At 40.3% G+C, this 230686-nt stretch carries 196 protein-coding genes, 3 tRNA genes, 1 other RNA gene and 3 pseudogenes; 95 read left to right on the top strand and 108 right to left on the bottom strand.

The window, feature by feature from the left end; translation table 11 throughout:
- Window positions 1-5 precede the first annotated feature (5 nt).
- On the top strand, window positions 6-1226 hold the full coding sequence (locus tag FPL17_RS01410) for an MFS transporter (protein WP_159882704.1): 1221 nt from the start codon (window positions 6-8) through the stop codon (window positions 1224-1226).
- Window positions 1227-1549: 323 nt separating this feature from the next.
- Here FPL17_RS01410 and FPL17_RS01405 read toward each other — a convergent pair whose 3' ends face one another.
- Window positions 1550-2737 (bottom strand): trypsin-like peptidase domain-containing protein, encoded by a 1188-nt coding sequence (locus FPL17_RS01405; RefSeq protein ID WP_005183715.1) that lies wholly within the window; start codon window positions 2735-2737, stop codon window positions 1550-1552.
- Between the two features lie 188 nt (window positions 2738-2925).
- Here FPL17_RS01405 and FPL17_RS01400 point away from each other — a divergent pair, with 188 nt between their 5' ends.
- The 3 genes from FPL17_RS01400 to FPL17_RS01390 all read left to right on the top strand — a co-directional run bounded on the left by FPL17_RS01400 (window position 2926) and on the right by FPL17_RS01390 (window position 5510).
- On the top strand, window positions 2926-3684 hold the full coding sequence (locus FPL17_RS01400; protein ID WP_159882702.1) for a Nif3-like dinuclear metal center hexameric protein: 759 nt from the start codon (window positions 2926-2928) through the stop codon (window positions 3682-3684).
- A gap of 348 nt (window positions 3685-4032) precedes the next feature.
- Complete coding sequence (locus FPL17_RS01395; RefSeq protein WP_159882693.1) at window positions 4033-4653, top strand: superoxide dismutase; 621 nt, start codon at window positions 4033-4035, stop codon at window positions 4651-4653.
- Window positions 4654-4883: 230 nt separating this feature from the next.
- On the top strand, window positions 4884-5510 hold the full coding sequence (locus FPL17_RS01390; protein ID WP_004652711.1) for a superoxide dismutase: 627 nt from the start codon (window positions 4884-4886) through the stop codon (window positions 5508-5510).
- 307 nt (window positions 5511-5817) lie between these two features.
- Here the strand turns inward: FPL17_RS01390 and FPL17_RS01385 are convergent, their stop codons facing one another.
- Window positions 5818-7422, bottom strand: a complete 1605-nt coding sequence (locus FPL17_RS01385) for an isocitrate lyase (RefSeq protein WP_004808463.1) — start codon at window positions 7420-7422, stop codon at window positions 5818-5820.
- Window positions 7423-7951: 529 nt separating this feature from the next.
- Between FPL17_RS01385 and FPL17_RS01380 the strand changes: the two genes are divergently transcribed.
- Both FPL17_RS01380 and paeA read left to right on the top strand, forming a co-directional pair.
- Complete coding sequence (locus FPL17_RS01380; protein ID WP_004808464.1) at window positions 7952-8953, top strand: LysR family transcriptional regulator; 1002 nt, start codon at window positions 7952-7954, stop codon at window positions 8951-8953.
- A 201-nt stretch (window positions 8954-9154) separates the two neighbouring features.
- Entirely contained in the window at window positions 9155-10483 is a 1329-nt protein-coding gene (paeA, locus tag FPL17_RS01375) for a polyamine export protein PaeA (protein WP_005183736.1), read from the top strand.
- 37 nt (window positions 10484-10520) lie between these two features.
- Here paeA and FPL17_RS01370 read toward each other — a convergent pair whose 3' ends face one another.
- Window positions 10521-10784 carry a ribosomal protein L7/L12 gene (locus FPL17_RS01370; RefSeq protein ID WP_005202477.1) on the bottom strand — a complete coding sequence of 88 codons (264 nt, stop codon included), beginning with the start codon at window positions 10782-10784 and terminating at the stop codon, window positions 10521-10523.
- 67 nt (window positions 10785-10851) lie between these two features.
- Window positions 10852-11367: a hypothetical protein gene (locus FPL17_RS01365; RefSeq protein ID WP_005183744.1), complete on the bottom strand. Its 516-nt coding sequence runs from the start codon at window positions 11365-11367 to the stop codon at window positions 10852-10854.
- Window positions 11368-11584: 217 nt separating this feature from the next.
- Between FPL17_RS01365 and FPL17_RS01360 the strand changes: the two genes are divergently transcribed.
- Window positions 11585-12136 carry a DUF2239 family protein gene (locus FPL17_RS01360; protein WP_159882691.1) on the top strand — a complete coding sequence of 184 codons (552 nt, stop codon included), beginning with the start codon at window positions 11585-11587 and terminating at the stop codon, window positions 12134-12136.
- Window positions 12137-12183: 47 nt separating this feature from the next.
- Here FPL17_RS01360 and FPL17_RS01355 read toward each other — a convergent pair whose 3' ends face one another.
- The 4 genes from FPL17_RS01355 to FPL17_RS01340 all read right to left on the bottom strand — a co-directional run bounded on the left by FPL17_RS01355 (window position 12184) and on the right by FPL17_RS01340 (window position 17003).
- The gene (locus FPL17_RS01355; protein ID WP_159882689.1) at window positions 12184-12540 is read right to left on the bottom strand and encodes a hypothetical protein; all 357 of its coding nucleotides are present in this window, start codon (window positions 12538-12540) and stop codon (window positions 12184-12186) included.
- Window positions 12541-12629: 89 nt separating this feature from the next.
- The gene (gene cysN / locus FPL17_RS01350; RefSeq protein WP_159882687.1) at window positions 12630-14243 is read right to left on the bottom strand and encodes a sulfate adenylyltransferase subunit CysN; all 1614 of its coding nucleotides are present in this window, start codon (window positions 14241-14243) and stop codon (window positions 12630-12632) included.
- 84 nt (window positions 14244-14327) lie between these two features.
- Window positions 14328-15236, bottom strand: a complete 909-nt coding sequence (gene cysD / locus FPL17_RS01345) for a sulfate adenylyltransferase subunit CysD (RefSeq protein ID WP_004808480.1) — start codon at window positions 15234-15236, stop codon at window positions 14328-14330.
- 321 nt (window positions 15237-15557) lie between these two features.
- A complete protein-coding gene (locus FPL17_RS01340) occupies window positions 15558-17003 on the bottom strand; it encodes a capsule assembly Wzi family protein (RefSeq protein ID WP_159882685.1) in 1446 nt (481 codons plus the stop codon).
- Window positions 17004-17170: 167 nt separating this feature from the next.
- Here FPL17_RS01340 and FPL17_RS01335 point away from each other — a divergent pair, with 167 nt between their 5' ends.
- Window positions 17171-17665: a DUF2059 domain-containing protein gene (locus FPL17_RS01335; RefSeq protein ID WP_159882683.1), complete on the top strand. Its 495-nt coding sequence runs from the start codon at window positions 17171-17173 to the stop codon at window positions 17663-17665.
- A gap of 55 nt (window positions 17666-17720) precedes the next feature.
- On the opposite strand, the gene lysS is transcribed toward FPL17_RS01335, so the two are convergent.
- Window positions 17721-19247: a lysine--tRNA ligase gene (lysS, locus tag FPL17_RS01330; RefSeq protein WP_004808486.1), complete on the bottom strand. Its 1527-nt coding sequence runs from the start codon at window positions 19245-19247 to the stop codon at window positions 17721-17723.
- Between the two features lie 159 nt (window positions 19248-19406).
- The gene (locus FPL17_RS01325; RefSeq protein ID WP_004808488.1) at window positions 19407-19844 is read right to left on the bottom strand and encodes an SRPBCC family protein; all 438 of its coding nucleotides are present in this window, start codon (window positions 19842-19844) and stop codon (window positions 19407-19409) included.
- Between the two features lie 348 nt (window positions 19845-20192).
- On the opposite strand from FPL17_RS01325, the gene rubA reads away from it, so the two are divergent.
- The 4 genes from rubA (at window position 20193) to oxyR (ending at window position 23563) form a co-directional block, all read left to right on the top strand.
- Window positions 20193-20357, top strand: coding sequence for a rubredoxin RubA (gene rubA / locus FPL17_RS01320; RefSeq protein ID WP_004678010.1), 165 nt, complete (start codon window positions 20193-20195; stop codon window positions 20355-20357).
- Between the two features lie 83 nt (window positions 20358-20440).
- Window positions 20441-21622, top strand: coding sequence for a rubredoxin reductase RubB (gene rubB, locus FPL17_RS01315; RefSeq protein WP_159882681.1), 1182 nt, complete (start codon window positions 20441-20443; stop codon window positions 21620-21622).
- An 84-nt stretch (window positions 21623-21706) separates the two neighbouring features.
- Complete coding sequence (gene estB, locus FPL17_RS01310; RefSeq protein WP_004808493.1) at window positions 21707-22651, top strand: esterase EstB; 945 nt, start codon at window positions 21707-21709, stop codon at window positions 22649-22651.
- Window positions 22652-22657: 6 nt separating this feature from the next.
- Window positions 22658-23563 carry a LysR family transcriptional regulator OxyR gene (gene oxyR / locus FPL17_RS01305; protein WP_004808494.1) on the top strand — a complete coding sequence of 302 codons (906 nt, stop codon included), beginning with the start codon at window positions 22658-22660 and terminating at the stop codon, window positions 23561-23563.
- Between the two features lie 58 nt (window positions 23564-23621).
- Here oxyR and dusB read toward each other — a convergent pair whose 3' ends face one another.
- On the bottom strand, window positions 23622-24644 hold the full coding sequence (gene dusB / locus FPL17_RS01300; RefSeq protein WP_159882679.1) for a tRNA dihydrouridine synthase DusB: 1023 nt from the start codon (window positions 24642-24644) through the stop codon (window positions 23622-23624).
- Window positions 24645-24726: 82 nt separating this feature from the next.
- On the opposite strand from dusB, the gene FPL17_RS01295 reads away from it, so the two are divergent.
- Together FPL17_RS01295 and FPL17_RS01290 are read left to right on the top strand one after the other, a co-directional pair.
- Window positions 24727-25935, top strand: coding sequence for a DUF1615 family protein (locus FPL17_RS01295; protein WP_159882677.1), 1209 nt, complete (start codon window positions 24727-24729; stop codon window positions 25933-25935).
- Window positions 25902-26576 carry an HAD-IB family hydrolase gene (locus FPL17_RS01290; RefSeq protein WP_004808497.1) on the top strand — a complete coding sequence of 225 codons (675 nt, stop codon included), beginning with the start codon at window positions 25902-25904 and terminating at the stop codon, window positions 26574-26576. Before FPL17_RS01295 ends, FPL17_RS01290 begins: the two co-directional genes overlap by 34 nt.
- Window positions 26577-26601: 25 nt before the next feature.
- Here the strand turns inward: FPL17_RS01290 and proB are convergent, their stop codons facing one another.
- Both proB and cgtA read right to left on the bottom strand, forming a co-directional pair.
- Window positions 26602-27735 (bottom strand): glutamate 5-kinase, encoded by a 1134-nt coding sequence (gene proB, locus FPL17_RS01285; RefSeq protein ID WP_004808498.1) that lies wholly within the window; start codon window positions 27733-27735, stop codon window positions 26602-26604.
- 15 nt (window positions 27736-27750) lie between these two features.
- Window positions 27751-28968 (bottom strand): Obg family GTPase CgtA, encoded by a 1218-nt coding sequence (gene cgtA, locus FPL17_RS01280; protein WP_004808499.1) that lies wholly within the window; start codon window positions 28966-28968, stop codon window positions 27751-27753.
- Window positions 28969-29151: 183 nt separating this feature from the next.
- On the opposite strand from cgtA, the gene FPL17_RS18925 reads away from it, so the two are divergent.
- Entirely contained in the window at window positions 29152-29685 is a 534-nt protein-coding gene (locus FPL17_RS18925; protein ID WP_216070847.1) for a hypothetical protein, read from the top strand.
- Between the two features lie 303 nt (window positions 29686-29988).
- Entirely contained in the window at window positions 29989-30261 is a 273-nt protein-coding gene (locus FPL17_RS18920) for a hypothetical protein (RefSeq protein ID WP_216070846.1), read from the top strand.
- Window positions 30262-30344: 83 nt separating this feature from the next.
- On the opposite strand, the gene FPL17_RS01270 is transcribed toward FPL17_RS18920, so the two are convergent.
- The 6 genes from FPL17_RS01270 to uvrB all read right to left on the bottom strand — a co-directional run bounded on the left by FPL17_RS01270 (window position 30345) and on the right by uvrB (window position 37814).
- Complete coding sequence (locus FPL17_RS01270) at window positions 30345-31025, bottom strand: hypothetical protein (RefSeq protein ID WP_159882676.1); 681 nt, start codon at window positions 31023-31025, stop codon at window positions 30345-30347.
- Window positions 31025-31768: an MFS transporter gene (locus FPL17_RS01265; RefSeq protein WP_159882674.1), complete on the bottom strand. Its 744-nt coding sequence runs from the start codon at window positions 31766-31768 to the stop codon at window positions 31025-31027. Before FPL17_RS01265 ends, FPL17_RS01270 begins: the two co-directional genes overlap by 1 nt.
- Window positions 31769-31904: 136 nt before the next feature.
- The gene (locus FPL17_RS01260; RefSeq protein ID WP_159882672.1) at window positions 31905-33362 is read right to left on the bottom strand and encodes a glyceraldehyde-3-phosphate dehydrogenase; all 1458 of its coding nucleotides are present in this window, start codon (window positions 33360-33362) and stop codon (window positions 31905-31907) included.
- 670 nt (window positions 33363-34032) lie between these two features.
- Window positions 34033-34977 (bottom strand): EamA family transporter RarD, encoded by a 945-nt coding sequence (rarD, locus tag FPL17_RS01255; protein WP_159882670.1) that lies wholly within the window; start codon window positions 34975-34977, stop codon window positions 34033-34035.
- 107 nt (window positions 34978-35084) lie between these two features.
- Window positions 35085-35669, bottom strand: coding sequence for a lipocalin family protein (locus tag FPL17_RS01250; protein ID WP_159882668.1), 585 nt, complete (start codon window positions 35667-35669; stop codon window positions 35085-35087).
- Between the two features lie 120 nt (window positions 35670-35789).
- Window positions 35790-37814 (bottom strand): excinuclease ABC subunit UvrB, encoded by a 2025-nt coding sequence (gene uvrB, locus FPL17_RS01245; protein ID WP_159882666.1) that lies wholly within the window; start codon window positions 37812-37814, stop codon window positions 35790-35792.
- Window positions 37815-38248: 434 nt separating this feature from the next.
- Between uvrB and FPL17_RS01240 the strand changes: the two genes are divergently transcribed.
- A complete protein-coding gene (locus FPL17_RS01240) occupies window positions 38249-39043 on the top strand; it encodes an A1S_2505 family phage non-structural protein (protein ID WP_005202440.1) in 795 nt (264 codons plus the stop codon).
- A 38-nt stretch (window positions 39044-39081) separates the two neighbouring features.
- On the opposite strand, the gene FPL17_RS01235 is transcribed toward FPL17_RS01240, so the two are convergent.
- A complete protein-coding gene (locus FPL17_RS01235; RefSeq protein ID WP_004652676.1) occupies window positions 39082-39261 on the bottom strand; it encodes a hypothetical protein in 180 nt (59 codons plus the stop codon).
- A gap of 214 nt (window positions 39262-39475) precedes the next feature.
- Here FPL17_RS01235 and FPL17_RS01230 point away from each other — a divergent pair, with 214 nt between their 5' ends.
- Complete coding sequence (locus tag FPL17_RS01230; protein ID WP_004808509.1) at window positions 39476-40711, top strand: pyridoxal phosphate-dependent aminotransferase; 1236 nt, start codon at window positions 39476-39478, stop codon at window positions 40709-40711.
- Window positions 40712-40808: 97 nt separating this feature from the next.
- On the opposite strand, the gene FPL17_RS01225 is transcribed toward FPL17_RS01230, so the two are convergent.
- Window positions 40809-41228 carry a GFA family protein gene (locus FPL17_RS01225; protein ID WP_159882664.1) on the bottom strand — a complete coding sequence of 140 codons (420 nt, stop codon included), beginning with the start codon at window positions 41226-41228 and terminating at the stop codon, window positions 40809-40811.
- A gap of 181 nt (window positions 41229-41409) precedes the next feature.
- On the opposite strand from FPL17_RS01225, the gene FPL17_RS01220 reads away from it, so the two are divergent.
- Window positions 41410-41847 carry a PaaI family thioesterase gene (locus tag FPL17_RS01220; protein WP_159882662.1) on the top strand — a complete coding sequence of 146 codons (438 nt, stop codon included), beginning with the start codon at window positions 41410-41412 and terminating at the stop codon, window positions 41845-41847.
- Between the two features lie 36 nt (window positions 41848-41883).
- Here FPL17_RS01220 and FPL17_RS01215 read toward each other — a convergent pair whose 3' ends face one another.
- Window positions 41884-42315 (bottom strand): hypothetical protein, encoded by a 432-nt coding sequence (locus tag FPL17_RS01215; RefSeq protein ID WP_159882660.1) that lies wholly within the window; start codon window positions 42313-42315, stop codon window positions 41884-41886.
- 236 nt (window positions 42316-42551) lie between these two features.
- Between FPL17_RS01215 and FPL17_RS01210 the strand changes: the two genes are divergently transcribed.
- From FPL17_RS01210 to FPL17_RS01195, 4 genes are all read left to right on the top strand, one after another.
- Window positions 42552-42627: transfer RNA gene (locus FPL17_RS01210), tRNA-Asn, on the top strand.
- A gap of 179 nt (window positions 42628-42806) precedes the next feature.
- Window positions 42807-43115 (top strand): DUF8200 family protein, encoded by a 309-nt coding sequence (locus tag FPL17_RS01205; protein WP_159882658.1) that lies wholly within the window; start codon window positions 42807-42809, stop codon window positions 43113-43115.
- A gap of 85 nt (window positions 43116-43200) precedes the next feature.
- A tRNA-Asn gene (locus FPL17_RS01200) sits at window positions 43201-43276 on the top strand.
- Between the two features lie 58 nt (window positions 43277-43334).
- Window positions 43335-43775, top strand: coding sequence for a DUF2726 domain-containing protein (locus FPL17_RS01195; protein ID WP_017402421.1), 441 nt, complete (start codon window positions 43335-43337; stop codon window positions 43773-43775).
- 19 nt (window positions 43776-43794) lie between these two features.
- Here the strand turns inward: FPL17_RS01195 and FPL17_RS01190 are convergent, their stop codons facing one another.
- The 5 genes from FPL17_RS01190 to glnA all read right to left on the bottom strand — a co-directional run bounded on the left by FPL17_RS01190 (window position 43795) and on the right by glnA (window position 48597).
- Window positions 43795-44001: a hypothetical protein gene (locus FPL17_RS01190; protein ID WP_005145387.1), complete on the bottom strand. Its 207-nt coding sequence runs from the start codon at window positions 43999-44001 to the stop codon at window positions 43795-43797.
- 113 nt (window positions 44002-44114) lie between these two features.
- Window positions 44115-45560: an alpha/beta hydrolase gene (locus FPL17_RS01185; protein ID WP_159882656.1), complete on the bottom strand. Its 1446-nt coding sequence runs from the start codon at window positions 45558-45560 to the stop codon at window positions 44115-44117.
- A 109-nt stretch (window positions 45561-45669) separates the two neighbouring features.
- On the bottom strand, window positions 45670-46551 hold the full coding sequence (ubiA, locus tag FPL17_RS01180) for a 4-hydroxybenzoate octaprenyltransferase (RefSeq protein ID WP_005183825.1): 882 nt from the start codon (window positions 46549-46551) through the stop codon (window positions 45670-45672).
- Between the two features lie 15 nt (window positions 46552-46566).
- Complete coding sequence (locus FPL17_RS01175) at window positions 46567-47058, bottom strand: chorismate--pyruvate lyase family protein (protein ID WP_151716238.1); 492 nt, start codon at window positions 47056-47058, stop codon at window positions 46567-46569.
- A 123-nt stretch (window positions 47059-47181) separates the two neighbouring features.
- A complete protein-coding gene (gene glnA / locus FPL17_RS01170) occupies window positions 47182-48597 on the bottom strand; it encodes a type I glutamate--ammonia ligase (RefSeq protein WP_171067166.1) in 1416 nt (471 codons plus the stop codon).
- Between the two features lie 623 nt (window positions 48598-49220).
- Here glnA and FPL17_RS01165 point away from each other — a divergent pair.
- The gene (locus FPL17_RS01165; RefSeq protein WP_159882655.1) at window positions 49221-49805 is read left to right on the top strand and encodes an anthranilate synthase component II; all 585 of its coding nucleotides are present in this window, start codon (window positions 49221-49223) and stop codon (window positions 49803-49805) included.
- A gap of 355 nt (window positions 49806-50160) precedes the next feature.
- Window positions 50161-51525, top strand: coding sequence for an L-cystine transporter (locus FPL17_RS01160; RefSeq protein ID WP_151716236.1), 1365 nt, complete (start codon window positions 50161-50163; stop codon window positions 51523-51525).
- Between the two features lie 59 nt (window positions 51526-51584).
- Here FPL17_RS01160 and FPL17_RS01155 read toward each other — a convergent pair.
- A pseudogene (locus FPL17_RS01155) lies at window positions 51585-54357 on the bottom strand (M1 family metallopeptidase).
- Window positions 54358-54364: 7 nt separating this feature from the next.
- Window positions 54365-57097 (bottom strand): TonB-dependent receptor plug domain-containing protein, encoded by a 2733-nt coding sequence (locus FPL17_RS01150; protein ID WP_159882634.1) that lies wholly within the window; start codon window positions 57095-57097, stop codon window positions 54365-54367.
- 369 nt (window positions 57098-57466) lie between these two features.
- Between FPL17_RS01150 and trpD the strand changes: the two genes are divergently transcribed.
- The 6 genes from trpD to FPL17_RS01120 all read left to right on the top strand — a co-directional run bounded on the left by trpD (window position 57467) and on the right by FPL17_RS01120 (window position 61748).
- Complete coding sequence (gene trpD / locus FPL17_RS01145; protein ID WP_032865201.1) at window positions 57467-58516, top strand: anthranilate phosphoribosyltransferase; 1050 nt, start codon at window positions 57467-57469, stop codon at window positions 58514-58516.
- A gap of 9 nt (window positions 58517-58525) precedes the next feature.
- Complete coding sequence (trpC, locus tag FPL17_RS01140; RefSeq protein ID WP_159882632.1) at window positions 58526-59332, top strand: indole-3-glycerol phosphate synthase TrpC; 807 nt, start codon at window positions 58526-58528, stop codon at window positions 59330-59332.
- A gap of 119 nt (window positions 59333-59451) precedes the next feature.
- Window positions 59452-59907, top strand: a complete 456-nt coding sequence (locus FPL17_RS01135) for a hypothetical protein (protein ID WP_159882630.1) — start codon at window positions 59452-59454, stop codon at window positions 59905-59907.
- Between the two features lie 133 nt (window positions 59908-60040).
- Window positions 60041-60730, top strand: coding sequence for a Smr/MutS family protein (locus FPL17_RS01130; RefSeq protein WP_004808548.1), 690 nt, complete (start codon window positions 60041-60043; stop codon window positions 60728-60730).
- A gap of 91 nt (window positions 60731-60821) precedes the next feature.
- Entirely contained in the window at window positions 60822-61370 is a 549-nt protein-coding gene (gene folE, locus FPL17_RS01125; RefSeq protein ID WP_005202404.1) for a GTP cyclohydrolase I FolE, read from the top strand.
- A gap of 15 nt (window positions 61371-61385) precedes the next feature.
- Complete coding sequence (locus FPL17_RS01120; RefSeq protein WP_159882628.1) at window positions 61386-61748, top strand: cupin domain-containing protein; 363 nt, start codon at window positions 61386-61388, stop codon at window positions 61746-61748.
- 43 nt (window positions 61749-61791) lie between these two features.
- On the opposite strand, the gene FPL17_RS01115 is transcribed toward FPL17_RS01120, so the two are convergent.
- The 4 genes from FPL17_RS01115 to hemE form a co-directional block, all read right to left on the bottom strand.
- A complete protein-coding gene (locus tag FPL17_RS01115) occupies window positions 61792-63672 on the bottom strand; it encodes an Lnb N-terminal periplasmic domain-containing protein (protein ID WP_159882626.1) in 1881 nt (626 codons plus the stop codon).
- A 79-nt stretch (window positions 63673-63751) separates the two neighbouring features.
- Entirely contained in the window at window positions 63752-64222 is a 471-nt protein-coding gene (locus FPL17_RS01110; RefSeq protein ID WP_016163047.1) for a DUF3015 family protein, read from the bottom strand.
- 183 nt (window positions 64223-64405) lie between these two features.
- Complete coding sequence (locus FPL17_RS01105) at window positions 64406-65200, bottom strand: DUF817 family protein (protein ID WP_159882624.1); 795 nt, start codon at window positions 65198-65200, stop codon at window positions 64406-64408.
- A gap of 42 nt (window positions 65201-65242) precedes the next feature.
- Window positions 65243-66316 (bottom strand): uroporphyrinogen decarboxylase, encoded by a 1074-nt coding sequence (gene hemE, locus FPL17_RS01100; protein ID WP_159882622.1) that lies wholly within the window; start codon window positions 66314-66316, stop codon window positions 65243-65245.
- 466 nt (window positions 66317-66782) lie between these two features.
- Between hemE and FPL17_RS01095 the strand changes: the two genes are divergently transcribed.
- Window positions 66783-67985: a L,D-transpeptidase family protein gene (locus FPL17_RS01095; protein WP_005183877.1), complete on the top strand. Its 1203-nt coding sequence runs from the start codon at window positions 66783-66785 to the stop codon at window positions 67983-67985.
- A 61-nt stretch (window positions 67986-68046) separates the two neighbouring features.
- On the opposite strand, the gene FPL17_RS01090 is transcribed toward FPL17_RS01095, so the two are convergent.
- The gene (locus FPL17_RS01090; RefSeq protein ID WP_159882620.1) at window positions 68047-69318 is read right to left on the bottom strand and encodes a GGDEF domain-containing protein; all 1272 of its coding nucleotides are present in this window, start codon (window positions 69316-69318) and stop codon (window positions 68047-68049) included.
- A 163-nt stretch (window positions 69319-69481) separates the two neighbouring features.
- Between FPL17_RS01090 and pyrC the strand changes: the two genes are divergently transcribed.
- The 3 genes from pyrC to FPL17_RS01075 all read left to right on the top strand — a co-directional run bounded on the left by pyrC (window position 69482) and on the right by FPL17_RS01075 (window position 71261).
- Window positions 69482-70516, top strand: a complete 1035-nt coding sequence (gene pyrC, locus FPL17_RS01085) for a dihydroorotase (RefSeq protein ID WP_159882618.1) — start codon at window positions 69482-69484, stop codon at window positions 70514-70516.
- Window positions 70501-71166, top strand: a complete 666-nt coding sequence (gene rnt, locus FPL17_RS01080) for a ribonuclease T (RefSeq protein WP_026057574.1) — start codon at window positions 70501-70503, stop codon at window positions 71164-71166. Before pyrC ends, rnt begins: the two co-directional genes overlap by 16 nt.
- A 19-nt stretch (window positions 71167-71185) precedes the next feature.
- Window positions 71186-71261, top strand: a tRNA-Glu gene (locus tag FPL17_RS01075).
- A 68-nt stretch (window positions 71262-71329) separates the two neighbouring features.
- Here FPL17_RS01075 and FPL17_RS01070 read toward each other — a convergent pair.
- The 7 genes from FPL17_RS01070 to FPL17_RS01040 form a co-directional block, all read right to left on the bottom strand.
- Complete coding sequence (locus FPL17_RS01070) at window positions 71330-71875, bottom strand: DUF2726 domain-containing protein (RefSeq protein ID WP_159882616.1); 546 nt, start codon at window positions 71873-71875, stop codon at window positions 71330-71332.
- Window positions 71876-71994: 119 nt separating this feature from the next.
- Window positions 71995-73239 carry an NADH:flavin oxidoreductase/NADH oxidase family protein gene (locus FPL17_RS01065; RefSeq protein ID WP_004808562.1) on the bottom strand — a complete coding sequence of 415 codons (1245 nt, stop codon included), beginning with the start codon at window positions 73237-73239 and terminating at the stop codon, window positions 71995-71997.
- Between the two features lie 111 nt (window positions 73240-73350).
- Entirely contained in the window at window positions 73351-74946 is a 1596-nt protein-coding gene (locus FPL17_RS01060; protein ID WP_159886749.1) for an ABC transporter ATP-binding protein, read from the bottom strand.
- The gene (locus tag FPL17_RS01055) at window positions 74924-75934 is read right to left on the bottom strand and encodes an ABC transporter permease (protein WP_159882614.1); all 1011 of its coding nucleotides are present in this window, start codon (window positions 75932-75934) and stop codon (window positions 74924-74926) included. The genes FPL17_RS01060 and FPL17_RS01055 overlap by 23 nt, the downstream gene beginning before the upstream one ends.
- Entirely contained in the window at window positions 75934-77004 is a 1071-nt protein-coding gene (locus tag FPL17_RS01050) for a microcin C ABC transporter permease YejB (RefSeq protein WP_159882612.1), read from the bottom strand. The genes FPL17_RS01055 and FPL17_RS01050 overlap by 1 nt, the downstream gene beginning before the upstream one ends.
- A 296-nt stretch (window positions 77005-77300) precedes the next feature.
- Entirely contained in the window at window positions 77301-79142 is a 1842-nt protein-coding gene (locus tag FPL17_RS01045; protein WP_159882610.1) for an extracellular solute-binding protein, read from the bottom strand.
- Between the two features lie 6 nt (window positions 79143-79148).
- A complete protein-coding gene (locus FPL17_RS01040; RefSeq protein ID WP_159882608.1) occupies window positions 79149-82403 on the bottom strand; it encodes a LysM peptidoglycan-binding domain-containing protein in 3255 nt (1084 codons plus the stop codon).
- A gap of 530 nt (window positions 82404-82933) precedes the next feature.
- On the opposite strand from FPL17_RS01040, the gene dnaQ reads away from it, so the two are divergent.
- From dnaQ to FPL17_RS01020, 4 genes are all read left to right on the top strand, one after another.
- Window positions 82934-84292: a DNA polymerase III subunit epsilon gene (gene dnaQ, locus FPL17_RS01035; protein ID WP_159882606.1), complete on the top strand. Its 1359-nt coding sequence runs from the start codon at window positions 82934-82936 to the stop codon at window positions 84290-84292.
- A 127-nt stretch (window positions 84293-84419) separates the two neighbouring features.
- Complete coding sequence (locus FPL17_RS01030; protein WP_159882605.1) at window positions 84420-86066, top strand: chemotaxis protein; 1647 nt, start codon at window positions 84420-84422, stop codon at window positions 86064-86066.
- On the top strand, window positions 86066-86815 hold the full coding sequence (gene nudC, locus FPL17_RS01025; protein ID WP_159882603.1) for an NAD(+) diphosphatase: 750 nt from the start codon (window positions 86066-86068) through the stop codon (window positions 86813-86815). The genes FPL17_RS01030 and nudC overlap by 1 nt, the downstream gene beginning before the upstream one ends.
- A gap of 70 nt (window positions 86816-86885) precedes the next feature.
- A complete protein-coding gene (locus tag FPL17_RS01020; RefSeq protein WP_159882601.1) occupies window positions 86886-87983 on the top strand; it encodes a hypothetical protein in 1098 nt (365 codons plus the stop codon).
- Between the two features lie 221 nt (window positions 87984-88204).
- Here FPL17_RS01020 and FPL17_RS01015 read toward each other — a convergent pair whose 3' ends face one another.
- From FPL17_RS01015 to FPL17_RS01000, 4 genes are all read right to left on the bottom strand, one after another.
- Window positions 88205-89077 (bottom strand): alpha/beta hydrolase, encoded by an 873-nt coding sequence (locus FPL17_RS01015; RefSeq protein ID WP_159882599.1) that lies wholly within the window; start codon window positions 89075-89077, stop codon window positions 88205-88207.
- Window positions 89078-89080: 3 nt separating this feature from the next.
- On the bottom strand, window positions 89081-89791 hold the full coding sequence (locus tag FPL17_RS01010; protein ID WP_005145271.1) for a BON domain-containing protein: 711 nt from the start codon (window positions 89789-89791) through the stop codon (window positions 89081-89083).
- Window positions 89792-89862: 71 nt separating this feature from the next.
- Entirely contained in the window at window positions 89863-90267 is a 405-nt protein-coding gene (locus FPL17_RS01005; protein ID WP_005183923.1) for a YraN family protein, read from the bottom strand.
- A 12-nt stretch (window positions 90268-90279) separates the two neighbouring features.
- On the bottom strand, window positions 90280-91212 hold the full coding sequence (locus FPL17_RS01000; RefSeq protein WP_005183924.1) for a penicillin-binding protein activator: 933 nt from the start codon (window positions 91210-91212) through the stop codon (window positions 90280-90282).
- A 16-nt stretch (window positions 91213-91228) separates the two neighbouring features.
- Between FPL17_RS01000 and rsmI the strand changes: the two genes are divergently transcribed.
- The gene (rsmI, locus tag FPL17_RS00995) at window positions 91229-92071 is read left to right on the top strand and encodes a 16S rRNA (cytidine(1402)-2'-O)-methyltransferase (protein WP_159882597.1); all 843 of its coding nucleotides are present in this window, start codon (window positions 91229-91231) and stop codon (window positions 92069-92071) included.
- Between the two features lie 63 nt (window positions 92072-92134).
- Here rsmI and FPL17_RS00990 read toward each other — a convergent pair whose 3' ends face one another.
- A complete protein-coding gene (locus FPL17_RS00990; protein WP_159882595.1) occupies window positions 92135-92776 on the bottom strand; it encodes a cation efflux transmembrane domain-containing protein in 642 nt (213 codons plus the stop codon).
- A gap of 61 nt (window positions 92777-92837) precedes the next feature.
- Between FPL17_RS00990 and FPL17_RS00985 the strand changes: the two genes are divergently transcribed.
- Complete coding sequence (locus FPL17_RS00985) at window positions 92838-93287, top strand: MerR family transcriptional regulator (RefSeq protein ID WP_151716217.1); 450 nt, start codon at window positions 92838-92840, stop codon at window positions 93285-93287.
- Between the two features lie 23 nt (window positions 93288-93310).
- On the opposite strand, the gene FPL17_RS00980 is transcribed toward FPL17_RS00985, so the two are convergent.
- The 5 genes from FPL17_RS00980 to FPL17_RS00960 all read right to left on the bottom strand — a co-directional run bounded on the left by FPL17_RS00980 (window position 93311) and on the right by FPL17_RS00960 (window position 98646).
- Entirely contained in the window at window positions 93311-93559 is a 249-nt protein-coding gene (locus tag FPL17_RS00980; RefSeq protein ID WP_005202358.1) for a hypothetical protein, read from the bottom strand.
- Window positions 93560-93732: 173 nt separating this feature from the next.
- Complete coding sequence (locus FPL17_RS00975; RefSeq protein WP_159882593.1) at window positions 93733-94965, bottom strand: FAD-dependent monooxygenase; 1233 nt, start codon at window positions 94963-94965, stop codon at window positions 93733-93735.
- The gene (gene ubiH, locus FPL17_RS00970; protein WP_159882591.1) at window positions 94962-96173 is read right to left on the bottom strand and encodes a 2-octaprenyl-6-methoxyphenyl hydroxylase; all 1212 of its coding nucleotides are present in this window, start codon (window positions 96171-96173) and stop codon (window positions 94962-94964) included. The genes FPL17_RS00975 and ubiH overlap by 4 nt, the downstream gene beginning before the upstream one ends.
- A 451-nt stretch (window positions 96174-96624) precedes the next feature.
- Window positions 96625-97944, bottom strand: coding sequence for a Xaa-Pro aminopeptidase (gene pepP / locus FPL17_RS00965; protein ID WP_159882589.1), 1320 nt, complete (start codon window positions 97942-97944; stop codon window positions 96625-96627).
- A gap of 69 nt (window positions 97945-98013) precedes the next feature.
- Complete coding sequence (locus tag FPL17_RS00960; RefSeq protein ID WP_159882587.1) at window positions 98014-98646, bottom strand: UPF0149 family protein; 633 nt, start codon at window positions 98644-98646, stop codon at window positions 98014-98016.
- Window positions 98647-98712: 66 nt separating this feature from the next.
- Here FPL17_RS00960 and FPL17_RS00955 point away from each other — a divergent pair.
- The 3 genes and pseudogenes from FPL17_RS00955 (at window position 98713) to ssrS (ending at window position 99828) form a co-directional block, all read left to right on the top strand.
- Window positions 98713-99266 (top strand): annotated as a pseudogene (locus FPL17_RS00955) (hypothetical protein).
- A gap of 2 nt (window positions 99267-99268) precedes the next feature.
- Entirely contained in the window at window positions 99269-99556 is a 288-nt protein-coding gene (locus tag FPL17_RS00950) for a cell division protein ZapA (protein WP_005145221.1), read from the top strand.
- Window positions 99557-99646: 90 nt separating this feature from the next.
- Window positions 99647-99828: non-coding RNA, 6S RNA (gene ssrS / locus FPL17_RS00945), on the top strand.
- Window positions 99829-99932: 104 nt separating this feature from the next.
- On the opposite strand, the gene FPL17_RS00940 is transcribed toward ssrS, so the two are convergent.
- From FPL17_RS00940 to ata, 5 genes are all read right to left on the bottom strand, one after another.
- Complete coding sequence (locus tag FPL17_RS00940) at window positions 99933-100373, bottom strand: SMI1/KNR4 family protein (protein ID WP_159882585.1); 441 nt, start codon at window positions 100371-100373, stop codon at window positions 99933-99935.
- Between the two features lie 80 nt (window positions 100374-100453).
- On the bottom strand, window positions 100454-101692 hold the full coding sequence (locus FPL17_RS00935; RefSeq protein WP_159882584.1) for a putative solute-binding protein: 1239 nt from the start codon (window positions 101690-101692) through the stop codon (window positions 100454-100456).
- A gap of 231 nt (window positions 101693-101923) precedes the next feature.
- Window positions 101924-102124, bottom strand: a complete 201-nt coding sequence (locus FPL17_RS00930; RefSeq protein WP_005183946.1) for a hypothetical protein — start codon at window positions 102122-102124, stop codon at window positions 101924-101926.
- A 418-nt stretch (window positions 102125-102542) separates the two neighbouring features.
- Window positions 102543-103334: a trimeric autotransporter adhesin/peptidogylcan-associated protein TpgA gene (gene tpgA, locus FPL17_RS00925; protein ID WP_159882582.1), complete on the bottom strand. Its 792-nt coding sequence runs from the start codon at window positions 103332-103334 to the stop codon at window positions 102543-102545.
- Between the two features lie 57 nt (window positions 103335-103391).
- Window positions 103392-111191: a trimeric autotransporter adhesin Ata gene (gene ata, locus FPL17_RS00920; RefSeq protein WP_159882580.1), complete on the bottom strand. Its 7800-nt coding sequence runs from the start codon at window positions 111189-111191 to the stop codon at window positions 103392-103394.
- A 482-nt stretch (window positions 111192-111673) separates the two neighbouring features.
- Between ata and FPL17_RS00915 the strand changes: the two genes are divergently transcribed.
- The 5 genes from FPL17_RS00915 (at window position 111674) to FPL17_RS00895 (ending at window position 117812) form a co-directional block, all read left to right on the top strand.
- Window positions 111674-112261 carry a 5-formyltetrahydrofolate cyclo-ligase gene (locus FPL17_RS00915; protein WP_159882578.1) on the top strand — a complete coding sequence of 196 codons (588 nt, stop codon included), beginning with the start codon at window positions 111674-111676 and terminating at the stop codon, window positions 112259-112261.
- Window positions 112262-112405: 144 nt separating this feature from the next.
- Window positions 112406-114835 carry an endopeptidase La gene (lon, locus tag FPL17_RS00910; protein ID WP_151715877.1) on the top strand — a complete coding sequence of 810 codons (2430 nt, stop codon included), beginning with the start codon at window positions 112406-112408 and terminating at the stop codon, window positions 114833-114835.
- Window positions 114836-115160: 325 nt separating this feature from the next.
- A complete protein-coding gene (gene rlmH / locus FPL17_RS00905) occupies window positions 115161-115640 on the top strand; it encodes a 23S rRNA (pseudouridine(1915)-N(3))-methyltransferase RlmH (RefSeq protein ID WP_159882576.1) in 480 nt (159 codons plus the stop codon).
- A gap of 100 nt (window positions 115641-115740) precedes the next feature.
- The gene (locus FPL17_RS00900; protein ID WP_159882574.1) at window positions 115741-116514 is read left to right on the top strand and encodes a DODA-type extradiol aromatic ring-opening family dioxygenase; all 774 of its coding nucleotides are present in this window, start codon (window positions 115741-115743) and stop codon (window positions 116512-116514) included.
- 191 nt (window positions 116515-116705) lie between these two features.
- A complete protein-coding gene (locus tag FPL17_RS00895; RefSeq protein ID WP_159882572.1) occupies window positions 116706-117812 on the top strand; it encodes an META and DUF4377 domain-containing protein in 1107 nt (368 codons plus the stop codon).
- 89 nt (window positions 117813-117901) lie between these two features.
- Here the strand turns inward: FPL17_RS00895 and gdhA are convergent, their stop codons facing one another.
- A complete protein-coding gene (gdhA, locus tag FPL17_RS00890; RefSeq protein ID WP_159882570.1) occupies window positions 117902-119248 on the bottom strand; it encodes an NADP-specific glutamate dehydrogenase in 1347 nt (448 codons plus the stop codon).
- Window positions 119249-119623: 375 nt separating this feature from the next.
- Here gdhA and FPL17_RS00885 point away from each other — a divergent pair, with 375 nt between their 5' ends.
- Window positions 119624-120421, top strand: coding sequence for an RnfABCDGE type electron transport complex subunit B (locus FPL17_RS00885; RefSeq protein ID WP_159882568.1), 798 nt, complete (start codon window positions 119624-119626; stop codon window positions 120419-120421).
- Window positions 120422-121108, top strand: coding sequence for an endonuclease III (nth, locus tag FPL17_RS00880; protein ID WP_159882566.1), 687 nt, complete (start codon window positions 120422-120424; stop codon window positions 121106-121108). It abuts the gene before it with no gap.
- Here nth and FPL17_RS00875 read toward each other — a convergent pair.
- The 4 genes from FPL17_RS00875 to FPL17_RS00860 form a co-directional block, all read right to left on the bottom strand.
- Window positions 121105-121287, bottom strand: coding sequence for a hypothetical protein (locus FPL17_RS00875; RefSeq protein WP_005208308.1), 183 nt, complete (start codon window positions 121285-121287; stop codon window positions 121105-121107). The genes nth and FPL17_RS00875 overlap by 4 nt on opposite strands.
- 61 nt (window positions 121288-121348) lie before the next feature.
- Window positions 121349-122002, bottom strand: coding sequence for an adenylate kinase (gene adk / locus FPL17_RS00870; protein WP_004801251.1), 654 nt, complete (start codon window positions 122000-122002; stop codon window positions 121349-121351).
- Between the two features lie 83 nt (window positions 122003-122085).
- Window positions 122086-123399 (bottom strand): DUF445 domain-containing protein, encoded by a 1314-nt coding sequence (locus FPL17_RS00865; protein ID WP_004801253.1) that lies wholly within the window; start codon window positions 123397-123399, stop codon window positions 122086-122088.
- Between the two features lie 62 nt (window positions 123400-123461).
- Window positions 123462-123980, bottom strand: a complete 519-nt coding sequence (locus FPL17_RS00860) for a hypothetical protein (protein WP_159882564.1) — start codon at window positions 123978-123980, stop codon at window positions 123462-123464.
- 239 nt (window positions 123981-124219) lie between these two features.
- Between FPL17_RS00860 and mrdA the strand changes: the two genes are divergently transcribed.
- Window positions 124220-126250 (top strand): penicillin-binding protein 2, encoded by a 2031-nt coding sequence (gene mrdA, locus FPL17_RS00855; RefSeq protein WP_159882562.1) that lies wholly within the window; start codon window positions 124220-124222, stop codon window positions 126248-126250.
- On the top strand, window positions 126250-126798 hold the full coding sequence (gene rsmD / locus FPL17_RS00850; protein ID WP_159882560.1) for a 16S rRNA (guanine(966)-N(2))-methyltransferase RsmD: 549 nt from the start codon (window positions 126250-126252) through the stop codon (window positions 126796-126798). The genes mrdA and rsmD overlap by 1 nt, the downstream gene beginning before the upstream one ends.
- On the opposite strand, the gene FPL17_RS00845 is transcribed toward rsmD, so the two are convergent.
- A complete protein-coding gene (locus FPL17_RS00845) occupies window positions 126795-127202 on the bottom strand; it encodes a hypothetical protein (protein WP_159882558.1) in 408 nt (135 codons plus the stop codon). The two genes, rsmD and FPL17_RS00845, sit on opposite strands and share 4 nt — an antisense overlap.
- Window positions 127203-127534: 332 nt before the next feature.
- Between FPL17_RS00845 and FPL17_RS00840 the strand changes: the two genes are divergently transcribed.
- Both FPL17_RS00840 and FPL17_RS00835 read left to right on the top strand, forming a co-directional pair.
- The gene (locus FPL17_RS00840; RefSeq protein ID WP_005145172.1) at window positions 127535-127885 is read left to right on the top strand and encodes a hypothetical protein; all 351 of its coding nucleotides are present in this window, start codon (window positions 127535-127537) and stop codon (window positions 127883-127885) included.
- A 38-nt stretch (window positions 127886-127923) separates the two neighbouring features.
- Window positions 127924-128562 carry a DUF2238 domain-containing protein gene (locus FPL17_RS00835; RefSeq protein WP_159882556.1) on the top strand — a complete coding sequence of 213 codons (639 nt, stop codon included), beginning with the start codon at window positions 127924-127926 and terminating at the stop codon, window positions 128560-128562.
- 24 nt (window positions 128563-128586) lie between these two features.
- Here the strand turns inward: FPL17_RS00835 and blp2 are convergent, their stop codons facing one another.
- The 6 genes from blp2 to FPL17_RS00805 form a co-directional block, all read right to left on the bottom strand.
- Window positions 128587-130728, bottom strand: a complete 2142-nt coding sequence (gene blp2 / locus FPL17_RS00830; RefSeq protein ID WP_159882554.1) for an Ig-like repeat protein Blp2 — start codon at window positions 130726-130728, stop codon at window positions 128587-128589.
- A 251-nt stretch (window positions 130729-130979) separates the two neighbouring features.
- Complete coding sequence (gene sohB / locus FPL17_RS00825; protein ID WP_151715889.1) at window positions 130980-131942, bottom strand: protease SohB; 963 nt, start codon at window positions 131940-131942, stop codon at window positions 130980-130982.
- A 144-nt stretch (window positions 131943-132086) separates the two neighbouring features.
- Window positions 132087-133001 (bottom strand): phosphate ABC transporter ATP-binding protein PstB, encoded by a 915-nt coding sequence (gene pstB, locus FPL17_RS00820; protein WP_004652130.1) that lies wholly within the window; start codon window positions 132999-133001, stop codon window positions 132087-132089.
- A 14-nt stretch (window positions 133002-133015) separates the two neighbouring features.
- Complete coding sequence (gene pstA / locus FPL17_RS00815) at window positions 133016-134410, bottom strand: phosphate ABC transporter permease PstA (protein WP_005184007.1); 1395 nt, start codon at window positions 134408-134410, stop codon at window positions 133016-133018.
- Window positions 134407-135786, bottom strand: coding sequence for a phosphate ABC transporter permease subunit PstC (gene pstC / locus FPL17_RS00810; protein ID WP_005184021.1), 1380 nt, complete (start codon window positions 135784-135786; stop codon window positions 134407-134409). Before pstC ends, pstA begins: the two co-directional genes overlap by 4 nt.
- Window positions 135787-135885: 99 nt before the next feature.
- Window positions 135886-136917, bottom strand: coding sequence for a substrate-binding domain-containing protein (locus tag FPL17_RS00805; RefSeq protein ID WP_004652127.1), 1032 nt, complete (start codon window positions 136915-136917; stop codon window positions 135886-135888).
- A 355-nt stretch (window positions 136918-137272) separates the two neighbouring features.
- Between FPL17_RS00805 and FPL17_RS00800 the strand changes: the two genes are divergently transcribed.
- Window positions 137273-137722, top strand: a complete 450-nt coding sequence (locus tag FPL17_RS00800; RefSeq protein WP_159882552.1) for an SRPBCC family protein — start codon at window positions 137273-137275, stop codon at window positions 137720-137722.
- A gap of 110 nt (window positions 137723-137832) precedes the next feature.
- Here the strand turns inward: FPL17_RS00800 and FPL17_RS00795 are convergent, their stop codons facing one another.
- From FPL17_RS00795 to FPL17_RS00785, 3 genes are all read right to left on the bottom strand, one after another.
- A complete protein-coding gene (locus FPL17_RS00795) occupies window positions 137833-138894 on the bottom strand; it encodes a DUF6670 family protein (RefSeq protein WP_159882550.1) in 1062 nt (353 codons plus the stop codon).
- 243 nt (window positions 138895-139137) lie between these two features.
- Complete coding sequence (locus FPL17_RS00790) at window positions 139138-140520, bottom strand: amino acid permease (protein ID WP_151715893.1); 1383 nt, start codon at window positions 140518-140520, stop codon at window positions 139138-139140.
- A gap of 137 nt (window positions 140521-140657) precedes the next feature.
- Window positions 140658-142379, bottom strand: coding sequence for an alpha-keto acid decarboxylase family protein (locus tag FPL17_RS00785; protein WP_159882548.1), 1722 nt, complete (start codon window positions 142377-142379; stop codon window positions 140658-140660).
- A gap of 135 nt (window positions 142380-142514) precedes the next feature.
- Here FPL17_RS00785 and FPL17_RS00780 point away from each other — a divergent pair, with 135 nt between their 5' ends.
- Window positions 142515-143000, top strand: a complete 486-nt coding sequence (locus FPL17_RS00780; protein WP_159882546.1) for an Lrp/AsnC family transcriptional regulator — start codon at window positions 142515-142517, stop codon at window positions 142998-143000.
- 72 nt (window positions 143001-143072) lie between these two features.
- On the opposite strand, the gene FPL17_RS00775 is transcribed toward FPL17_RS00780, so the two are convergent.
- Window positions 143073-144503 carry an aldehyde dehydrogenase family protein gene (locus FPL17_RS00775; RefSeq protein WP_159882544.1) on the bottom strand — a complete coding sequence of 477 codons (1431 nt, stop codon included), beginning with the start codon at window positions 144501-144503 and terminating at the stop codon, window positions 143073-143075.
- Between the two features lie 440 nt (window positions 144504-144943).
- On the opposite strand from FPL17_RS00775, the gene FPL17_RS00770 reads away from it, so the two are divergent.
- The gene (locus tag FPL17_RS00770) at window positions 144944-145999 is read left to right on the top strand and encodes an aromatic ring-hydroxylating oxygenase subunit alpha (RefSeq protein WP_159882542.1); all 1056 of its coding nucleotides are present in this window, start codon (window positions 144944-144946) and stop codon (window positions 145997-145999) included.
- An 88-nt stretch (window positions 146000-146087) separates the two neighbouring features.
- Here FPL17_RS00770 and FPL17_RS00765 read toward each other — a convergent pair whose 3' ends face one another.
- Together FPL17_RS00765 and FPL17_RS00760 are read right to left on the bottom strand one after the other, a co-directional pair.
- Entirely contained in the window at window positions 146088-147620 is a 1533-nt protein-coding gene (locus FPL17_RS00765; RefSeq protein ID WP_159882540.1) for a pyridoxal phosphate-dependent decarboxylase family protein, read from the bottom strand.
- A 3-nt stretch (window positions 147621-147623) separates the two neighbouring features.
- Entirely contained in the window at window positions 147624-148994 is a 1371-nt protein-coding gene (locus FPL17_RS00760; RefSeq protein WP_005145147.1) for a diaminobutyrate--2-oxoglutarate transaminase, read from the bottom strand.
- 466 nt (window positions 148995-149460) lie between these two features.
- On the opposite strand from FPL17_RS00760, the gene FPL17_RS00755 reads away from it, so the two are divergent.
- The 3 genes from FPL17_RS00755 to FPL17_RS00745 all read left to right on the top strand — a co-directional run bounded on the left by FPL17_RS00755 (window position 149461) and on the right by FPL17_RS00745 (window position 154987).
- A complete protein-coding gene (locus tag FPL17_RS00755; protein WP_159882538.1) occupies window positions 149461-150162 on the top strand; it encodes an SIMPL domain-containing protein in 702 nt (233 codons plus the stop codon).
- 183 nt (window positions 150163-150345) lie between these two features.
- The gene (locus FPL17_RS00750; RefSeq protein WP_159882536.1) at window positions 150346-152562 is read left to right on the top strand and encodes a TonB-dependent receptor family protein; all 2217 of its coding nucleotides are present in this window, start codon (window positions 150346-150348) and stop codon (window positions 152560-152562) included.
- Window positions 152563-152830: 268 nt separating this feature from the next.
- Entirely contained in the window at window positions 152831-154987 is a 2157-nt protein-coding gene (locus FPL17_RS00745) for a TonB-dependent receptor family protein (RefSeq protein ID WP_159882534.1), read from the top strand.
- A 32-nt stretch (window positions 154988-155019) separates the two neighbouring features.
- On the opposite strand, the gene FPL17_RS00740 is transcribed toward FPL17_RS00745, so the two are convergent.
- On the bottom strand, window positions 155020-155481 hold the full coding sequence (locus FPL17_RS00740; RefSeq protein ID WP_159882532.1) for a GFA family protein: 462 nt from the start codon (window positions 155479-155481) through the stop codon (window positions 155020-155022).
- Window positions 155482-155507: 26 nt separating this feature from the next.
- Window positions 155508-156140, bottom strand: a complete 633-nt coding sequence (locus FPL17_RS00735) for a TetR/AcrR family transcriptional regulator (RefSeq protein ID WP_159882530.1) — start codon at window positions 156138-156140, stop codon at window positions 155508-155510.
- Window positions 156141-156251: 111 nt separating this feature from the next.
- On the opposite strand from FPL17_RS00735, the gene FPL17_RS00730 reads away from it, so the two are divergent.
- Window positions 156252-156719 (top strand): hotdog fold domain-containing protein, encoded by a 468-nt coding sequence (locus FPL17_RS00730; protein ID WP_159882528.1) that lies wholly within the window; start codon window positions 156252-156254, stop codon window positions 156717-156719.
- Between the two features lie 49 nt (window positions 156720-156768).
- Here FPL17_RS00730 and FPL17_RS00725 read toward each other — a convergent pair whose 3' ends face one another.
- Together FPL17_RS00725 and FPL17_RS00720 are read right to left on the bottom strand one after the other, a co-directional pair.
- Window positions 156769-157863 carry a fatty acid desaturase family protein gene (locus tag FPL17_RS00725; RefSeq protein ID WP_159882526.1) on the bottom strand — a complete coding sequence of 365 codons (1095 nt, stop codon included), beginning with the start codon at window positions 157861-157863 and terminating at the stop codon, window positions 156769-156771.
- Between the two features lie 14 nt (window positions 157864-157877).
- A complete protein-coding gene (locus FPL17_RS00720) occupies window positions 157878-158945 on the bottom strand; it encodes a ferredoxin reductase (RefSeq protein ID WP_159882524.1) in 1068 nt (355 codons plus the stop codon).
- A 140-nt stretch (window positions 158946-159085) separates the two neighbouring features.
- Between FPL17_RS00720 and fabR the strand changes: the two genes are divergently transcribed.
- The 3 genes from fabR (at window position 159086) to dps (ending at window position 161606) form a co-directional block, all read left to right on the top strand.
- The gene (gene fabR / locus FPL17_RS00715) at window positions 159086-159781 is read left to right on the top strand and encodes an HTH-type transcriptional repressor FabR (protein ID WP_005184060.1); all 696 of its coding nucleotides are present in this window, start codon (window positions 159086-159088) and stop codon (window positions 159779-159781) included.
- 92 nt (window positions 159782-159873) lie between these two features.
- On the top strand, window positions 159874-160890 hold the full coding sequence (locus FPL17_RS00710) for an AI-2E family transporter (protein ID WP_159882522.1): 1017 nt from the start codon (window positions 159874-159876) through the stop codon (window positions 160888-160890).
- A gap of 218 nt (window positions 160891-161108) precedes the next feature.
- Entirely contained in the window at window positions 161109-161606 is a 498-nt protein-coding gene (gene dps / locus FPL17_RS00705) for a DNA starvation/stationary phase protection protein Dps (RefSeq protein ID WP_005208263.1), read from the top strand.
- A 59-nt stretch (window positions 161607-161665) separates the two neighbouring features.
- Here dps and rapA read toward each other — a convergent pair whose 3' ends face one another.
- From rapA to FPL17_RS00675, 6 genes are all read right to left on the bottom strand, one after another.
- The gene (gene rapA, locus FPL17_RS00700; RefSeq protein WP_159882520.1) at window positions 161666-164503 is read right to left on the bottom strand and encodes an RNA polymerase-associated protein RapA; all 2838 of its coding nucleotides are present in this window, start codon (window positions 164501-164503) and stop codon (window positions 161666-161668) included.
- Window positions 164504-164647: 144 nt separating this feature from the next.
- Complete coding sequence (locus tag FPL17_RS00695) at window positions 164648-165292, bottom strand: RluA family pseudouridine synthase (RefSeq protein WP_171519509.1); 645 nt, start codon at window positions 165290-165292, stop codon at window positions 164648-164650.
- Between the two features lie 142 nt (window positions 165293-165434).
- Entirely contained in the window at window positions 165435-165851 is a 417-nt protein-coding gene (locus FPL17_RS00690) for a GlcG/HbpS family heme-binding protein (protein WP_159882516.1), read from the bottom strand.
- A 327-nt stretch (window positions 165852-166178) separates the two neighbouring features.
- Complete coding sequence (gene hemL / locus FPL17_RS00685) at window positions 166179-167477, bottom strand: glutamate-1-semialdehyde 2,1-aminomutase (protein ID WP_151715912.1); 1299 nt, start codon at window positions 167475-167477, stop codon at window positions 166179-166181.
- An 83-nt stretch (window positions 167478-167560) separates the two neighbouring features.
- Window positions 167561-168172 (bottom strand): thiamine phosphate synthase, encoded by a 612-nt coding sequence (gene thiE / locus FPL17_RS00680; protein WP_005184091.1) that lies wholly within the window; start codon window positions 168170-168172, stop codon window positions 167561-167563.
- Between the two features lie 153 nt (window positions 168173-168325).
- Window positions 168326-168697: an Mpo1-like protein gene (locus tag FPL17_RS00675; protein ID WP_005184094.1), complete on the bottom strand. Its 372-nt coding sequence runs from the start codon at window positions 168695-168697 to the stop codon at window positions 168326-168328.
- A gap of 177 nt (window positions 168698-168874) precedes the next feature.
- On the opposite strand from FPL17_RS00675, the gene FPL17_RS00670 reads away from it, so the two are divergent.
- A complete protein-coding gene (locus FPL17_RS00670; RefSeq protein WP_159882514.1) occupies window positions 168875-170332 on the top strand; it encodes a CYTH and CHAD domain-containing protein in 1458 nt (485 codons plus the stop codon).
- Window positions 170333-170651: 319 nt separating this feature from the next.
- Here FPL17_RS00670 and FPL17_RS00665 read toward each other — a convergent pair whose 3' ends face one another.
- Window positions 170652-171284, bottom strand: a complete 633-nt coding sequence (locus FPL17_RS00665) for a hypothetical protein (protein ID WP_159882512.1) — start codon at window positions 171282-171284, stop codon at window positions 170652-170654.
- A 105-nt stretch (window positions 171285-171389) separates the two neighbouring features.
- On the opposite strand from FPL17_RS00665, the gene FPL17_RS00660 reads away from it, so the two are divergent.
- Window positions 171390-171773, top strand: coding sequence for a DUF3144 domain-containing protein (locus FPL17_RS00660; protein ID WP_004801353.1), 384 nt, complete (start codon window positions 171390-171392; stop codon window positions 171771-171773).
- 51 nt (window positions 171774-171824) lie between these two features.
- Here the strand turns inward: FPL17_RS00660 and FPL17_RS00655 are convergent, their stop codons facing one another.
- Together FPL17_RS00655 and FPL17_RS00650 are read right to left on the bottom strand one after the other, a co-directional pair.
- A complete protein-coding gene (locus FPL17_RS00655; protein ID WP_159882510.1) occupies window positions 171825-174593 on the bottom strand; it encodes a M16 family metallopeptidase in 2769 nt (922 codons plus the stop codon).
- A gap of 144 nt (window positions 174594-174737) precedes the next feature.
- Window positions 174738-175556, bottom strand: a complete 819-nt coding sequence (locus FPL17_RS00650) for a PhzF family phenazine biosynthesis protein (protein ID WP_159882508.1) — start codon at window positions 175554-175556, stop codon at window positions 174738-174740.
- Window positions 175557-175799: 243 nt separating this feature from the next.
- Between FPL17_RS00650 and FPL17_RS00645 the strand changes: the two are divergent.
- Both FPL17_RS00645 and FPL17_RS00640 read left to right on the top strand, forming a co-directional pair.
- Window positions 175800-176440: pseudogene (locus tag FPL17_RS00645) on the top strand (DJ-1/PfpI family protein).
- Between the two features lie 13 nt (window positions 176441-176453).
- Entirely contained in the window at window positions 176454-176618 is a 165-nt protein-coding gene (locus FPL17_RS00640) for a DUF1427 family protein (protein ID WP_005184112.1), read from the top strand.
- Between the two features lie 78 nt (window positions 176619-176696).
- Here the strand turns inward: FPL17_RS00640 and FPL17_RS00635 are convergent, their stop codons facing one another.
- Window positions 176697-177317, bottom strand: coding sequence for a pentapeptide repeat-containing protein (locus tag FPL17_RS00635; protein WP_151715918.1), 621 nt, complete (start codon window positions 177315-177317; stop codon window positions 176697-176699).
- A gap of 142 nt (window positions 177318-177459) precedes the next feature.
- Window positions 177460-178713: an NADP-dependent isocitrate dehydrogenase gene (gene icd, locus FPL17_RS00630; protein WP_005184117.1), complete on the bottom strand. Its 1254-nt coding sequence runs from the start codon at window positions 178711-178713 to the stop codon at window positions 177460-177462.
- A 194-nt stretch (window positions 178714-178907) separates the two neighbouring features.
- Here icd and FPL17_RS00625 point away from each other — a divergent pair, with 194 nt between their 5' ends.
- A complete protein-coding gene (locus FPL17_RS00625; RefSeq protein WP_005202279.1) occupies window positions 178908-179726 on the top strand; it encodes an rRNA large subunit pseudouridine synthase E in 819 nt (272 codons plus the stop codon).
- 3 nt (window positions 179727-179729) lie between these two features.
- Window positions 179730-180401, top strand: coding sequence for a hypothetical protein (locus tag FPL17_RS00620; protein WP_228277583.1), 672 nt, complete (start codon window positions 179730-179732; stop codon window positions 180399-180401).
- 65 nt (window positions 180402-180466) lie between these two features.
- On the opposite strand, the gene FPL17_RS00615 is transcribed toward FPL17_RS00620, so the two are convergent.
- The 3 genes from FPL17_RS00615 to FPL17_RS00605 form a co-directional block, all read right to left on the bottom strand.
- Window positions 180467-182698: an NADP-dependent isocitrate dehydrogenase gene (locus FPL17_RS00615; protein WP_159882506.1), complete on the bottom strand. Its 2232-nt coding sequence runs from the start codon at window positions 182696-182698 to the stop codon at window positions 180467-180469.
- Window positions 182699-183026: 328 nt separating this feature from the next.
- Window positions 183027-184403, bottom strand: a complete 1377-nt coding sequence (locus tag FPL17_RS00610) for a heavy metal sensor histidine kinase (protein ID WP_159882504.1) — start codon at window positions 184401-184403, stop codon at window positions 183027-183029.
- On the bottom strand, window positions 184387-185070 hold the full coding sequence (locus tag FPL17_RS00605; protein ID WP_005184130.1) for a heavy metal response regulator transcription factor: 684 nt from the start codon (window positions 185068-185070) through the stop codon (window positions 184387-184389). The genes FPL17_RS00610 and FPL17_RS00605 overlap by 17 nt, the downstream gene beginning before the upstream one ends.
- Before the next feature lie 150 nt (window positions 185071-185220).
- Here FPL17_RS00605 and FPL17_RS00600 point away from each other — a divergent pair, with 150 nt between their 5' ends.
- Both FPL17_RS00600 and uraH read left to right on the top strand, forming a co-directional pair.
- Window positions 185221-185913, top strand: coding sequence for an outer membrane protein (locus FPL17_RS00600; protein WP_159882502.1), 693 nt, complete (start codon window positions 185221-185223; stop codon window positions 185911-185913).
- A 127-nt stretch (window positions 185914-186040) separates the two neighbouring features.
- Entirely contained in the window at window positions 186041-186445 is a 405-nt protein-coding gene (gene uraH, locus FPL17_RS00595; protein WP_151715923.1) for a hydroxyisourate hydrolase, read from the top strand.
- Window positions 186446-186481: 36 nt separating this feature from the next.
- Here the strand turns inward: uraH and FPL17_RS00590 are convergent, their stop codons facing one another.
- The gene (locus FPL17_RS00590) at window positions 186482-188185 is read right to left on the bottom strand and encodes a M61 family metallopeptidase (protein ID WP_159882500.1); all 1704 of its coding nucleotides are present in this window, start codon (window positions 188183-188185) and stop codon (window positions 186482-186484) included.
- Window positions 188186-188622: 437 nt separating this feature from the next.
- Between FPL17_RS00590 and FPL17_RS00585 the strand changes: the two genes are divergently transcribed.
- The 9 genes from FPL17_RS00585 (at window position 188623) to FPL17_RS00545 (ending at window position 199281) form a co-directional block, all read left to right on the top strand.
- Window positions 188623-189942, top strand: a complete 1320-nt coding sequence (locus tag FPL17_RS00585) for a D-alanyl-D-alanine carboxypeptidase PBP6B (protein WP_159882498.1) — start codon at window positions 188623-188625, stop codon at window positions 189940-189942.
- Window positions 189943-190035: 93 nt separating this feature from the next.
- On the top strand, window positions 190036-191322 hold the full coding sequence (locus FPL17_RS00580; protein WP_159882496.1) for an NAD(P)/FAD-dependent oxidoreductase: 1287 nt from the start codon (window positions 190036-190038) through the stop codon (window positions 191320-191322).
- Window positions 191323-191447: 125 nt separating this feature from the next.
- Window positions 191448-191930, top strand: a complete 483-nt coding sequence (locus tag FPL17_RS00575) for an FKBP-type peptidyl-prolyl cis-trans isomerase (RefSeq protein ID WP_004801387.1) — start codon at window positions 191448-191450, stop codon at window positions 191928-191930.
- Window positions 191931-192047: 117 nt separating this feature from the next.
- Entirely contained in the window at window positions 192048-193487 is a 1440-nt protein-coding gene (locus FPL17_RS00570; RefSeq protein ID WP_159882494.1) for a cryptochrome/photolyase family protein, read from the top strand.
- A gap of 186 nt (window positions 193488-193673) precedes the next feature.
- The gene (locus FPL17_RS00565; protein WP_159882492.1) at window positions 193674-194423 is read left to right on the top strand and encodes a hypothetical protein; all 750 of its coding nucleotides are present in this window, start codon (window positions 193674-193676) and stop codon (window positions 194421-194423) included.
- Window positions 194423-195328 (top strand): hypothetical protein, encoded by a 906-nt coding sequence (locus FPL17_RS00560; protein ID WP_159882490.1) that lies wholly within the window; start codon window positions 194423-194425, stop codon window positions 195326-195328. The genes FPL17_RS00565 and FPL17_RS00560 overlap by 1 nt, the downstream gene beginning before the upstream one ends.
- The gene (locus FPL17_RS00555; RefSeq protein WP_005184164.1) at window positions 195315-196565 is read left to right on the top strand and encodes a glycosyltransferase family 2 protein; all 1251 of its coding nucleotides are present in this window, start codon (window positions 195315-195317) and stop codon (window positions 196563-196565) included. The genes FPL17_RS00560 and FPL17_RS00555 overlap by 14 nt, the downstream gene beginning before the upstream one ends.
- Window positions 196566-198413 (top strand): hypothetical protein, encoded by a 1848-nt coding sequence (locus FPL17_RS00550; protein ID WP_159882488.1) that lies wholly within the window; start codon window positions 196566-196568, stop codon window positions 198411-198413.
- Window positions 198391-199281 (top strand): alpha-amylase family protein, encoded by an 891-nt coding sequence (locus FPL17_RS00545; protein ID WP_159882486.1) that lies wholly within the window; start codon window positions 198391-198393, stop codon window positions 199279-199281. Before FPL17_RS00550 ends, FPL17_RS00545 begins: the two co-directional genes overlap by 23 nt.
- Window positions 199282-199287: 6 nt before the next feature.
- On the opposite strand, the gene FPL17_RS00540 is transcribed toward FPL17_RS00545, so the two are convergent.
- Window positions 199288-200502: a tetratricopeptide repeat protein gene (locus FPL17_RS00540; RefSeq protein ID WP_159882484.1), complete on the bottom strand. Its 1215-nt coding sequence runs from the start codon at window positions 200500-200502 to the stop codon at window positions 199288-199290.
- Window positions 200503-200732: 230 nt separating this feature from the next.
- On the opposite strand from FPL17_RS00540, the gene FPL17_RS00535 reads away from it, so the two are divergent.
- Both FPL17_RS00535 and FPL17_RS00530 read left to right on the top strand, forming a co-directional pair.
- Window positions 200733-201434: a VIT1/CCC1 transporter family protein gene (locus FPL17_RS00535; protein WP_005184177.1), complete on the top strand. Its 702-nt coding sequence runs from the start codon at window positions 200733-200735 to the stop codon at window positions 201432-201434.
- Between the two features lie 120 nt (window positions 201435-201554).
- The gene (locus FPL17_RS00530; protein WP_159882482.1) at window positions 201555-202598 is read left to right on the top strand and encodes an NAD(P)H-dependent flavin oxidoreductase; all 1044 of its coding nucleotides are present in this window, start codon (window positions 201555-201557) and stop codon (window positions 202596-202598) included.
- Window positions 202599-202648: 50 nt separating this feature from the next.
- Here the strand turns inward: FPL17_RS00530 and ppk1 are convergent, their stop codons facing one another.
- Window positions 202649-204727, bottom strand: coding sequence for a polyphosphate kinase 1 (gene ppk1 / locus FPL17_RS00525; protein WP_005184183.1), 2079 nt, complete (start codon window positions 204725-204727; stop codon window positions 202649-202651).
- 113 nt (window positions 204728-204840) lie between these two features.
- Window positions 204841-205515, bottom strand: a complete 675-nt coding sequence (mtgA, locus tag FPL17_RS00520; protein WP_005184188.1) for a monofunctional biosynthetic peptidoglycan transglycosylase — start codon at window positions 205513-205515, stop codon at window positions 204841-204843.
- A 72-nt stretch (window positions 205516-205587) separates the two neighbouring features.
- On the opposite strand from mtgA, the gene FPL17_RS00515 reads away from it, so the two are divergent.
- Window positions 205588-206394 (top strand): rhomboid family intramembrane serine protease, encoded by an 807-nt coding sequence (locus tag FPL17_RS00515; RefSeq protein ID WP_159882480.1) that lies wholly within the window; start codon window positions 205588-205590, stop codon window positions 206392-206394.
- Here FPL17_RS00515 and FPL17_RS00510 read toward each other — a convergent pair.
- A complete protein-coding gene (locus FPL17_RS00510) occupies window positions 206391-208874 on the bottom strand; it encodes an ABC transporter permease (protein ID WP_159882478.1) in 2484 nt (827 codons plus the stop codon). The two genes, FPL17_RS00515 and FPL17_RS00510, sit on opposite strands and share 4 nt — an antisense overlap.
- Window positions 208871-209575, bottom strand: coding sequence for an ABC transporter ATP-binding protein (locus FPL17_RS00505; protein WP_004801429.1), 705 nt, complete (start codon window positions 209573-209575; stop codon window positions 208871-208873). The genes FPL17_RS00510 and FPL17_RS00505 overlap by 4 nt, the downstream gene beginning before the upstream one ends.
- Window positions 209576-209611: 36 nt before the next feature.
- On the opposite strand from FPL17_RS00505, the gene FPL17_RS00500 reads away from it, so the two are divergent.
- The gene (locus tag FPL17_RS00500) at window positions 209612-210241 is read left to right on the top strand and encodes an arylesterase (protein ID WP_005184194.1); all 630 of its coding nucleotides are present in this window, start codon (window positions 209612-209614) and stop codon (window positions 210239-210241) included.
- Between the two features lie 26 nt (window positions 210242-210267).
- Here the strand turns inward: FPL17_RS00500 and aac(6')-I are convergent, their stop codons facing one another.
- Window positions 210268-210708, bottom strand: a complete 441-nt coding sequence (aac(6')-I, locus tag FPL17_RS00495; protein ID WP_005184197.1) for an AAC(6')-Ighjkrstuvwx family aminoglycoside N-acetyltransferase — start codon at window positions 210706-210708, stop codon at window positions 210268-210270.
- A gap of 100 nt (window positions 210709-210808) precedes the next feature.
- Entirely contained in the window at window positions 210809-211423 is a 615-nt protein-coding gene (locus FPL17_RS00490; protein ID WP_005145019.1) for a carbonic anhydrase, read from the bottom strand.
- A gap of 233 nt (window positions 211424-211656) precedes the next feature.
- On the opposite strand from FPL17_RS00490, the gene FPL17_RS00485 reads away from it, so the two are divergent.
- Together FPL17_RS00485 and FPL17_RS00480 are read left to right on the top strand one after the other, a co-directional pair.
- Entirely contained in the window at window positions 211657-212673 is a 1017-nt protein-coding gene (locus FPL17_RS00485; protein ID WP_159882476.1) for an alpha/beta fold hydrolase, read from the top strand.
- A 24-nt stretch (window positions 212674-212697) separates the two neighbouring features.
- Window positions 212698-213705, top strand: coding sequence for a hypothetical protein (locus FPL17_RS00480; protein ID WP_159882474.1), 1008 nt, complete (start codon window positions 212698-212700; stop codon window positions 213703-213705).
- A gap of 37 nt (window positions 213706-213742) precedes the next feature.
- Here the strand turns inward: FPL17_RS00480 and FPL17_RS00475 are convergent, their stop codons facing one another.
- Window positions 213743-215752 (bottom strand): ligand-gated channel protein, encoded by a 2010-nt coding sequence (locus FPL17_RS00475; RefSeq protein WP_159882472.1) that lies wholly within the window; start codon window positions 215750-215752, stop codon window positions 213743-213745.
- Window positions 215753-215978: 226 nt separating this feature from the next.
- Window positions 215979-216617 carry a Fe-S biogenesis protein NfuA gene (nfuA, locus tag FPL17_RS00470; RefSeq protein WP_004652044.1) on the bottom strand — a complete coding sequence of 213 codons (639 nt, stop codon included), beginning with the start codon at window positions 216615-216617 and terminating at the stop codon, window positions 215979-215981.
- A 152-nt stretch (window positions 216618-216769) separates the two neighbouring features.
- Between nfuA and FPL17_RS00465 the strand changes: the two genes are divergently transcribed.
- From FPL17_RS00465 to FPL17_RS00450, 5 genes are all read left to right on the top strand, one after another.
- Complete coding sequence (locus FPL17_RS00465) at window positions 216770-217387, top strand: rhomboid family intramembrane serine protease (RefSeq protein ID WP_005145015.1); 618 nt, start codon at window positions 216770-216772, stop codon at window positions 217385-217387.
- A gap of 134 nt (window positions 217388-217521) precedes the next feature.
- Window positions 217522-219204: an arylsulfatase gene (locus FPL17_RS00460; RefSeq protein ID WP_159882470.1), complete on the top strand. Its 1683-nt coding sequence runs from the start codon at window positions 217522-217524 to the stop codon at window positions 219202-219204.
- Window positions 219201-220202: an SUMF1/EgtB/PvdO family nonheme iron enzyme gene (locus FPL17_RS00455; protein ID WP_159882468.1), complete on the top strand. Its 1002-nt coding sequence runs from the start codon at window positions 219201-219203 to the stop codon at window positions 220200-220202. The genes FPL17_RS00460 and FPL17_RS00455 overlap by 4 nt, the downstream gene beginning before the upstream one ends.
- 95 nt (window positions 220203-220297) lie before the next feature.
- Window positions 220298-220459: a hypothetical protein gene (locus FPL17_RS18700; RefSeq protein ID WP_005184220.1), complete on the top strand. Its 162-nt coding sequence runs from the start codon at window positions 220298-220300 to the stop codon at window positions 220457-220459.
- A gap of 184 nt (window positions 220460-220643) precedes the next feature.
- Complete coding sequence (locus tag FPL17_RS00450; protein WP_159882459.1) at window positions 220644-221771, top strand: helix-turn-helix transcriptional regulator; 1128 nt, start codon at window positions 220644-220646, stop codon at window positions 221769-221771.
- An 18-nt stretch (window positions 221772-221789) separates the two neighbouring features.
- On the opposite strand, the gene epmA is transcribed toward FPL17_RS00450, so the two are convergent.
- Together epmA and FPL17_RS00440 are read right to left on the bottom strand one after the other, a co-directional pair.
- A complete protein-coding gene (epmA, locus tag FPL17_RS00445; protein ID WP_159882457.1) occupies window positions 221790-222773 on the bottom strand; it encodes an EF-P lysine aminoacylase EpmA in 984 nt (327 codons plus the stop codon).
- Window positions 222770-223837, bottom strand: coding sequence for a 4-phosphoerythronate dehydrogenase (locus tag FPL17_RS00440; protein ID WP_159882455.1), 1068 nt, complete (start codon window positions 223835-223837; stop codon window positions 222770-222772). Before FPL17_RS00440 ends, epmA begins: the two co-directional genes overlap by 4 nt.
- A 190-nt stretch (window positions 223838-224027) precedes the next feature.
- Here FPL17_RS00440 and FPL17_RS00435 point away from each other — a divergent pair, with 190 nt between their 5' ends.
- Window positions 224028-224402, top strand: a complete 375-nt coding sequence (locus FPL17_RS00435; RefSeq protein WP_005322937.1) for a diacylglycerol kinase — start codon at window positions 224028-224030, stop codon at window positions 224400-224402.
- Between the two features lie 67 nt (window positions 224403-224469).
- Here the strand turns inward: FPL17_RS00435 and groL are convergent, their stop codons facing one another.
- The 4 genes from groL to FPL17_RS00415 form a co-directional block, all read right to left on the bottom strand.
- Complete coding sequence (gene groL, locus FPL17_RS00430; RefSeq protein WP_004801460.1) at window positions 224470-226104, bottom strand: chaperonin GroEL; 1635 nt, start codon at window positions 226102-226104, stop codon at window positions 224470-224472.
- Window positions 226105-226162: 58 nt separating this feature from the next.
- Window positions 226163-226453 (bottom strand): co-chaperone GroES, encoded by a 291-nt coding sequence (locus FPL17_RS00425; protein WP_004652030.1) that lies wholly within the window; start codon window positions 226451-226453, stop codon window positions 226163-226165.
- A gap of 175 nt (window positions 226454-226628) precedes the next feature.
- Window positions 226629-227396, bottom strand: coding sequence for a metallophosphoesterase family protein (locus tag FPL17_RS00420; protein ID WP_159882453.1), 768 nt, complete (start codon window positions 227394-227396; stop codon window positions 226629-226631).
- The gene (locus tag FPL17_RS00415; RefSeq protein ID WP_151715944.1) at window positions 227377-228315 is read right to left on the bottom strand and encodes a diacylglycerol/lipid kinase family protein; all 939 of its coding nucleotides are present in this window, start codon (window positions 228313-228315) and stop codon (window positions 227377-227379) included. The genes FPL17_RS00420 and FPL17_RS00415 overlap by 20 nt, the downstream gene beginning before the upstream one ends.
- A 397-nt stretch (window positions 228316-228712) precedes the next feature.
- On the opposite strand from FPL17_RS00415, the gene FPL17_RS00410 reads away from it, so the two are divergent.
- Window positions 228713-230542 carry a phosphoenolpyruvate carboxykinase (GTP) gene (locus FPL17_RS00410; RefSeq protein ID WP_159882451.1) on the top strand — a complete coding sequence of 610 codons (1830 nt, stop codon included), beginning with the start codon at window positions 228713-228715 and terminating at the stop codon, window positions 230540-230542.
- Window positions 230543-230686: the final 144 nt, after the last annotated feature.

Genomic DNA, 230686 nt, shown 5'->3' with positions numbered 1-230686 from the left:
AGTGTATGAACAACAACCAAGATCCAAATTTCTCTAAAACTTTGATTATGATGCTAATTGGAAGTGCGCTTATTCTTGCACTTTCATTAGGCGTACGTCATGGTTTTGGTCTATACCTTGTTCCAATGAGCGATAGTTTTGGCTGGGGTCATCATATTTTCAGTTTTGCTATTGCCATGCAAAATCTGATTTGGGGAGCAGCACAGCCATTTACTGGCGCAATCGCAGATAAATACGGTACTAAAAAAGTAGTTATGGCTGGCGGCTTGCTATATGCCATCGGCTTAGTTCTTATGGCATTTAGCTCTACGGGACTCCTACTTAACCTGAGCTTAGGTCTGGTTATTGGACTGGCCTTGTCAGCAACCTCATTCACTGTTCTTCTCTCCGCTGTTGGTCGCGCTGCGCCACCAGAGAAACGCAGTATGGCAATGGGGATTGCCAGTGCAGCAGGTTCATTTGGACAATTTATCATGCTGCCATCGACTTTGCTTTTACTCAAAAACATAGGCTGGTCATCTGCATTACTCGTGAGTGCCTTTGCAATTGCTTTCATTGTGCCATTGGCTTGGTTATTAAAAGCACCTCCTGCTACCGCGCCAAAAACGCTAAACCAAACAAGTTTAAGCTTTAAACAAGTCTTAAATATCGCTAAAAATCACAAACCTTTTTGGTGGTTATCACTTGGCTTTTTAGTGTGTGGTTTCCAAGTCGTATTCTTAGGAGTTCACTTACCTGGTTATTTAATTGATCATGGTTTTGATGCCACAACTGGCACGATATTTTTAGCATTGGTTGGCTTATTTAATATTGTCGGAACTTATGGTGCAGGCTGGTTAGGTGACCGATATTCAAAACCAAAACTGCTCATGTTGCTCTATGGTTTACGTGGTATCGCAATTATTGCATTCCTACTCCTACCACTGAGTACATTGACCGTTTATAGCTTTGGGATCATTATGGGATTACTGTGGCTTTCAACAGTTCCACTCACCAATGGTATTGTCGCCAACATGTTTGGAGTTAAATATTTATCCATGCTCAGTGGCATCGTGTTCTTTACTCACCAAATCGGCTCATTCTTTGGCGGCTGGCTAGGTGGTGTAAATCATGATTTAACAGGTAACTATAATTTGATTTGGCTTACCTGTTTAGTTCTGAGTGTCTTTGGTGTAATTATCCATCTTTTCGTCAATGAAGAGGCTGTGATTCATGATGAGTATTGAACGAAACTTTAAACTGATCTTAGTCATCTCTATTTTTTGTCTGATCAGTCTTTCAATTGCCATCTGGCTTCAAACACCAGATTTATTTGAATACTTTAATCAAGCCTTTTGTGCGCATTGAATAAATATTTCAATCACTGTTATTTGTCATATTAAGATAAAAAAACTGTCATCAAATCATCAAATTTTGATGCTGTAATGAAAAATAAAAAATCTATAAAATGCAAAAAGCGTGTTGACCAAATGAATCAACACGCTTTTTTATTGTCTAAAAATAAATAAAGGCTGCTCATCGGCAGCCTTTATTTATCATCAAAATGACATTACTGTTGTTGGCGTTTAGGCAGTGGAATATATTGTGATTGCGCATTTTGTTGCACTTTACGCTCACCTACTTTCACTTGCACCGTTTGCTGTTTTCCTTCACGTTCGATCACTACGTCAATCAAACTTTCTGGTGCTTGCAATGCCACATAATTAATTAAATGTGATGCTGAAGAAATTTGCTCGTTATTGACTTGAATGATCTTGTCACCACGTTTAATTCCTGCAGTATCAGACGGTCCGCCACGTAATACATCTGCAACTGTAACGCCAACTGGTTTTGCCGCAAGCACATCTTCATCCAAGTTATTTGGAATTAAACTAATGCCTAACCAACCACGTACCACACGGCCATCTTTCAAAATCGAGTTCAGTACTTGTTGACAAACCTTCGCAGGAATTGCAAAACCAATCCCTAACGAACCACCAGATTGAGAGAAGATTGCTGTATTTACCCCAATCAGATTCCCTGCAACATCAATCAATGCACCACCAGAGTTACCTGGGTTAATTGCCGCATCGGTTTGAATAAAGTCTTCGTAGGTATTAATCCCCAAGTCAGAACGACCCGTTGCAGAAATAATCCCTTGCGTTACGGTTTGACCGACACCAAATGGATTACCAATTGCGAGCACAACATCACCCACTTCATTACCACTCAACTTAAATGGTAATACTGGCAATTTGTCTAACTCAATTTTGATGACAGCTAAATCGGTATCTGGATCAGTCCCAATCACTGTCGCTTCAGCACGACGGCCATCATGAAGTGCCACAACAATATGTTCAGCCTGTGCAATCACATGATTATTCGTCAAGATATAACCATCTGCACGCACAATTACACCCGACCCCAGACTGTTTTCATTTTGAGGTTGCTGTGGCATTTGGTTGCCAAAGAACTCACGAAATACAGGATCATTCAGTAATGGATGATTCATCTGTTTCACTTTCTGGGTGGTAAAAATATTCACCACAGCAGGCGCAGCCACTTTGACCGCAGCGCTATAGGAAACCACCCCACCGGTACGTGATGTATCAATCAGTGGCTCAACCTTTTCTGCTGGCATTTTTACGCCATCAGCAGCCACAGTCGGCTTCGGTTGATGTGATTTCTGCCAAGCCAGAAAACTAAATATAACAAGAATGAGTAATACCCAAGGTAACCATGTAAATGCACGGCGCACGTCTATAATCCTCTAGGCGAAATTATGTGATGAACGTAATTTATTGAAGAAGTGGAAGTTTCCACCATTGTAAAGTAAATTGCTTAAAATCAATGCAAAAGTTAAAAAAGTTTTGTCTAGCTTTAGTTACATTTAAAAATATGTTCTTATTGATCCTGAGAAAAGATGTAAATCATTTGAGGAATCGCATGGCAAATTTGCATGATATTGTGCAATGGTGTAACCAAACTTTAAAAGCAAATGAATTTAAAGACTATGCACCAAACGGCTTACAAATTGAAGGCAAGCTTGAAGTCAATAAAATTGTCTGCGCTGTCACTGCGTCTGAAGGTGCAATTGATGCCGCGATTGCACAACAAGCCGATGTATTACTAGTCCATCATGGCTATTTCTGGAAAGGTGAACCCTACCCAATTACAGGCATGCGCGGCAATCGTATCAAGAAACTCATCCAAAATAATATTTCCCTGATTGCCTATCACTTGCCTTTGGATGCTCATCCAACTTTGGGCAATAACATCGCGATTGCCGATTTGATTGGTTTAAAAGATTTGGAAGCTTTGGATCCAAGTGAAAAGCATCCTATTGGCAACATTGCCTATTTAGACAATCCGCTAAGTCCAGAACAATTTAAGGAAAGGTTACAGAGCATTTTTGACTTTAATGTGATTCATCTACCAAGTGATAAAACTGCAATTAAAAAAGTAGGCTTCTGCACAGGCGGTGCTCAAGATTTTATTTCCAAAGCAGCTCAAGCAGACTGTGATGCTTATATTTCTGGTGAAGTTAGCGAACGTACTTTTTATGAAGCGAAAGAACTAGGGGTACATTATTTTGCATGTGGTCACCATGCAACTGAACGTTATGGTGTACAGCGTTTAGCACAGGCCATTGAAAAACAGTTTTCAATCAAAACTGAATATTTCGAACTCCATAATCCGATCTAGTTCGAGTCAACCATTTGAAGGAGTGGAATTATTTTCTCTCCTTCTCATCATAATTTTTAAATGAATCCATTTTCAACTTAAGATTTGCGCTAGCATCACCAGCATTGCAACGTCTTTACCTTATCTTGGGGCTTATAAAGCCTAACTCAGAACACATCCCCTTTCTTTCATTGGCAAGTCAATTCAAGACCCAACAGACCAATGATAAATAAAATTTATTTTTTATTCCATTTCGCATAGATAAAAGCAAATTAAAAGATATTGATTCTCATTTGCTTTTAAATGAATAATGAAGGCGCTTCAATTCATCGTAATAAAACCACATTGATTACAAAAGGAATCAAATACATGGCTTATTCTTTACCTGCGCTTCCTTATGCATATGATGCACTCGAACCGAACATTGATACCAAAACCATGGAAATTCATCATAGCAAACACCATCAGACTTATATCAATAATATTAATGGCGCAATTGAAGGCACAGAATGGGAAAAACTTCCTGTAGAGGAACTGGTCGCCAAAGTGAATGAAGTCCCTGCAGAGCTTAAAAATATGGTAATCAATAATGGTGGCGGACACGCCAATCATTCACTGTTTTGGACAGTCATGAGCCCACACGGAGGTGGTGAACCAACAGGTGCTATTGCTGAAGCCATCCAGCAGCAACTGGGTGGTTTCGATGCATTTAAAGATGCATTTACCAAAGCAGCGATTAGTCGTTTTGGTAGTGGCTGGGCATGGCTGAGTGTGACACCTGAACACAAATTAGTGGTCGAAAGTAGTGGCAACCAAGACTCGCCACTGATGCACGGCAATACACCTATTTTAGGTCTAGACGTATGGGAACATGCGTATTATTTAAAATACCAAAACCGCCGTCCTGAATATATTGCTGCATTTTATAATGTGGTGGATTGGAATGAGGTCAATCGCCGTTATCACCAAGCGTTACAAGCAAAAGTATAATAATTTTCGAATCAGCTCGGCCTGATTCAGTATCTCCATAAAAAACGGGTTAGAGTGTTTTAGAGCGTTCACTAAACGAGCTAAAAACTCTAATCATTGTTGTATCGTATATGTCTCATAACGAAATTTTTTGCATATTTTGTGTATTAAAAGACTGCCCTATTGTCTATAGAATCATTTACAATAAAGGCACTTAATGTAAAACCCAGCAAATTTGCAAGGAATGAAACATGACAACCATTACTTTACCTGCACTTCCATATGGCTATGATGATTTAGCGCCACATATCACTCGCGAAACTTTAGAATACCATCACGACAAACACCACAATACTTATGTTGTTAACTTAAACAACTTAATCAAAGGTACTGACCTTGAAGGCAAAACTTTAGAAGAAATCATCAAAGCGTCTGCTGGTGATGCATCTAAAGCGGGTATCTTTAACAATGCTGCGCAAGTATGGAACCACACGTTCTACTGGAACAGCATGAAGCCAAATGGTGGTGGTAAACCTACAGGCGCGATTGCAGCGAAAATTGAAGAAGCTTTTGGTAGCTATGAAAAGTTTGCAGAGGAATTTACTGCTGCTGCAACAACTCAATTCGGTTCAGGTTGGGCTTGGTTAGTTGCTGATGAAGTAAACGGTAAATTATCGATTACTAAAACTGCCAATGCAGACACTCCACTTGCACATGGCCAAGTTGCAGTATTAACAATCGATGTATGGGAACACGCTTACTACATCGACTTCCGTAACTTACGTCCTAAGTACATCGCAACTTTCTTAGAAAGCTTAGTAAACTGGGACTATGCAAATGCAAAACTTGCAGGTCAACCAGCAGGTGTTGAGAAATAATTTATTATTTCCCAAATAAAAAAACTGCTCTTTATGAGCAGTTTTTTTATGTTTGTATTTTGATGGAATCATTCAACTCAGCCATTCAATTCACTTGCTCTTTTTAAATAAAGTCTCTTTTACAACGTCCTTAGATTAATAAAGATAGACCTCATTGAATAAATTCTTTCAATAGAACGCGTCTGATCACTAATAGTCAGAAAGGCCAAAATTAGTTTCTTGAAACAAAGATTCAGTCTTAAGTATTTATTTTAAAGCAATAAAAAACCCTGCTTTCGCAGGGTTTTCTTTTGAATCAGTTCAGTGCTTAGTGAGCAGCGAATTGGTTCATTGTGTTTTTAGCATCATCGTGCGCTTTAAGAGCGTTGTCACCAGAGAAGATTTCTTTGTGATCATCACCGATGTCAGAACCCGCCATTGCTTGGTGTTTAACACAAGCAATACCACCACGGATTTCTTTACGTTGTACGCCAGCAACATAAGCCAACATACCTTCAGAACCGAAGTAACCTTGTGCAAGCTCATGAGTAGAAAGAGCAGCAGTGTGGTAAGTCGGAAGTGTGATCAAGTGATGGAATACACCCGCTTCACGAGCAGCATCTGCTTGGAATGTACGGATCTTAGCGTCTGCATCAGCAGCTAATTCTGTAGCATCGTACTCAGCGCTCATTAATTTAGCACGGTCGTAAGCAGAAACGTCTTTACCTTCAGCAACCCAACGGTCGTAAGCTTGTTGACGGAAGTTTAAAGTCCAGTTGAACGATGGGCTGTTGTTATAAACAAGCTTCGCATTTGGAACAGTTTCACGTACACGGTTAACCATGTGAGCGATTTCTTCTACGTTTGGAGTCGCAGTTTCGATCCAAAGAAGGTCTGCACCATTTTGAAGGCTAGATACACAGTCAAGTACAACACGGTCAATTTGAGTGTCAGCACGGAACTGATATAAACCAGAAGCTAAACGCTTAGGACGGTGTAATTTACCATTACGTTTGATCAAGATTTCATCTTCTTGAGCATCTGCAATGTCAATTTCAGTTGTGTCTAAGTAGCTGATGTATTGAGAAGCGATGTCGCCTGGCTCTTTAACCACAGGGATTTTTTGAGTCAAGTCAGCGCCTTCAGAGTCAGTACGCGCAACGATGATACCGTCATCAAGACCCATTTCTAAGAATGCATAACGTAATGCATGGATTTTAGCGATGAAGTCTTCGTGTGGAACTGTTACTTTACCAGCTTGGTGACCACATTGTTTCGCGTCAGATACTTGGTTTTCGATTTGAAGTGCACAAGCACCCGCTTCGATCATCTTACGTGCAAGTAAGTAAGTCGCTTCTTCGTTACCGAAACCAGCGTCGATGTCCGCAATAATTGGCACAACGTGAGTTTGGAAACCGTCGATTTGAGCAGTGATTTCAGCAGCTTTAGCAGTATCACCAGCTTCGTTTGCTTTTTTAAGCGCACGGAATAAATCGTTAAGTTCTTTCGCATCAGCTTGACGTAAGAAAGTGTAGATTTCTTCGATCAAAGCAGGTACAGAAGTTTTTTCATGCATAGATTGGTCAGGAAGTGGACCAAATTCTGAACGAAGTGCAGCAACCATCCAACCAGAAAGGTAGATATAGCGACGTTCAGTTGTACCGAAGTATTTTTTGTTCGCAATCATTTTTTGTTGCGCGATAAAACCGTGCCAGCAACCTAATGATTGAGTATATTTGCTAGAATCAGCATCATAAGCAGCCATATCACGACGCATAATCGCAGCTGTATATTTAGCAATATCTAAACCAGTTTTGAATTGGTTTTGCATTTGCATACGCGCAGCATCTTCTGGGCTAATATCGCGCCAAGTGTCGCCGAATTTTGCTTTTAGTTCGCGGATTGCATCAATCGCTGTTTGATATGTAGACATGATATATTCCTTTTGCGGATTGGCATCGAATGATCGCTAATAAATCCTGATTTTAATTAGTCTAGATTTAAAGCACCTCATCAACATGTATCACAGCTTAGTCTTTGGCAAGTGTTTTATCCAATATTCTGGCTTAATCTTCAGTATTTTCTAAAAAAATATATGTATAACCATTTTTCAAGAATACAAAAATACTACTTAAATATTTGTTTTTATTAATCTTATAAAATACACCACTTGGACCAACCATCAAATTTCGGCCCTATTTTCTAGACTCATCAGTTCATAAAAAGCTGAAACTTGCTTATTTAAGTTGCAGAAAATGACAATTTTTCTGTGTATTTTCCTTCAATTTGAATACAAAACCACAGCATAAAAAGCCGTCAAAATTAAATAAATCGACAGAATGTGCCAAGTTGAAGCATAAGCACTAAGGCTGTTGCTTTTATGTAGGATTAAGTTACACAAATCCCTTTGGATATGTCATAATTCAAGGCAATTCAAGGATTTTATTTTCGGTATTTTTTTTATGAATCTGGAGCGCGTCGATCTCAATTTATTAATTTATCTTGACGTACTTCTTCGTGAAAAAAATGTCACCCGCGCAGCAGAGCAATTGGGTGTCACCCAGCCTGCGATGAGTAATATTCTGCGTCGTTTACGTAATTTATTTAACGACCCCCTACTCATTCGTTCTTCTGAGGGCATGACGCCAACAGAACGTGCATTAGAATTACAGCCGCGTATTCGAGATGCACTAGCTGATCTTTCAATGATCCTTGAACCGCGTACTGAATTCCGTCCTTATACCAGTAATCGTGTATTCCGGATTATGACATCCGATTATGCCGAAGCAACATTGGTTCCACGTTTAGTAAAAGCTTTACGCTCAGAAGCACCAAATGTGGTCTTGGATTTCTTAACTCCAAGTGACGTGTCCTACCGTGACATGGAACAAGGTAAAGTTGATCTAGCCATTAACCGCTTCAACGAAATCCCGCAAAGCTTCCATCAGGTCTTAGTATGGCGTGACAGTTTCAGCTGTATTTTAAATGATAAGCACCCTGCAGTTACTCACCTCAATTTAAAAAGCTATTTAGATGCACAGCATATTTGGGTATCTAAAACAGGTATGGGTGTCGGCTTTGGTGTTAATCCAGAAAAACAAGCTGGATTAGGTTGGATTGATCAAGCGTTAGAGCGTATCGGTCAACGCCGTAAGATCTCTGTATTTACCCGTCATTATCAAATGCCAGCACTGTTAGCGCAAAATGTAGATTTAATCGCGACGCTACCAACACGTATGGCACGCTTACAAACACAGAATCCTAGACTGGTTATAAAGGATCCTCCGTTCTATATTCCAGAATTTGAACTTAAAATGGCTTGGTGTCCGTTGTTGCATCATCATCCTGCACATCGTTGGCTCAGACAATTGATCCTATTTGTTGCACGTCAAATGATTGAAGAAGAAAATCGTGAGTATTTGTTGAATAATGGCAATTCACAATTACCACATAGCTTTTTCTAAACAGACACATTAACAAGATGAATTTTCAGCCATATTTTCTGTGTGGCTGATTGTTTTAATAATAATATCAATAAAAATTTATTTCTTTTACTTATTGATAGATTATATTCTCTTAAAGAATAAGCGAGTGAAATAATGCGTTACAAACAATTATTTGCATAAGCGACTTTATAGGCTGTGTCCTATCAACATAGGTGATGTATGGATATTTTACAAAGCATGATGATTCTAGTTCTTCTAGTCGCATGTTCATTCTTTTTATCCTTATCTGAAATCGCGATTGCTGGATCACGAAAACTCAAACTCAAACTCATTGCTGAAAGCGGTGAGGAAAGAGCAAATAAAGTCATTGAGTTACAAGAAAACTCTGCAGACTTTTTTGCATCTACGCAAGTCGGTGTGAATGCTGTTGCGATCTTGGGGGGTATTGTCGGTGAATCCTCATTGCGTCCTTACTTCCACAATTTGGCGACTGAGCTTTACCCGGGGCCTTGGGCAGATACCATCGGATTCAGCTTATCTTTTTTAACGGTTACTTCCCTATTTATCTTATTTGCTGATTTGATGCCAAAACGTTTGGCCATGATTTTCCCAGAAAAACTAGCCATTAAAGTCATCAATCCAATTACGATCTTTATCAAAATCTGCAGGCCATTGGCTTGGTTTATTAATATCATTGCAAATTCAATTTTTAGAATCTTTAAAATTGATACTAAACGCGATGATAGTATGACTTTTGATGATATTTCTGCCATCGTAAATGCTGGTGCACAAGCGGGTGTCTTACAAAAACAAGAACATCATTTCATTGAAAATGTATTTGAGCTTGAAGAACGAACTGTCCCATCCAGCATGACGGCACGAGAAAATATTGTTTATTTCACCTTGAATGAACCTGAACAGAGTATTCGTCAAAAACTGGCCGAACATCCTTATTCAAAATTCTTAGTGTGCAGTGAACATATTGATCAGGTCATTGGTTATGTCGATGCCAAAGATATTCTGGTACGTATCTTAAACAATCAATCCTTTACTCAACTCAATGAATCAACCATCCGTAATGTCCTGATTATTCCAGACTCCTTAACCTTGTCTGAATTGCTGGATCGTTTCCGCTCGACCAAAGAAAAGTTTGCTGTTGTGATCAACGAGTATGCTTTGGTTGTTGGTGTTATCACGCTCAGCGATATTATGATCACGGTTATGGGCGACTGGGTTACACCGATGGATGAGGAAAAGCAGATTATCAAACGTGATAATCATTCTTGGCTCATTGATGGCAGTACACCAATTGAAGATGTAAAACACGCGTTAACCATCGAAGAATTCCCAGAAAATGAAAATTACGAAACGATTGCAGGCTTTATCATGTATCGTTTACGCAAGATCCCACGTCCTGCCGATGCTGTTGAATATGCTGGTTTCAAATTTGAAGTTGTCGATATTGACCACTATAAAATTGACCAATTGCTGGTGACCCAAGTTTTACCAAATCTCGAAGGTGAATCTCCTGCACCCCAGGATGATTAATCTTGAAAGCTAAAAAAAGCCCATATATGGGCTTTTTTTATTTCATAACAAACCAGATCACGGCAGCCAATATCAGTAAAATTAAAATAAAGACTTTAATTCCACCACGACTCCGTTGTGCCAATTGCTCTTGAATCTGCGCCTGTTCTTGTGGATGATCCTGCAAATACTGATCAATTAAATCTTTAGATTCCTTAAGACCTAAACCTGTTTTTTCTCGCGTGATCTTGATTGCATCAATCAGCTGCCCTGCACGAAGCATAGCTAAAGCTTCTGCAGGAATCGTCGGTGGTAAATTCATAAAAGTAACAATCCTTGTTATTTTCTATTGGCAACCGCATTGATCAGAACAGGATATTTATAATTGCTTAATTCCCACCATACATGGAGATGAGTTCATCCAAGGTCGCTTGATAGTGAATAGCAATGTCTTCTGCCAAGATCTTATAGGCATTATCAAACTGAACCATTGGCCAACCTTCTTTCCAAAATGGAAAAATATTGTGTAGACCTTCTGTCACAATTGCATCTTCACGGCTAATCGCTTGAGCAACCTGAGCTAAAACCTGAGCGGTTTCTGCACCATCAATCGCTAAATAATCAATACCACGCACTTTTAAAATACGGATACGATCTTTTTTATAGCGAATTTTTTTCGCCTGACCTGCATTCAAACCTAATGCCAGCGTAACCGCTTCTACAAACTTTTCTTCAAAGTTTGTATTCAATACTACCAAAGCTTGTTTATGTGCTTCTTGACGCCCAGCTTTCCCCCCATTACGGATAATCTCATTTGCTTCCGTATCCAGCTTATCTTTTTTCATAGACTGTAAAATGTCTAAAATTTCGATATCGCTTAAAGATTCAGGAGATTGCTCAATCATGGGAGTCCTAATACACAAAAATAAAAAAACATTGTCTCATAAAAGCGATATCAAAGCAGAATAAAATTGAAAATTGGCATACTATCTGCACCATTTTTTATGTCAGGTTTCAGAGCTGGCTCTCCAACTGAATCAGATCTTTTGAAGCTATATTTATTTGCATAATTACTTTTACCCTGATAATATTATTTTACCCGTATAAAATAAACCAAAGAAAATGAATATTCAAACAACAACCTATACTGCCTTTTCAGGGAGTACATTGATCGCAACTGGGCAACCTGCTGAGCTTGCAATTAAGATTAAACTTAGGCCTAAAACAATTGAGAATATTTTAATTTTCAATGATCAAACTGGCCGACAGGTTGATCTTAATCTTTCTGGTTCTGAACAAGAAATTCATCAACGTTATAGCGAGCCTGAGCCAACAAAGAAAGTTGGACGACCGAAACTCGGCGTCATCTCCCGTGAAATTACCTTACAGAAAAAACATTGGGATTGGTTAGATCAGCAGAGTTCCAGTGCATCTGCTGTGATTCGGAAGTTGATTGATAAAGAGCTGAATGATCCAACTTCTGAAAGCAATATCATGCTCGCCAAACAATCTACCGACCACTTTATGTCTGCCATGTTGGGCAATATGCCAAATTATGAAGAGGCAACCCGTGCTTTATATCAAGGTGATCGGGAAGTCTTTTTGAAAATGATTCAGGATTATCCTAAAGATCTAAAAGAATATTTAATTCAAAAAACCCAAAATATTTTTTAATTTTTTGATTGTTCTGCCTTTTGATAAGTGGAACAATCAGACTTAACCTATAAATCATCTTCATCACTTATTGAAGATGTCATTTTCATATCAATATTTTTATAATCAACTCTCTGCAAACAATTTAGACATCTCTCTTTCAATTCATCAATCATTTTCTGTTGCTTTACCTCTCCACCATCAAAGTCAGATAAAGCATCAATCTCATCAAAACATGCGATTACATATTTCAGATCGTCAGAAATTATTGTGGATTTTAAGAATTCATTAGAAAAGCTCGACCTTGCTAAAGACCATATTCCAGCTTCAGGAGAAAGAACACCCTGTTTCATTCCCTCTAAAACTCCTAGAGCTAGTGAAGCGATATAGAATTCAGCATTTTTATTCAAGGTTTCAAGTTTCATCTATTAGAAATGTAGTTATATAAAAATATAGAGTATACACAATACAAAAAAACCCGCTTACGCGGGTTTTTTCAAATCAGTTCTGCCTATTAAAGACGAACCAACTCCACAACTTTCTCAGCCGCTTCTTCAACCGTGTCAGCCGTAATTTCTGTATCAGCACCTTCAACAGTTGTGGTAATAATCACCACACCTGTTTCACGTAACAGTGCAATTTGCTCAGCCGTTAAATTGGCTTTCGCAATCGCAACTACACCCTGCTGGATCAACAAGCTTTCTAAAGCTTGAGCTTTCTCGATCAACGATGCAGAAACACCAATCACCGCAGGCTTCTGACCTAAACGAGCAGCACGGTCTTCCGCAGTCACAGGATTGCTATGCGCTGTCCATTCAACCGCCGCTTCAACCATACCAGCACCAACAGTCACGTTGCTTAGACGGTCAATAAAGATAAATGAACCGGTGTAACGACTGTCTTGGTATTGATCAAAGACCACTGGCGCATCAAACTCAACCACAACATCCGCAATCGCATTCAACTCAAGTTCTTCAACTTGCGTATGTTCCAACGTATTCACATTGACACGGAAGTTAATTGCAGTGACTTTCGCTGGAACAGTTTGAGTACCAATTTTAACGTTGTAAAGTTTACCTTTTACCAGCGGATGCTCATTCATCCAGACCACTGATGCACGCACACTACGTGAAATCAATGGTTGCTCACCTGCACGGACCAAAACGTTACCACGAGAAATATCAATTTCATCGTTTAAAGTTAAAGTGACTGCTTGACCAGCAACGGCCTGTTCTAGGTTGCCATCAAAAGTTACGATTTCTTTAACTGTTGATTTTTTACCAGATGGCAAGGCAATAATTTCATCACCAACATTCACTTGACCAAGCGCAATCGTACCAGCGAAACCACGGAAATCGAGGTTTGGACGATTCACATATTGAACAGGGAAACGGAATTCACGTTTATTTGATTCACGTTTAATTTCCACTGACTCAAGAAGGCTCATCAAGGTTTGACCCTTGTACCATGGTGTACTTGCAGATGGATTAACAACGTTGTCGCCATTCAATGCCGAGATAGGTACGAACACAATATTTTCAGGGCGACGATCACCAAGTTGACTCACGAAGGCATCATATTCAACTTGGATTTCATTGAAACGTGCTTCAGAGAACTCAACCAAGTCCATCTTGTTAATCGCAACAACGATATTTTTAATACCCAATAAGCTTGCGATAAATGAATGACGACGAGTCTGTGTTTGTACACCATAACGTGCATCGATCAAGATAATCGCAAGATCGGCAGTAGATGCACCAGTCGCCATGTTACGCGTGTATTGTTCATGTCCAGGGGTATCGGCAATGATGAACTTACGCTTTTCAGTAGAGAAGTAGCGATAAGCCACATCAATGGTAATACCCTGCTCACGTTCAGCCTGTAAGCCATCGACCAGCAAAGCAAGATCAGGTGCATCCCCTGTAGTACCCACTTTCTTACTGTCACGCGTTACTGCTTGCAATTGATCTTCATAAATCAATTTTGAATCGTAAAGTAAACGACCGATTAAGGTACTTTTACCATCATCGACATTACCGCAGGTCAAAAAGCGTAATAAATCTTTTTGCTCATGCTGTTTTAAATATCCCAAGATGTCTTGGCTAATAAGATCTGATTGATGAGACATTGCTCAAAACTCCACATATTCTTTAGAAATCGGTTTTAATCTCCCAAAATCCCTCTTTAAAAAAGAGGGACTTGCTTAAGGAAATTAGAAATAACCTTCTTGCTTTTTCTTTTCCATCGAGCCAGCCTCATCATGGTCAATCATACGACCTTGACGCTCTGAGCTGGTTGCTAAAAGCATTTCTTGGATAATTTCAGGCAAGGTATCTGCTTCAGACTCAACTGCACCAGTCAATGGGTAACAACCAAGTGTACGGAAACGTACCGATTTCATTTGTGGAACTTCACCTTCTTTTAAACGCATACGTTCATCATCGACCATGATCAACGTACCACTACGTTCAACCACAGGTCGAACTGCAGAGAAATAGAGAGGAACGAGTTGAATATTTTCGAGATAGATATATTGCCAGATATCTAACTCAGTCCAGTTAGACAATGGGAATACACGAATACTTTCGCCTTTGTTCACTTTACCGTTGTAAAGGTTCCAAAGCTCTGGACGTTGGTTTTTTGGATCCCAACGATGTTTATTATCACGGAATGAATACACACGCTCTTTGGCACGAGATTTTTCTTCGTCACGGCGTGCACCACCAAAAGCAGCATCAAACTGATACTTATCCAAGGCTTGTTTTAAACCTTGGGTTTTCATGATATCCGTATATTTTGAACTGCCATGATCGAACGGGTTAATCCCTGCCTCACGACCTTCTACATTTTGATGCACGATCAGATCGAAGCCATGCGTTTTTGCCATGTTGTCACGGAAAGCAATCATGTCTTTAAACTTCCAACCAGTATCTACATGCAGTAGCGGGAATGGGAGTTTCGCTGGATAGAATGCTTTGAGTGCCAAATGCAACATTACCGCTGAGTCTTTACCAATCGAGTAAAGCATCACAGGGTTTTCAAATTCAGCTGCAACTTCACGAATAATATGAATACTTTCTGCCTCAAGTTGCTTGAGGTGAGTTAATCTATTTTCAGTCATGTACAATTTCCTCCTTATCCATGCTATCCATAAAATCTATAAGCGGTATTAAACCACCACTTTGAAGACTGTGTGGAGGAACGAGTGCCATAACAACTCCAATTTTTCATGATATCGATATTCTTACTTGCAGTAGAATTTGCTACTGAGTAAAGGTTATTCATTATAATAATTTAGATTCAATTCTTTAGCTTGTTTTTTCATATCAATATGCAAAATTATGATATGAAAATAAGATTCAGAGATATCAAAACAATCTATTTCACGTGAATCAAAAACAAAAGAAGCTCCGAAGAGCTTCTTTATCTGTATATATTTGAATTAGAAACGGAACATTTTTGTTTCCAAAGGAATTTCCACACCGACTGAAATACCACCATCATTGCCGTTCAAATCAGAATCACTGACCCAACCATTCACTTTTAATGGAATTGTTGGTTTCAGATAATGTGTCCAAGTTAAATCAAGACCTTTTACGGTATCTTCTTTTGGAAATGCTGCATTAATTGCCAAATTGGATTGATTCACTTTGGCATAAATCACACGTCCATTTAAACGATTCATCACATCAAAACGAATATCACCACCTACCGAATACATTTGACCATCACCACCAATCGCGTGTCCCAATGGGAAACCATGCTGATAATAACCGTCTTTATAGGTCGTATGGGTATAAGAGATTTTTCTTACTTCGCCATTGGTACGGGTATCTGCCCATTCAGCATAAAGCTGATATGGCATATTTTTATAGCTCGATGAAAAATCAGCACCACCAAGATACATATATTTAGCAGGTAGACCACCCGCTTCATCTTCACCTACAAATTGCGTATATAAGCTCACAGGTACATTAAATAATGGTTGTAAGAACAGTCGACCATCAAATCCTGCAATCTGGTTAGATGGATCAGCTTTTCCTGTGCCTCCATTATCTTTCGTTCCTGTGAAAGCATCCCAAAGCGAACTTAAACTTTCTGGTCGTCCTTCACCGCCCCACTGAATCGCACGTGAAGCACCAATCTCTAAAGCTGAGAATGGACGAGCAGTTAAGCGCAGACCAATTAATTTAGTGTCTGGAACAGCTTTGTAATCATCTAATTGTCCAGCAAAGGCTTGGTATTGCCAAGGACCGATCCAAGATAGCCATTTTGTTTCAAATGCATTTTGCACTGCACGTTGTGCAGTCACACCATAAACTGGACGACTAGCATCTCCACGGATCAAGCTTCCATCATGCCCAGGCCCCCAATAGGTCGGAATCTGACCTGCGATCACCCACTGATTCCAAAGCTTGCCTGCAATGTATGAACCTTCAACATTTGCATCATGCCCATTATCAATCAATGGATCTTTTTCGCCATTTACACGAAGTTTTGCATCCCAATTTTTACCACCCGCATTGAACTCGACAGCAGCCTGATATTGAGATTTTTGATTGTCACCGAATGCTTGCGGAACAGTCTTAAGATCTGTTCCAGCATGTAAGCCCACTTTCACAGTTGCATTGTCTGCCTGTAATGCGTTCACGACAGAATTCACAACTTTTTGCTGTGTATTATTACTAATCTTTGCTTGAGACAATGCACGTTGAATTTCATCACCGCTCATTGGCCAAGTTGAAGTACTGATTTGAATCACGCCTTGTTGATTGAGCCAATTCAGATCAGTTCTTAAATTTTCATCATTCAGCACAATACCTTGTGCAAGTACTGGGAAAGAAAGAGAAGCGAATAATGCGATATAAAGCGATTTTTTTAAAAACATATCCAAACTGTTCTCAAATTTATTTATGGTCACATGATCGTTGGTTTATGAGTAGTTTTCAATCGTCAAACGAAACAATTACATTTTTTAACATGCAAGATAAATTGACAATAATTGATGCCAGTCAGTAACATTTAATTTACCTACAACGCGACTGAAATCAAATAATGAAAAAAATTATTGCGATATTTATTATGATGGCAATTTCCATCCCTGCTTTTGCCCAACCTGCATCAAAAGAATCTGTCAAAGAGTTATTAAAGATCACTAAGTCAGAACAATTCCTTGGTCAAATGAGTCAGCAAATAAATACTATGATGCATTCAAGTATAGAAAAGATCACTCAAGGAAGAAAATTAACAACCAAACAGGAGCTTGCTGTTGTTAACTACACTCAGGAACTCGGAAAAATTATGCAAGAAGAATTAACATGGGCAAAATTAGAACCTGAAATGATTAAAATCTATGCTGAAGAGTTTAGCCAAGAAGAAATCGACGGTATGATTAAATTTTATAAAACGCCTGTAGGGCAATCGACGATTGATAAAATGCCAATTGTCATGCAAAAAAGTATGCAAGTGGGCTACAAACAAATGGATGCCATTACACCTAAAATTATGCAAGCTGCTGATAAACTGGCAAAAGATATGCAAGCAGAATAATCAGTCAACATAAAAAAAGCCACTTTAAAAGTGGCTTTTTTTATTAATCGAAGAATTAATCTTTACGGCGCATATGCGGGAACAACAACACGTCACGAATACTCGCAGCATTGGCAAACAACATCACCAAACGGTCAATACCGATGCCCTGACCTGCTGTTGGTGGTAAACCATATTCTAATGCTTCGATAAAGTCTGCATCGTAATGCATTGCTTCATCATCACCTGCATCTTTTTCTGCAACTTGTGCTTGGAAGCGCTCAGCCTGATCAATCGGGTCATTTAACTCAGAGAAACCATTTGCCAACTCACGACCACCGATGAAGAACTCGAAACGATCAGTAATATGTGGATTATCATCATTGCGACGAGCAAGTGGTGAAGTTTCAGCTGGATATTCAGTAATGAACGTCGGCTGACGCAGTTTAGTTTCTACAGTTTCTTCAAACACAATCGTTTGCAATTTGCCTAAACCAAAACCAGGCTTCACCTGCTCTTTTAGAACGTCTTTGGTAAATTTCGCCAAGAATTCGCGGTCATTCACATTTTCAGGTGTGAAGTCTGGATTATTCTCAAGAATTGCATCAAACATTGAGATTTTCTTGAATGGGCCCTTGAAGCTATAGACTTCTTCACCATAAGGCACATCAGTAGAACCCAAGATATCAACTGCCAATTTTTCAAGCATGTTTTCAGTCAATACCATCAAGTCTTTATAATCAGCATAGGCTTGATAGAACTCAATCATAGTGAATTCAGGGTTGTGGCGTGTTGAAACCCCTTCGTTACGGAAGTTACGGTTAATTTCAAACACACGCTCAAAACCACCCACTACAAGGCGTTTTAAATAGAGTTCCGGTGCAACACGTAAATACAGTTCCATGTCCAAAGCATTATGATGTGTTACGAATGGCTTAGCAGATGCGCCACCAGGAATCACATGCATCATTGGCGTTTCCACTTCCATGAAGCGTTCATTGGTCAAGAATGCACGAATACCTGCAACTACTTGGGCACGAATTTCGAAAGTTTTACGTGTTTCTTCATTTACGATCAAATCTAAATAACGTTTACGATATTTAGCTTCTGTATCGGTTAAACCATGGAATTTATCTGGAAGTGGACGAAGTGATTTGGTCAGTAATTCAAAACCTTCAAGGTGCACATATAAGTCACCTTTACCCGAACGGCCAATATAACCTTCAGCAGCGATGATATCGCCAAGGTCTAAACTTTTAATGGTTTCTAAAATATCAGCTGGCAAACCTTTACGATCTACATAAAGTTGAATACGACCCGTCATATCTTGGATCACCATAAATGATCCACGGTTCAACATCACACGACCAGCAACTTTTACATAAACTTTTTCAGCGCCTTCAATTTGCGCCTTGTCTTGATCTTTAAACTGTTCTTGCAAATCAGCTGCATAGTGCTCACGTTTAAACGTGTTTGGCCACGGGCTCTTACCCGTTTGTTTTGCAGTCTCTTGGATTTGCTTTAATTTGGCATGACGCTGTGCGATTAAATCGTTTTCGGAAAGTGTTTGTTCAGAAGTCGATTGAGCGTTTTGTTGCGTCATCTCTGCCTCGATTAAGTAAAAAATGAAGTGACATAGGATAGCAGATCACAACTCATTTTCGTATTGTTTCAACCAGACAATTCAAAAAAATCAAGATTGATCAGTTTTTGAATCAAGATAACGCAGCAATTTTCCGCTCAACAATCGATTCGCTGTCGCTTATTTCTCCGCTAAATGCTTGACCATGGCAAGTCCCTGATCAAAGCCTTTATTCATAAATTCTGCATGTTCTGGTTGAATATCGACCTCTACATGCAATTGCGTTTCACCATTAAAATCAAACAACATATATTTTTCCAAAGCACCTGCCCAAGACTTCACGGTCTCACTTTCCAAATCCTCCTTGCCGTTCTCGATCATCCCAAGATGCTTAAAAACAATCTCTTTAGGCTCATCAATACTTTCAATGGTAGAGATCATGCCATTGCCTTTGCCATCTCCGAAATAGGTTTTACCACCCACTTTCCAATCCGTGGTCATGGTTGAATCGCAGGCAAAGAATTTTGTCCATGCTTGATAACTTTCTGGCGTCCAAAGAACCTCCCAAACTTTTTCAGGGGTCGCATAAATTTTTATATTATAAGATAAGGTTTCCATGTTTTATTCTCCTTGATCATTGTTTTCATCATCATATCTTGATTCTGAATGTTTGTTTTTTATACACACTATATTTATACATTTCGGCTTTTTTTAATTGTATAAGCGTTATATCCCTAAAAAAAATTAGAGTAATTGCTCAAATAACAAGACTTTCAGATAGAATTGCCATATCACTTTTTGAATAAATGATTAAACTCTTGCATTTACTTTACTTAAATGTCGTTCTGCGTAAAAATCTAACTCCCGATTAGCATAAGTTAGTTCCTATTGCAGCGATCATAGCGACATTACGGAATAGTTTTACTGAAAGGCAACTTGAACATACCTATCAGTTTGGAGAGTCACATGAAAAAATATCAATGTATCGTTTGTGGTTGGATTTACGACGAAGCAGAAGGTTGGCCACAAGACGGCATTGCAGCAGGGACCAAATGGGAAGATATCCCAGATGATTGGACTTGCCCAGATTGCGGCGTTTCAAAAGCTGATTTTGAAATGGTTGAAATCTAAATAGATCGAGAAGGCCGTGACAATGATCATGGTCTTTTTTTTGCTATCGTTTGTTTTTAAATAAGAAAATATTGGAGAATAGAATGCATCCTATCGTTATCATCGGATCGGGCATGGCAGGTTACACCGTAGCGCGAGAGTTTCGTAAACTAAGTCCTGAACAAGAACTGGTTATGATCTGTGCAGATGATGCGGTAAATTATGCAAAACCAACATTATCCAATGCCTTTGCAGGGAATAAAGCACCAGAACAAATTGCTTTAGGCGATGCGACAAAGATGGCAACCCAATTGAATATGCGCATTGATGCAGACACATGGGTGAAAGCAATCAATGCCGAAAACCATGAACTAACATTAGAAAAAAATGGGCAAACCATTACCCAACCTTATTCAAAGTTAGTATTGGCTGTCGGTGCAAACCCTATCCGCTTAGCGATTGCTGGTGATGGCAGTGATGACATCCATGTTGTGAACTCATTGGTCGACTATCGTATCTTCCGTGAAAACCTTGCAAACCGTAAAGACAAACGCGTGGTTATTCTTGGTGCAGGTCTGATTGGCTGTGAATTTGCCAATGACTTATTGCATAGCCAATATGATGTGACGGTAATTGACTTAGCTCCTCAGCCACTTGGACGCTTATTGCCAAACCATGTCGCTGAAGCCTTTAAGACCAATTTAGAACAAGCTGGCATTAAATTTGCGCTCTCCACCACCGTGGAAAAAGTCACCAAGATTAATAATGATGAAGACTACGAAGTCACTTTAGCCAATGGTAAAACACTGGTCGCTGATATTGTTCTTTCTGCAATTGGCTTACAACCGAATATCTCTTTAGCACAAGCAGCAGACATTCAAACCAGTCGTGGCATTATTACCAACACACTATTAGAAACCAATCAAGCGGATATCTACGCCGTCGGTGACTGTGCAGAAGTAAATGGCACTTTATTACCATATGTAATGCCAATTATGCAGCAAGCACGTGCTTTAGCAAAAACGCTCAGTGGTCAAAGCACAGCGGTACACTACCCTGCTATGCCAGTTGCAGTAAAAACACCTGCTGCGCCATTGACGGTTTTACCTGCACCGCTTAATGTGGATGTGAACTGGGAAACTGAAGAGTTTGATGACGGTATGCTTGCTAAAGCAGCTGATGGCGAAGGAACCTTGAGAGGTTTTGTACTGTTAGGCCCAACTGCAGGCAAACAACGTTTAACGCTCACCAAGCTGGTTCCAGACTTGATTCCAGCGCAAGTTTAAGGTTTAAATACGAGAGTTTGTTGAGAAAAGAATTTCCTCCAAACTCTCTAAGCAATAAGAAGAATTCAATTTGGAACGAAGATCATGAACAGTGCCCTCCAATTTAACGTGTCACCATATGCTTCTTTTATGCAGGAAACCAAAGTTACTTTGGGCAATGGCATTGAACTACATGTTGAAATGGGCGGAAATCCTGAGCATCCAACCATCTTATTGATCATGGGCCTAGGTGCACAAATGCTGTTTTGGCCTGATTTCTTCTGTAAAGCCTTAATCGATCAAGGTTTCCGCGTAGTTCGCTTTGATAATCGCGATATCGGTTTATCTTCTAAAATTCGTAATAAAGGCAAACGACTCAATACCATGAAACTGATGAGTCGTTTCATGTTTGGTCTTCGCAATGAAGGTGCGCCATATACCTTATATGATATGGCTGATGATGTGGCGATGCTGATTGATCAATTAGGTATCGAAAAAGCCTATATTATTGGTGCCTCAATGGGCGGAATGATTTCACAGATTGTTGCTGCGAAATATCCAGAAAAAGTAGAAAAAATAGGTTTGTTATTTACCAGTAATAATCAGCCTTTTTTACCTCCGCCTTTTCCAAAGCAGCTTTTTAGCTTATTGGGTAAACCTGAAGGGCATGATGAAGAAACAATTATTAATCATAGTTTAAATGTTTTCCGTATTATCGGCTCACCGGGTTATGTCAATCCAGTCGAATCAATTCAAACCATTCGCAAATTATATCGACGTAGTTTTTACCCAGCGGGTGTACTTCAACAATTTTTAGCAATATTATGTACAGGTTCTTTGTTACCATTGAACAAAACAATTACTCAGCCGACTTTGGTTGTACACGGATCAAAAGATCGCCTGTTACCACCAAGTCACGGGAAAGCTGTTGCAAAAGCAATTTCTGGTGCTAAGTTTGAATTAATTCAAGGAATGGGGCATGATATTCCTGCACATTTCATTCCGCAACTTAGTGGTTTGTTTACTCACCACTTTAGATCATCACACTAGGACACTATGGCTGCATTACCCTCATTAAGACAGCTATCATATTTAGTTACGTTGTCAGAAACTTTACATTTTACTGAAGCAGCGCGTCGTTCCTTTGTTACCCAGTCAACACTGTCTGGTGGCATCATGGAATTGGAGCGTTTATTAGGTGGCGTCTTAGTTGAGCGTGATCGTCAAAACGTCCGTTTAACCCCATTAGGTGAGCAAGTAGTAGCGCGAGCGCGAGTGTTGCTTGCCGATGCCCAAGACCTGATGCGTTTAAGTCGAGAAATGAGTGAACCATTAACGGGTGATTTACATCTCGGTATTATTCCAACCATTGCACCTTTTATTCTGACTCAACTCTTAGATGAAGTGCATCAGCAATTGCCAAAGATCCAACTACACTTACATGAAGCACAAAGTGAGAAGATTGTAGAGAAGTTGGAACATGGTAATTTAGACATGATTGTACTTGCGCTTCCGTTTGATACGCGCAGTCTAAAAGTTGCTGAAATTGCCAAAGAACACTTATTCCTTGTGTATAACAAGAAAGATACCAATGCAGCCAATGCAAATTCTCTCGATGATTTGGATCTATCTCGTTTAATGTTGCTTGAGGAAGGTCATTGCTTACGTGACCATGCTTTGAGTGCCTGCCCTGTTGGTGAGCGCAAAAATGATCATCGCTTAAAAGCAAGCTCATTACCAACCTTGGTGGAAATGGTCTCTTCAGATTTAGGTTTTACCTTGTTACCTGAGATTGCACTGAAAAACAGTATGATTCACTTCAATGAAGATATTGATGTGAAAGCGATTGAAGCTGCACCAAGCCGCACATTGGCTTTAGTGACCCGCAAAAGCACACCATTACAAAGTGAGTTTGATGTAATTTTGCAGATTCTGCAAAAAATCACGGCTCATTTATCGTAATAAAAAAGCCTGTAATTCGATTCGAGTTACAGGCTTTTCAATGCAGTTAAAACAATTATTAAATATCCAATAAATTCACTTGTTCAACTTGTACATCACTCATACGTAGACCTTGATCAAGTAATTCATCGAAATACGATTCCACCACTTTGGCTTGATCAGCCGTATTTTCAACTTTATACATATTCTGACGAAACTCATTACTTGAGCGTAAGCCTTTGGTATACCAAGCAATATGCTTACGTGCAATACGACAGCCTGAGTATTCACCATAGAAATCATACAGCTCAGTCAGATGCCCCAATAATACTGCTTTAACTTCAGCAATATCAGGCGCAGCAAGATGCTCACCTGTTTTTAAATAATGGGCAATTTCTCGGAATATCCAAGGTCGGCCTTGGGCTGCACGCCCAATCATAATGGCATCTGCACCCGTATAATCCAGCACATATTTGGCTTTCTCTGGACTATCAATATCCCCATTGGCAATCAATGGGATATCAATCAATTCTTTAACCTGCTTAATCAACTCATAGCGTGCAGTATTCAAATACATATCTTCACGGGTACGACCATGTAGCGCTAATGCTGCAATTCCAGATTCTTCAGCACGTTTGGCCACACGTAAAATATTCTCATGGCCATTTAAAAAACCTAATCGGGTTTTTAAAGTGACTGGCACATCCACTGCAGAAACTACGGCATCGAGAATACGCGCAACGAGATCTTCGTCTTGTAATAAAGCCGAACCTGCAAGTTTGTTACATACTTTCTTGGCTGGGCAACCCATATTGATATCAACAATCTGCGCACCATTCGATACCTGATAACGTGCCGCTTCAGCAAGCTGTTCAGGGTCAGAACCTGCGATTTGTGCAGAGATTGGCGCAAGCTCACCATCAAAATTAGCTCGATAGAGACTCTTTTTACTCATACGTAGTGTTTTATCTGCAGTCATCATCTCACTGACCGCATGCCCTGCACCAAAGTATTTACAGAGTGTTCTAAAAGGTCGATCAGTGACGCCTGCCATCGGGGCAACAATCAAATTATTTGACAGTTGATATGAACCAATATACATATATTTTCTTACAATTTCTGATCAACATAGTATACTTCATTCGCCCGTTCGGCTCATCTTTTTGTGCGGTGTTGTCTTCATTATGAACCAATCGTTTTCGACTCGTCCTCTATTCAAAACATTTAGCCTCTTGGCAATCAGCATAAGCTTAGTGGCTTGTGGAGATAATGCGTGGTGGTCAAATAATAAAGAACCCGAAATGAAGGCAGAACAGATCACCAACGTGCTGCCACCGCGTGTTAATGATCGCCAGTCTTGGTCGCAAGATATCTTTGATATCATGCAACAGCTTAGTATTCCCAAAACCAAGCAGAATGTATGCAGTATTGTGGCTGTGGTCGATCAAGAGTCTAACTTTGTCGCTGACCCTGCTGTACCTGGCTTGGGTGAGAAAGCAGTTCAGGAAATCAATACGCGCCTCAAAGAGAAGTTTGAAGCTAAATTAGGTGAAACCATTGGCGGCACGGTTGCAGGTTATTTTGAGGATGTACTCAAAAACCAACCTTCCCCAGAAAATAACTATATGAGCCAAATGCGCAAAGTCAGAACTGAGCGTGAACTCGATTTGCTTTATCGTGAAATTTTTGACTATATGTCAAAGCATTATCATGTCAGTGCCCTAACAGGCGCAGCGAAATTGGTTGGACAAGACATTGGCGAGAAAATGAACCCGATCACGACACTGGGTTCTATGCAAGTGCATATTAATTATGCCAAAGAACATAAACGTCAAAGCGGAAATATTGCTGAACTACGTAATGATCTCTACACCCAATACGGTGGCCTATATTATGGCATCCATCGTTTGATGGAATATTCTGCCGATTATGATAAAGCCATCTATCGATTTGCCGATTACAACTCAGGCATGTATTCAAGCCGTAATGCGGCTTTTCAAAAGATGCTTGAAGTCATACAAAGTAAAGACCTTGATTTAGATGGCGACCTGTTACTTTATAATAAAGATGGGAATGTTCAATCCGCACTAAGCCAATCTGAAAAAGAAGTGATCTCTGCGTTTACCAACAATAAAATTCTGGTTACTCCGCGTCAAATTCGTGCGGATTTAAAGAAAGAGAAAGAGAAGAAATTCGAAGATACACAAACTTATTTAGCCGTTCAAAAGTTGTATCAAAGTAAAACCAATAAAGAACCTATTTATGCAATTATGCCTGAAGTTGTTATTTCGGGCCCTAAACTGAGTCGTGACTATAATACCAATTGGTTTGCCAGTCGCGTTAATGGACGATATGAAACATGCATGCAAAGAGCGAAACGCATAAAACTCTAAATCTTGCTCTATTTGATTTTGATGGAACACTCTATCCAAGAGACAGTTTCACAGGGTTTATTTTCTTCGCCTTATCAAAACGCCATATTGTCAAAAGAGGCTTGAAAATCCTGCCATGGATTCAAGCCTATTATTTACGCCTCTACCCTGCACATGCCATGCGACCACGTTTATTCCAAAGTATGTTTAAAGACATTTCTGTAGATGTAGTCGAGCAACTGGCTCAAGAATATGCACAGAAACTGATTAAAAGATTAGATCCAGATTTATTCCAGCAGCTTCAACTGCATCAGCAACGTGGTGATCACATTGTTCTGGTATCGGCATCGGTTGATCTTTATTTAGCTCCAATTTGTGAGGTTCTCAATATTGAATTACTGTGCACCCAAACTGAAAGTAAAGATGGACGTTTAACGGGTCGCTACAGTTCAGAAGATTGCAGTTGTGAGCAAAAGAAATTGCGCATCTTACAAAGCTACAATTTAGCAAATTATCAAACGATTTATGCCTATGGCAATAGTGAAGAAGATTTAGAAATGCTCTCTTTGGCAGACCATCCTTATATGATGGGAGCAGAGCAAGCACTTCCCACCTTAGAGCTAAAACAATTAAATCAAGCAGACATAAAAAAGCCCGCTTAATGCGAGCTTTTTTATTTCAAACAATTTAGTAGATTGCCATATGATCACGATGGATCATTTCTAGCGATCGTGCTTCACCTAAAACCTGATAGACTTTTTCTGATGATAAACCTTTAATCATTTCGGCAGAACGCGAACTAAAATTCACACGACCTACTGCGACACGACCACCGTTTTTATCAACACATTCAACTACATCACCACGATCAAAATGCCCTTCAATCGCTCTGACTCCAACAGGCAACAAACTACGATGTTTGAGCTTAATCGCTTCAACAGCACCATCATCAATCACTAAACGACCTGCTGTTTGCAAATGCGCTGCCAACCATTGCTGATGTGCTGTCACACGATCATTATCAGTGGTGAATAAGGTACCTAACATCTCACCCGCCATCAGGCGAGCCAGCACATTTTCGCTTTCCCCACTGGCGATCAAGGTAGGACAACCTGATCGTGCAGCCAAACGCGCGGCACGCACCTTGGTGACCATACCACCACGACCAAGTACGCCACCGCCACCTGCCATTTCAAACAAACGATCATCGAGTGCTCGAACAGCAGAGAACAATTTTGCGTTTGGATTGCTACGTGGATCTGAATCAAACATACCTTGTTGATCCGTTAAGATAATCAACAATTCTGCCTGTACCTGACCCGCAACCATCGCTGCCAAAGTATCGTTATCACCAAACCGAATTTCATCAGTAGAGACGGTGTCGTTTTCGTTAATGACCGGGATTACATGCCAATCAATCAAGTTCTGCAAAGCATCACAAGAGTTGAGATAACGACGACGATCAGCAAGATCATCATGCGTAAGTAAAACTTGTGCAGTTTGGATCCCATGTTGGTCCAGTACGCTTGACCATGTATGGATTAAACCCATTTGGCCAATAGCAGCACAAGCTTGTAGACTGGGTAGATCAGTGGGTCGACTCGCAAGTTTCATGCGTACCATCCCTTCTGCAACTGCACCTGAAGACACCAGAATAATCTCATGTCCCGCATTGTGTAGATCTGCAATTTGTTTCGCCCAGTGCGAAATTGCATTTAAATCTAGACCTTGCCCATTTGCAGTGAGTAAAGATGATCCGATTTTAACAACGATTCGTTTACACGCATTGAGCTGACGTTGCCCATCGACCACTTCTATCATTTTTCCCTCGGTTTACTAGTCACGAATGTAGACGCTTTCTACATCGCCTTCGTCTTCATCGTCATCAAAGTCTTCATCATCGTCCAAACCAGCTTCACGCTGTGCTTTACGCATGGCACGATATGCTTCTTTCGCTGCGATGGTTTGTTCACGTGTCTCAGCTTCAAGCTGCTCACGGAATGCTTTCACTTCTGCTGCATACTCAGGATCTTCAACTTCGCGCTCACGTTGTTGCTCGATTTGATCCATTAAGTAATACACAACTTCTTTGGTTCCTTCCGACATAAGACCAGAAGTTTTAAATACAGGACCTTTCCACTGCAATTCATCGAGAATGTGCTGACACCATTCTTCTCTTGATTCTTCTGCAATTTGATCCAATTTATTTAATACCAAGACCACTGGCAGTTTTGCCAATGTCGGAGAGAATTTTTCTAACTCACCTAAAATCGCTCTTGCATTATGAGCTGGATCAGAACCATCAATTGGCTGAACATCAACAATATGCAAAAGAATACGCGTACGCGCCAAATGCTTAAGGAAACGAATTCCAAGACCAGCACCTTCAGCAGCACCTTCGATTAATCCTGGAATATCTGCCATTACAAATGAACGATGACGATCCGCATCAACCACACCGAGGTTTGGTACCATCGTGGTAAATGGATAATCTGCAACTTTTGGTTTTGCTGCACTGACTGCACGAATAAACGTTGACTTACCTGCATTTGGCATACCGAGTAAGCCAACATCTGCAAGTACTTTCAACTCTAAACGCACTTCACGATATTCACCTTTAATACCATGCGTACACTTACGTGGCGAACGGTTAGTCGATGATTTAAAGTGAGTATTACCTAAACCACCATCACCACCATGGGCAACTTTTACGCGCTGACCATCAGCGACCAAGTCACCAATAATGTCACCAGATTCGGTATCGACAATGGTTGTACCGACTGGCACTTTCAAAATAACGTCTTCGCCACCGCGACCAGAACAGTTCGCACCCGAACCATTTTTACCACGCTCTGCACGATAGCGACGCGTATAACGGTAATCTACCAGTGTGCTGGTATCATCATCGGCTTGAATATATACACTTCCGCCACGTCCCCCATCACCGCCATCTGGGCCACCAAAAGGGACAAATTTTTCACGGCGAAAACTGGCTACGCCATTGCCACCGTCGCCAGCCTCTACGATAATGACTGCTTCATCAACAAAGCGCATGTGCCAATCCTCAAATTCTTAAAAGCGGACTATTTTGCCACATTTTAAGAAAATTCTCGAATAGAAAATTGAATGTAATAACAGTTTTTATTTCAATCTTAACCACATTAAGCAAAAATTTTCGTATTCTATTAATTTTATCAGTATAATTAACCACTTAAAAAAATTACAGGATAAAAATAAGTGTCATCATTATTTTATATTTGGGATGCGAAACAACATCATCCTGAGGTCACAATTGACTCTTTGGCACAAGCAGAATATTACGCAACCAATTATCAATGTACAGGATTCACCGAAAAGTTTAAAAATTGGCTGCTTAATGTAGAGAATATCGTCACCAATCCTGAGCTTACCGCAAATTTTGATGATGAAATTATTGGTTCTTTTACCAATGTAACACGCTATTTTGATGCTGCTGATAATGTCTTTAAGATTGAACAAGGTTTATTCGTTAAAAGTAAATATCTCTATAAAATCTTGATTGAGACTTTACGCCAACATGACCTAGTTGCCTTTGATGCAAGGTCTTATCTCTTTTTTAGTCAGAAACAAATATTCCCAGACCAACACAATATTGAAAGAATGTTGGATGCGGTAAGTGCTGTAACTCAAGAGCAACTAGAACAGTTTCAATCTATCCCCGCAACAAGAGAACAACTTATTCTTTTTTCAGATAGATGGTTAAAAAAAATCAAGATATTTTGCATTTTTTAGAAACACAAAAAGTCAATCAATTTAATGAGTTAAAGCAAGGTTGGTTTAGAGATATTAATTCAAAAATCTATGAAAGCATTAGTATACTTTGCTCAACTAGTGGCGATAACGTCATGTATACTGATATATCGCTAATGAGCTATATAGAACTGAAATCAAACACTATTCTGCAAATATCACGAACACATTATATAACCGAATACTCTACAATATTTATCCGACATACATGGTATAAATGGCAAAGCTAGTCAGTTTAATGATCCAGAACAACTAAAGCATGTTTTACAGCAGATTTATAATTTTTTGATTTATGATGCAGAAAAACATAGAGATATTGAAACATTGAGTCAATGGATTAATCATGGTAGTGAAAAAGCCTATACATCCCCCTATCCTCGGTTGATGCTAGCTAAATATCTAAATGATCCTTTATATGATGATTTAGTTGCAGAAGCAGTGCCTATATTAGAATCACAACAAAGAGTTAAGCCTGGGCACCCGTGGTATATTAACCCCTCTCTAGAAAGTACATATTCAGAAGTCCAGAAACGTTTAGATGGATTACTTAAAAAATAGATTACTAACTTTTGGACTCGAATAAAATATTTTGAAAAACTAAACTATCCCCCTTCCTCATTATCATTCGACCTTGATCTATCTCAAGGTCTCACATTCTTCAAAGGCAGTTCCATTTGCATATCTAAATTAGCCTTGGTCTGTTGCACCGAGTTATACATGATCGCATCAAAGGAAGAGATCTTACTCATATTAATCGCATCATTCATATAAAAGCTCGGCTTAAATTGGTGCTTCACAGGCAAATCAACCGACTCATCAAAAGCAAAATATACAGGTCCATCAAAAACAATTTTCACAGGAATGGTATAAGTACGTTTCAATTGAAATGGGATATCCAACTTTACTGGAATATCCAAACTCAAAGGAAACTTGGGCAATAATTTATTTTGATAGATCAAATCAGTGCTAGTTTCAATCGGTACCACTTCATCTACTTTCAGCGTGGTTTCATAGTTGATATCAACCGTAATCGGTGTTTCGACTTCGAAACTCAAATCAGCCAAATACTTCCCTTTTAAAGGCAATTGTAAAGTCCGATCAATGTCCAATACAGTATTCAGCTGACCTTCCGACTTCACTCTTAGGTGATCACCTACTTGGATCTTGGTTCCCAAGGATTCAGGTAAACGAATATCTGCTTGTTGCGCAGAAACAATCAAAGATGCCTGAATATTTAAATAAAACCAAAATAGGATGGCCACCAGAGTTGTGACAATCACAAAACTAATCAGCAGGCTTTTCAGTGTTTTGGGCATCTCCATTACTCACCTGCTTTTACATCGTTTTGAGCTGCTTGCACTTCGACAGGCTGAGCTTTGACACGATCCAAATACATGGTGGACAACGGAATCTTTAATTCACCCTGTGCAATTTTGACAGGTAAGGTATTTTTAACATCGACAGTAGCATTAAGCTCAGAAGTGATCGGTACATTTAAATTGCCTTGAATTGGAATGTTCGCATTCAGCTGTGCTTTCAAAGGAATATGCAAGTTTTCCTTAAGTTCAGTACGAACGGGCGCATCAAATTTCAAATGTACTTTTTGCTGTAGCGGCACTTGAATATCAATCGGTACATCCAGCTGTAAAGGGATTGAACCTTTCAATGGTAAGGTGACGTCCTTACCTAAAATTTTAACCTGTACCTTGGTATCAATCGGTAGGTTTTGATTGACCTTAATCGTTTCCTTTACAGGAATCGTGGTACTGATTGGAACTAAATTATCAAAATAAACCCGTGGTGTTAGGGTTTGAGTCAGTGGAACATTCAGCTGTTCATTAATTGGAATCTTGGCATCGACACGACCATTCACATCCACATTGAGCGCATCTTTAACCTTCACACGAACCTGTAATGGCTCTTGTAAATCAATCGCAACATCTTGATTCTTTAATGGGATATAAATATTAAAATGCTTAAACACCCACATTGCGATATACACACCACACAAGTTGGCCACAACAATTAAAGCAAATACCACGAATAAACGTCTGAACTGCAACAATGATCTATCCCTTGTTTAATTATTTCCCTTTTCCTGCATTCTCATCGATTTTTATGTTTTATTCAGCATATATTCTGTACAGTCATTAAAAAAGCCCAGTTTAAAACTGGGCTTTTTTTATTGCTCTGCGAACAAATTATGCATTTGTTTCAGCAGGAACTTTGGTATAGCTTACGCCACACATTTGTTCAGCAATACGTAATACCTGACAGCTATAACCAACTTCGTTATCGTACCAAACATAAGCAGTTAAACGTGTACCAGAAGCGATAGTTGCTTGCGCATCAAATACACCTGCTGTACGTGAACCGATAAAGTCACTTGATACAACTTCAGTCGAGTTGGTATAACCGATTTGACCTTGTAACTTAGAGTTGATCGAGATTTGACGAATGTATTCGTTCACTTCTTCACGATCAATTTCTTTCTCTAAGTTTAAGTTCAAGATTGCAAGAGAAACGTTTGGTGTTGGAACGCGTACAGAGTTACCTGTTAACTTGCCTTTTAAGCCAGGTAAAGCTTTAGCAACAGCTTTAGCAGCACCAGTTTCAGTGATCACCATGTTCAATGTTGCAGCACGACCACGGCGGTCTGCTTTATGATAGTTATCAATTAAGTTCTGGTCGTTCGTGAAAGAGTGAACTGTTTCAACGTGACCATTCAACACTTTGTATTTGTCGTCTAAAACTTTTAATACAGGTGTAATTGCGTTGGTTGTGCAGCTTGCAGCAGAGATGATTTTGTCTTCATCTAAGATATCGCCGTTGTTCACACCAAATACAACGTTCTTCATTTCGCCTTTACTTGGTGCTGTTAATACAACACGTGCAACGCCTGCACATTTCAAGTGTTGGCTCAGGCCTTCAGCATCACGCCATTTACCTGTATTGTCGATCAAAAGTGCATTTTCGATACCATAAGCAGTGTAGTCCACTTCGCTTGGGCTTGATGCATAAATCACTTTAATGAATTGACCATTTGCAATGATTGCTTCGTTTTCTTCATCTACAGAAATCGTACCGTCAAAAGTACCATGAATAGAGTCACGACGTAATAGAGAAGCACGTTTCGCCAAGTCACCATCAGATGATTTACGAACAACAATCGCTTTAAGGCTTAAACCACGACCCAAACCAGATTGGCTAATGATTAAACGCGCTAGGATACGACCGATACGACCAAAACCATAAAGAACAACATCTTTAGGTGCAGCAGCAGTCACGTTACCTTGAATTGGAGCAACCGCTTGAGCAACGAAAGCATCAACATCGCCACCTTGGTTTTTATATTCAACAGCGAGTTTACCAATATCAACTTCAGCTGAACCGATATTCTCAACTTTCATTAACGCTTCCAAAATTGGGAAGGTATTTACAACAGAAAGTTCAACATCAAGCATACGTGTACGGCGATGCGTTTTTAAAATTTGAATAACTGAACGGTTAATTAAAGAACGGCCGTAAACAGAAACAACAATATTTTTCTCACGGTACAATTGACCAATTAAAGTAATCATACGTTCCGCGATTTCTTCACGGTTTTTCCAACGACCTTGGTGTTCTGCGTGTAGGGCAATGATAGTGTCTTTGCTCACTGATACGTCCTCTAATTTATATATACTGGGCGTGAATTTTTAAAACGCCATAATTGTAATAGAATTATCATCAAGATTGAATCAAAAGCTGCTAAACGAGCTAAGATTTTGTCCTAATTGACTATAAATTCATAAAATACCTATAATTATTTTTGTGAATTTTGGTGAAGATTGATTTTTATCATCAAAATAAATGCCAATTTCAAAATCCTACTAACAGTTTTACTGATAATAAGGCTAATTTTGTTCTTAGCCTTAACAATGATATAAATCTCAATCGCTGTCAAAACTGCTAAGCAATCGCATTAGAAACTAGACATTCATCTCTAATACATTGAAATAAAAATAAATAACACGTATCAATTTAAATTAAAAAAAAGCACTGCTCAAAACATGAAGGTAAAAATGAATTTTAAAGTATGGCTATTACTTATCAGCATTCCTCTTTCTTGCGAAATCTCTATGGGCTTGGTTGGAATGATCGGGCTTGTACTGACAAATATCGTTTACTTGCCAATCTCTTGGATTGGAGAGCCCTTTTTCAACTGCAATAGCGAGGTGGGTTGTCTTCCCAAAGAATATGGACGTATTTTAATGTTTCTTATCATTAACCTAACTTATTACCTATATACCAAGATTAAAGGTGTTTAATTTTAAAATTAGACTCGTATCAATCCAACTTATCGTCCCTCACCCGTTGCGAATACTGTTTTAAGTTCAATTCTAAATGTTGCTTACGCTTTCTCTGTTGGTACAAATGCATTGCCCCTTCAATCACCAGTACCAACACCGCCAGCCAAATCGGAATATAGGTTAACCATTCATCCGCACCGATTTTTTCTCCAATCAGCAAAGAGACCAAAGCCAACAAAACAGGTTCTAAATAACCCAGTAAACCGAAAATAATTAAAGGTAAATAGCGACTCGCAAGAATATAACTCCCCAAACCAATGGCACTGAGCAAACCTAGCCCTATCACCACCAAGATCAGACTCGGATGTTCTAAAAACTTGAGATAAGGTGTATCCCCTGTTTGGGTAAAGAAAATCGCAACTGGAAGAATCAGTAAAAGATCCCACCAAAACCCACCTAAATTATCAGTTTGAATCTTTTTGCGAAGAATAAAATAAGCTGCGTAGCCCAAAGCAACAAAGGCTGTTTCCCAAGCAATGCTGCCCAAACGCCATATCTCATGCCCTACACCAAATGCTGCGAGTAACACTGCAACGTACTGCAACTTTGAAAGCTTTTCACCATATAGGATACTTCCAGCCAATACCAAAACCAGAGGTAATAGGAAATATCCCAATGAGACTTGTAATCCACGACCATGCATAGGTGCCCACAAAAACAGCCATAACTGCGCGGATGTCAGCACCGAGGTGATGATTAAAAGTAGTAACAATGAGGGCTGCGCGACAATTCTTTTAAATATGTGTTTGATATGACTCAAGTCACCGCTGAACCACATAAATAGCGTTAAAACGGGCAAGGTCGCAATAATCCGCCAACCAAAGGTTTGTTCACTATCAAATGCACCAAGCAATTGGGTATAAAAGTACAAAACCCCAAAAGTAACTGAAGCCAAAACTGAATAAGCAATTCCTTTAAACATTTTTGGCCTCTAATTTTGGGGGAATCTTCCAAAATACGTGATTTATCCACTATTTGGAATTAAAAAAACCATGCAAGCATGGTTCTTATTCAGTATATCGTATTTCTTTAATGATGTTCAGGGTAAATCACGTCACTAATATCATAACCTAATGATTTAGCGTAATTTAAATATTCATGAATAATTTCTTTTTTGGGATTAGGTATCCGTGAAAGTACCCATAAATATTTACGGCGCGGTTCTCCAACCAGTACAGTTTGATAATCAGCATCAAGTTTTAAAATCCAGTAATCACCACGGATCACAGGGACCCAACGCACAACCTCAGGCAAAAAACTTACCCGCAATTTACTATTAAATGGTGCATTGGCAACAAAAGCTTCACCTACACTTTGCTGTACGTTGCCTTCACTGTCATAACACTTGTTATCAACAACAATATTGCCATTTTCATTGAAGGTATAAGTCGCAGTGACGTTATAAGCGCACTTACGCTCAAAAAACATCGGTTTTCGCGCGACTTCGTACCAAACTCCCAAATACTTATCGAGTTCAACTTTATCGACTGTCGGTAACGGTTTTGCTTGTGCATAAGCAATCGTTCCAACAGCCAACCCAGTTAAGACAGCCCCACCAATCGCAATCTTTGCAAGGCGCCAACTCGCTTTCGGGAAATTTTTAATAAAAGGCATGAGAAATCCTCAAAACAGTAATTTGTTATCAATAGTCATATAGTTAGCAATTTAAAATAGCTTACTTTGTGAACAAAAACTGTTGCGATATGTATCCCTTTTGAGGATTTCTCTGTTTGATTATGACTGCAACATATGTGCTTTAAGACGGACAATCTCATCGCGTAATCTTGCAGCTTGTTCAAACTGGAGCTCTTTCGAGGCTTTTAGCATTTCCTTTTCCAGTTTGCCAATATGCTTTGCAAACAGTTTTGGATCAGATAATAAATGCTGCTCATCTGCACTGATCGCCTGTGCTTGCTCAAGCACTTTTTCATCAATTTCATCATCACTGAGTACTTCACCCGTATCGATTTCCTTGATGGTTTGGCGCACCGCACTACGTGGGGTAATACCATGTAATTCATTAAATTCAATTTGTTTATTACGACGGCGATCTGTTTCATCCATCGCTTTACGCATTGAATCAGTAATACGATCGGCATATAAAATCGCTTTACCTTTGACATTACGTGCTGCACGACCAATGGTTTGGATCAATGAACGTTCTGAACGCAAGAAACCTTCTTTATCTGCATCTAAGATTGCAACCAAAGACACTTCCGGCATATCCAGACCTTCACGCAGCAAGTTAATCCCAACCAGCACATCATGTACACCAGTACGTAGTTCGTGAATAATTTTGACGCGCTCAACCGTATCGATATCCGAATGCAGATAGGCCACTTTAACGCCATACTCTTTAAGATATGAGGTTAAATCCTCAGCCATCCGTTTAGTTAAGGTCGTAACCAATACTCGCTCGTTGAGTTGCTTACGAATATTAATTTCAGAAAGCACATCATCCACTTGGGTTAATACTGGACGTACTTCAATTTCAGGATCAATCAAACCTGTTGGACGTACCACTTGCTCAACAATTTGCTCTGACTTTTCCAATTCATAATGTGCAGGCGTTGCGCTGACAAAGACCGTGGTTGGAACAATCCGCTCCCACTCTTCAAATTTCATTGGACGGTTATCCAAAGCACTTGGTAAGCGGAAACCATAATTCACCAAGTTTTCTTTACGTGAACGGTCGCCTTTATACATCGCTCCAATTTGAGGAACGGTTACATGCGATTCATCAATGATCAGCAAAGCATCTTCAGGAATATAATCAAATAAAGTTGGTGGTGCTTCACCTGCGGTACGACCCGAAAGATGGCGCGAGTAGTTTTCAATACCATTGGTATAACCCAATTGCTGCATCATCTCTAAGTCATAACGCGTACGCTGTTCAATCCGCTGTGCTTCTAATAACTTGTCATGCTCTTTAAAGAATTTAAGCTGATCTTTCAACTCATCTCGAATGGTATCAATAGCTCGGGTTAAATGGTCTTTCGGGGTCACATAGTGACTCTTTGGATAAATGGTCACACGCGGCACTTTACGCACCAATTTTCCAGTCAAAGGATCAAACCAGCGAATCGAATCGACTTCATCGTCAAATAATTCGACCCGTATCGCGTCTTTATCCGATTCCGCAGGGAAAATATCAATAATTTCTCCACGGATACGATAAGTACCCCGTAAGAACTCCAGTTCATTACGGGTATATTGCATCTCTACTAAACGACGAATGATCTCATCGCGACTAACACGATCACCTTGTACGATATGCAATAGCATCTGCATATAGGCATTTGGATCACCCAAACCGTAGATTGCAGAAACCGAAGCAACAATAATCGCATCACGACGCTCTAACAGCGCACGTGTTGCCGAAAGGCGCATTTGGTCAATGTGATCATTAATAGCCGAATCTTTTTCGATAAAGGTATCTGACGAAGGCACATACGCCTCGGGCTGATAGTAATCGTAATAACTGACGAAATACTCAACCGCATTATTCGGGAAGAATGCCTTGAATTCACCATAAAGCTGTGCTGCAAGGGTCTTGTTATGTGCCATGACAATCGTTGGACGTTGTGTCTGAGCAATCACATTGGCCATGGTATAGGTTTTACCCGATCCTGTTACCCCAAGCAGTAATTGATTACGAAAACCTTGGTCAATACCACTAACCAATTTTTCAATCGCCTGAGGTTGATCGCCCGCAGGTTGATAATTGGTGACTAACTCAAAAGGTTGGTTTTCGCTCATATAGAGATACTCAACTGATTGGATGGCTATTTTCACTTTTTAATGGGGGCAACAAACTGCTTTTTAAAGTCTAATGATACTTTTGAATTGTTATGCAATTTCCAACACAGTCAAATCAAGAGATTACCCTAGTCTTTAAAAAAGCGCGCAATTTATACTTATAAACCTAAAAAACTTAACAGAATGGGGTTAAATTTCAATCTCGTTTTGATATCAATTGTTAATTATAACTCTTAGACAATACATCACAGTATCAAAGACTCTGCCAAGAAAGCCATGATATATATTTTAGTGATTAGCCATACTTGAATCTAATCGTCATTGGAATAGCGTCACTCAGAAACATACCTTAAATAAATTAATCTCAAGCAAGACTTGACCCGCTACACAATCAACTGCAACATGGACTTATACTCGATTTCAATGATAAGAATATGACTTACCAATATCACGATGAAACAATCGTAACGGAACTCCCAGAAGATACGGTCTTTGTTTTTGGTAGTAATTTAGCAGGGATACATGACAGCGGTGCGGCCCGTGTCGCGGCACAACACTTTGCAGCGGTCAAAGGTGTTGGTCGTGGTTGGGCTGGGCAAACTTTTGCGATTCCAACACTGAATGAACATCTACAACAAATGCCATTGGCTCAGATTGAGCATTATGTCGAGGACTTTAAAGTCTACGCAAAACACCACCCTAAAATGAAATACTTTTTAACGGCATTAGGCTGTGGTATTGCAGGTTATAAAGTATCTGAAATCGCCCCATTATTTAAAGGCATTCACTCCAATGTGATTTTTCCAGAATCTTTTCGTCCCTATATCGAAGAAGATGCTGTTTCACAATTTCCAGACCTAACTGCTGATGCGGTACATGCTTTTATTTCAGATAAAGTCATTTTCTATTTCGATCATGGCTACGAGTCTTTCGAAGAAGCACTCGATCAAACTCAGTTAACCGCAGCTGAAAAAGCCATTGCTTTGGTTGTTTTAAATGAAGAGCTGTACCCACGTGATCGTTATGGTCGCGGTCGTGAACATGAAATCAACGATATTTTAGGCAAGCTCAATGGCAAAATTTTCAACTTTCATAACAACGCTGAAGGTGCCATGACCTTTGTGAGTGTGATTATTGCCTTGATGGAACTGTATGATATTGATGAGTACGATTTTCTCAAACTTTGGCGTGGCGAACTAAAAATACAACACCCATTAAACCGCCATTAATAAGAAAAAAAAGCCAATCAGATTGATTGGCTTTTTTATTAACGCTTACCCATCGAACGACGTGTACCGCGTGGTGGCATCCAAGTGCGATCAGCATATTGTTCAGGTTTTGGACGAACCTGATTATGCGTTGCATCCTCAGCATCATCCTGAGCAGATGGCATTGGAAAAGGCAATTTCACCAAAGCTTTTTTGGCTTTAGGTTGTTGGGTACTCATTGGAATTCTCTCGAAATCTAGATTTCTAGCCGCATATTGTAATAGATTTTTGCGCTTTTGATAAAAATAAAATATGTAAAAAAACACAATGATTCTAATGCTTAAAATTTAGTAACTTTTTATGCGATTCTGGCAAGTTTCAGCCACAAAGAAGTCGATTTAGGCTAAGATAACCTGCTTTTTATTTTTTAATCCCATAAGAAGGAATAATGCCGTGGACGTACGTCTCTCTGATCGTGTCAATGCCATCAAACCGTCCCCTACACTTGCAGTGACCAATAAAGCCGCTGAGCTTAAAGCTGCTGGTAAAAACGTGATTGGTTTAGGTGCAGGCGAACCAGACTTTGATACCCCTCAACACATCAAAGATGCTGCAATTGAAGCGATTAATAAAGGCTTTACAAAATATACAGCTGTAGACGGTACTCCAAGCTTAAAAAAAGCAATTATTGCGAAATTCAAACGCGATAATAATTTAGATTATCAAGCCAACCAGATTCTCGTGTCTTGTGGCGGTAAGCAAAGTTTCTTTAACTTGGCACTTGCTTTGTTAAACAAAGGTGATGAAGTGATCATCCCTGCACCTTTCTGGGTAAGCTATCCAGATATGGTGATTATTGCTGAAGGCACACCTGTCATCGTGAAATGTGGTGAAGAACAACGCTTCAAAATCACACCAGAACAGTTAGAAGCGGCAATCACACCAAATACACGTCTAGTGGTATTAAACAGCCCTTCAAACCCAACAGGTATGATCTACACCAAAGCAGAGTTAGAAGCTTTGGCAGAAGTGTTACGTCGTCACCCACAAGTATTTGTTGCTTCTGATGACATGTATGAACCAATTCGTTGGGAAGATGAGTTCTACAATATCGCGACTGTTGCACCAGACTTATATGACCGTACCATTGTTTTAAATGGCGTATCTAAAGCCTACGCAATGACAGGCTGGCGTATCGGTTATGCAGCAGGCCCTGCAAAAATCATTGGTGCGATGAAAAAAATCCAATCACAATCAACTTCAAACCCAACTTCGATTTCGCAAGTTGCAGCTGAAGCAGCATTGAATGGCCCACAAGATGTACTTGAGCCAATGATTGAAGCGTTTAAACGTCGTCATGATCTCGTTGTGAGCGGTTTGAATGACATCAAAGGAATTTCTTGTCTTCCTGCTGATGGTGCTTTCTATGCCTATGCCAACATCCGTCCATTGATTCGTGCCAAAGGCTTAAAATCTTGCACAGAATTCTCTGAATGGTTACTGGAAGAAACAGGTGTTGCTGTTGTTCCTGGTGATGCATTTGGTTTAGGCGGTTTTATGCGTATCTCTTATGCGACTGCTGACGAAGTTTTAGTTGATGCTTTAGCACGTATTAAAAAAGCAGCTGATTCAATTGAAGGCGTTGATGCCGCAATTGCATCGATTGCAGCAGAAAAAGCTGCGAAATAATTTTTCCACAATAAAAAAAGAAGCTTCTCAATGAAGCTTCTTTTTTTATCTCTTAAATCAAAATCTTCAATACAATTAGAATTTCCTACAAGCGACACTATTCCGCAGATTCACCACTAAAAAGTGCAACGACCTCAGCTTCTGTCATCTTCTTGGTCGAATTTTGAAAAGCATAGAACTCAGGCTTACAATCAATATAGATTTCTAAATCAAGCTTTAAGTCTTGTGGCGACTCATTCAATGCAAATGCATTGATATTGCAATAATTCTGATCTTTAGTCCGCCAAAACAAATTGGTACCACAGGCACTACAGAATCCCCGCTCACCCCAAGCCGATGAGTTATAAACAGAGAGATGATCTTGTTTTAAAAATTTTAAGCTGCCCTGTTTAACATCAATCGTCATAATCACACCACTGGTCTGTCGACGACAAATCGAACAGTGACAGGCATGTACATCATGATTACTTAATTCGACTTCAAATGTGGTTTCACCACAAACACACTGTCCTTTCATTATAAATTTACCTTTTATTCAAAATTGTTATTTATGAATTATCGTTAGCATAAAACAAAGCAAGCATGCTGCAATCAATAATTTGTAAAACATGATATGGATCGATGAACTGTATTGACAGTCTCTGATGGAAAGACTACGTTATACATAAGTTCCTTTTTAGAACCATATAGGAAAAAACATGAAACACCCGAAAGAAATGAATGGACTTGAGTTTTTAACCGCGATGTGTGAAGGGAAAATTCCACCTGCCAGTATTAGTGAAACTATTCCGATGCAACCTGTAGAAGTTGCAGAAGGATTTATCAAATTTGAAGTTCAAGCAGATCAACGTCACCTTAATCCCTTAGGTGGAGTACATGGGGGCTTTGCTGCAACCGTACTTGATTCAGTGACAGGCTGTGCTGTTCATACGCTTTTAGAAGCAGGCGTCGGTTATGGCACTATTGATCTAAATATTAAAATGTGTCGCCCTATTCCTAAGAATCAAAAACTCACAGCGACAGGCAGTATGATCAATATCAGTAAAAATTTAGGTATTTCTGAAGGTAAGATTGTCGATGCAGATGGCAAACTTTATGCCCATGCAACCGCAACCTGCATGATCATTCGCCCATAAGCACAGATTAAGCAAATGGGCTATTTCATCATAGCCCTATGCAATGGCCTTATTCGCTTGAAAGTTTTTTGGTCGAATACATAAATGACTGAATACTGCGTATTGCCAAATGCTTTTCACTTGTACTGAAACAACCTTTTGCTCTGCCACAGACCAAGCCAAAGCAGTGTTTGCGCCTAAAAATAATTCACCACCAAGTTGAAATAAATATAAAGGTGCATGCTCGTCGACAGTCAATGTATTTTTTTGTGTGAGTAGATCTTTAGCTGTTTGAATTTTCCACTTATTACCAAACCATAATTGCAGTAAATCACCCAGATACAAGGCTTGTTGCTTAAACGGGAAAGTATTTATAAATGAATGTTCAACGGGCGTGTAATATTGCGCTGAATCTTGAATAATTTCGAGATAATGCTCTTGATAAAAAGACAAATTTGAAAAAATAGATTGAATATTTAGAATAGTCATTTCGACCTCCAGTTTAGCCATTTTAGTGCTGGCAAGTAGGGTTAAATCCACACTGTTTAGATAAATATCTAAACGCTCTTTCTGATTCGAATCTAGCAATAGCCTGTTCAAAGTTCAAGTTATTTTTCCTACTTTATCGTAATTGTGCAAATAAAAAGCATACGATGCAAAAATGAAAGAAACATGACAGTTTTATCTTGACCAATTTTAAAAGCTGCCTATAATGGCACTCAGATTCTCCCATAGCTCAGTCGGTAGAGCGACGGACTGTTAATCCGCAGGTCCCTGGTTCGAGCCCAGGTGGGAGAGCCAAGATTCTAAAAAGCCCAGATCAATGATCTGGGCTTTTTATTTTAAATAAACAAAATACCCTTATAACGACAATTACGATTATTTTGTTCATTTCATGTTGAGTATCGTATAAATTTCGACCTACCATATTATTTTAACTATAAGATAAAACTTAATGATGTTGTTAAGGAAAACACATAATGAAAAAACTTCTATTTTGTTTAATCGTCTTTTGTAGTCCAGCAATGGCCGCCCAAACCACTTGGTATGCTGGTTCCTCTTATAAGGGCACGGTGACTGTACCAATTGAAAATGGACCCAATGTCGTCTGGAAATGTAATGGTCGTGTCTGTAGCATGTCTGGCCCTTGGGGCAATGCACTCTCCTTGGATTCTTGTCAGAGTCTAGTCTTACGTATCGGTAAGATTAGTTATTATAAAAACTCAGTAGGTGCAATCTGGAATGCCCGCTCCACTGAATTGGCACAATGTAATCAAGTTGCACGTTAATACTCAATATTTTGGTTAAGCGATTATTATTCATACTGATTTTACTTGACGGACTGAAATTTAAGCCCTAAAATTCGCTCCAGATTCTCCCATAGCTCAGTCGGTAGAGCGACGGACTGTTAATCCGCAGGTCCCTGGTTCGAGCCCAGGTGGGAGAGCCAAGATTCTAAAAACCCACTCTTAATTGAGTGGGTTTTTTATTTGCTCTTTGATAAATACATGTTTGAATCGAATCACTTCTTATTTCTAACGATTGGTTTTATTAGTACAGCTATCTTGCTTTTTAGCTGTATACGCCCTTTCTTTCCCAAACAAAAATTCTTTGCTCGACCTGTCATCACATCATTTGAATCAAGAATGTTTGTACGATTACAACAGGCCTTTCCACAGCATCATGTACTTGCGCAGGTTGCCTTTAGTGCATTGATTACCAGTGATCATTACAAGATCCGCAGTAAGTTTAATCGCAAGGTGACAGACTTTGTAGTTTTAGATCAGCAGATGAATGTTCTGGCGATTATTGAGTTAGATGACCCAAGCCATTTAGGTAAAGAATTAGAAGATCAAAAGCGCGATCAGATGTTGCAAGAAGCAGGCTATCAAGTACAGCGTTATACGGAAATTCCATCTATAAAACAGCTACAGATGGATCTTCGATAGTCAGCTAATTTAAGAAAGATTACTCCGTCTTTGCCGATTGTTCAGCATTTTTCTGCTGTTCAAATTTCTTTGCCATTTCGGCGCGTTGCTGGTCATATTTTTTCTTGGTTTGTGCATCACTTTTGGCAGCAACAAAGGCCATACCGACAATAAAAATTGGAATCAACAATCCCAAACTCATTAATAACCAAGGGATTGACTTTTTCTCAACAGGTGGCTGGCTCATAACTGATTTAAACTCAAATTGCATGGCTTTAAACAGTGCAACAATATAACAAAAAAGAGCCCCTATAAAGAGACTCTTTTTTAAAAGCAAATTTTTAAATAGGCAAATAAATCTTAGAATTTACCAGTACAGTGAGGGCTTTGACTGGCATCCTTCTGCGCATCTGTTAATACAATACCTGTACCCGCTGACATATTAGTCTGAATAAAGTCATAAGCTTGGGCATTTTTACATATGATCGCTTGTGTATGCGTTGCATTTGGAACAATAGTTAGACTATAGCCTTTATCATAAGCTGCTTGCGGGAAGAACTTCAAAGCATTAGCTTTCATATTCGCAAATAGCCCCTGTGTTACTACAGGTAATACCGCTTGATCTTTTTCGCCCTGAATAATAAACACTGGCGTTTTAATTACTTTCGCTGCTGTCGCATTGGTTGCAGGCTGGGTATCTGCTAAAAAGTTTTTAACAACTTGATCATTCTTAAATTTATTCAGATCAATACCGTACTGTGCAATTTGATGTGTAGGATCAGCCAAGAAAGCTAAGATTCCAGCTTTAAACTTTTCTTGCAAGCCATTTGCACTATCTGGTGCTGGATAACTTAAACATGCTCCATCATCCCCTGTACGCCCATGGGCTAATTCTGCAATATCAGCCGCTCCCGAGGTAAAGATCGTTTTTAAATCGTAGTTTGGTTGCTGTGCTTTAATCCCAGCACTAGCTAAAGCTGCATATGCTAACAACTCCGCATAACCATCTGCGATTTCCTCAATTTTTGCTTGGCCTTGTGCTGGTGTGAGTATGTTATTCGCTACTGCATAACGTACTTGTAGTAAGCTCTCATCCAATTTATTTACAATTTTAGGCTTTCCATCCGTATCAAGATTAAATTGTGGATCAATATAAATCTGAATAATTGTTCCCAAACTTGATGCAGGTGCACCCGCCACTGCGCCTTTATAGCTTGCATCTGTATTTGCAAACTCCGCTGTGCCTAATGAAGCATGTCCACCTTGTGACTGACCAATCGACATCCAATCCCCTTTCAATTGAGTGCCATAATGATCTTTTGCAGCCTTAACTGCGGCAAGTGCAGATTTCGCTTCACTACTCAAATTAAGATATGGATGAACACCTGGTGTACCTAGGCCCTCGTAGTCTGGTGCTATGACAACATACCCAGCTGCCAATAAGGTATCAGCAAGAATTCTAAAACGCGGATTAATCACATTTTTACTTGGTGCACAGCCATCACCTACCCCAACAGTTCCATGCTCCCACACCACAACTCGATAACCATCCTTAGGTTGAGTTGCTTTCGGGAACAATACCATCGCTGTTGCCGTTGCAGTTTTTCCTTGGACATTTGCCATGTTATAGGTCATGACTTTAATAGATGAAGCATTATCAACCTGATCAATCGCGTAATTACTTTCAGACAGATAAGTTTTTTCCGTATTTACCCCAGTGTAATCATCATCATTGTCATTACATGCGGTTAAAAATAATGCAGAAATAGAGAATGTCATTGCCAACGCAATTTTAGACCGTTTCATAAAATATCCTTTTAGTCCTTGTTTTATTTTAAGCATGAAACTACATGCCACATTATTAAGGCATAAAAAAAGTGCTCTGCATAGAACACTTTTCAACTATTCAGTCAGTTTAAAATATTAATTCTAAAAAAATTCCAATGAAAATAATCAGCCCTACCCAACGATTGTGACGGAATGCCCAGAAACAAATTTGCGGATCACGATCTTTGGTTTTAAACGCCTGATAAGCAAAATCAGCAGCGACAATTAACAGTGCAGCCAATCCAAATGGCAATAACAGATTTTCCAAATATAGAGCCCCACCGATGAGGAGCAAACTTAAAATCTGGAGTAAACCAATAATCTGTATATCGTAACGACCAAATAAAATTGCTGTCGATTTCACCCCAATTTTCAAATCATATTCACGATCTGTAATTGCATACTGAGTATCATAAGCCACAGTCCATGCCAAATTACCAAAATATAAAAGCCAGCAAGTTAAATCTAAAGGCTTACCCATTGCGGTAAAAGACATAGGAATTCCCCATGAAAAGGCCATACCCAAAACCACTTGTGGCAAATGCGTATAACGCTTCATAAAAGGATAAATAAATGCCAGTACTAAACCTGCTAGGGCACAATAAAACGTCGCGATCGGTAGAAAGAATAAAGTACATGCACTTGCAGCAACCAACCCCAGAAAAACATAGACCGCTTCTCGTGGACGAATAATACCAGTGGCTAATGGACGTGTTTTAGTACGCTCTACATGAGCATCTACTTTACGATCAGCAAAGTCATTAATCGCACAGCCAGCCGCACGCATAAAAATCGTACCCAAAACCATCGCAATGAGAATCTGCAATGGTGGTAAACCTCCAGCCGCAATCCATAACGCCCACATTGTCGGCCAAAAAACCAGCTCTGTACCTACAGGCTTATCAAAACGGCATAAATAGTAATAGGCCTCTAAACGCTGCCGCCAAGTTGTGTGTTGCACTGTTTCCATGATGAATCCTTAGAGTCAATGCTGTCGAATAAATTGTTCAAATGCAGGTAGAAATGTTTCTTGCACAATAAACTTACAACCATGCCATGTATAGCAACTCTGACGCGTCCAGCCTTCTTCGAGAAGAATCACTCTACGTTCACAAGCAGGATTGGTTCGTTGAAATAAAAACCAGCCAATCGGTTTATTACGGATATGCCGAAACAAGCGTGCTTTTTTTTGCATACTCAAAATCGGGAAAATACTTTTTGCTTTGACCCATGCCTGCTCTTCACTGCCATAAAGAAGGGTTTCACGCACCCAACCAATATGATGAGGTGGCATCTCCATCCACTGACTATCTGCAAAGGTTAAACGTTGATAATGTTCTTTCAATCTTTCAACATGAAACTGACCGTGACCTAAATCGGTTAATTGTTGAGTAAGCGAACCAGATGCATACAACCATTTTTTTAAATCAATCGGGATTTCTTTGCCCTTTATTCTGTTTGGTCGTAAATTTCGCATGCTTGGCTCACTAAAAACATCGCGATTAGTGTACATGAATTTCTTGGTAAAAACGTATGACTTTCAATTGAATCAAAAACATAAAAAAAGCTCGCCGAAGCGAGCTTTTTTGAATTGGATGTATTACAAGCTGTAGTACATATCAAATTCAACTGGGTGAGTTGTCGTGTTAAGACGACGTACATCTTCAGTTTTAAGTTCGATATATGCATCAAGCATTTCTTTGGTGAATACACCACCTTTCAACAGGAACTCATGGTCATTTTGAAGAGCTTCAAGTGCCATATCCAAGCTGTGAGCAACTGTTGGGATTTTTGCTTCTTCTTCAGGAGGAAGATCGTACAAGTTCTTATCAGCAGCTTCACCTGGGTGAATCTTGTTTTGGATACCATCGATACCCGCCATCAACAATGCCGCGAAACCTAAGTACGGGTTCATCATTGGATCTGGGAAACGTGCTTCAATACGCTTGCCTTTAGGGCTAGAAACGTAAGGAATACGGATAGACGCAGAACGGTTACGCGCTGAGTAAGCAAGCATAATTGGTGCCTCGAAGTGAGGAACCAAGCGCTTGTACGAGTTCGTAGAAGGGTTTGTGATCGCGTTTAATGCACGAGCATGCTTGATCACACCACCGATAAAGAATAATGCCATTTCTGATAAACCAGCATATTCATCACCAGCAAACAAGTTCTTGCCATCTTTAGAGATTGACATGTGAACGTGCATACCAGAACCGTTATCACCTACCATTGGTTTAGGCATAAATGTTGCTGTTTTAGCATATTGATGCGCAACGTTCCAAACTGCATATTTGAACTGTTGAACTTCGTCCGCTTTACGAACTAAAGTATTGAAGCTCACACCAATTTCTAATTGGCAAGATGCAACTTCGTGGTGATGTACTTCTACACGACCAGGACCCATGATGTCTTCGATTTTTGCACACATTTCAGCACGCATATCTTGTGAAGAATCAACAGGAGGAACTGGGAAGTAACCGCCTTTAACACGTGGACGGTGACCAGAGTTACCCGCTTCGTAGTCTTTACCAGTTGACCATGCAGCTTCTTCAGCGATCAATGTATGACGCGCGCCAGACATGTCGATATCCCATTTTACTTCGTCAAAAACGAAGAATTCTGGTTCTGGACCAAAGAATGCAGTATCACCGATACCTGTAGATTTTAAATATTCTTCAGCACGACGAGCAATCGAACGAGGGTCACGCTCGTAACCTTGACCCGTAGATGGCTCAATTACGTCACAAGTCACAACAACTGTAGGCTCAGCAAAGAACGGGTCAAGAAAACCTGTTTCAGCATCTGGACGTAAGATCATGTCAGACGCTTCGATGCCTTTCCAACCAGCGATTGAAGAACCATCAAACATTTTACCGTCTTCAAATGAATCTTCATCAATCGTGTCAGCTGGGTAAGTTACGTGTTGCTCTTTACCCTTAGTATCAGTAAAGCGAAAATCGACCCATTTTGCGCCACTTTCTTTGATGAGTTGAAGGACCTTGTTCGCCATGCTCATTTGCTCCAATGAAATTTCTATGCACCTGTTAAGTGCGTGTTAGTTGTTGATATCTAATTAGCAATTATCATACCAACAATTTTAAAGCATACCTAAAACATTGAAATTCTTTGCAGAAAAAATGCTTTAAGCTCCATGTCCTATGTCTACTATAATGCTTATATCCAAAAATGCACCATATTCACACATTCCTATTTTGGGGTGTCCCTAAAAAAGACAAAATGAACCAAAATAGTGCAATACATATAACAAAGAACCAATGTAGTGCCAATTACGCTATTATTCTTAGCATAAATTGGCTTTTTATATCATTCTTTTTAAGATCATTCCAATCAATTCATTTAGACTTTAGGTTCACTTTCTTGTTTTTTCACCAAGCCTTTCAATTACAAAAATTTATTCTCGATTAAGAGCGTATTTTAAACCAAGAATATCGCGCAAATTCCACCCCACGCCTTGTTTCAAAATTTTCCACATTAATGATCGGTTTTGATATGATGATTTCCCGCTATCGCTAGAATAATCCTTCTTCTATTAAAGATAGATGAAATCGTATAGCGTTCAGATCGGTTTATCGAACTCAATAGCACAATTAAGTGCATATTTTTCAAAAGGTTATAATCATGCTTCTAATGATTGACAATTATGACTCATTTACTTACAACATCGTTCAATACTTTGGCGAGTTGAATCAAGAAGTAAAAGTTGTTCGTAATGATCAAGTAACATTAGAGGATATTGAACGATGGCAGCCAAAATATCTGGTGATTGGCCCGGGTCCTTGCTCACCAAGTGAAGCAGGTATCTCTATTCCAGCCATCAATCACTTTGCTGGCAAAATTCCTTTGCTTGGCGTTTGCTTAGGTCACCAAGCGATTGGACAAGCCTTTGGTGGCAATATCATTCGCGCTAAAACAGTGATGCATGGCCGCCTATCCGATATGCACCATAGTGACAAAGGGATTTTTAGCAACTTGCCGTCGCCTTTTGCCGCTACACGTTACCATTCACTGGTGATTGAACAGGAAACTTTGCCTGAATGCTTAGAAGTCACCTGTTGGACCAATCAAACAGATGGTACGATTGAAGAAATTATGGGTGTCAAACATAAAACACTTCCTGTGGAAGGTGTGCAATTCCACCCTGAGTCTATTTTGAGTGAACACGGCCATCAACTTTTCAAAAACTTCTTGGATATTTATGCTTAATCTCAAGATTTACCAATACTAAGCATCTAAACAGCCTATTTTTATAAGTAGGCTGTTTTTATTTTGAACATATAAAAACAATATACAACTCATACATACTGCACAAATTTTCAGCATTAAAATTAATCTGAAAACTTACATTTAAAAACAAGTCATTCTTTTTCAATAATTAATCCACTTTTCACACGTTATAAAAAGTAAGTTCAATCCTCAATTTCTGTTTTGTCTGATTGCATTTTACTTTTTTAGATTAACTATAGTCATAGGAATGATTAAGTTTCAGGGCGGCTGGATGATAGAATCTAAGTCATTGTTTTTAGCATTCCCCCTGAATGATCTATCAGGATAACCTATTGTGAATACCTTGGTTTTATTGAATATTATTGTTTTCGTCCTGCTCATGGCAGGATTGTTTTTTAGCTACCGTAAAGATTGGAGTCTCTCCAAAAAAGTTCTGATCGGTATGATCGTAGGTATCTTTTTTGGTTTGGCCCTTAAAGCGATCTATGGTGACAACCCTGTTATTGAGCATTCAATTGCATGGATTAACCTTGTCGGTAATGGTTATGTACAACTATTACAAATGGTGATCATGCCTCTGATTTTTATTTCAATTTTAAGTGCAGTGGTGAAGTTACACCAAACCACTTCTCTTGGAAAAATCAGTGTACTCGTGATTGGTATCTTGTTAGTGACCACGGCTATTGCAGCACTTGTCGGTGCTGGCATCACCAATTTATTCGGCTTAACGGCTGAAGGACTGGTACAAGGCACCAAAGAAGCAGCACGTCTAGCAACCATCCAAAGTCAATACATTGGGCAAGTAACAGATTTAGATGTTCCAAAGCTCTTACTTTCACTATTCCCTCAGAACCCATTTGCTGATTTAACCGGTGTTCGTCCAACAGCAATCATCAGTGTGGTGATTTTCTCTGCATTTTTAGGTGTAGCAGCACTGAAACTGATGGATAAAGACACCGTCAATGGTGAACGAATCAGACACGGGATTGAAGCACTGCAAGCCTTGGTGATTAGTCTTGTCCGTTTAGTGATGCAATTTACGCCTTATGGTGTATTGGCATTGATGACTAAAATGGTGGCAACAGCAAATGTAGCCGACATCGTTAAATTAGGTGAGTTCCTCGTTGCATCTTATCTTGGGCTTGCAATCATGTTCCTCGTACATGCACTGATTTTGCTGTTTGTACGCGTCAATCCAATCGACTTTTTCAAGAAAGTTTTTCCTGTTTTAACTTTTGCATTTACCAGTCGATCAAGTGCCGCGAGTATTCCACTCAATATCGAAGCACAAACCAAACAATTGGGTGTGCCTGAAGGGATTGCCAGCTTCTCTGCTTCCTTTGGTGCAACCATTGGTCAAAATGGTTGTGCTGGTTTATACCCTGCAATGCTAGCGGTGATGGTTGCGCCAACAGTCGGTATCAACCCGCTTGATCCGTTATGGATTGCCCAATTGGTTGTGGTGGTAACACTCAGTTCGATTGGTGTTGCTGGCGTTGGTGGCGGTGCAACTTTTGCTGCTTTAATCGTACTCCCAGCAATGGGCTTACCGATTACTTTGGTCGCGTTATTGATTTCAATTGAGCCATTGATTGATATGGGGCGTACTGCTTTAAACGTCAACGGTTCGATGACTGCAGGCACAGCGACCAGTCAATTACTCGGGGTCAGAAATCCTCAACCAGATAATGATGCTTAAGCCAGATTAAAACAAAAAAGCCAACGCATGATCGTTGGCTTTTTTTATGACTAAATAAATTACAACTTCAATTGTTGCACAAGCGAACCATCTTGCTTCGCAACTAAGGACTCACACAGTTGAATCCGTTCCTTGGTTTGATTTAAACCACGCTCAACCCCAACCAGCTCTTTGGTTCTCGGTGCAAAGAAGGCATTCAACTGCGTCACTTCTTGTTGTGTACATGCTGCACCACTAAACAATGCAGGGAAACGTCCAGCAGAAGATTTGCCTAAACGATCAAACACAGCATCGTGATTGGCCTTAAACCATGACCAAAGTCCGCCTTGTTCACCGCTATAGCTATTGATTGAGTTAATCACGGTACGTACTTCACCAACTTTCACACGTGGATCTAAAACTAACTGACGTGCCTGCTGACGTGTTTCCACCTGATTGGCTGAGCCTAAGGCAGTAAGAATCGCCAAACGTTGGGTCGGTTGCGTGATGTGTTGTAACTCCCCCGCTAAACGATCAAAGGTAGGCAGCCCTTTTTCTTGCACTCGTACAGCTAAAATCGTTGGTAAAAGCTCGGGGGTTAATGTTGCAAAATTCAATTGCTTTTGAGCGAATAGGGCGTCGGATTGTTTTAACAATTGCTCACGCACTTCTGGCACCTGAATTTCCAATGCAAGAAATTGGGCTAACTCACTACGCCACAAGCTATCCTCAGCAGACTCACCTGCTTTGCTCGCATACCCTAATTGATTCAATTTGGGTAGATATAAATTCGCGAGCACTTTTCTAAAATGCTCACGTTCTGCCTCAGTCTTCAACACATGGCGCTGTATTGTACTGAGCTGCTGAAACAATGCCGTACTAATCTGTCGGCTATTCGAGTTCGCAAACTTCTTCGCAACATCCACCACCGCCAACAGGTTAATATCACCATGGTTAAATGCCGCTGAAACAGCATAGGCATAGGCCAATTGTTCAGTATTAGAGAGTTTTTCCGTAGCGGCAGTCAGACGAGCAAGTTCGGGTTCAGGCAAACTAAATTGGTAATAGCCTGCTGCATCCGCATTTGGAATATACCAACTGTTAATACGTGCACCTTTGAGTTCAATTTTGGCTTCCGCTTGATCAATCAAGTCACACTGAACTTTACTTGCAGCATTGGGAACTTCGTAACGTACACACAATGGTACCCCCCAAAGACTGTTGGCATCGCCTTTAGAACCAACGGGTAAATAGCGTGTTTGTTTTACATTTAAAAAGACTTTATTACCTTGTTGCTGCAATGAAGTATTCAGCAACGGTACGCCCGGTTGATCAATAAAACTTTTCACCGCTTTGCTAAAACGCTCAGCTTGACCAGACTGTTCTGCGAGGGAACTAATTAAATCATTGGCTGTAGCACTGCCATATTGATGCTTGTTAATGTAATTACGCACCCCTTGCTTGAATTTTTCCTCACCTAAATAGCTTTCAAACATATTTAAAACAGCCGCACCTTTTTGGTAAGTAATGCCATCAAAGGCGGTTTGAATATCCGCATTACTTAAAATTGGCTGACGAATACGGCGTACACTGACCAAACTATCGCTTTTCATCGCGCCTGCAGTATCGACGACGCGTTCTAAGTCAGCATTAAATTCGGGATGTAATTGTTGGGTAATTTTACTTTGCATCCACGTAGCAAAGGATTCATTCAACCATAGATCGTCCCACCACGGCATGGTCACCACATCCCCAAACCATTGATGCGCCAACTCATGTGCATTGACATTAAATGAACTCTGTACAAAAGACACGGGAGAGTCTTTATCCAATAGCATCAAATAATCTCTGAATGTGATCAGTCCAGGATTCTCCATCGCACCCGCCGCAAAGTCAGGAGCAGCAAGTAAATCCAGTTTGTCGAATGGATAACCAAAGGCAAAATAATCTTCTAATGTTTTTAAAATCGCTGGGGTTTCAGACAAGGCATGCTGCATTTTTTCAGCCTTACCATCGGGTGCCAGACCTCGTAATTTGATTGCCTGTTTACGCCACTCAGTCGCACCAATATCAGGACCTTGTTGTACTTGCCAAGGACCAACTGCCAGTGCCAATAGATAGGTTGGTAGCGGTTTGGTCGGTGCAAAGCTTAAAGTTTTCCACCCCGATTTTTCGGTCTTTTCAGCGACTTGATTGGTATTGGCAAAACCTGAATATTTACTTGGTATAGTTAATCGAATATTAAAGGGTGTTTTAAAACGGGGCTCATCAAATGATGGAAAAGATTGACGTGCACTGATGGCTTCCATTTGAGTCATGACATAAGGTTTACCCTCAAACTCAATTTTATAAATACCATCCAGTTGTTGGTCATAATCTGCATTGAAATCTAATACTAAGCGGTATTGTCCTGCAGGTAATATCTTGGCAAATTTAATCAGACTGACACCATCTACTTCTGAAGCTTGCTCATATTTGACCGTGGTTTTCTGCCCAGTTGCGGATAGGATGTTGGCGTCTTTTACCGATAAAGATTTACCATGAATCCAAACATGATCGGTTGCTTGGGTCAGTTTTAAATGGATTGTGGTTTTACCCGTATAACTTTTTTGTGCAGGATCAATTTTAAAATCTAAATCATAAGATTCAGGTATGGCCCATTCAGGTAATTTGCCGATTGGAATTTGTTCATTGCTATTTGATGCAAAAATCTGTGTTGCAGATAATGAAAGTAATGTTGTCAGTAGCAATTGTTTTTTAAATGAAGGTTTGACCAACATAGGAGATCTGTCCTCTGTAGTTTTTAAAATAAAAAGACGCAGCAAATGGTGTACCACTTCGCTGCATCCACACATCATTGTTAGAATTTATAATTAAACTCCAACCAACCCTGACGGCCGATTGGTGAATATGATCCTACTGGATAATATGGCCATCCGCCTGTGTCATCGTGTTTCACTTTGTCAAATAGGTTATTCACAATGATTGATGCAGAGGCCTTGGGTGAAATTTTATAAGTTCCACTCCAATTGACCAAATAAGTCGGGCTTAAATAAGCCGTTTGATTACCGTTTGGAATCTTGCCGTAGCGATTGACTAATACGGTTGATGCCCAATCACCGAGACTCCAACTGAGACTGGTATTAAAGCGGTCTCGCCAATCTGGAATGGTTAAGTCTTTTAAATAGTTATCTTTCTCGCCATCTTTTGATTGTTGATATTCACGTTCAAGCACACGGCTATAATTCACCGTCCACAGGAAGTTACCTAAATTTTCTGTTTTCCAACGCCATTTGCTGGTGAAATCAATCCCGCGAGTATGATCTGAGGCAGCATTGATCGGTACAATATTGATATTGTTGATCACATTTGGATCAACCACTGCATTTGTAGGATTGCGCTCTACTCTTGCCAACGCATCAACACATTGTGCCGAATTGATATCTTGTGCGCCCAAACGACAATCAGCTTCTAAACGTAAAATCTTATCTTGACTTAAATTCGTCACCAGATTATCAATTTTGATATCCCAATAATCGACGGAAATATCAAACTTATTACTCGGAGACCATACAAACCCCGCACCATAAGATTTGCCTTCTTCTGGCTTTAAATCTTTGTTGCCCGTTAGTGTGTAGTTCGCGCCAGGCGAATAATCTTTAAAGCTACATTTATCTAATGCTTGTCCCGTTTGGCTACAACGTAAATAATCGGTGGTACTTGGGAAATACCCTCTTTGTTTATTCAAAAACAGATAGTTCATATCTGGTGCACGGAAACTGGTTGCGTAGTTGCCTCGCACCAATAAGGTTGGATGTGGTCTAAATTCTAAGCCTGAACCAAATGTGAATTTATCAATACTACTATCTGACAAAGCATAGCGGTCATAACGTCCAGATAAGGTGAGATTGAGTGGCTTGGCTAAGGGTAAGAATAATTCCGTACCCAACGCCTGACGGGTACGTGCGCCACCATATTCACCACTGGAAGTGGCATTATAGAAGTCCCCATTTTCCACCGCCTTATCGGGTTTGATTTTAAAACCTTGGCGTCCAATTTCTGCCACAGCAGCAAGCTTGGCCGTTCCTGCAGGCAATTCAAATACATCACCGTTGGCACTTAGCGTTAAACCTTGCGCCCATGACTTGTCGTTTTCCTCAGTTGTACCTGAAATGCTTCTAAACTCGCTAGCGGTCAGTGGCCGACTGATATGATCCAAATTTGGGGAGTAAATTGGAATACCATCTTGGTCTACACCCAGTTGCTGACCTAAGAAATATTCATCAACATTCGAACGAACCAGCCCTTGTTTACGTAATTGGCTGGTATAAATCGAGCCATTATAGGCTGCTTCATAGCTCCAACTACTGTCCCCAATATCGCCACGGATACCAAAGTTCAAATTGGAAGACAGTTCTTTCCATTTTTTATTGGCTTGCTCAACACCGCCAAGTTCTTCTGGTGCAAAACGTCGTGTCCAGATTTCATAATTTCCTGTGTCTTGATTGAGGAAATAACCACTACTCGCGCCTAAAGAAGTCCATGTTGGGCCACGGGTATTGTTTTCAATTTGATTGGCACCAATCAAAACATCTGCGAAGAGTTGGGTTTTCTCATTCAGCTCATAATCTAAACCGAGATAACCATTTTGGCTGCGATTCTTGGTTTGAACCGTCCAATAAGTCGGTCGAGCCAAACCACTGGCACAGTTATCTGCTCCCGCTTTTCCAATATTTGTTACTGAGCCTTTAAATAGATCATCAAATGCATTACAGCCATTAATTGAAAGATACTGGCCTGTCTTGGCATTTTTACGTCCAACGATCGTGTCTGGCTTTTCCCCTCGACGTGTTCGGCTCGACATAAAATCTCGGTCAGCCGCCCAAATCGGTTCGCGCCCACTCAGTTCAACCCCATAAACCAGATTGAGCTTGTCCAGTGTTTTACTGCCACTCAATTGTAGACGTAAATTTTCACCACCTTCTTTAGTGCCACCTGCCTTGATATTGAATTGTGTCCCATCAGTTTTCTTTTTTAGGATGATATTGACCACACCTGCAATCGCATCTGAACCATAGATCGCGGAAGCTCCACCGTTCAAGATTTCAATACGGTCAATAATCGCAGTCGGAATATTGGCTAAATTGACAAAATTCACAGCGCCATCATAAGGCACTGGATAATCTGCAACTCGGTGTCCATTAATTAAGGTTAAGGTATGGTTCGGCCCCAAACCACGTAAACTAATGGCATTGGCAGCAGGCGTAAAAGTATTGCCATAATCCGCTCCTTGTACAAATCCTGTGTTTTGCGTCAGGTTATTCAAGGCATCAAAGGCATTACTATAACCGTGTTTCTCAATATCGGCTGCGGTAATGACCGTTACACTGGTTGGGCCATCTTTCTGGGCTTTGGAGATACGTGAACCTGTCACCGCAACTTGCACCACTTTATCCGATGTTGTCTTTGTTTGTGGCTGTTTTACATTTGTCTCAGCATGGGTCTCTAGTGGATGAAGACATGCAATAAAGACAAAAATAAAACAACCTTTGTTTTTAACAGCCCCAAGATATTTCAAGTAATTTAGATACATATTTATGAATGAGTAAAATGAAGACTGCCCTAATATATCTACTTTTATTTAGTTGATTTATACACATTTTTTATAGAGATATGTGTGAATAAGATATACCAAATGGTTGATTATTTATCATAAAAACTAAAATAACTCCCCCATAAAATAAAACCTTTTTCATTCAATCACTCCCAGTAACAAATTTACCAATGCGCCTAAACGGGTTAAATTTTAAAAACTCTCTAGCCACAACCCAAATCTTGAGTTATTTTCTGCTAACATAGCCCTTTAGCGAGTGGGACACACACCACATAAAGCTGAGCTATCCTTCATCATCAACCACTGTCATCCAAATTTTTTAATCATTAAATGCTGTAACTCATGACTATGAATATCCAACAGGCACTCAATAACATTACCAAGAACATCCATCTGACCCAGCCACAAATGGAAGATGTCATGCGCAGCATCATGCAAGGTGAAGCCACTGATGCTCAAATCGGTGCGCTAATGATGGGCTTGCGCATGAAGGGTGAAAGTATTGATGAAATTACAGCTGCTGCACGTATCATGCGTGAATTCGCGATTAAAATTGATGTCAGTGATATTCCTCATCTGGTTGATATCGTGGGTACAGGTGGTGATGGTCAAAACTTATTTAATGTTTCAACCGCTTCAAGTTTTGTCATCGCAGCTGCTGGAGCAACCATTGCTAAACATGGTAACCGCGGCGTATCAAGCAAATCAGGTTCTTCTGACGTGCTTGAACAGATTGGCATTCAACTTGATTTAGACATGCAGCAAACGGAACGTTGTATCCGTGAAATGGGCGTTGGTTTCCTATTTGCGCCAAATCATCATAAAGCCATGAAATATGCGGTGGCTCCACGTCGTGAATTGGGCATTCGCAGTATTTTTAACTTACTTGGTCCACTCACCAACCCTGCTGGCGTAAATCGTTTTGTAATTGGCGTATTCTCAGATGAACTTTGCCGTCCCATTGCTGAAGTATTAAAACAGCTTGGTGCCGAGCATGTACTGGTGGTGCATTCTAAAGATGGCCTAGATGAAATTAGTCTAGCTGCGCCAACCGCTGTGGCTGAGCTTAAAGATGGCGAAGTTACTGAATGGACGTTGAACCCCGAAGACGTTGGTATCGCCTCTCAAACTCTGACTGGTTTAGTCGTCAATAGTTCTGAAGAGAGCCTAAAGCTGATCAAAGATGCTTTAAGCCGTGATAAATCAGATATTGGCGAAAAAGCAGCAAATATGATTGCACTGAATGCAGGTGCAGGCATTTACGTCGCAGGAATTACCAAAACCTATAAACAAGCCGTGGAGCTGGCCCAAGATATTCTTTACGGCGGACAAGCCTTAGAAAAAATGAGTATCTTGGCTGAATTTACCAAGACATTGAAACAATATCAGGCAGACTAAGGACTTCTCATGATCGATATTCAAAATACCATTTTAGGTAAAATTGTTGACCGCAAACATGAGGAGCTTGCAGCACGTTTAAAACAACGTAGCTTGCATGATGTTGAGCAGTGGGCAAATGAAGCAACGCCTGTGCGTGGTTTTGCCAATGCTTTACAGCACAAACGTCCTGCTGTAATTGCAGAAATTAAAAAAGCATCACCTTCTAAAGGTGTGATCCGTGCAGACTTTAATCCTACGGAAATTGCACAACAATATGAACAAGCGGGCGCTGCTTGCTTATCGGTATTGACTGATGTGGATTTCTTCCAAGGTGCAGACGAAAATATTGCGATTGCACGTCAGCATTGTGCCCTACCTGCTTTGCGTAAAGATTTCTTGATTGATCCTTATAATGTGGTGGAAGCACGTGCGCTACATGCCGATTGTATTTTATTGATCGTGGCATGTTTATCCGATCAACAACTGGAAGAAATGTCGAAAACGGCATTTGAACAACAGTTGGATGTTTTGGTTGAAGTACATGATGAATATGAATTGGAACGTGCGCTAAAACTTTCTGAACAATGCATTTTGGGTGTGAACAACCGTAACCTTAAAACCTTTGATGTAGATTTAAATACTTCATTGCGTTTAAAGAAATTATTACCTGTTTCTCGTGTTTTAGTCACAGAAAGTGGTATTGCCACACCTGCTGATGTAGACATGATGCAAGCCAATGACATTCATACTTTCTTGGTCGGCGAAAGCTTTATGAAGCAACCTCGTCCTGATCAAGCATTTAATGCGTTGTTTGGACAGCCTGAGCAGGTTTGACTTTAAATAACATGAAAGCCCAATTCTTGATAATTGGGCTTTTTCTTTATAAGACATGTAAAGTTTAATAAGATTTTCAAATTAATTAGACGTTTCAAATTCAAAGCTCAGGAGTTCATTTGATTCATATCGGTAAGGACGATTTTTCATTTTCTATCCTCAATAGTTGTCATAAAGATTTGCTCAATCTTACCGTCAACATCAATGGCGTTTCATTTGGAACTCTAGACTCCCCTACATATATGCCTAGCTTCATTGGAGCGTTCAAATATCTACTAACGAGTCCTTCATATTTTAATAATAATCTAACAATCGAAAACTTTCTTGAAAACTTGTACCCCAATAATCAATTTATAAACTATTATTATTTAACACTAGAAGAGACATTTGATGATTTTACAAAACTTGCGGTAAGGAACAAGAAATCTATTTTTTTCATATTTCTTTTAAATACAAATCCTTTTTTCACTTATCAAAATCTGAAAGAAAATACTGTATATGCTGAATATGTAGCAATTACTTCTGTAGAATCTGCTTTACAAGAATTAATAAAATATATAGATTGTCTTCCATAAAAATGTTTCTTTTATTCATTAGATAAGACTTGATCAACCCCATTCATACTCTATAAATGCAATTCAGTTCAAATCAACACAGATTCGGACTATAATTTTACATCTCTCGTATCTTGCCTATTTTTCTAAACTTATGAGTAAACACGATTCATCGCTTTCTAAAGACCAGTTTAACTTACTGAAAGCCTTTAAAAAGCAAATCTCTAATCCGCAAGCGACTGCCATTGCAAAGCAAGCAGAGTCAAAAAAGACTCAAGCTGTTGCTGAAGAGTTGGAAGATACTGAGCTTTTTAAAAAAGCCCTGCTTGGGGTAAAACCAATCGACAATCAAAATATTGCCGATACTCGAGTTGCACGTAGCAAAAAAGTCGACGCCCAAACCTTGGCAAAACGTGCTGCAGCAGAAGGTGGTGCAGAGCAAGAGCTCACAGAAATTTCAGATACTCAAGCGATCTTAAACCCTGTTGCTAGCCAAGCTGCTTTAAGCTATCGCATTGCAACTTTACAGCACAAAGTATTTGAAGACTTAAAAGCAGGGAAAATTCGTTGGTTCGAGGCAGTCGATCTACATGGCTGTACCGTTGAGCAAGCACGTGCCGCTGTTTTACAAGTGCTCCAAATGGCAAAAGATGAAAATCAAAATGTCGTTAAAATTGTGCATGGTAAAGGCCCAGAAGCGATTTTAAAAACCTATGTCAATGGTTGGCTCAGACAGCATCGTGATGTGCTTGCTTTCGTCAGCGCACCCGAAAATCAAGGTGGCACAGGAGCGGTTTTAGTCCTGCTCAAACGTGCCGAAAAGAACCCTAAGTACAAACAGTAATCGGCATTTTTATCAAAACTAAGATTTCCAATCGTTTTCTGATACAATTGCCGTTTTTGTTCAACCCACCTAAGTGAACATTGTTATGTCTATGCAGCAATCGTACGCAAATATCTTAACTGCCGTTGGTGAAGACCTAAATCGCCCGGGCTTAAAAGATACGCCAATGCGTGCGGCTAAAGCTTTCTCTTTTTTAACTTCTGGCTATAGTAAAACGCTTGAAGAAGTTACAAATAGTGCGCTCTTCCCTTCCGATAACCATGAAATGGTATTGGTCAAAAATATTGAATTTTATTCACTTTGTGAACATCACCTACTGCCATTCTATGGTCGTGTGCACATTGCATATTTACCTGAAGGTCAAGTTTTAGGTTTATCAAAATTTGCGCGTATTACAGAAATGTTTGCACGTCGTTTACAAGTTCAAGAGAACTTGACGCAGCAAATTGCTGAAGCGGTTGCAGAAGTGACTCAAGCGCGTGGTGTTGCAGTTGTGATTGACTCTGCGCATATGTGTATGATGATGCGTGGTGTAGGTAAACAAGAGTCAACCACACGTACTGTTTCTTTTGTTGGTGATTTTAAAACCGACAAAGATGTACGTCGTGAATTCTTAAGTGCTGTTCCTGAAAATTATTAAGCTGAGCAGCCTAGAATGTCATCAGTTCAGTTAGCAGGTTTCGGCGATTTAATCGCAAATGACGCAACTATTGATTATCCTCGTGCCGATCGTTTGGTTCGAGGTAATCCTGAACGTTTAACCTGTAGTTTATATGAACATCCACATATGAACTGTGGAATTTGGCAATGTGAAATTGGTGCTTGGAATATTCAGTTTGCTGCCAACAAACAAGAGTTCTTTCAAGTCATTGAAGGTGCTGTACGTATCCACGATGCCAGAAGCAACACTTTTATTGAAGTCACTGCTGGAAATGCAGGGATTATCCCACCCGCATTTGTCGGTACATTTGAAGTCATTGAAGCCGTTAAAAAATACTATGTGATTGTGGAGGTTTGATCTGACTAGCCCGCTCCGATCAAACTTTCATAATATTTAACCGCTAAAAAAAGCGCACATAGCCCACACCAATTTTATTCCAGTCTTTATGATTCTGTTGTTCAAAATCCCAATTTAATCGTAAAGCATTGTTGGTATTCAGACTATATTGAAGCTGTGTACCGACTCTTAAGTTCCATTGACTTAGATCTTGCCAATACGGTAATTCGATCTGTACTACGCTGTTGATATGATCAGACCATACATTCATACAACCTACAGTTGGCCCAGCTCCAACTCGCCAACCTTTATCTAAATTTTTTCCGCCTTGAATATGACTTTGTAGTTGGGCATAACACAAATGCCGACGATCATAATCTGCCACGCTATAACCGACTTGCATATTCAGGTTCATCACGCCATGTTGCGCATCTTCACTAAACTGCCCCTTCTCAATCGCTTCTTGTTTCCAACCTAAATTAAAACCCCAAGTGATTGGTGCTTTAAATGGCTGAATCGGGTTATAGGAGTTCACTGATAATAGATCTAAATGTTCAAGCTTGAGCTTGTCCTCACGGTATTGCAAACTACCATCTAAAAATAGGAGTTGCGTCCCTGTCCGATAGCCACCTTGTGGATCAATCAAATCGTGATAGGCCTGACGATGCCCAATCTCGGTAAACGTCTGTCCTTGTACTTCACCCACATTTATCGACAAGTTACGGGCATGATGCCCTTCTACAGGCTGCTTTTTCGGGCGTATCGGTTCTTGACGTTGTTTATCAACCTCGATTTGACTACGCTGCGCAAGTAGTTGACGTAATTGAGGTTGGGCAAAATCTGCATCTACCTTATGGCTAATATATTGTAGATATAAATCGTCATAAGCCATTTCTAAAATCTTGGCCTGATCTTGTGGTTGATATGCTTTTAAAATGGGTTGAACCTGATCTGTCTCGGTAAAGGCAACCTGATGTGCAACTTTAGCTAAGGGCGTGCCATGCTGCTTGGCTTGAGCAAGTAATTGGGTTTCCAGTGCAGGACGGTAGACCACTTCTTTAACCAGATTTTGTTGGTCAACAGCCTTCAAGGTTTCAATTGGAATGGCAGCATAGTTAAACTGCTGTTTTAAATTTAAATTTGGACGAACTAAATCGATTAAGCCAAGTAAACGGTAAGCACAGTTATCACTGACAAAATAATAAGGGAAACTCACATGCTGCATCTCCCAAATATGCTCAACCAGAAACCGAGTTTCCTCTGGGGTTAAATTCAGCTCATACTCCCACAGGTCACGGCTTTCAAAATCACCATATTCTTTTACCTTGCGGTAATACGGCATTAGAGAATATTCACCAGGATACTGCCCTGTTAAGCCTTTCCATGCATAAGACCAGTTATCATCACCTTTCACTGTGGCAGCATAGTTCACTGCATAGGACACTAGATTGAGTTGCTTCTGATCTTTAGGGTCTAAGCGTAGCAAGGTATGTCCAAACATCGAACTTGGATTACCCATAAAATCCGTTGCATAAATCAAAGTCGCTTTATACGGCTTGATTTGATTTATCCAGTCCTCAAATTCAATGCAATTTACCTTTGGCAGCTGTTGATCATTGATGTTGAGCTGTTGCATCAACCAGCGGCTACGCGCAGGAAACTTACAACGGATGGATTGTTTATCTGGAGCTTCTACAAATAAGGCTTTAATATCGGCTTGTAATTCATTATTTAAATTTGTTTTACCATCTTTTGCGTAAAAATAACCCGCATAAGTGACTTCGCTATTTTGTTTTTGGTCGGCATACATCAAGCGCTGCCATGTGATGTGCTGATCTAATTGTTTTTGTTTGGCAATGTCCAAATAAGTTTGAAAATCTGATTCAACCGTGGCATGGGCAAAGTGACACATCAAAGATGCAAGTACAAAAGTAGCTAATTTCATTCAATCGCAATTTTTAAGAATAATGATAGTCGGTATAAGAAAACCCTGTCATCAAGACAGGGTTTTAACATATAGCAAATTAAACGTATGCTTTAAGCACTGCGTCTTTTGCCATCACACTTTGTAAAGCATCTAGCACTTGAAGCGAGTTTGCATTTTTACTTGAATAAATTTCAGCAAAGTTTGCTTTAGACACAGCAAAGAAACGTGCTTTATCATTGGCTTTAATTTGCATTAATTCAGCGAGTACATTTAGGCTTTCACCTTGACCAACCGCCATATCGCGCGCTAAAGATTCTGCATTTTCATTGGTAAATGTAACAACCTGAGCTGTCACAGTTCCACCTTGACGGCATCCTAAAGTACCAAATGTAATACCTAATAATTGGTTGGTAAAAATACCATTGGTTGTCGCAGCAAGAATTTTAGGTGCAACACCTTTTTTACCTGCCCAAATTTGTGTACCAGCACCACAACCGACATCATTATCGGCCATTGCAACTGTTGAACCAGCGGCCAATAGAGCAGCTAATGCAATTTTTTTTAACATAGGAACGATCTCCAGTATCAATTATTCTTCAGTATTTGTTATCACTATTGTGTTGTGTAATTTTTCCTACACAAAAGTTAAAATAGCGAGCTTAGCGCACTTTAGCAAATAAATTTTGAAATATATCTGAAATATTCATAACAAAAAGAAATCAGATAGCGTCTGTTAAACGATCTTAGTGGTCTAATTTAACCGCCAAGCGCCATTTTTATCTCGTGTTCCCAATATTTTTAAGACCAACACTAAGCTCAGCAATAATAATAGATACCAAGAACCTAATTTACCCCACCCCACCATATGCCAAGCATCGACTTGGCTTGGGTACAACCAAATTTTATAGAAGGTACTGATGTTCTCTGCAATCCAGATCAAGAAGGCAAGCAACAATAAAATTGGTAACATTGGTACTTTAAAACGATGCTGCTGCAACTGAAAATAAAGCCGAGTTTTCCAGAAAATTACAATGCTCCAAATAAATAGCGCAATACGAATATCAGGAATAAAAAACTTGGTCATAAAGTTGAGATAAGACAACACTGCCAAACACAACATATTGCCAAAATTCGGCAGATGCTCGAATGAAACATTATAGAGCCGCAAAGATCGAGCAAAAAAACTACCCACTGCTGAATACATAAACCCCGCAAACAATGGCACAGTAAGTAACTTCAATACCGCTGGTTGTGGGTACTGCCATGAGGCAATCGCTGGATGGGTCAAAAATATTTCCATTCCCATCGCCATGATATGGAATAAAGCAATGACTTTTGCTTCGGCCCATGACTCGAGCTTTAAATAGATCAAACAGGCTTGAATGATCAAGGCGTAAAACAACAAATAGTCGTAACGAAAGAAGCCCCAATATTCATGACTTCCCATCGGTGCGGTGACTGCAAATGCAATCAAAAGCAACAACCCAAATAAGGCAGCCGAAGCTGCCTTAAAGATAAAGTTGAGCGGTAATACAATCAACTGCACAAAACTGATCCTAGCGTGTTTATCTTGAAATGCTTAAAAATATCAACCTAAATATTTAGCACTGTATTCATGAACAGTATCTACAAAAATCTTAGGTTGTGCTGGATCGACCCATTGGGTAATACCATGACCTAAGTTTGCGATATATCCTGTTTTTTCACCATTGGCATAAGCATCATCAATCATTGCTTTCACTGATTTTTCAATTGAAGCGGCTGAACCGTAAAGCACAGCTGGATCTAAATTACCTTGTAATGCAGCTCGTCCTGCAACCACATCACGTGCAGTATAAAGCGGTGTGGTCCAATCTAGACCAAACGCATCAGCCCCTGTGGTGAGCATGGTTTCCAACCACTGACCGCCACCTTTGGTGAACACAATAATCGGAATACGTTGACCATCTTTTTCACGCTGAAGACCTGCAATAATTTTGGTCATGTAGTTCAATGAAAATTCAACATATTCTCTATGTGCTAATGCGCCACCCCAACTATCAAAAATCTGGATCGCTTGCGCACCTGCATCAATTTGCGCATTCAGATAATCAATCACTGAATCAGCCAAATGATCTAACAAAGCATGTAACACTTCTGGCTGTGCATACATCATATTTTTAATGAAGCGAAACTCTTTACTTGATCCGCCTTCAACCATATAAGTTGCTAAAGTCCACGGACTGCCAGAGAAACCAATCAAAGGAACTTGGCCATTTAAAGCAGAACGAATGGTCGACACTGCATTCATGACATAAGCCAGATCAGATTTGGCATTGAGTTTTTGCAAGTTCGCTACATCTTGTTCAGTACGAACTGTTTTATGAAACTTTGGCCCTTCACCTGTTTCAAAATACAGGCCTAAACCCAAAGCATCAGGAACCGTTAAAATATCTGAAAATAAAATCGCTGCATCAAGCTCATAACGGCGTAATGGCTGTAAAGTCACTTCACAAGCAAAGTCAGTATTTTTACATAGAGACAAGAAATCCCCTGCCTGCGCACGAGTTTCACGATATTCTGGTAAATAACGCCCTGCTTGACGCATCATCCATACAGGCGTGGTGTCCACAGGCTCACGTAATAAAGCTCGTAAAAAACGATCATTTTTCAACGTTGTCATGACCAATCTCTAAATTTTCTCGCGTAGGGCGCATAATAGCAAAGTTGACTCAGAATTTATAATTGCAATTGCACACAGTAAGCCAGTCTTCAAAATAAATTTGCGCTTTGACACAAAACTGCTACTGCAAGCTGCGTTATTTTCTGTAATACTTGCAACATGTTAGGGGCTGTTGACATTTCAGCCATGCATTGCGTTATAGGCTAAAACAACTCAAACAAGGCATGAAACGTAGGTAATGGCGTCCCCTTATCAAGTTTCATAACGAAGTTTGAAGCAGTTTTAGCCATAACCCTTCGGGACAGGGGCATTTTCTGCCGCTACTGCGTTACGCCTTACTTATTTAGAATTACTAAATATAGTAAGTCATGTCTTGTACCGACAAAAAACGTCCTCTGTCGCAAGCATGCATGAAACGCCAACAGCCCCTCTATCCCAATATGAATAATTCTTAAGGTTGAATTACATGTTTGTTCGCTCATTACTCGCTATGAGTTTAAGTTGTATTCTTGCTAATGTTGCTTATGCTGCTCCGACAACTGAGCAACCATTAAACCCCAAAAAAATATCTGCGGCAGTACAAGATCCAATTGATCCTTTAGCTGTTGACCGTGCTACCTCAAACGTTGCTGCACAGCCAGCTTCGAGTGTTGCTGCAACAGCAGCATCTGAACCACAAGTCAATACGGGTGCTGCATCTGTTGTCTCGCAACAATTAGAAAACACACCTGATGCAAAAACAACAACGACGGCTCCAGCTGTTCCTGCTTCTTGGACAATGGATGCAATCAACGCTGCTGAATGGCCAGAAGGCTTACCAAAAGGGCAAAACCCTGCATACGCGCGTGCGCATGTGATGTTAAACAACTCACATGCATCACCTGGTGCGATTGATGGTTCAAATGGTAAAAACACGCTAAAAGCGATTGCATCATTCCAGCAAATGAATGGTTTAACACCAACAGGTCAGTTAACCAAAGAAACATGGGATGCGTTAGTTGCTAAGCAAACTAAGCCAGCCTACGTTGAATATACGATTACCGATGCAGACCTAAAAGGTCCATATGCTGATGCAATTCCTTCAGACTATGCACTACAAGCAAAAATGAAAGGTTTGTACTACACTCGCGTAACAGAAATGTTGGGTGAGAAATTCCATATGGATGAGCGCTTCCTTAAGCAACTCAATCCAAATGCAAATTTCAAAAAAGCGGGTGAAAAAATCATTGTGGCCAACGTTCGCAATGACTTACCAGAAGATATTCATTTAATTGTTGCACACAAAGGCGCAAGACAGCTTTATTTGTTTAATAGTCGTAACCAAATGATTGCATCATTTCCTGCAACAATTGGTAGCACTGACACACCTTCTCCGACGGGTACATATAAAGTAGTTGGTGTGGCTAAAAACCCATACTACAGCTACTCACCGTCGAACTTTGTCCAAGGTAAAAACCTCAAACCACTTACACTACCACCTGGTCCAAATGCGCCAGTGGGTAACATTTGGATTGGTTTAAGCAAAAAGTCTTTCGGTATCCACGGTACGCCAAACCCATCTTTAATTTCTAAAACGGCATCACACGGTTGTATCCGTTTGACCAACTGGGATGCAAATGACCTAGGTGCTAAAGTACGTTCAGGTGTAACCGTAAAATTCCTTGAATAATCTAGATTATTCAAGCCAGAAAAAACCGAATATCTTAGAAGACATTCGGTTTTTTTTAATTCTAGATATTTTCTTCTATATTCGGTAAAGGCTGATAGTAAATCTGATTGCGTCCGAGCTGCTTTGCCCGATACAAAGCCTTATCTGCAGTATGAATTAAAAGATCTTGGCTAATTTTCGGATTACCATTAAAAACGGTAATTCCCAAGCTAATAGTCACATGATTAGACACCAATGATTTATCGTGTGGAATCATTAAACGCTCAATTGCTCGGTAAATATTGGTTGCAACTGCATATGCCCCTTGAGCTGAAGTTTCTGGTAATAGCACCACAAACTCCTCTCCACCATAACGTGCAATAAAATCCATATGTCGAATCGAACTTTTGATGGTTTTCGCAATGGCTGTGATCACTTGATCACCCATTTGATGTCCATAAAAATCATTATAGTTTTTAAAATAATCAATATCGATAAACAGGACCGAGAGCGATTTTCGTTCTTTACAAGCAACCTCATAATAATAGGTGCACATCTCTTCAAAGGTACGTCGATTCGACACATTGGTCAGTTCATCATGCTGGCTTAAATGCAGTAACTCTGAAGCTTGAATACGTAAAATTTGTTCATCAATTTCGGAAATTTTAGACTTTATAAAGATTTTTCGTTCTTTCGAGGTCAACATGACACTGATCGAAAAACCAAGCAATAAACTCCCGATTAAAGTACGCCCAATCATCAAAAAGTCACTGGGGTTATTGCTTACATATAACAGTAAAAGAATCGCGATGGCAGCCAAAGAACCGATCCACAGCATATGCAATGGACGAATTCCACTGAGGATAAAACCAAGCATATAAAGGAAAGCAATTAAGACCATTGCCTGATTCTGCAGAACCAGATTGGAAACACTCATCATCAAAGTAGAGGTTAAAACGATGGTAAAAAAAACAATGATGCAGGCAGCAGGATAAAATAAATAATTGAGTTTTTTAAAGCGTGAAAAAGCCCAAAATAAGAACAATGCAATTCCCACCACAATTAAGCTGAGAATACTGTAGATAAAATCGGGGACAAAATGTTCAGTTGCACGAATCACAACAAAATTTGAAGGCAAAATCAGCAGAACAAAAATGGTGTAGGTAATTACACCTTGACCAAAGAACTGAATCGCATTGAGACGTGTTCGATCAACATTAAACTTCCAAAATTCATTTTCTAATTTTTGAGGTAACGTTTGATGTGCACTTTTAGATTTAGAATGTTGGGCAACAAGCTGCTCTAGGTCTTCTTTCGACCTTCGCAATTGATCAAGATCATAGCCGTTGTCCATCCCATCTACTCTTTTTATACTGCACTATTTTTGTGCCGCATAAAAAATAACATAATTTCTCATTTTGTCATGTGCTTTGCTTAACCACTTATCCGTAATTGTAGTTACCATTTTCACACTTTATGCATTATTATTTGTATTATTTTTAAGTTTGAAGTAGACCTTGAATACTCTTACACTTTTACAACCCGATGATTGGCACGCACACCTGCGTGACGGTTTAGCTTTAAAACGTACTGTCCCTGATTTAGCCAAACAATTTGCCCGCGCAATTTGTATGCCCAATCTTGTTCCACCCGTCAAAACTGTAGAAGAAGCTTTAGCCTATCGCGAGCGTATTCTTGCTCATGTTCCTGAAGGGGTGAATTTTGACCCACGCATGGTGCTGTATTTTACTGACCATACTTCTCCAGATGAAATTCGTAAAATTAAAGCATCTGAGTTCGTCAATGCAATCAAACTTTATCCAGCTGGTGCAACAACCAACTCCGATAATGGTGTGAGCGATATTCGTAAGGTATACGCAGTTATCGAGCAACTTGAAGAACATCAAGTACCACTTTTAATGCATGGGGAAGTCACCCACAATCACGTGGATATTTTTGACCGTGAAAAACGTTTCTTAGATGAAGTACTTTCGCCATTACTCAAACAGTTTCCACAGTTAAAAGTCGTGTTAGAACACATTACAACAAGTGATGCCGCGAATTTTGTACTCGAACAAGATCGTAATGTTGCTGCAACCATCACCCCACAACATTTATTATTTAACCGTAACGACATGTTGGTTGGTGGCGTAAAACCACACTTCTACTGCTTACCAATTTTAAAGCGTCAAACGCATCAAACAACATTGTTGGAAGTCGCAACCAGTGGTAATCCGAAATTTTTCTTAGGTACTGACAGTGCACCTCACTCAAAAGATGCCAAAGAAAATGCTTGTGGATGTGCGGGTTGTTATAGCGCGCCAAATGCCATTGAGCTATATGCACAGGCCTTTGATCAAGTTGGAAAGCTAGAACGCTTAGAAGGCTTTGCAAGCTTATTCGGTGCTGACTTCTATGGTTTACCGCGCAATACCTCAACCATTACCTTGGTCAAAGAAGATATCACTATCGCAGAATCTTTAGACTATCTTGATGGCCAAAAAATTATTCCACTTCATGCAGGTAAAACCTTGCATTGGAGAAAAGTGTGACCCAAGAAGAAAATAAAGCCCCTGTAATCGGACAGCGTTTTCGTGGATTCTTGCCTGTTGTTGTCGATGTGGAAACAGCAGGTTTTAATTCGCAAACCGACGCCCTACTCGAAATTGCGTGTATTCCGATCATCTATGATGAACACGGGCAATTTATACCAGGCCCTTCATTCCAAGCACATATCAACCCTTTTGAAGGCGCGAATCTTGACCGCCGTTCATTAGATTTTATTGGTATTGATCCTTTCAATCCAATGCGTGTTGCGATGGCTGAAGATGAGCGCACTGCCTTGCGTCGTATTTTCAAATCATTGACTGAAGTACGTAAAGCTCAGCATTGTACTCATGCTGTATTGGTTGGTCACAATGCACACTTTGACTTAGGTTTCTTACAAGCAGCAATTGCACGTACTGGAACAAAAAATCAAAATCCATTTCACAGTTTTTCGGTATTTGATACCGTGACACTGAGCGCAGTCATGTTTGGCCAAACGGTGTTGGCACGTGCCTGTATTCAGGCTGGAATCGAGTTTGATGGTAAAGAAGCACACTCTGCTTTATACGATACTCAGAAGACGGCTGAACTGTTTTGCTATATTTTGAACAAACTGTCTCCTCACCTTCTTGACAGTTTGGTGACAGAACCCTAATATACACCCACCTCAAGAAGTCCCTATCGTCTAGAGGCCTAGGACATCGCCCTTTCACGGCGGTAACCGGGGTTCGAATCCCCGTAGGGACGCCAAATTTGAAAAAGCCACTGCATTTTAAGACAGTGGCTTTTTTATTTAGTTAAAATATTTCCAATAGCAATTAAAGTACTTTTTGTTCATTTGATTCGGTTTCAAAAATAAATGCCTCTGAGACTAAAGTTGTTTTCTCTTGTGTTTCAGATTCAATAGTTGTTGTTTCGATAGAAGTTATTCCAAAATCTTTTTTAACTTGATCAATATCAGGTGTTCTTTGATAACGAATGATTCGATGTCCCGCCTCAATGATTAAACTATCTCTATCGGCATCTTTATCTTCTTTCCCTTTATGAGATGAGTCATCAAGCTCAACAATAGCCACAATATTGAACTGTTTATCTAATACAACAAAATCCGCGATCTTACGATTGAACAAATTCCTAGTGGCATAGCCCTGAGCTGTCATAAATGCACTAAACGCAACCTGTGCCAAAACAATATGCTCTGGTAATGCTTCCCTTAATCTTAAAAAAGTGGGTTGCTCATTCATTGTTAGAATCCGTTTACCCTTAATCGGATTACGTGTGCCACCTTTGTTTGCTTTTTTAGTATTACCTAAAACTAAAGTAACAATTACAAACACAACAATTAAAATAATTATCCAAGTCATAAATATTCCCCTTAATACGAAAAATATTCTAAATGAAATAGTCAAATTATTAAAAGAATTGTTTAACCAGTATTTTTATTCACTAAAATAAAAAGGACTCCGAAGAGTCCTAAAATATATTATGCAGATTTACGTGAATTTACCCGACCTTTTACAACTGCCTTGATATTCCCCTTCGCATAATTTAAGAATACCAACAATGGTGATAATTTTGGATTCGGCTTTTTACCTTGTCCAATGGCTTTAAACTGCGCTGCATACCAAATGATTTCCATAATTGCCATTTTATCGACAAATGGAATTCCTGTTTTAATTTGATTCACTGCATAACGGACATCATGCCCTGCAATTAAACGATCTGTTAAATCAACTTCAACCGCCAATGGCCGTGCAATACCAATAAAATCACATGCACCACTTTGCAATGCAGCATTCATTCCTTCAACAGTACGGAAACCACCTGTTACCATCAATTTACAGGCAACATGTTGGCGAATTTTTTCTGCAAATTCCAAGAAATAAGCTTCACGTGCAATGGTACTGGCTTTACGTTTTTCTGCCTTAGCACCTGCCATTGCAGGGGCTTCATAGGTTCCCCCAGAAATTTCAATAATATCGATTCCCGCAGCATCAATCGCTTTGAACACGGTAATGACATCTTCTTCTGTGATCCCACCACGTTGGAAATCTGCTGAGTTCAGTTTGACCGAAATGATAAAGTTTTCAGAAGTTGCATCGCGTACCGCCTGATAAGCATCAATCAAGAAACGCATACGATTCTCAATCGAACCACCCCATTGATCCGTACGCTTATTGGTCAAAGGTGATAGAAACTGGCTAATCAAATAACCGTGTGCGCCATGCAGCTGTACACCTTCAAAGCCTGCCTTCTCACATACTGCTGCTGCTGTCGCAAAACGTTGGATAATATCTAAAATTTCTTCATGTTTAAGCTCGCGTGGGGTACCGAACATTGCTGCAAGCATTGGGCTAAAAGGCACAGCTGAAGGTGCAACCGTTTCCTTATTTAGACCTTTTGGACATTGGCGACCAGGATGTGACAACTGAATCAATTGCACCATGCCATGTTTCTTACCCACAGCAGCCCATTGCTTTAATTTTTCCAGATCACGCTCGGTTTCAATTGCAACCACACCCGGTTCATTTTTAGCACCTACATTCACCATTACATTTCCTGTAATGGCACAGCCCAAACCACCTTTTGCCCACGCTTCATATAAACCAATCAATAGATCATTGGGTTGTCCTGCATCATTCGCGAGCGCTTCGCTCATTGCCCCTTTGATAATACGGTTTTTAAATGTGGTGTTGCGAATCTGGATACTGTCTGCAATCTGACTCATGGTCATCCTCTGCTACAATTAGAGTATTTACTCTAATTTAATCTGATTATTGTTACTGTCAAGCATTCTTCCGATGAATTGACAATAGCATATGTCAATTTAATTACAATGCTAATATTCGCTAGCAGAAATAAGCTGACGGGTATATTCAGTCTGAGGTTGGCTAAATAAAAGTGCTGTGGCTTTATATTCCAAGGCTTTACCTTGATGCATCACTAAGACTTTTTGGCACAGTGCTTTAATGACTTGTAAGTCATGACTGATAAAGATATAGCTGATGTGTTCTTGGTGCTGCAAACGACGTAACAATTGAATGATGGCCAACTGTGTAGTCCGATCTAAGGCCGAGGTCGGTTCATCCAAAATCAGTAGCTTTGGTTTTAGTACCAATGCTCTTGCAAGTGCCACACGTTGCCGCTGCCCACCAGAAAGCTGATGCGGATACTTCTCTTTGTCCGTTAAAGATAATTCGACTTTTGCCAAAACAGCGTCAACTTTAGCTTGGCACTGCTGCTTTGAAATGGGCTGAAGATGAAGCCCTTCTGCAATGATCTGTTCAACTGACATACGAGGATTCAGGCTAGCAAAAGGATCCTGAAACACAATCTGAAAATCACGTCGAAGTGGTCGAAGCTGTTTTTGAGTCAACAGGTTTAAATCTTGTGCCTGAAAATGAATTTGACCGTCACTGCTGATCAGTCTAGCGATCGCTAAGGCCAATGATGATTTACCTGAACCACTTTTACCAACGATACCTAAAGCCTCTCCCTGAGACAGGCTAAACTGGATGGATTTTGCTGCAATCTTATAGCTTTTAACTTGATTGAATAAACCATGCTTAAGCGGATATTTTACCCAAACATCATTTAGCTTAAGTAAGGTCTGTGCAGGCTGTAGCAGCAAAGCTTGTCCAAAATCATGATTGAGTAGATTTTGTGTATATGAGGTTTGGGGATGAGTAAATATTTCTGCTGTAGTCCCCTGTTCTTCAACTCGTCCTTGATTCAGTACCACGACATGATCTGCATAATGCTTGACTAAGTTCAGGTCATGGCTAATCAAAATAATCGCCATCTTTCGCTGCCGCTGCACCCCTTTTAACAACGTTAAAATTTGCGCTTGTAACACCACATCTAAAGCCGTGGTTGGTTCATCAGCAATCAGAATTTCTGGTTCTAAAGCCAAAGCCATTGCCAACATGACTCGTTGCCTCTGCCCACCAGACAACTCATATGGATAGCATTGCAGAATACGCGCTGGATCATCTATGTGAACATCCTGCAATAGCTCCACACACCGTTTTCGAATCTCAGTCTTGGCAATACCGAGTCGCATTAGACTCTCGCCCAGCATCTGCTCTACTTTGTGCAAAGGATTTAAAGCGGTCATCGGCTCCTGAAAAATCATAGCTATGCGTTTGCCACGTATCTGCTGTAACTGACTCTGGCTCAAAGCCAGCAAGTTTTCTCCATCGAGTTCCACTTTGCCTTGTACTGTAAAATGTTCAGGCAACACACCCAGCACAGCCAACGCACTAATGGTTTTACCTGAACCACTCTCTCCAACAATTGCAACTGTCTGCTCTGGATATAAATCAAAGCTTAAATTTTCAAGCAAGCTTTGTCCTGTTTCACTGCGAATACTCAGTTGTTGAACCTTTAATAACGGGGATTGATCAAGTTGTTTATCGTCTTGGGTCAAATGCATCACGTGCAGCCTCCCCGATATAAATCAATAACGAGAGTACAATCGCCAATGTAAAAAAACCAGACAGCACCAACCACGGCGCATCTAGATTATTTTTACCCTGTAATAATAATTCACCCAATGATGCAGCATCAGGCGGTAGACCATAACCTAAGAAATCCAATGCAGTTAAGGCAATAATATTGGCGGTCAACATAAACGGAATCTGTGACAAACTTGAACTCATTGCATTCGGTAAAATGTGCTTAAAGATAATTTTATGATCCGTTACGCCCAACGCTTGCGCTGCACGGACATAATCCAAATTGCGCGCCCGCAAGAACTCTGCACGTACGAGCCCAACCAACTGAGTCCAACCAAATAGCAACATGATCAAAAATAGCCAATAAATGCTGGGGCTAAACATACTCACCAAGATCATGACAATGAATAACATCGGCAAGCCACCCCAGACCTCCAAAATTCGCTGCCCAATTAAATCAATCCAGCCCCCATAGTAGCCCTGTATTGCGCCAACCATGATGCCTATCACCGCAGAACACAGCGTTAAAGCAAACCCAAATAAAAGAGAAACACGCAGACCATACAAAATTCGGGCAAATACATCACGGCCTTGGTCATCCGTTCCTAACCAATTTTGTGAACTCGGCGCTGAAGGTACGGGTACTGCCAATGATAAATTTGGCGTTTGATAAGAAAAAGCGATGGGGGGTGAAATCATCCAGCCCTGTTTTTGAATCAGCTGCTGTACCGCAGGATCTTGATAATCTGTCGCTGTTTCAAAACTACCACCAAAGGTGGTTTCTGGATAATCATTCAAGATTGGAAAATAAAAGGACTGCTGATAGCGAACCAACAGTGGTTTATCATTGGCAATCAACTCAGCAAATAAGGACACAACGAAAATAATTAAAAATAGAATAAAACAACAAAAACCTAATCTATTCTGTTTAAAGCGAAGAAAACGTGCACGCATCAAAGGGGACATTATCTTCCACCTCTTGATTCAAAATCAATGCGTGGGTCAATCACTTGATAGAGTACATCACCGATTAAACGTAATATCATTCCGAATAAGGTAAATAAAAATAAAGTCCCAAAAATGACAGGATAATCACGCTGAGTAATCGCTTCAAAACCTAATAGACCAATTCCATCTAAATTAAAAATGATTTCGATAAATAAATTACCGACAAAGAAAATACCGACCAAAGCTTCAGGTAAAGCGGCCACAACCACTAAAATTGCATTGCGAAAGACATGTCCATAAAGAATCTGATTGTCATTCAGTCCTTTTGATCTTGCAGTCAGTACATAGGGCTTTTGCAGCTCTTCAACAAATGAATACTTTGTTAAATAAGTCAGTGCGGCAAAACTCCCGAGCACCATACTCAAGATGGGCAAACTCATATGCCATAAATAATCTTGTACTTTTGCCCAGAGGCTCAATTGGGCAAAGTTCTCCGAAACTAAACCTTGCAAGGGAAACCATTGCAAATAACTACCGCCAGCAAAGAAAACAATCAAAACAATAGCAAATACAAAAGATGGGATAGCATAACTCACAGCTAATAACAGAGAGGTCGATTGATCAAATAGCAAGCCATTATTTTTGGCCTTTTTAATGCCCAGTGGAATTGCAATCAGATAGATCAGGAAAGTGCTCCACAAGCCCAAAGACAGCGTAACAGGCAGCTTTTCGTATAACAGTTGGATCACAGGTTTGTCTTTAAAAAAACTGCTACCAAAATCTAGGCTTAAATAACCTTTCAACATCAGCCAAAAGCGTTCTGTGGCAGGACGATCAAAACCATACTGGGCTTTGATTGTTTCAATCATTTCTGGACTTAAGCCACGCGCACCTTCATATTGCGCCAAGGTGGTCAAACCTGAGGGCGCACTGTTGCCTACCCCTAAGCCTTGCGCATTTTGGATTTGCTGAATCACTTGTTCGACAGGTCCGCCTGGAGCAATTTGCACAATACAAAAATTAATCAATAAAATGAAAAATAATGTCGGGATCATCAATAACATTCTTTTTAGAATATAGTGAACCATTGAAATCGAACCCTTATTAATTTATTTACTAAGTTTTTATGAAATCTAACATGAGATAAAATACGCGGAAACATCATCCACAACCTGCGTGTTTTAAACAAGATAATGTTTTTGCGAAATAATAAAAGAGGTCCAATAAGTAAACAGGTTTTGTGGATGACAATGCCTTTGGTTACTTTGGGCGAAACCAAAGTAACTCCAGCTGAAAGCTTATCCTGAAATTAAGATGAGAACTCGGTAAGACTCCTTTATATTAATCTAACGACTTCATCAAACGCTAGTCAAAACCATTCAAATTAATGCTTTTGTATAGACTGCTCCTGTTTCTTAGCTTTATCTGTATCCACCCACCAATACTCCCATCCTACAGAAAGTTTCGGCTTAACCGAAGGCTGCTGATAGATATCCCAGTAGGCAAACCAACGTTCAGGTTTTCCATAAGTCAAAATTTGGTAATATCCTGCACGTAATAAACGATCGAGCACTCGCGTGTACAACACCACTTCTTCGCGTGTTTTTGCCGCTACAACTTTCGCGATCATCTGATCAATCGCAGGGCTCTTGATCCCTGAATAATTATAATTGCCTGCCTCATCTGCTGCAGCACTTCCCCAGAATTGAGCTTGTTCTTTTCCAGGCGTTAAAGTCTGGGGCAATTTCAACACCATCATATCAAAATCTTGATGACGAATCCGTTCCATATATTGCGGTACATCCACCTGCCGTAGTTGAACCTGAATACCTAAACGCTTCAGATTCCGCACAAAAGGCATTAATTCACGCTGTGGATTTTCCTGTTGCATCAACAATTCAATTCGAATGGCTTTACCCGTTCGATCATATAACTGACCATTGCGAATCAGATAACCAGCATCTTTTAATATCTGTTGTGCGGTCAATAAATTCTGCCGATTGAAACCGCTGCCATCGGAAACAGGATAGCGCCAATCAGCCAAAATACCTTGTCGCATCACTGGATTAAATTGGCCCAAATATGGCTTTAATACATTTAATTCAGCAGCACTCGGGCGACCAGTTGCAGCTAAATCAGTATTATCAAAGTAACTTCGTAAACGCCGATTTTGATTAAAGAACAGTGCCTTATTTTGCCACTCAAAATCATAAGCGTAGGTTAATGCCTGACGCAGATAAATATCATTGAGTGGCGCACGGCGGATATTAAACACCAAGCTTTGGATATCTAGAGGAGTCCCTAACTGAGCTTTATACTTTTTAACTAAACCTGATTTCGCTGCTGGAAAGTTATAGGCTGTGACCCAATTACGGATATTTTTTTCTTCGTATAAATTGAATTGTCGAGATTTAAACCCTTCAAAACTCACATCTAAATTTCGATAATACACATATTTCAGTCGATCAAAATTATAGCGGCCTTTGTTTACTGGCAAATCTTTAGCCCAATAGTTTGGACTACGCTTATAGGTAATACTACGCCCTGCATCTATACGTTCCACCACATAAGGACCTGAACCGACAATCGGTTGAAGGGTGACACGACCAAAGTCCTTATTTTTCCAATCCAATTTTGAGTAGATCGGTAGGCTCGCCAAAATCAGTGGCATTTCTACATTGTTCTTAGACTTAAAAATAAATTTGATTTGATGTTTAGATAACACTTCAGTTTTAGCCAAATCTGACAAATACATTTGAAAGCCTAGATTGGCTTTGGTCTGATAAGTATCGAAGGTAAATTTCACATCTTCTGCAGTTACAGGCTGACCATTATTAAATCTGGCTTTGGGATTCAAGTGAAAGGTTACTGATTGCAACTGATCAGGATCATAACTGACCTTTTCCGCAAGCAGCGGATACATCACACGTGGCTCGTCCAGCGAACGATCCATCAAACTATCAAATAAATAATTGACGCCTTCGGTTGAACTGCCCTTGCCATTCATGCTGTTTAAATTATCAAATGTCCCCAAACTTGATTGACTCAGCGTACCACCCTTCGGTGCATTCGCATTGGCATAAGGCATCACCTTAAGCTGAGTATATTTTGGTTGCACATGCATCGCCAAATACGGCGTGCTTTGCATCGCCGCAAATGAAGACTGAGCAAAAAGGCTTAGTCCAGCATATAGACTAAGCCTTTTGATTAAGCGTAAATGAATCATTTACAATTACAGGTTAGGCACTTTAATCACGTCACCAATACGTAACTGGGTACTTGGCGTTAAATCATTCATTTCTGCCAGCGCACCAGTATCTAAACCATAGCGGCTTGCCAAACCAATCAGCGTATCACCACGTTTTACTTTGTATTCACTCACGGTTTTAGGGACTGAAATACTTTGACCACGTTGCAGGCTTGCATTGGCTTTCAGATCATTTAGCTCAGCCAGTTCACGACCAGACATCCCAAAACGATTAGCAATACTATTCAAAGACTCACCTGCTTTAACACTATATCTTTCAGTATTACGGCTTGGTGCTGATGCTTTTGGTGTTGTTTTGCTGTTGTCTACTTTTGCGGTTTCAGCTTTCGGCAAATCACCTGTCAATTTGAGCTTTTGCCCAATACGAACATTACTGCCGCGCGTTAAACCATTTAAACCAGCAACATAATCAAGCTGTAAATTATGACGACTCGCGATATTGCCTAAAGTATCACCAGATTTAACCGTATAAACATCAGGCGTAGCTTCTTCTCTCGATTTGCTCGTATTGCTTACAGTGGTTTTTGTAGGTACATCACCCGTCAATTTCAGACGTTGACCAACACGTACACCCGACGTTCTTTCCAAGCCATTTAGATCAGCAACATAGCTCAGTTGCAGATTGTACTTGGCTGCAATCGCATTCAAACTATCACCCGACTGCACCACATACTGATCAGGTACAGTTGAACCCGCAGGAATCTTGATGTTTTGACCCAAACGCACGCCGCTATTTGACTTTAAATTATTTAGCTCAGCCAACTCGCTTAAGCTAATTTTCGACTTGGTTGCAATACTTGATAAGGTGTCGCCACGCTGTACGGTATAACTTTCAGTTTTATAGTTAGTCGATGCACTTACATTTTCGTATTTTACGTTCGTCTTCGTTGGCTCAGGTGTTTCCTGAGTCTGAGAAACTTCGTGTAACGGCACATTGATTTTTTGTCCAACGAACAAGCTACTGCTCGCAGTTAAACCAGAAGTCAAATCAGCTAATTCCTGATTCGACAATGCATAACGATCCGCAATCAGCTTTAAATATTCGCCACGCTTCACCGTATACGATTTGGTTGCAACTTTTTGAGTCGTTGTTGCCTTACTGTCAGTCGCACGCGCTGCCTGTTGCGTTGTACGGGTATTATTCTTTGGCTCAATCAATGTTAATTTTTGCCCAACGAACAAACCATCAGTCACAGACAAGTTATTATAATCCGCCAACTGTTTCAGAGTTAAATCAAAGCGTGAAGCCAAGTTAGTTAAGCTATCACCGGACTGCACTACATAGCTCTCTGGCTTTTCAGCAGCTTTAGGTGCTTCTGGTTTGGCATCATATAAATATAAGCTTGCACCAACGAATAAGGTACCGTTTGGATCAATCTGGTTCCACTTGGCAACATCACGCCAATTCACACCATTTTTTTGTGCAATCACCGCTAAGGTATCACCAGGCTGTACCACATAGGTGCTGCGTTTGCCTTTTGGTGCAACAACGACAACATCTGTATCGGTTTTAATGTATGGCTTGCCTTGGTTGCGTTTGGCGTCTTCACTGTTTGCAGTCGCAGTATCTTCAACCAAGTTTTTTGGATAAGAGAAGCCTCGACTCACCTCTTGACCTTTTTCATCAGCAACCGATTGACTGGTTTGAATCGCAGTCAATTTAATTTTGCCATCGAATGGATCAACAATTTCTGTGCCTTTTGGTGCGATCGCCTTAATTTCTGCGACAACCTGATCTTTCTCAGCTTGAGTCGCTTGTGGCTCTAACACTTGTGCAACCGTTTCTTTTTTACCTTCTTCTTTAATTGCAGCTGTAATTTGCTCACGCTCTTTAGTTGAAATCGGTGGCTCAATTTTCACTGGTTTAACATTCGCAGCAGGCGTAATTGCAACAGGGATACGTGGTGCACTTGGTACGTCAGCTCCTGCGGCGAATGAAGCCAATGCATCCGAACCTCTAGGCGTATTGACTTTACGGGTACTGATTGAAGAAGTTGTTGGACGTGTTGTATTACTTGCCGTTAAATTGGGTGGCGTTGCTGTCGATGTCGTAATACTTTGCCCACTATTGGTCGTTGTGCGAATCGTCGTTGAGCTATTCAACGGACTATTATTCATCGCAGGTGGGGTTTTATTGCTTGCCCAGAATCCGCCAGAGCTGGCCTTACCAGAACGTAATTTCGCATCAATCGACGGACTTAAATCTGCTGGAATTAAAATCCGCATTGGGCTCATTGGGTCAACCATTTCGCCACGATACGCTGGATTCAGTGCATAGAGTTCAGCTCGGCTTAAACCCGTAATCGATGCAATCTGATTGAGTTCCATTGGACCAGCCAGACTCACTTCACGGAAGTGAGGACGGTTTGCAATTGGCGGTAAACTCACACCATATGCACTTGGGTTTTTAATAATTTGAGCAACAGCCAAGAACCGTGGAACATAGTTCATGGTTTCTTGTGGAAGTTTCAATGACCAATAATCTGTTGGCAAACCTGCTGCACGGTTACGGTTAATCGCCTGTTGAATACGACCTGGTCCCGCATTATATGCTGCGAGCGCAAGTTCCCACGAACCAAACTGATTATATAAGCTACCAAAGAATTCATACGCAGCACGTGTCGATTCAACCACATCACGACGACCATCATACAGGCTGGTCTGTTGCAAACCATAAATACGCCCTGTACTTGGAATGAACTGCCATAAACCTGCTGCTGCTGCACTACTGGTTGCTGCTGGGTCATAAGAGCTTTCGATAATCGGCAGTAAGGCCAATTCTGTCGGCATACCACGACGTTCAGCTTCTTTTACTGTGTGATATAAATAGCGGCTGGCGCGCGCACTTAAACGATCTAAATAAGGTTGACGCGAAATAAACCAGCTACGTTGTGCTTCAATTCGTGAATCCCAATGGTTCAAGTCCATCTTGAATCCAACCGTCATTCGCTTCCACACATCACCATGTTTCAGAACCAATAAACGGTCACCCTCTACAGCACGCATGTCCGTAGCAGAAAGTAAGTCTTCAAGTGAATCTAAACTGCTTGCATCTAAATAACCTGAACCAACTTGCTTTGAAGATGAAGTTTTACTTGATTGAGGTGTTGAAGAACAACCTGTGGTGATTCCCAACGCAACGAGAGCAGAAGTGAGTACAGTAATTTTGAATAATGATGTTGCAGATGTTTGCGACACCAATGTGCTCGATTTATACATAAAAACTTCCAGTCAACTCACGCTAGTTTATTTCTTAATTAGGGTCTATTGATGTTTCAACCATGCATTACGTTATAGGCTAAACCATTCAAACAAGGCATAGGACAAAGACAATCGCTACCCTTTGTCAAGTTTCACAAAGCAGTTTAGAAGTTCTAGCCATGACCTGAACAAGCGCAAAGCACTGCTTTGATCACAGCACAAGGCACAACTCTTCTGTCATCTGTGAAACGTCAACAGACCTAGCCATTGTAGTAAAGCATGTCACTTAGACAAGGCAATAATTTAACGTGATTTGCATGGAAATGTTACAAGAAATTAAAAAAGATGAGTTTTGTAACGTTCAGACGCCAAATTTAGCTTTACAATAGCTGTTATTGTTATGGGGATGCTAAAATTCCCTGCTTATTTTAGTTCAAGTAAAAGTCCTATTCTTTTGTTATATGCTTAAGTAACACTTGAATATTGACCAGCCTTTTGTGCAATTAAAATATTCAACTTCTTATTCTGCTTATTGTTCAGGTTCAAATATGTCACAAACAATCACACTTTACGTTGATGGCGCATGCAAGGGTAACCCAGGTCTTGGGGGTTGGGGCGCGTATGTCATTACCGAACAAGGTGAACACAAGCTGTTTGGTGGTGAACCTGAAACAACCAATAACCGTATGGAGCTTCAAGCTGCGATCGAAGGCGTTTCTTTTTGCCCTACCGATGCCCGTTTAATTATTTGGACAGACTCCAATTATGTCAAACAAGGCATTACTGAATGGATTCATGGTTGGAAAAAGAAAAATTGGAAAGATGTTAAAAATCCTGATTTATGGCAGAAACTGGATGCGGTCTGTGCTAACCGAGAGATCGAATGGAACTGGATTAAAGGCCATGCTGGACATGCGGGTAATGAAATGGCAGACCAATTGGCAAATTTAGGTGCAGAACAAATCGCTCAACAACTTAAATCACCAACACAGGCTAACGCTGATACAAAAAAGCCTGAATCCGATTGGCTCTTAAATGACCCTTTCGGATTAGATATTGATATGGATAGCGATGAAATGATCGAAGAATCAGAACTTGAAGAAGTCTTGGATAATATGGAAGATAACGCAGTATCAGATGAAGTGGCCGTCGAAGCAGCTCCCTTAAATCAGCATCCAAATATTGTCATTACAGAAGCCAAAGTACATCTACAAGGCCCTCGCCAGCTCATCCTTGATACGGAAACCACAGGTTTTTATTATCAAGATGGCGACCGTATTATTGAAGTCGGTGCAATTGAAATGATCAACCGTAAACTCACGGGTAGTTCAATTCATATCTATATCAATCCAGAAAAACCTGTCGGTGACTCTGAAAATGTGCATGGTATCAGCGATGACTTCTTAAAAGACAAACCCAAATATGCTGAAATTTCAGATACGCTTTTTGCCTATTTAAAAGGCGCTGAAATTATCGCGCATAACGCGACCTTCGATATGAACTTCTTAGATATGGAGTTCAAACGTGCTGGCTTACCGTTATTGTCTGAGGTTTGTGAGGTTACCGATACCTTGGCACTGGCCAAGAATAAGCACCCTGGTCAAAAGAACTCATTGGATGCTTTGGTACGCCGTTATGAAATTCCAGCGCGAGATCGTACTTTCCACGGTGCCTTACTCGATGCTGAAATCTTAGCTGATGTTTACCTTGCCATGACGGGTGGGCAAGTCTCATTTGATATGGATGCCCTTTCTCAAACAGAACAAAATCAAAATAAATCCACCCGCCTACGTGTCCAAGTTGACTTACCTGTGATTCAACCGTCTGAACATGAATTAAATGAACATGAGACCTGGGTCAAACAATTTGAGCAAAAACATGGAGAGCCTTGCCTTTTCGCAAAATAAATTTTCCAGTCAATGTAATTTTTTGTATTTCAAGGCTCTAAAGTTAAGTTATATTAACCTTTAAAGATTTAGGCCTCCTAAAAAAGGAGGTCCATGGATATAACAACTTAGGAAAGGTGTAGGTCATATGTCTTACCAAACCTCGATTCATTTCGACCCAACGGCATTATTAATAATAAAAAATGAAATCGACAACTCGATTAAATTGGTAGAAACAGCAGTCAATACCCTTGCCGAAGAACAAGCATTACCTTTCGGGATTGATGATGCGCTGAACCAGTTTGAACAATGTACGCAAGTTCTCGCGTTAATTGATATGCCGCATTTATCACAAATTACTCAATACTCTGCCGAGCTGATGCGCAAAATTATGGCGCAACCACAGCAAATCCAAACCAATGATGTTATTGCGCTCAGTGAAGGCACTACGATGCTGAAGCGTTATATCGAATTCATTTGTTTACGTGAAGTAAAAGTTCCTCAATTCCTACTCGATACACTGAACCGTTTAGAAAAAGCCTTAGGCAAACCACTGACCAAAGAAGGTCAAACGGTACAGCCATTGCTTGAGTTCATTACCCCGAGTTTTAATTTGCCTCAAGCACCAAGCTTGGAACAATCACAATATATTCATCAACTTTATAAATTGTGTTTAAACAAGCTCATTAAGCAATCTGAAACCCCGCTTGATCTACAAGGGATCAAATTGGTCGGCGTTTATCTTGCAGGTTTAGCGACTGGTCAACCAAGTCAACAATACTGGCAGTTGGTCAATGTAGGTTTAAGCCATATTGAAGAGCTTTCAATTACCGAAGCACGCTTACGTACGCTAATCCAAATTGAAACCAATATCGGTAAATTCCTCACTCAATCGGCTAGCTTTAAAAATACCATTGCTGATCTTGCAGACATCCTATGTATCTGTATTAGCCAAGAAGATGATGTGTCACAGCATATTCGTGATCAACTCAATATTGGTGATGAATTACTCAGCGATACGCAACTCCAAGTATTAAGCCGTCATTTATATGGCCCTGACTACGAAACTGTGCACACGATTAGCCAGTTAATGACAGATGAGATGGCTCAAATCCGTAATGAGATTGAGTATAACCATCAAAATATGTCAGCTGAAAAAACCCAAGAACTGCAACAAAAACTACATCAGCTTTCGAATGTTTTCAAAGTACTGAATCTCAATGAAGCTGCAAGAGAATTAACGCAACAAGCGGAAAAACTAAGCCAGCCAAATACATTAACTGATGCAACTTCAGTACAACAGTTAATGAATAGCATTTTGGCTTCAATGAATTCGATTGGGATTTTGGAACGCAATTACACGTCTAGCCGCTTACAGCTACGTGTCAATAATATGCAGATCTCGCTTGATCGTTTAGATGAAGCACATAAAGCGTTACTGACTGAAACCAAAACCCTGATTGATACTTTAACGCAAACCTTAAGTCTCTATGTGCAAGATCCTACAGCCCATAGCTTAGAAGCATTGCCAGTGTATCTAAAAGAGCTTTCTGGTGCTGCCCTGTTCTTGGGTAGTTCTGCGCAACAAACCGCTTTATTAGGTGCAGCGCACTTTGCGGAATCTCGCTTGGCACAAAATCAGCCTCTCGATGCAGAACAAATTAATTGCATCTTAAACGTTGTTGCAGGTTTGGATTTACTTGTTGAGAACTTAAAGAACAAGCAACCTGTATTGCAATCTATGTTTGATGTGGCATTATCAAACAGTCAGCAATTACAAACCATAGCCGCATAATGACTCAACTATCACTTGCTTATATTTTTCAACACCAAAAACTGTTAGTCGACCAAAACCTTCAACTTCCTCAAGTTGAGAAATTAGCAAGTGACCTCCCCATCCATCATAATGATCACGTCATTGCACGTGATCTACTTGAGCATGAATCTATTCCTGAAGGCTATCAATTAGTCCCAATTCGGGAATTGATTCAATCGTGGTCAAGCAGCGATTTTTTACAAGCTAGCCGTGCAGTACAGTTGCTTGAATGGCGACGTAACCATAAATTCTGTAGCCACTGTGGTCACGCGACTGAAATTCACCCTAAAGAATATGCAATGGTTTGCCCGAGTTGTGCTTACCATCAATACCCACGTGTGCAGCCTTGCATCATTACCATTATCACCAAAGGTAGTGATGAGATTTTGCTTGCCAAATCAGCGCATAACAAAAGTAATATGCATGGCTTGATTGCTGGTTTTGTCGAGGTGGGTGAAACATTGGAAGAGGCCGTGCAACGAGAAGCGTTTGAAGAAGTCGGACTCAAACTCAAGAATATCCGTTATATGTCGAGCCAACCTTGGCCGTTTCCAAGTAATTTAATGATTGCATTTCATGCTGAATATGACTCAGGTGATATCCAGTTACAGCTCGAGGAAATCAGTGAGGCGGCGTTTTTTAAATTTGATCAACTGCCTGAAATTCCATTTAAGGGCAGCATTGCGCATAGTATGATTATGCAGGTCATAGAAAATAAAAGTATTTAAAATACAGTAAATTATTATATAAATTAAGATTATCTGAATCATATCCAATTCATTATAATGGGGGGGAATTATGTCATCATTATTTTATATTTGGGATGCAGGAAAGCACCATCCAGATGCCACTATTGAGACATTGGAACAAGCTGAATATTACGCCACGAATTCACAATCAACTGGTTTTACAGATAAATTGAAAAACTGGCTGCTTAATGTGGAAAGCATTGTGACCAACCCTGAGCTTGCAGCCAACTTTGATGAGGAAATTATAGGGTCTTTTACCCATGTAAACCGCTACTTTGATGCGGTAGACAATGTCTTTAAGATTGAGCAGGGTCTACTACTTAAAAGTAAATATCTCTATAAAGTTCTGGTTGAGACATTACGCCAGCATGGGTTAGTTGCCTTTGATGCAAGGTCCTACCACTTTTTTAGTCAGGAAAAAATATTTCCTGAACAAGAAAGCATAGAAAGAATGCTACAAGCAGTAAAGCCAGTAACTAAAGAACAGTTAGAGAAATTTCAGGCTGTTCCACCTACAAAAGAGAAGCTTAGTATTTTTGCGAAACAGTGGTTAAAGTTAAACCAAGAATATCTAAATTATATGTGGCAGAGAAAAGAAAATCAGTTTAATCAGTTAACTAGCTACTATAGGACCTTTCTTGGTGAAATGTATGAGGATATATTAATTGTGCCTTTAAACAAAACTAATGTTTTAGCTTATGATGAAATTGGATTAACAAGCTATATCCAAGTTTCATTAGAAAAAGCTATTCCAATATATAGAAAGCATTCTATAAATGGCTATACTCTACAATATTTACCAGATGTACATGGTATCACAGGTGAGCCCAGTCATTTGAGCGATCCCAAACAACTACAGTACGTTTTTCAACAAATTTATGATTTTCTTATTTACGATGAAGAAAAACACAAAGATATAAAAACCTTAAATCAATGGCTGAATCATGGTGATGAAAAAGAGTATATTACGGGCTTGGGTGCAATATCTCGTTTAGTACTGGCAAAATATGTCAATGATCCTTTATATGATCAATTGGTGGCAGAAGCCTTACCTTATGTTAATAGAAATAAATTCTTTAAAAATATGACGGTAGAACAATTCCATGAGAGATTAGAGCAGGAAATAAAAAATATCTTAGAAATTTAAAGTAATTTTTAAAAGAAATAAGGGGAAGGAATGTTTCTTTCTCCTTATTTTTTTAGCTCAATAAGCTTAAAAAGGAATAGAAAATGTCATCATTATTTTATATTTGGGATACAGAACCGCACTATTATCCTGAAATTATTTAATCAGTTTATATAAATTCTAAATTTTAATACATATCCCATTATTTAATCATTATGGGATATGATCGAGTATATAGATAGTTAATCTTCCAAAGCTTCTTCGAGAAAATGCAGAATGGTACGCTTAGTCTTGAAATAATGACTCATCAAACTCGCTAGCGTTGCGACAATGGTAATATGCCCCGTCTTTGGAATCACGGCGATATGACTATGATTGCCTTTTTCTCTGAGTGCTTTATCTAGATCAAAACTATTTTCTTTGCCAACCAACTGATCTTGTTCAGCCATCAGCAAATAATGTTTAATTTGATTCGGCTCGATAAAATAATACGGCATGACTTGCTGATACGATACTTTCTGATCAAAAGCATGTTCAGCTAAAGGATCACCCTTGTAGTCAAAGTGATAAGGCCCAGCCATACCCACAATTGCTCGAATCTTATCTTTGTACTTAAAGTTTTGTGAATAAGCAGAATAGACCACAGACATCACATTAAACGCACCCGCAGAATGCCCCATCAGAATGATATTATCGGTAGAAATATTCAGTTTATCTTGATTTTGACTTAAATAATGAATGGCTTGAGCAATATCATCAATAAAAGTCGGGAAGATATGTTCTGGTGCAAGATGGTAGTTAATCACTGCAACATCATAACCTTCACGCGCAAACGTTTCCCCAATAAACAGATACTCGCGTTTGTTACCATGCTGCCAAGAGCCACCATGTACAAATACGATAAGCGGTCTTTGCTTTTTAGGATTTTTAGTTCGATAGAGATCCAAACGCTGTCTTGCTTTCAATCCGTAGGCAAGATGCTCTTCTTTTTCAAAGGTATCTTTTGGTGTAAGGTAGTTGATCGAATAACTGGCAAAATCATAAAGGCGAAATTCCTGATAGAGGTTTTTCGCCTTTACTACATTTTCTTGTACTTGTTGAATAAGTTGCTTCATAAATTAAGGATTAGTTGGAGTAATGGTCGCAGGTTCCGCCTGATCAGGATCAATTGCAACAGGTGTCTCAACTAAAGGCTGTGTAGTCGCAGTGCCCACCATTGGTGTTGCTGCTGTTGAACTAGCGACAGTGCCTGAAGGTTGATCCGTATTGTCAATCAGTGTCACAATTTTAGTCACATTTCCAACTTTTTGTAAGACGTCATCTAAATCTCTTGATTCAGCCGTATTTAAACGTCCCATCACATACAACACACCATTTTCAGTATGTACAAGAACTTTGCTATCCGAAACAACAGGTGCTTTCATGAGCAAACCACGAGTATTTGCGGTCACCGTTGCATCTTGCATAATGGTGTTATAACCAACTTTATCGCCCACCGTAATATAATTATGTACGGCTTTCACATCAGACATCGAACGTAAATTATCTTCAGCCAATTGTTTTAAATAAGGATCAGGTACTTGCCCTGTCAATAAAATATTGCTGTGGAAGCTTTCAATGTTAATGCGTGACTGTTTAAAACGGTGGTCTAATTTATACAAATTGATATTTGCAGTACGCTTGATTGAAGAGTCAATAAAAATCTGCCCTAGACTACGCTCACCACTATTCGTACCAACAGGTGAACTTCCTGTGCCGCCAGAAATAAAACTTGCACACCCTGATAAACTTGCAGCGCAAAGCAACGTAATCGATAACCGTTTTAACACTTGGCAAGACTCCCTATCCACAAACAAATTTGTTCAATTTTCAATATTTAGCTTTCCCCTAGATTCATCAATCAATCTAAAGTAAATGCATGCTTAATCCATTGCTGATCATACTGCAATTTTGAAAAATCTGGTTGTACTGTTTTTGCAATTTTCTGTGGAAAATCAAAACAAATCACATCAAAACGACAATCAAAGTCATAATAATGTGGATATTTTTGTAAAAACAATTGAGCTGTCTTAATTATTTTACTTTGCTGAGACTGAGAAATCACTTCACAAGCCTCGGCATAACTCCCCGCTGATCTGGCTTTGACTTCTACAAAGACCAGTTCATTGTCCCTTTTAACAATTAAGTCAATTTCACCATAACGTGAGTGATAGTTTCGATCTACACATAAATAGTGCTGAGACTGCAAAAGAGCAAGCGCTGTTTGTTCAGCCCATTGCCCTAAGTCATGCTTTTGCTGTGACATATTTGCGCTATCTTACTTTAAGACCTGAATTCCCTTTTTTTGTTGTTGGTAACAATAAGGCTGTCTGTATACCTTACCGTCCTTCACATCTATCGTCCCAGTTCGCCCCTCAAAAGAAAAGTGTCGATCAGAACTATTCAGAAATTGCTGGCTAATACTCCACGAATCACCACCAAAGGCTAATAAACGTTGGAATGCCATATTCTCTGGTTGTTCTTTATACGCACTAATCACATCAGTCCACTGCCCATTATATAAAGCAGGCGTGTCACAAAAACTCAATCCCATTGGAATCGGCTTGTCCTGCTCAATACTCAGCGCCGTGGCATAAATATTTTTTTCAGGCAATGGCCCTAGTTGTTCTAACCACTGCTGATTGCCCAGTAATAATAATCCTTCTTTACGAGCAAGTTTCTTCGGTAGCTCATTCACAACATGAACATTGGAACCATACTCAGACATAAGTGCCATCATAAACAATTCTGTAGCAGACTCTGTTCCCGCTTGGCGCAACACCAATAAGTTTTTAATTTTGTCTTTCTTGAGTAATTGATTGAGTGCAATGGCATCGTGTTGCTTGGCTAAACTAAATTGCCACACATTGGTGGTTTGGGTATTTACATCATTTAGAGCTAACACGGGAATCGCTGGCTTGAGTTGCATCACTGTTTCAATTTCAGGTCGTGCCAGTGGCCCAACAATCAGTCGAGTCTTATTATTGACCCTTTTCTTAAAAATCGTATCGATGTTGTTTTTCGCAGAATCTACAAAAATGATTTTTTCTTTACTGCCAGATGCTGTATAAGCGCTCAAGAAACCACGTTTGATGCTCTGACCAGCTCGCGCCATCGTACCAGATTCAGGTAGAATCACCAGTACGTCCGCATAAACTGGACTCACACATGCCGCCAAACATAGTAGCAGCCAATATTTTTTGTAATACATTAGGGAGTTACCTTTTATGAGTGCTCAATTATTTGTTGTAGCAACCCCGATTGGGCACTTAGATGACATGACCTTTCGTGCAATTGATATTTTAAAATCTGTATCGGTAGTTGCCGCAGAAGACACTCGTCAATCTGCTCAATTATTCAAACATTATAATATCTCAACTCCACTCACAGCGTGTCATGATCACAACGAAAGTAACAAAATTGATCAACTTCTCCAAAGAATGTTAAAAGGAGAAAATGTTGCATTAATCAGTGATGCTGGTACTCCCCTGATTAGCGACCCTGGTTTCAAGTTGGTTCGTGCAGCGCAAGAACATGGCATTCGTGTGATTCCAGTACCAGGTGCTTGTGCAGCAATTGCGGCATTAAGTGCAGTGGGCTTACCGAGTGACCGCTTTAGTTTTGAGGGTTTTTTACCATCGAAAGCATCGCAACGAATCAGCCAGCTTGAAAAGCTCAAGGATGAAACCCAGACCTTGATTTTCTACGAAGCACCTCATCGTATTTTGGACAGCATCAAAAATATGGTGCAAGTCTTTGGTGAAGACCGACCTGTAGGTTTTGCCCGTGAAATTACCAAAACTTTTGAAACCATCAAAAAGATGACTTTAAAAGAATTGGTTATTTTTATCGAAAATGATCACAACCAAGAAAAGGGTGAAATTGTGGTTGTTGTCGGTGGAGCATCTGCGGAAAAAGATATGGAGCAGGATAAATTGGATGAGTTATTAAAACGCTTATTACAGGATTTATCGGTAAAAGCGGCATCACAATTAGCTGCTGATTTGACGGGTATAAAAAAGAAAGTTGCGTACCAACGTGCTTTGGAACTCACCCAACAAGATGAATAAAACCTAAGGGGAGATTAAAAAATCTCCCCTTATCATCTCAATATGAAATAACAACAATGTGTTTTAAGCCTTAGTCATGATATTCGCTTGATCTCGTTTTCTTTCCATTCTCGCCTGCTTAATCACAGCCAAACCAGAAGAAACACCTAAATACGCAATAACAAAAGCAACGAATAAATCAGGGAACATAGTTCCAGTTCCAAATACACCAATAGCTGCAACGATAATCGCAATATTGGCAATCGCATCATTCCGACTACATAACCATACCGAGCGCATATTGGCATCGCCATCACGGAATGCATAGAGCATCAATGCACAGATAACATTGACAGCCAATGCCAGTACACCAATCGCCCCCATGAGCATTGGTTCAGGTGTTACACCTAGCCACCATGACCAGAATACTTTAACAATCACAAAAATACCAAATGCGGCCATGGTAATCCCTTTCAGTAAAGCTGCTGTTGCTCGCCAATACAGGGTCATGGATAGCACTGCCAATGAGATGGCATAGTTAGCGGCATCACCTGCAAAATCTAGCGCATCTGCCCACAATGACACAGATCGTGCTTGTGATCCTCCAATAATCTCTACGAAGAACATCAATGCATTTAGAACGAGCGCAATCCACAAAGCCTTTCTAAACTTTGGACTAATTTTTTGTGTTGGTGAACATGTTGTATTGCAACCACACCCTGCCATGACTTTTCTCACATAATCTTTTATAGTGATTTAAAACCCTAGAGTAACTCCAGAGTCAAGCATGATCAGTTTTAGCATTGGACAATTGGCAAAAAAGTCAGGTGTATCTGTAGATACAATTCGCTATTACGAAAAAATTGGGTTGCTGGAAAAAGCCCAACGAACGGCAGGAAATTACCGTCATTATTCGGAACAAATGCTTTCAGAATTGTTATTTTTAAAACACTGCCGAGAACTGGGCATCACCATACAAGATATTCAAAAGCTTAAGGGTCTAGCCGAAGATCCGAATCAAACCTGCATGGAGGTCGATCATCTGATTGATCAATATCTTGCCGAGGTTTCACAGAAGATTAAAAATCTGGAACATCTCAAACAAGATCTAAGCCATTTAAAACAACAATGTTCACAACATCGTACCATTGAACAATGTGGCATTTTAAAAGAGTTACACCAACCACTTGAGTGCGAACATGAGTCACACCAACATAAAAAAGCACCACAACCGTGATGCTTTTTTATGTCAATTCAGACTTAATCTTGATGCTCACCTGGCGGAACTTCAGTAATGCGCCCACCACGTGCAAGAAACGCAGCCACTTCATCTTCTAAAGCTTGGCGCTGTTTCTGCTTAGCAGTCACGGTTAAAGTTTCCGCTTCAGCAAGATCAGCGTCATTGGCGCTCGATTCTTCACTCTCTGCACCACTTTCCGCCGCTTTCGCCTCTTCGTCGTCTACAGCAGAATCTTCTGTGTTTTCGTCGTAATCATTCATTTCCGTCATCTTCATCTCCCCACAATGACTCAACTCTCATCATCGCTATTTGGCCATCAGAACTAGGTGGAATTTAGCAAGCTCTTCAGATTTAGCAAAGCACAATATTTGTTAAAACGTACTTTTTATGACCAAATTCACTCTGATTTATAAATGATTGTTTAAAAAATATCTACTATTTTTTAACATGCATATTGTGTGTCTTTCAATGTTCCTAATCCATTGGCTTGTTGCATAAAACGATCCTTAAACCAATCGAACTGTTCAACCTGTTTCAGACCAAAATTTCTTGCCCAAACAAAAGGAAATAATTCTGAACTTTCAATCCATCCAATCGCAGACATGCTATGCATCATGGCATCATTTTGCCCCTTACGTTGGTGTTCATAACGCAATAAAGTTTGTTCGTTGGCCCACACACCACGTTTTAAATCGTGTAGTAATACATCACACAATACAGCAGCATCTAAGCAGCCAATATTCACCCCCTGCCCAGCCAAAGGATGGATCACGTGCGCGGCGTCACCAATCAGTGCTAAGCCTGATTTGATATAGCGTTGCGCTGCACGTGCTTTTAATGGAAATTGTGCTCTAGAACGCACCTCAACCACCTCACCCAACATATGTAGGCTTTCTTGCGTCAATAGTTGCATAAACGCTTGATCGCTGAGTGCTGAATACTCATCAGCATAATCATCTGGTAAAGTCCAAACAATTGATTGCCAATAACCGTTTTCTTGAGGATCAAGACTTGCCATCGGTAAATAAGCCAATGGTCCTGTCGGTAGGAAAATCTGTCGAGCCACATATTGATTCGGGCGCGTGGTTTTAATCGCACAGCTGATCGCGGCCTGGTTATAATCCAGTACATCTAAATCGATATAAGCCTGCTCACGTACAAAAGAATTCGCACCATCTGCACCAATCAGCAACTTTGTTTTTAGTGTTGTGCCATCCGCCAATTGAATTGACCAACCTTGTGGAATCTGTTCGATTCGAATGACCTTGACTTGGGTGCGATAGTCTTTAAGTTGTTGCAGCATTTTTTGTTGAATCGCAACATTCAAAACGCTTGGCTCGACCATTGAACCTAAAGCCTGATCTGATTGAGGTTGCTGTTCAGAGGCATGACCAAAATTAATTTCACCATATCCATTTTTATTCCAGACTTGCATGCCTGAATATGGCATTTGACGTGCTAAACCATTCCAAACATCGACTGTTTTAAGCAAATGAATCGTCGCCTGACTGAGTGCCAATACACGAGGATTCATCACAGCCAAAGTTTTGTCCTGATCAAGTACAGGTGCAGCATCTAGCACCGTCGCCTGTACCCCACCTTGCGCGAGTAATAAAGCTGTTAAACCGCCAACTAAACCACCACCGACAATGACGACATCTAAGATTTCACTCATGCTTTTAGCCCCATTGCATAGTTAGCAACCAAAGGCTTAACCCCTGGAATCACATCAAATGCAATCAGACCTGTATTGCGTAGTAATTTAAGAATTGGATTCTGATTACTAAAACCACGCACCACCGAATCACAGAACTTGATCACACGTTGCTGATCTTTTAAACGAGATTGTTCATAGGCCAGTAAATTTTCAGGCGTGCCAATATCATCTGATTTTGCCAATTGTTCCATCAGGAACCGAACCAGCACATCTGCATCACGCAAGCACAGGTTAAAACCTTGTCCTGCCACTGGGTGAATGGTATGTGCTGCATTCCCCATCAACACCACACGTCCAACCGCCTGCTTATCTGCTAACACTTGCGACAATGGATAGCTAAAACGTTTGCCTGTTTTTTCAAATTTCCCTGCTCGATCCCCATAGGTTTCCTGTAGAGCATCAAGGAAATGTTGATCATTTTCTTCACCTAACCATTCTGCTTCAGTACCTTTTTTTACAGGCCAAACCACTGAACGACGGTATTCACCCGGTAATGGTAACAATGCCAATGGCCCCAATGCGCTAAAGCGTTCAAAGCCAACCTGCTGATGCGGCTTAGAAGTCTGTACAGTGGTCACAATCGCGACTTGGTCATAATCATGCTCATCTACACCCACGCCAATCGCTTGGCGGCAGAAAGAGTCGCGGCCATCGGCAGCAATCACTAACTTGGACTTTAAGGAATGGATATATTCGCCATTACGCATGGCTTCGATTTGTACCTGATCTGCATCTTGGGTCAGTGATGTTACTTGCACACCATCAATCAATTCAATCAGAGGCTGCTGACGAACTTGGGTGAGCAATACTCGACCTAACCAAGCATTTTCAATAACTTGCCCAAAGCTTTCTACTTTTTCTTGCTCTGCAACGAGACGAGCCTTACCAAAACTGCCCTGCTCGGTAATATGCACTTGCAGAATTGGGGTAGCATGTTGTTGTAAGGCTTCCCACAAACCTAACTTTTGGTAAATCTGTACGCTGCGGCGTGACAATGCCGTGTTACGCGCATCAAAACTGGAATGATATGGGGCAACATTTTCGTCATCGAAATTTGGATATTTCACAGCTTCTAATAGCTTTACTGCGATATTAGATTTTGCCAACATTAAAGCAAGGCTGAGTCCAACCATACCTCCACCGACAATGATGACTTGTTGCTGCATAATATTATTCCTTATCAGTTTTTCATGACTTGATGTTAAGGGTCTATTGATAGTTCATCTATGCGTTGCGTTATAGGCTAAAACAACTTAAACGAGGCATGAAACGTAGGCAATGGCCACCCCCTTGTCAAGTTTCATAACAAAGTTTAAGGAAGTTTTTGCCATAACCCTACGGGACAGGGACATTTTTTGTCACTACGGCGTTATGGCTTATTTATTTAGAATGACTAAATTGCATAAGCCATGCCTTGTATCACCTAAAAAATGTCCACTGTCGCAAGCATTTGTGAACTATCAATAGACCCTAGCCTATCTTACTCTAACTTAAATCAGGATGGGAATTTGTACTTTGTTTGGTCTATGTTTTTAAAATATATTCAAAAGTTGTTTTGAATATCAAACTAAATAAAAAAGGCCTATCAATCGATAAGCCCTTTTATTCAAAATCAATTTAACGACTTGCCATCAAGCTTTCAATCTCTTCAACAGTTTTCACTACATTCTTAGTCAAAACCAATGGACCATTTTCAGTTACCACAATATCATCTTCGATACGAATACCAATGCCACGCCATTTTGCATCGACTGTTTCATCATCTGGTGCAACATATAAACCTGGTTCAACAGTGACCACCATACCTGCTTCATAAGCACGCCAGTCTTCGCCAGTCTTGTACGCACCAACATCATGTACATCCATACCGAGCCAATGCCCTGTACCATGCATAAAGAACTGACGGAATGCTTCGCTTTCAATCAATTCATCAACATCGCCACTCATCAAACCAAGATCAACCAAACCTTGAGTTAAGATTTTCACTGCAACTTGATGTGGGTATTTATAATGATTGCCAATACGTGTCGCATCAATTGCAGCAAGCTGCGCTTCTAACACAATATTATATAAAGCCTTCTGTTCAGCGCTAAACTTACCGTTGACAGGGAATGTACGCGTTATATCTGACGCATAGAATTCATATTCACATGCTGCATCAATGAGTACTAAATCACCATCTTTTAATGGCTTGTTGTTTTCAACATAATGCAAAATACAGGCATTCTCACCACCACCGACAATACTGTTATACGATGGTACGCAACCATTTTTCCCAAAAATATAATTGAGCTCTGCTTCAAGTGCATACTCCATCATATTCGGTTTAACGGTTTGCATGGCACGAGTATGCGCTTCGGCACTGATATTCGATGCAATCTGCATCAACTCAATTTCTTGTGCTGATTTTTTCAAACGCATTTCATCAACAATACGATCAAGCTGAATCAACTCAGCAGGCGCAGCACTACCACGACGCTGTTCTGCATCCGCTTTTTGAATCCACTCACTAACACGAGCATCAAACTCTGCTTGTTGACCGATACGATAATAAAGACGTTGTTTATTTAATAATTTTTCGATGATTTCTTCATCTAATAAGTCAATCGCATAAGCTTCATCTGCATCATAGATTTCAATCGCACCATCAACACCTGCACGATAGCCATGCCAGATTTCCATTTCACGATCACGTTCACGGCAGAACAAACTGTAGCTATAGTCCTCACCTTCTGCAAAGGTTTCAATAACAGCAACAGCTTCTGGCTCGGCAAATCCAGTGAGATAATAAAAACTACTGTCTGCACGATATTTATAATCAGCATCGCGATTACGATACATTTCTGCGCGTGTCGCAATAATTGCAATACTATTGCAACCTATTTTTTCAGCAAGAAGATCACGGCGGTGTTTAAAATCGGCTTGACTTAATTTCATATAGTCCTTCTGATGAAGATGAATGATTGTAAGTATCGTTATTTATAAGGTATTAAGGCACCGCCCGAGTTAACTCGGACGATGTGGGGTAAACATTTCGACAACAGTTTGTGGATCAGCTGCCCCTTCTTGATTTCTGCTTTTGGCATGAAAGTTTTGTAATAATGAACTTTCGGCTACAGGAATCTTGGTGCGACCAATCGACAAGCTGACAGGAATCAAGCGTACAAACTCATACAGTTCCTGATAGCTTTCTTCGCCCTCTTCATCATTATCCGAATCTTCAAACTCAACAGCTGCAACATCTTGTAAATGTTCAATCAACTCTTGCTCTTCTGCACGAATATGACCAGAAGCTAAACCAAAACCAAGTACTACGCCTGCACACCAATCTGCCAAGGCTTGAACGCGATCAGCTAGCAAATGGTTATCATCTGGGAGCATCGGTAAATAATCTAATTCATCATCCGATAAAGCATGTGCCACATCTTCTGCTTCATCTGTCAAACTTTCTAGTGCTTCTGGTTGTAAAGCAGGCACATTAAGGGTGTTTAAAATTTGTGACCATTCATCGGTGGTTGGCGCTTGTGTCACACAAACTATACCTGTGAGCAAACCATGTAACTCACTTGGACTTGAAATTTCTTCAATTCCCTCAAAATGGGCATTCCATTCCGTCCAACCTGAAATATCGTCTTGCATTCGTTTATCCAATCTCTATACTGCTGTATATATTACCTTTGATTGCAACTCTGTGCGACCTTCGTTATGTTAGAACAATTACAGCGTCTACAAGCGCATATTGGTGTTTTAAAAACACGCTTACATCATTTAGAGCGAGAAAACGCGTCGCTCGCTGAAGCTAAACAATTAGCTGAAACTGATCATCATGCACAAGTTGTGCAGAAAATAGCATCATCACGCAAAAGCAGGAAGAAGTTGATAACTTAACTGAACAACTCAATCAGTTACAAGATCAATTTAAACAACTGAATCAAGATGCAACAACTTTAGCCGAGCGTTATAGCCGTTTAGAGAAAAGCACCACTGATTTAAAAAATCGCTTCCAAGAAATCTTGGCAGAGCGTAATGATTTGCGTGTGAATAAAGAAAAGTTACAAGCACAGCAGCGTCATAGCCAGCAAGAGATTCAAGATTTACAACAAGATCGTGATCGCTTGTTGCAAAAAAATGAACTTGCGAAATCTAAAGTTGAAGCAATTATCCAACGTCTTGCGATTTTAGGTACAGCTCAGGATCAACACGCACAAGAAATTCAACAGCTTGCACATCCAAATGCTGAAACTCAAGAGGAGACCTGATCATGAGTGAACCAATTGTTGTCGAGCTTCGCTTAATCGAACAGACTTTCCGCCTCAACACAACTGAGGATAAACGTGAAGAGTTAGAGCGTGCTGCTGAGTTATTAAATCAAAAGTTTCACGATATGCGCCGCAATGCACCACGAGTAGAACATAACAAACTCGTGATTATGGTTGCACTGCAAATGGCTCAGGAAGTATTCAGCTTGAATAAGTCGTTGCAAGAATATGCACACTGCGAACATCTACTCCAAACTATTTTGGAAGATGTCGAACAAACTGTTGAGTAAAATTGCACAAAGCCCCATCAATTAGTAAGTATCTTTACAGATATGTGGTTCGCAAGGATTGTCATCGTGTAAAGATCAGTTATACTAAAGCTATCTCTAGGGTGTTCGCCAGTACGTCTATTCCCCTGCCGATACTTAAATTTATGGATGTGTTCTGTGTATTTTGAGTGTATGCCTGCCTCGAGTAGGAAACCCATTAAGTATGCGTCACCTCCACCTTGAACTCATCGGGTTCAGGGTAACGACCATGCAGCGGCACCTCTGGAGTATCTTTTTTAAATATAATTAAAATAATAATTTAACTTCTAATTATATCTTTAATAAAGCATTTATCTCGAATGAGCCTTATGCTTTTAACAGTCCCCATTAAATATTTTTATAATAATTCATCACCATCAATTAAATATTGATTTAAAAATGCTGTGAAAGAATCTGCAATTTTTACTTTTTCTACCCCTCCCACTTGATATACAACACCATCCAAACCAAGCTGATCGAGTTGTACCACATACCCCCAACACCACACTAGATAGTCCGAAAATACAAAACAGTTCGGATATAAATACTTATCTTTATCATAGTAGCTTGAAATACTTTCGAATAATTGAAAGTCAGCCAGCGACAAAAATGTAAAATAGTTATCATCCATATCTCGGTTAGCTATACCATTAAACTCTAAGAAGTAAGTTCTTAAAATTGGCGATAATTTGACTTGATACTTGTATTCAAAAGCCAAAATTTCCTGCCATGTTGCCGGTCTATTTAAGCTTACATTCTGTTTTTGTAATTTACTTTTAATCTTATTAATCACATCCATGATTTACTCTAATAGATATCAATCTAAATAAAGTAAATCATTTCTGCAGACTCAATGATCAATTCTTTGGATATGACTTATCACTCATCTTTCAAAGCACAATCATAATTGCTTGGATCTTGTGAACAACGGACCTGTTTCAACAACTTCATCATATCTTTGTCGTAGAAACCTTCTTGGGTCATTTGAACCCGTGCTTCACGCATCAATCGAACATAGCCTGGTTTATCACTTTCATTTAATTTTAACCAAAATTTATCAGGAATTTTCGCTTCAATTTTATCGACAAATTCAAAGGCAGGACTTAACTGTTTAGAAATAACTTCACGTGCAATCGAGCCCATGCCTGCTGGAAATTTATTGCGTTGCATAATCAAAGTTCCTGTCACTTGAATCACAGGAAATTTAATAATCCCACCGACGGCCTTGCCCGATTTATCCGTCATGCCTTTTTGCAATTCAAGTGGCTCAAATAAAATGGCTGGGCCCGCCATGATATCGACTTCTTTATTATTAAATTTCCCACCCACAGTTACCAAATCAACAGAGACAGGTTGAGCACCAACGTTCTGTACCAATTTCTTTTGGGTCTCATCAAATTGGAACACGGCAACTTTCTTACCTGCGGCTTTTGCCAAGGTATTAATATTACGATCTGTGACCATGATATAGGCAGCACCAAGCGGTACAACACCAACTACTTCATAATCTTTATTTATCATTTTTTCATCAAATTTTGGATTAGCCAAAACCTGAATCACAGAACTCAGTTGCTTATAAGTCTGCAACGCACCAATCGCATCAATACTCCCTACGAACTTATTGAACTGCTTTGCACGTAAATTACTGATCCCTGCCCCATCACAGCGTTTGCTGCGGAAATCTTCAGTCAATACAGCTTCATTGGTATAAACCTTGAGATTAACTAAGGTTGATGCTTGCTTTTTCAACTTTGGATAATCAAAATCTAATTTGAATTGTAAATGTGAAGGACGTGTCACATTCATATTCACGCCAAATTGTTTTGCAACACGGACGATACTTGGAATTTCTGTGATGTAACTGGTCGCTTGCTCAAACGCTTCACTATGCTCTCCATTCGGAGAAAACACGCATAAAGTGACTTGTTTAGGAATCTGCTGCCAAGTTTTGGGATCGTTTAATAATTGCTTAACTTTGTTTTGTGAATGCGGAGAAAGAGTTAAGTCCAGTTTCCCTTCGGGTGCAGCATAACTTGGATTCATCACCCCAAATGATGATGCCAAGATACATGACACAGCGAAAGGTCTCAAAAATCTCGTGAATTTATTATTTTGCATCGCTTGTTCCATCCTTAGCTATTTCCCAATAGTTTTTATTCAAATTAAGGATAAAGCATAGAAATAGAATTGACCGCTTTTCTTGGGATGGTGTCAATTGAGTCAAAATACAAAAAATATTCACTATATGAGAATAAACATCCAAATCATAGAATTACAATAAAAAAATAAGCCATTGAATAACAAAATTTTCTAACCATTTTTTTCGATTCAGATGCTATTCTTCCAAGCTTAAATAAACGACCAAACGACATTTTCATCTTGTCGCTTTAATAGAAAATTGGTCTGATGATCATCTTCGACCACAATATGTTGATTCGAGATCATCTTTACTTTTAATAATGTGTCATTTTCATAAACTAAATCATTTTTGCCTTCTTTGGTGAGGACAAGTATCTGATCAAGTACAATAAGTTCTTTAGAATCCAGCATTGTTTTTCCCTCTATAAAATTGCTTTGCAAATTTTGAATATTTTTATCAAGCCAAGAAGTGAGACCCTCTCGTTACCCCCCCAAATATTCAATTTAATTATTCAAATACATGAAACTGACATCTGAAAATGCTATTTCATGCGGCGCATATTAGATCACTTTTTAAACAGAGTTAAAATAAATTGTCAGACAGTTCACAAAAATTATTTTTTATGCAAAATAAAATTAGAAAAATTAAAAGCCACATAAAATCAATCAATTGAAAACAATCAATCAGATTAAAAAATAGACAGATATTAATACGATTTACAACAAGGTACCAAACATCACTTAAATTAAGGAACAATTTTTACCATCAGGTATTAATTGAGCAAAAAAATGGCCGCCCTTAAGCAGCCATATTTCTTATTAAATAAATTTACCAGCTTACATTTACGCGTCGATTTGGAGCCAAACAACCAACTAACTGTGCATTTGCTTTATTACCTGCACATTGCTGATATAAATCAGTTTGGCTGTTAGCTTGAATCTGAATGCGGTTTGCATCAATCCCTTCATTCACCAATAGTTTCGCCACAGTATTGGCACGCTGTGAAGATAACTGTTGGTTATAAGCAAACTTGCCTAATGTGTCTGTAAAGCCTGCAACCACAATTGGGCCTGTTGAATTTGTTTGCTTAATACGTTGCGCAATCGAAGTCACTGAACTTGAACCCTGTTCAATTGCACCCGCATTGAAACGATCGAAGGCAAAAAATACGCTGCCTGAACGATCACCATTAATATTGGCATCATTTGGAACTTGGTTATTTGCACCCCAAGTCATTAAGCCTTCACATGCCTCACCTTTCCATGACAATCTTTCTGACAAATATTTTTTGTCAAAATCGACGCGGAGTTGGCAACGTAGATAGTCTTGACTATTCGGCTGACGAATGTCTAAAACATAGTTCCAAGTCTTTACAAAGAATACGCCTTCGCTAAATTGAGGATTGCCCAAAATATAGCGAATTTGGTCTTTAGTTAGACCAGTATCCAAACGTGCCACATTATTATATTCATAACGTTGCACTTGTTTTAGATAACTCTTGTCAACAGCAGGAAATTTGATTTCTTCTTGTTGAGCTGGAGTTGTATCTTCATTTGCATAAGTCGCTACTGAGAAACCAGCAAGAGCTGCTACTGCTAAGCATTGAATCGTTTTTTTCATTTCATAACTCTCTTTATATTTTGAGTAAGGAGAGCACTCGCTCTCCCCGCCAGTTTCTTAGTTGATGACACCACTGATACCAATACGCACACTTGGATCACCTTGCGATGCAGCAGCTACACCACCAGTGATTGACCAACGACCGTTATCAGAAGTTTTACGTAAAGTTACGCCAACTGCATTTTCGCCACCATGGTAAGCAGCACCCGCTGCATAGGTATATTTACCTGCAACAAATGGAGCGGCTTCTAATGCCATTGCAGCTGCGATACCAGCATTAGCTTTCTTCTCAACGTTATCAATACGCTGGTTAGTATCGTAGAATGCTTGTTGCAATTGATCACCCAAGTTCGTAATACGGTTACCTAATTCCTGATTTGACTGGTTCAAGGTACCAATCGCATCATGGATATTATCTTTACCTGTACCACCAATATTGTTGGTTTTAATCGTACCGTCTGGGTTAACCGTAGTGTTACCACCAATGCTGTTCTTGATGCTGTCAGAGATATTATGGATTTGACCACCATTTACCGCTTGGTTAGAACCCGCTTTAATCTCTCCATCCTTAACACCTTGCACAACACGATCGCCCTCTTTACCAGCCATGTTGATACTTGTACCGCCTGTGTCTTTACCGACAGTGATTTCACCGTTTGGTTTCTGCTGCTGAACTAATCCAGTCTTACCATCATTGATGTTTTGGATGTTGTTCTGAATGTTCTGGATATCATTGGTGTTCTTGTCAACGTTTTGCTTAACATCCCACAATTGACCGCCATTCACAGCATCTTTAGAACCCTGCTCAACCTTACCATCAGCAACATTCTTTATATTAGTGCCCTTATCGCCACCACCTAAAGTCACTGAGTTCTTATCAACATTGCCATCTTTGTCTTTGTCATATTGAACCGCGTTATCTGAAAGGTTACCGATGTCTTTACCGATCTGGTCTTTCAATTTATTTAACTGGTCAACATTGACTGCATCTTTACCATTTACACCATCAGCAACATTGCGGATGTTTTTGCCGCCAGCATCAATACCATTCATTGTGATGCTTGGACCATTTTTAATTACCAAGCCGTTGTTGTTCAATACAGTATCGCCAGTAGTAATGCTGTCGAACTTCGCATCTTTCAACAATTCAATCTTGATGCCATCTTCTGTGGTACGTGTAATAACGTTCTCACCGCTGGTCTTCTCTTCTGCAGTTTCTGCATCAGCTCCACCGACGATATTTAACTTATCACCCAACTTACGATGTACATCTTTACCTGCATTACCTGCAAAGTTCAGACCTTTATTGGTCAGATCATTCACACCCGTAGTGACTTTGTCATCGACTGACTTGATCGCATCATTGATGTTGTCTTTACCAGTGCCACCAATGTTATTGGTCGTAATGCTACCGTCTGGATTAACAGTCGTGTTGCCACCAATGCTGTTCTTGATGCTGTCAGAGATATTCTGAATCTGACCACCATTCACTGCATCTTTAGAACCATTAGCAATTGAACCATCTGCAACATTGGTAATGACCTTGTTACCTGCATTGATGCCATCTTTAGTGATGCTTGGACCATCTTTAATGGTTAAGCCATTGTTGTTTAATACAGTATCACCTGTGGTTACGCTGTCTAAAGTAAGATCTTTTTTAGTCGAAACTTCGTAGTTGGTACTACCATCTTTGTTGGTCGTTTCTTTAACTACAATGTTATCGCCTTCAGTAACTGTGGTCTTCGCTTTAGTTGCAGCGTCTTTCACATTGCTGATTGCATCATTGATGTTGTTTTTACCTGTACCACCAATGTTATTGGTCGTAATGCTGCCGTCAGGATTAACAGTCGTGTTACCGCCGATGCTGTTTTTGATGCTTTCAGAGATATTCTGAATCTGACCACCATTGACTGCATCTTTTGAGTCTTTCGCAATTGAACCATCAGCAACGTTAGTAATAACCTTGTTACCTGCATTGATGCCATCTTTAGTGATGCTTGGACCATCTTTAATGGTTAAGCCATTGTTGTTTAATACACTATCGCCAGTGGTAATGCTGTCGAACTTCGCATCTTTCAACAATTCAATCTTGATGCCATCTTCTGTGGTACGTGTAATTACGTTCTCACCGCTAGTTTTGTCTTCTGCTGTTTCAGCATCAGCTCCACCGACGATATTTAGCTTATCACCCAATTTACGATGTACATCTTTACCTGCATTACCTGCAAAGTTCAGACCTTTATTGGTCAGATCATTCACACCTGTAGTGACTTTATCATCGACTGACTTGATCGCATCATTGATGTTGTCTTTACCTGTTCCACCAATGTTATTGGTCGTAATGCTGCCATCTTTATTAACAGTCGTATTACCACCGATGCTGTTTTTGATGCTTTCAGAAATATTCTGAATCTGACCACCATTTACTGCATCTTTTGAGTCATTCGCAATTGAACCATCAGCAACGTTAGTAATAACCTTGTTACCAGCATTGATGCCATCTTTAGTGATGCTTGGACCATCTTTAATGGTTAAGCCATTGTTGTTCACTACAGTGTCGCCAGTGGTAATACTGTCAAACTTCGCATCTTTCAACAATTCAATCTTGATGCCATCTTCTGTGGTACGTGTAATCACGTTCTCACCGCTGGTTTTGTCTTCTGCTGTTGCAGCATCAGCTCCACCCACGATGTTTAACTTATCACCCAACTTACGATGGACATCTGCACCTGCATTACCAGCAAAATTCAGACCTTTGTTTTCCAAGTCAGTCTTGGTTTTATCAATCGTGTTGTTGAGTTCAGTCTTGGTATCAGTAATCTGATTGGTTAACTGATCTTTAGTATTGGTGATCTGGTTACCCAAATCTTTCTTCGCGTCGTCTAACTTGTTGTTGGTATCCGTAATCTTGCCATCTAAACCATCTTTAACGTTAGTTAACTGGTCAACATTGACTGCATCTTTACCATCTTTACCATCTGCAACATTGCTGATGACTTTGTTACCTGCATTGATGCCGTCTTTAGTGATGCTTGGACCATCTTTGATGGTTAAGCCATTGTTGTTCACTACAGTGTCGCCAGTGGTAATGCTGTCGAACTTCGCATCTTTCAACAATTCAATCTTGATGCCATCTTCTGTGGTACGTGTAATCACATTTTCACCGCTGGTTTTGTCTTCTGCTGTTGCAGCATCAGCTCCACCAATAATGTTTAACTTATCACCCAACTTACGGTGTACATCTTTACCTGCATTACCTGCAAAGTTCAGACCTTTATTGGTCAGATCATTCACACCCGTAGTGACTTTGTCATCGACTGACTTGATTGCATCATTGATGTTGTCTTTACCAGTGCCACCAATATTGTTGGTTGTAATGCTACCGTCTGGATTAACAGTCGTGTTACCGCCAATGCTGTTTTTGATGCTCTCAGAAATATTCTGAATCTGACCACCATTTACTGCATCTTTAGAACCATTCGCAATTGAACCATCTGCAACATTGGTAATGACCTTGTTACCTGCATTGATGCCATCTTTAGTGATGCTTGGACCATCTTTAATGGTTAAGCCATTGTTGTTCACTACAGTGTCACCAGTGGTAATGCTGTCTAAAGCAAGATCTTTCTTAGTCGAAACTTCGTAGTTAGTACTACCATCTTTGTTGGTCGTTTCTTTAACTACAATGTTATCGCCTTCAGTAACTGTGGTCTTCGCTTTAGTTGCAGCGTCTTTCACATTGCTGATTGCATCATTGATGTTGTTCTTACCTGTTCCACCAATGTTATTGGTCGTAATGCTACCGTCTGGATTAACAGTCGTATTGCCACCAATGCTGTTTTTGATGCTCTCAGAGATATTCTGAATCTGACCACCATTCACTGCATCTTTAGAACCATTCGCAATTGAGCCATCTGCAACATTGGTAATGACTTTATTACCTGCATTGATGCCATCTTTAGTGATGCTTGGACCATCTTTAATGGTTAAGCCATTGTTGTTCAATACGCTGTCGCCAGTGCTAATGCTGTCAAACTTCGCATCTTTCAACAATTCAATCTTGATACCATCTTCTGTAGTACGTGTAATCACGTTTTCACCGCTGGTTTTGTCTTCTGCAGTTGCTGCATCCGCTCCACCCACGATGTTTAACTTATCACCCAACTTACGATGTACATCTTTACCTGCATTACCTGCAAAGTTCAGACCTTTGTTTTCCAAGTCAGTCTTGGTTTTGTCAATCGTGTTGTTGAGTTCAGTCTTGGTATCTGTAATCTGATTGGTTAACTGATCTTTGGTATTGGTGATCTGGTTACCCAAGTCTTTCTTCGCGTCGTCTAACTTGTTGTTGGTATCCGTAATCTTGCCATCTAAACCATCTTTAACGTTAGTTAACTGGTCAACATTGACTGCATCTTTACCATCTTTACCATCTGCAACATTGCTGATGACTTTGTTACCTGCATTGATGCCGTCTTTAGTGATGCTTGGACCATCTTTGATGGTTAGGCCATTGTTGTTTACTACAGTGTCGCCAGTGGTGATGCTGTCGAACTTCGCATCTTTCAACAATTCAATCTTGATGCCATCTTCTGTGGTACGCGTAATAACGTTTTCACCGCTGGTCTTGTCTTCTGCTGTTGCTGCATCAGCTCCACCGATGATATTTAACTTATCACCCAACTTACGATGTACATCTTTACCTGCATTACCTGCAAAGTTCAGGCCTTTGTTTTCCAACTCAGTCTTGGTGTTATCAATCTTGGTATTCAGTTCGGTTTTGGTGTTATTGATCGTGTTGTTTAACTCAGTTTTGGTATCTGTGATCTGAGTCGTTAACTGATCTTTGGTATCCGTGATTTGGTTACCCAAGTCTTTCTTCGCGTCATCTAACTTGTTGTTGGTATCTGTGATCTTGCCATCTAAACCATCTTTAACGTTGGTTAACTGATCAACATTGACTGCATCTTTACCATCTTTGCCATCAGCAACATTACTGATGACTTTATTACCAGCATTGATACCATCTTTAGTGATGCTTGGACCATCTTTGATGGTTAAGCCATTGTTGTTCACTACAGTGTCGCCAGTGGTAATGCTGTCGAACTTCGCATCTTTCAACAATTCAATCTTGATGCCATCTGCTGTGGTACGCGTAATCACGTTTTCACCGCTGGTTTTGTCTTCTGCTGTATTCGCATCCGCTCCACCGACGATATTTAACTTATCACCCAACTTACGATGAACATCAGCACCTGCATTACCTGCAAAGTTCAGGCCTTTGTTTTCCAACTCAGTCTTGGTGTTATCAATCTTGGTATTCAGTTCGGTTTTGGTGTTGTTGATCGTGTTATTAAGCTCAGTCTTGGTATCCGTAATTTGGTTACCTAAGTCTTTCTTAGCATCGTCTAACTTGTTGTTGGTATCCGTGATCTGGTTGCCTAAATCAGTTTTGGTATCATCCAATTTTTGATTCAAATTCGTAATATTTTGAGCATTATTACTGATATTTTGAGCATTCTCATTAACACGAGAATCAACATTTTTAAGCTGACGCACTGTAACCGCATCAGAATCAGCTGAACCATCTTCAACATTGGTAATACGGCGTTCCTTTCCTGCAGAACCAACAGAAACAACACCATTTGACATTGAAGCGTTGCGATTTGTAAGGAATGAACTTCCTGTTGCTTCAGTTGCAACAGCATCTTGACCTAAAGCCACACTATTTTCAGCATCAACTCGGCTGCGCGCACCTAATGCGACACCACCAACAACCATTGATTGTGCGCCTTGACCAACTGCTACAGCATTTTCCTGATCAGCCAATGCACCACCGCCAATTGCAGCAGAATTTTTACCTGTCGCTTTAGCACCGCCACCAATCGCAGCAGCATTTTCATTGGTCGCTTCAGCACCTTTACCCACTGCAGCAGCATTATCACCAGTCGCTTTGGCATTACTACCAATTGCAGCAGCACCATTACCTGTTGCCGTTGCGCCTTCACCAGGCTTATTACCCGAACCAATTGCAGTTGAGTTTGTGCCAGATGCAAGTGAGTTAATACCCATTGCTGATGCACCATCTCCTGTTGCTTGTGCAACAGCACCAAATGCAGAAGCACCTTTACCTGCAGCATTTGACATCACACCAAATGCAGATGAAGCATCACCAGTTGCCTTAGAAGTCATACCAAATGCAGAAGAAAATGCACCAGTACCTACTGCCTGAGTACCAACTGCTGTTGAACCATGATTCGCTTCAGTTGTTGGATAACGCCCTGCTTTTAGCACACCACCAGTGATATCAGTGTAGGTTTTGCTCAGTTCAGCATCTTGTGCAATTTTATCAACATCATCACCACCAATCGCAACAGATGAGTTACCGCGTGCAATGACATCTGCACCAATCGCAACTGACTGGTCACCAATCGCTTTGGTTTGATCACCAATTGCAATCGATTGATTACTATCTACACCATCCACACCTTTCGTCGCAGAACCCCGTCCAATGGCAATATCACCACGACCTACAGTATTTGAACCCGAACCCATTGCAATAGAGCCTGATCCTGTGGCTTTAGCACTGCTACCCAGAGCCATCGCCTCACGTGCATTGGTGCTTGCATTCACCCCTACTGCTATAGAGTTAAGTCCTTTAGCACCATCATTTTCGTAATTACCACCTTGTACGCCATTATCATTTACACTGACATAATGGGTACGTGCGGATTTTAATTGGCCAACAGTTGCAGCATCAGAATCTACAGCACCATCAGCAACGTTTTGAATACGGCGTTCAGCACCAACATCACCTACAGATAAAACACCCGTCGGTGCAGCTTTTTTGGTTAAGAAACTTTCACCCGTTGCTTGTGTTGCTTTTGAATCTTTACCTAGAGCAATACTGTTTTCAGCTTCTGAACGTGCACCTTTACCAACAGCAACACCACCATCAAAAGTTGTTTCTGCTTGATCACCAATAACAACCGCATTATCTTTTTTAGCTTTTGCACCAGTACCAATTGCTACAGATTTTGCACCAGTCGACTCAGAGAATGCACCAATTGCTAAAGAGTTTTCCTGAGTCGCTACGGCACCACCACCAAATGCGATCGAATCTTTACCTGTCGCTTTAGTTGCCATTTTTGATTGATATTCAGCACCTGCTTGACCTGCAACTGAACCCGCATTTTCAATATCAGGTGAACCAATTGCAATTGCACGATAACCTTCTGCTGTTGCAGAGTGACCAATTGCTAAAGAACCCTTACCAGTTGCCGCTGCAACGTTACCAAGTGCTTGTGCGTAATCTGCTGTAGCTGCTGATTGACGACCAATTGCAAGCGCTGTGTTTCCTTTTGACAATGCTGCAGTACCTATTGCAATACCCGCAATATCAGTCGTCGTCGCATAAGAGCCAATCGCAGTTCCAAAGTTTTGCTCAGTGGTTGCGCCAACTCCAAGACTGATCGCACCACCCTGTTTCATGTTACCTGCAAAGGCACCTGTAGAGTTGTTATAAGGATTTTGACGATTCGCAATATTCGAGCTACCTGTACCTTGGGTTTTTGCGGCACAACCAATTGCAATATCTCGAGTACCAGAGGTATTTGCCACACCCTCAGAACATTGATCTCTCGTTGCTGTCCCAGAAATTGAGGTGCCTGATCCACCACCCCCACCGATATTCTGTGCAGCAAATGCAGCAGGAGAAAAACTAATCGCCCCAACTAAAATAGCAGCCGACAAATTGAGAACGTTAGATTTAGTTTTTGTTTTACTTTTTGCAAGTTCAGATGTTGCAACCCATGCGCCAATCGATGCATTCCAAACCACTTTATAGACTTTATTCATAAAAATTCTCAGATCATTACAACAGTTATTGATGGTCTAAAAATGCCAATAAGCATTTTTAGTTTCGGTGCCAAAAAAGAGTCGCGAATGCTAATAAAATCGAGTAAATTGGTAAAGATTAAGCAAACATGAACATTGAAAAAATGAGACATATTTCTCATATTTGCATACAAAACAATAAAACAAATATATGATTTAAATCACAAAAATACAAAAATGTTTTATTTTGTTCTGCTTTTGTTTTATTTTATAAAGAACATGAAAAATAGAGCAATCACTCCATAGTGAATAATAAAATATTATTCAATACCTAAAATTCACATTAATGATTGGAATAAATTATTAAACTTTAACTTATTAGAAAAAATACAAATAACACCATCAGTTTGAAATTTTACTTATAAATAACAGGATCTTTGATTTTAGAATTTATAGAGTAAATCAAGTATGATTGCTTCTATCAGGATTGCTTTTGAAACCTTATGAGCCCTACCTTAAACTCATTAAGAAAACAACTTCGTTCAAAAAGAAGACAACTCTCTATTTATGAGCAAAATAAAGCTGAACAACAGGTTCTGGTTCATCTCAGACAATTCTCTCGATTTAAATCCGCATCAAAAATTGGACTTTATCTACATGCCTTTGGTGAAGTACATACCAACCAACTGCTAAAGCTTTGTTTTAGGCAAAACAAGCAGGTTTATTTACCTATGATTTGTAATATGAATCAAAATTTGGTTTGGGTCAGAGTAAGCGCACGACAATATTTAAATAAACGTTTCTCTCATCATCCACTTGGCATGAAAGAACCGATGGCAAGTCGTGGCCAACATGTTTCACATTTGGATTTACTTATCATGCCTTTATTGGCTTGTGACCATGAGGGAACACGGATTGGTATGGGGGGTGGCTATTATGATCGGACACTCGCGACAGCAATTCATCGCCCATATCGTCTTGGCCTTGCGCATAACTTTCAATATATCGATCAATCTTTATTCAGGCATAAATGGGATCAACCTTTAGATGGATTGCTTAGCCCTAAAAAGTTCTATCATTTCAAGCGCTAGTCCTCTGTTTTTCTTATTTTCGCAATGAATCTTGAGTAATTTAGTCTTTTTTTTATATTTTCTAATCAAAACCCCTTGTATTTTTTCAAATGCACATCACTATAAAAAACATGGCAACACCGTTGTCACTCATTAGGAGTGCTCATGTCTGAATATATTTTAAATAATGAAACTAGCTTAGAGCCACAGGTTCCAAGTGTATTACCACTCTTAGCATTACGTGATGTTGTGGTCTATCCACATATGCAAATCGCGCTATTTGTGGGTCGTGAAAAATCGATCAATGCAGTGGATGTGGCTCGTAACAGTGACAATTTAGTATTTGTAGTTGCGCAAAAAGATTCGCTCACAGAAGAAATTGATCACGACAATCTCTATCAATATGGAACTGTAGCTAAAATCGTACAGGTCGTGAATCATGAGAATGATGAAAACTGCATCAAAGTACTGATTGAAGGCTTACATCGTTCTAAGCTTGAACGCATTATTGATGGCGAAGAATACTTAACAGCTGAACATCATTTAAGCCCAATGACATTACCTTTGGACCAAGAGACCCAAGAGACTCGCTTAAATGAATTACGTACCCTATTCGCTCAATATGCAGAAGCGAAACTACGTAATGCACGTGAACTCGTTGCAGCAGCAAATAAAATCGAAGACTTATTGCAATTGATGTTCTTCGTTGCAACTCGTGTGCCTTTAAATATTGAAGTAAAACAAAAGTTTTTAGAGCACGACGAGTTTGAAGCTCACTTGCAAGAGTTAATGAGCTATTTGATGAATCAATCTGCTGAACAGCAAATTGAGCAAACGCTGCATGACAGTGTAAAACGCCAAATGGAAAAGAACCAACGTGAATACTTTCTAAATGAAAAAATGAAAGTCATTCAACGTGAACTTTCCGATATGAATGGCGGTGCGGAAGATGACGTTGCAGAAATTGAAAAACGTCTTGCGGAAGCTGATTTACCTGAGCACGTACGTAAAAAAGCTGAAGCTGAGTTTCGTAAGCTGAAAGCGATGCAACCTGCTTCTAGTGAAGCGGCTGTTGTTCGCAACTATCTAGAAGTTATTTTAGATACACCTTGGAATAAAGCGAGCAAGGTCAGTATTAACCTTGCGAAAGCACAGGAAATTCTTGATACAGATCATTACGGCTTAGATGACGTAAAAGATCGTATTGTTGAATACTTGGCAGTTCAGTCTCGTGTTAAAAAACTCAAAGGTCCGATCCTATGTTTGGTTGGTCCTCCAGGTGTTGGTAAGACTTCACTCGGTGAATCAGTTGCAAAAGCAACAGGTCGTGAGTTTGTCCGTATGGCACTCGGTGGTGTACGTGATGAAGCCGAGATTCGTGGTCACCGTCGTACTTATATTGGTGCGATGCCAGGTAAGATCGTACAATCATTGACAAAAGTTGGTGTCAAGAACCCACTATTCTTGCTCGACGAAATTGACAAGATGGCGCAAGACTACCGTGGTGATCCTGCATCAGCATTGCTTGAAGTACTTGATCCATCACAAAACAGCAAGTTCAATGACCATTACTTAGATCTTGATCTTGACCTTTCAGAAGTAATGTTTATCTGTACAGCAAACAGTATGAATATTCCTGAAGCTTTGCTGGATCGTATGGAAGTGATTCGTCTACCGGGTTATACCGAAGATGAGAAAGTGAATATTGCTGAACGTTACCTTGTTCCGAAAGCAATCAAGAACAATGGTTTACGTACAAAAGAATTGACTGTTCACGAAGAAGCAATCCGCGACATCGTACAACGTTATACACGTGAAGCGGGTGTTCGTAGTTTAGAGCGTGAAGTGTCTAAAATTGCGCGTAAAGTGGTAAAAGAAGCAGTTAGTAAAAAGTCTAAGAATTTACAGATTGATGTAACTTCTGCCAATCTTCCAGAATACTTAGGTCCACACAAGTTTGACTTTGGTATTGCCGAAGATGAAGCACAAGTTGGTCGCGTAAATGGCTTGGCTTGGACGTCTGTCGGTGGTGAGTTACTTACCATTGAAGTTGCAGCAGTAAAAGGTAAAGGTAAATTCATTACTACGGGTTCACTCGGTGATGTAATGAAGGAATCAATTACAGCAGCAATGACTGTAGTACGTACTCGTGCTGATGAACTCGGCATTGAAGCTTCTCGTTTTGACGAAACTGATGTGCATGTTCACTTACCTGAAGGTGCAACACCAAAAGATGGTCCATCTGCTGGTTTAGCCCTGACGACTGCCCTTGTATCGGCATTTACAGGTATTGCGATTCGTCCAGATATTGCCATGACAGGTGAAACAAGTCTTGGTGGTCGTGCGATGCGTATTGGTGGCTTAAAAGAGAAACTTCTTGCAGCACACCGCGGTGGAATTAAACTGGTTTTCATTCCACAAGATAACGTCCGTGATTTGGCTGAGATTCCAAACAATGTTAAAGAAGGCTTAGAAATCAAAGCGGTGAAAAGTATTGATGACATCCTACCTTTAGCATTGACGGATACACCAAAGCCTTTACCTAAAACGCCTATTGTTAAACCAGTAGAAGATGTAAAAGCGGCACGTCACTAATCTGTTAAGTAATTGAAAATAAAAAGAGAGCTTCGGCTCTCTTTTTTTGTTACACAATATGGTTGAAAAATAACCAACATGCGGCATAATAAAAATAGAGTCGATAAAAACAAAGGCTAAATTTGACTCATGAACTCATTTTAGCGCTATCCGAACTCCAGACGGATGGCACTTTGATCGCAGCTCATACGCGTTTTGAGCTGCGTTTTTTATGAGTACTGTATAAGTGCTTGTTGTATTTTTTATGACTAGATAAATCGCACTTCCCTGCATGGAAGAGACAACAGCGTTATAATATTGTTCATTTCCTCAATCGCACACGCCTATGAAAATCCGCATTCTCACCATTGGTCAAAAAATGCCTGCTTGGGTGCTGACTGGATTTGAAGACTATTTCAAACGCATTCAGCCTTTTGTACAAACTCAGGTCGTTGAGCTGCCTATGGCAAAACGCGGCAAAAATGACTCAGAAGCAGATATTCTAAAATATTGTCAAATTGAAGGTGAAAGCATTCTCAATGCACTCAAAGCCAATGAAACCTTGATTGCTTTAGAAGTGGGTGGACGTGAACTGAGTACAGAAAAATTAGCTGAAACGATGAAGCAGTGGATGCTTGAAGGAAATGATATTGCGATTGCAATTGGCGGTCCAGATGGACATTCCGATGCTGTTCGCAAAGCGGCTGCTTGGCATTGGTCATTGTCAAAACTCACCATGCCACACCCAATGGTACGTATTTTGTTGATTGAGCAACTTTATCGCGCGATGACCATTAATCACAACCATCCTTACCATCGCGCTTAAAATTGTTCTAATTTTAGAACAACATGTTGAAACTTAAGGGCTGTCATATCGATGCCTATTTTGTCAGGATAGGCTTATATTCCTTCTCAGGTAGTTATTTATGGATCTGCAAACTTTACCCGGATTATTTATCTCACATGGTTCACCCATGCTTGCGCTTGATCCAGAACAAGTGGGTCCAGCACTTCATCGCTTAGGTAATAATCTACCTAAACCTCAAGCTATTGTGGTGATGTCGGCACACTGGGAAAGTCAGGCTTTAGAGGTCAATACATCAACTCGGCCACAAACTTGGCATGACTTCCGTGGCTTTCCACCTGCACTATATGACATTCGTTATCCGGCAGCTGGCGCACCTAAACTGGCAGAAGAAATTCTTACACGATTTGCCGAAGCTGGGATTGCTGCGCATGCAAACAGTACACGTCCACGTGATCATGGCGTCTGGATGCCTCTACTACACATGTATCCAGATGCAGACATTCCTGTGATTGAGATTTCACTGCCAATTCAAATGAATGCAGATGAAATCTATAAAATTGGACAGGTCCTCTCCCCATTACGTGAGCAGCAAATTCTATTGATCGGTTCGGGCAGTATTACTCACAATCTTGCTGAACTGTCATGGCAAGCAGATGCCGACGTACCAACATGGGCCAGCAGTTTCCGCAATACAGTGGTCAGTAAACTGACCCATCAAGATTATGATGCAGTACTGGACTGGCCAACGCTTCCTTATATTCAGCGTAACCATCCAACACTAGAGCACCTCGCCCCACTGTTTTTTGCGATGGGCACAGGTCATCGCTTCAACGTCGTGCATAGCAGCTTCTCGATGGGTTCTTTGGGCATGGATATTTATCGCTTTGATTAAATATCCAACTACATCACATAAAAATAAAATGGGCTTGCTAAAAATAATGGCAAGACTATAAATCTGCTATATTTTTCCAAAATTTTACAAATAGAAACATTTAACAAACTTAATTGCTAAAAGGATGACATGTTCTCTTTTTAAGAATCCTTTAAGCTTATGTCTGTTATTTATTTATCGTTGTTTTGAATATGAAAATCAAATATTTAGTTCTTGCATTACTTCCGCTTTCTTTAATGGCGTGCCAAACTGTGCAAAATGTAACTGATAATGTAATTTCTCAAATTAATACAACTGCTGCAAAAAACCTAACTGAATATAATTGGACTTACCAAGGTTCTAAAGCATCTAAACCTTTAGTGTTATCTTTTAACGCTGACCAAAAACTTGCAATCCAAACTGGGTGTAACAACCAAGGCGGTACTTGGGCTGTTGAAGGCAACAAGATTGTAACTTCCCCGCTTGTATCAACAATGATGGCTTGTGCTGACGATTTAATGCAGCAAGAGCGTTTATCTGCTGACATCTTCAGCGAGAAAAAAGTACCATTTGAAATCAGCACAGTAAATGGTCAAGCAATTTTGACTGTTACTGATGCTAAAGGTCAAAAGCATGTATTTACAGGTGCAAAAGTGGCAAATAGCAACGTATTAACCAACTACACTTGGTCATATCAACCTGCTAATACTAAGCGTCCAATCGTATTAAGCTTCTTAGCGAACGATCGTTTATCTGTAGACACAGGTTGCAACCGTTTAAATACGTCATGGAAAATTGAAAATGGTTTAATCGCTACGGGCGACGGTGCATCAACCATGATGGCATGTGAACCAGCATTGATGGCACAAGAAAAATTCGCGGGTGATCTTCTACAAAAACGTCAAATCGCGTTTGAAGTAAATGCAACCAACCCAGAGCAACCAACGTTGGTAATCGCGGATGCTAAAGGTCAAAAATATACTTTCGTTGGTAAAATGACCCCAGAAGCGAAATACCAGTCTGAAGGTAAAACTGTTTTCTTGGAAATTTCACCAGAAACTAAGTCTTGCACAGGTGTTGCTCCACAAACTTGTATGCAAGTTCGTGAAATCAAATATGATGACAAAGGTTTAAAAACTTACGCAGATAAAAACTGGTCATTGTACTACGGTCAAATCGAAGGTTTTGAACACAACCCACAACAACGTGTGATTGTACGTGTTAAACGTTTTGACATTAAAAACCCTGCTGCTGACCAATCAAGCATTGCAGACGTACTCGATATGGTTGTTGAGCAAGAGATTGTGAAAAAACCATAATTTCATTCAGAAATAAAAAAATCCGATGCTTTGTCATCGGATTTTTTATGGGAAGCCCCTCTTTATTAAAGAGGGATTTCGTACGATTTTTAATAAATACCCTGCGCTAAAATTGCATCAGCAACTTTTACAAAACCTGCAATATTCGCCCCATCAACATAGTTAATTGAGCCATCTTCCTGAGTCCCGTATTTGACACAGTTACGATGGATCTCTTTCATAATCGCATGTAAGCGCTCATCAACCTGTTCAAATGACCAACCCAAGCGATTGGCATTCTGCGACATTTCCAAACCTGAGGTTGCTACCCCACCTGCATTCGATGCTTTACCTGGTGCATACAGGATTTTCGCTGCAATAAATTTTTCAACCGCTTCAAGTGTAGATGGCATATTCGCGCCTTCTGCTACACAAATCACGCCATTCGCCAATAACGTTATTGCATCTTCAGCATTGAGCTCATTTTGCGTTGCACAAGGTAGAGCAATATCTACGGGGATATGCCACGGAGTTTTGCCTTCGAAATATTCAAAACCATGCTTTGATGCGAATTCTGAGATACGACCACGTTGAACATTTTTCAGTTCCATCACTTCATCGAGCAAAGCCTTAGTGAAGCCATTCTTTAAATAGACCGTACCATTTGAATCAGACAAAGTTACGACTTTAGCACCTAAGAACATCGCCTTTTCGGCAGCATATTGCGCCACATTGCCTGAACCTGAAATCGATACGGTTTTATTGGTAAAGCTATCGCCACGAGTTTTCAGCATTTCCTCTGCAAAATACACTGTGCCATAGCCTGTTGCTTCAGGACGAGCCAATGAACCGCCAAATGAAATCCCTTTACCTGTAAATACACATGATGTGTCGTTACTTAACTTCTTCATCATACCGGTCATATAGCCAACTTCACGACCACCCACCCCAATATCCCCAGCAGGAATATCGGTATTTGAGCCGAGATGACGGTATAACTCCAGCATCAAAGCTTGGCAGAAGCGCATGATTTCTGCTTCAGATTTACCTTTCGGGTCAAAATCCGAACCACCTTTACCACCGCCCATTGGCAGAGTAGTTAGCGCATTTTTAAATGTTTGTTCAAAGCCTAAAAACTTTAAAATGGACAAGTTCACAGAAGGATGGAAACGCATTCCCCCTTTGTATGGACCAATTGCAGAGTTGTATTGAACGCGGAAACCACGATTGACATGGGTCTGGCCTTGGTCATCCATCCACGATACACGGAATTGAATCGCTCGCTCAGGTTCAACCAGTCGTTCTAGCAAGCCATATTGAGCATATTTCGGATTTTTCTCAATGAATGGCCACAAGCTGGTCATCACTTCTTCGACCGCCTGCAAAAATTCAGGTTGATATGGATCTCTAGCTTTAACATAATCCAGAAAGTCATTTAAGCTATTGTATTTCAACATTCACCCCCGAGCCTGTGATTTATCTTGGTGCCAAAAATGCACCAAAATAGAGTTTTCCACTATTAAATACAGATTACTATTTCATCACAATATTATTTTTAAGCTTAACTATTTTTATTAATTAAAATCATAATCTTAGATTAATAAATATTCATTATTTAGATAATAAATAAAGGTCAAAAATGTAGAAAAAGTCACATTCCAACAGGAAAACAGATTGATCTAAAAATTTAATTGCACTAAAAAACATCAATAAAAGCACTATTTTTAAGCATAACCAGTTTTCAACGCTATGGATATTTTTCGATTGCTTCGCCGCGATAAATCATTATTTGATATACTAAGCTCCCTGTTTTTTTGCTTCATCTTCGATACATGTCCCCAACTGCACAACATGCGCTTATTGTCCAAATTGACCAACTGTTACCACAAACACAATGTGGTTTATGTGGGCATCGTGATGGCTGCTTACCTTACGCAAAATCGATTGCAGAGGGTGAGGAAGCCAATAAATGTGTGCCTGGTGGACAACCTGTTGCAGATGCACTGGCAGCCTTGTTAGAACGCCCGCAACTCAAAGCTGAACCCAGCGTTTGGGATATTCAACTGGATGGTCGACCGCAACGGATCAAAGCAGTGATTCGTGAAGATGAATGTATTGGCTGTACCAAATGTATTAGCGCCTGCCCTGTAGATGCAATTATTGGTAGTGGCAAATTAATGCATAGTATTTTGACTGACCTATGTACAGGTTGTGAGTTATGCATTCCACCTTGTCCAGTCGACTGCATTGATCTGGTTGAAGATACCCAACCTTTACCCACCACAATGCAGCGTGAGACCGAACAGGATGATTTAAGACATCGTTATTACGCGCATATCCAACGTGAAGAAAAACGTCGCTTGAGCCGTAAAGGGCCTATTGTACGTGCTGAAATTGATGTGGAATTTTTCGCCCAATTTTCTCAGGCACTCCATAATGTCCCCGTGATAACCTTGGCGGATAAGCCGAAAGAAAACACCACACTCGATGCAAAAACAACAATCGAACTTGCAAAAGTACGCACCCAGATTAAAAAACTCGAAAAACAACTCAGTGTTCGTGCTGATGAATCAAAGCAAGCCCAATTAATTGCTTTACAACAACGTTTAACTGAATTGCAGGAGGTCTAAATGTCCGTAAAAAATATGACTAAAAAGCAGATCCAGACCTTTTTTGAACGTTTACGTGAGCAAAGACCACATCCACAGACCGAGCTGAACTATTCCTCTCCTTTTGAGCTACTGATTGCAGTATTGCTGTCTGCTCAAGCGACTGATGTCAGTGTCAACAAAGCCACGGATAAACTGTATCCTGTTGCCAATACCGCTCAAGCCATTTTAGACCTCGGAATTGATGGTTTAAAATCATATATCAAGACCATTGGCTTATATAACTCTAAAGCTGAAAACGTGATTAAAACCTGCCGAATTTTGGTGGATCAATATCAAGGACAAATTCCAGAAACACGCAAAGAGCTAGAGGCGCTACCCGGTGTAGGACGTAAAACGGCGAATGTGGTGCTGAATACTGCTTTTGGTCAACCAACGATGGCAGTCGATACGCATATTTTCCGTGTCGGTAACCGCACTGGTTTAGCTGTTGGGAAAAATGTTTTAGAAGTAGAAGATCGCTTGATTAAAGTAATTCCGAAAGAATTTATTATTGATGCACATCACTGGCTGATCTTACATGGTCGTTATTGCTGTATCGCACGGAAACCAAAGTGTGGTGAATGCATCGTTGCAGATGTCTGTAACTGGCCAGATCGTTTTGAATTTGGCGCAAGCAAACCAATCACAATAAAAAACCTCAGTTAGTCCTGAGGTTTTTTTTGCTGTTGCAGTTTTGGATGCAATTGGCGAGCTTTACCATTCAATTTATTTTCCAAAGCCTGCTGTTTCTGTACATGACGCAACATTTTCTGACTTTGATACAAAAGAAATAACAGTAAAACGATGCTGAAAATAACCACTAAAATTAAAACAACTTTTAGCATGAGCTTTCTCCAAATAAAAAGAGCTCTGTATTCAGAGCTCTTTTAAAATCGGCAACTTAAATTATTTATCTAAGATTGCAAATAAATCAGCTTGAACGTTTTCGATTGCACGTAAACCATCTAGCTTGTCATAAGTAGGCGCATTTTCACCAGAAGCAGCACGGCCTTGATAGAAGCCAACAAGTTGTTCAGTTTCACTGTGGTAAGATCCAAGACGCTTACGAATCGTTTCTTCTTGGTCATCTGGACGTTGAACAAGGTCTTCGCCTGTTTCATCATCCTTACCTTCCACTTTTGGTGGATTGTAAACGATGTGATAAACACGACCAGAAGCTGGGTGCTGACGACGACCAGAGAGACGTTGTACGATTTCTTCGTCAGGTACAGCAATCTCAATTACGTGATCAATGCTAATTCCAGCTGTTTCTAATGCTTCAGCTTGTGGAATTGTGCGTGGGAAACCGTCAAAGATACAACCATTTTCACAGTCAGGCTGAGCAATACGTTCTTTAACCAAGCCAATAATCAGTTCATCAGATACTAAACCACCTGATTCCATGACGCTTTTCGCTTTTAAGCCAAGTTCAGTACCTTCACGAATTGCAGCACGGAGCATATCACCGGTTGAAATTTGTGGGATATTGTAGCGCTTACAGATCAACTGAGCTTGAGTACCTTTGCCTGCCCCAGGTGGTCCGAGTAAAATAATGCGCATAAAAGAACATCCTCATTTAAAAACAATAAATCTTAAATTGAGCAATATCATACAGACTTATCGCTCAACCAACATCAAATTAATTATAAGAAAGCAACAAATAAGTGAATTAAACCGGCAAAGAAACCAGTCACACCACCTAGTACAATTAAGATCCACTCATCTTCTTGGAACGCAGGACGCAATAAGTTCTGGAACTCTTTCGGTGTTAGTTCACGGATGCGGTCTCTAAACATTTGAAAGATCTTCTGCGCGCGACTTGCATTCAGAGCTGGGTCACATACTGGTCCCATGGTAATTTCAATTGAGCGATCAATCAAGTCAGTCTTGAGTCTAGCATATTCTCTTGGCCCTAATGAAAGCTGCAAAGAGGTTCTGACCAGTGGGGTTTCCATAATTTCATTGATGTGCCGCTTGACAATACGACGGGTTTTGTCTTTTTTACTGCCATACATCATTTCAGTCATGATGGACTTTAAGGTAATTAAATCTTCAGTCACCACACTGGCAAATACATCGGAAACCTCTTCCTGACGCTTCATAAATGCGCCTTGAACGTTGTAAGTACCAATTTTTAACACAGGTACAATCCACGGAAATTTACGGTCTTTGGTCAAGCGGAAAATCTGCGGATAACGAATATAGTGTGGTTCAATCGGATTAAATACCATCCAGATCGCAATCCAGTTGGTTAAAAAGCCCCAGATCGCTGCCCAAAACGGAACCGTCCAGTGCCATGGCACCACAAACCAAACGATCATTTGGAAAATACCAAAGAACATCCCGATTAAGGCGCTGATATGCCAAATAAAATTAATTTCTTTCTGGCCTACTTTCAGGAACATGCGTACCATTAAACGACGGTCGCCTTCCATTTGGCTCACCACCATCTCACGCATATCCACCAGTGACTCGACGTTCATGGTCAGCTCAGTCACAAGTTCCCGAAGTGTCGTTGGCAACTGTTTATGTGCTTGCGCGTAGATACGACGCTTAATTGAATAAGGTAAGTTTTCCCAAAGTACTGCATTACGGTCAATCATCACCTCATCAATCAGATGCTCAAGTTCAAAACCAACTTGTTCACCAATGATCATGGCCATATCTTCAGGATCCATTGCTTCTAAAAACTCACGCAATGAACCCAGTTTAGATAAGGTGTTGTCGGTAATGATGCCTGAAATACGTCCAGCTTTACGTGGCACAATTCCTTGCCAACCGACAGGTAATGGTCCTAAATGGAATCCCCAAAAGTTGATTGGGTAAAATACCATTTTCAATGCCATCCACACGTGTGCCCATGTCACAAAGGCGGTCACAGGGATGATACTCAAGACTGCCAGATGGTCAGGTCGATTTAAGAAAATCTGCCACAATTCATTGACGTAATCAAACATGCATGACTCTCAGAATTATTGATACAGGGTGGCCTATAAAAGGATGAATCTGGATTCCTCTCTTATAAACCAAAACTTAAGGTATAAGAAAACTGAAGAACTGGCTCTGATTTTTTCACAGTATTACCATTTCCATCTTCTATTTTTTCACGTACCCCAGCGCCTACACTAAAAGTACTGATACGTTCGCTATTCAACCAAACATAAGCAATATCAGCACCGACCCCCAGATTGCCCTTTTGCTTACCACCATAGTTCTTACTGTCTAGATGGCCCGCATAGACACCAAGGTAATAACCATTTTTATCTGTACCTGTTAAATAGTACGGATAACGAAAGCCAACTTGTCCACCAGCCTCATTGTCATCATTTAGAAATGCCCCTGCTTTGGCATAGGCAATACCATACGGATTTACCCATTCAAGGTTGGCGTGTAATAATTTTTTGGTAAAACCTGCACCTACATTCCATGTTGAAACGTTTGCATCTTTTAGTTTTGGCTCAGGCTTGAATGGACTATCATCTGCATGACTTAAGCCTGTAAGTGTTAAAACCGATAATAAAAGGCAAATTTTTCTCATTATTTTCTCCATTTTCCCTAAGAGTGTATTGGAAAATCCTATTTCAAACTGTTTGTGACTTTAACAGAATTATTTTGCTTCTAATATACAAGACCATACAATTTTCATGTCTGCAAAGTCAAAAACTGTCGCGCTATCATTTGCATGAATTGTTGAAAATTCTACAGTATGATCATGCAACTTACGTTAAAATGCGTAGCTTTCGTATTCTCTCAATCTTGTAATTAAGTCGACACTCTATGAAACAGCACTTTCCTTTAAAAAACATGCAACAAGAAAAGCGCATTTATAGAGGTCGAATCTTTTTTGCAATTTCGATTGTGACTATTTTTCTACTGTTACTGATCTGTCGTTATGCATATTTACAGATTGTTCATTACGATGATTTTACAACGGCCTCAGATAAGAACCGGATTCGTTTACAACCTTTAGCGCCCGCTCGTGGCTATATCTACGATCGTAATGGCGTATTGTTGGCAGATAACTACCCTGTTTTTACGGCAACCCTAAGCCGTGCTGATGTCAGCGATATTGACGACACCATTACACGTTTAATCCCAATCTTAGGATTGACTCAGGATGATGTTGATCGTTTTAAAAGCCGTGTCAAAACAGCACGTAAAACTGAACGCCTTGCGATCAAATTAAATTTGACTGAAGCTGATATTGCCAAATTCAGTGAAGTGAAATACGCCTTTCCTGGGGTCAAAATTGAAACCCAAATGACCCGCTATTATCCACATGGGGAATTGTTTGCACATGTAATTGGATATGTGGGACGTATCAATGATAAAGAACTCAAGTCTATTGATAAGGATTTATACGCTGGAACCAACCTGATTGGTAAAATTGGGGTCGAAAAAAGCTATGAAGACCTGTTACATGGTATTCCTGGCTATGAATCTGTCGAAGCCGATGCGCACGGAAATGTATTGCGCAATTTAGGTCGCCAGAATCCAGCACGTGGGAATGATCTATATTTATCGCTTGATTATGGTCTGCAAACTATTGCGGCAAAACAATTGGCAGATCGTCGTGGTGCGATTGTCGCGATGGACCCACGTACAGGAGAAATCCTCGCACTGGTCTCTAGCCCAAGTTTTAATCCAAACCTCTTCGTTACAGGGATTAGCTCCAAAGACTATAGTGGCCTGCGTGATAACCTCGATCAACCGCTATATAACCGCGCGGTTCAGGGGGCTTACCCACCAGGTTCTACCATTAAACCAATGTTTGGTTTAGGCGGTATTCATTACGGTCTTGTTGATTGGAGTACAGCGATCTCTGATCCTGGTTATTTCTCACTGCCTGGTGATAGCCACCGCTTCCGCGACCATAAGAAAAGTGGTCATGGTTCAGTCAATATGCATAAAGCACAAATTGTGTCCTGCGATACTTATTTCTATGTACTGTCCTATCGTATGGGCATTGAAAAAATGAACGACTGGATGCGCCAATTTGGCTTTGGTGAAAAAACTGGGGTCGACTTACCGAGTGAAAGTTCTGGTCTGTATCCAAGCCCAGAATGGAAAATGCGTACCCGTAAGTCGAAATGGCTAAAAGGTGAAACTATTTCGGTCAGTATTGGGCAAGGTGCTTTTACTGCAACACCATTACAATTGGCTATGGCCACTGCGATCACTGCCAATAAAGGCTCACATGTTACGCCGCATGTATTAAGAGAAACCAAAGGTGCCAAAAAGTTTGCTGTACACAATGCACCTGACGGCAAAATCCAGTTTAATGGTACAGAGCAAGACTGGACCAATATGCATGATGCAATGGTAGACGTGATCCAGTCAGGGACGGGACGTGGCATTAAGGGTGGCTTACAATATTCAATTGCAGGTAAAACAGGTACAGCGCAAGTTAAAAGTATTGCCCAAGGCAAACGCTATAATGAGTCAGCACTTTCATCTCGACAATGGGACCATGGTCTATTTGTAGGCTTTGCCCCTGCAGATAATCCAGAAATTGCGATTGCAGTGGTTTGGGAAAATGGTAAGCATGGTGGTTCAGCTGCACAAATTGCGCGTCCAATCTTCGATTATTGGCTCGTAACCCGTAAAAAGAATCCACTTCGCCCAGCCAGCCATCAAGTAAGTGGCGGTTTGATGACTGCTGGAATCAAGCCAGGTGAGTTATCTATGGCAAACTCGGCAGCAACACAAAATGCAGCACCAGCATCAAGCCCCGTAGCAACCGCACCTGCTGCTTCTTCTCCTGTTGCAGCTCCAGCACCTCAACCTACGGATGGAGTGACTGAATAATGAAAAATCAATTACGTATTATTGGTGGTGAATGGAAGCGTCGTACTCTGCCCTTTGCAAGTATCGATGGTTTACGTCCCACTCCTGACCGTGTCCGTGAAACCTTGTTCAATTGGTTGATGTGGGATATCCAGAATGCACAGGTCTTAGACCTCTGCACAGGCTCAGGTGCATTAGGTTTCGAAGCACTGTCCCGTGGTGCAGCCAAAGTGGTCATGATCGAACCCGATCCAACCCAAGCCCGCTTTTTAAAAGACAATATTCAATTATTAAAAGCTGAAAATTGCCAATTACATGTCGCAACAGCACAACAGACCTTAAAAAAATTAAATGAATTCTTTGATGTGATCTTTCTAGATCCACCCTATAGCCTTGATCTATGGCAAGAGCTAGCTGAACTGGCTGATCCTATGATCAGCAACAATGCCTTTATCTACGTAGAAGCAGATCGAGACCTATCTCAATTAAAATTGCCAAACACATGGCAAAAAATCAAAGAAACCAAAGCAGGGATCGTACGAGCTGGGTTATATCAAAAAACCAGTTAAAAGATTCTTAACCAGAAAAATCGAATTAATTGCCCACGATCAAAAGGAAAACTAGACAGATATTCATAACCTATTCGATTGGTCTGGTTCAATTGATACATCATGCCGTAGCCCACTGAAATCGAAAAATCATCGAGTGAAAGGCTAGTGGTATCACCTGTCAACATCTTATGGTTAAATTGATTGGTTTGATACGCTGTATAGTTATATACACGCCAACGCTCATTCTGAAAAAATAGATTATGCAGAACTGAGTATTCAGTTTTGCTCTGTGGATAGGCCGAATCAAACATTTGTTCTGTGTCTTCTTGATCATGCTCTGCAAAAAAATCATAGTCATCTGCATAAGATCCAAGTGATAAGCTGATCAGGAAACAGAATAAAAGAACGTGCTTAATATGCATAACAAGATGTTTTGATGATGCCCCTATTTAGCATAACGCTAAAAATCATTTTATATCAACCGATTGAATATTTTAATCTTCTCTTAAACATACATGCTTTGTCCCTAGCCTCCCATACAATGAGTATTCGCAACATCAATTAAAGACCCACAAACACCAATTTCGTTCTTCCTCGTTTTCGTATTTTGCAAAATCATGCGATTTATTTTTTGTCCAATAAAATCTTCACATTGAAAAAAGATTAAATTTTATCGTGTTAGACATAAATAATTAATTTATAAAATGAATCATATATACAATAATACGTCCTTTAAAATTCTACTTTATCGATCATGAAGCTTTTGTACTTACTCATTGCCACCGTGAGCTTAACAGGTTGCATCTTTGGAAAATCAAATGAAGTAAAACGCGCTGAAAAAGTGCTACAGAGTTTTCAATGTAATAATATTGAATCCAATGAGTTAGCCACCTCTTCTATGTCAAATTTTTATCAACAGTCATTGGCAGCCAATAAAGAGAAAGCAGCAAACTATATTGAGCAATATAAAAATGGTGAAGATCTCTTTGACATTCCACTTGATGAAGTTGTACAACAAAAATATCAATTATATAAACAAGCTTGTCAGGCACTTGGTGGTATCTCTGCAACTAAAGAAACAATCGCTTTAGGAACCACTGAGTAAAATCAATAACATTTGCCTGACTGTATTTAGGATACAGCATGATCGAAAAACAACTGACTTTAAAACATTATATTGCACTTGCTATTCTGCTACTGATCGTCGGGATAGCAAGTATTCAGCCGCTTGAATTTGAAGCCTATTTATTGCACCAAGCGGGTACTGTATTGATGCTGATTGCCTTGATTGTCGTCATGAAGAAGATCGGCATTAGTTTTTATAGTTTTTGCCTCTACCTTGGTTTTCTTCTGATTCATATTCTAGGTGCACATTATCTCTATTCATATGTTCCATATAATGAATGGATTGAAAACCTGTTTCATTTTGATCTCAATCAAAGTATGGGCTGGTCACGCAATATGTATGATCGGCTGGTTCATTTTGCTTATGGTTTACTGCTTTATCCGTTCTTTTATCGTTGTTTTCAAGTCTGGTTACCCTCAGCCAAACCATTTACCTTATTCTTGCTTGTGATTCAATTTGTCATGGCATCGAGTATGTTCTATGAATTGATCGAGTGGTGGATTGCAATCGGCTTATCCCCTGAAGATGCAGAGAACTATAATGGTCAACAAGGTGATATTTGGGATGCTCACAAAGACATGTTCCTCGCTACAGTGGGAGCACTTCTGATCGGCATCATTCAACTCCTTAAAGAAAGAACGCTTATTCAAAAATAAGCGTTCTTTTGTTCAGAATGTCTATTAAATAATAGAGTGTTGCAACACAGCAAGCTGATCTAATGGATCAGCTTTGATACTTTGTGCATAATCAAGATGAGCTGAATCCGAATTTTCTGAATTGCTCGCTACTGTGGTTGGTGTTTGACCAACAAGCAATTGATCTAAAATGCTATCTAACTGATTTGAAGCTTGATTAGAAGATGTTAACAATTCATTTACAGCAGGCTTTTCCGTAGCCGTCGATTCAGATACAGGTTCAACTGGATGGGTTTGCAACGTATTCAAATCAATCGTATCTGCCAAAGAGGCTTTCGCTGCAGGTGCAACTACATTAAAGCTAAATGCGCTACTCACTTCGCTTATATTTCCAGCTGCATCAGTCTGAGTCAACGTAATTTTATGTAGCCCCAACGCTAAGTCTTTGGTAATTTCAAAACTCCAGTTTCCATTATCCCCTACAGTGACAGTTCCTATAGGTTGTCCATTATCATAAATCGTAAGTACGGCTTTTGCTTCGCCCATACCTTCTAACTTTGGTTTACTGTCATCCGTATCACTCCCCGCTGCAATAATTCCTTTTACCGCACCGACATCATCTGTGACTTTTTGCAGAACTGGACTATTTGGGGCAATAGTGTCTTTGGTACCAATTACATCCGTTGCCTCGGAGCGATTACCTGCCGCATCAACGACATAAACTTTGCCGATATTTTTATCCGTCAAAACAGGTGATAGTGTAATGGTAAATTTTCCTTCAGCATCCGCAGTGCCTGTACCCAACACAGTCTTTCCATTAGCACTTCTAATTTCCACCTTACTGTTGGCTTCGGCAGTCCCTGTAACAGAGTCACCAGCTGCGTTAATTTGCACTAAGGCTTTGTCTGGTGCAATGGTGTCTTTTCCAGCTGTAATTTCAAGTGGTTTGGATTGGTTGCCTGCTGCATCCTCAATAATAATCGATGCTTTTTTATCTGCAGCTAATGCGGTTGAAAGCGTAATTTGAAATTTGCCTTGTGCATCCGCAGTTCCGCTGCCAATCACTTTTCCATCGGCATCTTTTATCTGTACTTTGCTGTTGGCTTCAGCACGCCCTTGAATGGAAGTCCCCTCTTTATTTACATCAACCAAAGGTTGGTCAGGTGGCAAAGTATCTTTTCCAGCAATGACTTTAGATGGAGTGGATTTATTCCCTGCCGCATCTTCAGCAATCACTGTCCCGCCCTTGTCACTAGTTAAGGGTGGAGAAACTTTAATTGAGTATAGACCTTCTTTATTTGCGGTAACCGTGCCAAGTAAGTTCCTATCAGCGTCGTAAATTGACACCTTAGCATTCGCTTCAGTCTTGCCAGAGACAATCGTACCATCCGCATTCAATTGTGCCATTGGTGCATCAGGTGGGGTCACATCTTTATTTCCAATCACTTCACTCTTAGTAGCATTTCCAGCACTATCAATTGCCGTTACTGTAACTTTTTCACCTGCTGGCAAGGGCTGGGATAATTTAAAGGTATAATTTCCTTGAGCATCCGCTTGTCCCGTAGCAAGTATTTTCCCAGTTGAATCTTTAATTTCAATTCTAACATTTGCCTCTGTTTTTACAGTGATTGTTTGCGAATCATCCGTTGCTATTGTGGCTTTAATTGCGGGTGGAGTGATATCTATTGGCTGATTATCACTCTTATTTTTGTCATCTTTATCGTCATCTTTGACGGCCCACAAATACGCGCCTTCTGCGACTAAAGCTGCTAAGCCGACTTTCCATAATTGTGATTTACTAATGCCTAAATCATTCTCACTGCTTTGAACAGGCGCTGCTTGTGTAACTGGCTCGGTATATGCAAATTGCGCCAGTGATGTCGCTAGTGAATAACCTACAAACTTTCCTGAATCATCAAATTCAGCGATTGCATAGGAACCATCTGTTTTAGAAATTGCCAAACTATTTTCCGTCAGATTTCCATCGGTATAGAAATCACTAACAATAATTTTCTCACCATTTTTTAATGTAATGACAAGATCATTGCCTTGTTTGATAATTGACTTAATATCCGCCTGATTTACGCCAATTTGCACAATTGAAGGTTGGTCCAAAACCACACTTTTTAGTTGCGCATCGTGTAGAATATTCGAGTTTTTCTTTGAAAAAACAACGACTCTTGTCATTATTATGCTCACTTATCAATTATATTTTTAAATAATTCTTCGATTAATGAATAATTAAGTAATTCATCTTGCAAATAAAATATCAAATGATCGATATGACTACAATCTCTTCTATCAGAAGTTTTGTCATGTTTGTTTAATTAACCAAATGTTCAAATATCAATATGATCTATGATTAAAATCATAAATATAAGTGAGAAAAAACCAGCCCTATAGGCTGGTCTTTTTACTGAGCAATTGAATGCATATGCTTAAAATTTAGGATCACGCATTTGTACCAATGTGCTATTTGCTTTTGCAAGACTATCGGTAATTTTACTGAGCACAGTTGGAATTAAACTCTCTGCCATTTGTGCAGCTTGCAAACCTAATTTCTCACCAAAAGTTGGACGTTTACGGGTATTAATCACATAAATATCATGCTTTGGTAATAGGCTTAATAAATACTCATCCGAGGTCTGTAGCTTATCAACCAAGTTCAGCTCACGCGCATCCTCACCATACCAGTGCTCGCCTGTTGCCACTTTTGTAATATCCAGTTGAGGGCGATATTTCTCAACAAAATGTTTAAATAAAGAATGGGTTTGCTGTAATTCTTCTTCAAACTTGGCCTTACCTTCTGGTGTATTTTCACCAAACATAGTCACGGTACGCTTGTATTCACCTGCGGTATATAATTCAAAATCAACATTATGTTGTTTTAACAAACGATTGAAGTTTGGCACTTGTGCAACCACACCAATCGAACCAACCACAGCAAACGGTGCAGAAATAATTTCGCTGGCAATACATGCCATCATATAACCACCACTGGCTGCAACTTTATCGACACAGATGGTGACGTGAAAGCCTGCATCACGTAAACGCACCAATTGAGCCGCTGCAAGACCATAGCCATGCACCATTCCACCAGGACTTTCCAAGCGAACAACAACACGGTCATGCCCTGCTTTGGCAGTCGCTAAAATCAATGTAATTTCTTCACGAATGGTATCTACTGCAGAAGCTTGAACATCCCCTTTAAAGTCGAGAACATAGATTTTTTGATCATTTTTTTTACGGATCTTGGCTTCTTTGGCAAGCTGTTGAACAAGTTGCAATAACTCCAAACGAGATGCTGTAGTTTGCGCAATTCTTTTTCTTTGTTCATTCACACGCGCATTGAGGTGACTAATACGAATTTCAGCAGGAAACTTAGGTAAATGGAATAACATGAAGTATGTGCTCTATAAGTTCGGCGTTATTGTTCTAAGATGTGGTCTGCTCAATAAAAATTCAATAGCGATTTTGCAAAATAGATTCATTTTCATTTATATATAAAAAGAGTCCGAGGACCCTTTTTATATAATCGTAAAAAATTAACCAAAACGCCCTGTAATATAGGCTTCAGTCAATTGATGATCAGGCTGAGTAAACACTTTTTCAGTCGAGTTCACTTCAATCAAGTCACCCAAATGGAAGTAAGCTGTACGGTCAGAGACACGCGCTGCTTGCTGCATAGAGTGAGTGACGATTGCAATAGTGAATTGTTCTGACAATTCTGAGATCAATTCTTCAATTTTTGCGGTCGCAATTGGATCGAGTGCCGAGCATGGCTCATCCATTAAAATTACTTCTGGGCTCACAGCAATGGTACGTGCAATACATAAACGCTGTTGCTGACCACCTGAGAGGCCTGTACCTGGCTGACTCAAACGATCTTTGACTTCGTCCCATAAACCTGCTTTACGCAAACTATTTTCCACGATTTCTTCTAAATCATACTTATCACGTGCCAGACCATGTAATTTAGGGCCATAAGCAACATTGTCAAAAATTGATTTCGGGAATGGGTTTGGCTTTTGGAATACCATACCGACTTGTGCACGCAATAACACTACATCAAGGTTTGGATCGTAGATATCTTGATTATCTAAGGTCACTTTACCCGTCACACGACAGCTATCAATGGTGTCATTCATACGGTTTAAAGTACGTAAGAATGTCGACTTACCACAACCTGATGGACCAATGAATGCAATCACTTCATTCTGGTAAACATCAAGATCAATCCCTTTGATTGCCTCAGTTTCACCGTAGTAAACATGAACATCTTTGGTACTGATTTTCACTTCGCTCGTTTTTGGCTTTTTATTTGAAGAAGCCGTTTCAAACTGAGAGACAAATGCAGTATTTGATTGCTGAACTTGCGCTTCAGATGACGTAAATTCTTTTTGCTGTGGATTCACTGATTTATCCTTTTCTACGGCGTTCATAATATCAATCGTATTCATTGTACTCTCCTCAATTACCAACGCACTTCAAATTTCTTACGGAGCCAAATGGCAAGGCTGTTCAAACCAATCATTAATGCCAGTAAAACAATAATCGCTGCTGCAGTACGTCCTTCGAAGAAGTTACGCAATTCATTACCTTGCCATAAATAAACTTGTACTGGCAATGCTGTCGCTTGATCGAGTGGTGTTGTCGGCACGCTTGCAACGAAGGCGCTCATTCCGATTAAAAGCAACGGAGCAGTTTCACCCAATGCATGTGCAACCCCAATGATTGCACCTGTCATAATACCTGGTAACGCCAGTGGTAATACGTGATGAAAAATGGTTTGTACTTTCGATGCACCTAGACCCAAGGCAGCTTGACGAATCGAAGGCGGCACTGCTTTTAACGATGCACGTGTCGTGATAATCACGGTTGGCAAAGTCATTAGGCTCAGAACCAAACCACCGACCAATGGTGCTGATAATGGCAATTGCATCCAGCCAATAAAGATAGCTGCACCCAGTAAACCAAACACAATCGAAGGAACCGCAGCCAAGTTGTTAATGTTGACTTCAATAATGTCCGTCATCATGTTCTTTGGTGCAAACTCTTCAAGATAAATTGCACTTGCCACACCAATTGGAATCGAGATCACAATCACGATCATCATCATGAATAATGAACCCATGAATGCGCCAGCTAAACCACTTGTTGCAGGTGAACTACGAGAGTCTGGGCTAAAGAACAAGTTGGTATTGAAAGTACTTTTAATAATTCCTTCCGCTTTTAACTGATCTGCCAACTGGCGTACTTCTGGCTCAAGCTGTTGCTGATCATCAGGTAAGCTACGGTCAATATTACCCGCTAACCACACATCAACATTGGCATCTGCTAAGAATTTGATCTCTTCTTTGCTTCCAATCAGCGCAGGATTTTTAAGTACCATATCACGCAAACGGTATGCTTCAGAACTGGTATATAAACTGCTGAGATAATCACGTTGAGGCTCTAATGCTTTGTTTTTAGCAACGATGCCATTTACGATCAAAGCATCCCAATCCACCATACCCATTTCAGTTTGCCAAGCCACCATGCGCTCTTCAAAGTGAGCTGGTGTTTCACCTGCTGTTTGTTTTGGTTTCGCGCCAACATTGATAATTGCTGGATCAAAATAAACAGGGACAGTCATGCTGCTTTGCCAAAATGAAGGCAGACCTTTCGCCAAGATGCTACCAAACAATAAAGCAACAAATGCCAAAGCGATAACAACAGCCGAGATACCTGCAAAGCGGAACGTTTTTTCCTTACGATGACGCTTAGCCAAAGAACTTTGGATCTTTCTTTTACGCTGCTCACGTTGTTCAGCAGCTACTTGAGGATCCAATAGGTTCGGATCCAGAGGAGATGTATTTGATGAACTCATTCGTATTGCTCACGATATTTACGCACGATGTACAGTGCAATAATGTTTAGACCCAAAGTAATCACAAACAGCGTTAAACCTAGGGCAAATGCCACCAGTGCTTGCGGGCTCGCAAAGTCAGTATCCCCCGTTAATTGCTTCACAATCGTGACGGTTACTGTTGAAACTGCTTCAAATGGATTTGCATGCAACAATGGACTGTTCCCAGCTGCAAGCACCACAATCATGGTCTCACCCACTGCACGCGATACGGCAAGCAAGAACGCACCTGTAATCCCTGGTAAGGCAGCTGGTAGAACGACTTGACGAATCGTTTCTGATTTCGTTGCACCTAAACCCAAAGAACCATCACGTAAAGCGCGAGGCACCTGAGTAATGATGTCATCAGATAATGAGGAGACGAATGGGATAATCATAATGCCCATTACAAAACCTGCGGTTAGTGCGCTGGTCGCATTAATATTGATACCAACACTCTCACCCACCATTTTGAAGAATGGGCCAATGACCATTAAAGCGAATACGCCATAAACGATGGTTGGAATCCCCGCCAAAACCTCAATCGCAGGTTTTGCCCAAGAACGCAAGCTTGGTGATGCATATTCAGCCAAATAAATCGCAACCAACAAACCAATCGGCACAGCAACCAATAATGCGATACCACTGACCATTAAAGTACCCCAAATCAGCGGTAAGATGCCGTAGCTACCTTCTGCATTCCCTGAAGTGCTAAAGCCTGGGTTCCATTCAGTACCAAAGAAGAAATCAACTGGGCTAACAAAATGAAAAAAGTGTAACGCCTCTTTCAACATCGATAAAACGATACCGATTGTTGTCAGGATTGCGACACCTGAACACAGAATCAAAGCAACATTAATGGTTTTTTCGACTTGGTTACGTGCACGGAATTGTTGGCTCACATGACGCTTTGCCCAAACTAAACCAGCCAATCCAGCACTAATCACCACTGCAAGTTTTGCAAAGGAGCCAATGGTCTGGAATTTAGCAAGTTGTTGTGCTGCTGCAACTTCATATGCTGCTGGCTGATCTGTTACCCCGAAACCAGACGCAATTGCTTGCACTCGACTGGTTAAAACATCACGGCCTGCCGCATCTAAGGTCGAACTCACAGATGCAGGAATATTATTGAAAATAATATGTTGTAAAATACTTGGTTCAACCAAGTTCCAAATAATCAAAATTAAAAAAGCAGGAATACCACACCACAAAGCAACCAACGCCCCATAATATCCTGGACGAGAATGTAGTGTTGCTGAGTTATTTCCCTTACCTGCTAGGTTACGGCTTTTGCTCAGCCCGATTTGATATGCAATTGCCACAAGGGCTAATAACACACCGATAAGTAGCAGATTCATGTAATCTCCACTGTTTTCTCAATTTTCATGATTTGAAAAAACTTAGCTAGACAAAAAGGCTGATGATCCAACGTCTCACCAGCCTCCCTTTTAACAATATTACTTAACTGATTTACCAGCTTTGAAATCAGCTAGGATTTTTGCGCGCTCTTTGTCGCTTAAAGGAATCAAACCAGCTTTTTCTAATTTAGAACCTTTACCAGAAATTTTCTTGTTTAAGAAGAATTCTGTGTATTGTGGTAAGCCTTTGATTGATTTCAAGTGCTCGCCTTTCACGTAGAAGAACAATGGACGTGAAACAAGGTAGCTACCATCCAATACTGTTTTCTCAGATGGAGTTACGCCATTTACAGTCGCTACACGTAATTTATCACGGTTTGAATCATAGAAACCTAAACCGAATACACCTACTGCGTTTGGAGATGTCTTCAAGCGAGCTAAAGTTTCTGTGTAGTCACCCGCAATTTCGATCACACGGCCATCTTTACGGAAGGTTGAACATGCTTTCTTTTGATCATCTTTGCTTAAAGCTTTGTAGTAATCAAATGCTTCACAACCCGCATCAACCATTTTCTCTTGGAAAACTTCACGTGTACCGTGGTTAGAAGCAGGAATAACTAAAGTAATCGGCTCATTTGGTAATGATTTATCAATTTGGTTCCAAGTTGTATATGGGTTTGGAACTAATTTACCATTTGAAGGAAGTTGTGCAGATAAAGCAGTAAAGACATGAACTGGCTTTAATTTATACGCTGCTTTTTTTACGTTTGATGCAAATACGATACCGTCATAACCCACTTTGATTTCTTGTACTTGGTTTACGCCAGATTTCTTACATGCATCAAGTTCAGTGTCTTTAATTTGACGTGAAGCATTTGCGATATCGATGGTGTTATCGCCCACACCTTGACAGAATTGTTTCAAACCACCGCCCGTACCACCTGAACCAACAACTGGTGCTTTGAACTGTGGGAATGTATTGCCAAACTCTTCAGCAACAATACTTGCAAACGGTAATACAGTAGATGAACCAGCAATTTGAATCGTATCACGAGCTGCATTCGCAGTCGTTGCTACAGTTGCCCCAGATACAGCTAATGCAATTGCGATGTGACGTGGATTTAAGCGCATTCTGTTTTCTCTCATTTATGCAATTTGATTTACAACTCTTTTCTGTTTAAGTGTTGTACTTTGGTTAACTGCATTTTGAGCAGATAATATGACAATTAAGTGACAACTTTATGACGCTTTTGTGATGGTCATTTCTCAAGATTAATTTTTTGAAAATTCTTGGTCATAAAGCCGTATTTTTCTCTGTATTTTTACAAAAAACTTTAGGTATACAGAAGAAGAACCAACAACTACATACTGAATTTCATAAAGTTTTAATCAAGGGAAGAATATTTGCTTAACAAAAAGCATCTTGGTCGTATCACACAGTTTATATATGTTTTATGACAATTCCCTATCAAAAAGCATAGATCGCATGCTAAATCCTGTCACAATTGAAACACAAATGATGATCCGTAAACCTATTCAACAGGTGTTCGAAGCATTTATAGATCCTGAAATCACCTCAAAGTTTTGGTTTAGTTCAGCAACAGCAAAGCTTGAACAAGGTAAAACCGTTGAATGGACATGGGAAAAATATCAAGTTTCGACAAAAGTGAATGTGACAAAAATCATTGCCAATGAATTGATTCAAATCCAATGGGGTGAACCGAACAGTAGCGTTGACTTTATCTTTGAAGCTTTAAGGGACAACCAAACCTATATCAGGATTCAAAACTACAATATCCCTTTACAAGGCGATGAACTGATTGCTTTTATTATTGATAGTACTGGTGGTTTTACAACCGTTCTAGATAGCCTTAAAGCCTATTTAGAACATGATCTAGAACTTAATCTGGTACAGGACAAATTTCCGCCCTTCTAAATATTGAATCAACCTGAGCAATAAAGAACATGGATGGCGATGCTTTATGTAATAGCTGGGAAGCAATTTGATTTATTTAATTCATTTGGCTCCGTGTCGTCAGTAAATGATTACCCCGCTCTTCGATCAACATATTCCATATAGGCCCGCCCCTCTATTACAGCCTCTAAATAAATTCCCTGAAAATGATATCCTCCAACATAACCATTGCCGACCCCATATAGCATTGTCGTATCCACTTCGCCATATATGGTAATTTCATCATTATCCCGTTGATTTTTGATGAGCCAACGGAATAAGTAAGGCAACTTAATATTGCGTCCGTCTATCGCAACAGCCAAACGCGATTGATAACTCAAGACTTCAAATTCAGCCTCCAAGTTCTGACTCTCTCCATTTAGATTTCGAAGAAAGGCTCTACTCACAACTTTTTCACCTTTTAAATGTGTTTCATTCAGTAAAAGCTGAGTCTGATCATCCAATGAAATAATATGATAGGTACTGAAATCTAAAGGAATCTTTTCATTCGCAGCCCCCAATTGATCTTGTGGTGTAATTGGACTCATGCAAAAAGCATATTCAAAAGTACATAATCCAGAGATCTTTTGCTCAACACCCTGATAATTAAACAATCCTTCATAGTGAGACAATAAGCTGAAATGGTCATACATTGGCATTTGTATAAACCAAGAAACCTGATTGGTATTTTTAAAACCGATATCAAGTTCAAATTCATTATGCTGAATTGCAACATGATAATCTGGATACCTCCCCTCAATGGTGATCTCCTTTCCAAATTTTAAAAATGCAGGATGATCAAAAGACTGAGGACTTTTAGGAACCGAATAGCTCTGAAAATGTTTTGCCATTTTCGCGGCAGTCCCCGTCACAATCATGGCATTCTGTCCAAAGCGAGTCTGTAACAGCGGATCAGCTTCAGTTGTGAGTGCTGCTGTTGAACTCATAATCGACAGAAATGTAAAAAAATGATGTGGATATGGTAGGTCAGGAATGATAACGCCATAACGGCTCCATCCCCGTTGCTGCATTCGATGTTCAGGTTTAAGTGCATATTCTGGTGGGAAAGACCAATCAGCCTGTACTGTTGGCTTATCTAACGCATGATGGAGTTGCTTGATAAAACTTGTTAATGCTGGCCACTGATTGCTCATCTTTATTTTTCTCGTTTTCTAGTGATGTCTAATGACTTAGAAATCATCTTTGATCATATTTACAGCAAGCTATAAAATAACCATTTTTCAAACGATAATTTATTGAGAAAGAACCTAATTTTTTGACAAAAAATGACATTTTGATGAGCTTGGCGCTACAACACAGCGATTTGTACCTTATATAAATAAAAAGAGCCCAAATATTGGACTCCTTTTTCTTGCGCTACTTAGTCAAACTTAAACTCAAATATTTGGTTGAGCAGCCGTAGAAATTACGTCCTTCTTTTTATATTTTAGTACGTACATCAGGGCTAAAACACCTAACCAAATCGGTCCAAGAATAACAGCTAAACGCATATCAGGTGTCATCGCCATAATAATCAGAATAAAGCAGACAAAGCTAATCGTTAAATAATTACTCCACGGGCTCCAGATACTTTTAAATTTGGTCTGATGTTGTTTCAGGCGCATTGCTTTATTGAATTTCAAATGTGTCACTGAAATCATCAACCAGTTAATCACTAAAGCAGCTACAACCAGCATCATAAACAACTGGAAAGCTTCACCAGGAATTAAATAATTGACTACCACGCAAATGGCAGTAACCGATGCAGAGACTATGGCAGCAGGTACTGGAATACCACGCGCATTCACTTTTTTCAGTATCGCAGGTGCATTGCCCTGTTCAGCTAACCCATGCAACATGCGGCTATTACAATAAATACAACTGTTATAAACAGAAACGGCTGCGATCAAAACCACGAAATTTAAAACGTTGGCAACGCCATTGCTATTTAGAGACTGGAAGATTAAGACAAAAGGACTACCGCCTTCTGCCACCATGTTCCATGGATAAAGGCATAATAGAATTCCAATCGCACCAATATAGAAAATCAAAATACGGTACACAATCTGATTCACTGCCTTAGGAATCGTCGTTTCTGGTTTCTTGGTTTCTGCCGCAGCGATTCCGATAAGTTCTAAACCACCAAAAGCAAACATAATGACCGCAAGTGCCATGACAAAACCATGTGCTCCATGCGGGAAAAAGCCACCGTGTTGCCATAAGTTGGCAATACCCGCTTGCGGTCCAGCAGAACCTGAAAGTAGAAGATAGGCACCAAAGCCAATCATACTTAAAATTGCAACAATCTTGATGCAGGAAAATAAAAATTCAGATTCGCCAAAGAACCTTACATTGACTAGATTAATCGCATTGATCAACACAAAGAAAACCAGTGCTGTCAGCCATGTGGGAACATCAGGCCACCAAAACTGGATAAAGGTTCCAATGGCACTCAGTTCTGCCATACTGACCAACACATACAGCACCCAATAATTCCAACCCGACATAAAGCCAGCCATGCGGCCCCAATACTTATTGGCAAAATAACTAAATGAACCACTGACGGGTTCTTCAACCACCATTTCACCTAAATGACGCATGATTAAAAAAGCAATCACACCTGCAATCGCATAGCCCAATAATATAGAAGGCCCTGCCAGCTTGATGGTTTGTGAAAGACCTAGAAATAATCCTGTACCAATCGCGCCACCAAGGGCAATTAACTGAATATGCCGATTGGACAATCCTTGTTTTAACTCATGTTTATTGTTTACATCCATCACTTTATCTCCAATGTGTGTGTCACATCCTGTACACCTTTTATACAGCGCATGATTCGAAGCTCAACATGAAGCTCCGAATCTGATTCGCTCTCTTATCAATTTATAAATTTGAAGATTTTCCAACTCCCTTCTAATCAGAAGGAAATTGCTTTTTTACATGGTAATTTTTGGGAACGTTGTTTCAAGATTTCATAGCCTCGATCGCCATAATCAAAGCGTGCAATCACCGAAGCAAATTTCTTCAGACTGAGAGGTGCATCCATGGCTGGTAGTTTTAATTCGATAAAGGTCAGACCATCGAACTGGTCGATACTATCCAATGTTTGTTTAAGTTGACCTGCGGTTTCTACCACACAACTTTTATAGGCTTTCGTGCCATTAAAGACATTTGGAATTTCGGCATATTTCCAATTTTGCACATCGTTATAGGCTGCATTCTCTCCCATGATCAAACGTTCAATGGTATAGCCACCATTATTCAATAAGAAAATAATCGGCTTGAGGTCATGACGGATAATGGTTGAAAGTTCCTGTACGGTGAGCTGAAATGAACCATCACCAATAAACAGGATTTGGCGACGCTCAGGTGCAGCCAACAAACTACCGAGTAATGCTGGCAAGGTATAACCGATAGAGCCCCACAGTGGTTGTGCAATATATTTAGCGGTTGCAGGTAGCTTTAAACCCGCCAAAGCAGAGTTAGATGTTCCAACTTCACCAATAATCACATCATCTTCTTTTAGAAAACCTGAAATTGCATTCCATAAAACGTCCTGACTCAATGCTTGCTGTTCAGGAACTTCTACAATTGTTGAAGGCTGTTTTTCCAACATTGGCTTGCTTAACTTACGTGGTGCAACCTTCTTATTCAGCTCCACCAACAATTGCCCAATTTCAATGCCTGGAAAATCCTGTCCAAAAATCGTTAATGCATAAGGCTTAATTTCAATATAGTTTTCAGTGGCAATCTGATGGGTAAACACGCCTGTCCCAACATCGGTAAAACGCACACCGATACCAATCAAACAGTCCGATTGCTCAATAGTACTGCGGACATGCGGCTGGCTTGCTCCACCGACATAAGTTCCCACATAACGTGGTGAACCTTCATCCATAATATTTTTCGCGGTGAGCATGCTGGCAAAAGGAATCGAACATTTTTGTGATAAATCATTGAGTAGCGAAGTCACGCCAAAAACCGATGCTTCATTATCAATTAAAAGTGCTGGGCATTTGGCATGTGCAAGGATGTCACACAATTTCGCTACAGCACTTTGTAACAGCTCTGGCTCAACTGCTGGATAGGATAAATCCAATGGACGATCTGTCACCTCAACTTTAACATGAGTAATATCTGACGGTAGTTGAATATGGACTGGACGGCGTTCAAGAAAACATTGGCGTAACACACGATCAATTTCAAAGATAGCATTGGCTGGGGTCAAGCGTGTTTGAGCGACTGTGAATTCTTTCATACAGTTCATGATGTTGTCGTAGTTACCATCCACCAGTGTATGATGTACTAGTGTTCCCTTTTGAACGACATGCAAAGGTGGAATCCCTGAAATATGCACGACTGGTACATTCTCAGCATAAGCGCCTGCAATGCCATTAATTGCACTTAAATCACCGACACCATAAGTGGTGGTTAAGGCACCAAAACCGTTAATGCGTGCATAACCATCTGCCGCATATGCTGCATTTAATTCATTACAATTACCGATAAATTCGAGCTGTGCATCTGCTTCTACTTGCTCTAGATAAGAAAGGTTAAAGTCACCAGGTACACCAAACAAATGCTGGATACCCATTTGCTTCAGACGAAGATTTAAAAAGTCACCGATTTCTATGAACATTGCTCTACATCCTTTCAAGTCAATTTTTTATTCCATAGAAAAATAATATTTCATCTACCTGTTAAATTTCGTGCATAATAAAAACGGATTTTAATAAAAATACAATATTTGTGTATCATAAAAGGATTTTATGCAATGGATAAGTTCGACTGGCAAATCATTCAGGCATTACAAAAGAATGGACGGCTCACCAATCAAGAAGTAGGAGATTTAATCGGTTTATCGGCCTCACAATGTTCAAGAAGACGGCAGTTACTTGAGCAAAAAGGTGTGATCTTGGGTTATGCGGCTCGCATCCACCAACAGGCTTTGGGCTTAGAGGTAACAGCAATGATCCACATTAACCTGCGTATCCATGAAGCCAAGTCACAGCAAGCCTTTCAGGATTTGATTGAAGCTGAAGACAATATTCAAGATGCTTTTTCAATCAGTGGTGATGCAGATTTTATCTTAAAAGTCGTCGCAGAAAATTTGGAACAGCTTTCCCAATTCGTGACGGAACGGCTGCTTTCTTATGGATTTATTGGGCATATCAAATCTTACATTGTGTTAAAAAAAATAAAAGAACAGAATCATTTCTTAAGCAAAGCCAAAAACCACAGCTACCACCCTGCCACTTAAACCCAGTTTTAAGCAGCATCGTGCATAAAAAGAAAAAGGCGGATATCAAATCCGCCTTAAAATCATCAATATCTACAGTTTGTTGATATGCACAGTTTGTCCAACGGTATTCTCTAGCAAACCTTCCATACCAAACTCAGCACCAACGCCTGACATTTTCCAACCACCAAACGGCGCATGTGGGACAATTTCTGCATGGGTATTGACCCATGCCGTACCACATTGTAGTTGCGAAGCGTATAACTGCGCTGCTTTCAAATCACTCGACCAGATTGAACCACCTAATCCAAACTCACTGGCATTGGCACGTGCAATTGCATCATCAATATCACGATATTTTAGAATTGGTAACACTGGACCAAACTGCTCCTCTTGTACCACTCGGCAGCTTTCATCCAGTCCAGTTAAAATCGTTGGTGCAATAAAATAGCCTTGCTCAGGTATAATCTGATCACCTGACAACGCCTTGGCACCTTGTGCAAGCGCATCGGAAATTAAGGCTTTTACTTTTTGATATTGCAGCTGATTTTGCACAGGACCAAAAGTGGTCTCTGTAGCCATACCATCTCCAACATTTTGGGCATTGGCAATATCAGCCAGTTTTTGTGCTAAAGCATCATATTGGCTTTCATGCACATATAAACGTTTTAAAGCAGCGCAGGTCTGCCCAGCATTTAAAAATGCCACATTAAAAATTCGTTTGGCAATCTGATCAAGATCGGCATCAGGTAAAACAATCCCTGCATCATTGCCACCCAGCTCTAGGGTCAGATGTTTTAAGGTTTTTACCGCACCAGACATAATGTGCTGACCAGTTTTAGTCGAGCCTGTAAAAACCACCTTGGCGATATCAGGGTGAGTCGATAAAGCCTCACCAATTTCACCATTACCGGCAACAATCGAAATGACACCCGCTGGGACTTCTTGCTGAATGATTTCACAGAGTTTTAAAGTCGCTAAAGGGGTGAATTCAGAAGGCTTGTTGATCACCACATTGCCTGCACGTAATGCAGGCATGATATGCCAAACGGCAATCATCAGCGGCCAGTTCCATGGTGTGATCGAAGCCACCACACCTAAGGGTTGGTAATGACGTTCAATCCGTTTTTGTTCACTATCTTCAACGATATCAACAGGCATTTCCAAGCTTGCGGTATAACGTGTCCAGCCAATCGCACCCTGCACTTCCATTTGTGCCAACGCCAGTGGTTTACCTTGCTCTAAAACAATCAATTCAGCCAAGGTTTCGGCATGCTGTTCAATCCCATCCGCAATTTTGTTGAGTATACTTTTGCGCTCTTCATGAGAACTACGTTGCCAGCTTCTGAAAGCTTGCTTTGCTGCCTCAATTGCTTGATTGACCTGTGCAATCGAAGCCTGCGCACACTTTGCTGCAATGGCAGCTGTTGCAGGATTGATAATCTCAAGTTCGCCTGCTTCACCAAGACAAGATTGACCGTTAATAATGAGTTTAAATTGGTTTTGCATATTCAAGTGTTGCATGCCTTGTTCCTTCTATTCATTGTAATCATGATTTTTTGCCTTATCTGACCTACGTTGTAGATCCCAAGTGCAAAATTGATGACATCTATCCATCAAAATATTGAGCATCTATTACTACAATATGGAATTTGCGCATCACAGTTTATGCATAATTATTTCTGATTTAGATTAAAAATGCACAATTTGTGCAGAACAGCGACAATTTTCTACCTTGTCATTATAAAAAACCATCCTATAGGCTCTAGACATGATCCATATGCACACCAAGCCAAATACACCACGCACTTCGGCAATCTCATCTTATTATTCTCAACGATAGCTTCAGAATTTCAGTTCGAATCCAATGTTCTAAAAGCTGCAACACTTCATTCAGTTTATTGAAATTTATTAGAACAGCTGGCTTCGCTATATTCATTACAAATGACTTAGAAGCCAACAATATGAACAGTAAAGTGATTACAACGTTTAAGCATACGGATTTACCCGTACACATGACATTTTCAGAGCATGATTGGCAATTGCTTGCTCAGCACTGGTATCCGATTGCGCTCGCCCGTGACATTAGCGAACAACCCACTGCGACCATGTTGTTAGATATGCCATTGGTCATCTACAAAATGGGAGATGAGCTGATTGTTGCAAAAGATGTTTGCCCACATCGTGGGGTTCCTCTTAGCTTAGGCCGTCATGATGGACAAGGCATTGTCTGTCGCTATCATGGATTACGCTTTGGACATGAGGGAAAATGCAACCGTATTCCAGCGCATCCACAGCATAAAATATCTGATCGCTTTCATTTGAAAACCTATGCTGCCACTGAAAAATATGGGCTGATCTGGTGTTGCTTGGCAGCTCGGCCTGATGATAAACCTGTTATTCCAGATATGCCATATTGGGATGATTCAGACTACCAACAACTGGTATGCCCATTTGTAGATTTGAATTGTTTTGCAGGTCGGCAACTGGAAGGATTTATTGATGTCGCCCATTTTGCTTGGGTACATCCTGATACCTTTGGTGATCCTGATGATGTTGAAGTACCAGACTATATAACCACAGAAACCAGTTATGGCTTTGATGCCGATTATATCAGCAGTGTTGGACGCTACCCGATTGGGACAGAGCAACGCGGGCAAGACAATTTCAACTGGCTCAGACATTTTGAAATCAGCCTGCCTTTTACTGCAACGCTCACCATCCATTTCCCCAATCAAAGCAAACAGGTCATTATGAATGCCGCTTCTCCCGTAAGCGCGCGACAAACTCGCCTGTTTACACCAATCTGCCGTAATTATGATAAAGATTTACCCGTTGAAGATGCCTATGCATTCAATTTGCAAATTTTTGAAGAGGATCGACTGATTGTCGAAACACAGAAACCTGAATACTTACCACTGGATTTATCGATGGAAGCGCATTTTCCAGCAGACCGTAGTTCAAGTATGTATCGTCGTCTTTTAAGAAAAATGGGATTCAATCCTATTTTTGCAGCCTAGCTGACTCAAACATTCAGTTCTAAGAGGCAATAAAAAAGAGGTCTATTTCAGACCTCTTTTTTATCTTGATGTATGTGCCAGATTGAAATTAATCAATCGCTGGAACATAAGTTCCTGCAGCAATTGCATCTTTAATACGATCAGCTTCTGCCAACACAAGTGCAAGCAAGTTTTGAACGTTTTCAAGCGTTGCAACTGGGCTTAAAGTGGTCATCTTCAATGATTGAACATTACCCACTTTGGTTACACCAATATTCGCTTCACCACGAGCAAACAATTCATCTGCCACGTTTTGGTTCAAGCTATCGATAAATTCAGCAGGATAACCTTCAGGTGCAACACGGAATAAGACTGAAGCAAATTGTGGTTCGATCAGTAACTCAAGACCCGCTGTTGCTTTAATATAATCAGCAACTTCACGTGTTAATTTCACACCATGATCGATCATTGAACCATAAAGCTCTTCGCCTAATGCTTCAACCGTCATCCACAATTTCAATGCATCAAAACGACGTGTCGTTTGTAATGATTTAGATACAAGGTTAGGTACACCATGTTCTTCATCATAAGCAGAGTTCAAATATTCTGCTTCATAATGCATAAAGCGATAGTTTGCTTCGTCTTTCAACAAGAAAGCACCACAGCTAATGCTTTGGAAATAATGTTTATGGAAATCCAGCGTGATTGAGTCTGATAATTCAATACCATCTAGCATTGCACGATGGTCATTTGAAAGAATCAGTGCACCGCCCCAAGCTGCATCAATGTGCATCCATGAACCATATTTCGTGGTAATTTCACGGATTTTCTTGAGTGGATCAATCGCTCCAGCATCTGTCGTACCCGCTGTTGCAACAACACAGGCTACGATTTTGCCTTCAGACTGAAGATGCGCCATGGTTTTTTCCAGTGCATCGACATCCATCTGTGCATTTTCATTCACAGGAACAGTGACAACAGACTGGAAGCCCATACCCATCATTGCCATGTTCTTTTGCACAGAGAAATGTGCATTTTCAGAACAGATGACTTTGACGTTTTTCATTGCTTCTGCTGGAATACCATCGCGCTGAACAGACCATGGCTTACCATTTTCGTCTTTCCAATTTTTCGAGATGCACCAGTCACGCGCAAGCAATACACCCATCAAGTTTGACTGTGTACCACCAGAAGTGAACACACCTGCTTGACCAGCACCATAGCCCACTTTTTGGCGAAGCCAATCAATCAACTGAACTTCCATTAACGAACCCGCTGGGCTTTGATCCCATGAGTCCATTGATTGGTTAGTTGCATTAATCAACACTTCCGCAATCTGGCTCATCACCATGGTTGGGCAGTGTAAGTGTGCAAGTGAGTGTGGATGATGTACTTTTAAGCTTTTATTGAGGAAAAGCTCAATCATGCGTTGTAAAGATTGTTGTACACCTAGACCTTCTTTTGAAGGTGCAAAAGAGATTGCTGCACGCAAATCTTTAATGCTGCCACCAGTATACATTTTATCGTTTTGCAACCATGCTGAAACGGCTTGTACCGCCTCGCCCATTGCTGACTCATAGTCAGCAATAGATTGAGCATCATTGCAGAGTAACGCTTTACGATGTTCTGCAAAATCAACCATGAATTAGCCTCGTACTGCTTTTAATGCTTCAGCAACAGCTTTCTTGAAACGAGCAACCGCTTCTACGCATTCTTCGTGATTGATAATTAATGGGCAAAGTAAACGGATGACTGTACCGTTACGACCACCTTTTTCAAGCAATAATTTATTGTTGAAACAAGCAGTCTGGATTGCAGCAGCCAATTGAGCATCAGCTGGTAATGAACCCATATGGTCCGCAGGTTTACGCTCGTCAACGATCTCAACACCGATCATCAAACCACGACCACGTACGTTACCGATACATGGGAATTCTTGAGCAAGTTTCTTGAACTCAGCTTGTAAGAAATCACCACGCTCTTGCGCATTTTGAGCAAGGTTTTGTTCTTTGATCACTTGAAGTGATGCTAAACCTGTACCCATTGCAAGTTGGTTACCACGGAAAGTACCCGTGTGACCCGCAGGCTGCCAAGCGTCAAACTTACGTTTAATACCCAATACTGCAAGTGGTAAGCTACCACCTACCGCTTTTGACATCACTACAACATCAGGCTCGATACCTGCATGTTCAAAGGCAAACATTTTACCTGAACGTGCAAAACCAGCTTGAACTTCGTCCAAAATTAAAACGATGTTGTGCTTTTCAGTCACTTCACGGATTTTTTGCAACCATTTTACAGGTGCAGTAACTACACCACCTTCACCTTGAATTGCTTCAAGAATCACAGCAGCAGGTTTAGTCACACCACTTTCAACATCTTCAATGAAGTTTTCAAAGAAGTAAGTTAAAGCATCAACACCCGCTTCACCACCTAAACCAAGTGGGCAACGATATTCATGCGGGTATGGCATAAACTGTACGCCAGGCATTAAGCCATTCACCGCATTCTTCGCAGACAGGTTACCTGTCATTGCAAGTGCGCCGTGCGTCATGCCGTGGTAGCCGCCAGAGAAACTAATCACTGTGCTACGACCTGTGTAGGTTTTTGCTAATTTAATTGCTGCCTCTGTACCATCTGCACCAGATGGACCACAGAACTGTAGACAATACTCTTCCTTACCACCTGGTAATTGCTCAAGTAATGCTTCAGTAAATGCATCTTTTAAAGGCGTTGTTAAATCTAAAGTATGCAATGGGAGACCGCTTGCAAGCGTATCTTGAATACTTTGAATTACCGCAGGATGGTTATGACCTAAAGCCAATGTTCCCGCCCCAGCTAGACAGTCGAGGTACTCAGTACCTTCAACATCAGTAACCCAGCAACCTAATGCCTTGGCTATCGCTAATGGTAATTTACGTGGATAGCTACGAACATTGGATTCCATCTGACTTTGGCGAGTCAGGTAGTATTCGTTAGTAGAATTAGTGGCAGGGTTTACAGAAGTAACGCTCATATCGAATTACCATCTCTGATATGGGTAAAAGAAATAAGTCTGGTGACTTGCGGTCGTTTGACTCGGTGCTTTTTAGAATCTAGTGAGACACAAATTTTATATCTTTCAACTAGGAGCGAGATGATACCTAATTTTGAAATAAAATAAACACTTTTTATGCCTTACATTCATCTAATCTTATTGAAAAAATGTTTCGCTCCAATAAGTATGATGAATTATCATCATACTATGTGACAAGCTAAAGAAAGTAAGCTTTTTTTAATCAGGCTTCTGTTTTTAGATAAATGGTCAAAACAATCCACATAATCCATTCATTTTTAATATTTTTTGTTTTATTTTTCTGTTGCAAAACACTGCTAATCTCTTACAAAGTCACCACAAAATATGCAGAAGTTTACCATGAGTTCTTTTTAATATCAATCTTGTAAAAAATAAATTTTCGATACCAAATTCTAAGGAAATTTTTATGCGTACTTTAGCACTTGCAACAATGATGATCGGGGCAGCACTCAGCCCAACCCTTTTTGCTCACGAGACAGAAAACTTGAACTACAATATCGTCAATATCCAAGCGGATGCTTCACGCCAAGTCGCAAATGATGAAATGCGTGCCGTTCTTTATATCGAAAAAAGCAACAAACAACCTGCTGAGCTTTCAAATCAGATCAATCAATTGATGAATCAGGCGCAAGCAATTTCACGTAAATATTCACAAGTGAAAGTCGAAACAGGCGCACAAAGTACCTACCCTGTGTATGACAATGACAGTAATAAACTAAAAGAATGGCGCGCTCGAGCTGAAATCCAACTTGAAAGTAAAGACTTTAAAGCAGCGAGTCAGTTAATTAGTGAGTTACAGCAAAGCTTCCAGACGCAATCGATTAACTTTACCGTGTCGGATGAGCAACGTAAAAAAGTCGAAAATGAGCTGATGATTGAAGCTTCTAAAAATTTCCAGCAACGTGCGCAAGCGATTACTCAAGCTTGGAGTAAAGCCCAATACAATTTAGTTAGCTTAAATCTAAATACCAGCAACTACTTTCCACAACCAATGATGCGTGGTGGTATGGCGAAATTTGCCATGGCTGAAGCAGCACCTGCACAAGATATGGCAGCGGGCGAATCAAAAATCACGGTTAGTGCCAATGGTTCAATCCAGTTTAAATAATAAATCTGACAACAAAAAGCCGTGCTTAAGCACGGTTTTTTGTTGTTTGAAATAGCCAAAAATATCTTTAGCAAAAAAACAATCAACTTAACTCCTTCCATAGTTATAAGTGATAATCGTTCTTATTTCATTCGGTGCAATAACTGATTAATATTCGGAAAATTTACAGCATTTGCCACTGATATGAAAATTGCATCCTATACAGCTACATCATTGATCAAATTCCAGCCCTCCTCTCTGAGTCTAGCGATTGCCATTTCATTGAGTGGCATATCACATACTGCTTTTGCCGATGAAGCACAACCCACTGAAACGCAAACGCTTGCGACGATTTCAATTCAGGCTCAGGGTAATTGGCTAGAAAATGCCAATGCGGAAAAAGTACAACAACATGCAGGTGCACGAAGCATTATCGATCGCAAGCGTTTGGATGAAATTGCCACCACTTCTATTCGTGATGCTTTAAAACAAATTCCTGGGGTGCAAGTCCAAGACAGCAACGGTACGGGTGGCAGTGATGTTTCTTTAAATATTGGCGTACGAGGTCTTACCTCACGCTTATCACCACGTTCTACCGTACTTATGGATGGTGTACCTCTCTCATTTGCTCCTTATGGCCAGCCACAATTATCTTTGGCCCCAGTTTCTATGGGTAATATTGAGTCGGTCGATGTGGTGCGTGGTGCAGGTTCTGTTCGTTTTGGGCCACAAAACGTTGGTGGCATCATTAACTTTACTACTCGTGCAATTCCAAAAGAGTTTTCAGGCTCAGTTGCTTTAACTACTGAGTTTGCAACAGGGACAGATCAACTGAAGTACACACCGAATGTGTTTATTGGTGGCACACTCGACAATGGCTTAGGAATGGCCCTGCTTTATTCAGGTAGCAAAGGTGATGGCTATCGTGAAGCCAATAATAAAATTGATATCGATGATGTCATGCTAAAAACCGCCTACCAATGGACTGATCAAGATGCCATTGCAGTCAACCTGCATCATTATGAAGGTCGTGGAGAAATGCCAGAAGGTTTGACTGCAGCACAATTTGCAGACAATCCCTATCAATCCAATCAAAGCCGTAACTATTTCGCAGGCCGTCGTTCTGATGTTTCAGTGAAATATAGTCATAAAGATGAACTGAATAATTTTGAAGTATTGGGCTATTACGTCGACTCTTTCCGTACCAGTGACTTAGAATCCATTACCAATACAGGTACCAGCCGTATTAGTAACTCTCCTCGTGATTATAAGTATTTTGGCATCGAACCACGCTATTCACGTGCATATAATTGGGCGGGAATGGATAACGAAGTCACTGTTGGCTATCGTTATTTACAGGAAGAAAGTTCTGAATTTTCAGGACGTACGCTCCCATATAACACCTTGACTGGCGTACCGGGTGATCGCCTTCCGAATACAACCAGTGATGGTGGCACCAAAGCCCATGCCATCTATATCGACAACCGTTTTGGACTCGCGAATTGGGTAATTACGCCTGGCGTGCGTTTTGAGTCTATTGATACACACAATGATTTCACTGCTTATCAAGATGGTGTTGTCACCAATACGGTTTATCCAAAAATCAAATCTGAAGAATTCCTTCCAAGCTTATCCGTACTCTACAAAGCCAACGAAAACTGGAATATTTTTGCCAATGCAGGTGTTTCGTTTGGCCCACAACAATATAACCAGTTAGTCACCACCCAAATGGTGAATAAGACCACCAATACAGCCTTTACCACCCTTGATGGATTACACCCTGAAAAATCTAAAAACTATGAGATCGGAACTAAATATCTAGGTAATGGATTGAATGCTGAGTTAACAGTCTTTTATTTAGATTTCGACAAAGAATTAATGTTGGAACGTCCTGATGCTATCGGTACAGGGATTTGGACAAATTTAGGTGCAACCAGCCATAAAGGCGTTGAAACTGGTATCAGTTATGATTTCGGTCAACTCGCCGATGCTTTAGAAGGGCTAAAAATCTACGGCAACTACACCTTTACTAAAGCAACCTCAGAAGCAGGAAAATTTGAAGGGAAAGACTTACCTTACTACTCACGTCATATAGGTAATTTAGGTCTGGCATATCAAATTGATCATTGGTCAATCAATGCTGATATGTTCGCTCAGTCAAAACAACATGCACCTGGTTCAGGCGATGTTTATATTACCGAAGAAACAGCAGATGGCCGCACAGGTGACATTCCTGGCTATTCAACCTTTGCGGTACGAACAGGTTATGACTTTAGTAATCAGCTCAAAGGCTTAAAAATTGCAGGTGGCGTAAAGAACGTGTTTGATACGCAATATTATACGCGCTCATCGGATGCCTCAGGGGGCAAGTACGTGGGACAACCACGAACCTTCTTCTTACAAACCTCGTATGATTTCTAAAGAGACCAAGCCGAGCTTTTAAGTTCGGCTTTTTCCTATCTATTACATTCTATTTTTATAAAAAAGACTCATCCAATTTATATACACCACTTGGCTATGATACTTCTAATCGATGGACATCTATTTTTATTCTTAACAAAAAAAATTATATATATTATGTGAAACTTTAATTAGTTTAGCTAAACAATAACTACAAATGAGAATTATAATCAATTAGAATAGCAACGCAAAATAACTCCTCTACCTCATTCCGTTCGGCAATCCACTTATGACATGCTCGATTTCTGCTCCTCTTTATTTCTCCAAATTTAAGCCCTCTGCCCTAAGCTGTGCCATCACGACATTGATCAGTTGTGTTGCTACGACAACATTTGCAGATGATAACCCGACAAGCACAACACAAACGCTTGCAACGATTTCCATCCAAGCTGAGGGTAATTGGTTAGAACAAGCCAATGCCAAAAAAGTGCTCAACCATCCTGGTGCTCGTACCGTGGTTGATCAACAAACCTTAGAAGCTCGCGGTATCACCTCAGTCAAAGAAGCATTACGTACTGTTCCTGGTGTGCAAGCCTCTGAAAATTCAGGTACTTCAGGCAGTGATGCATCTCTCAGTATTGGTGTTCGCGGTTTAACTTCAAGATTTTCACCACGCTCACAATTGATGATTGATGGTGTACCGTTAGCTGTTGCTCCTTATGGGCAGCCGCAGCTTTCTTTAGCGCCCACCACATTAGGCAATATGGAATCGATTGATGTGGTTCGTGGTGCAGGTTCAGTACGTTTTGGACCACAAAACGTCGGTGGGATTATCAACTTTAATACGCGCCGTATTCCAGATAGTTTTGCAGCCAGTATTGGCATGACTACAGAAATTGCTGAAAATGGTAATTTGAAAGTAAACCCAAATCTGTTTATCGGAACCACATTAGACAATGGTTTAGGGCTCGCTTTACTTTATTCAGGTGTAAACGGCGATGGCTATCGTGATCAAAATGATTATTCCAATATCAATGATCTACGTTTGAAAGCCAGCTACGCTTTAGATGATTATTCAAGTATCGAAGCAAACCTACATCGTTACGAAGCCAAGGTCGACATGCCTGGTGGCTTAACACCTGCTCAGTATGCTCAAAACCCATATCAGTCTTTACGTAACCATGACTATATGGAAGGAAATCGTAATGATATATCGCTGAAATATAATTATAAAAAAGACAATAATGCTTTTGAAGTTTTAACTTATCACCTCGATAGTTATCGTGATGCTGGTGTAGAACGTCTTGGTTCTAGCGTATACCAAACGGCGCCGCGTGATTATAAAGTCACAGCAATTGAACCTCGCTATTCACATGCATTTCCACTTGGCAATACCCTCAATGAAGTCTCTGTCGGCTATCGCTATTTAAAAGAAACCAGCCGTGAATCGGTTGATCGTGCAAGTTATAACAGTGAGACTGGTCCTCGTGGTTCTTATGGTTGGACTAAAGCCGATGGTGACACCGAGGCTCATGCATTCTATATAGATAACCGTACCGATCTAGGTGCTTGGTCGCTCACACCAGGACTTCGATTTGAGCGAATTAAAATCAATGAAAACATGTATAAGTTAAATCGTGATTATTCGGTTTTAAATGGCGTCAATGCAAACAAGACTTATGATTCCGTACTTCCAAGCTTTGCCGTTATGTATAAGGCCAATGATCAATGGAACATTTTTGCCAACTATGGCAAATCATTTGCTCCTTTCCAATATAGCCAGATGGCCAATACCAATTCTAATGGTGCATATCTAACGATGGATGGTTTAAATCCTGAAAAGGCAGATAACTATGAAATCGGAACACATTATTTAGATGATTATTTATCACTTGAATTTACCTTGTTTTATATTGATTTCGCAGATCAGCTCAAGCGTGATGATGCGGCTCAGACTTATACAAACCTGGGTGCAACCAAACATAAGGGTGCAGAGCTGGGTTTGAAATACAACTTGGGGGCCATCAACGATACTTTAGCCAATGTATCTGTATATGCCAATACGACATATACCAAAGCAACGGCATCGGCAGGTCAAGACTCTGGGAGTGAACTGGATTTTTATTCAAACTGGATTGCTAATGCAGGCGTTGATTACAAACATGATCAATGGACGTTCAATACCAATCTCTATGCACAGTCTAGCCAAGTTACTGCTGGTAAGGATGATGCTACTGGACGTTATGGTAATATCCCAGGCTATGGCATTGTTGGTATGCGTGCTGCTTATGACTTTGCCAATACCTCATTGTCGGGATTAAAAGTAGGATTGGGGGTAAAAAACCTATTCAATCAAGAATATTACACTCGTTCATCTGACCAGGTTGGCGGGATCTATGCTGGCCCTTCCCGTACTTATTATTTACAGACTTCGTTTGACTTCTAATACCCTAAAGCCAAATGTCCACATTCGGCTTTTTATTGATTGATTTCAAAATAATTTTTCAATTCAATCATATTCGGTAACTCATCAAATTCACTAAGTTTTTGATGAGTTTCGGCCCAACTCACTTTAGAGTTCACACAAAAATTTAGCTCGAGCTCTGGACTAAAATCTTCCTGAATCAATCCTAAAGGAATCCACATCACCTTTGGGTTGATACCTAAAGTATTCGGTACAGGTGAACCACATTGTTTACAGAAGCTACTATTAAAGCCTGTATCTTTGATATAAGTTTGAATCAACGACTCGCCTTGCTGCCACTGAAATGATTCTGTCTGCACAAAAGTTGAAGCATTCGAAGCAGCCCCACTCTGCTTACGACATAGGCTGCAATAGCAACGATACATCATTTTAATTTTTTTCAGATTTAGCTGAAAAACCACTGCTCCGCATAAACAAGCCCCTGTATATTTTTGATTCTCACTGCTAGGTTTCATCGATTGTTATCCTGATCGTTTTCGCGTTATGGATGTTTGCTTAAATGTTGTAATGAATCCCAAGCGGCTTGTGCCAAAGTTTCTCGATATGCTCTGGGATTGGTCATTACTTTTTCAGACAACCAAGCGCGACAATAGCTTTCTGTTGCACCAATGACCAAAGACATCATTAACTCTGCTGGCACTGATTTTAATAAACTGGCATCTGCATAATTGGAAATATAGCCAACTATTTTTTGATTCCTGAGTTTATTTTTATCATTTAATTGTTGTCCATACTCGCCCTGCCGCACACTAAAATGGGCAAGTAATAAAAACTGTGCAAACTTAGGTTGATCAGAAACCCAATCCGTATAGCTATAGATCAACGCATAGAGCAGTTCCTTAAGCGATTTTGCTTGTTGTAAATATTGATCTCGTAGCCGAGCCTGATCATCTAAAGCAGCAAACACCAATGCTGCAACGACGCCATCTTTATTCTTAAAATGATGATAAATCGCCCCCACACTACTGTCAGATTTTTCCCGAATCATTTCAATACTGGTGGTTTCCAGACCATATTCAATAAAGCATGACAAAGCATCCAGCAAAATTTGTCGTTTTAATAATGACCTACGTTGTGGATATAAACGTTCTAATAATTGTTGGGCTGCTTGCATAGTTTAATCAAATTCACCAATCGTCGGAACTATTGTGTATGACTTGACCACAACTTGTAAACAGAATTATATTCTGTAAAAGAATTTAATTCTGTTATGGGAAGTTTAGTCATGGCCTCAACTCTAGATCTATGGAACAAAGTATCTGTCTTGCCTGCTGGGAAATGGACATTTACCCGTATGCTCTGCTTAAAGGCACCTTATTTCAGTAGTATTTCTCCCTTATTTGAGGAGCTAAAACCCAATTCCTGCAAAATCAGCATTAAGAAAAAACGTACTGTACTCAATCATATCGGTACGGTGCATGCGATCGCGATGTGTAATATGGCAGAACTTGCTGGCGGTACCATGACCGAGGTCACGGTTCCTTCAAGCCATCGCTGGATTCCTAAAGGTATGACGGTTGAATATTTAAAGAAGGCTGAAACTGATCTGATTGCAATTGCTACGCCTGCTGAGCCTCACTACGATTGGGAAAAAGCTGGCGAATACTTAGTCCATGTTGATGTACTTGATCAGCACAATGAAAAAGTTTTCCATGCCATCATTATCATGTGGATTTCCAAAAAGAAGAAATAAGATAAAAAAGCCCTGAAAAATGTTCAGGGCTTTTTTTTAAAGCTAGATATTATTTTTTAAATGGCAGCGCATATTTAAAAATACGTCCGACCACTTCACCAAACTGCTTCACGAAGCTGGCATTGTTATAATGCAAACCATATTTTTCACAAACCGCCTGAACTTTAGGTGCAACCTGACGGTAACGACGTGCAGGAATGTCTGGGAATAAATGATGCTCAATCTGGTGGCTTAAATGTCCTGTCAAAATATGAAATGCTTCGGAACCAGTTAAGTTTGATGAACCGCGAATCTGGCGCATATACCAATGGCCACGGCTTTCATCTTGCAATACGGCTTTCGGGAATACCTCAACATCTTTAGTAAAGTGACCACAGAAAATAATACTGAATGTCCAGACATTACGAATCCCATTTGCAACCAAGTTGCCTGTAAATACATGAATCGCCGCAGGTCCCGCAATCAATGGAAAGAACACATAGTCTTTAAACATTTGCTTGAGGATTTTCTTTTGCGCAGGCTGCCATTCGCGTTTGAATTGCGCCATGGTTTTCCGCTTATACAGCACTTTACCCAATTCAAGATTTTGAACAGCTACTCCCCATTGGAACAACAGGCTAAATGGCACGATATAAATCGGTTGAATTAAAGTGAACTTTGACCAGCGTTGTTCAGGAAACAAACGGAATACACCATAACCAACGTCATCATCCATACCTTTTACATTGGTATAAGTATGATGCTTATAGTTATGAGTTTGACGCCAGTTGTCTGAAGTCCCCACCGTATCCCATTCATAGGTTTGACCATTAAACTTCGGATCATTCATCCAGTCATACTGACCGTGCATGACATTGTGGCCCAACTCCATATTTTCCATGATTTTGGCGAAACCGAGTAAGCCTGTACCAAGTAACCAAGCTGGCGGGAACCAACCAAGAAATAAACAAGCACGTCCAGCCAAACTGCTATAACGAATGGTGGAATAGACACGGCGGATATATTTGGCATCTTTCTCGCCTAAATCATCTAACACGTCTTGTTTGATTTGATCGAGTTCACGAGCAAAAGCATCTAATTCTGCAGCAGTTAAATCACGATTTTTTGGATTTTTAAAAAATTCCATCTTAACAGGCATGTTCATAATCAATTACTCTCTTATAGATCAATCACAAGATCAGACTGGGCTGAATTGACACAAATTTTTAATAACTGTGTTGGCTCATTATTGGCAGCACCATTCAATAAATTTTTGGTCGCGCCTTGTGCTTTATTACAGGCACATTTATTACAAATACCCATACGACAACCATGATTTGGTTTAATGCCTTGATGCTCAAGACTGGCCAGAATCGATTGTCCTTTTGGAATCGCAACAGTTTTATTTGATTGAGTCAAAGTGACATTGATAAAACCAGTTTCTGTGGCATCTGTATCAAACTGACTTAAGCTAAAAGCTTCGGTTTGCAACGCAGCAGCATCTTTAAACAGGCTTTCCGCTGATGCTGCAAAACCTGATGGTCCACAGGCATAAACCGTGGTTTGATCTAAAGCAAGCAATTGATCAACATGACTTTGATTTAAACGCTGATCCTGCTCTTGGGTATAAAAAATTTGATAACTAAAATGAGGGAAATTTTCAGAGACTTCTTTCAGATATTCTACATAAGCTGCATCGGCATGGGTTTTGACCCAATACATCAATTGGACAGAGGTTGTATTCAATTGTTTAGACTGACATAAGCCTTCAATCAAACTCAGCATCGGTGTGATGCCACTACCAGCAGCTAACAATAACAAATGCGGTGTCGCAATAGACTGCTGCATCTCACCATAAGGTTGCCCCAATCGTAGAATGTCGCCTGTTTGGCTCTGCTCAACCAACCAAGAACTCACGAGGCCTTGATCCACTTTTTTAACCGTTAAACAAAGATGATCAGCATCTACCTGCATCAAGCTATAGGTACGCTCATAGTGACGACCTGCAATATCAACAGTAACAGGATGGTGCTGCCCTGCAACCCCGCGCGTGACGTGTCGGTTACATTGCAAAATTAGGCTGACCGTATCTTTTGCCACGATTTGTTTTTTTACGATTTTGGCAAGCGACTGATTAATTGACCACAATGGATTGATTTTCTGTAACCAAAAATTGGCGTCATGGCTGTTCATCACACTGTGAGCCAACGAATTAAATAGAGAGTTTCTCTTTTCAATTGCATGCATGAGCAGGTTTACTCTGGTTGTTTGCTAATTATTATACATATGTATATATATTTGTATATACACTCGTATAAGAATTTACATTTCACAAGTCCACAGACAATCGCTATAATCCCGAGTAGCTTACTTATATATTGAAAACAATGGTTCATTCTTCTTTTTTACCGCTCGGCCATGACAACATAAATGAACAAGATGTCATTCCTATGAAATCTCCTGTACGCTCAGTAGGTAGAAAAGCGACGATTACCAAAGAAGAGCTGTTTCAAGCCACGCTAAGCTTGATTGGTCCGCAAAAAAGTATCGCCTCACTTAGCCTGCGTGAAATTGCACGTGAAGCAGGCATTGCGCCGAATAGCTTTTATCGCCATTTTAAAGATATTGATGAACTCGCAATTGCGTTGATTGATCAATCTGGTCTAGTACTGCGCCGTATTATTCGTGAAGCACGCTTACAAGCCTCAAAACAGCAAAGCATTATCCGTAGTTCAGTTGAAGTATTTATTCAACAATTGAATACCGATGAAGGCAACCTGAGTTTGTTATTACGCGAAGGTTATACAGGTTCTACTTCCTATAAAGCAGCGGTTGACCGTCAACTAAACTTCTTTCAACAAGAGCTACAAGAAGACCTCATTCGCTTAGAGCGCTTGAACAACAGTAAACTCAGTCATGCAGATCTTGCGGCTAAAGCCATCACTCAATTGGTGTTCAACATGGGCGCAAAAGTGCTCGATTTGCCTGCTGAACAGCGCACTGAAGTGGCAGAACAAACCATGGTGATGATTCGCATGATTTTAGAAGGTGCGCGTCATATCAATGAAATGGAAATTGATTAACGTTTTGCATCGGCCTAAACTAGAACTGAATGTAACAAAAATTGTATCTTTGTCCGCTATTATAATGACAATCTAAATTAGGCATATAGATCATGAATCTTCTCAGTGACCGTCAAAGCATCATCGCCAGTTTCATTCTGATGTTTTTGTTTTTAATGATGGTCATTCCCCTGCATCTTCTGCCCAGTTTTTTTGCAGGCTTCCTGATCTTTGAAATTATTAACAGCTTAAGCTCGATTGTCGAAAGACATATTGATGGTCAACGTGCACGTATTTTTATCAGTATTATTCTTGGGGTTTTAACTACCTTCTTAATCGGTTTCTTTATTACTAGTCTGATTAGCTTTGTGATTTATGATCTTAAAGGCACAGGACTCAATTCTTTCAATATCAAGATCGACCAGACATTGATCAAGTTTCAGGCTGAGATGAGCCATTATTTGCCTGGCTATCTGCCACATAGTGTGGCTGATATCAAAAATCAGATATTGTCCTTTATCAAGAATAATATCTCGATTGTGAAAAACACAGGCACCGATATTCTGCACAATCTGGCAACCATGGTGATTGGCCTGATTGTCGGAATCTTGGTTTCGATCCAGAATTTTAAACAGCATGCGCCACAACCTGTTTTTAAAGCCGCGATTTTACACCGTATTCAAAAGCTCTCTGTTTCTTTTAAAAATGTCGTGTTTGCTCAGGTCAAGATTTCCCTGATCAATACTGCACTGTTCATGATCTTTGTTTTTATCGTGCTACCGATCTTCAATATCCATTTACCTTTTGCGAAGACTCTGACCATTCTGACCTTTATTTTTGGTCTACTACCGATTATTGGAAATCTGATTTCAAATACCTTGATCATTATGGCTGGCTTAACGATTTCTTTATCTGTCGCAGCAATTGCCTTGGCCTATTTGGTGATTATTCATAAGCTTGAATATTTCGTAAATGCCAAAATTATTGGAACAAAAATTAATGCCAGTGCGTGGGAAGTATTATTGGCAATGCTCATTTTTGAGTCAATTTTTGGTTTAAGTGGGCTCATTGTTGCGCCAGTCTTCTATGCATATATCAAATTAGAATGCAAAGATGCAGGATTGATTTAACAATTTTTTTTAACACTTATATATGTAGTTTAACAGATGAAATCATCAATTAATCTGAATTCAAACGAGTATTATCAAAAAGAAAATTGATGATAAGCAAACTTACAAAAGCCTAGAAAATGAAAACACTCAAACGCTGATTCAAGAGATAAGCTAGTGATGAATCGAATGGTTTTTATTCACTATGTTTCATCACATTATAATTGAATGAGGTAACTATGAGTTCTTCAGCAGCAAAATCTTTAAAAGTATATACACGTAATAATTTAGATGACTCGATCAAAGAGGCCACAGTAAAAATATTAAATCAGATCCTTGCCAACTTGATTGATCTTTCATTATTGACCAAGCAAGCACATTGGAACATGCGGGGTAGCAATTTTATTGCGGTGCATGAAATGTTGGATATGTTCCGTACCTCACTAATCACTCATTTAGACAATGTTGCAGAGCGTGCCGTACAGATTGGTGGAACGGCGTTAGGTACAACGCAAACTGTTGCGGAAACATCGCATCTGAAACCCTATCCTGTCGCCATTCATGCGGTACAAGATCACTTAAAAGAACTGGCAGATCGCTATGGCGTGGTTGCCAATCATCTACGCGACACCATTGAAGAAATTCAAGATCCGATTTCTGAAGATATTATTCATGCGGCACTCGAAGATCTAGATCAATATTTATGGTTCTTGGAAGCCAATATCGATCAAAACTAAGTTTATTCAAGGCATAAAAAAGAGGACCATTCGAGTCCTCTTTTTTATTGCTGTTTTAATTATGGCTTAACCACAACCAAAACTTGAATCGCTTCTGGTGTCACAGATAGACCATCCAATAGACCTAAGCCTTCTTTCTGGAATTTCTGTAAACGCTCAATCTCATCTTCACGAATACTTGGGTTAAATTGCTTGAGATAGCTTAAACGGTCAATCTCATATTGCCATTTGCCGCTGTAATGCTCTTTAGCTTGTTGCATCAATTCTGGCAAAGAAGTTTTAGCAATGTCTAAAGCTTGCGCATAACGTGTTTCGATCACATCACGACGTGCTTTCACTACTTGTCGGCAACTATTGCCATCTAAATGGTGTAAGTATGGACGTAAAATGCTTGGGTCAATCTTCGCTGACAAGTCCTGACCATTTTCACTCAGCAATACACGAATCAATTGCTTTGGTAAGCTTGATGGTAAATTTAAGGCTTTTGGTGCAACGACATCGACCTTGAACCATACTTCCAATAACACCGAACCTTGTTTCAATGCATTTGATTTTAGTAAGGCAACATTGGTACTACCAAATGATTGTGTACGGATCATTTCCATCACACTTTCAATAAACGGATGTTCCAAAGTCAAATATTGTGCATCTTCACGGATTTGGGCCTGATCACGATAGAAGGTCGCAGTCATCCCTTCTTCGTCTAAGGTAATTCCTTGAACTTGCATTTGATCAGTCGGCTTAATGATCACTGTACCATTGCTTTGCTCATCAAAATCAATATTGGTTGATGACATGAAACGCTTCACAAACATTGGCAAAGTGGTGTTGTCATCATAATCTTCAAGTGCTTGTACAATGCCTTGTGCAACCACTGGACGGCAAGAGTTGTACTCAAGCAAACGGTCACGACCTGCCTGTAATTCAGCTTCCAAGGCTTGACGCTGTACATTGACTTCTTCAAGCAAATCTTCAAAAGTCTGGCCTTGGTCTGCCAATAAGCAATCTTTTAATTCAACAATAAAGTTCTCTTGCAGCGTTTGCGCTGTTGGAGAAATACTGCTGAAAATATTGAGTGCTTCGTTGTACCAACGGAACATACGTTCTTGTGCTGTACCCATCAAATATGGCACATGGATCTGAATACGATTTTCTTGACCGATACGATCCAAACGACCAATACGCTGCTCAAGTACGTCAGGGTTTGCGGGTAAATCAAATAAAACTAAATCACTGGCAAACTGGAAGTTACGCCCTTCCGAACCAATTTCCGAACAAAGTAAAATCTGAGCACCATAACTGTCTTCTGCAAAATATGCCGCAGCTTGGTCACGCTCTAATAAACTCATACCCTCATGGAACATAGCGGTACGAATACCCGCATGTAAACGTAATACATTTTCCAGTGCTTCAACCACTGGTCCACTACGCGCGATCAACAACACTTTTTTGTGTTTTAAATCTTTACGTAAAACTTCCATCAACCATGGCACACGCGGATCATTTTCCATCCACGCACCATCAAGTTGACCTTCTTCAGGCCACATTTGCTCACGCATTTTGCCATCAAATGACCAATCTTCTGGTGCTGGCAGTGGCGCAGGTTGGCAATCACGGCCTGGGAAACCTTGAATCGCTTCACGGGTATTACGGAATAAGATACGACCTGTACCATGACGGTCTAATAATTCATGAATCGCACGCATACGATGCTCAGGCTGATCATCAATACGATGACCCAATAAGCCTTCAAGTGCAGCTAAATGCTCTTCTGTTAATGCTTCATCTGACATCAACACTTCTGCAATTTTTGCAGTTTGTTGATATTGTTCTTCTTCATCAAGGAAACGGTCAAGACTGCTGAAACGTTGCGGATCAAGCAAACGTAAACGTGCAAAATGGCTTTCAACCCCTAATTGCTCAGGTGTTGCGGTCAGAAGTAACACACCCGCCGTTTGTTCAGACAATTCTTCAACCAAATCGTAGCGGTCATTACCGCCTTCTTCTTCACTCCACATCAAGTGATGTGCTTCATCAACCACAAGTAAATCAAAACCAGCTTCAATGGCTTGTTCGCGCAAATCATCATGGTCAACCATCAAGTCAACACTGGCAATAATGCATTGTTCAGTCAGGAATGGATTGAGATCAGGATCATGTTCTTTGATCGATGCTGTACGCGTTAAATCAAACAGAGAGAATTGCAGATTGAAACGACGACGCATTTCAATCATCCACTGATATTGTAATGAATCTGGTACTAAAATCAGGATACGTTCTGAACGGCCTGTTTTCAGTTGTTGATGGATAATCAAACCTGCTTCAATGGTTTTACCTAAACCCACTTCATCCGCTAACAAGACACGTGGTGCAAAACGTTTACCGACTTCATGTGCGATATAAAGTTGATGTGGAATCAAACCCACACGCGCACCAAGAAAACCACGTAAAGGGCTGGTGTGCATTTGTGCTTGCAACAACATCGCTTCAATACGGAGGTCATACCACTCTTTATAATCGACTTGACTTGCTAACAGACGTTCTAAAGGTTTTGACAGCTGGATTTGCGCACCGATACGAGTTTCATTCAGTGCCTTACGCTCTTGCTCACCATTTTCTAAGGTGCGAACAACATCATAACGAAGTACACCATGGCGATCTTCAATGGATTCAACAATCCATTTAATCCCTTCTTGATCTTGTACTTCATCTTTTACATTAAAGATGATACGAGTTAAAGGCGCGTTGTTTCGTGCATAAACACGAGTTTCATCACTTTTAGGGAATAAAATGCTGATAGAACGTTCATCTACATCAATAAGAACCCCTAAACCGAGTTCAGTTTCAGTATCTGATAACCAACGTTGACCAATAGCAAACTGCTGCAATTTTTCCACCTTTATCTCAAGTTAGCCTACATATTTTATGCCCTGACCCAAATAAAAGTTAAGGCATTTTATGTAGTTTTCAACGATGTATTTTGACACAAAGCGCAATCAAATAGCGTGCATCACATCGTGTTTCATAAAAAAGTTTTTAGACTAAAACGGTACTGCACAATCAAAGCTGAGTTGTGCACCTGTTTTAGGATGCGCAAAGCTCAATTGCGTTGCATGTAAGCACAAACGCGGATAAAGCTGTTGCTGTTCTGGCGTGGCATATAAGGTATCGCCTAGAATCGGATGACCTAAATATTGCATATGCACACGAAGCTGATGTGAACGCCCTGTAATCGGAATAAGTTTAACTCGAGTTACAACTTGCCCTTGAATTTCTAAATGTTCGATCGCTTGCCATTCGGTTAATGCAGGCTTGTGATAGGAAGCATCCACAATATGCAATGGTGGACGGCTTGGATCATAAATCACAGGGATATCGACGACGCCCTGACCTTCTAAATGTCCGGCAACCAAAGCTTGATAAATTTTTGAGGTTTGACGATCTTGAAACTGGCGCGAAATATTGCTTTGTCCAAATTTGGATAAACCAAACACTAAGATGCCAGAAGTATCACGATCTAAACGATGAATCAGTAAAGTTTTTGGTTCTAATTCTAATAAACGATTGATCAAACAATCTTGTAAATCGGGTGTTTTCCCCGGCACAGTAAGTAAGCCTGCAGGTTTATGGATGACCATAAAATCTTCATCACGATGAATCAAATATTCACTTAGAAAATCATTCAAGGTAACCTTCCAACGACTGGATGAAAACAAGCGGGCAATCATAAAAAGCTTGGCGCTGAATTACAATGCATGACACGTATTTTTACTGATTTTTTTCGTGTTTCTCTCGATATTTCATCCAGAATCGCATTTACAGGATGATTTAGGTCTGTTGCTCTAGAAATTGTTGAATTGCATGTTGGGCAATTTCCGCATCTTGAAAAGATTGCACGCCCGAAATACCAACAGCCCCGACAACCTGCCCTTGATATACAATCGGCTCACCACCTTCTAACATGCCTTTTGCTGCATTGATGGTTAAAAAGCCGATCTTACCATCACGGATCATATCTTCGGATGCCTTGGTGGTTCTTCGGCTGACCGCAGCAGATTGTGCTTTTTCTTGGCAAATCTGTGTCGATAATACCGATGCGCCATCCATACGCTTCATCATTAATAAAGTTCCACCGTCATCGACAACTGCAATGCTGACATTAAAGCTGTGCGCTGTTGCATATTGCAATGCTGCTTCAACTAAAATTTCCACATCAGCGGACGTTAAATAATGTTTAGTTTTCATGTTTTACTCCATTCCTATGGGTTTCTTATAAAAAGCTTTTAGATATGATACAGCTGCAATCTACAGCCTATGCAAGCCCAAAGCACAGCCTAAGACCAACGCAAATATAGTTTACTATTCAAGCATTATTTCACCTTCCGGTACAGTAAAGATTGTTTATCTTTATGCTTCGTCGCTGAGGTTGATCATACGAACAGCTGGGAACTGGGTAAGATTCCGTTACGATCATCTATTATTTTTAAACTGGTTAAGCTCTCTATTCAGCTCAAGTAAAATGCGCCGATAAAAAAAGCCCGAACAAATCGGGCTTCTGTATGCATCACAGCATTATTTCATTTCTGCAAATGTTTCTTTTGCTGCCTGAATGGTCTCTGCAATATCTTGATCTGAATGCATAGACGAGATAAATCCGGCTTCAAATGCAGATGGAGCAAGATAGACACCACGCTTTAACATACCGTGGAAGAATTTCTTAAATGCTTCAACATCACAGGCTAACATTGAATCAAAGCTAGTAATGTCCTCTTGATCGGTGAAATACAAGCCGAACATGCCACCCACTTGCTGGGTCTTAAATGGAATACCCGCTTCGTCTGCCGCAGCCTGCAAACCTGCAAGTAATTTTGCGAGCTGTGCAGCCAGCTTGTCATAAAACTCTGGTTCACGAAGGTGTTTGAACATCGCAATACCTGCACGCATTGCCAATGGATTACCTGACAATGTACCTGCTTGGTAAACCCCACCTAAAGGTGCAATGCATTCCATGATTTCACGTTTACCACCAAAAGCACCAACCGGCAAGCCTGCACCAATAATTTTACCCAAAGTAGTCAAATCAGGTTTAACCTTATACACCGATTGTGCACCGCCCAATGCAACACGGAAACCTGTCATTACTTCATCAATGATAAAGACCGATTTGTATTCATCGCACACATCACGAATCGCTTGCAAGAAACCATCGATTGGTGTCACCAAATTCATATTACCTGCAACAGGCTCAATGATCACACCCGCAATCTCATGGCCAAATTTGCTAAAGCATTCTTTCAACGCTTCAATATTGTTATACGGCAGCGTTAAGGTATGTTTGGCGAAATCGGCAGGTACGCCTTTTGAGGTTGGCTCACCTTCACCAAGCGTCAATAAGCCTGAACCCGCTTTTACCAAGAGTGAATCTGAATGACCGTGATAGCAGCCTTCAAATTTCACAATCTTGTCGCGCCCAGTATAACCACGTGCCAGACGAATCGCAGTCATAGTTGCTTCAGTACCTGAGCTGGTCATACGTACCAATTCAATTGAAGGCATGATCTCGCAAATGGTGTCTGCCAAAGTGGTTTCATATACCGTTGGTGCACCAAAACTTAGACCATCTTCCGCTGCAGTTTGTACCGCGTGGATAATATCAGGATGTGCATGACCCAAAATCATTGGTCCCCATGAACCCACATAGTCAACATAGCGTTTGCCATCGACATCCCATAAGTACGCCCCCTTTGCCTTTTCAATAAAGACAGGCGTACCACCAACACCGTTAAATGCACGTACAGGTGAATTTACGCCACCTGGAATATGTTTATTTGCTTGTTTAAATAACTGTTCTTGCTTTGGAGATAAACTCATATAAGGCTCAACCTAGAATCGAGGACAAGGAATGTTTGAAGTTCCGAGAAACCATGAAAGTTCCGCAATATGGATGCATAAAATTAGGCAAATAACTTTGCCCACGCATCAACACGAGCAGGAATTTCGGATGTTGATCGCCCTAATATATCACTAATTACCGCACAAAGGCTTGCCCCAGCCTCAATCACGACTTGAGAATTTTCAACGGTCAAACCACCAATTGCACAAATCGGTACGGCAAACTTTTGTTTCGCCTGTTTGATGACTTCAATCCCAACATTACCCGCTTCAGGTTTAGTTGAGGTTGCATAGACTGCACCAAAGGCCACATAAGTTGCACCATCAGCAATCGCCTTTTCAGCCAATTCCAGTGAATTTAAGCAGGTACGACCAATAATCACACCTTGGGGTAAGCGTGCAGCCGCATCACTTATTTCACCATCAGATTGTCCAAGATGCACACCTAAACCAAATTGTTCCGCCAGTGCTAAATCATCATTAATGACAAATGGGACTTGATGCTTTTCACAGAGTGCTTTGATCTGCTCGACTTCACTTGGCTGATCTGCTTTTGCCACTTTCTTACGACGATATTGCAGAATCGCAACCTGTCCTGTTGCTAGAGCCACATCTAATTTTTCTAATAATAATTGGATTGGATCATCATTGGTGATGAGATAAAGACCGCGCATGAACGTTTCACTATTCACTATAATTACATTAGCCTCAGGGTATATTTTCTTGTTTGAAAATTAAAGATAGTGAGTGTATTTACATCATTAACCGATGCAAATCAGAGCAAATAAAAAAGCTGCTAAAGCAGCTTTTGAAGTATTAAACCAATTTTAAGAATCAATTTTATCAAACTGACGATCGATCAGACTTAAACGACCACGTGCAACGTCTGACAACATGCGCCAATCTGAGATAAAGCTATACAACGGTTGTTTAAAACTGGCAGGCTTATTATGTTCAAAGAAAAAATGCCCAACCCAAGCACACGCATAGCCTGATACCAAACCATACAAAGCATATTTTGCCTGACGTTTACGAATCGCTTTACTAAAGAAATATAAACCGACCGAGCTGCCTGCGACGTGCAAACGACGGCTGGCAATACTGCGATGTTCTGTTAAATAAAAGTGATAAAATTCATCATAGTTTTTAATAGGTAATGAAAATTCCACTGGCTTGGTAATATTCGCTGGTGCATTCATTTTTAGATCATCCTAATCGTGCAAGACTCTCCACACGTTAATGCATTTTCTGTACAAAATAAAGTCATTGCGTGCCATCCTTTCCAAGCTTAAAACAACTTTACAATGATTTTTGAGATCAACAAGTTATACTAAGTTTTGTCTATATCATTCTCGGTGGTCAGGAGTCATAACATCATGGAAATAGAGCTAAAATTTCAACTCCCTGAATCTAAGAAAAAAAGTGTGTTACAAGTTTTAAGCAAACAAAAAGCACAGAAAATTCAGCTACAAGCAAAATACTATGATACCGCCGACCGTTTACTGGCAAAAAATTATGTTGCGATTCGTCTGCGTCAAGAAGGTGAACATTGGGTGCAAACCTTTAAAGCTGCCAGTAAAAACCATTTACAACGCATCGAAGAAGATATTTATTTAGGCAAATGTGCTGAAGAACCTGAACTAGATTTATCTTTATACAAACATAATCAAACAGTCCAAACCGTACTCCGCGATGTTTTAGGTGAAGAGCCGGCTGAACTACAGTTGCAATTTCAAACTGACGTACAGCGTACTTTCCATGTATTCGAGTTTGAGGGGGCTCAAATTGAAGTCTGCTTAGACGATGGCGAAATCCGTACTCCAACCGATCAAGCCAAAATCTGCGAAGTTGAATTTGAGTTAAAACAAGGGTCAGCACAGTCTCTGATTAATTTTACCAAAACATGGGTAGATAAATATCAACTCTGGCTTGATGTGCGCAGTAAGGCTGAACGTGGTAATTTATTGGCTATTGGCAAAACGGTATCCCCTGCCACCAAAGCGAAATCACTAAGCCTAGAGAAAAATGTCAGTGCTGAACAAGCAATCAAACTGATTATCGAAAATACCCTTAATCATATCTTACCCAATGCAGCCGCAATTGCTGACGGTGTAGCCGAAGCGGATCATATTCACCAAGCTCGTGTTGGTTTACGTCGTTTACGTTCTGCTTTAAAGCATTTTTCTAACTGGTCTGCGCACATTGATCCTACTTGGGAAAGCCAATTGGCTGATATTTTTAGAGCATTAGGTCAATCACGCGATAATGATGCGATTCAAGATTCTGTTATTCCTTTAGTAAAAGAAGTCTGTGATTTTGATTTTCCATTCCCTGAGAGTGTTGACAGCAGTGTTTCTCAGTTATTAAGTCACACTAAAACCACACAGCTATTTTTAGCATTACTCAGCTTCACCTATAGTGAGCATGAGTCTAAATCTAAACTTTCTAAACAAGCAGCTAAAAGTTTAACCAAGCTTTACCAAAAGATTCTAAAAGATGCAGTTCAGTTTTTAACTTTAGAAGTTGAGCAACAACATCGTACTCGTAAGCGTGTCAAACAATTGCGTTATTGCATCGACTTTATTGCAGGGATTTTTCCTGAAAAAGAGGTTCAACAATTCTTAAATAAGTTACAGCCAATTCAGGAATATTTAGGCTTTTATAATGACCTGTTTGTTGCTAAGCAAATCTTTGAGCAACAAACTGCTGAATACCCGCAGTTTTTATTTGCATTAGGTTGGGTTAAGGCTCAGCAACCACATGTGGCAAAAAAAGCGGCGAAAAAGTTACAAGGCTTATCTGCTCAGGACGCTTTTTGGGATGAAAAGCGATAGCTCCATTTCCTTAAATCGCTATCGCGCTTGGCGGCATGGATGCCGCCACAAATAATCTAAATCTTAACAAAAAGCGGATACTCGGAAACGTCATCAGCAACCTGCGTGATATAAGCAAAGTAATGTTTCTGCGATACATTTTAATAAATCCAAGAAATAAACAGGTTTTGCTGATGACAATGGCTTTGCCTACTTTGTCCGAAAACAAAGTAGGAAATCGCCTACGCGAAAACATTCAAACTTTATATAGCACTTGTGGCTGTGCTATTATTTTTTAATGAAAATTAGAGTGTTAAACTATTTATTCTACTTAAATCATTTACCGATATTTCCCAAAAATTTTCCACGTTCCATTATCTGCAATCGGATCACTATAACGATCATTACGCTGCTTCCGCGGCTTATCCCGTGCATCGACCAATTTAAAATGCGGTTCAACACTGAGAATCATGCCATTCATATAAAACCGAGTCCGTGTATATTCACTTTGCCCATGTTGGAAAACATAAGTTCGTAAATCAATAAACTCACGATGCGCAACTAAGGCAGCCGTATCATCACTGCCCAGCCATTCCTGCATTGCAAAAATTTGATCCGTCTCAAACTGCCCACATTTTTCTAACAAGGCAGCGACACCACGAAAAGTTTTCGACTCTTTAGCGCGTGTTTTATTAATCCGAATCCGATCGACATGAAAGAAAAACAGCGGCAGATTTAAATGACTTGGTAAATGAATTGCATCGACCACATCATCTTCCATAAAAGGCTGACACAGCTGTTGTGCTCTTTCAATCAAGGGTAGCCATTGTCGATAATACTCATCTACATCTTGTTGCAACCCATAATAAATCGGCAAGCCTTCAACATTTTCTAAATACTGAGGTGGATAAATATGTTGGCGCAGTAAGGCTATATCTGTTTTTAAGCTTTGAATCGCGATTGCATCTTGCATAGTGATTATTCTAATTGCTTAGGCTATTTTAGATTAAGGCAAAGGTTTAGTTTCGACAAGGCTTTGTCTATAATGAGGTGTCTTAACTTGTCGCTGGAAAATATCATGTCTCAAAAAATTAACGCCACCGATGTGACGGATGAAGAAGCTTTAAATGCGGTGTTTTTTGAGCGTGCAGATGAATTTATTAAACTTGCCAATGATTTCTGCCGACCACCCAAAGGTCAGCAAGCCAAGCCAGAAGAGTTACGTGGCCAAGTAAGTGCAGCTATGTTATTTGCCACTGCCCGTTTTAATACATGGGTCGCAGCCAATAACTTTAAAGATGGCAATGAAATGCGTGATGCCAAAGAACAAGTCATGTCTTATCTACTGCAACAATTCCAAATGATGTTAGAAGATAATTTTGACGAATATTGTGAACAGTTTGAAAACTACTTACGATTCCGTAAGAACGAAGATTTTCATGCCCACAAACATGATCATTAATCTTTGATGCAAAAATAAAGCCACCAGATCGGTGGCTTTATTTTTGATTGCTTATTTCAAGTTTTGAGGCTGACCATATTGATCTGCCATGACTTCTACAAACTGGTCCAGTTTGATGTATTTTTTGATGGCTGCATTCACATCTTCTTTGGTCAATTTCGCAAGCTCCTGATCGCGCTCTGCACGATCCAACAGTGTTTTGTTACGCTCTAACTGACCTGTTAGCATGCCATGAATATTACGTTCATCTTCCAAAGCTGTTACACGTTTTTTCATGATATCCGCTTTCGCTGCTTCCACTTCCTGCTCAGTCACACCTTTGCTCAGCAACTCATTCAATACCTTGTGTACTGATTGTGAAACTTGCTCAGAACGGCCAGAGGTATAATTTGCAGTAATGCTTAAAGTACCATCATCAATATCTGGATCAAGATCTAAGCCACTACCAAAACCATAAACCAAAGCATTCTTCTCACGTAGCTCTTGAGCCAAACGTGATGAAAGTTGTGAGTTACCTAAAACATGGCTCAGAATAATTAAAGCTGGCGCATCTTTATGATATGAACCAACTGGTAAGGCTAAAACACTTTGATAGCTACCAAACTCACGTTGTTCCGATAAGGCATGAACTTTCTGTGCTTTATACACCGTGTATTGGCCTGTCACTTTTGTGAATGGTTGTTTTGCTTTCCAAGAACCAAAGGCTTTTTGCAAAGTCTTCTGCATTTTCTTGGCATCAAAATCACCCGTCACAGCAATTTGAGCATGGTCTGTCACAAAGAACTGATCATAGAATTGTTTCACTTGCGGCTGGGTTACTTCACTAATCTGTTTCTTCGCCAGTTCTGGTTCAAAGTGATAACGGATATCGCCTGGTTGATAGATTTCCAGAATCTTAGACAAGGTCATCGATGATACAACCGCGGGTTCCGTATATGGACGATCCAATACAGACAGGCTTTGATTTTTTGCTAGATCAAACTCAGTTTGCGAGAATTTTGGCTGCTTAAGGACATCAACAATAAAGTTAAAGAACTCTTCAAACTTATCTTTCTTCGCCTGAACAACGATGGTAAAGCCATTGCCATTTGAACTGACCGATGCACCACCGCTAGCCGCAATCGCTTTATCGGTAATTTCCTGCAAAGTATGCTTTTCAGAACCACGCAGCATTAAATAGCTGGCTAAATCTAAAGTAACCCCTTTACCAAATAATGCTTTTTCATCACCAAAATCTAAGCTAATCGTGGCATAAGTTTTATCATCACGTGTAGGCGTTGGGAAGAGTGCATAGCGAATACCATTCTTTAATTCACCCCGTTGAATTTTCTGCTCATTTTTTTGCAATTGCTGAGCAGACTGTGCCATAAATTGGGTCACTTCCTGCTTGTAGACATTTGCATCTTTTAATGGCTCAGGCTTTTCATCGCTTTGATCTAAAGTTTTAGGCTTCTCCTCTGCTTTCATCGTCATCGCTTTCTTTTGATCTTCAGGCGTCGGTAAAATATCGCCTGAGATACGATGTGAAGAGACTAAAAATTCTTTTAAGGTTTTATTTGCATCATTCAGCTTTAAGTCTTGAACTGCTTGTAAGTCCTTAAAGTATTGATCCCATTGACCATGTGATGAAACTGCGTAATCGCTCAGGCGTGAACCTAAAGCGACAGCGTCATTGGCAATGCTATCTGCGGTATTTTGCGTAATATTTTTAATCCGCTGTAATTCAGCCTCGGTGAATGGCTGGCTATTTTCAACACCTGTTTTTAGTGCTTCATCAACCTTTTTCGCATCATGATTCGGGGCATAAATTGCGCCCATAAAGACCACGTTAAAGTCTTGATCTAACCATGTGGTTGATTGCACTGCGGTGCTGATTCCCGTTTCCACCATACTCTTATACAAAGTACCACTTGGCTGCATGGTATATAACGCTGGCGCAAGTGCTAAAGTCGGTTGTAATGGGGTATTTTTTCCATTCATATAGACATGGAATTTAGCTAAATCACTACCCTTTTGTACCGTAAACTGACGCTGTTCAATTTTACTTGAATCGAGAACAGGCACTTGAACTTGCGCAGGTACTGGACGTGCTGGAATTGGACTAAAATACTGATCAATTTTAGTTAGGACCTCAGTCTTATCAAATTTACCTGAAATCACCATCACTGCATTATTTGGCGCATACCAAGTTCTATAGAACTGGTTCAATTCATTTAGCTGAATCGACTTTAATTCAGGTAAATCGCCAATTGGTAAACGACCTAAATATTGATTGCCATAAGCCGCTTTCCACATTTGATCCATCAGTACAGCAAACGGCTGATCCATACGGATTTCTCGTTCACGTTTTACGATTTCAATTTCAGAAGGAACAAATTTTTCTTGCAGCACCAATTTATCCATACGCTCTGATTCAAGGTACAGAATTTCATTGAGTGCATTTTTTTCAGGACGAACAATATTTAAATATTTGGTCGCATAATAATCTGTGCTGGCATTGGTCATCAACGTATATTGATCTAGACGACGTTGAAACTCATCACCCTTCACATTTTGCGTGCCTTTAAAGGCCAAATGTTCTAATAGATGTGCGAGGCCGCCTTTACCCTTAGGATCATTCAAAGAACCTGTCAAATAAACCGTATTTACATAGACTTTGTTTTCTTTATCGTTTGGTGCAAGAATAACTCTGAAACCATTATCTAATTTATATTCTTCGATATTTTTTTCACTTTTTACGAGTACCGTCTGAGACCAAGACGTTGCACTCAACCCAATCAAACAAAGAGAGAGAGTAAGTTGCTTAAACCGCATTAACATAATTTATCCAAGTGTTTTTGGTGATTTAAATAAAAACGTCAAGCTATAGTAGAGAACGATTCGCATTTTTAATAGTTATGTTTTGAAAAAAGCTGTTTATTTAAACAGCTTTTATCTTTATTTTTGCACAGTTTAAGCTAAAAATCAGATTGTCAGTTCGGCTTGCATATACAATTTGGCATAGCCTGAAATTTCAATACGATCTTCAGATGCAATCACACATTCTAAAATCCCACCGCGTTTAGATGCCTGAAAGGCTGTTAATCGAGTCTGATTCAATTTTTCAGCCCAAAGTGGAACGATTGCAGTATGGATTGAACCTGTTACTGGATCTTCATCAATACCAATTGCTGGTGCAAAATAACGAGAAACACAATCAAACTGCCCTTCACCTCTGGCGGTAATTGCAACATCGGGTTGAGAAGCAGTAATCGCTGTACGAACTTGTCCAAGTTGTTTTAGCTTTTCCAGATCAGGTTGTTCATCCAATACATCTTGCACCGTTTCATATTCAATAATATAGGCTTGGATATTGCGATAGACCGCTTTAAATGGCTTAGTAAGTCCTTCACGTAATACTTGAGGATAATCAGTAACTAACTCTGCTTTTCGAATCGGGAAATTCATTTTAATTTTGCCATCAGCATCTTGGCTGACAATAAAAATACCCAGATCGCGTACATGGAACTGGATCGTTCCTACCGTGGTAAAGTCTTTAAATAAAACAAATGCACTCGCTAAAGTCGCATGCCCACAAAACGCAACCTCATTGAGTGGAGAAAACCAACGAATCTCATAATTGGTTTCATCAATCGTTTTTACAAAAGCCGTTTCAGACAGATTATTTTCCATGGCAATATTCTGCATCAAACGATCATCTAACCATTCATCGACGACGATCACAGCCGCGGGATTTCCTTTAAATAATTCTTTTGTAAAAGCATCAACTTGGTACATCTTCATGTCACGGCACTCTCTCTATTTTTCAATTATTTTGAACATTTGGTCTATAAAGTATAGATACAGATTTTTCTAAATTTACGATACACCACAGCATTTGTTGTTTAACTTACCTAAATGTATAAAATTTAAGCCCAAAATGTGTTTCGCTTGCTAACAGATCAGCCTAAAAGTCCAATGATTTAGCATAATTCAAAATAAGCCATACAGAATATTCACAATAAAAAATCTGAAGCTCACTATGGTATGACGCAGATTAAACAAGCGAGAAAAACCATGCGTATTCCTGTGAATGCTATCGTATTTGAAGATTTTGAAACCCTCGACATTATGGGTCCTGTTGAATTGTTTGGCTTGCTGCACGAACATTATCAAGTCCAGTTTTATAGCCTGAATGGCGGTCTGGTTTCCAATAAACATGGTGTTTGTATCCAGACCAAATCCTTTAGCGAAATGCACGTGAATGACCAAAGTATTCTGCTCGTTCCAGGCGGTATCGTGACTTTTGAATTAATCAAAAATCAACATTTTCTTGATCAACTCAAAACTTTAGCGGCTCAAAGTAAACACGTGCTTACCATTGTACAGGCAGTTCATTGCTTGCAGCGACAGGTCTTTTAAATGGTGTTAAGGCAACATCGAATAAAATGGCATTTGAATTTGTACAAAAACTCAATGACCAAGTGTTGTGGCAAGCCCAAGCCCGTTGGGTAATTGATGGGAAATTCTATACTTCATCAGGTGTAAGTGCTGGTATGGATATGACCCTTGCCTTCATCCATGACACACAGAGTGAAAAAGTTTCCCAGCTTTGTGCCGAAGAGGCCGAATATATCTGGAATAGCAATCCAAACATTGATCCCTTTTGTAAAGTAAAAGCAGGCTGATTAACGGCTGAATATGAAGATTTATTTATTATCGCTCGCGGTTGGCGTATTGGTCGGTGTGCTGTATTACCTACTGGATGTTAAAGCTCCTGCACCGCCCATTGTGGCATTACTGGGTTTATTGGGCATCGTGATTGGTGAACAATTACTCCCTTTTATTCGACTCTATCTTTCTTAACAAGATAAGCTTTATTCCATCTCCCATAAAAATGAGTGGCCTAAAACCACTCATTTTGATCAAACTCTTTTCACAGACTCAATCAATTCTGACATCGAAGCCTAGATTTTCTGCAATCATCAGCGTTTGATCAAGATTAATAATCGCCTCTTTAATTTGAGTCTCTTTCGGATCTAAATTACTCAAATCACTACCTCTTAAATCACACTCGGTAAAATCTGCGCGGTGTAGCCATGCACCAGAGAGATCACTCTCTCTAATCGAACTTCCATGGCAACGCGCTCCAGTCAAATCAGCTTCTCTTAAACGGGTTCTCAAAAAAGAAGCTTTCTCTAAATCCGCGCCCGGTAATCCAACAAAAGCCCAATCACTGTCCTCAACCCGCATATGGTGAAACTGACAATCGCTAAACATGCTACCAACCAACTTGCAGTCGGTAAATTTGCTATCAAAGAAATTGCAGAAATAGAAAGTACAATTTAAAAACGCACTATGCTGATGAACCGATGCATTAAAACGTGCTCGTCGAAAAGTACATTCATTAAAAATCGCACCTGTACTTTGAGCTTCTGACAGATCTAAGTCTACAAATAGCGTCCGCTCATATTTTTGATTATTGAGTACTTGTCCGTACCAATCCAAGCTAGTAATGGTTTCTGTTGTTTTCGGTGCTGCTGCACCATATTTTCTTTCCGCCATGATGTTCAATTTTTATTTTCGAACACATCAAAATATGTCATACATTCAATTTTGTACATATTTTTCTCATGACTTATTTATCTCAATTTTAAATATTAAAAGAGCAGCTTTGCTACTCTTTTAATAAAGATATAAAGCTTACTTATTCCATATGTTCAATAATCGCTTGTCCGAATTCAGAACAACGTAATAAGGTTGCATTTGGCATTAAACGCTCAAAGTCGTACGTCACGGTCTTGGCTGAAATTGCACCCGAAACACCTTGAATAATTAGATCCGCGGCTTCAACCCAGCCCATATCACGCAACATCATTTCGGCAGAGAGAATAATCGAGCCTGGATTGACCTTATCTTGCCCCGCATACTTCGGTGCAGTGCCATGTGTTGCTTCATAAACTGCTATTGCACCACCAATATTCGCACCCGGCGCAATCCCTATGCCGCCCACTTCTGCTGCAAGTGCATCAGAAATATAGTCACCATTTAAGTTCAGTGTCGCAATCACGGAATAATCGGCTGGACGCATTAAAATTTGCTGTAAGAATGCATCGGCAATCACATCTTTAATAATAATGTCTTTACCCGTTTTCGGATTTTTAATTTTTACCCAAGGCCCACCATCCAGCAGTTGCCCACCAAAACGCTCCATCGCAAGTTCATAGCCCCACTCTTTAAACGCACCTTCGGTATACTTCATGATGTTACCTTTGTGTACTAGCGTCACAGAAGGTTTATCATTATCAATCGCAAACTGAATGGCTTTACGCACCAGACGTTGGGTTCCTTCTTTAGAAACAGGCTTAATGCCGATACCACAATCTTTAGGGAATCGGATTTTGGTCACACCCATTTCTTCTTGCAAAAATTTAATGACTTTTTTCGCTTCTGGAGAATCGGCCTTCCATTCAATCCCTGCATAGATATCTTCTGAGTTTTCACGGAAAATCACCATATCTGTGAGTTCTGGATGTTGTACAGGTGAAGGCACACCTTCAAACCAACGTACTGGACGCACACAGACATATAGATCGAGTTCTTGACGCAATGCAACATTCAAAGAACGAATACCGCCTCCAACAGGTGTAGTCAAAGGGCCTTTTATTGATATAATAAACTCGCGTAAAGCATCAAAAGTTTCTTCTGGCATATAATTGCCATAAATTTTATCTGCTTTTTCGCCGCAGTAGACTTCCATCCATTCGATCGAACGTTTGCCACCGTAAGCTTTTAACACGGCGGCATCTACTACTGCCTTCATTGCTGGTGTAATATCCACACCAATACCATCACCTTCAATAAAAGGGATGATTGGACGATTTGGAACATTCAATGACAGGTCTGCATTTACTGTGATTTTGTCTCCATCAGCAGGAACCACAATCTTCTGATAACCCATTTTGTAGGTTCTCCCTCATGTATTTAGCGATTATCTCTATGCCTTCTATGGCATACTTTCGTTTTTTATTGCATGAAACAGTTTAGTTCAAAACAGGTTTTTTTTGAGATTTATACGGGAAATAACAACATTTCTCCATTAAATAGAAACCTTTATTGTTATGATGCCGCCCATAGCCAAAGTAGTATATCCATATGAAAGTAGTCGTATTTAATAAACCTTTTGACGTTTTGTCACAGTTTCGCGAAGATGAAAAACATTTAACAGTTTCAAGTTTTATTAAAGATCCTGAACTTCGTATTGCAGGACGTCTAGATTTAGACTCTGAAGGTTTAATGTTTCTTACTGATCATGGTGGTTTAAATCAATTCATCACCCATCCTGATAATAAGAAATATAAAACTTATCTTGCTCAAGTTGATGGTGATGTCACAGAAGAAGCTATTGAAAAACTGCAAAAGGGCGTTGAACTTGCAGATGGTATGACTTTACCTGCCAAAGCGCGTAAAGTTGAACAACCGGAATGGCTATGGGAACGTAACCCACCGGTACGTTATCGTGCAAATATTCCAACGACTTGGATCGAACTACAAATCTGCGAAGGTCGTAATCGTCAAGTACGTCGTATGACAGCGGCTGTGGGTTTCCCGACTTTACGTCTGATTCGTACTCAAATTGGTAGCATTGATCTCGTCAAACTGGGTTTACAGCCAGGTGAACAACTCGAAATCGAACCTTTGCTTTATCCAGATTTTAAAGACGTTCCGGCAGACAAGCCTTATGAAGGTCGTTCTTTCGCGAAAAAATCAAATAATAAACCGCATTTTTCTCGTGCCAAAGATAAAGCACGTGAAGAAAGAGGTGAAAAACCATTTAAAGGTAAGAAAAAAGCTGGCGGTGGTACAACCCGTATTTGGCAAACTGATGATGCAGATAAACCACGTCGTAAGACCAATGGTACAACGCGTCCAAATACCAAAGCACCACGCGGACGTAGTCGTAATGGTCGTTAAGATTTGAGTATTTTAAAGCCCATGAAAGTGGGCTTTAAAATTATTAAGGTTATAAAAATGCTTAGAAAAATACGATATAAAATACTTAGACTACTCATTTCTACTTACTTACCATTTCTACTTATTTCAATTTTTTTATTAATAAATCTACTATATTTGTCGTTTGGAAACTTATTAATAAAAATAGAAAATCAAAATAACATCGCTCTTATTACCTCATTATTGGGTAGCGCAGCCACAGTCTTTGCAGCAATAACAGCTGCAGTTTTAGTTCTTAACTGGAAAACACAACATAACTTATCTTTAATTTCAAAATTAATAAATGATATATGGGATTTACATGGACAATTTACATCTAAAATCTATGTTCTAACTTATACATTTTCAATAGAAACAAGAGAGTCAGAATATAAAATCGCCTATGCAGAACTTATTGAAATAGCAGTTCCATTACGCTCAAAAGCACAACAACTACAAATTTTACTTGAAGGGCAAATTGATGAGCAAAATTGGGAGCTTATACAAGACTATTTGAACTATCTAGAAATGTTTTATCCTTGGTCTGCTTTAGAATTTCTAGAGTTTAGAGATGGTCGACATGATTTTCATGCTGAGTTTAAATATGCGAACTCTGCTTTAATGAATGTTTGTAGAAAATACATATCTTTAGAATAAAAAAGCCGATATTTTCATATCGGCTTTTTATATCACCGACAACATTGTCGGTGATATATCAACAATTACAGTGACGCAAGTGTCGTATTAAATGTCGCACTTGGACGCATTACCGCATTTACTTTCGCTGGATCGATTGCATAGTAACCACCGATATCAGCAGCTTGACCTTGTACTTGAGCAAGCTCTGCAACAATCTTCTGTTCGTTTTCAGCAAGTGATTTTGCAAGCGGAGCAAATTTCGTTTTTAACTCAGTATCTTCGTCTTGAGCAGCCAATGCTTCAGCCCAATACAATGCCAAGTAGTAGTGACTACCACGGTTATCTAACTCACCTGTACGACGTGATGGCGATTTGTCGTTATCCAACAATTTTCCTGTCGCTTGATCAAGTGTCTTAGCAAGTAATTTCGCACGGTTATTGTCTTCTTTAATACCAAGCTCTTCTAAAGACACAGCCAATGCAAGGAACTCACCAAGAGAATCCCAACGTAAGTGGTTTTCTTCAACTAACTGCTGTACATGTTTCGGTGCTGAACCGCCAGCACCTGTTTCGTACATGCCACCGCCAGCCATTAACGGCACGATTGACAACATTTTCGCTGAAGTACCCAATTCCATGATTGGGAACAAGTCAGTTAAGTAGTCACGTAAGATGTTACCCGTTACCGAAATCGTATCTAAACCACGTGCTACACGTTCAAGCGTATAACGCATTGCACGTACTTGTGACATGATTTGGATATCAAGACCAGTAGTGTCATGATCTTTCAAGTATTTTTCAACTTTCTTGATCAATTCATTCTCGTGTGGACGGTATGGGTCTAACCAGAAAATCGCAGGCATACCTGAGTTACGTGCACGTGTTACTGCAAGTTTCACCCAGTCACGAATCGGTGCGTCTTTCACCTGACACATACGCCAGATGTCGCCTTCTTCCACATTTTGTGACATCAACACTTCACCAGTGTCTAGATCTGTAATGTTGGCAATACCCGCTTCTGCAATTTCAAAAGTCTTATCGTGTGAACCGTATTCTTCTGCTTTTTGCGCCATCAAACCAACGTTAGGCACAGTACCCATAGTACGTGGGTCAAAGTTACCATTCCACTTACAGAAATTGATCATTTCTTGGTAGATACGTGCGAAAGTTGATTCAGGCATTACTGCTTTACAGTCGTAAGGTTTGCCGTCAGCACCCCACATTTTACCGCCACCACGAATCATTGCAGGCATAGAAGCATCTACAATCACGTCATTTGGTGAATGGAAGTTAGTGATGCCTTTTGCAGAATCAACCATTGCAAGCGCAGGACGGTGTTCTTGGCAAGCATGTAAATCTTCAATGATTTCTTCACGTAAAGACGTCGGTAAAGTTGCGATCTTTTCATAAAGACCAGCCATACCATTGTTTACGTTAATACCGAGTTCATCAAACAATTTACCGTGTTTTTCAAAAGCATCTTTGTAATAGATTTTCACACAGTGACCAAATACGATCGGGTGTGATACTTTCATCATGGTTGCTTTCACGTGTAATGAGAACAAAATGCCCGCTTCACGACAATCTTCAAGTTCTTTTTCATAGAAATCGCAAAGCGCTTTCTTGCTCATAAACATTGAGTCAATGATTTCGCCATCTTGAAGTGCAACTTTTGGCTTAAGCACAATGGTTTCACCAGACTTAGTGATGAGTTCCATTTTCACATTACGTGCACGGTCTAAAGTCATTGATTTTTCGCCATGGTAGAAGTCGCCTTCATCCATGTGAGAAACGTGAGTCTGCGACCATTGCTTCCACTCGCTCATTGAGTGCGGGTGTTTTTTCGCATAATTTTTTACCGCAGCTGGTGCACGACGGTCAGAGTTCCCTTCACGCAATACTGGGTTTACAGCTGAACCAAGGCATTTACCATAACGTGCCTTGATTTCTTTTTCTTCTTCAGTGGTTGGGTTTTCTGGATAATCAGGAATTGCATAGCCCTTCGACTGGAGCTCTTTAATACATGATACCAACTGAGCAACAGACGCACTGATGTTCGGAAGTTTAATGATATTGGTATCTGGATCTTGCGTAAGACGACCTAACTCCGCAAGGTTATTGTTTACCTTTTGCTCATCTTTGAGGTAATCTGAAAATTCTGCGAGCACACGAACCGCAACTGAGATGTCACTTTTAACAATCTCAATGCCAGCAGGTTTTGTAAAGGTCTCAATGATCGGTAGTAATGAATAAGTCGCTAATAAAGGCGCCTCATCAGTCAGTGTGTAAATGATTTTTGACTTTCCACCAGCCATATATAGCCCCTTGTGTTGGATTGAGTTATGGAAAACTGCGCTTGTGGCCCAGCTCCTAGAACCGATTTGCTTGAACAAACTTGAGAGTATCAGCGTTCATCACATGCTAGTCAACGCAATATCCTGTGATAACGACATTTCGATAAAAAATACTACAAAATGATATAATAGTAGCGTTCTGGTATGTATATATGAGGTCAAGTTATGTCTTTTCAAATACAAACCACTGCCAACTTTAAATGAACGTACTGAATTGATCATTTAGCAAACAAATATCCATATTGCTTAAGCATGAACCCTATTTTGACAGAGCTTGATGAAGATTACGTTAATTCTTTAGTGGTAAGATCAATTTAAACGCCACCCCTTCAAATCGATTTTCGACCTCAGTTGAACCTGCATGTAACTGCATAATTGAGCTCACAATAGCCAAACCCAGACCACCTGTTTGTGCTTTTTGATGTCGACTTTCATCGACCTGATAAAACCGGTCGAATAAATAAGGCAAATGCTTTTCATCAATAAAAACGCCTTCTGTCACAATCGTCATGACACAGTTTAAATCACGTTGCTTTACCGCTACTGCAATCACACCATGTGCTCGGCCATGTAAAATGGCATTACTGATTAAATTCGCAATCGCACGCTGAATTAATGCCTCATTCGCCATGATATTGAAATCATCCATGACATCCAGTTGGAGCGTCATCTGATGTTCTTCAATCAAACAATCAAAATAATCAATAACATTCCTCATCAGCTGTTTGACATTGACTGACTTTTTCTCAAGCACCTGTTCATCATGTTCAGAACGTGCAATAAACAGCATGCTTTCGATCATTTTGGTAAGTCGTTCATACTCTTCCAAATGCGAATATAATAAATTTTCTAATTCTTCTGTTTTACGGGGTTGTGACAATAGAATCTGAGTTTGTCCCATTAAATTATTCAGTGGTGTTCTCAGTTCATGTGCAATATCTTCTGAAAATTGCGCCAGTTTCTGATAATCCTGCTGAATTTTATCCAGCATTTCATTCATTGCCTGACTCAGTTGCTGAACTTCAATATTGGTGGATTCAACTTCAATACGATGATTCAGTTTTTGCACATTAATTTTACTGGTCTCGGCAATCAAACTACGCATGGAACGGAATAAATAATGTCCCACCATAAATCCTAGAAGACTGGACAACAAAATGCCTAGACCGCTATAAAACAAGACTTTCCAAAAATATTGACTCAGGATCTGATTCGCCCCATCCCATTGTTGTCCTGCAATCAATTGATACTGCTTATGACCATATTGGATGGATTGAAATGCAAAGCGTGTACTTGGATGCTCAACTGTATTATTACGATACTGAATTTTATTTGAATAATTCAGTTCAGGGATTTTGATCTGTAATGGATTAATCCTAATGATATCCCGCGCTGATTCTTTGACAATAAAAATACTGTCCTCATGCCCCACCATATTTTCATAAAGTTTAGGATATTTCCCCAATATCTGAACAGTATGTGCATCGGTCAAAAAAACTTCCATTCGTTTAATCCGAGCAGCCAAGGCCTTATCTTGCTGGGTATAGACCATTTCACGAAAATTTTGATAAGACAAACCGCCAATACTGATAAAAACGACGCAGGAAATTAAGCTAAAGGCAATACTTAAGCGGGAAGCCAATGACAGTCTATTCATTATTGCCATCTTTTAAATCAACCTTATAGCCCATGCCCCTGACGGTATAAATTAACTTGGGAACAAAATGATCATCAATCTTTGCTCTTAATCGGCGTATCGCAACATCCACCACGTTGGTATCCGTATCAAAATTAATATTCCAAACCATTGAGGCAATTTGCGTTCGTGTCAGTACTTCACCACGATGTTGAATCAACAACTGTAACAACACAAACTCTTTGGCAGTTAAATCAATTTTAGTATCAGCACGATACACTTCCCGACTGAGTCGGTTTAAGCTTAAGTTTGAAATTTGATAAATTTCTTTTTCTACATTCGGTACACGGCGTAACAGGCTTTTGATTCTTGCCAATAGTTCCACATAAGAAAATGGTTTAATTAAATAATCATCGGCCCCAAGCTCCAAACCTTTTACTCGATCCAGAACATGATCTTTTGCAGTTAGCATTAAAACTGGCATTTTCGAAAAAGTGCGTAATGTTTGCAAAACTTGCCAACCGTCCAATTGTGGCAACATCACATCCAAAATCAGTAAATCAAATGCCTCTCGTTGCAAGCGTGACAATGCTTCTATGCCATCTTTTGCAATAGCACAGGTATAACCTGATTCATTTAATCCTTTCGCTAAAAACTGCGCGATTTTAGATTCATCTTCGACAATTAAAATATGCATCCCACATCTTAACCTTGTTTATTCATTGCCAAGATTACAAATCGGTAATCCAATTGTCATCACGCCAAGATTTTTTTCTTCCTACCATGTTCTGAGGAAATAAAGATTTTTATCACCAAACATTCCTCTACTGATTTTGGAAAATTGAATATGGACAAGCTACTCACTCGTTTCGCGGTTTCATCTGTTTTACTGACTGCTGTATCCCTAAGTTACGCTCAGGACGTAAATGATGCAGGTTATTATATCTCTGCAAAAGTTGCCGCTGCTAAGCTGCAAGCCGACAATATGGAAACCAGCTTACGCCCAGGGATTGGTCAATTTATCGCGGGTAAAGATAAAAAAGATTTAACCAATACCTCATTGGGTTTCGGCTATGACTTTGGCAATGGTTGGCGTACTGAAGGTGAATATACCTTTAAAAATAATGCTGAATTTACCAGTGGTTCAAGCAACTTTCCAACCAGCCTCAATCATCATAAAGTCGATACACAACGTTTAATGTTAAATGCTTATCGTGATTTTGAAGTCATGCAAAATGTCGCTGTATACGGAAATCTTGGATTAGGTGTTGCACGTACCGAATCTTCTGGCTGGCAAGGTAATTCCTCTCGCCAATACCTTTCAAATACCGAAACCCAACTGGTGTATAGCATTGGTGCAGGGACTAGTTATAAAGCAATTGATAACCTTAAGCTTGATTTGGGCTACCGTTATATAGACTTGGGTAAAGCCGATAGCGGGTTAAATAACTTTGCCAATGCGCGTAGTTTGCAAGATGAGCAAATGAAAGCACATCTATATTCAAGCGAGTTCTATCTAGGCGCAAGATATTCATTCTAAAACAGCATTAAAAAAGCACTGATCAACAGTGCTTTTTTGCGCTCCTATCTCATGCCCATGCATTGCCCTCACCACAACTGATGGCAATACACACGAAAACATTGATCAAGAAAGGTGGAATATTGTTATGTATAAAAATCTATTCGCCATCGCCGCACTATCGGCTTCAAGCAGCTTGTTTGCAGCAGCACCCAATCCATTGAGTGTGCATGTTCTCAATCAGCAAAATGGTCTACCTGCTGCTGATGTCACCGTTGTGCTCGAAGCACAACAAAAAAACCAGTGGATCGAAATCAATCAGGCCAAAACTGATCAGAATGGACGAATTACTGCCCTTTATCCGACGCAACAGCAATTAAAGTCGGGTATTTATAAAGTGACGTTTAAAACAGGTGACTGGTATAAAGTGCAAAAGCAAAGCAGCTTTTTTCCTGAAATTCCTGTTATTTTTGAAGTTGATGGAACCTTACCGCACTATCACATTCCATTACTGCTCAGCCCCTATGGTTATTCGACTTATCGAGGCAGCTAATAAAAAGGACGCTCATAGCGTCCTTTTTATCAAGTTCTAACCCTTCAACCAACGGTCAACTTTTTGCTGGTCTGCAACTTTGAGCTCAACTGTTGTCAGTGTGTTTTCACCCGCTTGCAGTTCCAGTTGTAATAACTCATCGCGACGGAATGCATAAACCGTAAAGCTGCCTTGTTGCTTTGCATACTTCGCTAAAAGTTTTTCTGATGCTTTGATACCATCAATCGCGATAATGACATCATTCGCCGACAAGCCCGCTTGAGCTGCGGCACTGTCACGACGAAGCTGTTGCACCACCACACCTTCCGCTTTATCAACGACTTTTAAGCCAAAAGGCAAAGCCTTATCATCTTTGACGCTATAACTTAAACCAAATTCAGGGAATAGTTGATCGAGTGGTAATTCATCCGTGGTATTAATCAAATGATTGATTTGCTCGATCCAGTTATCACCTGTCAATTCATGACATAATTCAAAAATGGTGCGATCATTGACCTGAATGCCGTTTTGGGTATTTTCATACAAACGACGCATCAAAGCATCTAAGTTGGATCCACGCAAACGTAAGCCCAAATCAAGACAAAGTGCCACTAAACTGCCTTTGTTATAGTAACTGGTGCCTGCATTATTTGAGTTTTCATCCTGACGATAGAACTTAATCCATGCATCAAAACTCGACTCTGAAACCGATTGAATCAAACGTCCTGGATTTTGTAAGTAACGATCAATTTGCGCTTTCAGTAATTCTAGATAAGACTTCTGCGAAATCACACCACTGCGCAATAAAATCAAATCATCGTAATAAGAAGTAAAACCTTCAAAAATCCAAAGTAAGCTGGTATAGGCTTCTTTATGCAAATCATAATTAGCAAAATTTTCAGGACGAATAAATTTCACTAACCATGAATGAAAATACTCATGGCTGCATAGACCTAAGAAGCGTTGATAATCTTTAGAAGGTTCTTCTGTTTCATCTGCCTTCGGTAAATCATCACGTGGTGTAATTAAACTGGTACTGTTGCAGTGTTCCAAACCGCCATAACTATTGCCTGTGGCCATGGTCATAAAGGTATAGTTTTGGAATGGTGCTGAACCAAACATGTTGATTTCAGTCTGGCAGATCTTTTGAATGTCCGCCTCTAAACGCGACAAGTTGGTCGTGTGCTTCCCAGAGATTACAAACTCATGCGGAATACCGTCGGCTTCAAAGCTAAAACGACTTTGCTCTGCCAATTCAAATGGACTATCAATCAGTTGATCATAGTTTTCTGCTTTTAAGGTGAAACGCCCCTTTACCAAGCTTTTTGAAGGCAAACCTGTTGCGATTTGAAAATGTTTTAATTCATCAGGTAAGAATAGTTCAAGCTCACATGCTGCTTGTTCTTGATCTATCAGCCCTAAACAAACACATGCAGGATTAACATATAACCGTGTTTGATCGACATAGGCGCCACGTACAGACAAATCATAGGCATAGACATCGTATTCAACCGTAATCAGTTCGTGATCGGTATTGAATAAACGCCAACGATTTTTTTCAGTTTTTTTAATCGTTAGTAAACGTCCAGCTTCATCTGATGCTTTTACTGACTCGATATGTTTTGAGAATTCTCGAATCAAATAACTACCGGGAATCCAAGTCGGTAGCCAAAGTTCTTGATTGGGATTTGCAAGAAAACGAAGTGTGACATGAATCAGGTGCTGGCGATAATCGTCGAACTCAATTTGGTAGTGCAACATAATTTTTAATCATGGAAATAGGAACAATTTCACACAGCTTAGCATTTTTTTACAAAGTCATGCGTAGATGTCGTAATTGTCAGCAAAAGTTTAGGGGCTATTGTCACTTTATCTATGGTTGCGACAGCGGATGTTTTTTAGGCGATACAAGGCATGTCTTGTGAAATTTAGTCATTCTAAATGAACAAGGCATAACGTAGTAGCGACAAAAAATGCTCCTGTCCCAAAGGGTTGTGGCTAAAATATCCTCATACTTCGTTATGAAACTTGGCAAGGGAATAGCCATTCCCTGCGTTCCACGCCTCGTCTGATGATTTTTTAGCCTACAACGCAATTCATATATAAATTGTCAATAGCCCCTAGATTCTTCAACAAAAAAGTCATAGCATTCTTGTCTCGCATTCTGGGCCATCGGATCGGCAATACAAGGTATTCACGTGAAATTTCTCCTCTCCCTCTTTACGTTGTTTAGTCTCGTCTGTGCAAACCTTGCACATGCAAATTTACTGAACATCGCACCTGAAACAGTTGAAGCACAAGCATGGTCGGTGATTGATGCTCAATCAGGACAAATCATTGCTGAACACAATAGCCACGTTCAACGTGCTCCAGCGTCTTTAACCAAAATGATGGTTGCCTATATCGCATTAAAAGAGATCGAAGCGGGTAAATTACGTAAAGAAGAAGTACTGACTGCTACACCTGTGGTCAGTACAGTGATGTGGGATGAGTCACAGATGTACCTGAAAGCTGGCGAACAGATTTCTGTGGATCAACTGTTGGCAGGTTTAATTGTGATGTCTGCCAATGATGCGGCAGTCACCCTTGCTGAAAAAATTTCAGGCGGTGTGCCACAGTTCGTTGCTCGTATGAACCAAGAAGCACAAGCTCTTGGGATGAAAGATACACATTTCAGCAACCCTGCTGGGATTACCATGACCGATCACTATTCAACAGCTGCAGATTTAAGCCTACTTGCAAAAGCGATTGTGAAAGAAACACCTGAATATTTATATTATTCAAAAATGCCAAGTTTTAGTTATAACCAACGCTTCCATCATGCAACCAATCTTGCTTTAAAAATGGATCCAACAGCAGATGGCCTAAAAACGGGTTATACCAAAGCAGCAGGCTACAATCTTGCATTAACAGCAGAGCGTCCGACGTTTAACCCGCATGTTGAAAAGCGTCGTTTGATTGTTGTGGTATTAGGTACACCTAGCGCAGTAAAACGTGCTGAAGTGGCGCATAAACTCATGAACTTGGCTTATACCTATACCCGTGACGAAGAAGTTATTCCAAAACAAAGATTAATTGCAGAACTTCCTGTAATTAAATCAACCTTGAAAATGTTTAAAGTGGAAACACAGCAGCCCACGATTGTGACCACCTCACTTTACGGCCAAGCAACGCCAATTGATTTAAATAGCTTTGATTTATTGACACAACGTATTCATTTGATCGATGCAAACCAACAGGTCACGACCGTTGAACCGCTACAAACCACCAATACACATATCAATATTCAGCTCAATGAACAGCATTTAACTGCCCCTTTGACACAAGTCATGAATCTGGCAACGGTATCGATTTATCAAAATAATCAGTTGATTCGTAGTTTACAAATTGAGAATGATGTGCAGATTGAAGAAGCCAATATTTTCCAGAAAATTATGATTTGGTTTTCTAACCTGTTCTCTTTTTTCTCTACCAGTGATAGTAAAGCTGCCAAACTTTATCCAGTAAATCAAGGGTAAAAAACCAACTATTTTTATCAAGATTACACATACATTGTTGAAAAAAGGATGGCATAATCCAGCCATCCTTTCACAAAAACAATTAGGTTAATCATGAGCAAAACCTTACATCATATCGTGATTGTGGGCGGTGGCGCAGGTGGTTTAGAACTTGCGACACAACTAGGTGAACGTTTTGGTAAAAGACAGAAAGCAAGAATTACGCTAGTCGATCAAAACCTCACTCACATTTGGAAGCCTCTCCTACATGAAATTGCTGCTGGCTCGCTAAATCCTCACGAAGAACAAACCAATTATTTTGCTCACGCAGAAAAACATCATTTTGAGTTCGTACTTGGAACCTTAATCGATGTAAACAAAGATCAAAAACAAATTACGCTTTCTCCCCCGCAACTTTCTAAAGAACACACCCCACTCACCCAGAACCTCAGCTACGATACACTTGTGCTAGCCGTAGGTTCGGTATCGAATGACTTTGGTACAGAAGGTGTGCGCGAACATTGTCATTTCCTTGATAGCCGTCAACAAGCAGACATCTTCCAACAAGATTTATTTCACCTTTATATCGAAGCACAAAACCAACCTACCGAACGCGCTCTAAATATTGGTATCGTTGGGGCTGGTGCAACAGGTGTGGAGCTGGCGGCAGAACTGATTGAAACCACGAAAAACTTTTACCGTTATGGTTTAAAGAAAATTGATCCGAAGCAGGTCAAAATTACCCTAATTGAAGCTTCTGATCGCATTCTCCCTGCACTGACTGAAAAAACGGCTGCACATAGTGCCAAGCAACTCAAGAAAATGGGCATTGAAATTCTGACCCAACATAAAGTGCAAAAAGTCGATGAATCAAATGTCTACTTTAGTAATGGCAACGTCTTGCACTCAGATATTACGGTTTGGGCAGCAGGCGTCAAAGCACCGAAAGTTTTAGAATCATTTACTGATTTTAAACGTGACAAGATTAATCGTTTAATGGTGTATGCAACACTACAGACTTATTCTGATCCCAATGTATTTGCCTTTGGTGATTGCGCCAACTGTCAATTAGATGCGCGTCAGCCTCCTCTAGGTCCACGTGCACAAGTGGCAAGTCAGCAAGCAACATTTCTGGTCGATGCAATGGCAGCACGTCTGTCAGGTTCTCCACAACCCATGTTTAGCTTTAATGAGAAAGGATCTCTGGTCTCATTAAGCCATAATCAAGCTGTAGGCGAGTTGTTGGGTGATGTTAGCGTACAGGGCTTTATTGCAAAAACCATGTATGTATCGTTATACCGATTGCATCAAGCCAATATTCATGGCTATACCCAAGCAGGTATGCTCACCATGAAAGATTTTCTGACACGTCGCGTACGTCCAAAAATTAAACTGTATTGAGTTGAAATTTGATATTTCGTCTCAATATTTAACTAAATCGTTTCAAAAAGTGGAAAATAGTCAACAAAATCTATTTTTCACTTTATGATATACAGCTAAAACTATTGATGACATGGATTCAAAACATGACTGCTATTGCACTTAACCACGTGGTTTCATTCCACTACACTTTAACAAACGCTGAGGGTGAAACACTTGATCAATCTCAAGGTGAACCACTTGCATATTTGCACGGCGCAGGCAACATCATTCCTGGTTTAGAAAATGCACTTACAGGTAAAACTGTAGGCGAAAAATTCACTGTAAACGTTCCAGCTGCTGAAGGTTATGGCGAATACAACCCAGACCTCGTTCAAGAAGTTCCAGCTCAAATGTTCCAAGGTGTGGACAACATCCAACCTGGTATGCAATTCCAAGCTCAAACTGATGATGGCGTTCAAATCGTAACTGTTAAAGCGATTGAAGGCGACAACATCATCGTTGATGCGAACTTCCCACTTGCTGGCCAAGATCTTACTTTTGAAGTAGAAATCGTAGAAATCCGTGATGCTTCTCAAGAAGAATTAGATCATGGTCACGTTCACGGTGCAGGTGGTCACCACCACTAATTCTTTTGAATTAGATGGAAAAAGCAAAGCTTCGGCTTTGCTTTTTTATTGCCAAGTACTTTTCCAAAATCGGAAAATCGCTTAACGTTATTCAACTTTCGATTTTAATCCACAGCTATGTCTCAGACCTATCAACTGATTTGGTTTCGCCAAGATTTAAGAATCCTTGATCATGCAGCGCTTTGGCATGCGACTCAAGCAGGCCCTACAATTGCACTTGTCGTTTTGTCCCCTTCGCAGTGGCAGCAACACGACGATGCAGCGATTAAAATCGAATTTTATTTACGTCAATTACAACAACTTAAACAGCAACTTGCAGACCTAAATATTCCCGTGCTGGTTCAAACCATTCCGTTTTGGAAAGATATTCCTGACTTCTTTTTACATTTAATTCAAAAACTTAATATTGAAAATATATATGCCAATATCGAACTTGGCATCAATGAACTCAAACGAGATCAGGCTGTACACCAGCAACTCAATCAATATAAAAAAGAATTGATCCTTTTCCATGATCGAACTTTATTTCCAGTTGCCTCCATCCGCAATCAATCAAACTCGCCCTATCAGGTTTTTGGTGCATTTAAGAAAACCTGCTATCAACGTTTACAGCACGGTTTACCCCAATGTTATCCTTCCCCAACAAAGCAACAACCACTGTCGCTGGATATATCCGCCTTTCAACAAGATGACATCCAAACATTACAACGCGACTATATAAAACAAATCCAAGATACCAACTTTAGCCAATGGCAAGTTGGAGAAGCACATGCACTCATGCTCTTAGATCAATTTATTGATGAACGCTTAACTGACTATAAAACAGCACGGGATTTACCTGCGCTATCTGGCACCAGTCAGCTTTCAGCCTATTTAAATATTGGCATTATTTCGATTCGCCAATGCATACAAGCACTCTTTAGACAGCAACATGGACATTTTGAGATTCAGTCCGAAGGCCAACAAACATGGTTGGATGAACTACTTTGGCGTGAGTTTTATCAACACATCTTGTTTGATTTCCCCAAAGTCTCCAAACATCAGCCCTTTCAATCCCAGACCCAAAAGATCAACTGGCGCGAAGATTCTATTGCTTTAAAAAAATGGCAACATGGACAAACAGGCATCCCCATTATTGATGCAGGTATGCGGCAAATGTTAGCCACGGGATGGATGCATAATCGGGTACGTATGATCTGTGCCATGTTCCTAAGCAAGAACCTCCTCATCGACTGGCGGAAAGGTGAACAATGGTTTATGCAGCACCTGATTGATGGTGACTTGGCTGCCAATAATGGTGGATGGCAATGGTGCGCTTCTACAGGAACAGATGCTGTTCCTTATTTCCGTGTGTTTAATCCGATAACTCAATCACAGAAGTTTGATCCTGAAGGTGAATATATCCGTAAATGGGTTCCAGAACTGGCCCATCTTGATAACAAAATGATTCATGAACCATATGCTAGAAATCAGCCTTCAACACTGGATTATCCTGAGCCCATGGTGGATTTAAAGGCCAGTCGCTTACGTGCAATCGAAGCATTCAAATCGCATTAACAAAGCTTACAGAAATTAAATAAACTTCTAAAATAGGATACTTTTTATTCTTTTGAAATACAGACTATACTGTATGTTACTGTTTATAAAATTATTTTACAAAGCAAACAACAGAAAAACTGTCGTAATAATCGTAAAATAATGCTACCTTGGTCACAAAAGACATTTATTAAAACTAAAATTATTATGCAAAAAAATCCAGCTCCAGCACTCGTCTTGTGGATTATTTCCGCTCAAATTTTTATGGGCATCGTCGCATATGAGTGGCTTCCAGCCAGTTATCGCGGTAGTTGGGTGTTTCTGCTCATTCTGTTAATTTCTGGGGCTTTTTTAAATGTCGGCATGGCATTAGTCCTCGGTTTGATCACATTTGTGGGCGTTGCAGTCTATTTCTTTCTTGATTTGGCCAATCAAACCTATGTGGAACGTCAACTGTTGTTATTGTTCGTGCTACCGATTACCCCAATCTTTTTAAGTGCAATACGTCATAATATTCAAAATGCCTTAAAAAGCTTTCGTGCAATCCAAAGTTATGATCGTAATTATCAACACGATATCTTACCGCTGACCGCCTTAAAACATTTCCAAGGCGAATTAAAAAAGCTATTGCAGCTCACGCATAAAGATCACTATAAAATTATTAGCACTCATATCAATAATACCGTACTAATTCGTGAAATGCTGGGCGAAGACATTTGGAAAGAAACCCAGAATAAAATTATGGCGATTCTTTCAAATGAAAGAGAGAGTGTGATTTACCATTTCATTAACGAAGAACTGAGTGAAATTAAAAGTATTGTCATTCACGAACCGAGCGTTGATGAACATCAGATCTATCCACACTTCATTCAAGATCTTCAAGAACTCACTGTACTCAAACTGCATATTGAGCAACATACTGAATACTTAACACCTTCCAGTCGAGAGGTGCGCTGATGTCAGTATTACTCAATATCTGTGGTGTTCTGGTCGCAACCAGTAACATTCCTGATACGACGTTGCAGCAATTTTATCAGCAGTATTATCACTGCAAAATTGAAACAGCAAAAACAGAATTAACTACGCAGACTGAAGCACCTCAAACCGTTGCACAACTATTTCCACAACCTGCAACATGGTGGCCTGTATTCACTTCAGACCAACTAGATTCTGAAAGTTTCAAGCAACTGATTGAACGAGGGATCAAACCGGGTGTAATCCTGCCGAACGAATATTTTAGCGCGGTTAAATATTATAAAATTAAAAAAGCCGTCAATGATGGTGCAATTCCTGTCGCCTTCTATCAAATGGCTCATGCAAAGTATTTTGCGGCTAAAGCAACTTTTTCCACCGCCATTGGCTTACGTCCTTTAGCGGCATTGATTGAAACAGGCTGGGATGAAAACCTGATTGCTCAGCCTGCTGGCAGCTACATTATCCAATCAGACAGCCCAACTGAACTACGTATCCCTGCCCGCAAAATTCAGCATCATCAACATTATTTCTATCAAGCAATTACCGACCCATCACAAAGTTCAGGTTATCAAGTTGTGATTAACCCACCATTGGGTATGCCCTTAAATACCATTGAATATCCTAAACTGGGGATCTCATGGGATTTGAATCGCACCCAATTTACCAGTACTACAGACGGCGTTGAAACCAGTTTATTCGGCTATATTCTAATCGGACTGAGTACAGTGGTCATTCCACTCGACTATATCTATTCAGCGCATTATCCGAGTTTACTCAGTACGTTCGGAAGTTCTATTTCCTGGATTTCTTTATTACTTGGCGGCGGATTACTCCTTATTTTGATTATATCTATCATTCGCAGGAGAAGAATAAATGCCCGCAATTGATATTCTTTTCTTATTTGGTTTTCTTGGGATCTGGATTCCACAAGCCTTTTGGGCATGGTTGAGCTTTCAGGCATGGAAATATTCTAAAAATGCAGCAAAGGAGCTGGAAAACCTTCCTGTTCCTGAACGATGGCCCGTATTAAGTGTCTTGATTCCAGCCTATAACGAAGGTGTCGTAATCGAAGATACTTTACATGCGATTGCACAACAGGATTATCCTGCACATGCCTATGAAGTTCTGCTGATTAATGATGGCTCTAAAGACAATACTTTAGAAATTGCGGAGCGCATGGCTGCTATTTATCCTTGCATTAAAATTGTTAATGTACCGAAAGGCATGGGTGGTAAAGGTAAGTCTCGTACACTCAACAACGGTTTACCGCATGCCACGGGAGAACTGATCGTCGTCTATGATGCTGACAGTACGCCTGAACCCGACTGTGTACGTCTATTGGCCCAAACCTTACTGGCCGATAAAAAATTAGTGGCGGTAAACGGGAAAGTGCGTACCCGTAACTGGCGTGACAGTATTTTGACCCGTTTTATTGCGATTGAATTTATTTTCTTCCAATGGATTTTCCAAGGTGGTCGCTGGCAACGGTTTGAACTGTCGACCTTAATGGGCACCAATTACGTAATCTGGCGCGATGCTCTAGAAACGCTAGGTGGTTTTGATGAAAAATCTTTGGTTGATGATACCGAGATGAGCTTTAGAATTTTTCTTGGGCAAAGACGGATTAAATGGGTGCCGTACGCGGTTGGCTGGCAACAAGACCCGCCCTCTCTAAGTGTGTTTGTAAAACAACGCTCACGCTGGACACAAGGGAATTTCTACGTCACCAGTAAATATTTGCCAATTGCACTACGAAAACCCTTCCCAATCGGTATAGAAATTTTTAACAACATCATGTGTTATGTGCTGTTCGTACCCGCACTGATCTGGAGTCACATCACTTTAACTTTAGGCTTATTGGGTATTGCAGGGATTACCGTTCCGGGCCCATTTACTCTACTTTGGGGCCTATCCTTCTGTTTATATGTCGCACAAATGTGGTTCACCTTATCTTTAGAAAGAGCCAAACCTCAACTATATTTCTTCGCGGTTTTATCTTACGTAACGTATTCACAAGTGTTCTTATTTATCGTGTTTAAAGCTGCATATGACATGCTTAAAAATAAGATCCAAGGCAATTCATTACAGTGGTATAAGACTGAGCGTAGCAAGGAGAAAAAATAAATGAAAAATAACCCATTACATCATCAATTTCTAAAAGCATTAGTTGCAAGTGTCGCTCTTTCCTTGCCCGTCTTTGCTGTGGCTGATACCTTGAATACTTGGACGTTTGATAATATCAATACCTCCAATAAATATACGATTGAACCGCATTTCTTTTATGTAGGCAAAGGTTCTGAATGGCAAAATATTCGCTTTACCAGTGATTATTCCACCGAACATTTCACCACTTTATTGGTTAAGTTTGACGACAAGCTGATTTATAACACCACCTTAAACGGAGATGGCTCATTAAGCTTTGATATACCAGCAACCCAAAGTGGTTTCCATCGCCTAGACTTTATTTTACAGCAGTACTCACCCAATACCTCACCTGCCGCTGACAGAACTACCTTCTGTAGTGAGGATGTCGATCAAGTCACTTATTTAAGTAATTCTAAAATTGACTACATTCGACACAGACCAATTTATCGCTTAAAAGATTTGCCTGACGCTTTATTTAATCCTCAGGTTGTCCGTCCAACGCCCTTTGTCGGTGTCTTAAAATACGATCCAACCCATGTAAACGAAGCAAGTATGCTAGGACGTCTGATCAGCGCATGGGGATCGGTTACACCAATTCAGTGGTATGAACAAAATGCCCCAGCAGAACAAGCCCCTAACTTCTATATTGAAATTAAGAAATCAGCAACGCCTTTACCAAAAGGTACTTTGGTCCAGATCAGTACGGAAAATGATATTCCAACCCTACAAATTCAATATGATCAGCCAGAGAAACTCGTCTCTGCGATTAATGGATTACTCAATCCCAATTATTTACAACAACTAAATACCTCAGCAACCTTTCTTCCAAATAAACTGGAAACACCAAACTGGGCCAAGATTAAGCAAATCCATACCCTTGCGGACTTAGGCATTAGTGATTTCCGTTTGAATCAAGCTGAAAAAAATCTCTTCCTTAACTTCCCCGCTGTTTGGCAGCCAACGGATATTTTACAAGGTCAAATCGCACTCCGTGTGCAAAGCGGTTTATTAGAAGGGTCTAACATTACCACATGGATTGATGGCGGCTTTGCTGGAAGCTTAAAAACAGCCAATTTAGATTCCGATCCAGTGAATCGACAATTCAACTATTTTGCAAAAACCATTTCAAACAATACAACCTTCAATTTGAAGCTTGAAAATTCGGTGATTGTAAATTCACAGTGTTTACCAACAGCAAAAGGCTCACTGTGGATTGATACGCAAAAATCGACGGTGAAATTGCCGCATAAATTAAAAAATGGTGTCGCATCTTTATCAATGACCTTTGCAACACATCCTACTATTGCCATTGACGGCAATGCAGGCAGTTTGGAAATTGCAATGATCATGAGTCAAGTCGCCAAGAAAATGCTGATGACCAACGATCCAATTCCCTTAAATCTAGTGAAATTAGATCCAAACAAACCTGAACTTTTAAACGTACAAGTGAATCCTAATATTTATCGGCAACAAGTGTTAATGCATCAAAATACGCTTTATGCACCTGCGACTGCCAATGGTTTCTTGGTCAGCTTCCATGATCAACGTTTTGATATTATTACTGATTCAATGCAGGGCGCACAAAATTTCACTAAACTTTGGGAGAAAATCCAACAAAATATCCCAAACAATGCCAGTAAGATTTTGGTCACAGATAGTGGTCAAGTTTTTGTTTTGCAAAAAATTATGGTGGGGAACCAAAAAGCACCTCTCGTTAAGCAATCATCATTCTTTATCTTGGTCGTTACAATCTCTGCTATCATGATTCTTGCAATTTTGCTCTGGTACTGGCGTAAACGACCTAATGCTAAAAATAAGGCTGACTAAATCAACAACGTTAATCACGCTAAGCCTCTCAGCCTTATTGTTTTTAGGAGGTTGTACTCATCAGCTTAAGGCAGATGTACAACCTCCACAGATTGAAGGTGTGTTTTGGCAACCGGACTTAGCCACTACACCTCCTTCAGGGAATTGGAATCTGCTCGGTGTTTCTACTTTTGTTCCTCAATGGTCTGTAGTGCAATCCAAGTCGTGGTTTGACCATGAAATGGGTTTTCAAAGATGGGATAAAAACATTAACCTTAAACAACTTCAGCAAAATCCATGGGCTCAACATATGCTTTTAGGCTTAGCTGGAGAATATGATGAAAGGTTAGCCCGCTCCAATGTATTGCAGCTTGCCGAGAATTCTAAAAAAATCATCGAGAATACTAAATCCATTCCACTTAAAGGTTATTACTTTCCGGTGGAAGCAGACCCGACTTGGATCTGTGTCAATGATCTTGCCAAAGCGATTCGAACTTTACCAAAACCACTTTGGATCAGTATCTATAGCGGTGAACAAGCACCAGAGCATTTAGATGCTTGGTTAAAAAGCTGGTTGCCCAGCCATACAGGCGTATTCTTTCAGGATGGTGTCGGTGTCGGAACCCGTTCACCACAACAAGCGCGTATCGTTTTAGAAGACCTTCAAAAAGAATTTGGAAAAGATAATATTATCATCGTATTAGAAGCTTTCCGCCCAACGAAAGGTGGAAAATTCCGCTCCGCCTATCCTTGGGAAATTATTGAACAACTTAAAAGCTATGAAGGGCAAAAAGTATATATTTTTGACGGCCCACATTATATGAACCGTATGACGGTTTATACTGTCGCACTGTGGTACAAGCTCAGGTATGGAGCAAATACCCATTAATGCTCGTTAGAAGCTCTTATAAAAAACCAGTTCAATACGGGTATTGTTATAGTTTTCAGTTCCATCGGCTAAAGCATCTTTGAAATAATGCCCATATAAACGTTCAACACGTAATTTCACTGGAATATAGTTAAATGGTTGCCAAGCAACGCCAGCACCATATTCAAATAAATTATTGTAATTTTCGCCTTCCGAATCCGCTAAGGTATGTAGCTTGCCATAGGCTTGTACTGTTCCCGCTTCACCACGATAAACATTAAAACCTGAACGCAATCTCAAATCAGCAATCACATTATAATCTTCACGTGAATAGCTCGCGACATTGCCATACAAGTCAGTAAAATAATCATTCCATACCGTGCGTTGTTCTGCAGTAGGATTGGCATACCACTCTTGATAGCCTGTGACCCCACCAACAATACTTTCACGGAATTTGTCACGATTACGATCAATGAGATCATAACTGCCACCAACTTCTAAATAAGCACGGATAGGAATCGACTGCCATGGCTGATAGTTTGCGCCGATACCGACAGTCACTGCATTTTCATCAATGATTTCAGGACGGACCCCACCCTTAGATTTGGTGTCCCGGTTTAGATTTACAAAGCCATAGACCTGTGCCCGACCATTATCAAGATTCTTCCCATAACGCATTTTTAAAGGGAAAATGAAGTCGTCATAACGTGATTCATAAGACGGCGCAAAATAAATATCCTTAAAGGTCGAGGGTACAGTTGAGCCACTTAAGTTTTGCACCGCTTGTTGCGCTTTTTTAGCAATATCAGCATCTGAAGATGTCGATAATCCTTTAAAAAGTGCTAAGGCTTCTTTATTTCGTTTCTGCTGATTCAGTAAATAAGCTTCTTGTAATTTCAGTTGATCATCATGTGGTGCAAGCTGTTCAGCCTTACGCACACTTTGAATCGCATCATTTTGTTTATTTAAGCGAATCTGCAAATAAGTCAGACTTTTCCAAACCTTGATATCTTGTGGTGTGAGTTGACTTAACTCAATCAAAATTTTCTCAGCCTGTTCAGGCTGGCTTTGTTCAATTTTATAAAACTTGTCCCAACGGTCATAAATTAGGTAGCCTGGTTTATATGCCGCGTCCCCTTCTTTGACAAAATCAGAGTCAGCACTAAATGCATGTTGAACTGGTAAGATAAGACCTAAAATTAATAGTGTATGACTCAGCAGCTTATTTTTCGAATTGTTCATCGCAGATCTCAACTAAAAATATCAACAATATGGGCCATAAAAAGCCAATGTAACCCAAAGTTAAAGTGTTAAATTATTCACATATTATAACCAAATCATGGTTATGCTATCGTTAAAATAAGTTATTTTATAATAGATTAAGTTTATGAATCATCAATAAAATTTTACAAATAACCGATGATTCACTACGTTATAAATGATTGAGTTCAACCGATTTCAAAGAGCACATTATGTCCTACTCTCAACATGCTGAACCGCATGTGATACAACGTTCTGGCTGGCTACGCGCGGCTGTTTTGGGTGCCAATGATGGCATTATTTCCGTCACCAGTCTGATTATGGGAATGGCTGCAAGCGGCGCAAGTTCACATACTTTATTAATTACTTGTATCGCAGGACTTATTTCTGGTGCTACCTCAATGGCGGCAGGCGAATACATTTCGGTCAAATCTCAAGAAGACATTGAAAAATCTGATCTCCGATTTGAGGCTAGAGAACTAGAAAAAAATCCACATGCTGAACTCAAAGAATTGACTCAAATTTATATTTCACGAGGCCTAAATCCAGAACTTGCACATGAGGTTGCTAAACAACTGACTGAACATGATGCACTTGGTGCACATGCACGTGATGAGATCGGTATTCATGAAAATACCGCAGCCAATCCAGTCCAAGCCGCATTATCCTCAGCAGCATCGTTCTCTTGTGGCGCAGCTCTGCCGATGTTGGCAATTTTACTCAGTCCAAGTTCTTGGGTAGCACGTTCAGTACTCATTACTGGGGTAATTTCACTGGCCTTGCTGGGTGCATTATCTAGTTACTTTGCCCGTACCTCCATGCTCAAAGGGAGTTTACGTATTACTTTATGGGGCATGCTGGCTATGGCATTTTCTAGTTGGGTCGGCTCACTCTTTAATGTCACACCTATATAGAAAGCTGAATTTTTTTAATATAAAAATAACCTCTATATTCAATAAGTAAATAGCGATTATTATTTGCCAGCCTTTTTGTTTTTACGTTAAGGTGGTTAAAAATGGAATGAGTAAAGCATCATGTCAATTTTACAATTATTAGAAATAAAACATCCGATTTTACTTGCACCGATGGCAGGCGTTTCGACACCAGAACTTGCCGCAGAAGTCTCTAATCAAGGTGCATTAGGTTCCTTAGGTCTTGGTGCCAATACACCAGAAGCAGCCAAAGCTCAGATTTTAAAAACCCAAGAACTGACAGATCAGCCCTTTCAAGTGAATTTCTTTTGTCATCAATCAGAAGCATTGAATACTGAAACGGCACAACAATGGATTGATTATATTCGCCCTCAATTTGAGAAGTTTAATGCAGCTCCCCCAACACAACTGAATTGCATTTATCCTAGCTTTTTAGACAATGATGACTATCTGCATGTGGTACTTGAAACTCGTCCTAAAGCGGTGAGTTTTCATTTTGGAATTCCACATCCCCATCAAATTCAAGCACTAAAAGATGCGGGGATTATTACGATGGTCTCTGCGACCAATTTGCTTGAAGCCCAAGCCATTGAAGCCGCTGGCATTGATATCATTATTGCGCAAGGCATTGAGGCTGGTGGTCATCGTGGTATTTTCAATCAACATTTTGATGCTGCAATTAAAACCTATGATCTAGTACAACTTATCAATCAACATTGCACACTGCCCGTAATTGCAGCTGGTGGAATCATGAATGGTGATCAAGCGAAAACCGTACTTAAATTAGGAGCTGTCGCTGTGCAACTCGGTACCGCCTTCGTACAATGTAAAAGTTCAAGTGCAAATGCAGCCTACCGTAAAGCTCTATTTAGCCAAAACATTACTCAAATCAGTGCAAGCCTCTCTGGTCGACCAGCTCGTGGTTTACTGGGGACTTGGCATACACAGCTTGATTCGCCTAATCGCCCCAAAGTCCCTGCTTATCCATATACCTATGATTTAGCGAAACAACTCATGTCCGTCGCAAGCGCACAACATGATTTTAGTTATGGCGCATTTTGGGCAGGTAGCAATGTCGGACAAATCAGAGAACTGGAAGCAGCTGATCTGGTGAATCAATTGGTATTAGAAATCAAAACCAACTGAATGTTTTAAATAAAAAAACCGACCTATACAGGTCGGTTTTTTTATTGGGCTTATTTAATTGCATCAAGCAAAGTATGCTGTGCATTGTGTGGAGCCTCACCTTCTACAGGTCGTGCACGATCCCAAACACCATCACCCTGTAACAACCATGCTTGCTGATTATCTTTGAGATAATTCAATAAACCGAGTTGATAGATACGCTTCTTCAACGCAGGATCTTCAATCGGGAAACATGCTTCAACACGGTTGAACAAGTTACGATCCATCCAGTCCGCGCTCGAACCATAAATACGTGGATTACCATTATTACTGAAATAATAAACTCGCGTATGTTCCAAAAAGCGTCCAACAATCGAACGAACCCGAATGTTTTCCGACAGATTTGGCAAGCCCGGACGTAAACAACAAATAGAACGAATGATCAGATCAACCTGCACACCTGCCTGCGAAGCTTCATACAATTTATTGATCAATTGAACTTCGGTTAAGGCATTTACTTTAATAATAATTTGCGCTGGTTTGCCTTCTTTGGCATTGGCAATTTCATCATCAATATAATTAATGAGTTGTGCATGCAAAGTGAATGGTGCATGCAATAGCTTTTTCGGCTTTGCCATTTTGCCCATACCGGTTAATTCTTGGAAAATACGATGTACGTCTTCACACAAATCTTTGTCTGTGGTCATCAAACCGTAGTCTGTATAAATGCGGGCATTGGTTGCATGGTAGTTCCCAGTCCCCAAATGAACATAGCGCACCAGTTTATTATTTTCACGACGCACCACCAAAATCATTTTGGCATGGGTTTTATACCCCACGATGCCATACACCACCACTGCACCCGCTTCTTGCAGGACGTTGGCTACTTCGATATTAGACTCTTCATCAAAACGGGCACGCAGTTCGATCACTGCTGTAACTTCCTTCCCATTTCGTGCTGCTTCGGCAAGTACTTGCACGATTTCGGAATCGGCACCGCTACGGTAAAGGGTTTGCTTAATCGCCAGTACTTGAGGATCACGCGCAGCTTCACGCAACAGTTGAATCACGGGTGCAAATGATTCAAAGGGATGATGCAATAAAATGTCCTGCTTCTGCATTGCCGCAAAAATACTTTCAGACTTTTTAAATGCTTTTGGAATGACAGGGGTATGTGAGTCATAGCGTAAATGTGGACGTTTAAAGTTCGACAATAAACGCGCTAAGTTCACTGGTCCATCAACACGATAGAGCTGCTCTTCGTTTAGATCAAACTCATCCAGTAAGTATTCATAAATATGCTTTGGACAGTTATGTGTCACTTCAAGACGAACTGCACGACCAAAACGACGTGAACTTAACTCACCTTTGAGCGCTTTGGCTAAATCTTCTACATCTTCATTCAAGGCTAAATCGGCATTCCGCGTGACACGGAATTGATAACAACCCGTTGCCGTCATGCCAGGGAACAAATCCGAGACATGTTCATGAATGATTGCAGACAACATTACATGATGTTCTTTGCCATCGGTTAACTCATCAGGTAAACGTACCACACGCGGCAATGAGCGTGGTGCTGGTACAACCGCAAGATCAATCTGACGGCCAAACGCATCTTTCCCTTCCAAGGTCACAATGAAGTTTAAGCTTTTGTTGACTAAGCGTGGGAATGGGTGTGCTGGATCAAGACTAATTGGAGTCAGTACAGGGGCAACTTGCTCTTGGAAATACTTTTTAATCCAGGCCGATTGTGCTGGCGTTAATTCCCCACGACGCAAGAAGCAGATATCTTCTTCACGCAGTTTTGGCAAGATTTGTTCATTGAGAATACGGTATTGACGTTCAATCGCAGCATGCGTGGTTTTTGAAATTTGATCAAGAACTTGTTTAGGGGTTAAACCATCTGGCGTGCGGCTTTCATTACCTAAAGTCAGTTGCTCCATCACTCCCGCAACGCGAATTTCAAAAAATTCGTCTAAATTGCGTGAAAAAATCAGCAGGAAGTTCATCCGTTCTAAAAGGGGGTGAAGTGGGTCGACGGCCTGCTCAAGTACACGAAGGTGGAAATCGAGAATTGAAATTTCACGATTAATATAACGATCGTTGTAACTGTATTCTATGGGCGCTGTTGTCGTCACTGCAGTATTCATACCGAACCTTGTCGCTTTATCATTCATCAAGTGATGATTTAAGTATGCTGCAAAATTATGTCAATTTGGTAAAAAAGCCCAATAATTTTGGGCTTTTTTTAAAATTCATCGAATTATTGCGGAAGTTGTATACCATTCATATATTTCAAGATGACGCGTTTGCGATATTGCAGCTTACGATCATTGCGATTGTCTTGGTAATATTTAGGATTTGGTAATAATGCAGCCAAAAATGCAGCCTGCTCCCGAGTCAAACTTTTCGAACTTTTGCCATAATAAAATTGAGCTGCCGCTTCAACACCATAGATGTTCTGACCAAACTCAACCGAGTTCATATACACTTCTAAAATGCGGCGTTTTGACCACATTCGCTCCATCATCCAAGTTGCAACTGCCTCTTGGCCCTTACGAATGAATGAGCGTTTGTTATATAAGAATAGGTTTTTTGCCAGTTGTTGCGAAACGGTTGAACCACCTGCAACCAGCTCGCCTTTTTCACTATTCCGTTCCAATGCAAATTGAATTCCAGCCCAATCAAAACCATGGTGATGAATAAATTTGGCATCCTCACCCGCTAAAATAGCGCGTTTGAAATTATCACTAATATTATCGTAGTCACGCCATTCCTGTTTAATCGGCTTAAAGTCGGTTAAATAATCCCAACGCATAAACATCGTGGTTTCAACAGGGTGTGTCCGCCACCAGACCAAACTACTAAAGATCCAAAGTTGGATCAGTAGAATGACGCCGATAATCAACATTACTGCGCGTGCTAAAAAGGCTTTCATTAAAGTGCATCACTCCATCGTGCAACAAATTCATGCTAAGCTATTTTTTATATCAATAACTAGCGTAAACACATGACTGAAACGACTCCACCACAAATCAATCAAAAATTGCAAATACAAACATGGTGGTTTACTGCGCTACTGATTGCAGTCAATGTCGGATTATTTGGCTGGCAAATTCTTTCAGGTGTGAATATTACCGACCCTGCCCCAGTAGATGCAATTGCTTGGGGTGCAGATTTTACTCCACTCACCTTTACAGGTGAACCTGAACGTTTATTCAGCAGCATGTTTTTCCACTTTGGCATGATCCATTTAATGCTAAATATGTGGGCACTGTATATCTTTGGCAGTGTTGCCGAACAACTCTTTGGACGAAGCTATTATATTGGTCTGTATTTTCTTGCAGGCCTCATGGGAAGTGAACTTTCAAGTTATTTAAGCATTCGTGATGGTTATGAACTGTTGCAACAGTTTGATCCTAAACTGCTTCCACATATCAGTGCTGGGGCCTCAGGCGCAGTGATGGGCATTGGTGCCGCGTTGACTGTGGTCTCATTATTTCCGCCTTTGCCACAACAGCGTTTCTGGCTCGATAAAAAGTCATTACTGATGATTATGGGAATTAACCTTGTCTTTGGTTTTACCGTTTCAGGCATTAATAATGCCGCACATATCGGCGGTATGATCATGGGAGCTTTATTAGCTGCAACATGGTATTTCAGTCAAAAAACTCAAAACAAAGGTTTATTCCAGATCATCGCTTTAAGTGTCGGATTGCTGTTACTTGCTGCATTTTATTGGTATTGCACGGCCTTAAGCACAGGACTCAATCCATTATGGCATGAAATCCTGCGCCAGAATCAGTCAACATTTTAAGACTGATTCATTTCTCTTAAGCTTTGTAATGGCGGAATATCGCATAAATAGCTCAGGCGATAACGACCGATTAAAGTACAAATAATCATCATGCTCAGCGGTAAGATCAACCAAATTTCAGGATGCCATTGCACTGTCATTTGCATCCTGTGACTTGCGATTGCACTAATCACCTCTGCAAACAAACATGCCACCACACCTGACAACAATCCAATAAAACCAATCTCAAGACTGAGCATACGTTTGAGCTTATTCTTGGCAACACCAAATGAACGTAATAAAGCGACTTCTTTACGACGCTCATCCATCAGCACATTCAAACAGGCAATCAATACCAATACACCAGAGAAGCCAACCAATGCGGCGAGTACCGTGATAATCTGTACGAGCACATTCATCAAGCGCTTCACTTCCTCAAGAATACGTCCAACATCAATAAAGACTGTATTGGAGAATTGCTGAATCAATTGCACCATTTTCGGCTGATCGGCAGGTGGTAAATAGAAGCTGCCTAAATAACTGCCAGCATTTTCATCCATCGTTTCGGGTGAGAAGATGAAGAAAAAATTCGGACTAAAACTTTCCCATTCGACCGTCCGTAAATTCACCACCGTTGCTTCTAAGGTCCCTTCAGGCAAACTAAAACTGAGCTGATCACCAATTTGAATGCCAAGCTCATGCGCTGTTTTTTCCTCTACAGATACTTGTCCTGCTTTACTAAAGTTTGCAACCCCTTTGGTAATCACATTGTCTTTAGGATAAAGACTGGCTTGAGTCAGATTGAGCTCACGACGTAATGAGTTGTTTTGTTTGACCAACTCAGGCGAAAAGGCATGTCCATTTTTACTCAGTAAACGTCCACGAATATTTGGATACAGTGGCGTTGATTGCCAACCATTTTGTTCAATCTGTTGCTTAAACTGAGGCATATCAAACGGTGGTAAACCATAAACAAATTGGTTCGGCGTACCCACAGGCAATTGCTGTTGCCAACGTTGCAGTAAATCGGTTCTTAATACACTCAATACCGTAATCAAGCTTAAGCCTAAAGCCAGTGCGGTGATCTGCAAAGCAGTTTGGTGTGGAATCCGTACATAAGCCGCTAAAGGATGCTTCAGTTGTTTAATCGCTTTGAGTAGCAACCAAATCACCGCATACAAAATCACACAGAGCAACAAGATTGCTGTGAGCACCAACAGGCTTAATTGTAAGTTATCGCTGAGCACCAAACTAAAGATGATTAAACTGACAATACCAATCGCAAACATTGCCACATAAGACTTACGTGAACGCTCTTGCTGGCGAATCACTCGAATCGGTGGTGTGTTTAATAATTCCCAAATACTTGGCAAAATAAAGCCAATCAACACCATTACACTGGTAAAAATCGCAATCGGTAAGGCGTAAAGTAGATCGACGACTGCGAAGCTTAATTGCAGTTGTGGAATCAGTTGCAACATCAATTGCAGTAAACCATAGCCCAAAGCAATCCCAATCAAACTACCTAACACAATCGACAAGGCACTTACAATTCCAAGCAAAGCAATATAGGCCAATAAAATTTGTCGTTTACTCGCTCCCAAACAACGCATCAATGCAATATGATCTTGATTCTGCTGTACATAACGCTGACTGGTCAAAGCAATCGCGATACCACAAAGTAAAATGGTCAATAGATTGGCCAGCTGCAAGAAAGTGTCCATATTTTCAATCGGCTTCATTAAACGAGTATTGGATTGACTGGCATCTCTGAGTTTTAGTGAATTTTGCTCACCTTCAAGCTGTTGATCTGCGGCCTGATCCGTACCTTGTTCATCTTTCTGAGATTGCTTAAATATGTTTTTATAGGCCTTGATTGGCTCAGGCTCACCCGCAAGTAGCAGTCGATATTCAATTCGGCTTCCGACCTGAACTGCATTGGTTTTAGCAATATCAGCTTGGTGAATAATCACCGTTGGAGAGAAACCTGAAAATCCAGTCTCTTGGTTAGAATCACGTTCAATAATGCCCGTGATCTTAAACTGACCATCGGCAATTGCCAGTGGCTCCCCCATTTTTGCATGCAATAAATCCATCGCCCGCTGACTTAACCAGACTTCTCCTGGTTGTATCGCCTGTGCTTTGGGTTGAATCACCAACTGACCACGCAAGGGAAAATTTGCATCTACCGCTTTGACATTCACCATCACAAATTGATCTTGGGTATGTGCCATTGAGCTAAATATGGTCACAGGAGCATGCTTTAACTTCAGTTCATCTGCCTGTTGCAGCCAATTCGGCTGAATAGGGTCCTTGTCTGATAGGACTAAATCACCACCCAGCATTTCGGCAGCTTGTAATGCCACTGCATTTTGAACTTGGGTATTACTAAACTTGAGCGCCGTGGTTGCACTGATTGCCAAAGACAAGGCAATAATCAGCAGATATAAGCCCCCTGTACGAAAACTTTGTAACAGTAAGGGCTTCAGGACTGAACTCATACCCCCTCCTGCAACTTGACGATTTCCTGAATTTGACCATCGGCGAGTTTGACATGGCGTTGGCAAAGTGCAGCCAAGTTTTGATCATGAGTGACCAACACTAATGTTGTACCGAGTTCTTTATTTAAATCAAATAACAGTTGTTCAACCTCTTCCGCAGTTTGCCCATCCAGATTCCCTGTGGGTTCATCTGCAAAAATGATTTTCGGCTCGGCAATCAAAGCGCGTGCAATCGCAACACGTTGTTGCTCTCCCCCTGAAAGCACTTTCGGCGTTTGCTGCGCTTGTCGAATCAGTCCGACCCGTTCCAACCATGCCAAGGCTTTTTGTTCTGCCTGTTTGAAATTAAAATCGGGTTGTAACCGTAACGGCAGCATCACATTTTCCAAAGCGCTTAACTGCGGTAACAACTGAAAAGATTGAAATACAAAACCAATATTCTCTAAACGGACACGGGCACGTTGTTCTTCAGTAAGCGTATGAACAGCTTCTCCACAAACCCATAACTCGCCCAGACTCGGTCGATCCAATGTCGCGAGGATACCTAATAAAGTTGATTTTCCTGAACCTGAACGTCCTGTAATGGCAATTTGTTCACCTTGATAGATGTCTAAATTAATATCTTTTAAGATGCTGAGACTTTGCTGATTGATTTGAATATTTTGTGTAACTTTTTGGGCAGAGATAATCGGTTGTGGCATGATGTCACGTATCCTTTAGGACAAATTTGAAATACGATGCAAAAATCTAAAGTTATCTGGTCAGTTTCAAAAGCAGTTGGAATCATTGCCATTGCATTGCTTCCAACACTGGTTTCAGCGAAGACTATTTTAATTTTGGGTGATAGCCTGAGCGCAGGTTATGGCATCGATGTAAAGCAAGGCTGGGTTCAATTATTACAACAACGCCTAGACCAACAGTATCCGAAACAGCACAAAGTGGTCAATGCAAGTGTCAGTGGCGAAACCACTAGCGGTGCCTTAGCAAGACTTCCGAAGTTATTGCAAACCTATAAACCTGAAGTGGTAGTCATTGAACTTGGCGGTAATGATGGATTACGTGGTCAACCGCCACAAATGATTCAAAAGAATCTCGCTCAATTGGTACAGCTAAGCCAAAAACAGAAAGCCAATGTTTTACTGTTTGGTATGAAAATACCACCGAATTATGGGACAGCCTATAGCACGGCTTTTGAAAATAATTACAAAATTGTAAGCCAGCAATATAAAGTCAAACTGTTGCCGTTCTTCCTTGAAGGTGTGGCTGGGCAGAAACATTTAATCCAGAATGATCAAATCCACCCCAACGCCAAAGCACAACCGATTATGCTGAATGTGGCCTATCCCTATATTAAAGGCGCCTTATAAGTACCTGTATTACAAGCTAAAGCCGCTTAGCCGATATTTTTCTTAAAATACACCACACGTTCAGTTTCGTGAAAACCCAGTGCTCGATGCATTGCATGACTAATCGTATTGTCAATCGCTGCATCTGAAGCGAACTCAGTACATGCAAATTGTTTCGCCCACTCCTCTACGTACTGAACTAACTGGGTCGCGATACCTGAACGTCGATATTCAGGTAATACATAAATCCCTTCAAGAAAAGCAACGGGTGAGGTTTGCGTACCATTCACATATTCATGCCGAATCGATGCTTCTAACATTGCAATTGCTTGTTGGCTATCGGTATAAGCCAATAATTGTAAAGTATCTGTTTGTTTAAGTAGCTGATGCATTTCCAATAAATGCGCATCGTCATGATCAGGCCAGAGTAAGCTTCTTAATGCTAGCCAATCTGATAATTGTGATTCAGATATCGGCATAATATTCATAGTAAAGCTGCTCTTTGATTGAAACATCCACATTTTATCAACGATGGATATAAAGCATGAATGATAAAATAATGACGAGTTTCTCAACTCGCCATCAGCTTTAAAAATCAAAAAAAGTTACTTCACCCGTTTCAAGCGAATATTCTGCACCGACGACAATCATTTTACCTTTTTCAATCAGGCTTTCCAGCACGGCAGAACCATGACGAAGTTGATTCACTGAGGCAAATACATTTGAACGAACTGCATGTGCAGAAAGCTTTTTCAAATCATTTTTCAATTCAGTTTGCATCAAAATTTCAACCGAAGGGCGAACACGGTTCACGATCGACATTAGATTCGATGAAGGCGGATGATCAGGATGCATCAAGGTATCAATCGTGGCCTGAATGGCACCACAATGACTATGACCAAGTACCACCACAACTGCACAATCATAACGTTCTGCAGCGAACTCAACACTGCCAACCTGTGAAGGTGCAACAATATTTCCTGCAACACGAATCACGAACAAATCACCCAAACCTTGGTCAAACACCATTTCTGCGGGTACACGTGAATCAGAACAGCCTAAAACAATTGCAAAAGGATTTTGATCACTTGCCATCTCGGCACGTTCTTGGTGAGATAACAATTTTTGTTGAACTGCTTCTCCTTTTACAAAACGGGCATTACCAGCTTTTAAACGTTCTAATGCTTCTTGTGCGGTGAGCATGCGTGTATCCATTTGTGATTGAGCTAGGCAAACAGTTTAATGTGCACCTGTTTGAAAGTCACTGACAAAAACAGAATCTCTCAATCAAACTCGCACTCTTTTCATTGAGAAAATCGTAGAAAATTGATGATTTCATTGGCAAGAATTTCCATACATCTGTAAATTATGCAAATGACTCCTGTAGCGTCTTCCCTAATAATCATTGTGTTTAAAAATAAATCAAGGACAGAACAATGAACATGAGAAATCGATTTCCCTTCCCCTTTCGTAACACCTTAACCGCCGCTTTACTTGTATGTAGTTTCACAACAGTTGCGATGAGCACGACGCAAGCTGCGGAAATTGAGATGAGCTTTCAGAATGTTCTGCAACAAGAGCGTGCATGGGCTGGTCTGCAAACCAAGACTTTAAAAGTCGGTGATATCACATGGTCGTATAGTGAAGGTGGGCAAGCAGGAAAACCGATCGTCATTTTGATACATGGTTTAGCAGGGAGTCGCGACAACTGGAACCGTGTCGCACGTGCGCTCACAGCAAACTATCATGTGGTTATTCCAGATCTGCCAGCCAGCGGTGAAACACAAGTTCCGAAAGACTTTGATTATTCAGTTCCAAACGTGACAGAAAAATTGCGTCGTTTTGTCGAAGCGGCTAACCTCACAGGACCAGCGCATGTTGCAGGTCATTCATTGGGTGGCTCAATTGCAATGCTGTATGCAGGTCAATATCCATTTGAAACCAAAAGTTTGTTCTTGATTGATGCAGCTGGTGTTTATAAGTCTGCCACCACCCCTTACCTAAAAGATCCAAATCAGTTGAAAAATATGATTGTGAGTAAGAAAGGTGACTTTAATTTCTTAATGCAACAAGCCATGTATACACCACCTTTCATTCCTAAGGAAATTGCTCAAGCCCAAGAGAAAATGATGATTGGTCAGGTTGAGCAAACTCAAAAGATGGTTGATCAAATCATTGCCTTGAATAAGCTCTACACACCGGACTCATTTGCCTTATTGGCGCGATCAATTGATGCACCAACGCTCATTTTATGGGGCAAACAAGATAAAATTATCAATGTTGAAGTTGCACCTGAGTTAAAATCACTGATGAAAAATGCACAAGCACCTGTGATCTTGGATAATGTTGGACATATGCCAATCTTGGAAGCAGATCAATTGGTGGTTCAGCAATATTTACCATTTTTAAGCAAGATTCAGGCGCAAAAACCTGCAACTGCACCATCACCATAAATTTGATGAATAATTTGAGATTTTATGTCTAAACAACCGATGATAGAACAACTTATTGATGCTCAACTTGATTTTCTTGACGCTGAGTTTGCACAAGCAGAAACCATTCAACTTGAGTTTAAACAGTTCTATCATTGGTTGCGTTTACAACAGCTACAGCATATTTGGTCATTTGAACAAATCTTTGAGCTGATCGAAAAACAAATTTTAGCTACGCCTGCCAGTGCATTTTTGATTGAACAAATTGCGGAACACATTCGCTTTGCCTTGATTCACCCCATTAATGATCAAACCACCATTGAAGATGTTATCCCTGTACTGACCATCGACTCAATCGCCCAGTATGTAGCGAGTAAGAGTGGACATCGCCAACGCTTGATCAAAACAGTGGTGAATAACCCCGCCTTTTCGGCATTGATTACCCAACTGATTCAGCATTCTATTCAAGATTATTTAGATAATTCTATGATGTCTAAACGTGTTCCCGGTGTTGGACATTTTATGAAAATGGGGAAATCGGTTTTAGAATCAGTGACTGATTCCAATCTAAATGAAACAATTGGACATTACTTGCAAAAGAATATTTTAAAAATCAGTCAAATGAGTGAAAAAGTCTTAAATCAGCATTTTAATGACGATAAGCTCTACCATTTTCAAGCCAATCTCTGGCATAAAATTAAAGTCATGCCGTTATCAGTTTTGCGTAATTATGTCGAAGTACAAGATTTGCCTAAGACCGTGGGTATGGGACATGAAATTTGGGAACATATCCGTCAAACGCCTTACCTGAAACAGCAAGTGCATGATGGCGTCTATGCATGGTATGCACGTAATCAGGAACGAACTTTTGACCTGTTATTGCGTGATCTGAATATCGATGAAGCCTTGATTGAAAATGAACTGAGTCATCTACTTAGCCCTGTTTTACAGCAAGTGATTACAACTGGTTATTTGAGACAGCGTGCCCGCGTGTATTTAGAGAAGTTTTATTATTCTGAAACCGTAAATCAAGTCCTAAATAAACAAGGATAAGGCATTTGCTGCCCTATCCTTTCCTTATTACTATTATTTAGAAGCTATAGGTCACGCCAAGATTGTAACGGCGACCATCTAAGACATAATTATAGGTTGCTGTATCAATCTCTTTATCAAACAAGTTATAGATCCCCGCTGCAACCGCGATATTTTGTGTTGGCTTATAGTTTACGCCGACATCCACCATGGTATACGCAGGTTTGCCTTTTGACATCGTTGTACGGCCTAAATAATCTGAGGTTTTACTACGGTAGTTGACACGCCCCCAACTTGAGAACTGATCATTAATTTCCCAGTCTGCCGTAGTGTTAAACATATGCTTTGGCATTTCATTTAAAGGTTTGCCTTTATTCACGCCGCTCTTTTGCTCAGTATCAGTGAAGGTATAATTTGCACTTAAATTCACATTAGGGAGAACTTTCCAACCAAAGGTTGCTTCCGCACCACGCATATTGGCTTTATCAACATTTTCCTTCAAGCTCACAAAATCAAATTTTTCACCTAACCAATCACACCCAGCAGAACCTGCACCCTTGTCACAATCCCGTATCTCTGTGATTTTGTCTTTAAACTCGCTATTGAAAAGCGTCAAACTAGCATTGAGATTATCTAGATTATCCCAGTTGAAAGAAACTTCATAGTTAACACTTTTCTCTGGCTTTAGGTCTGGGTTCCCCACAATCACACCATTGCTTTGACTACCACCCGTTGCTTGCCCCCATGCTGCCACAGTTTCTCGCAGTGTCGGTGTTTTATAGCCCGTAGAAACACCACCTTTAATCACCCAATTATCATTGAGTCCCCAAACACCATAGACTTTCGGGCTCCAGTGATCACCAAAATTTTCATCTTTATCTAAACGTAGTGATGTGGTTAAGGTAAAATCGTCCACAATGTTCCAAGCATTTTCAGCAAATAATGCCCAGCTGTAACGCTCAAGATTCGAAATTGGTTTTGCTCCGCCCACACTTAATTGGTTGCCTTTGTCATCTAATTCTTCTTTTAGATATGACCCACCAAAACTAAGACTATTCCGATCAAAATTAATTTTGTTGATGGTATTAAAGGTGGTGTTGGTCGCTTCCATATTACGTGATGGATTTTCATTCTCTTCACGTTGAATATAAGAATGCGTTTCGACTGCACCAACCTGACCACGATGGGTTAAGCTATATTCAGTACGGTAGTAGTCAGTTAATGAGTTTGCTGGTGGATTTCGTCCAGTTTGTACTGGAGAAATGCTCTTTCCAACCGTCGCATCTCGATTTTGAATTGAACGTTGATACTCTAAATCAATGGTGTGATCATCGTTCGGTGTCAGGCTAAATGCTGCTCCACCCGCACGAATTTTTTGCTTCTTATATCCACCATAAATTTCATCTTCATCGCGCTGTGAATATAAGCCATTGGCTTTAAAAGACAAGAGATTGGCAATCAAAGGGCCTGCAATATACGCATTGGTTTGATATTGATTACCTGAGTCAGAATTTTCCTGTAATGTGGTATCAAGCTTGATTGATCCAGTCCATTCAGTAACGTTTTTCTTGGTAATAATATTAATCACACCGCCCATTGCGTCTGAGCCATATAAACCAGACATCGGTCCACGAATCACTTCAATTCGCTCAATGGAGCCAATATTTGGCAACCAACCCTGCTCAATCCCCGAATTATCACTATTTGGGCGTACCGAACGTGAGTTTACTTTTTTTCCATCAACCATAATCACGGTATAAGCACTGCCCATACCACGGATACTGATATCGCTTGAACTACCACCACCTGTGACTACGACCCCTGGCACGTCTTTAAGCGCATCCGTCACATCACGATACGCTTTTTTATTGATTTGTTCTTGTGTCAGTACCGAAATCGAGGCTGCCGCTTTTTTAATATCTTGTTCAAAGCCGCTTGCAGTCACAACAATCTTGTCTAATTGCACTGCATCTTTATTCGTTTGAGTTTCTGCTGCATGTGCAACGGTCATCATACCGCTCAACACAGAAATTGTGAGTAGTGATTGACGTACGATTGTATTAGACATATTCCCACCTGATTCAGAAAAAATCTTAAGATTTGCTTAAAAATTCATGAGAATTCTAACAAAAAACAAATAAAACTCAATAAAAATGATAATTATTATTATTTATAAATTCACTTTGTTTTGCATACATCTATTTATAGAATAAAGAAAAATCATCTCAGTTTTAACTAAACAATAAAAAAAGCCCTCGAAAGGGCTTTTAAAAAATACAGTAAATTTCCAGCAATTATTTAAAATAAGCGCCTTCTGCTTGTGTATGATCGGTTTGATCCACTACACGCTGTAATTCAGGCACATGCTGTCTTAAAGTGGTTTCTACCCCTTGCTTCAAGGTAACATCAATCGCAGAACAACCTTGGCAACCACCACCGAATTTCAATACAGCAGTTAAACCATGTTCTGGATCATTATTTACTTCAACCAAACTACAATTACCGCCATGTCCTTCTAGACCTGGATTAATTTCAGATTGCAGTACATAAGTAATACGCTCTTCAATTGAAGCATCTGGGCCGACACGCGGTACTTTCGAGTTTGGTGCACGGAATGTTAATTGACCACCAAAACGATCTTTGTTGTAGTCAATTACGGCGTCAACCAAATACGGAATTGATGGTGCATCAACATAAGCAGGAAAATTAGGATAATCCTGTTTATAGTCTGTCGGCACCACTTCTTCAGGTGCGCTATATGCCATACAACATTCAGCACGTGGAGTACCTGGATGCTCTACAAAAACACGAACGCCAATTCCTGGGGTATTTTGCTTTGCTAATAAATCACCTAAATACTCTTGTGCAGATGGAGTAATTAAAAGGTTTGGAATTTCTTCTGCGACAGCAGTGTTGGTGTTCTCAGTCGACATAACAATAATCCTCAAGCTGATGTCGTTATATTAACCGAAGATGGAGGGTAATAAAAAAAATCAACCATTTTTGTAGGAATTCTATGCAAGAACATTGTTTATTAAGTTTTTAATGGCATTATTGCTTAGACACTGATCAATTTAAAACCTATATGTTACATCTACCCTTTGGTCACACTGTGACTCTTATCATTATTACTGTTGCAATCTCCTTATTGGCCTTCTCCAATCAGGCGGTGATGAACCGTTTAATTTTCTGGCCTCCTGCAATGCAACGTGGACAATATGACCGTTTTATCACGCATGGTTTCATTCATGCCGATGGCACGCATCTATTGTTTAATATGATCACGCTGTTTTTCTTCGGCAATATTATCGAAAGCTTCTATCGTCAGTTTTTTTATGACATGGGCTTTGTTTTGTTCTATTTGGGCGGACTCATTGTTGCCATTTTACCAAGCTATCTGAAACATCGTCATGATGCACGATGGGCGAGCTTAGGTGCTTCTGGTGCAGTCTCGGCAGTGCTATTTGCCTATATCCTGTTCCAGCCTTGGAACTTGATTTTTGTGTTCTTCATTCCCGTTCCTGCGATTATTTTCGCCATTTTATATGTGGCTTATAGCATATGGTCAGGTAAACGCGGCAATAGCAATATCAATCACAGTGCGCATCTCTGGGGTGCTGCCTATGGCGTGGTGGTGACCATCATCTTGGAACCAAGGGTTGTTCCACATTTCTTGAATCAACTCACCAAAATCCCATTTTAAATCATCTTGGAAATAAGCCCCAGCATTGGGGCTTTTCTTTTTTTAAGATTAATAATCAAATTTTAATTATTTTTATCATAAAAATCATCTCTCTAAACTCGCCATAATTCTTCTATAAAATTAAGTCGATTCTAATGTCTCGTAATAGCCTTCTTAGCACACTCTCCATTGCACTTTTCAGCCTTTCAATTTCAGCTTGCAGCAATAGTGATTCTGATGATTCCAATACCGTGGTTGAAACCAAGAAACAACCCAACATTTTATTCATCATGGCAGATGATTTAGGCTATTCAGACTTAGGCGCTTTTGGTGGGGAAATTCATACCCCGAATATTGATGAACTGACCCGAGCAGGTCGCATTTTAACGGATTACCATACTGCCCCGACCTGCTCACCGACCCGCTCACAATTAATTTCGGGAACTGACCACCATTTAGCAGGTATTGGGGCAATGGCGGAACTTAATAAGCCTCACTTACAAAATGAACCGGGTTATGAGGGCTATTTAAATGAACGTTCGCTTTCGATTGCAGAAGTGCTGAAAGACAACGGCTATCGAACCTATATCAGTGGTAAATGGCACTTAGGCTTGACCGATGCAACCAACGCACATGCCAAAGGATTCGATCACTCATTTACGCTATTGCAAGGTTTAGACCTACATTTCAAACAAGCACCGAGCGCCTACAAGCGTAATGCCTCATATACAGAAGATGGTAAACCAGTTCCGATTTCATCCTTACCTGACGATTTCTTCTCCACCAACTATTTCACCGACAAACTGATCAGTTATCTAGAATCAGGTAAAAATTCAGGTAAACCGTTCTTTGCCTATGCCGCTTACACCGCACCGCATTGGCCTTTACAAGCACCTGCTGAATATCGTGATCGTTATCGTGGTGTTTACAATGTAGGCTATGATGTAATCCGCGATGCACGCATAGCCCGTCAAAAACAACTCGGATTAATTCCTGCAAACTTTAAAGCGGCTGAACCAATCGCCACGCAAAATGCACCACAAAAATATGGCAAATGGAATGAGCTTTCAACTGAGCAAAAAGCATTGGAAGCACGCAGAATGGAAATCTACGCAGGTATGGTGGAAAATCTGGATGCCAATATTGGTCGGGTGATTCAATATCTAAAACGTAATAACTTATATGACAACACTTTAATTTTCTTTGTTTCCGATAATGGTGCGGAAGGTTTTATTCGTGGCAATTACGGTGCCGAAGCAGGTTTTGATAACAGCGTTAATAACGTTGGGACTTCAAGCTCTTATCACTATGTTGGACCACGTTGGGCGGAAGTCAGTGCTGCGCCATTCCATCTCTGGAAAGATACTGCCGGTGAAGGTGCAACCACCGCACCTGCCATTGTAAAACTGCCATACCAAACCAAGGCTCAAGCCACGCATCATGGTTTTGCCTCAGTCTTGGATGTGTTCCCAACCGTGCTCGACTACGCAAATATTGCCGTTCCACAAGGTCAATACAAAGGCCGTCAAATCAATACGCCAAGCGGGTATTCTTGGAAACCCGTACTCGACAATAAAGCCCAAGCCATTCGCCCTGTCAATTTTAGCTTTGCCGATGAATTACATGGCAGTAAATATGCGCGTCAGGGGGACTGGAAAATTGCTTTACAAGGTACTCCTGAACTCGGTACAGGAACCTGGGAACTATACAACTTGAAAAATGATCGAGGTGAAACGCAAAACCTTGCTCAAGATAATCCTGCCAAGTTACAAGAGCTGGTGGATGTCTATAACAAATACACCCAACAAAATGGTGTTAAGGAATATTTCCTTAAATGAAGTGGATTATCTTTTTAGTTTCACTGAGCAGCCTGTCCCTTGTGACAGGCTGTAGCAAAGTTAAACCTACAACCACTCATCCACATACACAAAAAAGCACAGAGGCTCCATTGGGTTCATTGCAGCAATGCCAACAGTATTCTGGTTTACCTGAAGCATGGCAAAACAGTAAAACCGCTGGGATGGTATGGGTTCCTAAAGGTTCATTTCAATTGGGTTCAAACTTAGCCTACCCTGATGAGCTGAATTTTGGCAAACCACAACGTCAGGTGGCAGGTTTTTGGATCGATCAAACCGAAGTGACGGTTGCCCAGTTTTCCAGTTTTGTTAAAGCAACAGGCTATGTCACTGATGCGGAAAAACAGAAACAAGCTGCAGTATTTTCTCCTGATGTGAATAACCCAAATCAATGGTGGCAACTAAAAAAAGATTACACATGGAAAACACCGAATGGTATAGCAGGCCAAGCCCCTCTTCCCTCTGAACCAGTTCGCTATGTCACTCAAAATGATGCTGAACACTATGCCGTTTGGTTGGGACGGGATTTACCTACAGAGCAAGAATGGGAATACGCAGCCAAGGCTGGTTCGAAAACCGATACCCCTTTACACCAAGTACCACAGGATGCCCATCAACATCCACAAGCCAATTATTGGCAAGGTGAATTTCCTTTCAATAATACGGTTGAAGATCATTTTCAAAGTGTCGCACCCGTCGGCTGTTACCCTGCAAATGCTTTTAAGCTATTCGATATGATTGGCAATGTCTGGGAGTGGACCTCATCTGTTTATCACGGCGCACATGATCAGCACATGGGCAATTATGCAGAACTACGTCAACAAAACAGCACCGCAACGCAATATGTACTTAAAGGCGGTTCTTTTCTATGTGCTTCCAACTTTTGCGCCCGTTATCGAAATAGTAGTCGCTATCCGCAAGAATTTGATTTGGCGGCAACGCATGTCGGATTTAGAACGGTTTTACGTACAGCTGAATGATACAAATCTATGTTAAAAACCTGCATCCTTCTGCTAGCTGAAACCTACTGATCGATTTACAGTAGAAGGGAAAGCAATAACAATAGGATGCAAGGATGAAAATAATACTGCTCTGCTTCAGCACTTTACTTACATTCGGCTTATCAGCCTGTGCCGTACATACCCCACATGGCAGCGTAATTGTTGATCCAGACAACCATCATGATGGTCGTGGTGATTTCTGCCCTCCAGGACAAGCCAAAAAAGGACGCTGCTAAACCCCAATATGCCTAAACGTGCTATTGCGTTTAGGCATATTTCGTTCAAAGCTGATTTAACTTTAAATACTCATTTCATCTGATAATTGCATAAGAAGTCACATTTTTTTAATTTAATAATTTCATTTAGTTAAAATCCATATAAACTATATGGAATATATTCTATTTTTCGATGGGATTTTAGATGACTCTAAGCCAACACAGCCCAGTCGTGGATATCTTGAATAAAGTTCAGCATGCTGATGATTGGATGATTTTCTTAGAGCAACTGAATCACTATTTTGATGTGCAAGCTTCGCAACTGTTGGCTGTTGACCTTGAAGTACAAGCACTCTCCTTTAGCGTCCATCACGGCGTGAATTTTGACTCCAATCAACTTGAACAAGCCGCACTGACCCAAATCCGCTTGGCCATAGATGATGATCCGCGTTTAAAGAAAATGCTTTTGGGACCAATGAAGGGATGGATGCATTGCACTCAACATTTTCAAGAACATGAAATTATTCAAACCCAAGTATACCAACGGGTGCTACAGCCTCTGGATTTACGCTTCTGTTCAGCCATCCAAATCATTTATGATCATAAAGTCTGTGTATTACTTGCCTTTCTCACTAGCCCTGAGCGTGGTGCATTAAGCTGTACTGAACTTCAGCCGATATATGAAATTTTGCCGATCGTGCAACAAAAGATTCAGCAATATCGTCATCATTTTGAATATTCCACTATGACCCTGCTTGGGTCACAGTTAATTCAAAAAATGAACCAACCGATTGCAATTATTAACCTCAATGGCGATATTTTAGAGATCAATTCCGAAGCTCAGCAATTACTACAAGATCACCAACAGATTCAAATCAAACAGCGTCGTTTTGTGTTGAATGAACAACATCAGCAACAATTTGACCAGAATCTGATTGAACTAGAACGACATTATAAAAACAATCCAGAGCAGACGAATCATAAACGTTCAAAATTCATGCTGCTCGATCAACACCTATTCTTAACGCTCGATTTACTCAGCCCAGAAAAAAGCCATAAGATTTTTGGCCTTCGTCCAGTCTTACTTGCAACCTTCTCTGGATTAAAACAGAAGCCAAAATATCAAAAAGACATTTGTACCCAGCTGTTTATGTTTACACCTGTTGAACATAAAATATGTGAGCAACTTCTAGAAGGAAAAACCACCAAAGAAATTGCCCTTTCACATGAAATTCAAGCAGATACAGTGAAGAAACATCTGCAATCAATTTTCAAAAAAACCCGAACACATCGCCAAAGTGAGTTGATACAGCTATTAATGCAACTTTTATAAAAATTGAAAATAAAAGCCCTAGGCAATCTCTGCTGGGAATGCAATGACCTGATCAATTTTGACCTGATTCATGGCAACCATGAGTAAACGATCAATACCCAAAGCAATACCAGAACATTCAGGCATATGGGGTAAAGCTGCCAATAAATGCTGATCCGTTGGAATCACCGCCAACCCTTGCTTTGCACGTTCTGCATTATCTGCCTCAAAACGAGATGCTAGAATTTTAGCATCTAATAACTCATCGTAGGCATTGGCCAGCTCTAAACCTTCAATATACACCTCAAAACGAGCTGCAACGGATTCACCATCCTCATCCTGTTTTACTTTTGCCAGTGAAGCCATTTCAGGTGGAAAATCGGTCAAAAATACAGGTGCATCAAAGCCTAGACTAGGTTCGACAAAGTGCGAGAATAACAGGTCCATATAAGCTAGACGATCATCACCTAAATCAAGATTAAGCCCAACACGATTGGCTGTATCTTTGAGTTGTTTCAAGCTCGCTTGCAAAGGATTAATATCCAAACGATCCTGAAAAGCATGCTTATAACTGAGAACAACTGGACGAATATCGCCAAAACGATGTGCCAAACAGCTTTCTAACAGATCTGCAGTTTCATGCATCAAGCCCTTTAAATCTAATCCCGGTCGATACCATTCCAGCATGGTAAATTCACTATTGTGCTTACGCCCATGCTCATCATCACGGAACACTTTACAGATTTGATAGATTGCCCCACTGCCACTGGCCAATAAACGTTTCATTGGAAATTCAGGCGAGGTCTGTAAATACTGGGTATGTAATTTGCCGTGAATATGGCGCTGTACTTGAACAGAAGCCAAATGTACATCGGTCACACCTGCCTGAGACAGAACTGGTGTTTCTACTTCCAGCACTTGCCGATGTGCAAAGAATTGACGAATCTTGCTGTACATCTCAGCACGCGCTTTTAAGGCCTCAAGTGAACAGGTCGGTTGGTAGCTTTTCATATCTTGACTCATGCTTTTGGCCCACCGTGTGCAGCCCACTCACGGCGTAAAGGGTAATTTTTACGGAGTAAATCAAATGCTGTTTGCTCTACTTTACGATCTTGGATGCAGGCACGGAGTTGCTGATCATCGGCAGCAATATCATAAATTTGAGTCAGATGTTGTTTAAGCACAGCTTTTAAACCCTGCTGCACGAAATATTGTTCCACCGGAGGCAATTGACTCTCAAAACGCTTCGAGGCTTCGTAAGAAAATTTATCGCAAAAAGCCTGATAGATCATCTGTGTGCCTCTGGCCTTCCCTTCCAGACTATAGCCTGCAATATGTGGCGTTGCTAAGGCCAATAAATCCAACAGTTGCTCAGAAATTTCTGGTTCAAACTCAAATACATCGAGAACGACTTGACGCTGTGTGGTGATAATATCTGCCATTAATGCAGCTTGTTCAATTACAGGGCCACGCGCACTATTGATTAAAACAGCAGAGGGTTTCATTGCAGCCAAAGCAGCTGCATCAAATAAATGCTGCGTCGGGAAATCACCCGATAAGGTTAAAGGCACATGAATTGAAATTGCATCGGCACGTTTTAACAACTCAGTAAAAGAGACATTTTCAATACCATCTAATTGCACATAAGGATCATAGCCAATTACATTCCAACCCAGCAGTTGAACCATCACAGCAAGGCGGCTGCCGACATTCCCTAAACCAACAATGGCTAAAGTGAAGGCTTTATTTTGTTCTAATAAGCCGATATCTAAATGCAATAAAGCCGTAATTACATATTCAGCGACAGCTTGTGCATTACAACCTGCGGCATTACTCCACGCAATATGTTGTTGCTCTAAGGCAGAAATATCAAGATGATCCGTTCCAATGGTGGCACTGCCTATAAACTTAATTTTGCTCTGATCAATTAAATCATGGTTCACTTTGGTCACTGAGCGAACTAAAAGTGCATCGGCATCCTGTACATCCGCATGGGTCAGGGTACGTCCTGCTCGGTGCTGTATTTCTGCAAATTCCGCAAAGAAATAATCGGTAAATGCCAAATTTTCATCTGCGATAATTTTCATGCAGCGCTTTCCTTCAATAATTCTGTGCTTATTATCCTTAGCACAGCACAAATTGACAATTTATAAATGCAAGCTTTGTAGAGATTAATGGCAGAAAGCTGTGGCTCATGGTACACGCATGCGACATATTGCCAATTTACTGCAACATCTTTGCTCTTATAATAAGCCTTTCTCTCATTCCTCTATCGTAATGACGCAATACTCTCCCTATAAAGGCAAAAGTGGCATTAAGCGGATTTTAAATGCCACAGGCTATTCAATCGCAGGATTTAAAGCCGCTTTTAGCCATGAAGCTGCCTTCCGACAAATCCTATTACTGAATGTGATCTTGATCCCGATAAGCTTCTTGGTACATGTATCAGCCGTTGAACAAGCGCTTATGGTTGCTGTCTGTTTATTGGCGATTATTGTAGAGCTGTTTAATTCCGCCATTGAAGCTGTAGTGGACCGCGTTTCGCTGGAAAAGAATCCGCTATCTAAGAATGCAAAAGATATGGGCAGTGCTGCGCAATTTGTTTCCTTGGCGATTATCTTTTTTACTTGGATGATTATTTTATTCCGTTAAATCCCCAAATAGTCAATAAAAAAATCCCTGCATATGCAGGGATTTTTTGATCCAGACGTAGATGTAATTACATCATGCCGCCCATACCACCCATACCGCCCATATCTGGACCAGCTGGTTTATCTTCTGGGATATCAGTAATCATACATTCAGTTGTCAACATCAAACCAGCAACAGAAGCTGCATGTTCAAGTGCAGAACGCGTTACTTTAGCAGGGTCAAGAATACCCATCTCTAACATATCGCCATATTCGCCAGTTGCAGCGTTATAACCGAAGTTACCTTCACCCGCTTTAACTGCATTGATCACAACTGAAGGCTCATCACCTGCGTTTGAAACGATTTGACGAAGCGGCGCTTCAATCGCACGACGTAAAATGTTGATACCTGCAGTTTGATCTTCGTTCGCGCCTTTTAAGCCATCCAATACGTTTACAGCACGTACCAGTGCAACACCACCACCTGCAACAACACCTTCTTCTACTGCTGCACGAGTTGCGTGAAGAGCATCGTCAACACGATCTTTCTTCTCTTTCATTTCAACTTCAGTTGCTGCACCAATTTTGATAACTGCAACACCGCCAGCTAATTTAGCAACGCGTTCTTGAAGTTTTTCTTTGTCGTATTCAGAAGTAGATTCTTCGATTTGCGCGCGGATCTGTTGAACACGTTCAGCGATTTGTGCAGCATTACCAGCACCATCAACAATCACAGTGTTTTCTTTAGAAACAGTGATTTTATGTGCAGTACCTAGATCTTGAAGAGAAGCTTGCTCTAAAGACATGCCGACTTCTTCAGAAATCACAGTCGCGCCAGTCAAGATCGCGATGTCTTGAAGCATTGCTTTACGACGATCACCAAAACCGGGTGCTTTAACTGCACATACTTTGATAATACCGCGCATGTTGTTTACAACAAGTGTTGCAAGTGCTTCGCCTTCAACATCTTCAGCGATGATAAGAAGTGGTTTACCTGTTTTAGCAACAGCTTCTAATACAGCGATCAATTCACGGATATTGCCGATTTTTTTATCAACAAGAAGAATGAACGGATTTTCAAGTTCAGCAGTTAAGGTATCTTGCTTGTTCGCGAAGTATGGAGAGATATAACCACGGTCGAACTGCATACCTTCTACAACGTCTAAAGCGTCTTCGAAGCCAGAACCTTCTTCTACAGTGATAACACCTTCTTTACCAACTTTTTCCATCGCTTGAGCGATAAGTTTACCCACAGTCGTATCAGAGTTCGCAGAGATTGAACCTACTTGTTCAATTGCTTTGAAATCATCAGCAGGCTTTGCATTGGTACGGATATTTTCAACGACAGTTTTCACTGCGATGTCGATACCACGTTTTAAATCCATTGGGTTCATACCTGCAGTTACAGATTTGATCCCTTCATTTAAGATTGCTTGAGCAAGTACAGTTGCAGTTGTTGTACCGTCACCCGCGATGTCATTTGTTTTAGAAGAAACTTCACGAACAAGTTGAGCACCCATGTTTTCAAACTTGTCTTTTAATGAAATTTCTTTCGCAACGGTTACACCATCTTTAGTGATGTGCGGTGCACCGAAAGAACGGTCGATCACAACGTTACGGCCTTTAGGACCTAAAGTAACTTTTACTGCATCTGCAAGTGTGTTTACGCCTGCAATCATTTTTGAGCGAGCTGAATCACCAAATTTTACGTCTTTAGCTGACATGTTAAACTCCGAATCTTTTTAAATACTGTATCTGATTAATTTGTGAGTTATGGATCAATTAGCCTTCAAGTACAGCTAAGATATCTGACTCTTTCATGATCAAAAGCTCTTCACCGCTTACTTTTACTGTTGTACCTGCATAAGTACCGAACAATACTTTATCGCCAACTTTAACGTCTAAAGCGCGAACGCCATTGTCAGTGATTTGACCATTACCTACTGCAATTACTTCACCTTGAGAAGGTTTTTCAGCAGCAGAACCTGGAAGTAAAATACCACCAGCCGTTTTAGTTTCTTCTTCTACGCGACGAATAACAACACGATCATGTAATGGACGAATGTTGCTCATAGTTAACTCCATCAGACTTAGTCTTTTTGATTAATTCGTATCGCCAATTCATGGCAATACATAAAATTTTGATATGCCACTTTTGTGGGGTTAAAAAAAATAGCTTCAAGGGGAAAATGAAAAAAAATTCTACTTATAGATGTTTTTTTAAACATCAAAATCTATAGCTGCCGAATTAAACAACAGTTTGGGATTTCACAAATATTTTAAGCGACTCATCAAACCAATAATGCTCAATCGTTCCATCCGCCAAGATCACGTTAAAACTATTTGAAAATCCAAAGCGTAATCGATTTGAAGTCGCTGTTCCGGCATGAATATCCAAGATTGGGTGATCAAATCCCAATTGAAAAATTTGATTTAAATCATGCACAGCGACTTTATGTAAATGTCCGTGCAATAAACCAAACAACCCAGTTTCACCCCAACGCTCTAAAGCAATTTTTCCTAGCACAGGACAATCTTTATCACCATGCTCATTCGGAAAGGTATAAAAGGGTTGATGAAAAACCACCAGTTTGATTTTATTAGATGGCGCTTTTTTTAATTGCTCATAAGCCTCATGAATTTGCTCAAGAGAAATATGCCCTCTTGTATGATATCGCCGACGAATACTATTCATCCCAACAATATAAAAATGCTCCGTTTCCAGTGTTGTTTCCAAACGACCAAAGAATGCTTGATAACGAACAAAAGGAGAAAAGAAACGGTTCCATACATGATAAAGCGGAATATCGTGATTACCTGGTACCACCAGATAAGGAAGATCGAGCGCATCTAGAAACTGTCGACATGCATAAAACTGCTTAAAGCGCGCGCGTTGTGTCAGATCACCACTCACGATCACAGCTTCAGGACGATGTTGCTGGCAAAATTGCTTGATTGCTTCAATACAGACCTCACGTTCCGTTCCAAAATGCAGATCAGACAGGTGTAATAACATTCGGAACCATCACTTTTAACGCTGACTTTTTCACTGAAAATTTTAATGGAGTTTGCATCTCCATAAGCTCTCCATCTACGGCAACTGTTAATTTTGGCTTTTTACAATCGACCTGTATATGTTCAGCACAAAATGAATACACATCTGAAGCCTGATCAATTTTTCCCTGAATCAACTTCCATAACATTTTTAATAGACTGAGACGATCACTTTTAGCGACGACGACCCCTGCAAGCTTTCCATTGGCAGCGCACTCGGCAATTCTTAATTTCATATCGCTGAGCTGTAATTGATTATTGCCAAAAAAAATCAACGGTGTAGCTACTGGATACTTTTGACCATCCACAGTCACCGCCAACTTTAAAGATTTAGATTCCCGTAGTAACACATCCAAACCCGATGTATAGGCATTTAAAGGAAAACGTCCAAGTCGCTGATTGTATAATTCACGTTTTTTTATAAATAAAGGATACAGCCCTAAACTGGCATTATTGAGATAAATTTGATCATTTATTCCCGCAACGTGTACTGCCTGTATCTTACCCGTTGCGATTACTTCTGCCGCTTGTGCAACATCAATCGGGATATTCAACGCCCGCGCGACATAATTAAACGTACCCAGCGGTATAATTCCCATCGGAATATCGGTATGAATCAACTTCTTTGCAACGGCATTCAGCGTTCCATCTCCCCCAGCGGCAACAACCACTCCACGTGAATCCGCCTGTTGATGCCGAGCAAATACAGCCTGCATCATTTCATCAAAATTAACCTGCTGATTTAATTCAAAAACCTGAATTTCAAACCCATATTGTGTCCAATACGTCATGAGGCGTTCATATTCATCATCTTGCTGCGTGGCATGAAAGCCTGATTTTTGATTATAAATAATAGATAAAGGCTGTAAATTTCGACTCATTCGCATCAACCTTGAGGCTTTAGATAAGCCTATTTTTGTTTACAAAATCAACAAATAAAAGCAAGTTTATGTAAATTTTGAATGAACATTATTCATATAATCAATAACAATTCTCAAAAAATTAAAAATAAACTAAACCACTGATTAAAAAAGAAATTTATAAAAAAAATATTACATATAAAAAAACAAAATAACAAAATATAGAATAATAAATTTATTAAAAAACAGTCATATAAACACAAACCAACATTTCCACCCTTATCCACCTACCTATTCTTTAGTCTTATATTTTTTATGATTTTATGCTTTAATACAGCCACTTTTTTTACTTCATCTGTCTCACTGCCATCCAGTGGATAGAATTTGTACGTCGTACACACTTTAAAAAGGCATCACCATGACCCAAGTGAACGCACCAGAATTCGTTCGTCACCCTAAGCTGATTGCATGGGTGGAAGAAATTGCAAAATTGACCAAACCAGCAAAAATCGAATGGTGTGACGGTAGCGAAGAAGAATATCAACGTCTCATGGACTTGATGATCGCTAACGGCACCATGCAAAAACTTAACCAAGAAAAACATCCTGGTTCTTATCTTGCAAATTCTGATCCTTCTGACGTTGCTCGTGTTGAAGACCGTACTTATATCTGCTCGCAAAATGAAGAAGATGCTGGCGCAACAAACAACTGGGTTGCTCCTGCAGAAATGCGCGAAAAATTAAATGGATTATTTGACGGTGCAATGGAAGGCCGTACCATGTATGTGGTTCCCTTCTCGATGGGTCCTTTAGGAAGCCACATTGCTCACATTGGTATCGAGTTAACAGATTCACCTTACGTTGCAGTCAGCATGACTAAAATGGCACGTATGGGTAAAGCAGTTTATGACGTGTTAGGTACAGATGGCGAGTTTATCCCATGCGTACACACTGTTGCTGCACCATTAAAAGATGGTCAAAAAGATGTTGCTTGGCCATGTAACAACGAAAAATATATCGTTCACTATCCAGAAACTCGTGAAATCTGGTCTTACGGTTCTGGTTACGGCGGTAATGCATTGCTTGGTAAAAAATGCCTAGCATTACGTATTGCTTCTGCAATGGGTCGCGAGCAAGGCTGGTTAGCTGAACACATGCTAATTTTAGGTGTAACTAACCCACAAGGTGAAAAACACTACATCGCAGCAGCATTCCCTTCTGCATGTGGTAAAACAAACTTTGCGATGTTAATTCCACCAGCAGGTTACGAAGGCTGGAAAATTGAAACTGTAGGTGACGATATTGCTTGGATCAAACCAGGTGAAGATGGTCGTTTATATGCAATCAATCCAGAAGCTGGTTTCTTCGGTGTTGCACCTGGTACAAATACCAAAACCAACCCGAACTGTATCGCAACGATGCATAAAGATGTGATTTACACCAACGTTGCAGTAACCAAAGGTGGCGAAGTATGGTGGGAAGGTCTAACTAAAGAAGTTCCAGCTGACCTAATCACTTGGAAAGGCCAACCATACGTTGAAGGCGAAAAAGCAGCACATCCAAACTCACGTTTTACTGTTTCTGCTGGTCAATGCCCTTCGATTGACGCTGACTGGGAAAATCCAGCAGGTGTACCAATCTCTGCGTTCATCTTCGGTGGTCGTCGTGCAGATACAGTGCCTTTAGTTTCTGAAGCATTTGACTGGGTTGATGGCGTTTATAAAGCAGCAACGATGGGTTCTGAAACAACTGCAGCAGCGGTTGGTCAACAAGGTATCGTTCGTCGTGACCCATTCGCAATGCTTCCATTTGCGGGTTATAACATGGCTGATTACTTCGGTCACTGGTTACAACTTGGTCAAGAAGTTGGTGCAAAAGCTGAAGCAGCTGGTAATAAATTACCAAAAATCTTCAACGTAAACTGGTTCCGTCGTGATGCTGAAGGCAACTTCGTATGGCCTGGTTTCGGTCAAAACATGCGTGTTCTTGAGTGGATTATTGATCGTTGTGAAGGCCGTGCTGAAGCGACTGAAACACCAATCGGTTATGTTCCAACTTACGAACAGTTGAACTGGAATGGTATTGATTTCTCTAAAGAGCAATTCAACACTGTTACAGCGCAAGACAAAGATCAATGGATCAAAGAACTTGAAAGCCACACTGAGTTATTCACTAAACTTGGTGCTCGCTTACCTCAAGCACTTAAAGATCGTCAAAATGAATTATTAGCAGCTGTTAAATCTGCTTAATCACCTTAGTTTCCCTCTTTATTAAAGAGGGATTTAAGGAAATTAAAAAAGGTCGCTTCGGCGGCCTTTTTTATTGCCCAATTTTCGAAAATTCCTATCAACCCTCTCCACCACTCTAGGTATTCCCATTAAGCTTTAGACAAA

Origin of the sequence: Acinetobacter dispersus, assembly GCF_009884975.1 — a bacterium.
In the GTDB taxonomy this organism is placed as follows: domain Bacteria; phylum Pseudomonadota; class Gammaproteobacteria; order Pseudomonadales; family Moraxellaceae; genus Acinetobacter; species Acinetobacter dispersus.
This window is presented reverse-complemented; position numbering and strand designations above follow the sequence as displayed.

Excerpts from the sequence above, each read along its gene's own strand:
- FPL17_RS01410 (WP_159882704.1), top strand. The coding sequence starts at position 6 with ATGAACAACAACCAAGATCCAAATTTCTCTAAAACTTTGATTATGATG.
- FPL17_RS01400 (WP_159882702.1), top strand. The coding sequence starts at position 2,926 with ATGGCAAATTTGCATGATATTGTGCAATGGTGTAACCAAACTTTAAAA.
- FPL17_RS01395 (WP_159882693.1), top strand. The coding sequence starts at position 4,033 with ATGGCTTATTCTTTACCTGCGCTTCCTTATGCATATGATGCACTCGAA.
- FPL17_RS01390 (WP_004652711.1), top strand. The coding sequence starts at position 4,884 with ATGACAACCATTACTTTACCTGCACTTCCATATGGCTATGATGATTTA.
- FPL17_RS01385 (WP_004808463.1), bottom strand. The coding sequence starts at position 7,422 with ATGTCTACATATCAAACAGCGATTGATGCAATCCGCGAACTAAAAGCA.
- FPL17_RS01380 (WP_004808464.1), top strand. The coding sequence starts at position 7,952 with ATGAATCTGGAGCGCGTCGATCTCAATTTATTAATTTATCTTGACGTA.
- paeA (WP_005183736.1), top strand. The coding sequence starts at position 9,155 with ATGGATATTTTACAAAGCATGATGATTCTAGTTCTTCTAGTCGCATGT.
- FPL17_RS01370 (WP_005202477.1), bottom strand. The coding sequence starts at position 10,784 with ATGAATTTACCACCGACGATTCCTGCAGAAGCTTTAGCTATGCTTCGT.
- FPL17_RS01365 (WP_005183744.1), bottom strand. The coding sequence starts at position 11,367 with ATGATTGAGCAATCTCCTGAATCTTTAAGCGATATCGAAATTTTAGAC.
- FPL17_RS01360 (WP_159882691.1), top strand. The coding sequence starts at position 11,585 with ATGAATATTCAAACAACAACCTATACTGCCTTTTCAGGGAGTACATTG.
- FPL17_RS01355 (WP_159882689.1), bottom strand. The coding sequence starts at position 12,540 with ATGAAACTTGAAACCTTGAATAAAAATGCTGAATTCTATATCGCTTCA.
- cysN (WP_159882687.1), bottom strand. The coding sequence starts at position 14,243 with ATGTCTCATCAATCAGATCTTATTAGCCAAGACATCTTGGGATATTTA.
- cysD (WP_004808480.1), bottom strand. The coding sequence starts at position 15,236 with ATGACTGAAAATAGATTAACTCACCTCAAGCAACTTGAGGCAGAAAGT.
- FPL17_RS01340 (WP_159882685.1), bottom strand. The coding sequence starts at position 17,003 with ATGTTTTTAAAAAAATCGCTTTATATCGCATTATTCGCTTCTCTTTCT.
- FPL17_RS01335 (WP_159882683.1), top strand. The coding sequence starts at position 17,171 with ATGAAAAAAATTATTGCGATATTTATTATGATGGCAATTTCCATCCCT.
- lysS (WP_004808486.1), bottom strand. The coding sequence starts at position 19,247 with ATGACGCAACAAAACGCTCAATCGACTTCTGAACAAACACTTTCCGAA.
- FPL17_RS01325 (WP_004808488.1), bottom strand. The coding sequence starts at position 19,844 with ATGGAAACCTTATCTTATAATATAAAAATTTATGCGACCCCTGAAAAA.
- rubA (WP_004678010.1), top strand. The coding sequence starts at position 20,193 with ATGAAAAAATATCAATGTATCGTTTGTGGTTGGATTTACGACGAAGCA.
- rubB (WP_159882681.1), top strand. The coding sequence starts at position 20,441 with ATGCATCCTATCGTTATCATCGGATCGGGCATGGCAGGTTACACCGTA.
- estB (WP_004808493.1), top strand. The coding sequence starts at position 21,707 with ATGAACAGTGCCCTCCAATTTAACGTGTCACCATATGCTTCTTTTATG.
- oxyR (WP_004808494.1), top strand. The coding sequence starts at position 22,658 with ATGGCTGCATTACCCTCATTAAGACAGCTATCATATTTAGTTACGTTG.
- dusB (WP_159882679.1), bottom strand. The coding sequence starts at position 24,644 with ATGTATATTGGTTCATATCAACTGTCAAATAATTTGATTGTTGCCCCG.
- FPL17_RS01295 (WP_159882677.1), top strand. The coding sequence starts at position 24,727 with ATGAACCAATCGTTTTCGACTCGTCCTCTATTCAAAACATTTAGCCTC.
- FPL17_RS01290 (WP_004808497.1), top strand. The coding sequence starts at position 25,902 with ATGCATGCAAAGAGCGAAACGCATAAAACTCTAAATCTTGCTCTATTT.
- proB (WP_004808498.1), bottom strand. The coding sequence starts at position 27,735 with ATGATAGAAGTGGTCGATGGGCAACGTCAGCTCAATGCGTGTAAACGA.
- cgtA (WP_004808499.1), bottom strand. The coding sequence starts at position 28,968 with ATGCGCTTTGTTGATGAAGCAGTCATTATCGTAGAGGCTGGCGACGGT.
- FPL17_RS01270 (WP_159882676.1), bottom strand. The coding sequence starts at position 31,025 with ATGGAGATGCCCAAAACACTGAAAAGCCTGCTGATTAGTTTTGTGATT.
- rarD (WP_159882670.1), bottom strand. The coding sequence starts at position 34,977 with ATGTTTAAAGGAATTGCTTATTCAGTTTTGGCTTCAGTTACTTTTGGG.
- FPL17_RS01250 (WP_159882668.1), bottom strand. The coding sequence starts at position 35,669 with ATGCCTTTTATTAAAAATTTCCCGAAAGCGAGTTGGCGCCTTGCAAAG.
- uvrB (WP_159882666.1), bottom strand. The coding sequence starts at position 37,814 with ATGAGCGAAAACCAACCTTTTGAGTTAGTCACCAATTATCAACCTGCG.
- FPL17_RS01240 (WP_005202440.1), top strand. The coding sequence starts at position 38,249 with ATGACTTACCAATATCACGATGAAACAATCGTAACGGAACTCCCAGAA.
- FPL17_RS01235 (WP_004652676.1), bottom strand. The coding sequence starts at position 39,261 with ATGAGTACCCAACAACCTAAAGCCAAAAAAGCTTTGGTGAAATTGCCT.
- FPL17_RS01225 (WP_159882664.1), bottom strand. The coding sequence starts at position 41,228 with ATGAAAGGACAGTGTGTTTGTGGTGAAACCACATTTGAAGTCGAATTA.
- FPL17_RS01220 (WP_159882662.1), top strand. The coding sequence starts at position 41,410 with ATGAAACACCCGAAAGAAATGAATGGACTTGAGTTTTTAACCGCGATG.
- FPL17_RS01215 (WP_159882660.1), bottom strand. The coding sequence starts at position 42,315 with ATGACTATTCTAAATATTCAATCTATTTTTTCAAATTTGTCTTTTTAT.
- FPL17_RS01205 (WP_159882658.1), top strand. The coding sequence starts at position 42,807 with ATGAAAAAACTTCTATTTTGTTTAATCGTCTTTTGTAGTCCAGCAATG.
- FPL17_RS01195 (WP_017402421.1), top strand. The coding sequence starts at position 43,335 with ATGTTTGAATCGAATCACTTCTTATTTCTAACGATTGGTTTTATTAGT.
- FPL17_RS01190 (WP_005145387.1), bottom strand. The coding sequence starts at position 44,001 with ATGAGCCAGCCACCTGTTGAGAAAAAGTCAATCCCTTGGTTATTAATG.
- FPL17_RS01185 (WP_159882656.1), bottom strand. The coding sequence starts at position 45,560 with ATGAAACGGTCTAAAATTGCGTTGGCAATGACATTCTCTATTTCTGCA.
- ubiA (WP_005183825.1), bottom strand. The coding sequence starts at position 46,551 with ATGGAAACAGTGCAACACACAACTTGGCGGCAGCGTTTAGAGGCCTAT.
- FPL17_RS01175 (WP_151716238.1), bottom strand. The coding sequence starts at position 47,058 with ATGCGAAATTTACGACCAAACAGAATAAAGGGCAAAGAAATCCCGATT.
- glnA (WP_171067166.1), bottom strand. The coding sequence starts at position 48,597 with ATGAGCATGGCGAACAAGGTCCTTCAACTCATCAAAGAAAGTGGCGCA.
- FPL17_RS01165 (WP_159882655.1), top strand. The coding sequence starts at position 49,221 with ATGCTTCTAATGATTGACAATTATGACTCATTTACTTACAACATCGTT.
- FPL17_RS01150 (WP_159882634.1), bottom strand. The coding sequence starts at position 57,097 with ATGTATCTAAATTACTTGAAATATCTTGGGGCTGTTAAAAACAAAGGT.
- trpD (WP_032865201.1), top strand. The coding sequence starts at position 57,467 with ATGAATATCCAACAGGCACTCAATAACATTACCAAGAACATCCATCTG.
- trpC (WP_159882632.1), top strand. The coding sequence starts at position 58,526 with ATGATCGATATTCAAAATACCATTTTAGGTAAAATTGTTGACCGCAAA.
- FPL17_RS01130 (WP_004808548.1), top strand. The coding sequence starts at position 60,041 with ATGAGTAAACACGATTCATCGCTTTCTAAAGACCAGTTTAACTTACTG.
- folE (WP_005202404.1), top strand. The coding sequence starts at position 60,822 with ATGCAGCAATCGTACGCAAATATCTTAACTGCCGTTGGTGAAGACCTA.
- FPL17_RS01120 (WP_159882628.1), top strand. The coding sequence starts at position 61,386 with ATGTCATCAGTTCAGTTAGCAGGTTTCGGCGATTTAATCGCAAATGAC.
- FPL17_RS01115 (WP_159882626.1), bottom strand. The coding sequence starts at position 63,672 with ATGAAATTAGCTACTTTTGTACTTGCATCTTTGATGTGTCACTTTGCC.
- FPL17_RS01110 (WP_016163047.1), bottom strand. The coding sequence starts at position 64,222 with ATGTTAAAAAAAATTGCATTAGCTGCTCTATTGGCCGCTGGTTCAACA.
- hemE (WP_159882622.1), bottom strand. The coding sequence starts at position 66,316 with ATGACAACGTTGAAAAATGATCGTTTTTTACGAGCTTTATTACGTGAG.
- FPL17_RS01095 (WP_005183877.1), top strand. The coding sequence starts at position 66,783 with ATGTTTGTTCGCTCATTACTCGCTATGAGTTTAAGTTGTATTCTTGCT.
- FPL17_RS01090 (WP_159882620.1), bottom strand. The coding sequence starts at position 69,318 with ATGGACAACGGCTATGATCTTGATCAATTGCGAAGGTCGAAAGAAGAC.
- FPL17_RS01070 (WP_159882616.1), bottom strand. The coding sequence starts at position 71,875 with ATGACTTGGATAATTATTTTAATTGTTGTGTTTGTAATTGTTACTTTA.
- FPL17_RS01065 (WP_004808562.1), bottom strand. The coding sequence starts at position 73,239 with ATGAGTCAGATTGCAGACAGTATCCAGATTCGCAACACCACATTTAAA.
- FPL17_RS01060 (WP_159886749.1), bottom strand. The coding sequence starts at position 74,946 with ATGCATTTGACCCAAGACGATAAACAACTTGATCAATCCCCGTTATTA.
- FPL17_RS01055 (WP_159882614.1), bottom strand. The coding sequence starts at position 75,934 with ATGTCCCCTTTGATGCGTGCACGTTTTCTTCGCTTTAAACAGAATAGA.
- FPL17_RS01050 (WP_159882612.1), bottom strand. The coding sequence starts at position 77,004 with ATGGTTCACTATATTCTAAAAAGAATGTTATTGATGATCCCGACATTA.
- FPL17_RS01045 (WP_159882610.1), bottom strand. The coding sequence starts at position 79,142 with ATGATTCATTTACGCTTAATCAAAAGGCTTAGTCTATATGCTGGACTA.
- FPL17_RS01040 (WP_159882608.1), bottom strand. The coding sequence starts at position 82,403 with ATGTATAAATCGAGCACATTGGTGTCGCAAACATCTGCAACATCATTA.
- dnaQ (WP_159882606.1), top strand. The coding sequence starts at position 82,934 with ATGTCACAAACAATCACACTTTACGTTGATGGCGCATGCAAGGGTAAC.
- FPL17_RS01030 (WP_159882605.1), top strand. The coding sequence starts at position 84,420 with ATGTCTTACCAAACCTCGATTCATTTCGACCCAACGGCATTATTAATA.
- nudC (WP_159882603.1), top strand. The coding sequence starts at position 86,066 with ATGACTCAACTATCACTTGCTTATATTTTTCAACACCAAAAACTGTTA.
- FPL17_RS01020 (WP_159882601.1), top strand. The coding sequence starts at position 86,886 with ATGTCATCATTATTTTATATTTGGGATGCAGGAAAGCACCATCCAGAT.
- FPL17_RS01015 (WP_159882599.1), bottom strand. The coding sequence starts at position 89,077 with ATGAAGCAACTTATTCAACAAGTACAAGAAAATGTAGTAAAGGCGAAA.
- FPL17_RS01005 (WP_005183923.1), bottom strand. The coding sequence starts at position 90,267 with ATGTCACAGCAAAAGCATGACTTAGGGCAATGGGCTGAACAAACAGCG.
- FPL17_RS01000 (WP_005183924.1), bottom strand. The coding sequence starts at position 91,212 with ATGTATTACAAAAAATATTGGCTGCTACTATGTTTGGCGGCATGTGTG.
- rsmI (WP_159882597.1), top strand. The coding sequence starts at position 91,229 with ATGAGTGCTCAATTATTTGTTGTAGCAACCCCGATTGGGCACTTAGAT.
- FPL17_RS00990 (WP_159882595.1), bottom strand. The coding sequence starts at position 92,776 with ATGGCAGGGTGTGGTTGCAATACAACATGTTCACCAACACAAAAAATT.
- FPL17_RS00985 (WP_151716217.1), top strand. The coding sequence starts at position 92,838 with ATGATCAGTTTTAGCATTGGACAATTGGCAAAAAAGTCAGGTGTATCT.
- FPL17_RS00980 (WP_005202358.1), bottom strand. The coding sequence starts at position 93,559 with ATGACGGAAATGAATGATTACGACGAAAACACAGAAGATTCTGCTGTA.
- FPL17_RS00975 (WP_159882593.1), bottom strand. The coding sequence starts at position 94,965 with ATGAGTGAAATCTTAGATGTCGTCATTGTCGGTGGTGGTTTAGTTGGC.
- ubiH (WP_159882591.1), bottom strand. The coding sequence starts at position 96,173 with ATGCAGCAACAAGTCATCATTGTCGGTGGAGGTATGGTTGGACTCAGC.
- pepP (WP_159882589.1), bottom strand. The coding sequence starts at position 97,944 with ATGAAATTAAGTCAAGCCGATTTTAAACACCGCCGTGATCTTCTTGCT.
- FPL17_RS00960 (WP_159882587.1), bottom strand. The coding sequence starts at position 98,646 with ATGCAAGACGATATTTCAGGTTGGACGGAATGGAATGCCCATTTTGAG.
- FPL17_RS00950 (WP_005145221.1), top strand. The coding sequence starts at position 99,269 with ATGAGTGAACCAATTGTTGTCGAGCTTCGCTTAATCGAACAGACTTTC.
- FPL17_RS00940 (WP_159882585.1), bottom strand. The coding sequence starts at position 100,373 with ATGGATGTGATTAATAAGATTAAAAGTAAATTACAAAAACAGAATGTA.
- FPL17_RS00935 (WP_159882584.1), bottom strand. The coding sequence starts at position 101,692 with ATGCAAAATAATAAATTCACGAGATTTTTGAGACCTTTCGCTGTGTCA.
- FPL17_RS00930 (WP_005183946.1), bottom strand. The coding sequence starts at position 102,124 with ATGCTGGATTCTAAAGAACTTATTGTACTTGATCAGATACTTGTCCTC.
- tpgA (WP_159882582.1), bottom strand. The coding sequence starts at position 103,334 with ATGAAAAAAACGATTCAATGCTTAGCAGTAGCAGCTCTTGCTGGTTTC.
- ata (WP_159882580.1), bottom strand. The coding sequence starts at position 111,191 with ATGAATAAAGTCTATAAAGTGGTTTGGAATGCATCGATTGGCGCATGG.
- FPL17_RS00915 (WP_159882578.1), top strand. The coding sequence starts at position 111,674 with ATGAGCCCTACCTTAAACTCATTAAGAAAACAACTTCGTTCAAAAAGA.
- lon (WP_151715877.1), top strand. The coding sequence starts at position 112,406 with ATGTCTGAATATATTTTAAATAATGAAACTAGCTTAGAGCCACAGGTT.
- rlmH (WP_159882576.1), top strand. The coding sequence starts at position 115,161 with ATGAAAATCCGCATTCTCACCATTGGTCAAAAAATGCCTGCTTGGGTG.
- FPL17_RS00900 (WP_159882574.1), top strand. The coding sequence starts at position 115,741 with ATGGATCTGCAAACTTTACCCGGATTATTTATCTCACATGGTTCACCC.
- FPL17_RS00895 (WP_159882572.1), top strand. The coding sequence starts at position 116,706 with ATGAAAATCAAATATTTAGTTCTTGCATTACTTCCGCTTTCTTTAATG.
- gdhA (WP_159882570.1), bottom strand. The coding sequence starts at position 119,248 with ATGTTGAAATACAATAGCTTAAATGACTTTCTGGATTATGTTAAAGCT.
- FPL17_RS00885 (WP_159882568.1), top strand. The coding sequence starts at position 119,624 with ATGTCCCCAACTGCACAACATGCGCTTATTGTCCAAATTGACCAACTG.
- nth (WP_159882566.1), top strand. The coding sequence starts at position 120,422 with ATGTCCGTAAAAAATATGACTAAAAAGCAGATCCAGACCTTTTTTGAA.
- FPL17_RS00875 (WP_005208308.1), bottom strand. The coding sequence starts at position 121,287 with ATGCTAAAAGTTGTTTTAATTTTAGTGGTTATTTTCAGCATCGTTTTA.
- adk (WP_004801251.1), bottom strand. The coding sequence starts at position 122,002 with ATGCGCATTATTTTACTCGGACCACCTGGGGCAGGCAAAGGTACTCAA.
- FPL17_RS00865 (WP_004801253.1), bottom strand. The coding sequence starts at position 123,399 with ATGTTTGATTACGTCAATGAATTGTGGCAGATTTTCTTAAATCGACCT.
- FPL17_RS00860 (WP_159882564.1), bottom strand. The coding sequence starts at position 123,980 with ATGAGAAAAATTTGCCTTTTATTATCGGTTTTAACACTTACAGGCTTA.
- mrdA (WP_159882562.1), top strand. The coding sequence starts at position 124,220 with ATGAAACAGCACTTTCCTTTAAAAAACATGCAACAAGAAAAGCGCATT.
- rsmD (WP_159882560.1), top strand. The coding sequence starts at position 126,250 with ATGAAAAATCAATTACGTATTATTGGTGGTGAATGGAAGCGTCGTACT.
- FPL17_RS00845 (WP_159882558.1), bottom strand. The coding sequence starts at position 127,202 with ATGCATATTAAGCACGTTCTTTTATTCTGTTTCCTGATCAGCTTATCA.
- FPL17_RS00840 (WP_005145172.1), top strand. The coding sequence starts at position 127,535 with ATGAAGCTTTTGTACTTACTCATTGCCACCGTGAGCTTAACAGGTTGC.
- FPL17_RS00835 (WP_159882556.1), top strand. The coding sequence starts at position 127,924 with ATGATCGAAAAACAACTGACTTTAAAACATTATATTGCACTTGCTATT.
- blp2 (WP_159882554.1), bottom strand. The coding sequence starts at position 130,728 with ATGACAAGAGTCGTTGTTTTTTCAAAGAAAAACTCGAATATTCTACAC.
- sohB (WP_151715889.1), bottom strand. The coding sequence starts at position 131,942 with ATGTTATTCCATTTACCTAAGTTTCCTGCTGAAATTCGTATTAGTCAC.
- pstB (WP_004652130.1), bottom strand. The coding sequence starts at position 133,001 with ATGAATACGATTGATATTATGAACGCCGTAGAAAAGGATAAATCAGTG.
- pstA (WP_005184007.1), bottom strand. The coding sequence starts at position 134,410 with ATGAGTTCATCAAATACATCTCCTCTGGATCCGAACCTATTGGATCCT.
- pstC (WP_005184021.1), bottom strand. The coding sequence starts at position 135,786 with ATGAATCTGCTACTTATCGGTGTGTTATTAGCCCTTGTGGCAATTGCA.
- FPL17_RS00805 (WP_004652127.1), bottom strand. The coding sequence starts at position 136,917 with ATGCGCTTAAATCCACGTCACATCGCAATTGCATTAGCTGTATCTGGG.
- FPL17_RS00800 (WP_159882552.1), top strand. The coding sequence starts at position 137,273 with ATGCTAAATCCTGTCACAATTGAAACACAAATGATGATCCGTAAACCT.
- FPL17_RS00795 (WP_159882550.1), bottom strand. The coding sequence starts at position 138,894 with ATGAGCAATCAGTGGCCAGCATTAACAAGTTTTATCAAGCAACTCCAT.
- FPL17_RS00790 (WP_151715893.1), bottom strand. The coding sequence starts at position 140,520 with ATGGATGTAAACAATAAACATGAGTTAAAACAAGGATTGTCCAATCGG.
- FPL17_RS00785 (WP_159882548.1), bottom strand. The coding sequence starts at position 142,379 with ATGTTCATAGAAATCGGTGACTTTTTAAATCTTCGTCTGAAGCAAATG.
- FPL17_RS00780 (WP_159882546.1), top strand. The coding sequence starts at position 142,515 with ATGGATAAGTTCGACTGGCAAATCATTCAGGCATTACAAAAGAATGGA.
- FPL17_RS00775 (WP_159882544.1), bottom strand. The coding sequence starts at position 144,503 with ATGCAACACTTGAATATGCAAAACCAATTTAAACTCATTATTAACGGT.
- FPL17_RS00770 (WP_159882542.1), top strand. The coding sequence starts at position 144,944 with ATGAACAGTAAAGTGATTACAACGTTTAAGCATACGGATTTACCCGTA.
- FPL17_RS00765 (WP_159882540.1), bottom strand. The coding sequence starts at position 147,620 with ATGGTTGATTTTGCAGAACATCGTAAAGCGTTACTCTGCAATGATGCT.
- FPL17_RS00760 (WP_005145147.1), bottom strand. The coding sequence starts at position 148,994 with ATGAGCGTTACTTCTGTAAACCCTGCCACTAATTCTACTAACGAATAC.
- FPL17_RS00755 (WP_159882538.1), top strand. The coding sequence starts at position 149,461 with ATGCGTACTTTAGCACTTGCAACAATGATGATCGGGGCAGCACTCAGC.
- FPL17_RS00750 (WP_159882536.1), top strand. The coding sequence starts at position 150,346 with ATGAAAATTGCATCCTATACAGCTACATCATTGATCAAATTCCAGCCC.
- FPL17_RS00745 (WP_159882534.1), top strand. The coding sequence starts at position 152,831 with ATGACATGCTCGATTTCTGCTCCTCTTTATTTCTCCAAATTTAAGCCC.
- FPL17_RS00740 (WP_159882532.1), bottom strand. The coding sequence starts at position 155,481 with ATGAAACCTAGCAGTGAGAATCAAAAATATACAGGGGCTTGTTTATGC.
- FPL17_RS00735 (WP_159882530.1), bottom strand. The coding sequence starts at position 156,140 with ATGCAAGCAGCCCAACAATTATTAGAACGTTTATATCCACAACGTAGG.
- FPL17_RS00730 (WP_159882528.1), top strand. The coding sequence starts at position 156,252 with ATGGCCTCAACTCTAGATCTATGGAACAAAGTATCTGTCTTGCCTGCT.
- FPL17_RS00725 (WP_159882526.1), bottom strand. The coding sequence starts at position 157,863 with ATGAACATGCCTGTTAAGATGGAATTTTTTAAAAATCCAAAAAATCGT.
- FPL17_RS00720 (WP_159882524.1), bottom strand. The coding sequence starts at position 158,945 with ATGCATGCAATTGAAAAGAGAAACTCTCTATTTAATTCGTTGGCTCAC.
- fabR (WP_005184060.1), top strand. The coding sequence starts at position 159,086 with ATGGTTCATTCTTCTTTTTTACCGCTCGGCCATGACAACATAAATGAA.
- FPL17_RS00710 (WP_159882522.1), top strand. The coding sequence starts at position 159,874 with ATGAATCTTCTCAGTGACCGTCAAAGCATCATCGCCAGTTTCATTCTG.
- dps (WP_005208263.1), top strand. The coding sequence starts at position 161,109 with ATGAGTTCTTCAGCAGCAAAATCTTTAAAAGTATATACACGTAATAAT.
- FPL17_RS00690 (WP_159882516.1), bottom strand. The coding sequence starts at position 165,851 with ATGAAAACTAAACATTATTTAACGTCCGCTGATGTGGAAATTTTAGTT.
- hemL (WP_151715912.1), bottom strand. The coding sequence starts at position 167,477 with ATGAGTTTATCTCCAAAGCAAGAACAGTTATTTAAACAAGCAAATAAA.
- thiE (WP_005184091.1), bottom strand. The coding sequence starts at position 168,172 with ATGCGCGGTCTTTATCTCATCACCAATGATGATCCAATCCAATTATTA.
- FPL17_RS00675 (WP_005184094.1), bottom strand. The coding sequence starts at position 168,697 with ATGAATGCACCAGCGAATATTACCAAGCCAGTGGAATTTTCATTACCT.
- FPL17_RS00670 (WP_159882514.1), top strand. The coding sequence starts at position 168,875 with ATGGAAATAGAGCTAAAATTTCAACTCCCTGAATCTAAGAAAAAAAGT.
- FPL17_RS00665 (WP_159882512.1), bottom strand. The coding sequence starts at position 171,284 with ATGCAAGATGCAATCGCGATTCAAAGCTTAAAAACAGATATAGCCTTA.
- FPL17_RS00660 (WP_004801353.1), top strand. The coding sequence starts at position 171,390 with ATGTCTCAAAAAATTAACGCCACCGATGTGACGGATGAAGAAGCTTTA.
- FPL17_RS00655 (WP_159882510.1), bottom strand. The coding sequence starts at position 174,593 with ATGTTAATGCGGTTTAAGCAACTTACTCTCTCTCTTTGTTTGATTGGG.
- FPL17_RS00650 (WP_159882508.1), bottom strand. The coding sequence starts at position 175,556 with ATGAAGATGTACCAAGTTGATGCTTTTACAAAAGAATTATTTAAAGGA.
- FPL17_RS00640 (WP_005184112.1), top strand. The coding sequence starts at position 176,454 with ATGAAGATTTATTTATTATCGCTCGCGGTTGGCGTATTGGTCGGTGTG.
- FPL17_RS00635 (WP_151715918.1), bottom strand. The coding sequence starts at position 177,317 with ATGGCGGAAAGAAAATATGGTGCAGCAGCACCGAAAACAACAGAAACC.
- icd (WP_005184117.1), bottom strand. The coding sequence starts at position 178,713 with ATGGGTTATCAGAAGATTGTGGTTCCTGCTGATGGAGACAAAATCACA.
- FPL17_RS00625 (WP_005202279.1), top strand. The coding sequence starts at position 178,908 with ATGAAAGTAGTCGTATTTAATAAACCTTTTGACGTTTTGTCACAGTTT.
- FPL17_RS00615 (WP_159882506.1), bottom strand. The coding sequence starts at position 182,698 with ATGGCTGGTGGAAAGTCAAAAATCATTTACACACTGACTGATGAGGCG.
- FPL17_RS00610 (WP_159882504.1), bottom strand. The coding sequence starts at position 184,403 with ATGGCAATAATGAATAGACTGTCATTGGCTTCCCGCTTAAGTATTGCC.
- FPL17_RS00605 (WP_005184130.1), bottom strand. The coding sequence starts at position 185,070 with ATGCATATTTTAATTGTCGAAGATGAATCTAAAATCGCGCAGTTTTTA.
- FPL17_RS00600 (WP_159882502.1), top strand. The coding sequence starts at position 185,221 with ATGGACAAGCTACTCACTCGTTTCGCGGTTTCATCTGTTTTACTGACT.
- uraH (WP_151715923.1), top strand. The coding sequence starts at position 186,041 with ATGTATAAAAATCTATTCGCCATCGCCGCACTATCGGCTTCAAGCAGC.
- FPL17_RS00590 (WP_159882500.1), bottom strand. The coding sequence starts at position 188,185 with ATGTTGCACTACCAAATTGAGTTCGACGATTATCGCCAGCACCTGATT.
- FPL17_RS00580 (WP_159882496.1), top strand. The coding sequence starts at position 190,036 with ATGAGCAAAACCTTACATCATATCGTGATTGTGGGCGGTGGCGCAGGT.
- FPL17_RS00575 (WP_004801387.1), top strand. The coding sequence starts at position 191,448 with ATGACTGCTATTGCACTTAACCACGTGGTTTCATTCCACTACACTTTA.
- FPL17_RS00570 (WP_159882494.1), top strand. The coding sequence starts at position 192,048 with ATGTCTCAGACCTATCAACTGATTTGGTTTCGCCAAGATTTAAGAATC.
- FPL17_RS00565 (WP_159882492.1), top strand. The coding sequence starts at position 193,674 with ATGCAAAAAAATCCAGCTCCAGCACTCGTCTTGTGGATTATTTCCGCT.
- FPL17_RS00560 (WP_159882490.1), top strand. The coding sequence starts at position 194,423 with ATGTCAGTATTACTCAATATCTGTGGTGTTCTGGTCGCAACCAGTAAC.
- FPL17_RS00555 (WP_005184164.1), top strand. The coding sequence starts at position 195,315 with ATGCCCGCAATTGATATTCTTTTCTTATTTGGTTTTCTTGGGATCTGG.
- FPL17_RS00550 (WP_159882488.1), top strand. The coding sequence starts at position 196,566 with ATGAAAAATAACCCATTACATCATCAATTTCTAAAAGCATTAGTTGCA.
- FPL17_RS00545 (WP_159882486.1), top strand. The coding sequence starts at position 198,391 with ATGCTAAAAATAAGGCTGACTAAATCAACAACGTTAATCACGCTAAGC.
- FPL17_RS00540 (WP_159882484.1), bottom strand. The coding sequence starts at position 200,502 with ATGAACAATTCGAAAAATAAGCTGCTGAGTCATACACTATTAATTTTA.
- FPL17_RS00535 (WP_005184177.1), top strand. The coding sequence starts at position 200,733 with ATGTCCTACTCTCAACATGCTGAACCGCATGTGATACAACGTTCTGGC.
- FPL17_RS00530 (WP_159882482.1), top strand. The coding sequence starts at position 201,555 with ATGTCAATTTTACAATTATTAGAAATAAAACATCCGATTTTACTTGCA.
- ppk1 (WP_005184183.1), bottom strand. The coding sequence starts at position 204,727 with ATGAATACTGCAGTGACGACAACAGCGCCCATAGAATACAGTTACAAC.
- mtgA (WP_005184188.1), bottom strand. The coding sequence starts at position 205,515 with ATGAAAGCCTTTTTAGCACGCGCAGTAATGTTGATTATCGGCGTCATT.
- FPL17_RS00515 (WP_159882480.1), top strand. The coding sequence starts at position 205,588 with ATGACTGAAACGACTCCACCACAAATCAATCAAAAATTGCAAATACAA.
- FPL17_RS00510 (WP_159882478.1), bottom strand. The coding sequence starts at position 208,874 with ATGAGTTCAGTCCTGAAGCCCTTACTGTTACAAAGTTTTCGTACAGGG.
- FPL17_RS00505 (WP_004801429.1), bottom strand. The coding sequence starts at position 209,575 with ATGCCACAACCGATTATCTCTGCCCAAAAAGTTACACAAAATATTCAA.
- FPL17_RS00500 (WP_005184194.1), top strand. The coding sequence starts at position 209,612 with ATGCAAAAATCTAAAGTTATCTGGTCAGTTTCAAAAGCAGTTGGAATC.
- FPL17_RS00490 (WP_005145019.1), bottom strand. The coding sequence starts at position 211,423 with ATGCTCACCGCACAAGAAGCATTAGAACGTTTAAAAGCTGGTAATGCC.
- FPL17_RS00485 (WP_159882476.1), top strand. The coding sequence starts at position 211,657 with ATGAACATGAGAAATCGATTTCCCTTCCCCTTTCGTAACACCTTAACC.
- FPL17_RS00480 (WP_159882474.1), top strand. The coding sequence starts at position 212,698 with ATGTCTAAACAACCGATGATAGAACAACTTATTGATGCTCAACTTGAT.
- FPL17_RS00475 (WP_159882472.1), bottom strand. The coding sequence starts at position 215,752 with ATGTCTAATACAATCGTACGTCAATCACTACTCACAATTTCTGTGTTG.
- nfuA (WP_004652044.1), bottom strand. The coding sequence starts at position 216,617 with ATGTCGACTGAGAACACCAACACTGCTGTCGCAGAAGAAATTCCAAAC.
- FPL17_RS00465 (WP_005145015.1), top strand. The coding sequence starts at position 216,770 with ATGTTACATCTACCCTTTGGTCACACTGTGACTCTTATCATTATTACT.
- FPL17_RS00460 (WP_159882470.1), top strand. The coding sequence starts at position 217,522 with ATGTCTCGTAATAGCCTTCTTAGCACACTCTCCATTGCACTTTTCAGC.
- FPL17_RS00455 (WP_159882468.1), top strand. The coding sequence starts at position 219,201 with ATGAAGTGGATTATCTTTTTAGTTTCACTGAGCAGCCTGTCCCTTGTG.
- FPL17_RS18700 (WP_005184220.1), top strand. The coding sequence starts at position 220,298 with ATGAAAATAATACTGCTCTGCTTCAGCACTTTACTTACATTCGGCTTA.
- FPL17_RS00450 (WP_159882459.1), top strand. The coding sequence starts at position 220,644 with ATGACTCTAAGCCAACACAGCCCAGTCGTGGATATCTTGAATAAAGTT.
- epmA (WP_159882457.1), bottom strand. The coding sequence starts at position 222,773 with ATGAGTCAAGATATGAAAAGCTACCAACCGACCTGTTCACTTGAGGCC.
- FPL17_RS00440 (WP_159882455.1), bottom strand. The coding sequence starts at position 223,837 with ATGAAAATTATCGCAGATGAAAATTTGGCATTTACCGATTATTTCTTT.
- FPL17_RS00435 (WP_005322937.1), top strand. The coding sequence starts at position 224,028 with ATGACGCAATACTCTCCCTATAAAGGCAAAAGTGGCATTAAGCGGATT.
- groL (WP_004801460.1), bottom strand. The coding sequence starts at position 226,104 with ATGTCAGCTAAAGACGTAAAATTTGGTGATTCAGCTCGCTCAAAAATG.
- FPL17_RS00425 (WP_004652030.1), bottom strand. The coding sequence starts at position 226,453 with ATGAGCAACATTCGTCCATTACATGATCGTGTTGTTATTCGTCGCGTA.
- FPL17_RS00420 (WP_159882453.1), bottom strand. The coding sequence starts at position 227,396 with ATGTTATTACACCTGTCTGATCTGCATTTTGGAACGGAACGTGAGGTC.
- FPL17_RS00415 (WP_151715944.1), bottom strand. The coding sequence starts at position 228,315 with ATGAGTCGAAATTTACAGCCTTTATCTATTATTTATAATCAAAAATCA.
- FPL17_RS00410 (WP_159882451.1), top strand. The coding sequence starts at position 228,713 with ATGACCCAAGTGAACGCACCAGAATTCGTTCGTCACCCTAAGCTGATT.